At 72.7% G+C, this 162,834-nt stretch carries 144 protein-coding genes and 2 riboswitches; of the genes, 58 read left to right on the forward strand and 86 right to left on the reverse strand.

Going from position 1 to position 162,834, the window contains the following annotated elements; translation table 11 throughout:
* Positions 1-85: 85 nt before the first annotated feature.
* Positions 86-1,252, reverse strand: coding sequence for an adenosine deaminase (locus tag ABZ721_RS16035; protein WP_358789227.1), 1,167 nt, complete (start codon positions 1,250-1,252; stop codon positions 86-88).
* A 100-nt stretch (positions 1,253-1,352) separates the two neighbouring features.
* On the opposite strand from ABZ721_RS16035, the gene ABZ721_RS16040 reads away from it, so the two are divergent.
* Positions 1,353-2,129 (forward strand): alpha/beta hydrolase, encoded by a 777-nt coding sequence (locus tag ABZ721_RS16040; protein ID WP_358789228.1) that lies wholly within the window; start codon positions 1,353-1,355, stop codon positions 2,127-2,129.
* A 30-nt stretch (positions 2,130-2,159) separates the two neighbouring features.
* Here the strand turns inward: ABZ721_RS16040 and ABZ721_RS16045 are convergent, their stop codons facing one another.
* Complete coding sequence (locus ABZ721_RS16045) at positions 2,160-3,146, reverse strand: LysR family transcriptional regulator (protein ID WP_358789229.1); 987 nt, start codon at positions 3,144-3,146, stop codon at positions 2,160-2,162.
* 92 nt (positions 3,147-3,238) lie between these two features.
* On the opposite strand from ABZ721_RS16045, the gene ABZ721_RS16050 reads away from it, so the two are divergent.
* Entirely contained in the window at positions 3,239-4,573 is a 1,335-nt protein-coding gene (locus ABZ721_RS16050; protein ID WP_358789230.1) for an MFS transporter, read from the forward strand.
* A gap of 208 nt (positions 4,574-4,781) precedes the next feature.
* On the opposite strand, the gene ABZ721_RS16055 is transcribed toward ABZ721_RS16050, so the two are convergent.
* Complete coding sequence (locus tag ABZ721_RS16055; protein ID WP_358789231.1) at positions 4,782-5,363, reverse strand: Uma2 family endonuclease; 582 nt, start codon at positions 5,361-5,363, stop codon at positions 4,782-4,784.
* The gene (locus ABZ721_RS16060) at positions 5,360-5,866 is read right to left on the reverse strand and encodes an ATP-binding protein (RefSeq protein WP_358789232.1); all 507 of its coding nucleotides are present in this window, start codon (positions 5,864-5,866) and stop codon (positions 5,360-5,362) included. The genes ABZ721_RS16055 and ABZ721_RS16060 overlap by 4 nt, the downstream gene beginning before the upstream one ends.
* A 274-nt stretch (positions 5,867-6,140) precedes the next feature.
* On the opposite strand from ABZ721_RS16060, the gene ABZ721_RS16065 reads away from it, so the two are divergent.
* Both ABZ721_RS16065 and ABZ721_RS16070 read left to right on the forward strand, forming a co-directional pair.
* Positions 6,141-7,025: a helix-turn-helix transcriptional regulator gene (locus ABZ721_RS16065; protein WP_358789233.1), complete on the forward strand. Its 885-nt coding sequence runs from the start codon at positions 6,141-6,143 to the stop codon at positions 7,023-7,025.
* A 5-nt stretch (positions 7,026-7,030) separates the two neighbouring features.
* On the forward strand, positions 7,031-7,249 hold the full coding sequence (locus ABZ721_RS16070; RefSeq protein WP_358789234.1) for a DUF397 domain-containing protein: 219 nt from the start codon (positions 7,031-7,033) through the stop codon (positions 7,247-7,249).
* 138 nt (positions 7,250-7,387) lie between these two features.
* Here the strand turns inward: ABZ721_RS16070 and ABZ721_RS16075 are convergent, their stop codons facing one another.
* From ABZ721_RS16075 to ABZ721_RS16125, 11 genes are all read right to left on the reverse strand, one after another.
* Positions 7,388-8,665 carry a thymidine phosphorylase gene (locus ABZ721_RS16075; RefSeq protein ID WP_358789235.1) on the reverse strand — a complete coding sequence of 426 codons (1,278 nt, stop codon included), beginning with the start codon at positions 8,663-8,665 and terminating at the stop codon, positions 7,388-7,390.
* 12 nt (positions 8,666-8,677) lie between these two features.
* Positions 8,678-9,091 carry a cytidine deaminase gene (locus ABZ721_RS16080; protein WP_358789350.1) on the reverse strand — a complete coding sequence of 138 codons (414 nt, stop codon included), beginning with the start codon at positions 9,089-9,091 and terminating at the stop codon, positions 8,678-8,680.
* A 35-nt stretch (positions 9,092-9,126) separates the two neighbouring features.
* Positions 9,127-10,353: an ABC transporter permease gene (locus ABZ721_RS16085; protein ID WP_358789351.1), complete on the reverse strand. Its 1,227-nt coding sequence runs from the start codon at positions 10,351-10,353 to the stop codon at positions 9,127-9,129.
* 47 nt (positions 10,354-10,400) lie between these two features.
* Positions 10,401-11,513 (reverse strand): ABC transporter permease, encoded by a 1,113-nt coding sequence (locus ABZ721_RS16090; RefSeq protein ID WP_358789236.1) that lies wholly within the window; start codon positions 11,511-11,513, stop codon positions 10,401-10,403.
* Positions 11,510-13,138 (reverse strand): ABC transporter ATP-binding protein, encoded by a 1,629-nt coding sequence (locus ABZ721_RS16095; protein WP_358789352.1) that lies wholly within the window; start codon positions 13,136-13,138, stop codon positions 11,510-11,512. The genes ABZ721_RS16090 and ABZ721_RS16095 overlap by 4 nt, the downstream gene beginning before the upstream one ends.
* A 180-nt stretch (positions 13,139-13,318) precedes the next feature.
* Positions 13,319-14,353: a BMP family ABC transporter substrate-binding protein gene (locus tag ABZ721_RS16100; protein ID WP_358789237.1), complete on the reverse strand. Its 1,035-nt coding sequence runs from the start codon at positions 14,351-14,353 to the stop codon at positions 13,319-13,321.
* A 153-nt stretch (positions 14,354-14,506) separates the two neighbouring features.
* Entirely contained in the window at positions 14,507-15,640 is a 1,134-nt protein-coding gene (locus tag ABZ721_RS16105; protein WP_358789238.1) for an amidohydrolase, read from the reverse strand.
* A 342-nt stretch (positions 15,641-15,982) separates the two neighbouring features.
* A complete protein-coding gene (locus ABZ721_RS16110; protein WP_358789239.1) occupies positions 15,983-17,098 on the reverse strand; it encodes a hypothetical protein in 1,116 nt (371 codons plus the stop codon).
* 107 nt (positions 17,099-17,205) lie between these two features.
* Positions 17,206-18,156: an N-acetylneuraminate synthase family protein gene (locus ABZ721_RS16115; RefSeq protein WP_358789240.1), complete on the reverse strand. Its 951-nt coding sequence runs from the start codon at positions 18,154-18,156 to the stop codon at positions 17,206-17,208.
* Entirely contained in the window at positions 18,153-19,445 is a 1,293-nt protein-coding gene (locus ABZ721_RS16120) for an acylneuraminate cytidylyltransferase (protein ID WP_358789241.1), read from the reverse strand. Before ABZ721_RS16120 ends, ABZ721_RS16115 begins: the two co-directional genes overlap by 4 nt.
* 23 nt (positions 19,446-19,468) lie before the next feature.
* On the reverse strand, positions 19,469-20,761 hold the full coding sequence (locus tag ABZ721_RS16125) for a DUF6716 putative glycosyltransferase (RefSeq protein WP_358789242.1): 1,293 nt from the start codon (positions 20,759-20,761) through the stop codon (positions 19,469-19,471).
* A gap of 211 nt (positions 20,762-20,972) precedes the next feature.
* Here ABZ721_RS16125 and ABZ721_RS16130 point away from each other — a divergent pair, with 211 nt between their 5' ends.
* From ABZ721_RS16130 to ABZ721_RS16150, 5 genes are all read left to right on the forward strand, one after another.
* Positions 20,973-21,956, forward strand: coding sequence for a glycosyltransferase family 2 protein (locus tag ABZ721_RS16130; protein WP_358789243.1), 984 nt, complete (start codon positions 20,973-20,975; stop codon positions 21,954-21,956).
* Positions 21,956-23,326, forward strand: a complete 1,371-nt coding sequence (locus tag ABZ721_RS16135; protein ID WP_358789244.1) for a polysialyltransferase family glycosyltransferase — start codon at positions 21,956-21,958, stop codon at positions 23,324-23,326. The genes ABZ721_RS16130 and ABZ721_RS16135 overlap by 1 nt, the downstream gene beginning before the upstream one ends.
* Entirely contained in the window at positions 23,323-24,519 is a 1,197-nt protein-coding gene (locus ABZ721_RS16140) for an acyltransferase (RefSeq protein ID WP_358789245.1), read from the forward strand. The genes ABZ721_RS16135 and ABZ721_RS16140 overlap by 4 nt, the downstream gene beginning before the upstream one ends.
* Positions 24,520-24,599: 80 nt before the next feature.
* Complete coding sequence (locus ABZ721_RS16145; RefSeq protein WP_358789246.1) at positions 24,600-26,111, forward strand: FAD-dependent monooxygenase; 1,512 nt, start codon at positions 24,600-24,602, stop codon at positions 26,109-26,111.
* Positions 26,112-26,233: 122 nt separating this feature from the next.
* Positions 26,234-26,365 (forward strand): SCO1431 family membrane protein, encoded by a 132-nt coding sequence (locus tag ABZ721_RS16150; protein WP_277439736.1) that lies wholly within the window; start codon positions 26,234-26,236, stop codon positions 26,363-26,365.
* A gap of 20 nt (positions 26,366-26,385) precedes the next feature.
* Here ABZ721_RS16150 and ABZ721_RS16155 read toward each other — a convergent pair whose 3' ends face one another.
* Positions 26,386-27,984, reverse strand: coding sequence for a methylmalonyl-CoA mutase family protein (locus ABZ721_RS16155; RefSeq protein ID WP_358789247.1), 1,599 nt, complete (start codon positions 27,982-27,984; stop codon positions 26,386-26,388).
* A gap of 141 nt (positions 27,985-28,125) precedes the next feature.
* On the opposite strand from ABZ721_RS16155, the gene ABZ721_RS16160 reads away from it, so the two are divergent.
* Positions 28,126-29,007, forward strand: coding sequence for a L,D-transpeptidase family protein (locus tag ABZ721_RS16160; RefSeq protein ID WP_358789248.1), 882 nt, complete (start codon positions 28,126-28,128; stop codon positions 29,005-29,007).
* 30 nt (positions 29,008-29,037) lie between these two features.
* Here ABZ721_RS16160 and ABZ721_RS16165 read toward each other — a convergent pair whose 3' ends face one another.
* From ABZ721_RS16165 to ABZ721_RS16180, 4 genes are all read right to left on the reverse strand, one after another.
* Complete coding sequence (locus ABZ721_RS16165) at positions 29,038-31,296, reverse strand: HEAT repeat domain-containing protein (RefSeq protein WP_358789249.1); 2,259 nt, start codon at positions 31,294-31,296, stop codon at positions 29,038-29,040.
* Positions 31,297-31,604: 308 nt separating this feature from the next.
* Entirely contained in the window at positions 31,605-32,681 is a 1,077-nt protein-coding gene (locus tag ABZ721_RS16170) for a hypothetical protein (protein WP_358789250.1), read from the reverse strand.
* 9 nt (positions 32,682-32,690) lie between these two features.
* On the reverse strand, positions 32,691-33,269 hold the full coding sequence (locus ABZ721_RS16175) for an RNA polymerase sigma factor (protein ID WP_358789251.1): 579 nt from the start codon (positions 33,267-33,269) through the stop codon (positions 32,691-32,693).
* A 186-nt stretch (positions 33,270-33,455) separates the two neighbouring features.
* The gene (locus ABZ721_RS16180; RefSeq protein WP_358789252.1) at positions 33,456-34,991 is read right to left on the reverse strand and encodes a glycoside hydrolase family 20 protein; all 1,536 of its coding nucleotides are present in this window, start codon (positions 34,989-34,991) and stop codon (positions 33,456-33,458) included.
* A 10-nt stretch (positions 34,992-35,001) separates the two neighbouring features.
* Here ABZ721_RS16180 and ABZ721_RS16185 point away from each other — a divergent pair, with 10 nt between their 5' ends.
* From ABZ721_RS16185 to ABZ721_RS16205, 5 genes are all read left to right on the forward strand, one after another.
* Positions 35,002-35,673: a 2-oxo-4-hydroxy-4-carboxy-5-ureidoimidazoline decarboxylase gene (locus ABZ721_RS16185; RefSeq protein ID WP_358789253.1), complete on the forward strand. Its 672-nt coding sequence runs from the start codon at positions 35,002-35,004 to the stop codon at positions 35,671-35,673.
* Between the two features lie 177 nt (positions 35,674-35,850).
* Positions 35,851-36,231 carry a succinate dehydrogenase, cytochrome b556 subunit gene (gene sdhC, locus ABZ721_RS16190; protein ID WP_358789353.1) on the forward strand — a complete coding sequence of 127 codons (381 nt, stop codon included), beginning with the start codon at positions 35,851-35,853 and terminating at the stop codon, positions 36,229-36,231.
* A 2-nt stretch (positions 36,232-36,233) separates the two neighbouring features.
* Positions 36,234-36,701: a succinate dehydrogenase hydrophobic membrane anchor subunit gene (locus tag ABZ721_RS16195; RefSeq protein ID WP_358789254.1), complete on the forward strand. Its 468-nt coding sequence runs from the start codon at positions 36,234-36,236 to the stop codon at positions 36,699-36,701.
* A 27-nt stretch (positions 36,702-36,728) separates the two neighbouring features.
* Complete coding sequence (gene sdhA, locus ABZ721_RS16200) at positions 36,729-38,483, forward strand: succinate dehydrogenase flavoprotein subunit (protein WP_358789255.1); 1,755 nt, start codon at positions 36,729-36,731, stop codon at positions 38,481-38,483.
* Positions 38,483-39,256: a succinate dehydrogenase iron-sulfur subunit gene (locus tag ABZ721_RS16205; RefSeq protein ID WP_358789256.1), complete on the forward strand. Its 774-nt coding sequence runs from the start codon at positions 38,483-38,485 to the stop codon at positions 39,254-39,256. Before sdhA ends, ABZ721_RS16205 begins: the two co-directional genes overlap by 1 nt.
* Positions 39,257-39,322: 66 nt before the next feature.
* On the opposite strand, the gene ABZ721_RS16210 is transcribed toward ABZ721_RS16205, so the two are convergent.
* Positions 39,323-40,255 carry a hypothetical protein gene (locus ABZ721_RS16210; RefSeq protein WP_358789257.1) on the reverse strand — a complete coding sequence of 311 codons (933 nt, stop codon included), beginning with the start codon at positions 40,253-40,255 and terminating at the stop codon, positions 39,323-39,325.
* 235 nt (positions 40,256-40,490) lie between these two features.
* Here ABZ721_RS16210 and ABZ721_RS16215 point away from each other — a divergent pair, with 235 nt between their 5' ends.
* The 3 genes from ABZ721_RS16215 (at position 40,491) to ABZ721_RS16225 (ending at position 43,511) form a co-directional block, all read left to right on the forward strand.
* Positions 40,491-42,629, forward strand: coding sequence for a M4 family metallopeptidase (locus tag ABZ721_RS16215; RefSeq protein WP_358789258.1), 2,139 nt, complete (start codon positions 40,491-40,493; stop codon positions 42,627-42,629).
* Between the two features lie 184 nt (positions 42,630-42,813).
* Entirely contained in the window at positions 42,814-43,197 is a 384-nt protein-coding gene (locus ABZ721_RS16220) for a type II toxin-antitoxin system RelE/ParE family toxin (protein ID WP_358789259.1), read from the forward strand.
* Positions 43,194-43,511: an XRE family transcriptional regulator gene (locus tag ABZ721_RS16225; RefSeq protein WP_358789260.1), complete on the forward strand. Its 318-nt coding sequence runs from the start codon at positions 43,194-43,196 to the stop codon at positions 43,509-43,511. The genes ABZ721_RS16220 and ABZ721_RS16225 overlap by 4 nt, the downstream gene beginning before the upstream one ends.
* A gap of 19 nt (positions 43,512-43,530) precedes the next feature.
* Here the strand turns inward: ABZ721_RS16225 and ABZ721_RS16230 are convergent, their stop codons facing one another.
* Together ABZ721_RS16230 and ABZ721_RS16235 are read right to left on the reverse strand one after the other, a co-directional pair.
* Complete coding sequence (locus ABZ721_RS16230; protein WP_358789261.1) at positions 43,531-44,379, reverse strand: carboxymuconolactone decarboxylase family protein; 849 nt, start codon at positions 44,377-44,379, stop codon at positions 43,531-43,533.
* 41 nt (positions 44,380-44,420) lie between these two features.
* Complete coding sequence (locus ABZ721_RS16235; protein WP_358789262.1) at positions 44,421-44,948, reverse strand: MarR family transcriptional regulator; 528 nt, start codon at positions 44,946-44,948, stop codon at positions 44,421-44,423.
* A 77-nt stretch (positions 44,949-45,025) separates the two neighbouring features.
* Between ABZ721_RS16235 and ABZ721_RS16240 the strand changes: the two genes are divergently transcribed.
* A complete protein-coding gene (locus ABZ721_RS16240) occupies positions 45,026-46,276 on the forward strand; it encodes an MFS transporter (protein ID WP_358789263.1) in 1,251 nt (416 codons plus the stop codon).
* Between the two features lie 7 nt (positions 46,277-46,283).
* On the opposite strand, the gene ABZ721_RS16245 is transcribed toward ABZ721_RS16240, so the two are convergent.
* Positions 46,284-47,879 (reverse strand): HAMP domain-containing sensor histidine kinase, encoded by a 1,596-nt coding sequence (locus ABZ721_RS16245; RefSeq protein WP_358789264.1) that lies wholly within the window; start codon positions 47,877-47,879, stop codon positions 46,284-46,286.
* Positions 47,880-47,923: 44 nt separating this feature from the next.
* Entirely contained in the window at positions 47,924-48,625 is a 702-nt protein-coding gene (locus ABZ721_RS16250; RefSeq protein ID WP_358789265.1) for a response regulator transcription factor, read from the reverse strand.
* A gap of 178 nt (positions 48,626-48,803) precedes the next feature.
* Here ABZ721_RS16250 and ABZ721_RS16255 point away from each other — a divergent pair, with 178 nt between their 5' ends.
* The 4 genes from ABZ721_RS16255 (at position 48,804) to ABZ721_RS16270 (ending at position 53,734) form a co-directional block, all read left to right on the forward strand.
* Positions 48,804-51,506 carry an MMPL family transporter gene (locus tag ABZ721_RS16255; RefSeq protein WP_358789354.1) on the forward strand — a complete coding sequence of 901 codons (2,703 nt, stop codon included), beginning with the start codon at positions 48,804-48,806 and terminating at the stop codon, positions 51,504-51,506.
* Between the two features lie 227 nt (positions 51,507-51,733).
* A complete protein-coding gene (locus ABZ721_RS16260) occupies positions 51,734-52,144 on the forward strand; it encodes a hypothetical protein (protein ID WP_358789266.1) in 411 nt (136 codons plus the stop codon).
* A gap of 95 nt (positions 52,145-52,239) precedes the next feature.
* On the forward strand, positions 52,240-52,797 hold the full coding sequence (locus ABZ721_RS16265; protein WP_358789355.1) for a DCC1-like thiol-disulfide oxidoreductase family protein: 558 nt from the start codon (positions 52,240-52,242) through the stop codon (positions 52,795-52,797).
* A gap of 10 nt (positions 52,798-52,807) precedes the next feature.
* Positions 52,808-53,734 (forward strand): TetR family transcriptional regulator, encoded by a 927-nt coding sequence (locus ABZ721_RS16270; RefSeq protein WP_358789267.1) that lies wholly within the window; start codon positions 52,808-52,810, stop codon positions 53,732-53,734.
* Here ABZ721_RS16270 and ABZ721_RS16275 read toward each other — a convergent pair.
* Positions 53,720-54,982 (reverse strand): metallophosphoesterase, encoded by a 1,263-nt coding sequence (locus tag ABZ721_RS16275; RefSeq protein ID WP_358789268.1) that lies wholly within the window; start codon positions 54,980-54,982, stop codon positions 53,720-53,722. The genes ABZ721_RS16270 and ABZ721_RS16275 overlap by 15 nt on opposite strands.
* The gene (locus tag ABZ721_RS16280; protein ID WP_358789269.1) at positions 54,982-55,269 is read right to left on the reverse strand and encodes a hypothetical protein; all 288 of its coding nucleotides are present in this window, start codon (positions 55,267-55,269) and stop codon (positions 54,982-54,984) included. Before ABZ721_RS16280 ends, ABZ721_RS16275 begins: the two co-directional genes overlap by 1 nt.
* A 210-nt stretch (positions 55,270-55,479) precedes the next feature.
* Between ABZ721_RS16280 and ABZ721_RS16285 the strand changes: the two genes are divergently transcribed.
* A complete protein-coding gene (locus ABZ721_RS16285; RefSeq protein ID WP_358789356.1) occupies positions 55,480-56,679 on the forward strand; it encodes a D-alanyl-D-alanine carboxypeptidase in 1,200 nt (399 codons plus the stop codon).
* A 10-nt stretch (positions 56,680-56,689) separates the two neighbouring features.
* On the opposite strand, the gene ABZ721_RS16290 is transcribed toward ABZ721_RS16285, so the two are convergent.
* The 4 genes from ABZ721_RS16290 to ABZ721_RS16305 are packed head-to-tail and all read right to left on the reverse strand — an operon-like array spanning position 56,690 to position 59,708.
* Positions 56,690-57,649, reverse strand: a complete 960-nt coding sequence (locus ABZ721_RS16290; RefSeq protein WP_358789270.1) for a YihY/virulence factor BrkB family protein — start codon at positions 57,647-57,649, stop codon at positions 56,690-56,692.
* A gap of 34 nt (positions 57,650-57,683) precedes the next feature.
* Positions 57,684-58,187 carry a GtrA family protein gene (locus ABZ721_RS16295; protein ID WP_358789271.1) on the reverse strand — a complete coding sequence of 168 codons (504 nt, stop codon included), beginning with the start codon at positions 58,185-58,187 and terminating at the stop codon, positions 57,684-57,686.
* Complete coding sequence (locus ABZ721_RS16300; RefSeq protein WP_358789357.1) at positions 58,184-59,101, reverse strand: decaprenyl-phosphate phosphoribosyltransferase; 918 nt, start codon at positions 59,099-59,101, stop codon at positions 58,184-58,186. Before ABZ721_RS16300 ends, ABZ721_RS16295 begins: the two co-directional genes overlap by 4 nt.
* Before the next feature lie 46 nt (positions 59,102-59,147).
* Complete coding sequence (locus tag ABZ721_RS16305; RefSeq protein ID WP_358789272.1) at positions 59,148-59,708, reverse strand: phosphatase PAP2 family protein; 561 nt, start codon at positions 59,706-59,708, stop codon at positions 59,148-59,150.
* A 162-nt stretch (positions 59,709-59,870) separates the two neighbouring features.
* Between ABZ721_RS16305 and ABZ721_RS16310 the strand changes: the two genes are divergently transcribed.
* Both ABZ721_RS16310 and ABZ721_RS16315 read left to right on the forward strand, forming a co-directional pair.
* Positions 59,871-61,235 carry an FAD-binding oxidoreductase gene (locus ABZ721_RS16310; RefSeq protein WP_358789273.1) on the forward strand — a complete coding sequence of 455 codons (1,365 nt, stop codon included), beginning with the start codon at positions 59,871-59,873 and terminating at the stop codon, positions 61,233-61,235.
* A gap of 47 nt (positions 61,236-61,282) precedes the next feature.
* Positions 61,283-62,038, forward strand: coding sequence for a decaprenylphospho-beta-D-erythro-pentofuranosid-2-ulose 2-reductase (locus ABZ721_RS16315; RefSeq protein ID WP_358789274.1), 756 nt, complete (start codon positions 61,283-61,285; stop codon positions 62,036-62,038).
* Positions 62,039-62,044: 6 nt separating this feature from the next.
* Here the strand turns inward: ABZ721_RS16315 and ABZ721_RS16320 are convergent, their stop codons facing one another.
* Both ABZ721_RS16320 and trpS read right to left on the reverse strand, forming a co-directional pair.
* Entirely contained in the window at positions 62,045-62,620 is a 576-nt protein-coding gene (locus tag ABZ721_RS16320; RefSeq protein WP_358789275.1) for a 2'-5' RNA ligase family protein, read from the reverse strand.
* Between the two features lie 184 nt (positions 62,621-62,804).
* Positions 62,805-63,872 (reverse strand): tryptophan--tRNA ligase, encoded by a 1,068-nt coding sequence (trpS, locus tag ABZ721_RS16325; protein WP_358789276.1) that lies wholly within the window; start codon positions 63,870-63,872, stop codon positions 62,805-62,807.
* A 179-nt stretch (positions 63,873-64,051) separates the two neighbouring features.
* On the opposite strand from trpS, the gene rocD reads away from it, so the two are divergent.
* Both rocD and ABZ721_RS16335 read left to right on the forward strand, forming a co-directional pair.
* Complete coding sequence (gene rocD, locus ABZ721_RS16330; RefSeq protein ID WP_358789277.1) at positions 64,052-65,257, forward strand: ornithine--oxo-acid transaminase; 1,206 nt, start codon at positions 64,052-64,054, stop codon at positions 65,255-65,257.
* Positions 65,258-65,295: 38 nt separating this feature from the next.
* Positions 65,296-66,153 carry a hypothetical protein gene (locus tag ABZ721_RS16335; protein ID WP_358789278.1) on the forward strand — a complete coding sequence of 286 codons (858 nt, stop codon included), beginning with the start codon at positions 65,296-65,298 and terminating at the stop codon, positions 66,151-66,153.
* Positions 66,154-66,227: 74 nt separating this feature from the next.
* Here ABZ721_RS16335 and ABZ721_RS16340 read toward each other — a convergent pair whose 3' ends face one another.
* A complete protein-coding gene (locus tag ABZ721_RS16340) occupies positions 66,228-66,701 on the reverse strand; it encodes a carboxymuconolactone decarboxylase family protein (RefSeq protein WP_358789279.1) in 474 nt (157 codons plus the stop codon).
* 49 nt (positions 66,702-66,750) lie between these two features.
* On the opposite strand from ABZ721_RS16340, the gene ABZ721_RS16345 reads away from it, so the two are divergent.
* Entirely contained in the window at positions 66,751-68,205 is a 1,455-nt protein-coding gene (locus tag ABZ721_RS16345; RefSeq protein WP_358789280.1) for a PLP-dependent aminotransferase family protein, read from the forward strand.
* 32 nt (positions 68,206-68,237) lie between these two features.
* On the opposite strand, the gene ABZ721_RS16350 is transcribed toward ABZ721_RS16345, so the two are convergent.
* From ABZ721_RS16350 to ABZ721_RS16375, 6 genes are all read right to left on the reverse strand, one after another.
* Positions 68,238-69,254, reverse strand: a complete 1,017-nt coding sequence (locus tag ABZ721_RS16350) for a hypothetical protein (RefSeq protein WP_358789281.1) — start codon at positions 69,252-69,254, stop codon at positions 68,238-68,240.
* Positions 69,255-69,264: 10 nt separating this feature from the next.
* Positions 69,265-69,834, reverse strand: a complete 570-nt coding sequence (locus ABZ721_RS16355) for a hypothetical protein (RefSeq protein ID WP_358789282.1) — start codon at positions 69,832-69,834, stop codon at positions 69,265-69,267.
* Positions 69,831-71,438 carry a hypothetical protein gene (locus tag ABZ721_RS16360; RefSeq protein WP_358789283.1) on the reverse strand — a complete coding sequence of 536 codons (1,608 nt, stop codon included), beginning with the start codon at positions 71,436-71,438 and terminating at the stop codon, positions 69,831-69,833. The genes ABZ721_RS16355 and ABZ721_RS16360 overlap by 4 nt, the downstream gene beginning before the upstream one ends.
* Before the next feature lie 196 nt (positions 71,439-71,634).
* Positions 71,635-72,624 carry a malate dehydrogenase gene (locus ABZ721_RS16365; RefSeq protein WP_358789284.1) on the reverse strand — a complete coding sequence of 330 codons (990 nt, stop codon included), beginning with the start codon at positions 72,622-72,624 and terminating at the stop codon, positions 71,635-71,637.
* Between the two features lie 192 nt (positions 72,625-72,816).
* Entirely contained in the window at positions 72,817-73,254 is a 438-nt protein-coding gene (locus ABZ721_RS16370; protein WP_358789285.1) for a DUF3017 domain-containing protein, read from the reverse strand.
* Complete coding sequence (locus ABZ721_RS16375) at positions 73,244-74,110, reverse strand: bifunctional methylenetetrahydrofolate dehydrogenase/methenyltetrahydrofolate cyclohydrolase (protein WP_358789286.1); 867 nt, start codon at positions 74,108-74,110, stop codon at positions 73,244-73,246. The genes ABZ721_RS16370 and ABZ721_RS16375 overlap by 11 nt, the downstream gene beginning before the upstream one ends.
* A gap of 145 nt (positions 74,111-74,255) precedes the next feature.
* Between ABZ721_RS16375 and ABZ721_RS16380 the strand changes: the two genes are divergently transcribed.
* Positions 74,256-74,885 carry an RDD family protein gene (locus tag ABZ721_RS16380; protein WP_358789287.1) on the forward strand — a complete coding sequence of 210 codons (630 nt, stop codon included), beginning with the start codon at positions 74,256-74,258 and terminating at the stop codon, positions 74,883-74,885.
* Positions 74,886-74,974: 89 nt separating this feature from the next.
* Here ABZ721_RS16380 and purH read toward each other — a convergent pair whose 3' ends face one another.
* On the reverse strand, positions 74,975-76,537 hold the full coding sequence (gene purH, locus ABZ721_RS16385) for a bifunctional phosphoribosylaminoimidazolecarboxamide formyltransferase/IMP cyclohydrolase (RefSeq protein WP_358789288.1): 1,563 nt from the start codon (positions 76,535-76,537) through the stop codon (positions 74,975-74,977).
* 7 nt (positions 76,538-76,544) lie between these two features.
* On the reverse strand, positions 76,545-77,171 hold the full coding sequence (purN, locus tag ABZ721_RS16390) for a phosphoribosylglycinamide formyltransferase (protein WP_358789289.1): 627 nt from the start codon (positions 77,169-77,171) through the stop codon (positions 76,545-76,547).
* A gap of 242 nt (positions 77,172-77,413) precedes the next feature.
* Between purN and ABZ721_RS16395 the strand changes: the two genes are divergently transcribed.
* A complete protein-coding gene (locus tag ABZ721_RS16395) occupies positions 77,414-78,145 on the forward strand; it encodes a hypothetical protein (protein ID WP_358789290.1) in 732 nt (243 codons plus the stop codon).
* A 53-nt stretch (positions 78,146-78,198) separates the two neighbouring features.
* Here ABZ721_RS16395 and ABZ721_RS16400 read toward each other — a convergent pair whose 3' ends face one another.
* On the reverse strand, positions 78,199-79,833 hold the full coding sequence (locus ABZ721_RS16400) for a DUF6350 family protein (protein ID WP_358789358.1): 1,635 nt from the start codon (positions 79,831-79,833) through the stop codon (positions 78,199-78,201).
* A gap of 128 nt (positions 79,834-79,961) precedes the next feature.
* Between ABZ721_RS16400 and ABZ721_RS16405 the strand changes: the two genes are divergently transcribed.
* Entirely contained in the window at positions 79,962-81,104 is a 1,143-nt protein-coding gene (locus ABZ721_RS16405) for a sigma factor-like helix-turn-helix DNA-binding protein (RefSeq protein WP_358789291.1), read from the forward strand.
* Positions 81,105-81,187: 83 nt separating this feature from the next.
* Here the strand turns inward: ABZ721_RS16405 and sucD are convergent, their stop codons facing one another.
* The 5 genes from sucD to ABZ721_RS16430 all read right to left on the reverse strand — a co-directional run bounded on the left by sucD (position 81,188) and on the right by ABZ721_RS16430 (position 88,164).
* A complete protein-coding gene (gene sucD, locus ABZ721_RS16410; RefSeq protein ID WP_269271845.1) occupies positions 81,188-82,072 on the reverse strand; it encodes a succinate--CoA ligase subunit alpha in 885 nt (294 codons plus the stop codon).
* 19 nt (positions 82,073-82,091) lie between these two features.
* A complete protein-coding gene (sucC, locus tag ABZ721_RS16415; RefSeq protein ID WP_138352981.1) occupies positions 82,092-83,267 on the reverse strand; it encodes an ADP-forming succinate--CoA ligase subunit beta in 1,176 nt (391 codons plus the stop codon).
* Between the two features lie 210 nt (positions 83,268-83,477).
* Positions 83,478-84,656, reverse strand: coding sequence for a VWA domain-containing protein (locus tag ABZ721_RS16420; RefSeq protein ID WP_358789292.1), 1,179 nt, complete (start codon positions 84,654-84,656; stop codon positions 83,478-83,480).
* Positions 84,653-87,031 carry a DUF5682 family protein gene (locus tag ABZ721_RS16425; protein ID WP_358789359.1) on the reverse strand — a complete coding sequence of 793 codons (2,379 nt, stop codon included), beginning with the start codon at positions 87,029-87,031 and terminating at the stop codon, positions 84,653-84,655. Before ABZ721_RS16425 ends, ABZ721_RS16420 begins: the two co-directional genes overlap by 4 nt.
* Positions 87,032-87,045: 14 nt before the next feature.
* A complete protein-coding gene (locus ABZ721_RS16430) occupies positions 87,046-88,164 on the reverse strand; it encodes an AAA family ATPase (protein ID WP_358789293.1) in 1,119 nt (372 codons plus the stop codon).
* A gap of 127 nt (positions 88,165-88,291) precedes the next feature.
* Here ABZ721_RS16430 and ABZ721_RS16435 point away from each other — a divergent pair, with 127 nt between their 5' ends.
* Entirely contained in the window at positions 88,292-89,608 is a 1,317-nt protein-coding gene (locus ABZ721_RS16435) for an SWIM zinc finger family protein (RefSeq protein WP_358789294.1), read from the forward strand.
* A gap of 236 nt (positions 89,609-89,844) precedes the next feature.
* Positions 89,845-91,458, forward strand: coding sequence for a DUF5691 domain-containing protein (locus ABZ721_RS16440; RefSeq protein WP_358789295.1), 1,614 nt, complete (start codon positions 89,845-89,847; stop codon positions 91,456-91,458).
* 27 nt (positions 91,459-91,485) lie between these two features.
* On the opposite strand, the gene ABZ721_RS16445 is transcribed toward ABZ721_RS16440, so the two are convergent.
* Positions 91,486-91,899: a cobalamin B12-binding domain-containing protein gene (locus ABZ721_RS16445; RefSeq protein WP_358789296.1), complete on the reverse strand. Its 414-nt coding sequence runs from the start codon at positions 91,897-91,899 to the stop codon at positions 91,486-91,488.
* 314 nt (positions 91,900-92,213) lie between these two features.
* On the opposite strand from ABZ721_RS16445, the gene ABZ721_RS16450 reads away from it, so the two are divergent.
* Complete coding sequence (locus ABZ721_RS16450; RefSeq protein ID WP_358789297.1) at positions 92,214-93,137, forward strand: alpha/beta fold hydrolase; 924 nt, start codon at positions 92,214-92,216, stop codon at positions 93,135-93,137.
* A 128-nt stretch (positions 93,138-93,265) separates the two neighbouring features.
* Positions 93,266-94,768 (forward strand): peptidoglycan DD-metalloendopeptidase family protein, encoded by a 1,503-nt coding sequence (locus ABZ721_RS16455; RefSeq protein WP_358789298.1) that lies wholly within the window; start codon positions 93,266-93,268, stop codon positions 94,766-94,768.
* Positions 94,769-94,856: 88 nt separating this feature from the next.
* Here the strand turns inward: ABZ721_RS16455 and pcrA are convergent, their stop codons facing one another.
* Positions 94,857-97,310, reverse strand: a complete 2,454-nt coding sequence (gene pcrA, locus ABZ721_RS16460; protein ID WP_358789299.1) for a DNA helicase PcrA — start codon at positions 97,308-97,310, stop codon at positions 94,857-94,859.
* 225 nt (positions 97,311-97,535) lie between these two features.
* Positions 97,536-97,710: riboswitch (cyclic di-AMP (ydaO/yuaA leader) on the forward strand.
* A 5-nt stretch (positions 97,711-97,715) separates the two neighbouring features.
* Between pcrA and ABZ721_RS16465 the strand changes: the two genes are divergently transcribed.
* The 8 genes from ABZ721_RS16465 (at position 97,716) to ABZ721_RS16500 (ending at position 106,302) form a co-directional block, all read left to right on the forward strand.
* Positions 97,716-98,876: a C40 family peptidase gene (locus ABZ721_RS16465; RefSeq protein WP_358789300.1), complete on the forward strand. Its 1,161-nt coding sequence runs from the start codon at positions 97,716-97,718 to the stop codon at positions 98,874-98,876.
* A gap of 139 nt (positions 98,877-99,015) precedes the next feature.
* Positions 99,016-99,181: riboswitch (cyclic di-AMP (ydaO/yuaA leader) on the forward strand.
* Positions 99,179-100,231, forward strand: coding sequence for an NlpC/P60 family protein (locus tag ABZ721_RS16470; RefSeq protein WP_358789301.1), 1,053 nt, complete (start codon positions 99,179-99,181; stop codon positions 100,229-100,231). Its footprint overlaps the riboswitch before it by 3 nt.
* A 4-nt stretch (positions 100,232-100,235) precedes the next feature.
* Positions 100,236-101,219 carry a DUF4129 domain-containing protein gene (locus ABZ721_RS16475; protein ID WP_358789302.1) on the forward strand — a complete coding sequence of 328 codons (984 nt, stop codon included), beginning with the start codon at positions 100,236-100,238 and terminating at the stop codon, positions 101,217-101,219.
* Positions 101,216-101,701: a hypothetical protein gene (locus ABZ721_RS16480; RefSeq protein WP_358789303.1), complete on the forward strand. Its 486-nt coding sequence runs from the start codon at positions 101,216-101,218 to the stop codon at positions 101,699-101,701. The genes ABZ721_RS16475 and ABZ721_RS16480 overlap by 4 nt, the downstream gene beginning before the upstream one ends.
* Positions 101,702-101,880: 179 nt before the next feature.
* Positions 101,881-102,885, forward strand: a complete 1,005-nt coding sequence (locus tag ABZ721_RS16485; RefSeq protein WP_358789360.1) for a MoxR family ATPase — start codon at positions 101,881-101,883, stop codon at positions 102,883-102,885.
* Positions 102,882-104,288: a DUF58 domain-containing protein gene (locus tag ABZ721_RS16490; protein ID WP_358789304.1), complete on the forward strand. Its 1,407-nt coding sequence runs from the start codon at positions 102,882-102,884 to the stop codon at positions 104,286-104,288. Before ABZ721_RS16485 ends, ABZ721_RS16490 begins: the two co-directional genes overlap by 4 nt.
* 11 nt (positions 104,289-104,299) lie before the next feature.
* Entirely contained in the window at positions 104,300-104,944 is a 645-nt protein-coding gene (locus tag ABZ721_RS16495; protein ID WP_358789305.1) for a hypothetical protein, read from the forward strand.
* Positions 104,945-105,234: 290 nt separating this feature from the next.
* Entirely contained in the window at positions 105,235-106,302 is a 1,068-nt protein-coding gene (locus ABZ721_RS16500) for an NlpC/P60 family protein (RefSeq protein WP_358789306.1), read from the forward strand.
* An 18-nt stretch (positions 106,303-106,320) separates the two neighbouring features.
* Here ABZ721_RS16500 and ABZ721_RS16505 read toward each other — a convergent pair whose 3' ends face one another.
* Entirely contained in the window at positions 106,321-106,644 is a 324-nt protein-coding gene (locus ABZ721_RS16505; protein WP_358789307.1) for a DUF397 domain-containing protein, read from the reverse strand.
* The gene (locus ABZ721_RS16510; RefSeq protein WP_358789308.1) at positions 106,641-107,453 is read right to left on the reverse strand and encodes a helix-turn-helix transcriptional regulator; all 813 of its coding nucleotides are present in this window, start codon (positions 107,451-107,453) and stop codon (positions 106,641-106,643) included. Before ABZ721_RS16510 ends, ABZ721_RS16505 begins: the two co-directional genes overlap by 4 nt.
* Positions 107,454-107,547: 94 nt before the next feature.
* On the opposite strand from ABZ721_RS16510, the gene ABZ721_RS16515 reads away from it, so the two are divergent.
* The gene (locus ABZ721_RS16515) at positions 107,548-107,991 is read left to right on the forward strand and encodes an ATP-binding protein (RefSeq protein WP_358789309.1); all 444 of its coding nucleotides are present in this window, start codon (positions 107,548-107,550) and stop codon (positions 107,989-107,991) included.
* Positions 107,992-108,626: 635 nt separating this feature from the next.
* Here ABZ721_RS16515 and ABZ721_RS16520 read toward each other — a convergent pair.
* Both ABZ721_RS16520 and ABZ721_RS16525 read right to left on the reverse strand, forming a co-directional pair.
* Entirely contained in the window at positions 108,627-109,298 is a 672-nt protein-coding gene (locus tag ABZ721_RS16520) for a response regulator transcription factor (protein WP_358789310.1), read from the reverse strand.
* On the reverse strand, positions 109,295-110,575 hold the full coding sequence (locus ABZ721_RS16525; RefSeq protein WP_358789311.1) for a PspC domain-containing protein: 1,281 nt from the start codon (positions 110,573-110,575) through the stop codon (positions 109,295-109,297). Before ABZ721_RS16525 ends, ABZ721_RS16520 begins: the two co-directional genes overlap by 4 nt.
* A 187-nt stretch (positions 110,576-110,762) precedes the next feature.
* Between ABZ721_RS16525 and ABZ721_RS16530 the strand changes: the two genes are divergently transcribed.
* Positions 110,763-112,049 (forward strand): PspC domain-containing protein, encoded by a 1,287-nt coding sequence (locus ABZ721_RS16530; RefSeq protein WP_358789312.1) that lies wholly within the window; start codon positions 110,763-110,765, stop codon positions 112,047-112,049.
* A 119-nt stretch (positions 112,050-112,168) separates the two neighbouring features.
* Here the strand turns inward: ABZ721_RS16530 and ABZ721_RS16535 are convergent, their stop codons facing one another.
* From ABZ721_RS16535 to guaA, 3 genes are all read right to left on the reverse strand, one after another.
* Positions 112,169-112,714 carry a DoxX family membrane protein gene (locus ABZ721_RS16535; RefSeq protein ID WP_358789313.1) on the reverse strand — a complete coding sequence of 182 codons (546 nt, stop codon included), beginning with the start codon at positions 112,712-112,714 and terminating at the stop codon, positions 112,169-112,171.
* Positions 112,715-112,821: 107 nt separating this feature from the next.
* Complete coding sequence (locus ABZ721_RS16540; RefSeq protein ID WP_358789314.1) at positions 112,822-113,640, reverse strand: class II aldolase/adducin family protein; 819 nt, start codon at positions 113,638-113,640, stop codon at positions 112,822-112,824.
* Positions 113,641-113,767: 127 nt separating this feature from the next.
* Positions 113,768-115,363: a glutamine-hydrolyzing GMP synthase gene (gene guaA / locus ABZ721_RS16545; RefSeq protein ID WP_358789315.1), complete on the reverse strand. Its 1,596-nt coding sequence runs from the start codon at positions 115,361-115,363 to the stop codon at positions 113,768-113,770.
* Positions 115,364-115,672: 309 nt separating this feature from the next.
* Between guaA and ABZ721_RS16550 the strand changes: the two genes are divergently transcribed.
* The gene (locus ABZ721_RS16550) at positions 115,673-115,999 is read left to right on the forward strand and encodes a chorismate mutase (RefSeq protein WP_358789316.1); all 327 of its coding nucleotides are present in this window, start codon (positions 115,673-115,675) and stop codon (positions 115,997-115,999) included.
* Positions 116,000-116,374: 375 nt separating this feature from the next.
* On the opposite strand, the gene ABZ721_RS16555 is transcribed toward ABZ721_RS16550, so the two are convergent.
* The 7 genes from ABZ721_RS16555 to ABZ721_RS16585 all read right to left on the reverse strand — a co-directional run bounded on the left by ABZ721_RS16555 (position 116,375) and on the right by ABZ721_RS16585 (position 129,094).
* Entirely contained in the window at positions 116,375-118,162 is a 1,788-nt protein-coding gene (locus ABZ721_RS16555; protein ID WP_358789317.1) for a GMC family oxidoreductase, read from the reverse strand.
* Between the two features lie 60 nt (positions 118,163-118,222).
* Complete coding sequence (locus ABZ721_RS16560; RefSeq protein WP_358789318.1) at positions 118,223-119,833, reverse strand: succinic semialdehyde dehydrogenase; 1,611 nt, start codon at positions 119,831-119,833, stop codon at positions 118,223-118,225.
* Positions 119,834-119,967: 134 nt separating this feature from the next.
* On the reverse strand, positions 119,968-121,611 hold the full coding sequence (locus ABZ721_RS16565; protein ID WP_358789319.1) for a serine/threonine-protein kinase: 1,644 nt from the start codon (positions 121,609-121,611) through the stop codon (positions 119,968-119,970).
* Between the two features lie 105 nt (positions 121,612-121,716).
* Entirely contained in the window at positions 121,717-123,657 is a 1,941-nt protein-coding gene (locus tag ABZ721_RS16570) for a protein tyrosine kinase (RefSeq protein ID WP_358789320.1), read from the reverse strand.
* A 116-nt stretch (positions 123,658-123,773) separates the two neighbouring features.
* Positions 123,774-125,642, reverse strand: coding sequence for a serine/threonine-protein kinase (locus ABZ721_RS16575; protein ID WP_358789321.1), 1,869 nt, complete (start codon positions 125,640-125,642; stop codon positions 123,774-123,776).
* Positions 125,643-125,713: 71 nt separating this feature from the next.
* A complete protein-coding gene (locus tag ABZ721_RS16580) occupies positions 125,714-127,363 on the reverse strand; it encodes a serine/threonine-protein kinase (protein WP_358789322.1) in 1,650 nt (549 codons plus the stop codon).
* A 24-nt stretch (positions 127,364-127,387) separates the two neighbouring features.
* Positions 127,388-129,094, reverse strand: coding sequence for a glycerol-3-phosphate dehydrogenase/oxidase (locus ABZ721_RS16585; protein ID WP_358789323.1), 1,707 nt, complete (start codon positions 129,092-129,094; stop codon positions 127,388-127,390).
* A 222-nt stretch (positions 129,095-129,316) separates the two neighbouring features.
* Here ABZ721_RS16585 and ABZ721_RS16590 point away from each other — a divergent pair, with 222 nt between their 5' ends.
* Positions 129,317-130,573 carry a nucleotide sugar dehydrogenase gene (locus ABZ721_RS16590; RefSeq protein WP_358789324.1) on the forward strand — a complete coding sequence of 419 codons (1,257 nt, stop codon included), beginning with the start codon at positions 129,317-129,319 and terminating at the stop codon, positions 130,571-130,573.
* Between the two features lie 136 nt (positions 130,574-130,709).
* Positions 130,710-131,300: a hypothetical protein gene (locus ABZ721_RS16595; RefSeq protein WP_358789325.1), complete on the forward strand. Its 591-nt coding sequence runs from the start codon at positions 130,710-130,712 to the stop codon at positions 131,298-131,300.
* A gap of 75 nt (positions 131,301-131,375) precedes the next feature.
* On the opposite strand, the gene ABZ721_RS16600 is transcribed toward ABZ721_RS16595, so the two are convergent.
* From ABZ721_RS16600 to ABZ721_RS16615, 4 genes are all read right to left on the reverse strand, one after another.
* Positions 131,376-132,497 carry a GuaB3 family IMP dehydrogenase-related protein gene (locus tag ABZ721_RS16600; protein ID WP_358789326.1) on the reverse strand — a complete coding sequence of 374 codons (1,122 nt, stop codon included), beginning with the start codon at positions 132,495-132,497 and terminating at the stop codon, positions 131,376-131,378.
* A 104-nt stretch (positions 132,498-132,601) separates the two neighbouring features.
* The gene (guaB, locus tag ABZ721_RS16605; RefSeq protein ID WP_250977303.1) at positions 132,602-134,104 is read right to left on the reverse strand and encodes an IMP dehydrogenase; all 1,503 of its coding nucleotides are present in this window, start codon (positions 134,102-134,104) and stop codon (positions 132,602-132,604) included.
* Positions 134,105-134,204: 100 nt separating this feature from the next.
* Positions 134,205-134,834 (reverse strand): sigma-70 family RNA polymerase sigma factor, encoded by a 630-nt coding sequence (locus ABZ721_RS16610; RefSeq protein WP_358789327.1) that lies wholly within the window; start codon positions 134,832-134,834, stop codon positions 134,205-134,207.
* A gap of 242 nt (positions 134,835-135,076) precedes the next feature.
* Positions 135,077-135,688: a response regulator transcription factor gene (locus ABZ721_RS16615; RefSeq protein ID WP_003948568.1), complete on the reverse strand. Its 612-nt coding sequence runs from the start codon at positions 135,686-135,688 to the stop codon at positions 135,077-135,079.
* Between the two features lie 445 nt (positions 135,689-136,133).
* Between ABZ721_RS16615 and ABZ721_RS16620 the strand changes: the two genes are divergently transcribed.
* Entirely contained in the window at positions 136,134-136,442 is a 309-nt protein-coding gene (locus ABZ721_RS16620; RefSeq protein ID WP_277439662.1) for a WhiB family transcriptional regulator, read from the forward strand.
* A gap of 79 nt (positions 136,443-136,521) precedes the next feature.
* Here the strand turns inward: ABZ721_RS16620 and ABZ721_RS16625 are convergent, their stop codons facing one another.
* Positions 136,522-137,427, reverse strand: coding sequence for a LysR family transcriptional regulator (locus ABZ721_RS16625; RefSeq protein ID WP_358789328.1), 906 nt, complete (start codon positions 137,425-137,427; stop codon positions 136,522-136,524).
* Between the two features lie 179 nt (positions 137,428-137,606).
* Between ABZ721_RS16625 and ABZ721_RS16630 the strand changes: the two genes are divergently transcribed.
* Genes ABZ721_RS16630 through ABZ721_RS16645 form a run of 4 tightly spaced genes read left to right on the forward strand, consistent with a single transcriptional unit; the run spans position 137,607 to position 140,741 of the window.
* Positions 137,607-138,590: an aminotransferase class V-fold PLP-dependent enzyme gene (locus ABZ721_RS16630; protein WP_358789361.1), complete on the forward strand. Its 984-nt coding sequence runs from the start codon at positions 137,607-137,609 to the stop codon at positions 138,588-138,590.
* Between the two features lie 28 nt (positions 138,591-138,618).
* Complete coding sequence (locus ABZ721_RS16635; RefSeq protein WP_358789329.1) at positions 138,619-139,284, forward strand: MOSC domain-containing protein; 666 nt, start codon at positions 138,619-138,621, stop codon at positions 139,282-139,284.
* A 9-nt stretch (positions 139,285-139,293) separates the two neighbouring features.
* The gene (locus tag ABZ721_RS16640) at positions 139,294-139,944 is read left to right on the forward strand and encodes an MOSC domain-containing protein (RefSeq protein ID WP_358789330.1); all 651 of its coding nucleotides are present in this window, start codon (positions 139,294-139,296) and stop codon (positions 139,942-139,944) included.
* A 29-nt stretch (positions 139,945-139,973) separates the two neighbouring features.
* Entirely contained in the window at positions 139,974-140,741 is a 768-nt protein-coding gene (locus ABZ721_RS16645) for an SDR family oxidoreductase (protein WP_358789331.1), read from the forward strand.
* 62 nt (positions 140,742-140,803) lie between these two features.
* Here ABZ721_RS16645 and groL read toward each other — a convergent pair whose 3' ends face one another.
* Together groL and groES are read right to left on the reverse strand one after the other, a co-directional pair.
* Positions 140,804-142,429 (reverse strand): chaperonin GroEL, encoded by a 1,626-nt coding sequence (gene groL, locus ABZ721_RS16650; protein WP_358789332.1) that lies wholly within the window; start codon positions 142,427-142,429, stop codon positions 140,804-140,806.
* A gap of 110 nt (positions 142,430-142,539) precedes the next feature.
* The gene (gene groES / locus ABZ721_RS16655) at positions 142,540-142,848 is read right to left on the reverse strand and encodes a co-chaperone GroES (protein ID WP_138352939.1); all 309 of its coding nucleotides are present in this window, start codon (positions 142,846-142,848) and stop codon (positions 142,540-142,542) included.
* Between the two features lie 228 nt (positions 142,849-143,076).
* Here groES and ABZ721_RS16660 point away from each other — a divergent pair, with 228 nt between their 5' ends.
* Positions 143,077-144,372, forward strand: coding sequence for a methyltransferase domain-containing protein (locus ABZ721_RS16660; protein WP_358789333.1), 1,296 nt, complete (start codon positions 143,077-143,079; stop codon positions 144,370-144,372).
* On the opposite strand, the gene ABZ721_RS16665 is transcribed toward ABZ721_RS16660, so the two are convergent.
* From ABZ721_RS16665 to tsaB, 5 genes are read right to left on the reverse strand one after another with little or no spacing between them, the layout of a single operon-like run.
* On the reverse strand, positions 144,363-145,205 hold the full coding sequence (locus ABZ721_RS16665) for a polysaccharide deacetylase family protein (RefSeq protein WP_358789334.1): 843 nt from the start codon (positions 145,203-145,205) through the stop codon (positions 144,363-144,365). The genes ABZ721_RS16660 and ABZ721_RS16665 overlap by 10 nt on opposite strands.
* A 9-nt stretch (positions 145,206-145,214) precedes the next feature.
* Positions 145,215-145,466 (reverse strand): hypothetical protein, encoded by a 252-nt coding sequence (locus ABZ721_RS16670; RefSeq protein WP_358789335.1) that lies wholly within the window; start codon positions 145,464-145,466, stop codon positions 145,215-145,217.
* Entirely contained in the window at positions 145,466-146,578 is a 1,113-nt protein-coding gene (gene tsaD, locus ABZ721_RS16675; protein ID WP_358789336.1) for a tRNA (adenosine(37)-N6)-threonylcarbamoyltransferase complex transferase subunit TsaD, read from the reverse strand. The genes ABZ721_RS16670 and tsaD overlap by 1 nt, the downstream gene beginning before the upstream one ends.
* Complete coding sequence (rimI, locus tag ABZ721_RS16680; RefSeq protein ID WP_358789337.1) at positions 146,571-147,098, reverse strand: ribosomal protein S18-alanine N-acetyltransferase; 528 nt, start codon at positions 147,096-147,098, stop codon at positions 146,571-146,573. The genes tsaD and rimI overlap by 8 nt, the downstream gene beginning before the upstream one ends.
* Positions 147,095-147,757 carry a tRNA (adenosine(37)-N6)-threonylcarbamoyltransferase complex dimerization subunit type 1 TsaB gene (gene tsaB, locus ABZ721_RS16685; RefSeq protein ID WP_358789338.1) on the reverse strand — a complete coding sequence of 221 codons (663 nt, stop codon included), beginning with the start codon at positions 147,755-147,757 and terminating at the stop codon, positions 147,095-147,097. The genes rimI and tsaB overlap by 4 nt, the downstream gene beginning before the upstream one ends.
* Before the next feature lie 163 nt (positions 147,758-147,920).
* On the opposite strand from tsaB, the gene ABZ721_RS16690 reads away from it, so the two are divergent.
* On the forward strand, positions 147,921-148,478 hold the full coding sequence (locus tag ABZ721_RS16690) for a hypothetical protein (RefSeq protein WP_358789339.1): 558 nt from the start codon (positions 147,921-147,923) through the stop codon (positions 148,476-148,478).
* Positions 148,479-148,867: 389 nt separating this feature from the next.
* Here the strand turns inward: ABZ721_RS16690 and tsaE are convergent, their stop codons facing one another.
* From tsaE to glmS, 6 genes are all read right to left on the reverse strand, one after another.
* Positions 148,868-149,473 (reverse strand): tRNA (adenosine(37)-N6)-threonylcarbamoyltransferase complex ATPase subunit type 1 TsaE, encoded by a 606-nt coding sequence (gene tsaE / locus ABZ721_RS16695; RefSeq protein WP_358789340.1) that lies wholly within the window; start codon positions 149,471-149,473, stop codon positions 148,868-148,870.
* Positions 149,474-149,529: 56 nt separating this feature from the next.
* Positions 149,530-150,759: an alpha/beta hydrolase gene (locus tag ABZ721_RS16700; RefSeq protein WP_358789341.1), complete on the reverse strand. Its 1,230-nt coding sequence runs from the start codon at positions 150,757-150,759 to the stop codon at positions 149,530-149,532.
* 10 nt (positions 150,760-150,769) lie between these two features.
* Positions 150,770-151,927, reverse strand: a complete 1,158-nt coding sequence (gene alr / locus ABZ721_RS16705) for an alanine racemase (protein ID WP_358789342.1) — start codon at positions 151,925-151,927, stop codon at positions 150,770-150,772.
* A 59-nt stretch (positions 151,928-151,986) separates the two neighbouring features.
* Entirely contained in the window at positions 151,987-153,450 is a 1,464-nt protein-coding gene (locus tag ABZ721_RS16710) for an NAD(P)H-hydrate dehydratase (protein WP_358789343.1), read from the reverse strand.
* Positions 153,451-153,615: 165 nt separating this feature from the next.
* Complete coding sequence (locus ABZ721_RS16715) at positions 153,616-153,984, reverse strand: holo-ACP synthase (RefSeq protein WP_358789344.1); 369 nt, start codon at positions 153,982-153,984, stop codon at positions 153,616-153,618.
* A complete protein-coding gene (gene glmS / locus ABZ721_RS16720) occupies positions 153,981-155,828 on the reverse strand; it encodes a glutamine--fructose-6-phosphate transaminase (isomerizing) (RefSeq protein WP_358789345.1) in 1,848 nt (615 codons plus the stop codon). Before glmS ends, ABZ721_RS16715 begins: the two co-directional genes overlap by 4 nt.
* 108 nt (positions 155,829-155,936) lie before the next feature.
* Here glmS and coaA point away from each other — a divergent pair, with 108 nt between their 5' ends.
* Entirely contained in the window at positions 155,937-156,932 is a 996-nt protein-coding gene (gene coaA, locus ABZ721_RS16725) for a type I pantothenate kinase (protein WP_358789346.1), read from the forward strand.
* Positions 156,933-157,002: 70 nt separating this feature from the next.
* Here the strand turns inward: coaA and glmM are convergent, their stop codons facing one another.
* The 4 genes from glmM to ABZ721_RS16745 all read right to left on the reverse strand — a co-directional run bounded on the left by glmM (position 157,003) and on the right by ABZ721_RS16745 (position 161,398).
* Positions 157,003-158,361, reverse strand: coding sequence for a phosphoglucosamine mutase (gene glmM, locus ABZ721_RS16730; protein WP_358789347.1), 1,359 nt, complete (start codon positions 158,359-158,361; stop codon positions 157,003-157,005).
* 118 nt (positions 158,362-158,479) lie between these two features.
* Positions 158,480-159,028, reverse strand: coding sequence for a 30S ribosomal protein S9 (gene rpsI / locus ABZ721_RS16735; RefSeq protein ID WP_277439641.1), 549 nt, complete (start codon positions 159,026-159,028; stop codon positions 158,480-158,482).
* 42 nt (positions 159,029-159,070) lie between these two features.
* A complete protein-coding gene (gene rplM / locus ABZ721_RS16740) occupies positions 159,071-159,514 on the reverse strand; it encodes a 50S ribosomal protein L13 (protein ID WP_269276287.1) in 444 nt (147 codons plus the stop codon).
* A 264-nt stretch (positions 159,515-159,778) separates the two neighbouring features.
* Complete coding sequence (locus ABZ721_RS16745; protein WP_358789348.1) at positions 159,779-161,398, reverse strand: ATP-binding cassette domain-containing protein; 1,620 nt, start codon at positions 161,396-161,398, stop codon at positions 159,779-159,781.
* A 124-nt stretch (positions 161,399-161,522) separates the two neighbouring features.
* Here ABZ721_RS16745 and ABZ721_RS16750 point away from each other — a divergent pair, with 124 nt between their 5' ends.
* Positions 161,523-162,743 (forward strand): hypothetical protein, encoded by a 1,221-nt coding sequence (locus tag ABZ721_RS16750; protein ID WP_358789349.1) that lies wholly within the window; start codon positions 161,523-161,525, stop codon positions 162,741-162,743.
* The last annotated feature ends 91 nt before the right edge of the window (positions 162,744-162,834 follow it).

Below are 162,834 nucleotides of genomic sequence, written 5' to 3' on the forward strand. Positions count from 1 at the left end.
ATGCACGCCTACCTGGCCCGGCGCTGAGCGCGGGTTGCGGCGCGGAGACGGCGGCACGGGCGGCGGCACGGTCGCGGTCGTCCGATCAGCCCTGCGACGCGGCAGAACCGCTGGCCAGCGCCGGTGCGACGACGGCCTGCTGGAACAGCCACTCCGCCTTCAGCTCGGCGTATCCGGGCTTGATTACGTCATTGATCATCGCGAGACGTTCATCGAAAGGGATGAATGCTGATTTCATCGCATTGACCGTAAACCACTGCAGGTCGTCGAGGGTGTAGTCGAACGCCTCGACCAGGTGGTCGAATTCACGGCTCATGCTCGTGCCGCTCATCAACCGGTTGTCGGTGTTCACCGTGACCCGGAAGTGCAGCCGGCGCAGCAGCCCGATGGGGTGCTCGGCGTACGAGGGGGCCGCCGCCGTCTGCAGGTTGGACGTCGGGCACATCTCCAGCGGGATCCGCTTGTCGCGGACGTAGCTCGCGAGCCGGCCCAGCTCGACCGTACCGTCCTCGGCGACCTGGATGTCGTCGATGATGCGCACGCCGTGTCCGAGCCGGTCGGCGCCGCACCACTGCAGCGCCTGCCAGATCGACGGCAGGCCGAAGGCCTCGCCCGCGTGGATCGTGAAGTGGTTGTTCTCCCGCTTGAGGTACTCGAAGGCGTCCAGGTGCCGGGTGGGCGGGAAGCCCGCCTCGGCGCCCGCGATGTCGAAGCCGACGACGCCGAGCTCCCGGTAGCGGTTGGCGAGTTCGGCGATCTCCAGCGAACGGGCCGCGTGCCGCATCGCGGTCAGCAGCGCGCCGACGCGGATGCGGTTGCCGTCCTCGCGCGCCCGGCGCTCGCCCTCCCGGAAGCCCTCGTTGACCGCCTCGACGACCTCTTCGAGGGTCAGTCCGGCTTCGAGGTGCTGCTCGGGGGCGTAGCGGATCTCCGCGTACACGACACCGTCGGCCGCGAGGTCCTCCGCGCACTCGGCGGCGACCCGCACCAGCGCCTCGCGGGTCTGCATGACCGCGCAGGTGTGGGCGAACGTCTCCAGGTACCGCTCCAGGGAGCCGGAGTCGGCCGCTTCGCGGAACCACGTGCCGAGCTTGTCCGGATCGGACTCGGGCAGACCGGCGTAGCCGACGGCGCGGGCGAGGTCGACGATCGTGCCGGGACGCAGCCCGCCGTCGAGGTGGTCGTGGAGGAGCACCTTGGGCGCGCGACGGATCTGGTCCGGGGTCGGGGTGCTCGTATTCTGGCTCTGCATCCACGAACGATAGCGCCTACGCGCGTAGATCGCCTCCCGTGACCGATTATTTTCCGCAGGGCCATGTAGTCGGCACCCCTCCTTCTGCCATCGTTGGGCCATGGCTTCGCAAGCGTTGACGGCGCGAGGTGCCCGGCTCGGCCGGCCGGTCGCGCCGGGACTCGTGCCCGCCCCGCGGCGCGAGACCGGAGGGACGGTCCGCGCCGTCGCCCTCGTCCTTCCCGGCGGCGACCCCGCCAGCACCCGGCGCCCCTCCTCCCTGGCCGCCGCCCTCATGCGGCCGCTCGCCCGCCACCTCGTGCGGGAGGGCAGGACGGGCGGCCTCGCCGCCCACGTGGTGCACTACCGCTACCGCGGCTGGAACGGCGGCAACGCCCATCCGGCGGCGGACGCCGAGTGGGCGGTCGGCGAGATCGTCCGCCGCTACGGCGACGTCCCGGTCTGCCTCGTCGGCATGGACATGGGAGCGCGCGCGGCCCTGCACGCCGCGGGCCACCCGGCCGTCAACTCCGTGGTGGCGCTCTCCCCCTGGCTGCCGCCCGGCGAGGAACCCGATCCGGTGAAGCAGCTCATCGGCCGGCAGGTCCTGATCGCCCACGGCACCGACGACTTCGCCACCGATCCCGAACTCTCCTACCTCCTCGCGGAACGCGCGAAGAAGGTCAACCGCGACGTCTGCCGCTTCGAGGTCCACACCGACGGCCACCACCTCACCCAGCACCGCGCCGAGATCGCCGCCCTCACCGCCGACTTCGCGCTGGGCGCCCTCCTGGGCCGGCCGTTCGCCCGCCCCATAGCCGACGCCCTGGCGGCGCCACCGCCGCTGGGCCTTCGGATGCCGCTCGCCTCCGGCTTCGGCCGGACGTCCCACCGCTGAACGCCGCGCGCTCGCGCCGGAAGACGCGGTTCACCGCGGCAGCAACTGCCCCCGCCGCGAGAGCAGGAACTTCTTGAACGCCGCCACCGGCGCCGTGTCCGGGTGGCCGTCCAGCCACGCCACCCCGATGTACCGGACCGCGCGCGGTGACGACACCGAAAGCTCCACCACCCCCGGCCGCGGCACCGCCGGCGGCGGCAGCAGGGCCACACCCAGCCCCGCCGCGACCAGGCCGCGCAACGTCTCCGCCTCCTCGCCCTCGAACGCCACCCGCGGCACGAACCCGGCCTCGGCGCACAGGTCGTCGGTGATCCGCCGCAGCCCGTAGCCGGGTTCGAGGGCGACGAACAGGTCGCCCGCCGCCTCGTCGAGCCGCACCCGCCTGCGGGTCGCCAGCCGGTGGTCGGCCGGGACCACAAGACGCAGCCGCTGCTCGTCGAGCCGCCGCACCACCAGGTCCGGGGCATCGGGCGGCGGCGACGTCAGGCACAGGTCGAGCTCTCCGGCGCGCAGCCGCTCCAGCATCGCCTCGGCGTAGTTCTGCACGAGCTGGAACTGCACGCGCGGATAGTCCGCGCGGAAGTCCCGCAGCAGCGACGGGACGGTCTCGGACCCGAGCGTGTGCAGGAAGCCGAACGCGACCTTGCCGGTGTGCGGGTCCGCGTCCACCCGCACCGCCTCGGCGGACCGCTCGACCTCGCCGAGCGCCCGCTCGGCCGCCGCCAGGAACGTGTGACCGGCGCGGGTCAGCCGGACGTTGCGGCCCCGGCGGGCGAAGAGCGCGACCCCCAGGTCGTGTTCCAGCCGGACCATCGCCCGGCTCAACGTCGACTGCGGCATTCCGAGTTGCTGCGCCGCGCGGGTCACGTGCTCGTGCCGCGCCACGGCGGCGAACTGGGCGAGGCGGGGCGCCAGCACCGCCGCCCAGGACTCGCCGTCCAGGTCGGCGGCGGCCGGCGGGACGGCGGGCGTCCGGCCTGTTACGGACGTGTCTTTTCCGTTGCTGGACGATGACACCGGCCCCGCTGACCTCGCTTCATGCTCCACAGCATCAATAGTGCACTGTTTGTGCATTGGACGCATAAATACTGCGGCCCTAGATTCATGGCATGCCTCCCGCCGATACGGAGGCGTCCGCCGCACCGCGCGCGGGCGCCTCCACTCCGTCGTCCCCCGACACCACCGCCGAAGCGGCGCACGCCACCAAGCTCAGCCCCGGCAGCCCCGGCTACCGCCGCGCCAACTTCGCGCTCTTCGCCGCCGGCCTGGCGACGTTCGCGCTCCTCTACTCCACGCAGGCGCTGCTCCCCGCGATCTCCGCCGACCTCGCGCTGACCCCGGCGCAGGCCAGCCTGACGGTCACCGCCACCACGGCCGCCCTCGCCGTCGCGCTGCTGCCGGTGAGCGCGCTCAGCGAGAAGTACGGCCGCACGGCGGTCATGACCGCCTCCGTCTTCAGCGCCGCGCTGCTGGCCCTCGTGATCCCGTTCGCCCCGGACCTCACCACGCTCGTCGTCCTGCGGGCCGCCCAGGGCGCGGCCCTGGCCGGCCTCCCCGCGACGGCCATGGCGTACCTCGCCGAGGAGATCCACCCCAAGGCGGTCGCGTCCGCGATCGGGCTGTACGTGGCGGGCAACAGCATCGGCGGCATGAGCTCGCGGGTGTTCTCCGGAGCGGTCTCGCAGGCACTCGGCTGGCGCACCGCGCTCTTCGTCGTCGGCCTCGTGGCACTGGCCTGCGCGGTCGCGTTCCGGCTGCTGGTACCGGCGGCCCGGAACTTCCAGCCGGGCCCGGTCAACCCGGCGGCCCTGCTGCGCACGGTCACCGCCCACCTCGGCAACCCGCTGCTGCGGCGCCTCTACGCGATCGGCCTGCTCTTCATGGCCGTCTTCGGCGCGGTCTACACCGTGCTGGGGTATCGGCTGATGGCTTCCCCGTTCTCGCTCTCGCAGACGGCGGTCGGCCTGATCTTCCTCGTGTACCTGGTGGGAACGGCGGCATCGGCGGGCTCCGGCGTCCTGCTGAGCCGGGTCGGCCGGCGGGGCGCGCTCTACGTCGCGGTGACCCTGGCGGGCACCGGGCTGCTGCTGAGCCTGTCGTCGTCGCTGGCGCTGGTCCTGGCCGGCCTCGTACTGATCACCGCCGGGTTCTTCACCGGCCACGCCGTGGCCTCGTCGGCGGTCAGCCGCACGGCGACGGTTGGGCGCGCCCAGGCTTCCGCGCTATACCTGACGGCTTACTACGTGGGGAACAGCGTGGGCGGCACGGTGGGCGCGTCCGCGTACCACTCCATGGGGTGGGGCGGGACGGCGGCGTTCGGTGGCCTGGCCCTGGCGGGCGTCGCGGGCATCACCCTCTACGCGACGCGGCGGGCTGCGGTCTCCGCGCGGCGGGCGGGTGCCTTCGCGCTACGCGCCGGGGTGGGGCCTCTGCGGGACAGGTAGCAGGCCGGGCGCCCTTCGCGCTGCGGCGCCGGAGTGGGGCCCCTGCGGGACAGGTAGCAGGTCGGGCGCCGGGCCCTCCGGTGCAGGGGTCCGAAATCGTATATTTACGGGCGTGGCCGCCCACAAATACACGGCAGCATTTCGGACCCCTGCACCTGCGGACCCGTCACCCTCACGTTCCAGCTCGTCGGTCGGCTGGGCCCGGCGCTCAGCAGACGGGGTACGTCCGGGTGTCCAACGTGATGCCGAACGGCTCGGGCAGCGTGACCGGATCGCCGAACTTCACCGCGCGGTGGCAGCGGTAGTAGATCCCCTGGGGCTCGGCGAAAAGGGTGACGGTCGGACCACCGGGCGCCCAGCCGTCGATGAGTAGGTACAGCGGCACTCCGGCGCAGGCGTAGGCGGCGGGTTTGCCGGTCCGGTCCGGGCTCGCGGTTCCCGGGGAGGTGATCTCGGCGACGAGATGAGCCTCATCGGCGGGGATGAAGTAGCCCGGGGTCCGCAGGGCTGACACTGGTGCGATCACCAGGTCGGGAACGCAGAGGCTTTGGCGCGAAGGGATGGCGACGCCCAGCCGCTGGTAGATCCCCACGTCATCAGGAATCACCCCGTACAAGGGACGCTGCACCTTCGCGGCGATGATGTTGTGGGCCTTGCTGGGGGGTGGGGTCACGGTAATGATCCCCTCGATGATCTGCGCCGTGCAGCCCTCGGGAACGTCCGTCTCTTCCCAGATGCGGACCAGGCCGTCCCAGCGGTATTCGCCGGGCTCGACGTTGAGTGCGCTCATGGTGCGATCCCAGCACGCAGAACGGGATCGCTGGGCGTCTGCTGATCCCGTTCACCCATATTGGGAAGCTGCGGATCGGAGCCCTTAGGGGCCACCTGGGCCCAGACGCGCTTGCCGACGCCCACGCGGGTGTTCACACCCCAGCAGCCGTCAGTCAGTGCGTGCACCAGCGCGAGGCCACGCCCGCGCTCGTCGTCGTCGGACGCACGCCGCAGCTCCGGCCGCTTCGCGTTCGCGTCGTGCACCTCGATGCGTACGCCGCCCGCCAGCCGGATGACCCGCGTCTCGATCCGCCGCCCCGGCACCCCACCGTGCATCACGGCGTTGGTCATCAGTTCGGAGATCACGAGCGCGGCGGATTCGGACAGCTCGGCCAGCCCCCAGCCGGTGAGCGCCTCCTCCAGCATGCGGCGGGCGTGGTCGACCGAGCAGGGGGAGGACGGCCAGCTCGTCGTCACCACGGCGCCCTCGGCGCGAACTCCCCGGCTGGGTACCTGCTGCATGGTCGTGCCTCCGTCGTTCCGGGGTTGCCCCGACATCGTTACTCTCGGCGCATATGCGCGTGCTCTATGTGAGCAACTGCATGCCAGCGTGGCAGTCCCGGCGCTACGGTGACAGTGTTCGGTGGAATTCTGGTCGTCAAAATTGAGCGCGAATTCCCCTGCCGAGGAGGCAGGTTCACGCCCACTTCCGGGATCTCCCGCTGCGACGCAGAAGGTTTCTTGCAGGCGCGGAACCTTCGCAGACACACTGGAAAACTGCGCGAAGGAGCAGCAGATGATCACGGACGTGGAGGCGGCAACCCCCGCCCTGTGTCGACTCCAGTTGGGAAGCGAGCTGCGACAACTCCGTCTGGCCTCCGGGCTCAAGGGCTCTCAGGTGGTGCAGAAGCTGCGGTGGAGTCCTTCGAAGCTGACCCGGCTCGAAACCGGCGAGAACTCATCTGTCGAGCCCGACGACGTAGTGGCTCTGTGCGACATCTACGACGCGGATGCGGAGACGCGTGCTCGGCTGCACGGGTACTCGGTCGTTACCCGAACCAAGCGGGATTGGTGGCTCACCCGCGAGTACCGCCCCGTCATCGCCCCTGGCTTCAAGGCGTTTCTCGACCTCGAAGCCACCGCAACAGCTGTCCAGACGTACCAGTCCGAGTTCGTCCCCGGCCTGTTGCAGACCGAGGCGTATGTCCGCGCGACTCATCAGCGATCGCTCATGGAACTATCTGCCGAAGACGTTGACCGCATGACTGCCGTGCGGACCACCCGACAGGAGATCCTGGCGCGCCCCAACTCACCGCTGAAGTACTTGGCGATCATCAACGAGGCGGTGCTGCTCCGGAATGTAGGTGGGGCGTCCGTCATGCGCGACCAGCTCACCCACATCGTTCACATGGTCGAGTCACGGCCCAACGTGCGGGTACAGGTCGCCCCGTTCCGCTCCGGAGCTCACCCAGGGATGAACGGAGCGTTCGTCGTCTTCCAGTTCCCGGAGAAGCTCGCGCTGAAGCCGATGGTCTACCTGGAAAACCTGGGGGACGCCTGGGTCAAGCGCAGTGATAGTGACGTCGAGCAGTACGCCGACGCGTTCTCCGAGTTGCAGTCCCTCGCCTCGGGACCACAGGAGTCCCTAAGCATGATCAAGGAAGCGATCAAGGAGCATTGATACCGATGATCACCAAGGCTGATGCCCTGCACAACGCCCAGTGGTTCAAGTCGAGCTACAGCAATGACCATGGCGGCGACTGCATCGAGGGCGCCCGCCTTGCGGACGGCTCGATGGCCGTCCGGGACTCCAAGGACCCGCACGGGCCCACCCTGCTCTTCACCGCCGACGCCTGGCGGGCGTTCGCGTCCGCAGTCGGCGACGGCGAGTTCCCCGGCGTCTGAGCGGAGGGGGGTGGGGGCGGAGGGGGTGGGTTTCGAAATGCTGCCGTGTATTTGTGGGCCCCCAGGGCCCGTAAATATACGATTTCGAAACCCACCCCCGGAGTCACCGGCCCCCGGCCCGCCCCCGCACCCGCACAATCAGGCGATCCGGTCCAAAACGATCGGCTTCGGTTCGAACGTCGCGTCCGCCGGGCCGACCAGGATGCCGCCGTGGAGGGCCTCCAGGGCGTACGCGAACTTCTCCGGGGTGTCCGTGTGCAGGGTCATGAGGGGCTGGCCCGCCACCACCTTGTCGCCCGGCTTCGCGTGCAGCTCGATGCCCGCGCCCAGCTGCACCACGTCCTCCTTGCGCGCGCGGCCCGCGCCCAGGCGCCAGGCCGCGATGCCGACGGCGTACGCGTCGAGGATCTCCAGCACGCCGCTCGTCGAGGCGTTCACGACGTGCTGCTCCCGCGCCACCGGCAACGCCGCGTCGGGGTCGCCGCCCTGCGCGGCGATCATGCGGCGCCAGACGTCCATCGCGGAGCCGTCCGCGAGGGCCTTCGCCGGGTCGGCGTCGCGCAGACCCGCCGCGTCCAGCATCTCGCGCGCCAGCGCCAGCGTCAGCTCGACGACGTCGGCCGGGCCACCGCCCGCCAGCACCTCGACGGACTCGCGGACCTCCAGCGCGTTGCCGGCGGTCAGCCCCAGCGGGGTCGACATGTCGGTGAGGAGGGCGACCGTGCGCACGCCGTGGTCCGTGCCGAGGCCGACCATGGTCGAGGCCAGCTCGCGCGCGTCCTCGATGGTCTTCATGAAGGCGCCGGTGCCGACCTTCACGTCGAGCACGAGCGAGCCCGTGCCCTCGGCGATCTTCTTCGACATGATCGAGGAGGCGATGAGCGGGATCGCCTCGACGGTGCCCGTGACGTCGCGCAGCGCGTACAGCTTCTTGTCGGCGGGGGCGAGGCCGTCACCCGCCGCGCAGATGACCGCGCCGGTCCCCCGCAGCACGTCGAGCATCTCGGCGTTGGAGAGCGACGCGCGCCAGCCCGGGATGGACTCCAGCTTGTCGAGCGTGCCGCCGGTGTGGCCGAGGCCGCGGCCGGAGAGCTGCGGGACGGCCGCGCCGCACGCGGCGACGAGCGGCGCCAGCGGCAGGGTGATCTTGTCACCGACACCACCGGTGGAGTGCTTGTCGGCGGTGGGGCGCGGCAGCGAGGAGAAGTCCATCCGCTCGCCGGAGTTGATCATCGCGGCGGTCCAGCGGGCGATCTCCGCGCGGTCCATGCCGTTGAGCAGGATCGCCATGGCGAGCGCGGACATCTGCTCGTCGGCCACGGCACCGCGGGTGTACGCGTCGATGACCCAGTCGATCTGCTCGTCGCTGAGGCGGCCGCGGTCGCGCTTGGTGCGGATGACGGAAATGACGTCCATGACAGGGGTTCCTTAGCGGTTCAGGTCTTCGAGGCCGAAGGCGTCCGGCAGGACTTCGCTCATCGGGACGACGCCGCGCGCCGTGTCGACGAGGAGGTCCGGGCCGCCGTTCTCCCACAGCAGCTGGCGGCACCGCCCGCACGGCATCAGCAGGTTGCCGCGCAGGTCCACGCAGGTGAAGGCGGTGAGCTTGCCGCCGCCCGAGGCGTGCAGCGCGGAGATCAGGCCGCACTCGGCGCAGAGCGCGACGCCGTAGGCCGCGTTCTCGACGTTGCAGCCGACGACGATCCGGCCGTCGTCGACGAGGGCGGCCGCGCCGACCGGGAACTTGGAGTACGGGGCGTACGCCCGGGACATGATGTCCCGGGCGTGCTTCCGCAGGCCGTCCCAGTCGACGGAATCGACGGAATCCGAGCCGACGTCAATGCCGGCACCGGAAGACCCCTCGGGAGGAGAATTCGTCACTTGCCCTGGCCCTTTCGGTACGGCTGGCCGTCGGCCTTCGGCATCCGCAGTCGCTGCGAGGCGAGCGCGAGGACCAGCAGGGTGACGATGTACGGCGTGGCACCGACGAGCTGGTCGGGCACGGTGTCGGTCAGCGCGTACCAGACCACCAGCAGCACGGCGACGGCAGCGCCGATCACCGCCGGGACGTACTTCTTCTGGTAGAGCCGCCAGGCGGCCAGCGCGACCAGGGCGACCGCGAGCGCCAGCAGCAGCGCGTGCACGGTCTGGCCGCCGTTGCGCAGTTGCAGGCTGTCGGAGTAGCCGAAGAGGCCGGCGCCCATGGCGAGCCCGCCGGGCCGCCAGTTGCCGAAGATCATGGCGGCGAGGCCGATGTAGCCGCGGCCGCCCGTCTGGCCCTCGTTGTAGATGTGCGAGGGGACGATGGCGAGGAAGGCGCCGCCGAGGCCGGCGAGGCCGCCGGAGGCGATGACCGCCAGGTACTTGTACTTGTAGACGTTGACGCCCAGCGACTCGGCGGCGATCGGGTTCTCACCGCAGGAGCGCAGCCGCAGGCCGAACGCGGTCCGCCACAGGATGTAGAACGTGGCCACGAAGAGCAGCGCGGCCAGGATGGTCAGCGACGACAGGTCGGTGACCAGGCCGCCGATGATCCCGGCGAGGTCGGAGACCAGGAACCAGTGGTGGCCTTCGATGGTGTGCAGCCAGTCGGAGAGGCCGGGGACGGTGAACGACTTGATGTCGTCCATCGGGGGCGACTGCTTGGGGCTGCCGCCCTTCTCCGCCGCCTCGCCGAGGCTGAACCAGATCTTCGCCAGGTACTGCGTGGCGCCCAGCGCCAGGATGTTGATCGCCACACCGGAGACGATGTGGTCGACGCCGAAGGTCACGGTCACGACGGCGTGGATCAGCCCGCCGAGCGCGCCGCCGACGATGCCGGCGACGACCGCGAGCCACGGGTTGGTCTGCCAGCCCGCCCATGCCCCGAAGAACATGCCGAGCATCATCATGCCCTCGAGGCCGATGTTGACCACGCCGGCCCGCTCCGACCACAGGCCGCCGAGCCCGGCGAGGCCGATCGGCACGGCCATGGTCAGGGCGCCGGAGATCTGTCCCGAGGACGTCATGTCGTTGGCGCCGGTGATGGCGCGGACCGCGGAGATGAGGATCAGCGCACCCGCGACGATCAGCAGCACGCGGGAGAGGGTGAGCTTGGCGCGGATCTTGGCCGCGGGGCTCTTGGCGTTCTTGCCGGGGGTAGCCGTGGCGCTCACGCTGCCACCTCCTGCTTGGCGTTACGGGCCTGGGCGGCGAGTTCTTCGCCGACCTTCTGTTGCTGGCGTTTGATGCCGTAGCGGCGGACGACCTCGTAGGCGATGACGACGCAGAGCACGATGATGCCCTGCATGACGCCGACGATCTCCTTGTCGTAGTCCTCGAACTCCAGCTTGCTGGAGGCGATCTCGAGGAAGCCCCACAGCAGCGCGGCGAGCGCGATGCCGATCGGGTGGTTGCGGCCGAGCAGCGCCACCGCGATGCCCGTGAAGCCGATGCCGGCCGGGAACTCGGTGCTGAACTCGTGCGCGTTGTTGAGCAGCACCGGCATGCCGACCAGGCCGGCGATGGCGCCCGACAGCAGCATGCTGGTGATGACCATGCGCTTGACGTTGACGCCGCTGGCGCCTGCCGCGGACTCGGACTGGCCGACCGTCCGCAGGTCGAAGCCGAAGCGGGTGCGGGACAGGCCGAACCAGTACAGGACGCCGACCAGGACGGCGACGACGATGAAGCCCCAGACGGTGCCGTCCGAGCCCATGTCGAACCCGAAGAAGTGCCCCGAGGCGGGGAGTTCCTTGGTGGAGACCGAGTTGGTGTCCGCGTGGAGTTCGGCGAGCCGGCCGGGGATCATGAAGTAGCCGATCACCGCGGTGGCGATGGCGTTCAGCATGATCGTGGTGATGACCTCGCTGACGCCCCGGGTCACCTTCAGCACCCCGGCGATCCCCGCCCACATCGCGCCGACGAGCATCGCGGTGAGGATGATCAGCGGGATCTGGACGAAGGAGGGCAGGTTCACCGCGCCGCCGACGACGGCGGCGAAGAACGCCGCCAGGCGGTACTGGCCGTCGACGCCGATGTTGAACAGGTTCATCCGGAAGCCGATGGCCACCGCGATGCCGGCGAGGTAGTACGGCGTCGCCTTGTTGAGGATGAAGACCTGGCTGTCGCTGGTCAGGCCCTTGTCGAACATCACGTTGAACGCGTGGAACGGTTCCTTGCCGGTGGCCAGGAGCACGAGCGCGGTGAGGACGAAGGCGGCGACGATCGCGAGTACGGGAGCGGCCAGGCCGAGGATCAGCCGGTCCTTGTCGAACTTCTTCATCGGTCCTCTCCTCCGGCATCCGTGTGCTCGAGGTGGCCGGAAGCGGCGCCGGTCATGGCGGAACCCAGCTCCTCAGGAGTGATCGTGGCGGGGTCGGCGTCCGCGACCAGGCGGCCGCGGTACATCACCCGCAGGGTGTCGGACAGGCCGATCAGCTCGTCCAGGTCGGCGGAGATCAGCAGCACGGCGAGGCCCTCGCGGCGGGCCTGCCGGATCTGGTCCCAGATCTGTGCCTGCGCGCCGACGTCCACACCGCGGGTCGGGTGGGCGGCGATCAGCAGCTTGGGCAGGTGGCTCATCTCGCGGCCGACGATCAGCTTCTGCTGGTTGCCGCCGGAGAGGGAGGCCGCGGTGACCTCGATGCCGGGCGTGCGGACGTCGTACTCCTTGACGATCCGCTCGGTGTCGCGGCGGGCCGCGGTCAGGTCCAGCAGCGCGCCCCGGCTGTTGGGCTTCTCGGTGACGTGGCCGAGGATGCGGTTCTCCCACAGCGTGCCCTCGAGGAGCAGGCCGTGCCGGTGGCGGTCCTCGGGGATGTACCCGATCCCGTCCTCGCGGCGCTTGCGGGTGGGGGCGGTGGTGATGTCGACGCCCTCGAGCTTGACGGTGCCGGCGTCGAGGCCGCGCATCCCCATCAGGGCTTCGACCAGTTCAGCCTGGCCGTTGCCCTCCACACCTGCGATTCCGAGAATCTCGCCCTTGTGAATCGTGAGGGAGATGTCGTCAAGGACCATCCGCGCGTCGGCGGCCTTCATCTTGTCGACGTAGAGAATGCTGACGGACGTATGACGGCCCGCGGGCTTCGTCGACTGCATGCCCTGGTCGATCAGCGAGAGGTTGCTGACCTCCAGCAGGACCTCGCTCGTCACCGTCGACTCGCGCGTCTCCGGCGACGGCAGCTCGCTGCCGACCATGAGTTCGGCGAGCTGCTTGACGGTGACCGTCTTCGGGTCGGCGTCGCCGACCGTCGTGCCGCGGCGGATGACCGTGATCGCGTCGGCGACCGACAGCACCTCGCCCAGCTTGTGCGAGATGAAGATGATCGTCAGGCCCTCGGACTTGAGCTCGCGGAGGTTGGCGAAGAGCGCTTCGACCTCCTGCGGCACGAGGACCGCGGTCGGCTCGTCCAGGATCAGGGTGCGGGCGCCGCGGTAGAGGACCTTGAGGATCTCCACGCGCTGGCGGTCGGCGACTCCGAGATCCTCGACGAGGAGGTCGGGGCGGACGCCGAGGCCGTACGCGTCGGAGAGCTCCTTGATCTTGGCGCGGGCCTTGCCGCCGATGCCGTGCAACTGCTCCGCGCCGAGAACGATGTTCTCCAGCACGGTGAGGTTGTCGGCCAGCATGAAGTGCTGGTGCACCATCCCGATGCCGAGCCGGATGGCGTCGGCCGGGGTGTGCAGATCGGCCTTCGTGCCGTCGAGGGTGATGGTCCCCTCGTCGGGGCGCTGCATCCCGTAGAGGATCTTCATGAGCGTCGACTTGCCCGCGCCGTTCTCACCCACCAGGGCGTGGACGGTGCCACGGAGCACGGTGATGTCGATGTCACGGTTGGCGACGACGCCGGGGAAGCGTTTGGTGATGCCGCGCAGTTCGACGGCGGGGGGACTGCTGGACGCGTTGATGACGCACTCTCCTCGCGGGGCAGAGCGGAGCGGTGGGGGCGAACGTATCGCGAGGATCGGACTCTACGCGCGTAGCGGCGCCAGATCCACAGTTGTCGCGGGATACATACGGCCAGGGGCAGCAAAGGCGCGGGGCCCGGCAGGGAACGTTGAGCTCCCTGCCGGGCCCCGCGTCGGCGATCAGCTGCTCGGGGTCGTCTGGACCTTCAGCGTGCCGTCGGTGATCTTCTTCGTGGCGGCGTCGATCTGCGCCTTGATGTCGTCGATGTAGCCACCGGAGGTGGCCAGGCCGACGCCACCCGCCTTGAGGTCGTAGACGTGCGTGCCGACCAGCGGCTTGCCGTCCTTGACGCTCTTGATGACCTCGTAGACCGCACCGTCGACGTTCTTCACGGCGGAGGTGAGGATCGAGTCCTTCCACTGCGCCAGGCCCTTGTCCTGGTACTGGTCGCCGTCGACGCCGATGGCCCAGGTGCCCTTCTTGCCCGCGACGGCCTCGATGGCGCCGGAGCCGGAGCTGCCCGCGGCCGCGTAGACCACGTCGATGTTGCGGTCGAGCATGCCCTTGGCCTTGGCCTTGCCCTCGGCCGGCTTCGCGAAGCCGGAGAAGTCGCCGCCCTGGGTGATGTACTCGATGTCGACGGTGGCCGCCGGCTTGGTGTCCTTGACGCCCTGCTGGAAGCCGCCCGCGAACTTCTTGATCAGCGTGGTGTCCACACCGCCGATGAAGCCGATCTTGTTCGTCTTGGTCTTCAGCGCGGCGGCGACGCCCGCCAGGTAGGAGCTCTGCTCCTCGGTGAAGTTGATGCTGTCGATGTTGGCGCCCTCGACCACGGAGTCGACGATCGCGAACGTCACCTTCGGGAACTTCTTCGAGACGACCTTCACCGAGTCGGCGTAGGCGAAGCCGACACCGATGACCGGGTTGTAGCCCGCACCGGCGAGGTCGTTGAGCTTCTGCTCGCGGTCGGCCTCGGTGTCGGTGTTCTTCGCGGTGAGCTCCTTGGAGCCCAGCTTGAATTCCGCCTTGGCCTTGTCCAGGCCCTTCGCGGCGGAGTCGTTGAAGGAGTGGTCGCCCCGGCCGCCGACGTCGTAGGCGATGCCTACGCCCTTGTCCTTGCTGTCGTCCGAGCTGCTGCTGCCGCACGCGGTGGCAGTGAGGGCGAGGGCCGCGGAAGCGACACCCGCGGCAACGATCTTGGTAACCCGGCGCACGAGGGTCCCCTTCATTCGAAAGCGCCCCGTCCGGCGCTGGCTAAGCGGGAGCTTAACGCGCGTAGATGTCAGGTAAAGGCTGAATGAAGACCTGTTATCGGATCGACGCATTTCGGCCAGGTGAACCACCCGTGAGCGTCCTGCCACCCACCGTCAGACCAGCAGCGCAGCCCCTGTGAGCAGCTCCGCGCCGATCACCACCGGGTCCTCGGAGCCCGCCGGTTCACCCGGATGGGCGCCGTGTCGCGGCGGCCCCAGGGCGGGGCGCGTCCCGAGCCGGGCGAGCGCTCCCGGCACGTGCTCCAGGTACCAGGCGAAGTCCTCGTACGCGAGGCTCTGGCCGGAGTCCTCGACGGCGTGCGCGCCGCGGCTCCGCTTCATGGCCTCCCGCAGCAGCTCCGTCGACGCCATCTCGTTGACGACCGGCGGGACGACGCGCTGGTACCGGATCTCGCACTTCGCCCGGTACGTGCCGGCCACCTGGTCGATCACCTCGTGCACCAGGTCGGGCGCGTCGCGCCACGCCACCGGGTCCAGGAAGCGGACGGTGCCCTCCAGCTCCGCGTGCTGCGGGATGACGTTGCAGGCGTGGCCGGCCTCGACGCGGTCCCACACGACCCGGACGCCGGAGCGCGGGTCCATCCTGCGGGCCAGCACCGCCGGCAGCTCGATGGCCATCTTCGCGGTGGCCATCACGAGGTCGGTCGTCAGGTGCGGGCGGGCGCTGTGGCCGCCCGCGCCGTCGAGCTTCAGCACCAGGCTGCCGACGGCCGCGGTGATCGGGCCCTGCCGCAGGCCGACCCGTCCGGCGTCGAGGGACGGGTCGCCGTGCACGGCGAGGATGCGGTCGACGTCGTCCAGCACCCGCGCCTCGATGGCGCCGAGCGCGCCGCCCGTGCCGGACGGGGCCGCCGCGCCCGCGGGCCCCAGGATCAGCCGCACCGGGCGCGGGAGGGTGCCCTCGCGCTCCAGGGCGGCGAGCGTCAGACCGGCGCCGAGCAGCACCGCGGGGAGGTCGCTGTGGAGGGCGAGGCGCGGGCGGGCGGGGTCGGTGGCACCGATGTCGCAGACGGTTCCGGCTCCGCCGGGCAGCGCCCACGGACGCAGTCCGTCCTGCTCCAGCCGGGCGCGGACGGCCTTGGCGGCGGCCTCGCCGTCCTGCCGTCCGGCGGCGGGGTGCAGGCCGAAGTCCCGGTGGAACGCGATCAGTTCGGCGCGCAGCCCGGCGGGCAGCGCGCCGGATGGCACTGCGGGTGAGTCGTTCACCTCCGACAGCGTAGGCCCCATGAGAGATCCTCCAGCATTGATCGAGAGAAATTCGTTCCTGTTGGAGGAGAAGAAATCACCCGATCGGCGCATACCCAATCCCTCCGGGGGGTAACTCGCCCTGTTGGGCCCGTACCACCCCTACCATCCTCGCTCAACGACTCAGCGATCGCGAGGCAACGGCTCCACCTGCGGTCGGAAGGCTAGGGGCGGGGCGTCGCGGGCCGCTCGAACCGCGCGGGTCGCGCGTCCGGACATCGCCGCAAGGCGCCGGACGCCGGTCGGTCGGCCCGGCTGCGGGCAGCCGGCCGTGACGGACGTCACGCCGTCGCGGGCGTCACGCCGTCGCGGGTTCGCGGGTGTTCAGGCCGTCGCCGTCGCCGATGTCAGGCCGTGCAGGTCCCTGGCCGTGCCGGTGATGCCGGAGAGGAAGCCCTGCGCGCGCGGGGAGGCGGTGTGGGTGAGCCAGGCCTCGTCGATGTCGCGGACGACGACCTTCACCCCCGTCCCGGCCAGCGCGAGCGGCAGCGTGTGGACGACCGTGGAGGGGAAGCTGAGGACGGTGTGGCCGATCGGCCCCCGCCGGGCGACGAGTTCCAGCGGCAGGTCGGGGCGGACGATCTCCAGCCCGGTCTCGACGGCGAGCCGGTGCAGCTTGGCGGTGTCCTCGCGGCGGTGCGCGAAGTAGCGGGTGGCGCCGTGGGTTTCGGCGAGGGCGCCGACCGCCGCGAGGTAGCGGTCGAGGTCGACGACGCCGGTCTCGACGAGGGACGTGCCGATGATGTCGGTGCCCGCGCTGATGCGCGGCGGACCGAAGCGCGACCGCGTCCACGCGAACCGGTTGGCGCGCAGCGCCATTCCGGTCGGCGGCGTCGCGGGCATCGCGCTGAAGAGTTCGACGGTGCGGCGGCGGCCGGGGGTCAGCCGGCGGCGGGCCGCCGAGGCGAAGACGGCGAAGGCCGCGTCGGCGGGCGAGCGCCGGCCGGCGCGGTGCCAGCGCACCAGGCGGCCGCCGCTGCTGAGGATCTCGGTGAACTCCATGGTGGCGGTGCCGTCGTCGACCACGGTGATCTCCCGGGCCCGGCACAGCGGCAGCAGCACCTGCACCAGCCGGGAGAACGGGTCGCCGATCACCAGGTGCCGCAGGCGCAGGAGCAGCGGCGCCAGGGTCAGTGCGGTGCGCAGCAGGCCGAGCCGGTTGCTGCGGGCCTCGAACCAGCGGACGTCGATGCCGTCGTCCCGGGCCAGCTCCGCCATCCGGCGCAGCTGCCCGCGGCTCATCGGGTCGCGGGGCGAGAGCACCACGACCGTGAGCGGTCCGGTGACCGGGCCGCCGCCCGGGACGGCCGGAGCCGTCCCGGGACGCGGTGCGGCGGCCGCGGTCGGGGGGTGTACGTGCGACCACTCCAGGACGTTGAGGAGCTGGACAGGGGACTCGACCAGTGCGAGCGGTCCCCGGCCGGTTGCGGGCGCGGTCATCCCGGTACTCCTCATGTCCGTGGTTCGACTGGGTCGACTGAGTCGAACGGGTCGCGTGGTGCGCTGTGCCCTCGGGTCATGGGGGCGCGTGCGGGCGGGCGCCTTCGTCAGACGGACGCGGTGGCGCGGTCCGCGCCGGCCGCCTCGGCCTCGGCGACGACGCCGGGGACGCGGCGGAGCTTCTTCATCGGGCCGAGCTCGCCGTCGTAGACCTTCTTGACGCCGTCGCCGAGCGAGGTCTCGATGATGCGGATGTCGCGGACCAGGCGCTCCAGGCCCTGGGACTCGACGGAGGCGGCCTGGTCGGAGCCCCACATGGCGCGGTCGAGGGTGATGTGGCGCTCGATGAAGACCGCGCCGAGCGCGACGGCGGCCAGCGTCGTCTGGAGGCCGACCTCGTGGCCCGAGTAGCCGACGGGCACGTTCGGGTACTCGGACTGCAGCGTGTTGATCATGCGCAGGTTGAGCTCTTCGTGCTTGGCCGGGTACGTCGACGTGGCGTGGCACATCACGATGTTGTCGCTGCCGAGCACCTCGACCGCGTGCCGGATCTGCTTCGGCGTGGACATGCCGGTGGAGAGGATGATCGTCCGGCCGGTGGCGCGCAGCGCGCGCAGCAGGTCGTCGTCGGTGAGGCAGGCGGAGGCGACCTTGTGGGCGGGGAGGTCGAACTTCTCCAGGAACTCGACGGACTCGACGTCCCACGGGGACGCGAACCAGTCGATGCCGCGCTTGCGGCAGTAGTCGGAGATCGCGTTGTAGTCCTTCTCGTCGAACTCCACGCGGTGCCGGTAGTCGATGTACGTCATGCGGCCCCAGGGGGTGTCGCGCTCGATCTCCCACTGGTCGCGCGGGGTGCAGACCTCGGGGGTGCGCTTCTGGAACTTGACGGCGTCACAGCCGGCCGCGGCGGCGGCGTCGATGAGCGCGAAGGCGTTCTCCAGGTCACCGTTGTGGTTGATGCCGATCTCACCGGTGACGTAGACGGGCTGTCCGGTGCCGATGTAGCGGGAGCCGACCGGGCGCAGGTTCTTGGGGGTCAAGGGGGTGCTGGTCACTGGGAGTGTTCCTTTGCAGAAAGAGGTGCTGAGGGGACTGCCGCGAGGGGCGCGTAGGGCGGGTCGGTGAGGGGGGTGGCCAGCGAGGGCCCGAGGATCCACCCGGCGATCTCGCGGATCGCGCCGCGGCCGCCCGGGGTGGAGGTGATGGAGCGGGCCGAGGCCTGGACGACGCCGTGCGCGTCGGCCACGGCGACGGGCCAGCCGGCCAGCGCGAAGCAGCCGAGGTCGTTGACGTCGTTGCCGACGTACAGGACCCGTTCGGGGGCGATCGCCTGCTCCTCGCACCACTGCTTGAGCGCGTGGTCCTTGCGGGCGATGCCGTGCAGGACGGGCACCTGCAGCTTCCTGGCCCGTGCCGCGACGACCGGGTTGGTCTCCGAGGACAGGATCAGGACGGGCAGCCCGGCGCGGCGCAGTGCCGCGATGCCGAGCCCGTCGCCGCGGTGGACCGCGACGCTCTCCCGTCCCTGGGCGTCGATCAGCACCGTGTCGTCGGTCTGGGTGCCGTCGAAGTCGAGTACCACCGCGTCGATGTCGCCGAGGGTGGGGGTGGAGCCGGCGTCGAGGAGCGGCGCCAGCGCGCGGGCGCGGGCGAGGTCGTCCGGCTCGTCGATCTCCAGGACGCGGGCCGGCTCGGTGCGCACCAGCGCGGTGCGGCCGAAGAACCGGTGGCCCGCGGCGCGGAAGCCGGGGGCGCGCATGGCGTACGCGGCGCCGGTCTCCAGCAGGTCCTGCGGGCGGTCCTGGCGGCGCGGGCGGGTCGCCTTGTCGTGGTTGACGCCGTGGCCCCCGTCGGCGCCGTCGCCCTCGCGCCAGACGAAGCCGTGGAAGGGAGCGACGGTGTGCGCGGTGTCGGCGCCGCCCTCGAGGACGGCGGCGGCGACGCCGTCGACCTCCTCGCCGGTGATGAAGGGGCTGGTGCACTGCACGAGCAGCACGACATCGACCAGGCCGCCGGCACCGCCGCGCATCGCCTCGTGGGCGTCCATGGCGTGCAGGACGGCGGCCTCGCTGCTCGCCGTGTCGCCCGCGATGGCCGGGGGCCGCAGGACGACCTCGGCACCGGCGGCCCGTGCCGCCTCGGCGATGGCGGGGTCGTCGGTGGACACCACCGTGTCGGTCACCCGCCGTGCCGCGAGGCACGCCTGGACGGCCCGGGTCACCAGCGGGATGCCGCCGACGGGCGCGAGGTTCTTGCCGGGCACGCCCTTGGAGCCGCCCCGGGCGGGGATGACGGCGAGGACGCGGGCCGGGGTGCCGGCGGTCGCGGGCGAGGGGGTGGTCACGGGTGCTCCGGTCGGTCGGTGGTTCACAGCTGGCCCCAGCGGCGGATGACGGGCGCGACGCGCTGCACGCCCTGCCGGTAGGCGGTGCGGGCGGCGTTGCGCGCGGCGTCCCGCAGCACGCGGCGCAGGGCACTGGGCTCGCGCTCGGCGACCGCGCCGGGCAGCGGCTCGCCCTTGGCGTCGAGGCCGTGCCGGGCCAGCACGCCCGGCAGGTAGCCGGGGGCGGTCAGCGGGGTGTAGTACGGCGCGGGCGGCGGCAGTTCACCGGCGGCCAGCAGCGCGCCGACGCGCTCGCGCAGGGCGCCGAAGGGGTTGTGGGCGGCCACGCCCTGGGCGGCCAGCCAGTCCGGGTCGGCCCGCGGGACGTGGCCCTCGTCGAGCTGGTCCCAGGAGGCGAAGCAGCCGGATCCGAGGAAGTGGTGGTTGCCCAGGGACTCGCGGATGCCGAGGTCGGTCAGGACGGCGGTGGGGACGGAGCGGTGCAGGGACTCCAGCGCCGCGGTGGAGCTGACGGTCACCAGCAGGTCGGTGCGGTCCAGCACCTCGCCCATGTGCCCGTAGACCAGCCGCAGGTTCTCCGGCGGGCCGAGCTTGGCGACGAGCTTCTGGTACGGGTGCTCCTCGATGTGCGTGGTGTGCTCGCCGGGCTTGCTGCGCAGCTTGACCAGCACCTCGCGCTCCGGGTGCCGCCGGGCGTGCTCCACCGCGCGGCGGGCCAGGTACGTGCGGTCCGCCCGGCCCTCCGGCGCGGACGGCTGCACGGCGAAGGTGACGGTGAACGGCCGCTCGTCCGACGGCTGGTAGGGCGCGCCCTCCAGGAACGGCAGCGCCGTCTCGACGATCCCCGCGGTGTCCGCGCCGACCCCGGCGTAGGTGTCGCGGAAGCGCCGGGCGTCGTGCGCGCTGTTGGCCAGCACCACGTCGGCGCCGGCCCGCAGCAGCAGGCCGTCGGCGAGCTTCTCGTAGACCACGCCGACGTAGCCGGTGACGACCACCGGGCGGCGGGCGGTCCCCTCCCAGGCGCGCGCCAGGCCGTGCAGCATGGCCTGGACGGTGCCGCCGACGCAGGCGAGCACGATGACGTCGCAGCCGCCGTCCTCCGCACGGCCGTGACCGGCCTCGCCGAGGAACTCGGCGGCCGTGACCTCGCGCATCGTCTCCGCGGGAATACCGATCTCGGCGAGCTGGCGGCTCGTCGGAGTGGCCCGGCCGCGGAGCAGGCGGGCGTCGAGCCTGACATCGGACGCAATACGGCGCGCGGTCAGCGCGCCCCATTTCCATCGGGTGTCGGAATCGGCGAGAACGGTGATCCGCAACGGATCAGAAGAACTTTTCGGCACGACGCAGACGCTAGGAATCCGTTCCGAGCAGGGGTCCAACGTTGAGCCAACGGACGGTAAACAGCGTGCCGCGAATTGCCCAACCGGGCCCAAGTGGCGCCTGCTTCACGGTCCCGCCATGCGCCGTTCACCTGAGGGTCCGCGCGATGTCGGCCGCCGAGTCCGGTCGGCCCCTAATGTTCAGCAGGTGGTCAAGCTCTCCGTCATTGTGCCGTTTTACAACGTGCAGGCATTCGCACCCGACATGCTCCAAAGTCTTCGTGCGAACGCCCGCCCGGATTTCGAATTCATCCTGGTCGACGATCGTTCGACGGATGACACACCGAAAATCCTGGAGCGGGCGACACGCACCCTTCCCGGCTCCGTTCTCGTGGCGCGCGAGACCAACGGCGGCCTGGCCACCGCCCGCAACACCGGAATCGACGCGGCACGCGGCGAGTTCCTCACCTTCCTCGACGGCGACGACTGGCTGGCCCCGGGCTACCTGTCCCAGCTGCTGGGGGCCATCGAGGAGCTCGGCACGGACTTCGTCCGCACCGACCACGTGCAGTGCACCGAGCGGGTCCGGGTCATCACGCACGTGCCGCACGGCCGGCGCGGGGTGGTGCTGGACCCGCGGGAGGCGATCCTGCCCGCCGACCGGCCGACCTCCGTCGACTACCCGTTCGCCTGGGCCGGGATCTACCACCGCCGGCTGGTCGACGCGGGGCTGCTGCACTTCCCCGACGGGCTGCGGACCGCCGAGGACCGGCCGTGGATCTGGCGGCTGCACCGGGAGGCGGCGTCCTTCGCGGTGGTGGGCCTGCTCGGGGTCTTCTACCGGCGCGGCGTCGCCACCTCGCTCACCCAGATCGGCGACGTGCGGCAGCTGGACTTCATCCGCTCGTTCGACCAGGTGCTCGCGGAGACCGCCGCCGACCGGGACGCGGACCGGTTCCTGCCGAAGGCGGTGCGGACCTACTGCGCGATCATCGCCCACCACCTCAACTCCATCGAGCGCTTCGAGCCGCAGGTCGCGCGCCAGTTGAAGACGATGAGCGCCGCCGCCCTGAAGCGGATGCCGCAGGACATCCTCGGGGAGGCGCTGGACTCGATGGGTGTCGAGCGCAGCGTCCCGCTGCGCCGCCTGCGAAGGCGGCTCGCCTCCTCGACCGGGACGGTGGCCGCCTGATGGCCCGGGCACGTACGCAGATACACGTGGCGTCGACGCTGTACGGCGCCGCCACCCTCGCGGCGGCGCTGGACGCGGGACTGTTCGGTCCGGCGGACCGGCGGTACCTGCTGATCAGCAACAACTCCGCCGTCCCGGAGACCACGCCCGCCGTCGACGAGGCCCCCGGCTTCGACGCGCTGCGCGGCCGGTTCGACCGGGTGCTGTCGTGGAACGCGACCATCGCGCCCATGCACCCCGGCGACTGGTCGCCGCGCTCCGAGGACGTGCCGATGTGGGAGCGGTACCTGCGGCAGCTGTGGGACCTGCGGGACGACGACCTGGAACTGGTCGTCGAGTCGATCCAGGTCAAACCCGCCGCCGCCCTGGTCAGGCTCTTCCCGGCCGCGACGATCGACGTGTACGCGGACGGCCTCATGTCGTACGGCCCGACGCGCGACAAACTCGAACCGCTGGTGACCACCCGCATCAACCGGCTGCTCCACCTCGACCTGGTGAGCGGGCTGCGGCCGCTGCTGCTGACCGAGTACGGCATCGAGCCGCACCTCGTGCCCGCCGCCGAGTTCACCAAGGTGCTGGCGGAGCTGGCCGACGCGAGCGACGCGCACGAGGGGGCCGAGCTGCCCGAACTGCCCGCGGGCGCGGCCCTGCTGCTCGGCCAGTACCTGTCCGCGCTGGGGATCCTCACCGCCGCCGAGGAGGAGGAGCTGCACCTGCGGATGCTGCGCGGTGTCGCGGCCCTCGGGCACCGGCGCGTCATCTTCAAGCCGCACCCGATCGCCCCGGCGCACTGGTCGGAGCCGCTGGAGCGGGAGGCCGCCGCGCTCGGGGTGGAGCTGACCGTGCTCGACTCCCCCGTGCTCGCCGAGGTGCTGTACCAGCGGGCCCGTCCGGCACTGGTGGCCGGCTGCTACTCGACGGCGCTGCTCACCGCGTCCGCGTTCTACGGGATCCCGGTGGCGCGCACCGGTACGGAGATGCTGCTGGAGCGGCTGGCGCCGTACCAGAACAGCAACCGCGTCCCGGTCACCATCGTCGACGCGCTGCTGCCGGACCTCGGCGACGCGGAAGCCGTCCGCGGCTGGGCCCCGCCGGCCCCCGAACGGATCGCCGGGGACCTCACGCCGCTGCTGCGCGCCGTCGGGTTCTGCATGCGGGCCCAGCTCTACCCGGAGCTGCGCGAGGAGACCGTCGCGTATCTGTCGCGCCATCTGGACGCCACCACCTGGCGGTACTTCAAGCGCCGCCGGCTGGCGTCGCTGGCGCTGCCGGGCGCGGTGCCCTCGCAGCTCGCGTTCCTGCCCCGCAACCCCCTGCTGCGTCGCGTCGCCCGCCGCGCACGCGCCTTGAAGAAGGCTGCCACCGGATGAGTCTCCAGCTCCAGCGGGTCACCGCCGAGGACCCCGGCCAGGATCCGGCAGCGGGCCCGGCCCCGGACGCCGCCGCGGCCGCCGCGCCCCGGCGGGGGCGGCTGCGGGCGCTCGACGGGCTGCGGCTCGTGGCCGCGCTGATGGTGTGCTTCTACCACTACGCGGGACGCGGCGGCGACGCCTGGAAGGCGTGGGGCCAGACGCCCGCGCTGATCTTCCCCCAGCTGTCGAAGGTGGCCGTCTACGGGCCGCTCGGCGTGCAGATCTTCTTCGTGATCAGCGGGTTCGTCATCTGCATGAGCGGCTGGGGGCGCACCCTCAAGAGCTTCGCGGTCTCCCGCGCGACCCGGCTCTACCCGGCCTACTGGGCCGCTGTGCTGCTGGTCACCGCCGTCTTCGCGCTGCCCGGCGTCGTCTGGAAGACCGTGACGCCGAGCGATCTGCTGACCAATATGACGATGCTGCAGATGCCGGTCGGGGCCGACCGGGTACTCGGGGTGTGCTGGACGCTCTGGGCGGAGCTGCGCTTCTACCTGCTCTTCGCGCTGGCGGTCGTGCTTCCCCCAGCCTTCGGCCGGGAGGGGCCCCCAGGGGCCACCCGCCGCCGGGTGCTGGCGTTCTGCGGGCTGTGGACGGTCGGCGCGGTGCTCGCGGACGCGTCGGGCGGGGCGTTCCTCAAGACCCTGCTGATGCCGGAGTACGCGCCGTTCTTCATCGGCGGCATCGGGATCCACCTGGTGTACCGCTTCGGGCACGACCCGCTCTCCTGGGGCGTGGTCGCGGTCGGCTGGCTGTTCGGCCAGCACTACGCGGTCAAGGGCCTGATCCCGAGTTCGCACGCCGCGCACGTCTTCCAGCACCGCTCGGAGACGGTGATCATCGTCATCGTGACGCTGGGCTTCGCGGCGGTGGCGGCGGTCACCCTGCTGCCCCGGGTCGCGGCCGTCGACTGGCGGTGGCTGACCACGGCCGGGATCCTGACGTACCCCTTCTACCTGGTCCACGAGCACCTGGGCTGGGTCGTCATCTTCCAGCTGCACCAGCGGTGGCACCTGGCGCCGTACGCGGTGCTGGCGCTCACCGCCGGGTCGATGCTGGTGCTGGCGTGGCTGCTGCACCGCCTCGTGGAGCGTCCGCTGGCGCCGCGGCTCAAGCGCTTTCTGACGATGGTCCCGAAAGCTCCCGTCCGCTGACCAAAGCTTGACGCTTTCCGTCAACTCCCGCTACTTGGAAGGGCCTTGATGTCCTGAACCGGTCGGTACGCTCTGTCCGCATGGCACTCAACAGCGACCGGGACGTGGACGTACTCATCGCCGGGGCGGGCCCCACCGGCCTGGCGCTCGCGGTCGACCTGGCCCGCCGGGGGATAGCGGCCCGCCTCGTCGAGCAGTCGGACCGGCTCTTCCCGGGCTCGCGCGGCAAGGGCTTGCAGCCGCGCACCCTGGAGGTGCTCGACGACCTCGGCGTGATCGACGCAGTCCTCGCGTCGGGCGGCCCCTACCCGCTGATGATGGGCTGGCAGGACGACCGGCGGCTCGGCGAGTGGGACCTGCTGGAGCGCTTCGCGCCGACGCCGCAGGCCCCGTACGGCGAGGTCTGGATGCTGACCCAGTGGCGCACCCAGGAGATCCTCCACGCCCGGCTGCGGGAGCTCGGCGGCGACGTCGAGTTCGGCACCGCGCTCACCGGACTCGTCCAGGACGAGGACGGGGTCGACGCGGCGCTGTCCCTTCCCGACGGCTCGGCCGGCACCGTCCGGGCCCGCTACCTGGTCGCCGCCGACGGCGGGCGCGGCGCCGGCCGCCGGGCGCTCGGCGTCGCCATGACCGGCGAGACCATCGACCCGCACCCGATCCTCATCGCCGACCTGCTGCTCGACGGGATCGACCGCGAGCACTGGCACGTGTGGCCCAAGGCGGAGGGCGGCACCGTGATGCTCTGCCCGCTGGCCGGAACCGACCACTTCCAGCTGCTGGCCCAGTACACGGACACCGGCACCGCGCCGGACGGCTCGGTCGACGGCATCCGCGAGCTGCTCGGCGCCCGCACCCCGGTCGGCGGCGAGCAGGTCCGCGAGGTGCTCTGGTCGTCCGTCTTCCACCCCAGCGCGGCGATGGCCGACCGCTTCCGCGTCGGCCGGGTGTTCCTCGCCGGCGACGCCGCGCACATCCACTCGCCGGCCGGCGGGCAGGGCCTGAACACCAGCGTCCAGGACGCGTACAACCTGGGCTGGAAGCTCGGCCAGGTGCTGCGGCACGGCGCGGACGCGAGCCTCCTCGACAGCTACGAGCAGGAGCGGCTGCCGATCGCCGCCGACGTCCTGGGGCTCAGCACCCGGCTGCACGGGGCGACCCGGGACGGTGACGGCACCGCAGCCCGGCAGCGCGGCACCGACACCCACGGCCTGGAGCTGCACTACCGCGACGGCCCGCTCACCCGCGAGCTGCGGCCCGCCGCGCTGCCCGGCGGCACGCTGCCCGGCACGGCGCCGCGCGCCGGCGACCGGGCGCCGGACGCCCCACTGGCGGGTGGCGGCCGGCTCTTCGACCTCTTCCGCGGCCCGCACTTCACGCTGCTCGCGCTGGGCGGCGCGCGGCTGCCGCCCGGCCTCCCCGCGGACCTGGTGCACGCGCACCCGGTCGGCGCCGCCCCCGAGCACGGCGCGAGCGGCGCGCACGCGGTCTACGGCGACGGGCTCTTCCTCGTCCGGCCCGACGGCTACATCGGGCTGGCGACCGGGAATCCGGCCGAGGTGGCGCCGTATCTTGCCCGTTTCACCCGCTGACCATGCGGTGAAATAGGTCACGATCGGCTATTAAGGTGACTTTGCCCCTGTACAGCGGACGACGCCCCCGCGCATTCTGGGCAGCTGCGGGGGCTACTCATCGGCGGACGACAGGACGAGCAATGGCGGACATCGCAGCGGCGCACACCGGTACCGGCGGGCCCCAGGAGAGCAGGAAGATCGTCGAGCACATCGCCGGTTGGGCGCTGTGCATCGTCCTGGCGATGCTCATCACCCAGCTCCACATGCTCTGACCGGCGCCCCGCCGGCCCGTTCAGAACGCGTCGGTCGGCACGTACGTGCCCCACACCTCGCGCAGCGCGTTGCAGACCTCGCCGACCGTGGCCCGCGCCCGCAGCGCGTCCTTCATCGGGTACAGGACGTTCTCCGTCCCCCGAGCGGCCTTCCGCAGCTCCGCGAGAGCCGTGTCGACGGCGCCCTGGTCCCGGCCGGCGCGCAGCGCCGCCAGCCGCTCGGCCTGCTGGGCCTCGATCGCCGGGTCGACGCGCAGCGGGTCGTACGGGTCCTCCTCGTCGAGCTGGAAGCGGTTCATCCCGACCACGACGCGCTCGCCGGAGTCCTGCTCCAGGGCGATGCGGTAGGCGTTGCGCTCGATCTCGCCCTTCTGGAAGCCCTGCTCGATCGCGCTGACGGCGCCGCCCAGGTCCTCGACGCGGCGCATCAGGTCCAGCGCGAGGGCCTCGACCTCGTCGGTCATCCGCTCCACCACGTACGAGCCCGCGAACGGGTCGACGGTCGCGGTCACGTCCGTCTCGTACGCGAGCACCTGCTGGGTGCGCAGCGCGAGGCGGGCCGACTTGTCGGTGGGCAGCGCGATCGCCTCGTCGAAGGAGTTGGTGTGCAGCGACTGCGTGCCGCCGAGCACGGCGGCCAGCCCCTGGACGGCCACCCGGACGAGGTTGACCTCGGGCTGCTGCGCGGTGAGCTGCACCCCCGCGGTCTGGGTGTGGAAGCGCAGCATCTGCGACCGGGGGTCCTGCGCGCCGAACTCGTCCCGCATCACCCGCGCCCAGATCCGGCGGGCGGCGCGGAACTTCGCGACTTCTTCGAGGATCGTCGTGCGCGAGACGAAGAAGAACGACAGGCGGGGCGCGAAGTCGTCCACGTCCATGCCCGCGGCGACGGCGGTGCGGACGTACTCGATGCCGTCGGCGAGCGTGAAGGCGATCTCCTGCGCGGGCGAGGCGCCGGCCTCGGCCATGTGGTAGCCGGAGATCGAGATCGTGTTCCACTTCGGGATCTCGGCGCGGCAGTACTTGAAGAGGTCGGCGATCAGCCGCAGCGAGGGCTTCGGCGGGAAGATGTACGTGCCGCGCGCGATGTACTCCTTGAGCACGTCGTTCTGGACGGTGCCGGTGAGCCGGTCGGCCGGGACGCCCTGCTCCTCGCCGACGAGCTGGTACATCAGCAGCAGCAGTGCGGCCGGGGCGTTGATCGTCATCGACGTGGAGACCCGGTCCAGCGGGATGCCGCCGAAGAGCACCTTCATGTCCTCGACGGAGTCGACGGCGACGCCGACCTTGCCCACCTCGCCGCCGGCGAGGGGCGCGTCCGAGTCGTGGCCCATCTGGGTCGGCAGGTCGAAGGCGACGGACAGGCCCGTCGTCCCGTTGGCGATCAGCTGCCGGTAGCGGGCGTTGGACTCGGTGGCCGTGCCGAAGCCAGCGTACTGCCGCATGGTCCAGGGGCGGCCGGTGTACATCGTCGGGTAGACGCCCCGGGTGAACGGGAACGCCCCCGGCTCGCCGAGCTGCTCCGCCGGGTCCCACCCGTCGAGCGCGGCCGGTCCGTAGACCGGTTCGATGGGCAGTCCGCTCTCGGTGGACCGGGCGGGTTCCGTCTCGCGCGCCATGGATCGGCCCTCCGGGGTTTCCTCACGGTCGTGTCTCTTCAATGTCACGGAACAGTCTTGCCGCGAATCCGTGCAACTGCACGGGGGGGATACGTGTCTAGCCGGGTAACTGCAGATTCTGGGGGGCAAAGGGTGACTGTCTTGCGTACGAAGAGGACTCCGATAGCGATCGTGGTGGCGGCTCTGGCTGCGGCGGCTCTGGTGGGTTGCGGCCCGCAGGACAAGCCCGCTTCCGGCGCGAAGCCGACCCCCGCCGCGTCGACGACCGCGAGTCCCACCGACTCCGCGAGCCCGAGCGAGACCCCGTCGCCCTCGGCGTCGACGTCGACTTCCGCCTCGCCCTCCGACTCGCCCAGCGCTTCGGCCACCACGTCCAAGCCGCCGGTCGTGCCCGCCATGATGAAGCAGGGCTCCACCGGTACGCAGGTCCGTGAGCTGCAGGCCCGGCTGGGCCAGCTCAACCTGTTCAGCCGTACGCCCACCGGCACCTACGGCTCGGTCACCGCGAACGCCGTGAACGATTTCCAGGAGCGCTACAACCTGCCGATGACCGGCAGCGTCTCCGCGCAGACCTGGAGCAAGCTGCGCAGCGTGACCAAGCAGCCGACGCACGCGGCGATGTACCCGCCCGCCACCCAGCCGGCCGCCACCAAGCTCGACCCGCGCTGCATGACCGGCCGGGTGCTGTGCATCAGCAAGACCAGCCGGTCGCTGTCCTGGGTGATCAACGGCAAGGTGCAGACGTCGATGGACGTGCGCTTCGGCTCGCAGTACACCCCGACCCGCGAGGGCCAGTTCAAGGTGGACTTCAAGAGCCGTGACCACGTCTCGACGATCTACCACACGTCCATGCCGTACGCGATGTTCTTCAGTGGCGGCCAGGCCGTGCACTACTCCTCGGACTTCGCTGCCCGCGGCTACGCCGGTGCCTCCCACGGCTGCGTGAACGTGCGGGACAAGGCCGCCATCGCCTCCCTCTTCGACCAGGTCAAGGCCGGCGACAAGGTCGTCGTCTACTGGTGACCCCGCCGGTCCTGCGGTGTCCTTGACGACCTAGCGGTCGCCGTCCGTGGCGGGCCCTGTTCCGGATATCCGGGACAGGGCCCGTCTGCATGCGCGGAGCAGCCTTTCGTCGGCGCAGACATCGAGGGTGCCGTAGTGGTCGCCCTCGTTGTTGTGCCGGCGGACGGCCGCCAGCTCGTCGCGCAGCAGCGGGGCCGCCGCAGCCGCGGCGGGGCCCAGCTCCGCCAGGCAGCCCGCGATGACCGCGCGGGTGTGCACGTTCTCCGACCAGGCGGACCGCAGGACGGGCAGCACCGCTGCCGCGTCGCCGGAGACCCGCCACAGCGCGACCGCCGCGTCCACCCGCATCCACACCGCCGGGTCCTTCAGCAGCTCCCGCAGCCGCGGCGCCGCGCCGGCCGCCACGGGGCCCAGCTCGCCGAGCGCCTCGGCCGCCGAGCGCCGGGTGTGCGGGCTGTCGCTGTCCAGGTGCGCGAGCAGCACGGGCAGGACCGCGGGGTTCCGCTCGATCGCCCACAGCGCGGTCGCGGCCTCCAGCGCGATACAGGAGCCCGGGTCGGCCACCAGGGCGCGCAGGTCCGGCAGCGCCTCCCGCGCGGCCGGTCCGAACCGGGCCAGCGCGCGGATCGCCGAGCACAGCAGCCAGTCCCGCCGGGCGGCGGGCGCCCCGCGCAGGATCCGCAGCACCTCGGGGAACGACTCGGCGGCCCCGATCGCGGCCACCCCCCGGAGCAGCGGCTCCGCCTGGTCGTACGCCTCCTCGTCGTTCAGCGTCACCTCGGCGAGCCGGCGGCGCAGCAGCGGGGCCAGCGGGGCCGCCGCCGCGCCCAGGTGCTCGATGGCGTACCCCAGGTCCTGGGGGATGTCCGGCCGGTCGAGGGCCGAGGCCAGCGCGGGCAGGGCCCGCGGGTCGCCCAGCCGGGCGAGGGTCTTGACCATGCCGCCGAGGCTCGGCCGGCCCTGCGACCACTCCTGGACCCAGCTGCCGGGGTCGGCCGCGACCGCCGCGGCCAGCGCGTCGGCGGCGGGCGCCGCCAGTTCGTACAGGTTCTCCAGCACGGAGGCGGCGCCTTCGCGCAGCCGGTCCTCCGGGTCCGCGAGCTGCTGCCCGAGCAGGCCGACCAGTTCCTCGTACCGCCCGCGCCAGCCGCGCACCAGGCCGCCGCTCATCCACACGGCGTCGATGCGCCGGCCCCAGTCCGGGCTGCGCAGCTGGTCGATGACGAGCTCGGTGCGGTCCTCGACCCGGTCGTCGAGCGCGGTGTGCAGGGTGCGCAGCAGGTCGGCGGCCCAGGGCGCGGAGCGGCCGGCCTCGGCCTGCTCGCGCAGCTCCCGCAACCGCCCGACGAACGTGGCGGGCACCTGGCGCTCGGCGGGCACCTCCTGCGGGGAGCGGCTGCTGGGCTGCTCGCCGCGCACCGCGCGCAGCAGCGCGACGGCGGTCGGCACGACGTCCGCCGGGAGCCGCTCGGGCGCGCAGCGGGCGAGCTGGGCGAGCGCGGCCAGCCGCAGGCCGGGGTCGGCGGCCGGCGCCGGGTCGGCGGACGCGCGGTCCGCCAGGTCCTCGGCGCGGCTGCCGGCGAGCCGGGCCAGCCAGCCGGCCGCCTCGTCGGCGGGGCCGCCGCGCCGCAGCGCGAGGGTGCCGACGGCCTCGACGAGGGCCAGCCGGGTCTCGGTGTCCCGCTCGACCGGCAGCCGGTCGCGCAGGACGTCGAGTATCCGCGCGGTCTCCCCGTGCAGCGCGCCGAGCGCCACCGGGACCGCGCGCCGGACCTCGGGGTCGGGGTCCGCGACGAGGTCGGCGAAGACCTCCGCCTGGGCCCGTACCGCGGTGACGGCCATCGCGTAGTTGGCGCGCCAGGCGGCGGACTCCGCCCGCTCCGCGGCGGCGGCGCCCTCGGCGTCCAGCAGGCCGAGGATGTCCTCCTCGTCCTCCAGCGCGCCCCACACGTCCTCTCCCGCGGGGCCCCCGCCCTCGATCACGATCTCGTCCAGATACTCCTCGGCGACCTCGTCGCCGCCCCCGATGCTCGTGAGCAGCACGACGATGCGGCCGCGGTCCCGCACCGACGGATCCGCGACCAGCTCGAAGAGAAAGGGAATGCAGGCGAGCGTCGAGTCGTACACATCGCCCTGGTGATGAACGGCCCCGTACATCGCGTCGAGGGCGGCTTCCCGCTCCCCCGCGTCCGCCGAGGCGAGCCCCCGCAGAAGTTCGGGGACCTCCTCCGCGGATCCGTAGGCGTGCCCCATAGCCGCCCAGTCGATCTCGTACAGTCCTGCCAACATGGCGTACCTCCCCCGGTTTTCGCTCTGCAACCGAGTCTGCACCAAGGCACCGACATCCGGCCGGGAGTTATCGGCCGTCCGCCAGGACCCGCCGGTGGCCGCCCTGGGCCGCCACCCGCCACTTTCGGCCAGAGTTCCGCGACGCCTCCGCGGGCGCGACCGGGCTGGGGGAATGCACCCGGCCGCGCCCTGGGCGCGGACCGCCGGCACGGGGAGCACCGGGGTCCGCAGGGCCGATGACCAGTCGACCCAATACTTAAAGCGTCAACCAGCTGGAAAGTGTCACCGGACGCCGCCGGGCCCGCAGGTCAGACGAGGCGGGACGGCGGAAGGACGGCCGCCGACGCCTCGTCGTGCCGCCCGTCATCCCTGCCGTGACCGCCCTCGGTGCCACCGGGTCTGCCGCCGGAGCCGTTGCCGTCCGCTCCGTTTCCGGCCGTTCCGTTTCCGGCCGTTCCCGCACCGGGCAGATACGCCGCGGCCAGCACCCGGGCGCAGTACTTCGGTATCTCCCGTCTGCCGCCCGCGGCGGCCGCGAGCCGGTCGGACGTCGCGGCGTCCACCCGTCCGCCCGCCTTGATCCAGGCGCGGCACGCCGCCGTGTTCTGCCGGTCGCGCTCCCCGCGCGGCCCCGCGGACGCGGACGGGCGGGAGGTCTGCGGCGGCGTGGCGGGCGGGCTCGCGGGCTGCGCCGGACGGCCGGGGGACGCGGTCGCCCCGCGCCCCGGCTGCTTCGGCGCGCCCGATCCGGGCGGCGCGTCCGCCGTCCCGCCGGTGAGCGGCGTGGACCCGCCGTCGGGGCCCGGGGTGCCGGCGCCGTACGGCGTGGCGGAGCCCGGGGACCCGCCGCGGACCGGCGCGGACCCGACGTCGTCGCCGTCGAAGGGCATCGGCAGGATGCCGGGGCTCGCGACGAGGGCCGCGGCGCACAGGGCCAGGGCGACCACCAGCGCCCCGACCGACGCCTTGACCGACTTCGGCGCCCCCGCCGCCCCCGCCGCCCGCGCGGTCCGCGCGGTCCGCCCGCCCCTGGCCGTCAGCGCCGGACCGGGCAGCGTGACGGGGCGGCCCAGCCGGACCACCGACAGGAAGTCGTCGTCCGCGGGCCGGCCGGCGGGTTCGCCCCCCGCACCGCCAGGAGAACCGTCCGGGGAAGCGCCCGCCGGCCGGCCCGCGGCGACGCCCGCCCGGAACGCGGCGACCGCCCGCTCCTCGCGCTGCCGCTCCACCGCGGCCGGCAGCGCCGCCGCCGCCAGCAGCCGCGCCAGCCGGGCCGCCGCGGCGCCGCCGGACAGGACGGACTCGCCGCGCAGCAACCGCTCCGCGGCGTCCTCGTCGAGCCAGTCGTCGTCACGATGCCCGTCGCACCGCCGGTTCTCCGTCATCTCATATCCTCAAAGCGTCTTCGCCGCGGAAAACGTCACACCCGCGGGGCGGCCCTCTTCGTCCAGCAGCTCGGCGAGCCGCCGCAGCCCCCGGTGGGTGGCCATCCGCACCGAACCCGCGCGTCTGCCCAGCACCTGCGCCGCGCTGCCGGCGTCCAGCCCCATGACGACCCGCAGCAGCACCGCCTCGGCCTGCTCGCGCGGCAGCGTCGCGATGGCCGCGAGCGCGCGGTCGGTGGCCACCGCGTCGAGTGCCTCGCCCGCGGTGTCCGTGCGCGACGGCATGTGCAGCAGCACGTCGACGCCGGCCCCGGTGACCGGGCGCCGGCTGCGGGCCCGCAGGTGGTCCAGCGCCCGGTTGCGGGCGATCCGAGCCGCCCAGCCGCGCACCGCGTCACCGTCGCCGCGAAATCCCGGCAGGTCACGGGCGATCTGCAGCCACGCCTCCGACGCCACGTCCTCCGCCTCCGCCGGTCCGACCAGGGTCCGCACGTACTGCAGCAGTTGTGGCTGTACCGCCCGGTACAGCACCCGGAACGCCGCGTCGTCGCCCTCCTGCGCGGCACTGACCGCGCTCCCCAGATCCACCGTTCGCTCCCCCCTCGAACACGCGCACCATCCTGCCCCATGGGCGCGGTGACACTTCCGGCGCCCGTGACGCTGTAATAGACGGCGGCCGGGGACGCTCCTGTGGGGGGAGGCGGCCCCCGGCCGTCCCCCACTCCCGTGCCCGGATCCGTCCCCTCAGATGGTGCCTGCCGCCGGCCGCCGCCGTCAGCCCACCCGGCGTGCCAGTGCCGTGAAGTCCTGCCAGGAACGGTCCGGCGTCCCCGGGTTCCAGAGCTTCTGCGACAGCGCGTTCAGCGGCAGCCGGATCCCCCGGGCCACCTCGTCCTGCGACTGCGCGCCCGCCAGGTCGCACCAGACGGCGAACCGGCCGCCGAGCACCCGGTCGGGGCCGGACGCCCCGCCGACCGGGCGGGTGCCGCGTAGCACGGCCGGCGTCCACTCCCGGTAGATGCGCTCGCCGGTCGGATAGGTGAAGTCGTTCGGCTCGCCGAGCACGTAGTAGAGGTACTCGTCGTTGAGGTTGACGACCTTGCGGCCCTCGTCGAGGTACTCCCGCGGATCGCGGGCGCCCAGTTCCTTGCCCGTCCAGTACTCGACCTCGCGGTCGGCGTCGGGCGCGACGCGCGGCGTGGTGAGGAACCCGTCGTTCCACGCCTTCGACGTCTTCCCGAGCTTGCGCACCAGCGCCGCACGGTCGTTGAGCCAGCGGGTCGCCGCGTCCTCGACGGTCCCGCCGGACCGGACGAGCTGCGGGTACGACGCCTCCGGGTCGTCGACGACCAGGGCCTGGTACTCGTCGCCGCCCAGGTGCCAGTACGGGCCGGGGAAGAGGGCCGCGTACTCGCGGGTCAGGTCGTCGACCATGCGGGCGGCGGCCGGTTTCGAGATGTCGACCGCGCCGGTCAGCGCCCGGCCGGAGGCGTTGCGCAGCTGCAGGTCCGGGTGGGCCTCGATGACGGCGCCGAGGTGGCCTGGGCTGTCGATCTCGGGGATGACGGTGATGTGGCGCTGCGCCGCCAGGGTGATGATCGCGGTGACGTCCGCCTTGCTGAGGTGCTGCCGCGACACGATCTCCGGGTGGACGCTGCTCTCGATGCGGAAGCCCTGGTCGTCGCTGAAGTGCAGGTGCAGCTGGTTGAGCTTGAGGTCCCCCATCTCGCGGATCCGGTCCTCGATCCAGGGGCGCGTGAAGTGCTTGCGCGCGGTGTCGAGCGACAGGCCGCGCTGCGGCCGGTCGGGGGTGTCGCGGGCGACGCCCTCGGGCAGTCCGCCCTCGGCGCGCAGCGCCTGCAGGAGGGTGCGGGTGCCGTAGAAGGCCCCCGCGTCGGTGCGCGCGTCGATGCTGACCTGCCCGTCGTGCGCGGTGAGGACGTACGACTCGTTCACCGTCCCGGCGTTCTTCGCGGTCCCCTGCGCGGCCTCGGCCGCCGATCCGTCGAGCCGCAGCGTGATGTCCCCCGCCCCGGCCGGGCCGTCCCCGTCGTCCTTCGTGTCGTCGAACCCGAAGGGCACCTGCAGCTGCCCGGCGAGCAGCCGCGCCTCGTCCTCGACGGCGCTGCCGCGCGCGGCGCGCACCCGGCTGCCGGGGCCGAGGTGGAAGACGCCGTCCCCGGCCTGCCGGAACTCCCGCACCGCGGGAATGACCGGCAGTGTCCGGGGGGCGGGTGCGTCGTTGGGTGTGCCGACGGCCGGTGCGAGTGCGGTGAGCGACAGCGCCAACCCTGTCCAGATTTTCCCCATACCGGACGTTATGGCGGATCATCCCCAATCCGTCGTCCACTTCGTGACATATTTCGATCCCGTACGGGTGAAATCCACTCATCCGCCGTTCGGAGTCGAACACGTCCCACTAACGTGTACCGCTTCCCCGCTTCCCGACAGGAGTTCAGCGCTGTTCCCCGACTCTCCGGCCCTGGGTCCCGACCCCGCCGCCGGGCTCTCCCGGCTCAACGAGGCCTCCACCGGCGCGGCGGAAGCCGCCCTGCGCGACTGCTGCGGAAGCCACCGCTGGGCCCGCAGGATGGCCCTGCACCGCCCGTACCCGGATCTTGACGCCCTACTCGCGGCGGCCGACGAAGCGGCGTACGACCTCACCCCCGGCGACCTCTCCGAGGCGCTGGCCTGCGAGGCCGCCACCCCGCTGCCGCACCGCGGCGGCCTGGCCACGCACCTCGCGCTGAGCGCCGCGCAGGCCGCGTACGAGAACAAGTTCGGCAACGTCTTCGTCATCGCCCTGGAGGACGACGACCCGGCCGGGCTGCTCAACCAGGTGCTGACCGGGATCCGCGCCCGGCTGGCCAACGACGAGGACGAGGAACGCGTCGTCACCGCCGACGAGCTGCGGCGCATCACCCGCGCGCGGCTCGCCCGGCTGATCCGTGAAGGATCGGACGACCGGAGCGCCGCGGAACTGCGCCACTAGGCCGCGTTCACCGCCCGGACGTTCACCCAGTCGTGCGGGATCAATCACACCTGGCCTACCCGGGCGTACGGAGCCGACAACGCGTCGCTACGATGGCCAGGGCCGGTGGACCGTACCCGGCCGGGCCCGTCCGACACCGAAGCCGGCTGGCTCCAGACCGCTCCCGGAGGGTTTTCCGTGCCGGCAGGAACGCTGTACCGCGGCCGGGAAGGCATGTGGTCATGGGTGGCTCATCGAGTCACCGGTGTCCTCATTTTCTTCTTCCTGTTCGTCCATGTCCTCGACACCGCACTCGTGCGGGTCTCCCCCGAGGACTACGACAAGGTCGTCGCGACCTATAAGACATGGCCTGTCAGCCTGCTGGAGTACGGCCTCGTCGCGGCCATTCTCTTCCACGCTCTCAACGGTCTCCGCATCATCGCCGTCGACTTCTGGTCGAAGGGCCCGAAGTACCAGAAGCAGATGCTGTGGTCCGTCCTCGGCGTCTGGATCGTGCTGATGATCGGGGCCATCTACCCGGTTCTCGGGCACGCGGCGCGTCAACTGTTCGGGAGCTGAGCATGACTACTGACTCCGTGGAGCTCAGCTCCTCAAGTGCCTCGGTCGGCCCGGACAACCCGGCACCGCTCATCGAGGCCCCGCGCGCCCGCACCAAGCGCACCCCCCGCGCCACCCGCACCAACTTCGAGCTGTACGGCTGGCTGTTCATGCGCCTGTCCGGCGTCGTGCTCGTCGTCCTGGTGCTGGGCCACCTGCTGATCCAGCTGGTGCTCGACGGCGGCGTGACCAAGGTCGGCTTCGCCTTCGTGGCCGGCCGCTGGGCCTCGCCGTTCTGGCAGGGCTGGGACCTGGTCATGCTGTGGCTGGCCATGCTGCACGGCGGCAACGGCCTGCGCACCGTCATCAACGACTACGCCGAGCAGGCGAACACCCGGTTCTGGCTGAAGACGCTGCTGTTCACCGCAACGGCGTTCACGATCGTGCTCGGCACGCTGGTGATCTTCACCTTCGACCCGAACATCCGCTAGGCCAGGGACGGACAGGGAAACAACCCCATGCAGATCCACAAGTACGACACCGTCATCGTCGGCGCCGGCGGCGCCGGTATGCGCGCGGCCATCGAGTCGACGAAGCGCAGCCGCACCGCCGTGCTGACGAAGCTCTACCCGACCCGCTCCCACACCGGCGCCGCCCAGGGCGGCATGGCCGCCGCCCTCGCGAACGTCGAGGAGGACAACTGGGAGTGGCACACCTTCGACACGGTCAAGGGCGGCGACTACCTGGTCGACCAGGACGCCGCCGAGATCCTGGCGAAGGAGGCCATCGACGCGGTCCTCGACCTCGAGAAGATGGGCCTGCCCTTCAACCGGACGCCCGAGGGCAAGATCGACCAGCGCCGGTTCGGCGGGCACACCCGCAGCCACGGCGAGGCCGCCGTGCGCCGCGCCTGCTACGCGTCGGACCGCACCGGCCACATGATCCTCCAGACGCTGTACCAGAACTGCGTCAAGGAGGGCGTGGAGTTCTTCAACGAGTTCTACGTCCTGGACCTGCTCCTCGCCGAGGTCGACGGCGTCCAGCGGACCGCCGGCGTCGTCGCGTACGAGCTGGCCACCGGCGAGATCCACGTCTTCCAGGCGAAGGCCGTCATCTTCGCCTCCGGCGGCACCGGCAAGTTCTTCAAGGTGACCTCCAACGCGCACACCCTGACCGGTGACGGCCAGGCCGTCGCGTACCGGCGCGGGCTGCCGCTGGAGGACATGGAGTTCTTCCAGTTCCACCCGACGGGCATCTGGCGCATGGGCATCCTCCTCACCGAGGGCGCCCGCGGCGAGGGCGGCATCCTCCGCAACAAGGACGGTGAGCGCTTCATGGAGAAGTACGCGCCCGTCATGAAGGACCTCGCCTCCCGCGACGTCGTCTCGCGCTCCATCTACACCGAGATCCGTGAGGGCCGCGGCTGCGGTCCCGAGGGCGACCACGTCTACCTCGACCTCACGCACCTGCCGCCGGAGCAGCTGGACGCCAAGCTGCCCGACATCACCGAGTTCGCGCGGACGTACCTCGGTATCGAGCCCTACACGGACCCGATCCCGATCCAGCCGACCGCGCACTACGCCATGGGCGGCATCCCCACCAACGTCCAGGGCGAGGTGCTGAGCGACAACACCACCGTCGTCCCGGGCCTGTACGCCGCGGGCGAGGTCGCCTGCGTCTCGGTGCACGGCGCCAACCGCCTCGGCACCAACTCGCTGCTCGACATCAACGTCTTCGGGCGCCGGTCGGGCATCGCGGCCGCCGAGTACTCGGCGACCACGGACCACATCGAGCTGCCGGAGGACCCGGCGTCCCGGGTCGTCGCCCAGGTCGAGGGCCTGCGCAACAACACCGGCACCGAGCGGGTCGCGGACATCCGCAAGGAGCTGCAGGAGTGCATGGACACCAACGTGATGGTGTTCCGCACCGAGCAGACGATCAAGACGGCCGTCGAGACGATCGGCGCACTGCGCGAGCGCTACAAGAACGTGTCCGTCCAGGACAAGGGCAAGCGCTTCAACACCGACCTGCTGGAGGCCATCGAGCTGGGCAACCTGCTCGACCTGGCCGAGGTCATGGCCGTGTCCGCGCTGGCGCGCAAGGAGTCCCGCGGCGGTCACTACCGCGAGGACTACCCCAACCGCGACGACGTCAACTTCCAGCGGCACACCATGGCGTACCGCGAGACGGACTCCGCCGGCAACGAGTCGATCCGCCTCGACTACAAGCCGGTCGTGGTGACCCGCTACCAGCCGATGGAGCGTAAGTACTGATGAGCACCCCGACGCTCGACAAGCACTCGGCCGCACTGGACGCCGCCGAGGCAGCCGCAGGTCACCTGATCACGATCACGATGCGGGTCCGCCGGTTCAACCCGGAGGTCTCGGACGCGGTCGAGTGGGTCGACTACCAGTTCCCGATCGATCCCAAGGAGCGCGTCCTGGACGCCCTCCACAAGATCAAGTGGGAGCTCGACGGCACGCTGACCTTCCGGCGCTCCTGCGCGCACGGCATCTGCGGTTCCGACGCCATGCGCATCAACGGCCGCAACCGGCTGGCGTGCAAGACGCTGATCAAGGACCTCAACCCGGAGAAGCCGATCACGGTCGAGCCCATCAAGGGCCTGACGGTCCTGAAGGACCTGATCGTCGACATGGACCCGTTCTTCCAGGCCTACCGCGACGTCATGCCCTTCCTGATCACCAAGGGCAACGAGCCGACGCGCGAGCGCCTGCAGTCCGCCGAGGACCGCGAGCGCTTCGACGACACCACCAAGTGCATCCTGTGCGCCGCGTGCACGTCGTCCTGCCCGGTGTTCTGGAACGACGGCCAGTACTTCGGCCCGGCCGCGATCGTCAACGCGCACCGCTTCATCTTCGACTCGCGCGACGAGGGCGGTGAGCAGCGGCTGGAGATCCTGAACGACAAGGACGGCGTCTGGCGCTGCCGCACCACGTTCAACTGCACCGACGCGTGCCCGCGTGGCATCGAGGTCACCAAGGCGATCCAGGAAGTGAAGCGCGCGCTGATCACGCGTCGCTTCTAGTCCTTCCCCGCGCCTGCGAAGGCCCCTGTCCGCCACGGCGGACAGGGGCCTTCGGCGTTCGGCCGCCTACTCCCACTCCCAGCGCAGCGCCTGGAAGCCGGGCTGCGGGTCCTCGACGGAGAACAGCGCCCGGCCCGAGGCGCTGATCCAGACGGGTTCGACGGCGGGCAGCGGCCCGGCCGCCTGCGTGCCGACGCAGCGGTGGCTGCGGAACGGCACGGCGTCCGGATGGAACTGCACTTCGAGGGTGTAGAGCCGGATGGGCACCGGGAAGCCCCGGCCGCACTCGGTGGTGCGGGCGCCCGCGCTCGGCATCAGGTAGGTGTACTCGACGACCTCGGTCTCGCCCTTGGCGAGCTCCCGCTCCAGCAGCAGCTCGGCGACGACCAGCGGCACCGTGCTGTCGATGCGGACCCGGCCGGGGCGGGCGTTGCGCACCCCGGTGAGGACGGGCAGCTCGCGTTCGGGGTCGTCGCCGCGGGTGATGATCATGCAGCGGTCCACCCGGTCGCGCTCGGCCCGCAGCACGAGGGTGGTCGTCCAGGTCGTCTCGCAGCCGTTGGCGTCGATCTCGTAGCGGTCGTGGACGGCGAGCCGGGCGAGCCCGTCGTCGGTGGAGCCCATCTCGCCGAGCAGTCCCGGCAGGCTCTCGTACTCCTGCCAGAGCCGGGCGGCGTCGAGGTTGACGGGCGGGCGGTTGACCCAGCGGCCGCGCGGGCGCTGCGGGCCGAGCAGGGAGACGAGGGAGTCGGAGGGGAGGGCGAGCAGCTCTTCCAGCAGCCGGACGGCCTGCCGGGACTGGGGGCGCTCCGGCCGGCTGCGGCCGCGGCGCCAGTAACTGAGCGTGGTGACGCTCACCTGGACGCCCCGGGTGTCCAACCGGTGCCGGATGCGTTCCATGCTGAGCCCGCTGGCCCGGACGGCGGCGTCGAGGGCGGCTTCGAAGGGGCCGGTACGCAGTGCGTCGGCGATTTCTGGAGGCAGCGGTCTGTAGGTCACAGGGGAGGGTTGTCCGTCCTGCGTGCCGAGTGGGGGGAGGGCACATGCTAGCGACCGGAAGGAAAACCTCCGGTGACGCGCATCACGCCGTGAACAGTCTTACCCAAAGATTTATGGTTCACAGACGATGCACAGCTTGCGGCCCATGGCTTCACCCGCTGTTGCAACTCCCGCAATTAAACAGAATTGGGAGTCCGTTGCCGCGGGTCAGCGGCCACCGCCATGCTCCCTGGCCATGAAACGATCTGTACTCGCCAGCACCCTCACCCTCGCGGTCAGCGGCCTTCTCATAGCCGGGGCGGGCACCCCCGCCAGCGCCGCGAAGAACCCCCGGCCCATCCCGCCGAAGGCGAGCGAAGCTCAGGCTCTGCGCGACGCGAACTCCGCCGTGGCGGCCCACCCGCAGCTGGTGCGGGCCGGCGCACACGACGTGTTCACGTCACGCGACGTGACCGTCGACGCCGACGGCTCCCGCCACGTGCACCTCGACCGCACCTACCAGGGCCTGCCGGTCCTGGGCGGTGACGTCGTCGTCCACTCGACCCCGGACGGCACCGCCCGCGACGCCTCGCTGACGCTGGCGGCGCCGCTGAACCTGTCGGTCACACCGAAGATCACGGCCAAGCAGGCCATCGCCACGGCCGCCAAGAAGTTCAAGGGGGTCAAGCGCGGCAGCACGGCCAAGCTGGTCGTCGACGCCACGTCGGCCACGCCCGTGCTGGTGTGGCAGGTCGTCGTCAACGGCACGGCGCCCGACCAGTCGCCGAGCCACCTGCACGTCCTGGTGAACGCGCGGACCGGCGCCGCCGGCCAGTCGTGGAACAGCTTCATCAGCACGGTCGTCGCGGGCCAGAACCAGGCGACCGCCCCGGCCGCCACGGTCGCGGGCGCCGCGGCCTCGGGCACCGGCCACGGCTACCAGGTCGGCGACGTGACGCTGGGCACCACCAGCGTCAGCGGCGGCTACCAGCTGCTGGACCCGACCCGCGGCAACGGTGAGACGCGCGACGCGCTGAACAAGACCGCCACCAACGACTCGCCCCCGGCGGGCTGGGGCGGCGCCTTCACCGACACGGACAACGTCTGGGGCAACGGCGCCCTGACCGACCGCGCCACCGTCGCCGTGGACGCGCACTACGGCATCCAGGCCACCTGGGACTACTACAAGAACGTCCACGGCCGCAACGGCATCAAGAACGACGGCGTCGGCGCCCGCTCCTTCGTCCACTACGGCGTGAACTACGCCAACGCGGGCTGGGACGACGACAGCTTCGCCATGATCTACGGCGACGGGGCGGCCGGCGACAAGCCGTTCACCGAGCTGGACGTGGCCGGCCACGAGATGAGCCACGGCGTCACCGCCGCGACCGCGGGCCTGAACTACTTCGGCGACGCGGGCGGCCTCAACGAGTCCACCAGCGACATCTTCGGCACCCTGGTCGAGTTCAACGCCAACAACGCGGCGGACAAGCCGGACTACCTCATCGGCGAGAAGATCAGCTCCACGCCGCTGCGGTACATGGACGACCCGAAGAAGGACGGCGTCTCGCAGTCCTGCTGGACCACCGGCACCAAGAACCTCGACCCGCACTACTCGTCGGGCGTCGGCAACCACTTCTTCTACCTGCTGGCCGTCGGCTCCGGCTCCTCCTCGTACGGCAACAGCCCGACCTGCAACGGTGCCGCCGCCGTCACCGGCATCGGCAACGCCGACGCGGGCAAGGTCTGGTACCGCGCGCTGTCCACGTACATGACGGCCGCCACCGACTACCCGGGCGCCCGCACCGCCAGCATCAAGGCGGCGAAGGACCTGTTCGGCGCCAGCAGCACCCAGTGCGCTGCGGTCGAGAAGGCCTGGACCGCGGCCGCCGTCGCCGCGACCTCCACCACCTGCGGCGGCACCACCACCCCGCCCACCGGCACCAACCTGCTGGCCAACCCCGGCTTCGAGTCGGGCGCGACCACCTGGGCCCAGAGCAGCGGCGTCATCACCAATGAGACCGGAGCCACCCCCCACGGCGGCTCGTACTACGCCTGGCTCAACGGCTACGGCACCACCCACACCGACACGCTCTCCCAGTCGGTGACCATCCCGGCCACCGCCGCGGCGCCGAAGCTCAGCTTCTGGCTCGGCATCACCACCAAGGAGACCGGCTCCACGGTCTACGACACGCTGAAGGCCCAGGTCGTCTCCGGCACCACGACGACCACCCTGGCGACGTACTCCAACACCACCCCGAGCGGCTACGTCCAGCGCACCCTCGACCTGTCCGCCTTCAAGGGCAAGACGGTCACGGTCAAGTTCCTCGGCGCCGAGGACTCCTCCGCGGCCACCAGCTTCCTGATCGACGACACCGCCGTCACCACCGGCTGACCCACCTGCCCCCCACGGGGTGGCGGCCCGGACGGAACGGCAAAGGCCTTCCGCCCGGGCCGCCGCCGTGTCCGCCTCCGGCGGGCGGTTCACCCGTCCGGGCGGAGTACGCAGCGGGTGCCCTCGCCCTCGCCTTCAGTACGCGAGGGTACTAGTATGTATACATACTCAAGTGGGACTCAGTATGACCTGGCACCTTGAGATGACCGGGGAGGTCCGGGACTGGTTGCACGAGCTGCGCAAGACGGACCGGGGTTCCGCACGTCTGGTGGGCCAGGCCATCCAGGCCCTCGTCGAAGAAGGCCCGGACCTGGGACGGCCGCTGGCGGACCGGATCAAGCGGTCTGCTCTCCACCACCTCAAAGAGCTTCGCCCCGGCTCTTCGGGGAGCAGCGAGTTTCGGATCCTGTTCGCCTTCGACCCCGAGCGCAGCGCGGTACTGCTCGTGGCCGGCGACAAATCCGGGCAATGGAGCGCGTGGTACAACCATGCGATCCCGCTGGCCGAGGCACGCTATGCCGACTGGGTCGAGTATCTGGATCAGCGACAGAAGGAGGCACGGAGATGACTACCTTCAGCTCCTGGGACGACGTCAAACATGAGGTCTTCGACGCCGAGGACCTCGAAGTGATCATGCTGGGCGCCCAGCGCATGGTCGCCGAGGCCCGCGCACACCGCTTGGCCGAGATGCGCAAACAGCTCGGCCTCACACAGCGCGAGGTGGCCGCCCGCATGCAGGTGCGCCAGGAGCGCGTCTCGGCGATCGAACGCGGCAAAGCGACGGGTACCGAGGTAGGGACGATCGCGGCGTACGTGGCCGCGCTCGGCGGCGAACTCGAGATCGTCGCCAACTTCAACGGGACCCGCGTGATCGTCGCCTGACCTCCGTCACCTGCGGCGTTCAGCGCTCCTGCTGGTTCTCCGCCCGCTCCGCGAAGACCGCTTTGGCGGCCGTGACGGCGTTCAGGGCGGCCGGGAAGCCGGCGTAGCCGGCCATCTGGGTGATGATCTCGATCGCCTCGTCCTGGGTGCCGCCGACGTTCAGGAAGCCGTGCAGGTGGACGCGGAGCTGTGGGGCGGCGGTGCCGAGGGCGGTGCACATGGCGATGGTGGCGAGTTCGCGGGACTTGAGGTCGAGGCCCGTGCGGGAGTAGACGTCGCCGAAGGCGAACTCGATCAGGTAGCGGGCCAGGTCGGGGGCGATGTCCTGGAGCGACGCGATGACCGCGTCTCCCGCGTGGCCGTCGATGCGGGACAGCGCTTCCGCGCCCCGCTCGTAGCGGGTGGTGCCCGCCTCGCTCGGGGTGGCCGGGGCGATGGGGCCCGCGTCCGGGTCGGCCGGCTCCTTGCGCGCGGCGAAGACCTCGCGGGCGACGGCGAGGGCGTTGAGCGCCGCCGGGAAGCCCGCGTAGACGCCGGCGTGGATGAACGTCTCGACGATCTCCCGCCGGCTGATGCCGACGTTGAGCGCTCCGTCGACGTGGAAGCGCAGCTGCGGGGCCGCGTTGCCCATCGCGGCGAGCGCCGAGATGGTGGCCAGCTGGCGCTGCGGGAGGGTCAGTCCCGGGCGGGAGACGATGTCGCCGTAGCCGAACTCGACGGTGAACCGTCCCAGGTCGGGGGCGATGTCGGCGAGCGCGTCGAGCACGGCGGGCCGCTCGGTGCCGGCGATCTGCTGCAGCACGGCGAGGCCGCGCGCGTAGCGCTCGGAGGGGGCTTCGGACGCGGCGTTCTCATGGGGTGTGGGCATGGCACCGAACGTACGGGTTGGAGGGTGCTCCAACGCAAGCCCTAACGCAGGCCCTGGACGTCCTCCGCCGCCAGCAGAATGCGGCGCAGCAGGTCCGAGAGCGTGCGGCGCTCGTCCGCGTCGAGCGCGCCCAGCAGCCGGTACTCCTCGTGGCCGAGGACGTCCATCGAGCCGAGCCACGTGGCCCGGCCGTCGTCCGTCAGCTCGATGTCGACGCGCCGGCGGTCCTTCGCGGAGGGGGTGCGGCGGACGAAGCCGCGGTGGGCGAGCGTGTCGAGCCGGCCGGTGATGGAGGCGGGCGCCATGTCCAGGTCGTGGGCCAGCTCGGAGGGGCTGGCCCGGCCGCCGCGCCCGGCGAGCGCGTGCAGGGTCTCGAACTCGTGCCGCTGGAGGTCGTGGTCGACGAGCGACTGGTCCCGGAACCGGCGCAGATGGTGGGCGATCATCTTCATCCGCGTGACCGCGCCCTCGATGTCCGGATCGAGGTCGGGGAGGACGGGCAGCCAGCGCTCGACGTGCTCGTCGGTCCGGTCGCGGGCCGGTTCGCGGGCCTGGTCCTGGGCGCTCATGGCCTCATCCTACGGCAACTCCATCGGCGCCGAATTATTCGTTGACGAAAGGTTCGGTAGCGAAATACATTCCTGGCGTGAATCCACCGACGCACCCCCTCCGGCTGCACGCCTTCCGGCTGCTCTTCCTCGGCCGCACCCTGTCCGCCCTCGGCGACGCCGTCGTCCCCGCCGCCCTGGCCATCGCCATCACCCGGGCCACCGACGGGTCGGCCACCGCGCTCGCCGTCGTCCTCGGCTGCTCGGTCGTACCGAAACTGCTGCTGCTCCCCCTCGGCGGCGTGCTCGGCGACCGGTTCGACGTCCGCAAGGTCGCGCTGGTCACCGACCTGCTGCGGTGCGGCGCCCAGTTGTTCGTGGGCGCCGAACTCATCGGCGGCGACCCGCGGCTGCCGCACATAGCCCTCGCCGAGGTGGTCGGCGGCATCGCTTCGGCGTTCGCCATGCCGACCGCCTCCCCGCTCGTCGCCGGCACCACCGAGGGCCCGGAACGGCAGAAGGCCAACTCCCTGATGGCCGCCGCGCGCAACGCGGCCTCCTTCGGCGGCCCCGGCGTCGCCGGGCTGCTGGTCTTCACCGCGGGGCCCGGCTGGGCCTTCGTCCTGGACGCGGCGACGTTCGCGGCCAGCGCCGCCCTGCTGGCCGCGATCCGCGTCCGCCGTACGCCGATCCCCCGCCGCTCGCTGCGCGCCGACCTGGTCGAGGGCTGGTCCGAGGTGCGGTCGCGCGACTGGTACTGGACGAGCCTGATCGCGCACGCCACCTGGAACGGCGCCGCCGCCGTCCTCGCCACCCTCGGGCCGATCGTCGCCCGCGACCGGCTCGGCGGGGAGGACGTGTGGATCTACCTCCTCCAGTCGGGCACCGCGGGGCTCGTCGCCGGCTCCCTGCTGGCGAGCCGCGCCCAGCCCAGGCGGCCGGTCCTGGTGGCCAACGTCGGCCTCGCGACGTACGCGCTGCCGCTGGTCCTGCTCGCCGTCGCCGCCCCCGCCCCGCTGCTCATCGCCTCCTACGGCATCGCCCTCGGCGCGCTCGGGTTCCTCAACCCGGTGTGGGAGACCACCGTCCAGGACGCCGTCCCGGCCGGTGTGCTGGCCCGCGTCACCTCCTACGACTGGCTGCTCTCGCTCGCCGCGATGCCGGTCGGCTACGCCGCCGCGCCGCTCGCCGCCGACGCCTGGGGGACGGCGACACCGCTGGCGGTCGCGGCAGCGCTGGTGGCGGCCGCCTGCCTGGGCACCGCGCTGGTGCCGGGTGTGCGGCGGGTCGGCGTGGGACCCGTGGCGACGGCCCCGCCACCGGCTCCGGTCTCCGCCGAACGGGTCTGAGGGGCGGTCAGCTCTTGGCCGGTTCGCTCGCCGGTTCGGGCTGCCGGACCGCCGGCAGCGTGACCAGGACCGTCAGGCCCACGCCCGGCGCGGTGTCCAGGCGTACCGACCCGTGGTGGGCGTCGACCGCCGCCTGGACGATCGACATGCCGAGCCCGGCGCCGCCGGTGTCCCGGGCCCGGTCGGGGTCCGCGCGGAAGAAGCGGTCGAAGGCGCGGGCGGCGTCCTGCGGCGACAGGCCCGGCCCGGAGTCGGTGATCCGCAGCAGGACGTCCTCCTCCCGGCGGACCACCTCCACGGTCAGCGGGGACTCCGCCGGGGTGTGCACCCGGACGTTGCTGAGCAGGTTCCCGAGGATCTGCCGCAACTGCGCCTCGTCTCCCAGCACTTCCACCGCGCCCGGCAGGATCAGCGCGACGGGCCGCCGCGGCTGCTGCATGGTCAGGTCGGCGACGCCGTCCCTGACCAGCTGCGTCAGGTCGACGGGGCGCGGCGCGAGCGCCGGCCGGTCCTCCATCCGGGCGAGGGCGAGCAGCTCGTCGACGAGGCGGCTCATCCGCAGCGCCTCTGCGGAGACCCGGGTCAGGGCGCGCTCCTTCTCGTCCGGGTCGAGCATCCCCTTCTCGTAGAGCTGGAGGTAGCCGCGGACGGACGCGAGCGGGGTGCGCAGCTCGTGCGAGGCGTCGGCGAGGAACTGGCGGAGCTGCGCGGTGGCCCGCTCGCTGCTGGTCAGCGCCGTCTCGATCTGCTGGAGCATCGCGTTGAGGGCGGCGCTGAGCTGCTCGACCTCGGTGCTGCCGTGCGAGGCGGTGGCGATCCGCCGCGAGAGGTCGCCCTCGGAGATGGCGGACGCCGTCTCGACCATGTCCTCCAGCGGGCGCAGCCGCCGCCGGGCGGCGGTCAGCGAGCCCATGGCCAGCAGGCCCAGCAGCACGACGCTGTCGATGACCTCGACGATCAGGAGGTGGCCGACCGCGCGCCGCACCCCGTTGAGCCGCATCCCCTTGACGACCATGGTGCCGTCGCCGAGGCGGGCGACCATCACCCGGTAGTAGCTGCCGTCGCTGTGCACGGTCGCGGCGTCGCCGGACGCCGCGAGCGCCTTCACGTCCGGCAGGGCCGCCGCGAGGCTGCGGCGCTCCTCGTTGAGGTTGGCCACGTCGCCCTCGCACACCGTGGAGATCCGGCCGTGGGAGTCGAGCACCAGGAAGAGGTCCTGGTCGAAGGCCTGGGCGACGACCTTGCCGCCTTTGCCGGTCTGCAGCATGCCGGCCATCGTGCACAGCTGCTGCAGGCCGCCGCTGGTGAACGGGGTGGAGGACAGCGCCTTCTGGGAGGTCTTGAGGGAGTCGTCGATCTCGCCGATCAGCATGGTGTACATGCCGATGAGGCTGGCGGCGCCCGCCATCACCAGGCCGATGGCCAGGAAGGTGACGTTGGCCATCGTGAAGCGCCCGCGCAGCGAGCGCGGGCGCGGCCAGAAGCAGCGCTTGCCGTTCGGACGCCTGCCGTTGAACCGACCGCCGTTCGGGCTCCCGCCGTTCGACCGCTGCCCGGGGTCGGGCTCCGCGCGGTCGTACCCGCCGCCCCGGCCGCCGCTCACGCGCGTGGCGGGCCCGAGAGCCCCGAACATCCCGAACCCGAGCCTCATGCCAGCGCCCGCAGCCCGTAGCCGATGCCGCGCCGGGTCTCGATGAGCGGCGGCCCCAGCCGGTCGAGCTTGCGCCGCAGGTAGCTGATGTACGTCTCGACGACGGTCGACTCCACGACCGTGTCGTACTGCCAGACGTGCTGCAGCAACTGCTCCTTGGTGACGATCCGCCCGGCGTTGCGCAGCAGGTGCCGCAGCAGGTTGTACTCGGTGGGGGTCAGGTCGACGGGCTCGCCGGCGCGGCGGACGGTGAACGTCGTCTCGTCCATCTCCAGGTCGCCGTGGCGCAGTACGGGATCCGCCGCCTCCGGTTCGCGCCGGGTCCTGCGGAGCACGGCGTGCACCCGGGCGACCACCTCGTCCACGCCGAACGGCTTGGTGATGTAGTCGTCGCCGCCGAGCGCGAGGCCGCCGACGACGTCGCGCGGCGCGTCCCGGGCGGTCACGAAGATCACCGCGAGGTCGTCGCGTTCGGCGCGCAGCGTGCGGCAGACCTCCCAGCCGTTGCCGTCCGGCAGCATCACGTCGAGCAGCACCAGGTCCGGCCGGTGCTCGCGGGCGGCGGCGACGGCCTGCCGGCCGGTGGCCGCGGTGTGCACCGTGAAGCCATGGTATTTCAGGGTGATGCGGAGAATGTCCGCGATGCCTGGCTCGTCCTCGACGATCAGAACGGTGGCCGGGCTCTCGGAGGTCTCCATGGCTCAAGTATCGGCAGTGATGACCCACAGACCCACTGGAGGGAACTTGGGAGTTCCCTGAGAGATCCCGGATCTCCTTGTAACGGCCCGGTCCCGGCACGGAGGCTGAGCAAACTGCAGAGATCTGTGCCGGCGGTGGACGTCGGCGGCGAGTGAAGGAGCTGGGACCGTGGCCTCATTGGCACGTTGGTGCTTCAGGCGCAAATGGCTGGTGATCGGGTTGTGGGTGCTCGTCATGGCCGGCTTCGGCGGCGCGGGCGGCGCGGCCGGGAGCGCCTACGCCAATGTCTTCGAGCTGCCGGGCACCGAGTCCGCGCAGGTCCTGAAGCTGATGGACAAGGCCTTCCCCGCCCAGGCCGGTGAGACCGACAACATCGTCTGGCACGTGGACCAGGGCTCCGTGCGGGACACCGCGGTCCAGCAGAAGATGACCGCCACGCTCCAGAAGATCAAGAGCGGCGTGGCCGACGTCGGCACGATCGCGAGCCCGTACGCGCCCGAGGGCGCGGCGAAGATCAGCAAGGACGGCAGGACCGCCTACGCGGCCGTCACCTTCACCAAGCTCGGCAACGAGCTGGACAAGGAGCAGGTGAAGAAGCTCGTCGACATCGTGCACGACGCGGGGGGCAGCGGCCTGGAGGTCGAGGCCGGCGGCCAGGCGATCCAGATGGCCGAGGAGCCCCCGCAGGGGCTGAGCGAGCTGGTCGGTGTCGCGGCCGCGGCCGTCGTCCTCTTCCTCGCGCTCGGTTCGGTGCTGGGCATGCTGATGCCGATCATCACCGCGCTGTTCGCCATCTTCACCGCCTCGTCGGCGATCCTGCTGCTCAGCCACGGCATGGCCGTCGCCGACTTCGCACCGGTCCTGGCCATGCTCGTGGGCCTGGGCGTGGGCATCGACTACGCGCTGTTCATCGTCACCCGGCACCGCAAGGGCATCCTGCGCGGGCTGAGCCCGGAGGAGGCCGCCGTGACGGCGGTCAACACCTCGGGGCGCGCCGTGCTGTTCGCGGGCGGCACGGTCTGCATCGCGCTGCTCGGCATGTTCGCGATGGGTCTGAGCTTCCTCAACGGCGTCGCCATCGCCGCCTCGCTGACCGTCGTCCTGAGCGTCGCCGCGGCCATCACCCTGCTGCCCGCGATGCTCGGCGTCCTCGGCAAGCGCGTGCTCTCCCGCCGCCAGCGGCGCCGGCTGGAGGCGAACGGCCCGGAGGCGAAGGTCGCCACCGGCGCCGCCGCCCGCTGGTCGTCGTTCGTGGAGCGCCACCCGCGGGTGCTGTCCGTGGTCGCCGTCGCGGTGATGATCGTCCTGGCCGTGCCGGTGCTCTCGCTGCGTCTCGGCTCGTCCGACCAGGGCAACAGCAAGGACACGACGACCACCCGCAAGGCGTACGACCTGCTCGCCGACGGGTTCGGCGCGGGCTTCAACGGCCCGCTGACGATCCTCGCCGAGGTGAAGTCGGACACCGACAAGGCCGCGGTGCAGACCCTGGTCGGCAAGCTCAACGCGACCGAGGGCATCACCTTCGCCGCCGCGCTGCCCATGCAGCCGGGCGCCGACATCGCCGTCATCCAGGCGGTGCCGAACACGTCGCCGCAGGACAAGGCGACCTCGGACCTGATCGACAAGCTCCGCTCCGACGTCGTGCCCGCCGCGGAGAAGGGCAGCACGATGCAGGCGTACGTCGGCGGCCAGACCGCGATGTACAAGGACTTCGCCTCGGTGCTGATGGGCAAGCTGCCCGTCTTCGTCGCGGTGATCATCGCGCTGGGCTTCGTGCTGCTGCTGATCGCCTTCCGCAGCCTCGTCGTCCCGCTGACGGCAGCGGTGATGAACCTCGCCGCCGCCGCCGCGTCCTTCGGCCTGCTGGTCGCGGCCTACCAGTGGGGCTGGGGCGGTGATCTGCTGCTCGCCAGCCGCGAGGGGCCGATCGAGGCCTTCCTCCCGGTGATCATGCTGTCGCTGCTCTTCGGCCTCTCCATGGACTACCAGGTCTTCCTGGTCAGCCGGATGCACGAGGAGTGGGTGCACACCAAGGACAACGCGCGGGCGGTACGGGTCGGCCTGGCGGAGACCAGCCGGGTGATCAACTCGGCGGCCGTCATCATGATCTGCGTCTTCGTCGCCTTCGTGCTCAACGGCGAACGCGTCATCGCGATGTTCGGCGTGGGCCTCGCGGGAGCCGTCGCGCTCGACGCGTTCATCCTGCGCACGGTCCTCGTCCCCTCGCTGATGCACATGTTCGGCAACGCCAACTGGTGGCTGCCCACCTGGATCGACAAGCGGCTGCCGCACCTGGCGGTCGAGGGCGCGCCGGACGACGACGGCCCGGTGGGCGGAGTCGTCATCCCGCTGCAGAAGGGGGGCGGCCCCTCCGTGCGCGGCACCGTCCGCGGCTCCTTCGGGCTGCCGATCCCGCGCTCCGAGCTGACGCTGATCGCCGCCGACGGACGCCAGGTCGGCCGGATCACGGCCGGCGACGACGGAACGTTCGACCTGCCGACGCCCGGCAGCGGCTCGTACGTCCTGGTCGCGAACGCCGACGGGCACCACCCGCAGACCGCGAGCGTCCTGACGAACGACCGCCCGGTCGAGTGCGACCTGCGACTCAGCGGCACGGGCACCCTGTCGGGCACGGTGCGCACGGCGAAGGGCGAGCCCGTCGACGACGCGCGGGTCGTCCTGCAGGACGCGGACGGCAAGGAGGTCGGCGTGGTCCACACGGGCAAGGACGGCACCTACGCCTTCGCCAACCTCTACCCGGGCCGCTACACGCTGCTGACGATGGGCTACCCGCCCTTCCCGGCCACGGTCACGGTGGGCGGCGAGGACGGCGACGGCGGCGACGACCTCGACCTGGAGCTGAGCCACTCGCGCGACTGACCGGATCGCGAGCACCACCGCGATCCCGGGGTCCCGATCCCGGGATCCGATCCCGTCACCGGAACGCCGGGCGGGCCTGAGACATCAGGCCCGCCCGGCGTTCTCCGTTGCCCGCAAGCCCGGCGCAGCCCAGCACGCCACTGGGTTGAACACGTTCAAAAAGAGGTCTACAGTCAGGCCTGTCAGAAGTTTTGAACACGTTCAAGTCTTTCGCAAAGGGATGGACCATGGACCTCACGGTCGTCGCGTACGTCGTCTACCTGCTCATCAGCATCGGTCTGACCATCTGGGTCGCGCGCACCCTCAGCACCAACGGCCGGGTCTTCCTCGCCGACGTGCTGCAGGGGAACGAGAAGCTCGCCGACGCCGTCAACCACCTCCTGGTGGTCGGCTTCTACCTCGTCAACTTCGGCTTCGTCGCCCTCTACCTCAAGGCGGCCGACGCGGTCGACGACGCCCGCGGCCTCTTCGAGGCGCTGTCGGTCAAGCTCGGGGTCGTCCTGCTCGTCCTCGGCGTCCTGCACCTCGGCAACGTCTTCATCCTCAACAAGATGCGGCGCCGCGGCATCATGGAGAAGGAGCAGGTCCCGCCGGTCCCGCCGCAGGGCTGGACCACCCCGGCCACCCCGGCGGTCTGACCACCGTGGCCGCCGACGCCCGGCACCCCGCCGAACCGACGAACGTCACAGCGGCCGCACCGGCCCACCGGGACGCCCGTGTCCCGGTCCGCCGGCTGACCGTCCTGTACGACGCCGACTGCCGGCTCTGCAGCTTCGTCCGGGGCTGGCTCGCACGGCAGCGCCAGCTCGTCCCGCTGGACCTCGTCCCGGCCTGCTCCCCCGAGGCGCGCGGCCGGTACCCGGACCTGGACCACGCCTCGACCCTCAGCCGCATCACCGTCATCGGCGACCAGGGGCAGCTCTACACGGGGGACGCGGCCTGGATCGTCGTGCTGTGGGCGCTCGCCGAGTACCGTCCGACCGCGCACCGCTTCAGCACCCCGGTCGGAGCGCCGCTCGCCCGTGCCGCGGTCCTGGCGGCCGCCAAGTACCGGGCGGCGACCAGTCCGTACGAGGGCTGGGTTCCCCCGAGGGACGGCCGGCCGGCCGCCTGGGCGCCCGCCCCCGTCGCCTGGGCGCCGCCCAGAACGGGCCGGTACCAGGCCGGAAGGGGCCGGTACCAGGCCGGAAGCGGCTGGGAGCAGGCCCGGGATCCCCGCACCGGCCGGCCCGCCGGGCCGCCGCTGCCCGCCCACGAGGACTGCGGCGATGCGTGCGGGCACGGCGGTTAGGCTCACCCCTGTGGAAGAAACTGACCGCGGCCCGTCCGACGACGCCGCCCCGGCCGCCGAACTGCCGGGCGGCCGGGCGCGTCCCAAGACCGACAAGAGCGAGCTGACCCGGGCGCTCATCCTGGACACCGCGATGCGGATGTTCCAGGAACGCGGCTACAACAAGACGACGATGCGGGCGATCGCGACCGAGGCCGGGGTGTCGGTCGGCAACGCCTACTACTACTTCGCGTCGAAGGAGTACCTGATCCAGGGCTTCTACGACCGGATGACGCACGAGCACGCGGTCGACGCGCACGCCAAGATGGCCGGCGTCACCGACTTCTCCAAGCGCCTGGAGATCGCCCTCACCTCGTGGGTGGACTGCGCGGCGCCGTACCACGAGTTCGCGTCGCAGTTCTTCCGCACGGCGGCCGATCCGGACAGCCCGCTCAGCCCGTTCTCGAACGAGTCGCACCCGGCGCGCGCCACCGCCGTCGCCATCTTCGACGAGGTGCTGAACGGCTCGGACCTGGCCCCCAAGCTCGACACGGAGCTGGCCGAACTGCTGCCGGACCTGCTCTGGCTGCACCTGATGGTCGTGGTGCTGTACTGGGTCTTCGACCGCACGGACGACACCGAGCGCACCCGCAACTTCGTCAAGCGGTGCACCCCGCTGGTGGCGAAGATCGTCAGCCTCTCGCGCTACCGGGTGTTCCGCCCGCTGGTCAGGGACGCCAAGGGGCTCATCCACGACTTCATCCTGCCGACGTTCATCTCGTCGCAGAAAGCCGCGGGGAAGTCGGCGGGGAAGTCCGCGGGGGACGCGTCGGGCCGGCAGGCGGCGGACGCCGCGGACGCGCCCCGGGACGGCGCCGGGGCCCCCGGTCCCGTCGCGGAGGCCCCGGTCAAGCGGGCGGCGAAGCGCGCCGCGAAGCGGGCGTCACGCGCGCAGTGACACCAGCTTCACGATGGTGATGTCCGACGGCGCCCCCACCCGCACCGGCGGGCCCCAGGCGCCCGCGCCGCGCGTGACGTACAACTGGGTGTCGCCGTACCGGTCGAGGCCCGCCACCGTCGGGTTGGCCAGCTCCGCGATGTAGTTGCCCGGCCAGAGCTGGCCGCCGTGCGTGTGCCCGGACAGCTGCAGGTCCACGCCGTGCTCGACGGCTTCGTGGATCATCACCGGCTGGTGCGCCAGCAGGACGGCGGCCCGGGTGCGGTCCCGGTCCCCGAGCGCCTTGCCGTAGTCCGGCGCGGCGTGGTGGTCCTCGCCGGAGATGTCGTTGACACCCGCGAGGTCGAAGCCGGGCAGCTCCACCCGGGCGTTCTCCAGCGGGTGGACGCCCAGTTCGCGCACGAAGTCGACCCACGGTGCCGCGCCCGAGAAGTACTCGTGGTTGCCGGTGACGAAGAACGAGCCGTCCCGGGCCCGCAGCTGCGCCAGCGGCTCGGCGGCCGGTCCGAGGTCGGCCACGGTCCCGTCGACCAGGTCGCCGACGATCGCCACCAGGTCGGGTCGCGCGCCGTTGATCGTGTCGACGATCCGCTGGGTGTGCGCGCGGCCCAGGATCGGACCGAGGTGGATGTCGCTGACGACCGCGATCCGGTAGCCGTCGGCCCGCGCGGGCAGCTTCGCGAGCGGGACCGTCACGTTCTTCAGCCGGGGCCCGCGCAGGACGCCGTAGGTGCCGTACCCGACGGTCCCGGCGGCCACGGCGACCGACGCGACGGCGACGGTGCGGGCGACGAACTGCCGCCGGGTGGCGGCGGCGGGCTCCTCGGCCGGGGCGGGCGCCGCCGCGGGAGCCGATGCGGCGGCCGGAACCGCCGCCGGGACCTCCACCGGCACCGGCTCGGTTGCCGCCGGCCGCGTCCGGGCCGCCGCCCGGCGCTCCAGCGCGCGGCGCAGCAGCGGCCGGACCGCCTCGCCCACCAGCAGCGCGAACGTCAGGTAGAGCAGCACCGCGAGCCACAGGTACCCCGGCCAGGCCAGCCAGCGTTCACCCGTCAGGGGGAGTTCGCGGCCGCCGAGGAGCGCGCCCAGGCTGGTCAGCGGGAGGACGACGGCGAGCACCGTCCCGACGCGCCGGTACCAGCCGCCGGGCGCCGACACGTCGCGCACCAGGCGCCGCCAGAGGTACCGGTGGAGCGCGCCGAAGAGCGCCAGGACCGCCAGTCCGATCAGGACGAAGAGGACGATCACTACACGGCAGCCGTGTCGGAGGACTGCCGCTCGGCCGGAGCACCGCCGGCGGCCTCGCGCTTCAGGATCCGCAGCGACCGCAGCCCGAGCGCCCCGATCGCCGTTCCCAGCAGGAACGAGGTGATCGCGAGGGTCAGGTGCATCCAGAAGTACGCGGTCGGGGAGCCGTCGTCGAAGGCGAGCCCGCTCGTGTCCTTCCACAGGTTCTTGACGAAGGTGGTCCAGACGATCCAGGACCAGACACCGAAGGCGATCAGGAACCAGGAGACGGGACGGTTGAGCTTCATGCGTCCCAGTATGGGGACTCCCGTACGGGACGACCGAGGGGGGCCCGATGGTTCCGCCTTCCCCACGTGCGAATCCTCACGCGTCCACGGGGCAAACGGGGGGCGCGCGTTCCGCCACCCGGCCTGTACGTTCTGCTGGTGTCCACGCCTGCACCCGCCTTCCGCCGTTCCCTGCTGGCCCTGTGCGCTGCCGCGCTGGCGGCCGGCCCGCTGCTCGCGACGCCCGCCCACGCGGACGGCAGAACCCCGGAACCGGTGCCGCCCGCCGCCATGTCGACGGTCGGCGGCGAACGGCTCGGCGTGCCCGGCACGCAGGTGCAGCCGGACGCGGGAGCCCCGGCGCTGCCGAAGCTCACCGCCCGTTCGTGGATCGTCGCGGACGCGAAGACCGGCGAGGTGCTGGCCGCGCACAACGCGCACTGGCAGCTGGCGCCCGCCAGCACGCTGAAGATGCTCTTCGCCGACACCGTGCTGCCCAAGTTCCCGAAGACGCAGGTGCACACGGTCGCCGACTCCGACCTGCGCGGCATGGGCGAGGGCAGCAGCCTCGTCGGCATCAAGGAGAAGCTCAGCTACACGGTCCACGACCTGTGGCTCGGGGTCTTCCTGCACTCGGGCAACGACGCCGTGCACGTCCTCGCCACCATGAACGGCGGCGTCGACAGGACCGTGCAGCAGATGAACGCCCAGGCCAAGGAGTTGCAGGCCGACGACACCCACGTCGTGTCGCCCGACGGCTACGACATGCCGGGCCAGGTCAGCAGCGCCTACGACCTCACGCTCATCGCCCGCTCCGGGCTGAAGAACGCGGACTTCCGCGAGTACTGCGCGACGACCAACGCCCAGTTCCCCGGCGACTGGACGAAGGACAAGGCGGGCAAGCCGACGAAGGTGCGCGGCACCTTCGGGATACAGAACACCGACCGCCTGCTGACCGGCGCGGGCGGCGTCCGCCGCTACCCGGGCCTGCTCGGCGTGAAGAACGGCTACACCACCAACGCGGGCAACACCTTCACCGGCGCCGCCGAGCGCGGCGGCCGCACGCTGCTGGTCACCGTGATGCACCCGGCCGCGGGCAGCAGCGAGGTCTACAAGGAGACGGCCGCCCTGCTGGACTGGGGCTTCAAGGCCGCCTCCACCGTGAAGCCGGTCGGCTCGCTCGTCCCGACGCGCAGCGCCGACAAGGCGAACGCCCCCGCCCAGGACACCAAGGGCCCGGCCCAGGCCGCCGTCACCGGCTCGTCCGGCTCCAGCGGGCTGTGGACCTACGCCGGGATCACCGCGGGCGTCCTGGCCGTCGGCGCGGCGGTCACGCTCCTGGTCCGCCGCCGCCGGGCGGCCCCGTCCATGTCGCTCCCGGCCGTCCCCCGCTCCTCCCGCCGCAAGCCGCGCGACGACATCAACGAGTGACCCGGCGGGGTCAGGCGGGGCCGGCGGCCGGCTTCGGCGCCGCCGCGTCCGCCGCCGAAGCCGTCGCCGTCTCCGTACCGGTGTCGGCGTCCGGGTCGGTGGCCGTGTCGGTCGCCGCCGCGTCCTTGGAGGGGACGGCCGTCCAGGCGGCGCAGAACAGCAGGAGCTTGGCCATGAAGTTGAACCACAGGAGCAGGGCGACCGGGACGCCGAAGGCGCCGTACATGCTCTTGGCCGCGACGTTCTGCAGGTAGCTGCTGAGCACCAGCTTGAGGATCTCGAAGCCGACGGCGCCGACGAGGCCCGCGACGATCACCCGGCGGCGCGGGGGTTCCACGCCGGGCAGCAGGGTGAGCAGCACGACCAGGAGCACGAAGTCCGCGACGACGGCGATGCAGAAGCCCGCCGCGGTGAGGGCGAACTGGCCGGCGGTGCTGTTCTCGACGCCGAGGCTGTCGGCGGCCCAGCCGACGGCGGCGGTCGCGAACGCGGAGGACGCCAGCGAGACGACGGCCGCGCCGCCGAGGCCGAGCAGGATCCCGGCGTCCCGCAGCCGGCTCTTGAACGGGTTCTCGTCCTCGTCGTCCTTCTCCCAGACCGCGCGCAGGCAGTCCCGCAGCGAGGCGACCCAGCCGAAGCCGGTGAACAGCAGCAGCGCGCCGGCGATGAGGCCGACGGTGCCGGCGTTGGCGACCAGGCCGTCGATGTTGAGCTGGTCGGCGATGCCGGGGACCTGCTCGGAGACCTTCTTCTGGATGTCCTGCAACTGCTGGTCGGAGAGCAGGGCCGCGCCGATCGCCGCGGCGACGGTGATCAGCGGGAAGAGCGAGAGGAAGCTGGTGAAGGTGACGGCCGCAGCCAGCCGGCTCCAGTGCACCTTCTGGAGGTGCTCGAAGGAGCGCCAGGCGTGGGTGCGCATCAGCCGGGAGATCCACGGGCCGATCCACCGCAGTTTCGTCAGCCACTCCATGTGATCCGCTCCATGTCCGGTTGCCTACCCTGCGTCAGCGTGCGCACTCCCCCGGCGCCCGCGGTGAACCTGGCGGCGCCGCCGGCATCGGTGCCGGTCCGCGCCGTCCGAAGACGAAGGTCCGTGTCCCCCAGAAGCGCAGCGCGGTGGCCAGGGCCATGCCGACGACCGCGCCCGAGACCACGTCCGCGCGCGGGGTGGTGAGCCCGAGCGCATAGTGCGACACGGCGAGGCACAGCAGCTGCACCGCCGCGCCCGCCACGTTGAACGCGAGGAAGACGGCGTACTGGCGGGCGCGTCCGCCGACCGGCGGACGGGCGCGGTAGGTGCCCAGCGCGTTGCCGGCGTAGGCGACCGTGCACCCGGCGACGAAGGACAGCGCCTTGGCCGTGAGCGGCCCGAAGCCGCCGGGGCCGCGCAGCCAGACGAACAGGCCGAGGTCGACGGCGTAGGCGGCGGCGCCGGCCAGCGCGAAGCCGAGGATCTCCGAGCGCAGGGCGCCGGGCGTGCCGGGCGCTCCGCGCGGCACGGACGTCACAGCTCGGCCACCGCCAGGGCGTAGAGCACCGCCCAGCCCAGGGCGATGACGAGCATCGGGCGGTCGCGCAGCACCACGTCCTCCGGCGCTCCGGCCGCGCCCGCGTCGGCGAAGACCGCGTAGCGGAGCACGGACAGGATGAACGGGATCATGGACAGCTGCCGCCAGGGCAGCGATCCGGCGGCGGCGCCGCCCGTCTCCATCGCCCACATCCCGTACGCGAGGACCGCGACCCCGGCCGCGAGCTGCCAGACGAACCGCAGGTAGCCGGTGGTGTACGCGGTCAGCAGGGAGCGCGAGGCGCCGGCCTCGCCGTCGGTGCCGGACATCAGGACCAGCTCGGAGTAGCGCTTGGCGGCGACCATGAAGAGCGCGCCGAACCCGGAGGTGATGAGGAACCAGCGGGAGAGCGCGATGTCGAGGGCGAAGCCGCCGGCCATGGCGCGCATGAGGAAGCCGGTGGTGACGACCACGAGGTCCACGACGAGGACGTGCTTGAGCCGCAGGCAGTACGCGAGCTGCATGACGAGGTACGCGGCGAGCAGCCCGGCGGTCGCCGCGTTGCAGAGCAGGTACGCGGCGGCCGGCGCGAGGACGGCGAGCAGCGCGCCCGCCGCGTAGGCGACGGACACCGGGAGCTGCCCGCTGGCGACGGGACGGGCGCACTTGACGGGGTGGGCCCGGTCGGCCTCGGCGTCCCGCGCGTCGTTGATCAGGTAGACGGCGGAGGCGCAGGCGGTGAAGAGCGCGAACACGATGCCGAGCTGGACCAGTCCGTGCTGGGACAGCAGCCGCCCGGCGGCGACCGGTGCGGCGAGCACCAGGCCGTTCTTGACCCACTGCCGCGGCCGGGCCGTGCGGATCAGGCCGCCGGGCACGGTCGCCAGGGCGCGGAGCGTCCCGGCGGTGGGCACGGGTACGGACGGCCGCGGTACGTCGTCGAAGACCGCCGAGGTGGGCTCAGCCACGGAGTCCTCCGCCCCGCAGCGACCACGCCCGGCCGAGCCGGGCCGTGGCGGCGCCCAGCACGGCGCCCGCGGCGACGTCGCTCGGGTAGTGCACGCCCGCGACCAGGCGCGACGCGCACACGCCGGCGGCCAGCGGGGGGAACGGGCCGAGCAGCCGGAGCGGGCCGGGCAGCAGTGCGCCGAAGGCGACGGCCGCGGCGGCCGACGAGGCCGCGTGGGAGCTGGGGAAGCTGTGCCGGCCCGCGGTGCCCACCAGGGGCCGTGTGCCGGGCAGTTGCGGGCGGGGGCGGCGGACGACCCGTTTGACACCCATGCTCGCGACGTGCGCGGCGCCGACCAGGACGGTGGCCCGCAGCCAGGCGCTCCGGCGCGGCCGGTCCAGGCACGCGCCGGCGAGCCCGGCGGCGATCCACAGGGCGGCGTGCTCGCCGCTCCAGGACAGCGCCCGCGCGGCGCGCGCGACCGGTGGCCCGTCGCCGCACCGGCGCAGCGCGGTGAGCAGCCGGCGGTCCACTTCCGACGCACGTGACGCCGCGGAGTCCGGAGTTCGCACCGGCGGGTCCTCCCTCGTTCGTGGTTCTGCCGTTCCCATGTAAAGGGGACAATGCGGTAATATGCCCTTTATCAACCCCTGACTCACCCTCACTCACCCGTTCCAGTGAGAGACCTGGCATATAGGGGCAATAACCCCCTTTCTGGCGATAACGTCACGGCCATGCCGCCACCCTCCGCCCTGACCACGCCCGTCTCCGGCTGGGGCCGCACCGCGCCCACCACCGCGCACGTGCTGCGCCCGCGCAGCTACGAGGAGGCGGCCCAGGCGATCCGGGACTGCGGGGGCCGCGGCGCCATCGCCCGCGGGCTCGGCCGGGCGTACGGCGACGCGGCGCAGAACGCCGGCGGCGCCGTCCTGGACATGACGGGCCTGGACCGGATCCACGAGATCGACGCCGTCAACGGCCTGGTGGTCTGCGACGCCGGGGTGAGCCTGCACCGGCTGATGCAGATCCTGCTGCCGCTCGGCTGGTTCGTCCCCGTCAGCCCCGGCACCCGGTACGTCACGGTCGGCGGGGCCATCGGCACGGACATCCACGGCAAGAACCACCACCTGTCGGGCTCCTTCACCCGCCATGTGCGCGCCATCGAGCTGCTGACGGCCGACGGCAGTACCCGTCTGGTCACCCCCGAGGACGAGCCGGAGCTGTTCTGGGCGACGGCCGGCGGCATGGGCCTGACCGGCATCGTGCTCGCCGCGACGATCCAGCTGCTGCCGGTGGAGACCTCGTTGATGAGGGTCGACACCGAACGGGCCGCCGACCTCGACGACCTGATGGCCCGGCTCACCACGGGCGACCACCGCTACCGCTACTCGGTCGCCTGGATCGACCTGCTCGCCCGCGGCGCCAGGACCGGCCGCGCCGTCCTGACCCGCGGCGACCACGCCCCCCTCGACGCCCTGCCGCCGCGCGCCCGCCGCGCCCCGCTCGACTTCCGGCCGGGCCGGCTGCCGGGCGCCCCGGGGTACGTGCCGGAGGGGCTGCTCGGGCGCGGCAGCGTCGGGCTGTTCAACGCGCTGTGGTACCACAGGGCGCCCCGCGAACGGCGGGGCGAGCTGCAGAAGCTCTCGACGTTCTTCCACCCGCTCGACGGGGTGCCGCACTGGAACCGGATCTACGGACGCAGCGGCTTCGTCCAGTACCAGTTCGTCGTCGGCGACGGCCGGGAGGACGCGCTGCGCCGCATCGTGAGCCGGATCAGCCGCCGCGGCGTCCCGTCGTTCCTCGCCGTCCTCAAGCGGTTCGGCGAGGCCGACCCGGGGTGGCTCTCCTTCCCGATGGCCGGCTGGACGCTCGCGCTCGACATCCCCGCGACCCTGCCGGGCCTGGCCACCTTCCTCGACGTGCTGGACGACGAGGTCGCCTCGGCCGAGGGCCGCGTCTACCTCGCCAAGGACTCCCGGCTGCGCCCCGAGATGCTGGCCGGCATGTACCCGCGGCTGGACGCCTTCCGGCAGTTGCGCGCCGACCTCGACCCCCGCGGGGTCTTCACCTCGGACCTCGCCCGCCGCCTCGCCCTCTGAGACCGCCCTCCGAGACCGCCCCCAGGACCGCCCAGGAGCTCCGCCACGTGAAAGACGCCTTCGGCACCCCCCAGTCCCTGCTGATCCTCGGCGGCACCTCCGAGATCGCGCTCGCCACCGCCCGCCGCCTCATCGCCCGCCGCACCAGGACCGTCCACCTGGCGGGCCGCCCCTCCCCCGCCCTCGACGCCGCCGCCGAGCACCTGCGGTCGCTGGGCGCGGACGCGCACGTCGTGCCCTTCGACGCGCTGGACACCGGGTCGCACGAGGAGGTGCTCGGCAAGGTCTTCACGGACGGCGACATCGACATGGTGCTGCTCGCGTTCGGTGTCCTCGGCGACCAGGCCCGCGACGAGCAGGAGCCGCTGTCCGCCGTCCACATCGCGCAGGTCAACTACACCGGGGCGGTCTCCTCGGCGCTCGTGTGCGCGGGCGCGCTGCAGCACCAGGGGCACGGCTCGCTGGTCGTGCTGTCGTCGGTGGCCGGGGAGCGGGCCCGGCGGAGCAACTTCATCTACGGGTCGAGCAAGGCCGGCCTGGACGCCTTCGCACAGGGCCTCGGCGACGCGATGCACGGCTCGGGCGTGCACGTGATGGTCGTCAGGCCCGGCTTCGTCCGCACGAGGATGACGGCGGGCCTGCCGGAAGCGCCGCTCGCCACCACCCCCGAGGCGGTGGCGGAGGCCATCGAGACGGGCCTGCGGCGCCGCGCGGAGACGGTGTGGGTGCCGGGCCCGCTGCGCTACGTCATGTCGGCGCTGCGGCACGTGCCGCGCGCGCTCTTCAGGAGACTGCCGGTGTGACGGGGGTCAGCGGGGCGTCGTGGTGGCGCGGGCGCCCTGCTGCTGCGGCACGACCCCGCAGGTGTCGACGCCGAACGGGTACTCGCGCATCTTGCGCCAGACCCCGTCCCCGCCCTGCTCGTACAGCGCGAACCCGGTGGCCGTCCAGCTCGCGGTGAAGTCCGCGAGCGCCGCGTGGGCCCGGTCCATCGCCTCCTCGGCGATGCCGTGGGCGACGGTCACGTGCGGGTGGTACGGGAACTGCAGCTCGCGCACGACGGGGCCGGAGCGCACGTCGCCCTGCAACTCGGTGCACTCGTGGGTGCCCTCGGCCAGGCGCACGAAGACCACCGGGGAGAGCGGGCGGAAGGTGTCCGTGCCGTCCAGCCGCATCCGGAACGGCCGGCCGGCCGCCGCGACCTTCGCGAGGTGGCGGCGGAGCGCCGGGAGGTCGGCGGAGTCGATCTCGGTCGGCGGCAGCAGCGTGACGTGCGTGGGGATGGCGTACGCGGCCGGGTCGCCGAAGCCCGCACGCGCCTCCTGGAGCAGGCGGCCGTAGGGCTCCGGGACCGCGATCGAGACTCCGATCGTGCTCGTCCCCACTGCGTTCACCCCTCTTCCGCTGATCACCGGCGCCTCGTGGGCGCACTTCGGTCTGCTCTCAGTGTGACGCGTGTGCGGCTCGCGCCGCGAGCGTCGTCGGACACACTCCGGTGGGACCTAGGACTCTTCTGCCGCCCCGGCCTGTCCGCACCGGTACGGCGCTGCGCCGGTGCTCCGGTGCGCTTCAGTGCTTGGCGGGCAGGAAACCGATGCGGTCATACGCGCTGGCCAGCGTCTCGGCAGCCACGGCGCGCGCCTTCTCCGCACCCTTGGCCAGGACAGCGTCCAACGTCTCGGGGTCACCCAGGTATTCCTGCGTGCGCTCCCGGAACGGTGTGACCCACTCCACAAACCGATCCGCCAGGTCAACCTTCAGCGCACCGTAGCCCTTGCCGTCGTACTGCTGCTCCAGTTCCGCGATTCCGGTACCGGTGAGGGTGGAGTAAATGGTGAGGAGGTTGCTGATGCCCGGCTTCTCCTTCTCGTCGAAGCGCACCACGGTGTCCGTGTCGGTGACCGCGCTGCGGATCTTCTTCGCCGAGGTCTTCGGTTCGTCGAGGAGGTTGATCAGGCCCTTCGGGGACGACGCCGACTTGCTCATCTTCGCCGTCGGGTCCTGGAGGTCGTAGATCTTCCCGGTCTCCTTGACGATGTGCGGCGCCGGGACGGTGAAGGTCCGGCCGTAGCGTCCGTTGAAGCGCTCCGCGAGGTCGCGTGTCAGCTCCACGTGCTGGCGCTGGTCCTCACCGACCGGCACGGCGTTCGCCTGGTACAGCAGGATGTCCGCGACCTGCAGGATCGGGTACGTGAAGAGGCCGACGGTCGCCCGGTCGGAACCCTGCTTCGCGGACTTGTCCTTGAACTGCGTCATCCGGCCGGCCTCGCCGAAGCCGGTCAGGCAGTTCATCACCCAGCCGAGCTGCGCGTGCTCCGGCACGTGGCTCTGGATGAAGAGCGTGCAGCGGTCCGGGTCCAGGCCCGCCGCCAGCAGCTGCGCCGCCGCGAGGCGGGTGTTGGCCCGCAGCTCCGCCGGGTCCTGCGGGACCGTGATGGCGTGCAGGTCCACGACCATGTAGAACGCGTCGTGGGTCTCCTGGAGCGCCACGTACTGGCGGATCGCACCCAGGTAGTTCCCCAGGTGGAAGGAGCCTGCGGTGGGCTGGATACCGGAGAGCGCCCGCGGTGTGAGGGGCGGGGCGAAGCCCCTCGGCTGAGGGTGGTGGGGGGCGACGGGCGGGCGATCGTTGGCCATGCCGCCATTCTCTCAGGTCCCCCGAGCAGGATCGCCCCCTCCCCGGCACCGCCGCGGGCGTCCGCCCCGAACAGCCGGTGCCGCAAGGTTTCATCGCACCGTGCCCGACCGACGATAGAAAGGGGCGTCACCCCGCCCCGAGGCAACAACTCCCGACGCACCACGAACGGAGCACGTACGTGACGACCACTGAGACCAGCATCGCCGCCGCCGAGGCCCACAGCGCCCACAACTACCACCCGCTGCCGGTCGTCGTCGCCACCGCGGAAGGCGCGTGGATGACGGACGTCGAGGGCCGCCGGTACCTGGACATGCTGGCGGGCTACTCCGCCCTCAACTTCGGGCACGGCAACCGCCGGCTGCTCGACGCCGCCAGGGCCCAGCTCGAACGCGTGACGCTGACCTCGCGCGCCTTCCACCACGACCGGTTCGCCGACTTCTGCACGCAGCTGTCCGAGCTGTGCGGCATGGAGATGGTGCTGCCGATGAACACCGGCGCCGAGGCGGTCGAGACGGCCGTCAAGACCGCCCGCAAGTGGGGCTACCGCGTCAAGGGCGTGCCGGACGGCCTCGCGAAGATCATCGTCGCCGAGAACAACTTCCACGGGCGCACCACCACGATCGTCAGCTTCTCCACGGACCCCGAGGCGCGGGCCGACTTCGGGCCCTACACGCCCGGCTTCGAGATCGTCCCGTACGGCGACCTCGCCGCGCTGGAGGCGGCCGTCGACGAGCACACGGTCGCGGTGCTGCTGGAGCCGATCCAGGGCGAGGCGGGGGTGCTGGTGCCGCCGCCGGGCTACCTGGCGGGCGTGCGGGCGCTGACCCGCGAGCGCGACGTGCTGTTCATCGCCGACGAGATCCAGTCCGGGCTCGGGCGGACGGGCCGCACGTTCGCGTGCGAGCACGAGGACGTCGTGCCGGACATGTACGTCCTCGGGAAGGCGCTGGGGGGCGGCGTGGTGCCGGTCTCGGCCGTGGTCTCCTCGGCGGCGGTGCTCGGCGTCCACCGGCCCGGCGAGCACGGGTCCACCTTCGGTGGGAACCCGCTGGCCTGCGCGGTCGCGCTGGAGGTCATCGCGATGCTGCGCACCGGCGAGTACCAGCAGCGCGCCGCCGAACTCGGCGACCACCTCCACCACGAGCTGGGCCTCCTCACCGGCACGGGCCCGGTCGACGCGGTCCGCGGGCGCGGCCTGTGGGCCGGGATCGACATCGCGGCCGGGCACGGGACGGGGCGCGAGGTCTCGGAGCGGCTGATGGACCGCCGCGTCCTGGTGAAGGACACGCACGGCTCGACGATCCGGCTGGCACCGCCGCTGGTGATCTCCAAGGAGGACCTGGACTGGGGTCTGGAGCAGCTGCGGGCCGTGCTGGCGGGTTGAGACCGGGCGCCGGCCCCCGCGCCGCCTAGGGTCGGCGCATGATCGTGGGAATGCTCTGCGCGCTCGGCGCGGCCGTGTGCTTCGGCGTGGCGTCGGTGCTGCAGGCGGTCGCGGCCCGGGCCGCCACCCCCGGCAGCGGGTCGGGGGTGGACGCCCGGCTGCTGGTGCGGGCACTGCGCGAGTGGCGGTACGTGGCCGGGCTGGGGCTCGACGCGGTGGGGTTCGGGCTGGAGATCGTGGCCCTGCGGCTGCTGCCGATCTACGCCGTCAGCGCCGCGCTGGCGGCGAGCCTGGCCGTCACGGCGGTCGCCGCCGCGCGGCTGCTCGGGGTGCGGCTGGGGCGCGCCGAGTGGGGCGCGGTGGCCGCCGTGTGCGGCGGGCTCGGGATGCTGGGGCTCGCCTCCGGGCGGGAGGGCGACGGGGTCGGGAGCACCGCGCTGCGGTGGGCCGTGCTGGGCACCGCGTTCGCGGTGCTGGGGCTCGGCGTGGTCGCCGGGCGGCTGCCGGACCGGGCGCGGGCCGCCGCGCTGGGGTTCGGCGCGGGGATCGGGTTCGGGGTCGTCGAGGTCGCGGTACGGCTGCTCGACGACCTGTCGCCGGGCGCCCTGGCCGCCGATCCGGCGGCGTACGCGCTGCTCGTCGGCGGCGGCGCCGCCTTCCTGCTGCTGACCTCGGCCCTGCAGCGCGGCTCGGTGACCGCCGCCACCGCCGGCATGGTGATCGGCGAGACCGTCGGGCCGGCCCTGGTCGGAGTGATCGCGCTGGGCGACCGCACCCGTCCGGGCCTGGCCCCGCTGGCCGTCGCCGGCTTCGCGCTGGCCGTGCTCGGCGCCCTGGCCCTGGCCCGCTTCGGCGAGGGCGGCGCGCCGGCGGATGGCGACGGTCACGCCGCGTAGGCCGACCGCGCGCCACGCCCCGCACGGCGGCACCGCTCACGCACGGCGTCGTGCGCACCCCCGCCGGAGGGCGCTCAGCGCGCGGCGGGCGACAGGCGGCAGGTGACGCCCACCCGGTTCCAGGCGTTGATCGTGATGCACATGGCGATCAGCCGGGCGAGTTCGTTCTCGTCGAACTGCCGGGCCGCCTCGTCGTAGACGTCGTCGGGCACGCCGTGGTCGCCGAGGCGGGTGACGGACTCGGCGAGGGCCAGGGCCGCGCGCTCGCGGGCGGTGAAGAAGGGGGTCTCGCGCCAGACGCCGATGCCGTACAGCTTCTGCTCGGACAGGCCGAGCTTGCGCGCGTCGCGCGAGTGCATGTCGAGGCAGAAGGCGCAGTGGTTGAGCTGCGAGGCGCGGATCTTGACCAGCTCGGCGATCATCGGGTCGAGGCCGTGGGCGGCGGCCTTGTTGAGCGCCACGATCGCCTCGTAGACGTCGGGAGCCACCGTCGGCAGGTCGATGCGCTGGGCGGGAGCGGGAACGGGGGTCTGGTCGGTCGTCGTCATGCCCCCACGCTAAGCCGACAGTGGCCCCGCCGTATGGTCCACTTGGCACATGAACGACTGGGCCACTTCCGGGGTCGACCTCCATCTGGACCTGGCCGCGGGCGCCGGTGCGCGGGCCGGCCTGGAGCGGGCGCTGCGCGACGCGGTCCGGGACGGCCGGCTCGCCGCCGGCACCCGGCTGCCGTCGTCGCGGGCGCTGGCCAAGGATCTGGGCCTGGCCCGCAACACCGTCGCCGACGCGTACGGCCAGCTGGTCGCGGAGGGCTGGCTGGCCGCCCGGCAGGGCTCCGGCACCCGGGTGGCGGGCAGCACCGCGCCGCCGCGCCCGTCCCGCCGCCCGGCCGCTCCCGAGCGGTCCGGGCTGCTGCTGGGGAACCCGGCCGCCGACGGCTACCCCTACGACCTGCGGCCCGGCACCTCCGACCTGTCGGCGTTCCCCCGGACCGCCTGGCTCGCCGCGGCCCGGCGCGCCCTGGCCGCCGCCCCCAACGACGCCTTCGGCTACTCGGACCCGCGCGGGCGCCCGGAGCTGCGGGAGGCACTCGCGGAGTACCTGGCGCGGGTGCGCGGGGTGCGCGCCGATCCCGGGCTGATGCTGATCTGCTCGGGGTTCGTGCAAGGGACGGGGCTGCTGGCCCGCGCGCTGCGCGCCCGCGGCGCGCGCCGGATCGGCGTCGAGGCGCTCGGCTTCCCCGACACCCGCCGGATCCTGCGCACGGCGGGCCTCGGCACCGTCGAGCTGCCCGTGGACTGCGACGGCGCCCGGCTCGACGGGCTCGGCCCGCACCACCGCCCGGCGGCGGACGCGGTGCTGCTGACGCCCTCGCACCAGTTCCCCACCGGCGCGCCGCTCTCGCCCGAGCGGCGCACGGCCGTGGTGGAGTGGGCGCGCGCCACCGGCGGGACGGTCGTCGAGGACGACTACGACGGCGAGTTCCGCTACGACCGCCAGCCCGTCGGCGCGCTGCAGGGGCTCGCCCCCGGCCACGTCGTCTACGCCGGTACCGCCAGCAAGAGCCTGGCGCCCGGCATCCGGCTCGCGTGGCTCGTCCTGCCGCCCGCGCTCCTGGACGCGGTGGTGGAGGAGAAGCGGACGGCCGACCGCCACTCCCCCGTCATGGACCAGCTCACGCTCGCCGAGCTGATCCGCTCGGGCGCCTACGACCGCCACGTGCGGCGGATGCGGCTGCACTACCGCACGCGCCGCGACCGGCTGGTCGCGGCGCTCGCCGCGCACGCCCCCCGCGTGCGGGTGTCGGGCATCGCGGCCGGACTGCACGCCGTCCTCGAACTGCCCCCCGGCTCGCCCCCGGTGGGCGACCTCGTCGCCCGCGCGAGCCGCGCGGGCCTCGCGCTGGCGGGTCTGGAGTCCTACAGCGGCCCGGCGGACGGACCCGGCGCCCTGGTGGTCGGCTTCGGGTCGCCGCCGGAGCACGCCTTCAGCGGCGCGCTCGACGCGCTGTGCGCGCTGCTCGCCGAACCGGGACGCGCCGCCGGCCGCTGACCGGCCGGGACCGGCCGGGACCGGCCGCCGGCTCAGCCGCTGCCGGGCGGGCAGTGGCCGGTGGTGCAGAAGGACGACAGGACGTTGCGGAAGACCTCCTCGTGCGCCGACCAGTCGCTGTCCGGGCCCGCCACCAGCAGCGCGTACTGGACGGCGCTGGGGTCGGTGAAGGCCTGGACGACGACGTGCCGGACGGTGCCGTCGGTGCGGACATAGCTGTACTCGAGCTCGGCCGGGTCGCCCGCGCCGGACCCGAGCCGCTCCAACCGGATCTGCTGGTAGCCGTTGTTCTTCGCCACCGTGTCCTCCGTCGCCTGCAGTGACTCGAACGGCGTCGTCTCGGGGCCCCGCAGCGCGAACACCTGGATCAGGCTGGTGCCGTCCGAGGTCTTGTAGAAGACGCTGTCGCCCTCCGTGCTGCGCTCCCGCCAGTCCTCCGGGACCAGCAGGCTGAACCCGGCCGGGTCGGACGTCCGCACGAAGCCGGCCGGCGCGGTGCTCCCGTCGGCGCTCGGGCTGTCGGAGGGCGAGGACGACTCCGTCGAGGGGGACGTGTCGGTCGGGCTGCCGGACGGGCTGTCGGACGAACTGTCGGTCGACGGCTGCTCCCAGGACGACGAACTCGACGCCGGGCCCGTGCCGTCGCCCTTTCCCTGGTGGCGCAGGAGCGCCCAGCCGCCGAACCCGAGCCCGGCCGCCAGCACCACGGACACGACGACGGCCGTCAGCACGGTCGCGCGCGACCAGCCCCGCGGCGGTCCCGGCGGCGGGCCGGGCGGCCCCGGCGGCGGGCCGTACGAGGGTCCCAGGACCGGCGGTTCGTACCGGGTCGCGTCGTGCGTCACCTCGCTCGACGACGGAAGGTGGTCCGGCGGCGGCGGATACACCGGGGGCTCGTACGGCGCCCCGGACGCCCCGGACGGGTACACCGGAGGCTCGTAGGGCTCCCCGGACGGGTACGACGGCGGGGGCTCGTACGGCCCCGGCCGCTGCCGGTCCGGCTCGGGGCCCCGCACCCACTGCTGCCGGTCGGCGTCCCAGTGGCTCATGTCGCCCCCCTCATCCCAGCAGCTGGGCGATGGCCTGGACGACCGCGAGGGCCGACGCCAGCCCGCCGGCCGCGGTACCGCCGACGGTCAGCAGCGACCGCAGCCGCTCCAGCCGGCCTCGCTCGGTCCGTCCGGTCCTGTCGATCTCGTGCGCGACGTCCGCCAGCTCCTCCGCGACCTCGTCGAGGTGGTCGTCCTCGGTCCGCGCCAGCAGCGGCAGTTGCGCGCGCAGCAGCCTGACGGCCGTCACCAGCTCGGGCGACGCGGCGATCAACTGGCGTGAGGCGTCGACGGCGCGGGACTCCCGCCCGGCCGCCACCGCTCCGCCCGACATCGACCCGACGCTGATCCCGCCCGCGCCCGGCGCCGCCGGCGCGGCCGCGGGGCCGTCGTCCGGCGGCGGTGTCCCGATCCGTTCGGAGCGGTCCTCGGCCGAGGACCGGTGGCCGCTGGCCACCGCCCCGCCCGACATCCGCCCGATGGAGATCCCGCCGCCCGCGGCCCGCGCGGAGCCGGGCTCGGGCCGCGGTGACTCGTCGTCCTCGCCGGCGGGCTCGGGCCCGCTCCGGTCCTGTGTCATTTCGTGTCTCCCCCTGTGGTGTGCCGTGCCTGTGCCCCGCTGCCGGCGGCGACCGCGCCGCCGCTCATCGAGCCGATGTAGAAGCCGCCCTCCGCGACCTGCACGATCTGCTGCTCGAAGCGGTCCGTCTCGTATCCCTGGCCGCTCAGCGCGTCCCGCACGCCGCTCGCGATCCGGTCCTCGATCGTCTTCACGTAGCGGCTGATGTCCATCTCCTGGAAGAGCGAGATCTCCCGCGAACTGCCCATCTCCCGCACCGAGGTGGCGGGCCCGTCCGGCAGCGCGCGCTGCGCGTCGGCCAGCCACGTCCTGAACACGGCCGCGATCGTCCGGATGCTGGAGACCGCGGCGGCGAAGCCGGCGGTGGGGCCGGTCAGCAGGGCGCGCACACCGTCGCGGAACACGTCCTCCGAGCCGCGTCCGGCGATCACGTCGACCGCCCGGTACTCCGGGCGGACCGGGCTCAGGATGTGCGGCGCGACCTCCAGCACGAGCATCCCGCCCTGCGTGTGCACCCGGACCAGCACGGAGACCACGACCTGCTCGTCCCACGCGCCCACCCGGATCCGCAGGAAGTACCGGCGGCCCTCGCCGCCCTCGTCGACCGCGTCGGCGACGTGCCGGCCGACGATGCCCCGGTCGTAGGAGACCTCGCCGCGCGGCACCCCGACCGGCAGGTAGACGAACTCCTCGATCTCCAGGTCCTTGAGCCGGTCCCTGCTGGTCTCGGCCGCCGACTGGCGCAGCGCCTCCAGCCGGGGCCGGATCAGCTCGATGACCATGCGGCTGGTGAGCTGGGGCGCGTCCGCGTCCGCCGGCTCCCGCCGCTTCAGCTCCAGCGCGAACGACCACGGCTCGTACGGGGTCCCCGCGCCGATGAAGGGCCGGAACGGGTCGTAGATGGTGAGCCCGGCGTGCTGTTCACGCTCTATGGCCGCCTCGATGCGCCGGTAGGAGTGCCCGTGGGGCAGCCGCGGCCGGGGCAGGACGGCGAACCGGGAGCGGGACAGCTCGTTGCGCATGACGCCCGAGACGTGGGCGCGGTGCATCCAGACGGGCACCACGAGCAGCAGCGGGAAGAACACCGCCGGCCAGTCGGCCGCGCCGTCCAGGAAGAAGATCAGGAGAGCCGCGATCCAGTAGACCGCCAGCAGCAGCCGCGGCCCGATCGGCGCCAGCTTGGTGAGCCGGCCGCGGCGGCCGAGCAGCGCCTTGCGCAGGGTGGCCCGGTCCAGGGCGTAGACGGCGGTGCCCCGGCCGGTGGCGGCCCAGGACGCCCACAGGATCATGCACAGCACCGCGTAGCTCAGCGCCCACACCATCGGCAGCCCCGGCACGGGGCCGCCGGCGCTGTAGTCGACGGCGAGGAACACCGCCCAGACGAAGAGCAGCAGCAGCGAGGTCTGCGCCTCCTGGCTGCGGGCGCGCAGCGCGTACGCCAGGACCGGGACGGCGTCGACGCCCAGGGACGGCGCGACCGGGCGTTCCTCGTGCTGGACCAGCTGCTCGATGACCTGGCTGCGGAAGTCGGCGTCGAGGTAGACACCCGCGCAGAGCAGGCGGGTGGCTTCCGTGCGCGTGTCGCGGTGCGCGGGAACGGACATTCGCCCCCCGATCGTCGAACTCATGCATGAATAGCGCGAGTTGAACGTAATCCGGAGTTCCCAGAATAAAGGACACGAGCGCCGCCGGATGAATTTCGGACGATATTCCTGTGCGATGCAACGGCCCGGCAGCGCGACGGCCCGCCGCCGGTCCCTCGCGGGGACCGGCGGCGGGCCGTCGTGGCGTGCGGGTGGCTCAGATGAGGCCGAGGGCGCGGACCGCGTCGCGCTCCTCCTCGAGCTCCTTGACCGAAGCGTCGATGCGGGCGCGGGAGAACTCGTTGATCTCCAGGCCCTGGACGATCTCGAAGGCGCCGTCCTTGGTGGTGACCGGGAAGGACGAGATCAGACCGGCCGGAACGCCGTAGGAGCCGTCGGAGACGATGCCCATGGAGGTCCAGTCGCCGGCCGCGGTGCCGTTGACCCAGGTGTGCACGTGGTCGATGGCGGCGTTCGCGGCCGAGGCGGCCGAGGAGGCGCCACGGGCCTCGATGATCGCGGCGCCGCGCTTGGCGACGGTCGGGATGAAGGTGTCGGCGAGCCACTGCTCGTCGTTGACGACCTCGGCGGCGTTCTTGCCGGAGACCTCGGCGTGGAAGATGTCCGGGTACTGGGTCGCCGAGTGGTTGCCCCAGATCGTCAGGCGCTTGATGTCGGAGACCGTGGTGCCGGTCTTCTTCGCCAGCTGCGACAGCGCCCGGTTGTGGTCCAGGCGGGTCATCGCGGTGAAGCGCTCGGCCGGTACGTCCGGGGCCGCCGCCTGCGCGATGAGCGCGTTGGTGTTGGCCGGGTTGCCGACGACGAGGACCTTGATGTCGTCCGCGGCGTTGTCGTTGATCGCCTTGCCCTGCGGCTTGAAGATGCCGCCGTTGGCGGAGAGCAGGTCACCGCGCTCCATACCGGCGGTGCGCGGGCGGGCGCCGACGAGCAGCGCGACGTTCGCACCGGCGAAGGCGACGTTCGGGTCGTCGGTGATCTCGATGCCGCGCAGCAGCGGGAACGCGCAGTCGTCGAGCTCCATGGCGGTGCCCTCAGCGGCCTTGAGACCCTGCGGGATCTCCAGGAGGCGGAGGTTCACCGGCACGTCCGAGCCGAGCAGATGGCCCGACGCGATGCGGAAGAGCAGCGCGTAGCCGATCTGGCCCGCCGCTCCGGTGACGGTGACGTTGACGGGGGTGCGAGTCATTGCCTTCTCCTGGCCTTTTCCTGCGGGAAATCTGGCCGCCCCGGCAGCGTCCCTAGCCCCGGAACGTGGGTCTCTCGGCATCAAGAGACCCGCCGCCAGGCTATCGCGCCCCGGCCGGACAGATGACCCGCGGCCGTGTGGCCCCGGTCACCGCCGCCCCGGATCGCCGTCGGGAGGCGCCCGGCCCCCAGGTCAGCGGACCGAGAAGCGGATGATGTCCTCCAGGAACGGCACGTCCAGGATGGGATCCGGCTGCACCATCAGCGCCAGCAGCACGATGCCGGTACCGAGCAGCAGATACGTGATGACGTCGGTGAAGCGGCTGCGCACGGCCAGCATCCCGACCCGCGGCAGCGTGAACCGCATCGCCGCGCCCACGAGCAGCGCGGCCCCGACGATGACCGCGCCCGCCCGGAAGTGGTCGGCCGCGATCAGCACCAGGCCGAGGGCGACCCCGCCGAGCACCACCAGGATCGGCCACTGCCGGGCCGGCGCCGAGGCGTCCCGGCCGGCCGCCCGGCCGCCGCCCTCGGGGCGGGCGGTGGTACGCGTCCACAGGGCGTACCGGTGCGGGCGGCCGGTGGCCGCCTCGCCCGTCACGGCCCCGTCGGACTCCGGCTCAGCCGGCATGGCCGGCGGCCGCGCGCTCGGCGGCCTCGACGACGTTGGCCAGCAGCAGCGCGCGGGTCATCGGGCCGACTCCGCCGGGGTTCGGCGAGATCCAGCCGGCGACCTCGGCCACGCCCGGGTGGACGTCACCGACGATCTTGCCTTCGGCGTCCCGGCTGACGCCGACGTCCAGCACGGCCGCGCCGGGCTTGACGTCCTCCGGCTTGACCAGGTGCGCCACCCCCGCCGCCGCCACGATGATGTCGGCCTGGCGCAGCAGCGCGCCGAGGTCGCGGGTGCCGGTGTGGCACAGCGTCACGGTGGCGTTCTCGCTGCGGCGGGTCAGCAGCAGGCCGATCGAGCGGCCGACGGTGATGCCGCGGCCGACGACGACCACGTGCGCGCCGTTGATCTCCACCTTGTGGTGGCGCAGCAGTTGGACGATGCCGTTCGGGGTGCAGGGCAGCGGGCCGGTCTCGTTCAGCACGAGGCGGCCCAGGCTCATCGGGTGCAGGCCGTCGGCGTCCTTGTCCGGGTCCATCAGCTCCAGGACCCGGTTGGTGTCGATGCCCTTGGGCAGCGGCAGCTGGACGATGTAGCCGGTGCACTCCGGGTTCGCGTTCAGCTCCCGGACGACCGCCTCGATCTCCTCCTGGGTGGCGGTGTCGGGCAGTTCGCGCTGGATCGAGCCGATGCCGACCTGCGCACAGTCGCGGTGCTTGCCCGCGACGTACCACTTGCTGCCCGGGTCCTCACCGACCAGCAGGGTGCCCAGTCCGGGCACGATGCCCCGGGCCTTGAGCGACGCCACGCGGGACGTGAGATCGGACTTGATCGCGGCTGCGGTGGCCTTGCCATCGAGAATCTGGGCGGTCATGGCCCCCATCTTTCCGGATGGGGGGTCCCGCCGACGAATCCGGGTAGCCGATCGCCACCGCGCGCCTTGCGCAGCCGCCGCCGTGACCAGGACGATGTGGCCCTGCGTCCCCACGCTCCACGTCCCCGCTCGGAGGAAACCGCACGTGAGCTATCCGCCCGGCCCCAACAACCCTTACGACCAGCAGCCGCAGCAGCAGCCCCCGCAGGGGTACGGCTACCCGCAGCAGCCGCCGGCGTTCCCGCAGCAGAACCAGGGCCAGTACGGGTACCCGCAGACAGGCCTGCCGCCGGGGATGCCGCCCCTGGCGAGCTGGGGCGCGCGCTTCGGCGCCACGCTGCTGGACTTCCTGATCGTCGGCCTGGTCCCGACCGTCCTGCTCATGATCGGCTACGCGAAGTTCATCAAGGTGTTCGTCGACGCCGTCAACGACTGCGACGCGGCCAACACCGACACCTGCCCCGTTCCTCCCATGCCGGGCAGCTCCCTCGCGCTGATCGCCATCGGCGGCCTGCTGAGCCTCGCGGGCACCCTGTGGCTCTGCTACCGGGAGGGCTCCACCGGCCAGACCCCGGGCAAGAAGATCTGCGGCATCCACCTGCTGCGCGAGGCCGACGGCCAGGTGCTGGGCTTCGGGATGGCGTTCGTCCGCCGGCTGTGCCACGCCCTCGACGGGATGGCCTGCTACATCGGCTACCTGTGGCCGCTGTGGGACGAGAAGAACCAGACCTTCGCCGACAAGATCATGCACACCGTCGTGGTGAAGCGCCCGTAGAGCCCGTGCACGAGAGCGGCCCGCACCCCAGGGGGATGCGGGCCGCTCTCGGCTCCGGGTCGCCCCGAGCCGCTCCGGATCGCTCCGGGTCAGTGGAAGAAGTGCCGGGTGCCGGTGAGGTACATCGTCACGCCGGCCTTCTTCGCCGCCTCGACGACCAGCTCGTCACGGACCGAACCGCCCGGCTGGACCACGGCCTTGACGCCCGCCGCCAGCAGGATCTCCAGCCCGTCGGGGAAGGGGAAGAACGCGTCGGAGGCCGCGTACGAACCGCGCGCCCGCTCCTCGCCCGCCCGCTCCACCGCGAGCTTCGCCGAGTCCACCCGGTTGACCTGCCCCATGCCGACGCCGACGCTGGCGCCGCCCTTGGCGAGCAGGATCGCGTTGGACTTCACGGCGCGGCAGGCGCGCCAGGCGAAGGCCAGGTCGGCCAGCTCGTCGGCGTCCAGCGCCTCGCCGGTCGCCAGCGTCCAGTCGGCCGGGTCGTCGCCCTCGGCCTGCAGCAGGTCCTTGACCTGGACCAGAGCGCCGCCCTCGATCGGCCGCAGCTCGCCCGCGCCGGCCGGCGCGTCGGCGCAGCGCAGCACCCGGATGTTCTTCTTGCGGGCCAGCACCTCGACGGCGCCGTCCTCGTACGCGGGGGCGACGATGACCTCGGTGAAGATCTCCGCCACCTGCTCGGCGAGCTCCACGCTCACCGGGCGGTTGACCGCGATCACGCCGCCGAACGCCGACAGCGGGTCGCAGGCGTGCGCCTTGCGGTGCGCCTCCGCGACGTCCGCGCCGACCGCGATCCCGCACGGGTTGGCGTGCTTGATGATCGCGACGCACGGCTCCGCGTGGTCGTACGCGGCCCGGCGCGCGGCCTCGGTGTCCGTGTAGTTGTTGTACGACATCTCCTTGCCGTGCAGCTGCTCGGCGCCCGCGAGGCCCTTGCCGCTGCCGTCGCTGTAGAGCGCGGCGGCCTGGTGCGGGTTCTCGCCGTAGCGCAGCACGTGCTGCCGGGTGAGGGAGACGCCGGTGAAGTCCGGGAACGGGCTGTCGTCGGCCGCGTACTCCGCGGCGAACCAGGACGCGACCGCCAGGTCGTACGAGGCGGTGTGCGCGAACGCCTCGGCGGCGAGCCGCTTGCGCCCGGCGAGGTCGAACCCGCCGCCCTGGACGGCCGCGATGACGTCCGCGTACCGCTCGGGGCTGGTGACGACCGCGACGGAGGGGTGGTTCTTGGCGGCGGCGCGGACCATCGACGGGCCGCCGATGTCGATCTGCTCCACGCACTCGTCGGGCGACGCGCCCGAGGCGACGGTCTCCTTGAACGGGTACAGGTTCACGACGACCAGCTCGAACGGCTTGATGTCCAGCTCGGCCAGCTGCCGCTGGTGGTCCTCGAGACGCAGGTCGGCGAGGATGCCGGCGTGCAGCTTGGGGTGCAGGGTCTTGACCCGGCCGTCCAGGCACTCGGGGAAGCCGGTGACGTCCTGCACCGGCGTGACGGGCACCCCGGCGGCGGCGATGCGCGCGGCGGTCGACCCGGTCGACACCAGTTCGACGCCCGCCTCGTGCAGCCCGCGCGCCAGCTCCTCCAGCCCGGTCTTGTCGTACACGCTCACCAGCGCGCGCCGGATCGGCCGCTTCGTACCTTCGGAGTTCATGCCGCCCTCAACCATGTCGCAGCAATACCTTTCGTCCCTCAATGCGATACCCGTCGCGGGCCAGCCGCCCCACGACGTCGACGAGCAGCCCTCGCTCGACTTCCTTGATGCGCTCATGGAGCGCTTCCTCCGTGTCATCCGGCTCGATGGCCACCACCCCCTGGGCGATGATCGGGCCGGTATCGACGCCGTCGTCGACGAAGTGCACGGTGCAGCCCGTCACCTTCGCGCCGTACGCGAGCGCGTCCTTGACGCCGTGGGCGCCCGGGAAGCTCGGCAGCAGCGCGGGATGCGTGTTGACGAACCGTCCCCCGAACCGCGCGAGGAACTCCTTCCCCACGATCTTCATGAAGCCGGCCGAGACCACCAGGTCCGGCCGGTGCTCCGCGGTCGCCTCGGCGAGCGCGAGGTCCCAGGCCGCCCGGTCGGCGTAGTCCTTCACCTTGACCACGAAAACCGGCAGCCCGGCCCGCTCGGCGCGCTCCAGGCCCACGATTCCGTCGCGGTCGGCGCCGACCGCGACGATCGTCGCCCCGTACGCGGGATCGCTCTCGATGACGTCGAGCAGCGCCTGCAGATTCGTCCCCGAACCGGAGACGAGGACGACTAGACGAGCCGGGGTGTGCGCAGCCACTGGCGGGGCTCTCTCTCGAGACCGTGCGGATTTGGAGGATCGTACGAGCCACCGGGTTCCCGCCCTTCAGGGAACCCTACGAGGCCGCCGACCGTCAGCAACGATACCGGCACGCGAAGGTCCCCCCACGGGACGGGGGAGCGCGCGGAAGGTAGCGTCTTCCGCAGGAACGGTTATCGCGCGCCCGGCGCGTGACGCATACGACATGAGGAGTCGACGGCAAGGGGATGGCGCAACCAATCATGAGCAGCGGACCGATCACCATCGCGCTGCGTGCGCCCGAGGGCGAACAGCAGGACAACCCGTTCGCCCCGCCGCCCGAAGGCGCCCCCGAACAGCCCTGGCAGCCGCGGCGCCCCGAGGGCGCGCCCGAGGGCGGCGACAGCAGCCCAGACAACGGCACGCCTCCGCCGCCGCCCGGCTGGGGCGGCCAGTGGAGCAGCCAGCAGCCCGGCCGTCAGGACGGCTTCGGCAACCGCCCCAGCGGTCCTGAGACCCCCTCGCAGCCCACCGGCCCGCGCTTCGACCCCACCGACCCCGCCCAGCGCCGCTCGCGGTACGCGCTGGTCTGCGGCGGCTGGGGCCTGATCTTCTCGCTCTTCCGCTGGACAGAGATCGCCCTGCTGCTCGGCGCCCTCGCCCTCTACTGGGGCATCAGCGCCCTGCGCATGAAGCCCGAGGACCGCGCCGCGGCGCGGGCCGAGGCGGCGGCGGCCATGGCCGAGTCCGGCGCGGGCACCGCCCGCCCCGCCCCGGCGGCCCCCGCCTCCCAGCGGTCCTTCGCGGCGGCGGCCTGGAGCGGCATCATCACCAGCGCCGTCACCCTGGCGATCGTGGCCGCCACGTTCACCTTCCAGTTCGTCTACGACGACTACGTCACCTGTAAGCGCGACGCGCTGACGACGCCGTCGAGCGAGGCCTGCGTCGACCTGCTGCCGAAGCCGCTGCGCTCGTTCATGGGGAACGACGGGTAGTCGCCGGTCGGATCACCGGCCGGGGGCGCGTTTGTCGACGGGGCGCGTCCCGATCAGTCCCACGGCGGGAGCACCGGCGGCAGGGGCCGGATGTCCGGCGGCTCGGGCCGGCTCTCCGGCGGCTTGATGACGGCGGGGCCGGGGAGCGCGGGGCCGGTGTCCGCGGAGCCGGTGGCCTTCGGGTCGGCGACCGCGGGCTCGGTGGCCGCCGTACCGTCCTGCGGCCCGGACCGGGTCCTGCGCCACCGCGCCGGCCACAGCCGGGCGGCCCACCGCCATCCCGGCCGGCCCCAGTGCCAGCGGAACACCCGCCGAGCTGTGCCCCAGCGCTCGCCCCAGGACACCGGCTCCGCCGGAACGCGCACGTGCCACCAGCGCACCGCCAGCGCCCCCGCCACTCCGACGAGCACCGTCCAGCCCAGCGCCGCACCCCCCGCCGCCCACCACACGGGGCCGAAGTCCGCGAGGGGGCCCGAGCCCATCGGGCCGGACGACCACGCGGTGAGGAACCCGGTGGCGGCCCCGCAACCGAGCGCGGCGACGACGGCGACCAGCGCCGTCCGGGCGGGACCCCAGGAGCCGCCCGCGGCGCCGCGGCCGACGAGCCGGGCCGCACAGGCCCCGGCCAGCACCGGGAGCAGCAGCACCGCCCAGTGCAGCGGCGACGCGGCGGGCGCCGGGAGCGCGGCCAGCAGCGGGAAGTTCGGCAGGGCGCCGGGCAGGCTCCCGCCGGCCCCGACCGGGGCCACGACGCTGCCGGCCCCCACCGCGAACCCGGGCCCGAGCGCGTACGACGCGCCCCACACGGCCATGTTCGGCACCAGCGCGAGCGCGACCAGCAGCACCGCGAACTGCCCCGACAGCGGCGCGCTGAGCTGCCCGAACGAGTGGCCGACCTGCCGTTCGTGCCAGACCAGCGAGGCTCCGCAGAGCACCGCCCCGCCGCCGACGAGCACGGCGGTGGCCGCCGCGGCGGCCCGCGCGGCGAGCGCGAGCCCGCCATCCGGGAGGGTCAGCGATCGCGGCAGCGCGAGGGCGTCGAGCCGGCGGCGTACCGCCCGTGGCAGTGCGAGCACGGGCCGCCCGCAGCCGGACCACGCGCCGGCCCCGGCCGCGAGCACGGCGACGACCGGCAGGTGGAGCAGCGCGTCGAGCGGATCGCTGCGCACCGGTCCGTAGGAGGTGTAGAGCACGACGCCGACGCCGATCGCCAGATACCCGGCGACGAGCCAGCACGCGGCGACCGCGGCGGTCCGCGGCTCCGTCCGCCGCTCGGGGGCGTCCCCGCCGTCCTCGTCCTTGCCGTCGCTTCCGTCGCTGCCGTCGTTGTCGTCCCCGCTATCGGGCGGGGCGACCGCGTCCGCCGCGGCCCGGTAGAGCAGCCAGGCGGGCAGCAGGGTGAGCAGCAGCGGCGTGACGCCGATCGGCGCCGGCACCCCGGACAGCGTCTCGGTCCGCACGAGGGCGCCGCCGTGGGCCAGCAGCCACAGGTCGGCGGCCATGCAGAGCGCCCCGTCGAGCCCGTTGTCCGGGAACGGCGAGGTGATCCACAGGATGAGGACGACGACGGCGAGGGCGCCGAGCCCGAGGCCGGCCGCGACCACCCCGGCGCCGAACGCGGTGGCCGCCGCGGACGCGCGGCGGCGGTCCGCGACACGCTCGGGCAGGGCGGGAGGGCGGTCCGTCATGTGGGTCACGTCGACCCATGCTGCCAAGAACACACCGAATTGAGAGGGTAGCGGGCAAATGGCCGTCGTGTCGCTCAATATGACGTTATGCGTGTTTTCACATCATCGTTCGTACAGGGGTCGGGCGCGTGACAGCGCGGAAGGCGGAGAAGCGCGCCGCCCGTGCCAAGAGCGCCGCGAAGACGGAGCCCCAGCGCCCGGACGTCGCCGCCAAGCGCGCGCGCAAGCCCCCCAGCGCACCGCAGCGGCGCGCCAAGCCCCGCCCCCCGGCCGGCCCCGAGCCCACGCCCGCCTCCGCCGTACCCGTCACGGTCGCCCCCGCCGCCCCTGACGTCACCGAGGTCCGCCACGCCCCCGCCCTGACGCCGCCGAAGGCGCCCCGGGCGGCGCGGGCCTCGGCGACCGAGGCGACCGTGCTGACCGCGCTCACCGCGGCGACCGCGCGGAGCGCGGCCTCACTGCCGGAGTCCGCGTTCGACGGCCTGTACACGCACAGCGTGCGCGGTCTCGTGCGGCAGGTGGAGCTGCTCACCGGGAACCCCGCCCTGGCCTGGCGCGCGGTGCGCCGGGCGTTCGACCTCGCGTGGCAGCGGTGGCCGGAGGTCGCGGCGGATCCCGATCCGGTCGGCTGGGTACGGGCGACGGCGTACACCTTCGCGCTCTCCCCGTGGCAGCAGTGGGTCCCCGGGCACCGCACGCGCCCGGGGGCCGCGGTCCGGGCGGCGGCCTCCGGCTCCGAGCAGGACCGGATGCTGCGGGCGGCCCTGCTGCGGCTGCCGCGCGCCCAGCGGCAGGCCCTCCTGCTCTACGACGGCCTGGGACTCGACCTGCCCGTGGCCGCCGCCGAGAGCGAGGCGAGCACGGTCGCGATGGCGAACCGGATCACCCGGGCGCGCGACGCGCTGAGCGCGGCCGTCCCGGAGCTGGGCGAGCAGGCCCCGGCACGGCTGCAGGCCCTCATCGAAGCGGACCCGGCCCGGGTGGAGGGCGCGGAGCCCGCCGTCCCCGCCGAGCTGCCCGCCGCCCGGATGCGCGACACGAGCGAGCGCAACGTGCACCGCAGGACGCTGGCCGCGGTGGCGCTGACCGCTGTGATCGCCGGAGCGACGGGGGCCGCGCTGGTCGTCACGTACGACCGCGTCGGCAATCTGCCGCACCACGCGGGGCCGACCGCGGTGACCGCGCCGGCCGTTCCGTGGCAGGGCGCGCCGGAGCCCGTCCGGAGCACTCCCCCCGCACCCCTCGCGTCCCGGCCGCCGAAGCTGCCCTGACCGGCCGCCCCACACAGCGGAACGACCGCGGGCCCGCCCCCTGGAAGGGACGGGCCCGCGGTCGTACGACGTGACGGCGAACGTCAGCCGGCGAGGATGGCGCGCGCGAGGCGGGCCGTCTCCGACGGGGTCTTGCCGACCTGGACGCCGGCGGCCTCCAGGGCCTCCTTCTTCGCCTGGGCGGTGCCCGACGAACCGGAGACGATGGCGCCCGCGTGGCCCATGGTCTTGCCCTCGGGGGCGGTGAAGCCCGCGACGTAGCCGACGACCGGCTTCGTCACGTGGGCCTTGATGTAGTCCGCGGCCCGCTCCTCGGCGTCGCCACCGATCTCACCGATCATGACGATCAGGTCGGTGTCGGCGTCCGCCTCGAACGCGGCCAGCGCGTCGATGTGCGTGGTGCCGATGATCGGGTCGCCACCGATGCCGACGGCGGACGAGAAGCCGAGGTCACGCAGCTCGTACATCATCTGGTACGTGAGCGTGCCGGACTTCGAGACCAGGCCGATACGGCCCGGCTTCGTGATGTCGCCCGGGATGATGCCGGCGTTGGACTGGCCCGGGGTGATGAGACCGGGGCAGTTCGGGCCGATGATGCGGGTCTTGCCGCCCTTGGCGCCGGCGTGCGCCCAGAACGAGGCGGAGTCGTGCACCGTGATGCCCTCGGTGATCACGACGGCCAGCGGGATCTCGGCGTCGATCGCCTCGACGACGGCGTCCTTCGCGAACTTCGGCGGCACGAAGATGACGGTGACATCGGCACCGGTCTTCTCGATCGCCTCGGCGACGGAGCCGAACACGGGCACCTCGGTGCCGTCGAACTCGACGTTCGTGCCGGCCTTGCGCGGGTTGACGCCGCCAACGATGTTGGTGCCGTCCGCAAGCATGAGCTTGGTGTGCTTCATGCCCGTGGCGCCGGTCATCCCCTGGACGATGACCTTGCTTTCCTTGGTCAGGAAAATAGCCATGGTGTGGTGACCTTGTCCCTTACTTCGCAGCCGCGAGCTCGGCGGCCTTGTCGGCCGCGCCGTCCATGGTGTCCACGCGCTGCACGAGCGGGTGGTTGGCGTCGGTCAGGATCTTGCGACCCAGCTCCGCGTTGTTGCCGTCCAGCCGGACGACGAGCGGCTTGCTGACGACCTCGCCCTTGGACTTGAGCAGCTCCAGGGCCTGGACGATGCCGTTGGCGACCTCGTCGCACGCGGTGATGCCGCCGAAGACGTTGACGAAGACGGACTTGACGTCCGGGTCGCCGAGGATGATCTCCAGGCCGTTCGCCATGACCTCGGCGGAGGCGCCGCCACCGATGTCGAGGAAGTTGGCGGGCTTGACACCGCCGTGCTTCTCACCGGCGTACGCGACGACGTCGAGGGTGCTCATGACGAGACCCGCGCCGTTGCCGATGATGCCGACCTCACCGTCGAGCTTGACGTAGTTGAGGTTCTTCGCCTTGGCCGCGGCCTCCAGCGGGTTGGCGGCGTCCTTGTCCTCGAGGGCCGCGTGGTCCGGCTGGCGGAACTCGGCGTTCTCGTCCAGCGAGACCTTGCCGTCGAGCGCGATGATCTTGCCGTCGCCGGACTTGATCAGCGGGTTGACCTCGACGAGGAGGGCGTCCTCCTTGATGAAGACGGTCCACAGCTTCTGCAGGACGTCGGCCACCTGGTCGGCGATCTCGGCCGGGAACTTGGCCGCGGCGACGATCTCGGCGGCCTTCTCCGGGGTGCAGCCCTCGTTGGCGTCGACCGGGATCTTGGCCAGCGCGTCGGGGTTCTCCTCCGCGACGATCTCGATCTCCACGCCGCCCTCGACCGAGGCCATGGCGAGGAAGGTGCGGTTGGTGCGGTCCAGCAGGAAGGAGACGTAGTACTCCTCCGCGATGTCCGCGGTCTCGGCAAGCATCACCTTGTGGACCGTGTGGCCCTTGATGTCCATGCCGAGGATGGCGTCGGCCTTGGCGACCGCGTCTGCGGGGTCGGAGGCCAGCTTCACGCCGCCGGCCTTGCCTCGGCCACCGACCTTGACCTGCGCCTTGACGACCGCGCGGCCACCCAGACGTTCGGTCACCTCACGAGCCGCCTCGGGCGTCTCGATGACTTCACCGGCCAGCACCGGTACACCGTGCTTGGCGAAGAGATCCCTCGCCTGGTACTCGAACAGGTCCACGCGCGTCCGTCCTTGGTGATCGCGGTTTGTTTTCTACGCGAACGTGCCGTTACGGGAGGCGTGACTACGCGGTCACAAGGAGGGCGCACACGGTCACCGAAGTACGCGGCATGTCCGTCTCGCAGGTTATCCCCGTGGACGGTAGGTCCCTAAATCGCAGGTCACATGTCAGCGGTGAGAACGGTCACAGAGCGCATTGTCAGGCTCGCGTCAGGCTTCTGGTACGGGCAGCGCTCTTTTCTCCAGTGCGGCGGCCATCACCTCGGGAAACAGGTCCGGTGTACAGGCGAAAGCGGGCGCTCCGAGCGCCGCCAGCGCGGCCGCGTGCTCCCGGTCGTAGGACGGCGCGCCCTCGTCCGACAGCGCCAGCAGGGCCACGAACTGGACACCCGCCGCCTTCATGGCGGCCACCCGTTTGAGCATCTCGTCCCGGATCCCGCCCTCGTAGAGATCGCTGACGAGGACGACCACGGTCTCCGCCGGCCGGGTGATCAGGGACTGGCAGTAGGCCAGGGCGCGGTTGATGTCGGTGCCGCCGCCGAGCTGTGTGCCGAAGAGCACATCCACCGGATCGTCCAGCCGGTCCGTCAGATCGACCACGGCGGTGTCGAAGACGACCAGCTTGGTGTCGATGCTCCGCATCGAGGCCAGCACCGCCCCGAAGACGGAGGCGTAGACGACGGACGCGGCCATGGACCCGGACTGGTCGATACAGAGCACCACGTCCTTCCGCACCGCCCGCGACGCCCGGCCGTACCCGACCAGCCGCTCGGGCACGATCGTGCCGTGCTCCGGGAGCCAGTGCCTGAGGTTGGCGCGGATGGTGCGGTTCCAGTCGATGTCCCGGTGGCGGGGGCGGCTGATCCGCGCGGAGCGGTCCAGGGCGCCGGCCAGGGTCGCGCGGGTGCGGGTGGCGAGCCGGCTCTCCAGGTCCTCGACGACCTTGCGGACCACGGCCCGCGCGGTCTCCTTCGTCGTCTCCGGCATCACCTTGTTCAGCGACAGCAGCGTGCCGACGAGGTGGACGTCCGCCTCCACGGCCTCCAGCATCTCCGGCTCCAGCAGCATCGCCGACAGCCCGAGCCGGTCGATCGCGTCCCGCTGCATCACCTGGACGACGGAGGACGGGAAGTACGTGCGGATGTCGCCGAGCCAGCGGGCGACCTGCGGCGCGGAGCCGCCGAGGCCGGCCGTCCGGCCCGCCCTGCCGTCCGCGCCGCCGCCGTCTCCCTCGGCTCCCCCGTAGAGCGCACCCAGCGTGCGGTCCATCGCCGCGTCCCTCCCGGTGAGCTCGCACCCCGTGCCGTCGGCGGCCCCTCCCCCGAGCACCAGCCGCCAGCGGCGCACGCGTTCGTCGGCGGTGGTGCGGGCTCTCGTGTCCTCGCTCATGCGTTCTCCCCCGTCGTCCCCTGCCGCTCTTCCGTGTGCTCCTCCGCCGGGTGCCCTTCCGCCGGGTGCCCGTCCGCGCGCCCCAGCAGCAGCCGCAGCACCGGCAGCGTCGCCGCCGCCCGCTCCTCGTCGAGATCCGGGCCGAACCCGGGCACGGCGTCCCCGGCGGAGACCCCGGGGCGGCCCGCGGCGCCGCGGGCGACCAGCTCGCCGACGGTGCGGCGGACGCCGGACTCGAACGCGCCGAAGGTGCGCCGCAGGAGCGGCAGTACGTCCTCGAACGCGGCGGCCGGTACCGCGGCGAGCCAGCCGTCGACCAGCGCGAGCAGCCGCTCGTCGTGGACGAGGAGCATGCCGCTGCCCGCGAGGAAACCCTCCAGCCACGCCGCGGCCTCGGCCGACGGCGTCCCCGGCGACAGGGCGAGCGCCATCAGCCGGGCGGCGGCCTCCTCGTCGAGCCGCCCGTCGTCCATCAGCAGCCGGGCGGCGCTGCCGCGCAGCAGCCCCGGTATCGCCCCGTCGCGCTCGGCGACGCCCCGCAGCATCACCGACCACCGGTCCAGGAGGCCGTCGGCCCGCAGCAGCCCGATCGCGCGGTGCGCCGCCTCCACGTGGCCGCGCATCTCGGCGGCGCCGTCCGCGTCCAGCCCGACGCAGGCGGGCGGCAGCCCGACGCAGACCCGCTCGGCCAGCCCCTCGGCGACCTTGCGCAGCGCCTCCGCGTCCGTGCCGCGGACGTCGCCGTAGCGGGCGGACCGGACCAGCGCGGGCAGCGCCCGCGCGAGATGGCCGACGTCGGTCTCCAGCGCGGCCCGGTCGGCGAGCACCCGCATCACCACCGGCAGCGCGTCCGGCAGGCCCGCGACCAGGCAGCGCTCGGCGAGCGCGGTCACGTCGGCGAGCGCGCCGGCGCGCACCGCGCCCTCCTCCGCCTTCGCCGTCGCCGCGGAGAGCAGCGTCGTGCCCCAGATCCCGGCCTCGGCGACCTGGATGGCCAGCTCCGGCTCCCAGCGCAGCCGCCAGCTCTCCCGGAACGTCCCCGTCGCCCCGCGCGAGGTGACCTGCTCGCCCCAGTCGACGCCCAGCAGCCGGAGCCGGTGCAGCAGCCGGCTGCGGCCCGCGTCGGTCTCCTTGCGCAGGTCCAGTTCCACGTCGCGCTCCAGCGCCTCGGGCTTCAGCCGGAGCCTGCGCTGCTCCCGGGCCAGGTCCCGGGCGAGCGGCACTGCGGGCGCGCTGTCCGGCACCTCGCCCAGGACGTCGCCGACGACAAGGCGGTCCCTGATGAGGGCCAGCGGTGCGTCCGAGCCGTCGCACATCACCGCGCGGATCGCGTCCGTCGTCTCGCTCAGCCCGGCGAGCGGGCGGCCGCGCATGGCCGCGAGGCTGTCGGCGAGCCGCACGGCCTCGATGACGTGCGCCGAGGACACCGGCAGGTCCTCCGCGCGGAGCAACCCGGCGACCCTGGTCATCCACCGGGTCACGGGCCGGTCCGGCGCACCGAACAGATGGCCGTACCAGCCGGGCGAGTCGATGCCCGCTCCGTAGCCGCTGTGGCGGGAGAGCCGGCGGTGCGTCCACGGCACCCACGTCATCTCGACCTTCACCTTGGGCAGCCCCTTGAGCACCTGCCGGTCGGCCGTGGCGGTCACCGGCCGGGCCAGCGCCGGGACGTGCCAGGCCCCGCAGACCACCGCGACGCGGTCGTACGTCCGCCGGGCGTCCCGGACGCGCAGCCGCATGTGGGCCTCGCGGGCCGGGTCGTCCTCCTGGCCGCCGCCCTCGCCGTACAGCTCGCGCAGCGCGCCCATCGCCTCGGCGAGCGCCGCGAACGGTGCCAGCGGGTCGTCGCCGCCGCTCCGGTGCTCGACCGCGTCCTCCCACCACCGCTCCGCGTCGTCGTACCCGGCGGTCTCGGCGAGGACGGCCAGCGGGTCGATGCGCAGCGCCTGCGCCGCCCCGTCGTCCGTCGTACCGTCACCGGCCGCCCCCTCCCGCTGCTCCGGTGCCGGGTGGTGCGCGAGGGAGTGGGCGGCGGGCAGGTCGATGAAGGAGACCGGCACGCCGTGCCCCGCGGCCCACTGGATCGCCACCCACTCCGGCGAGAACTCAGCGAAGGGCCAGAACGCCGCCCGCGCCGGATCGTCCAGGACGTGCGCCAGCAGCGCGACGGGCGGCCGCATCGCCTCGTCGGCCGCGAGCCCGACCAGCGGGTCGGCCTCCGGCGGCCCCTCTATCAGCACCGCTCCCGGCCGGTACGCGTCGAGCGCGGCGCGCACCGCCCGCGCGGAGCCCGGCCCGTGGTGCCGCACCCCCAGCAGCGCGACCCCGGAAGGGCCGCCCGCGGACGGCTCCCCCGGCGGCACGGCGGACGTCATGACGGCGGGCGCACTCATGCGCTCGCCTCCCGGCAGGCGCGGTAGAAGTCCTTCCAGCCCTCGCGCTCGCGCACCACCGTCTCCAGGTACTCCTGCCAGATCACCCGGTCGGCGGCCGGATCGCGGACGACCGCGCCCAGGATGCCGGCCGCGATGTCGGGCGCCCGCAGCACGCCGTCCCCGAAGTGCGCGGCGAGCGCCAGGCCGTTGGTCACCACGGAGATCGCCTCGGCCGTCGACAGGGTGCCGGACGGCGACTTCACCTTCGTCCGGCCGTCGGCGGTCACCCCGCCGCGCAGCTCCCGGAAGACGGTGACGACCCGGCGGATCTCGTCGGCGCCCTCGGGGACGGCCGGGAGGTCCAGCCCGCGCCCGAGCTGGTCGACCCGGCGGGTGACGATGTCGATCTCGTCCTCCGCCGAGGCGGGCAGGGGCAGCACGACGGTGTTGAACCGGCGGCGCAACGCGCTGGACAGCTCGTTGACACCCCGGTCGCGGTCGTTGGCGGTGGCGATCAGGTTGAAGCCCCGGACAGCCTGGGTCTCCGACCCCAACTCGGGTATCGGCAGCGTCTTCTCCGAGAGGATCGTGATGAGGGAGTCCTGCACGTCGGCCGGTATCCGGGTCAGCTCCTCGACCCGGGCGATCCGGCCCTCGGCCATCGCCCGCATGACGGGGCTCGCCACCAGGGCCCGGCGGCTGGGGCCGTTCGTCAGCAGCTCCGCGTAGTTCCAGCCGTAGCGGATGGCCTCCTCCGGCGTCCCGGCCGTGCCCTGGACCAGCAGGGTCGAGTCGCCGCTGATCGCGGCGGCCAGGTGTTCCGACACCCAGGTCTTGGCGGTGCCCGGCACGCCGAGCAGCAGCAGGGCCCGGTCGGTGGCGAGCGTGGTCACGGCGACCTCGACGATGCGCCGGGGGCCGACGTACTTGGGCGTGACCGTGCCTTGGCCGCCGGGCAGCGGGCCGCCGAGCAGGTACAGGGCCACCGCCCACGGTGAGAGGTTCCAGCCGTAGGGGCGGGGACGGTCGTCGGCCGCCGCGAGGGCCTTCAGTTCATGGGCGAAGGCGTCCTCCGCGTGCGGCCGCAGAGCACCTGCCGGAGCGTCCTCGATGTCGGTGGGCACGACTGCCATGAATCCCCCTGTCCGATACCGCGCGACCCCTCGGTCCCGCGGTGATTTCCACCATGCACCACACCACTGACAACGGGTGAAAGTGCAGGTCGGACGCATTGTCAGTGGGGGCGCCTACGGTCGTGCCATGGAGGAACGGTGGAGTACGGATCAGGTGCTGGCGCTGGCTCCTGACGTTGCGTCACGCAAGGCCGGGACCCGGCTCGCCCTGCCCGCGTCGTGGTCCGGTACGGGTGCGGCGGACGGTGCGGTGTGGGGCCTGTGCGCGGGCAGCGGCAGCAAGCCGTACCAGACGGTCGTCGATACGAAGGGCCCCGGCTACCGGTGCAGTTGCCCGAGCCGCAAGTTCCCCTGCAAGCACGCGCTCGGGCTGCTGTTGCTGTGGTCCGGGGCGCCGGGCGGCGGCGTCGGCCCGGCGGAGGCGCCGGCGTGGGTGACCGAATGGCTCGACAGCCGGCGGGAGAAGGCGCAGGCCGCCGCGGCCGGCCCCGCGAAGCCCGCCGATCCCGAGGCCGCGCGGCGGCGGGCCGAGCGGCGCGCCCAGCGGGTGACGGCGGGCGTGACGGAGCTGGAGCAGCGGCTGACCGACCTGCTGCGCGGCGGGCTGGCCGGCGCCGACCGGGAGGGCTACCAGAAGTGGGACGAGATCGCGGCCCGGATGGTGGACGCGCAGGCGCCGGGGCTGGCGGGCCGGGTCCGGGAGTTGGGCGCGGTCGCCGCCGGGGGCGGTGACTGGCCCTCGCGGCTGCTGGAGGAGTCCGCGCTGCTCCACCTCCTCACCCGCGGGTACCTCGCCGAGCAGCGGCTGCCCGGGCCGCTGGCCGCCACGGTGCGCGCCCGCGTCGGCTTCACCACGGACGCGGCCGAGCTGCTGGCCGGCCCCACCGTCCGGGACCGCTGGCTGGTGCTCTGCCAACTCGACACGTCGGACGAGCGGCTGACGACCCGCCGGATCTGGCTGCACGGAGCCCGGTCGGGGCGGATCGCGATGCTGCTCGCCTTCGGCGCCGCCGGCCGGGCGCCCGAGCAGGCGCTCCCGGTCGGGCTGAGCCTGGACGCGGAGATCGCCTTCCACCCGGCGGCGCGCCCGCTGCGCGCCGTGCTCGGCGAGAGCCACGGTCCGGCCGCGCCCGGCGCCGTCCCGGCGGGCGTCCCGGTCGGCCCGGCCCTCGCCGCGTACGGGGCCGCCCTCGCGGACGACCCGTGGCTCGACGCCTGGCCCGTCGTCCTGTCCGGGGTCATCCCGGTACCCGGCACCGACTCCGGCGGCTGGCAGCTCGCCGACGCCGACGGGCGGGACGCGCTGCCGATCGCCGGCCGCAGCCCGTGGCGGCTCGCCGCCGTCTCCGGCGGCCACCCGGTCACGCTCTTCGCCGAGCTCGGCCACACCGGCGTCCGCCCCCTCACCGCCTGGGGTCCGGACGCCGTGCCCGTCCCGCTGTAGGTCGTGTCTTCACATCCTCGTCTGGCCGACGGGGTCTGGCACGCACGCTCGCGGCGTTGTCGTCGGTCGCCTACGCTCCGCGTGGACTCCCTCCTCCGCCTTGCGATCGCACGCACCAGACCCCGCCGACCCCGCCCTCCGGGCGGACGACGCCGATGTGAAGACACTCCCTAGGCCCTGCGGGGCCCGGTCCGGCAGCACCGGAAGCCAGTCCCGATCGAGAGGAACGCGGAGGCATGATGAACACCGGCTGGAGCGACCTGGTGGGAAGCGCGCTGCTCGGTACGGACCGTCGCAGACCGCCCACCTCGGCGGAGCCGTACGAAGGCCAGGACCCGGCGGCCGAACTGCTCGACGCGGCGGCGATCGGCACCGTGCGCCGCCGCGCGGGACTGCGCCCCGCCGTCGCCCGGGAGCGGCCGCTGCCCGCGGCTCACGACCCGCGGCCGGTACTGCCCGAGGCGGCCCGCCGCCGGCTGGCGATGCTGCTGGCGGACCGTTCGGCGGGCGGCTCGTCCGGCCGCCGCGGCACCGCGCCCAACCTCGCCGAGCTGCTGCCGCAGTGGCTCACGGCCGCGGGCCGGCACGGCTATGCCGCGCCGCCCGCGCTCCTGCCGGAGCTGCTGGACGCGGCCCGCGCCAGGACCGACCTGCGGACCGACGCGCTGGCGCTGGCCGGCCCCCGGGCGCTGTGGCTGGCGGAGCTGAACCCGGACTGGAGGTTCGCGCTGCGCGCCGGGGTCCGGGGCCTGGAGCCGGCGGCCGGGGATCCGGCGGCGGTCCGGCGGCTGTGGGACGAGGGCCTGTTCGCCGAACGGGTCGCCCTGCTGACCCGGCTGCGCGGCCAGGACGCGGCGGGCGCGCTCGCCCTGCTGCGGTCGACGTGGACCGCTGAGCGGGCCGAGGACCGGCTGATGTTCCTCGACTCGCTGCGCGCGGGCCTGTCGCCCGCCGACGAGCCGTTCCTGGAGCAGGCGCTGACCGACCGCAGCCGCAACGTCCGGGCGACCGCCGCCGAGTTGCTCTCCGCGCTGCCCGGCTCCGCGCTCGCCGCGCGGATGGCCGAGCGGGCCCGCAGCTGCGTCTCACTGGGCGCCGGGGAGAACGTGCCGGGGATCGGCATCCTGGTGGAGGCGCCGTACGAGTGCGACGCCGCGATGGAGCGGGACGGAGTCGCCCCGCATCCGCCCAACGGCCGCGGCGAGCGCGCCTGGTGGTTCGGCCAGCTGGTGGAAGCGGCGCCGCTGGCCACCTGGACCGCGCGGTTCGGCGGGCGCGGCGCCGAGGAGATCATCGCGCTGCCCGTGGCCGACGACTGGCAGCCCGACCTGCACGCCGCCTGGTGCCGAGCCGCGGTGCGCCAGCGCGACCCCGCCTGGGCCCGCGCCCTGCTCGGGCCGCCGCCGGCACCTGCCTCCCCGGTGGCGGCGGTCGGCGACCCGGCCAAGCTGCTGTCGATCCTGCCGGAGGAGGAACGGGCGGACTGGGTGGCCCGCTTCATCGCCACGCACGGGCTGTCCGAGGCGTTCCAGATGCTCGGCGTCTGTGCCGTCCCGTGGGCGGAGCCGCTGGGCCGGGCCGTGGTCGACGCCCTGGACATCGCGCGGGACGCCGGGAGTTATCCGTGGAGTTTCAGCGGGGTGATGGGCCTGGCCGAACGGTGTCTGGACCCGGCGGAGGCGGAGCGGCTCACCGCCCTGACCGCCGTCACGGAGGAGCCGGACGACGGGTCGCCCGGAGCGGGCAGCTACTGGGCGGAAGCGTTCCAGCGGCTGGTCAGCACGTTGCGCCTACGGCGCGAGATGCTGGCGGAACTGGACCCGCGGGACCCGCCCCCGCCGGCCCGATGAACGGGCCGGGCTCGGGGCGGGGCCGGCTCAGGCCTCGGCGCCCTGGCGGACGTTGGCGCGGACCCAGGCGACGGCGTCGGTGGTCGGCGTGCCGGGGGTGAAGATCTCCGCGACGCCGAGCTCCTTGAGCGGGGCGATGTCCGCCTCGGGGATGATGCCGCCGCCGAAGACCTTGATGTCCAGGGCGTCGCGGTCCCTCAGCAGGTCCAGGACCTTCGCGAAGAGCGTCATGTGCGCGCCCGAGAGGATGGAGAGCCCGATCGCGTCGGCGTCCTCCTGGATCGCCGTGTCGACCACCTGTTCCGGGGTCTGGTGGAGGCCGGTGTAGATGACCTCCATGCCGGCGTCGCGCAGCGCCCTGGCGATGACCTTGGCCCCGCGATCATGACCGTCGAGACCCGGCTTGGCCACCACCACGCGGATCGGACCGGACACTCCCATCACTGCCTCCATGACATTGCCGGCGCCATCGCCGGCCGAGCGGGACCACGAGCGGGACCGAGTGTGAACGAACGTTATCTCCAGCATCCCGTACCCGACAGTTTCGCGGTGCGGACCGAGGGGGAAATCACACGAAGGGACACGTTCGCAACACGTTGGGCCCGCCGCCGTCCTCCGTTCCGCCGGAGGTCGATCCGCGGGCCCGATGCATTTCCCGGAGAGGCGGGGGCTGGGAAGACGGCTCTCCGGACATGGGGGACTAGGGCACACGGGGGACGGAGCTGTCTCCCGTCGTGCCGTTCGGGAGGTGCGCCATGAGCGCCCAGTCGTTCGGATCCGTCGCCACGGGCCGCTGGCTACGGAGTACAGCCGTCGTTCGAGCCGCCGTGCTGGAGCTCGTCATCCTGACCGGCCACCTGCTCCTCTATCCGACGGGCATCCTCCCCGAACGATCTCCCTCCGGCACCGGACCGGCCCCGAGGACCGACCCACCCGCGGACCCACCCACGCACCCGCCGGCGCGAACCGCGAAGACGGCCCGGCCGAAGACAGCACGGACAGCGCAGGCGCCCGCCGACTCCGGCGCGGCGCGAGAGCTGGCCGCCGCCCCGGCGCACCGCCCCGTCCTGCTGCTGCACGGCTTCGTCGACAACCGCTCGGTCTTCACCTTCCTGCGCCGCTCGCTGCGCAACCACGGGTGGACGCACGTCCAGGCGCTGAACTACTCGCCGCTGAGCTGCGACATCCGCACGGCCGCCGTCCTGCTCGGCCGCCACGTCGAACAGATCTGCGCGGAGACCGGGCAGCGGCAGCTGGACGTCGTCGGCCACAGCCTGGGCGGTCTGATCGCCCGCTACTACGTGCAGCGCCTCGGCGGCGACGCCCGGATACGCACGCTGGTGACGCTGGGAACGCCGCACTCGGGCACGCGGCTGGCCCCGCTGCTGGCACCGCACCCGATCGTGCGGCAAATGCGCCCGGGTTCGGGCCTTCTGCAGGAATTGACCCAGCCCGCACCGGGCTGTCGCACGCATTTCGTCGCCTTCTGGAGCGACCTGGACCAATTGATGATCCCGGCGGAAACCGCCCGCATCGACCACCCCGACCTGGTGGTCCACAACGTCCACGTCGCCGGAATCGGGCATCTCTCACTGCCCGTTCACGCCGCCGTGGCGGCGGGGATACGGCAGGCGCTCCTCGGCGAGGAGCTCGCGACGGGGGCGGAGAACGCGGCATAGGCGTCGAATTCAATTCGAACACAACGCATTGTGCGGATCCGGAAGCCGCCGAAGATTGTCGCCGTCGGGGGTAGGGGGCTACAGTCACCGCTAATTCTCCTGCTGCCGAGGCGAAAGAGAAGTAGGCGGTGAACGATCGACACCCGTCGGGGTACGCCCCCGACTACGGTGCTTACGGTTACGACCCGTATGCGACGGGCTCGTACCAGAACATCGGCACTACCTTCGCCGACGGCGACCCGCTCTTCGGAGCGATGGCCGGCACCCCGGACCAGGGCACCACGGGCAGCTACGCGTTCGTCCCGCAGCCCGCACAGCACGGCTACGACACGCCTGACGCGTCCGCCTTCGAAACGGGCAGCTACGACGCGAGCGGCTTCTGGCAGGCGCAGACCGGGACGGGCAGCTACCCGACGTACCAGGAGCCTGCCCCGCAGTTCCCGCCTCATTCCCACGATCCGTACCAGCAGCCGCAGCAGCAGGTGCAGCAGCCGCAGCAGGAGTGGGACTCCGGCCAGTACCCGGCCTACGGCTACAACGCCCCCGGCCAGGACACCGGCAGCTACCCGACCGGCACGTACGACGCGATGTCGTGGGACACCGGCGTCTACGCCGTTCCCGAGCAGGCCGCCCACGTCGAGCACGGCTACGCGCCGGAGCCCGTGGCGGAGTGGACGGACACGTACGAGAACGCCTACGGGACCGCGTACGGTACCGACGCCCCGAACGGGTCGGCCGCCGCGTACCCGTACGAGCCGGAGACCGCGCACGAACCGGAGCCCGAGCACGGGCACGGTCTCGACTCCGCAGCCGAGTACGAGTCCGATGACGCGTACGACCCCGCGCCCGAGGCCGAGCTCGCCCCCGCCCCGGTGGTCCCGTCCGCCCCGCGCGGCGGCGGGAACGGCTGCCGCCGCAAGCGGCCCGCGAAGCGCTCCGCGCTCCTGACCATCGCGGTGCCGTCCGTCGCCGTCATGGGGGTGGCGGCCTGCGCCGCCGCGGCCATCACCGACGTACCCGGCGCCCACGCCTCGGCCTCGACCGAGGCGGCCGCCAAGACCGCCACCAACGCGCCCGTCTCGAAGCTCGACACGCAGCTCGCCGGAGTCACCTCCGACGCGGACGACTTCGCCACCCGCGCCAGCCGTACGCAGGAGCGGATCGACCTCAAGGACCGCGAGGCCGCCGCGAAGAAGGCGAAGGCCGACGCGGCGGCGCGCAAGGAGGCCCTGCGGCCGAAGTTCCTGCTGCCGGTGGCGCAGCGCGGACTGAGCGCGTACTACGGCCAGTCCGGCGTCAACTGGATGGCCCTGCACACCGGCATCGACTTCCCGGTCGACCCCGGAACGCCGGTGTCGGCCGTGACCGACGGCACGATCCGCACGCAGTGGAACAACTCCTACGGCAACATGGCCATAGTGACCGCCGCCGACGGCACCGAGACCTGGTACTGCCACCTCAGCAGCACCAAGATCCGCTCGGGCAAGGTCAAGGCCGGCCAGGTCATCGCGTACTCGGGCGACACCGGCAACACCACGGGACCGCACCTGCACTTCGAGGTCCGGCCGGGCGGCGGTACCGCGATCGACCCGCTGCCGTGGCTGCGCGCCCACGGCCTCGACCCCCGCTGACCGCTACCACCCGGAAAACACAAGGCTGGGACGGCCGCAGCCGTCCCAGCCCGATCAGCAGCCCGCCGAAAATCCCGACGAACCGCCCTCAGAGCTTCTGCACCGGCGCGTACCGCAGCAGCAGCCGCTTCGGCTTCTCCTCGCCGAAGTCGATCGTCGCCTGCGCCTCGGATCCGCTGCCGCTGACCCCGACGACCGTGCCGAGGCCGAACTGGTCGTGCGTGACCCGGTCCCCCACCGTCAGCGCGATCACCGGGCGGTCGGTCGCCCGCCGCGTCGCGAAGCCCTTGGGGCCGGCCTTCGACCGCGAGGACGACAGCGACGAGGCCGCGGCGGACATCGCCGCCCCCGGCCCGGCCGGCGGGCCGGTCCGCTTCCAGTCGATCAGCGTGGGCGGGATCTCCTCCAGGAAGCGCGAGGCCGGGTTGTACGAGGGCTGGCCCCATGCGCTGCGCATCGTCGACCGCGTCACGTACAGCCGCTCGCGCGCCCGCGTGATGCCGACGTACGCCAGCCGGCGCTCCTCCTCCAGCTCCTTGGCCTGCCCCAGGGCCCGCATGTGCGGGAAGACCCCGTCCTCCATGCCGGTCAGGAAGACCACCGGGAACTCCAGGCCCTTGGCGGTGTGCAGCGTCATCAGCGTTATGACGCCGCCCCCCTCCTCGTCGTCCGGGATCTGGTCCGAGTCGGCGACCAGCGCGACGCGCTCCAGGAACTCCGAGAGGGTGCCGGGCTCCGCGTCCTCCGCCGCCGCCCGCTCCTGCTCGAACTCCAGGGCGACGGCGGCGAGTTCCTGGAGGTTCTCGATGCGCGTCTCGTCCTGCGGGTCCGTGGACGCCTGGAGCTCCGCCAGGTAGCCCGTCCGCTCCATCACCGCTTCGAGCACGGTCGCGGGACCGGCGCCCGACTCGACGATGGTGCGCAGCTCCTCCAGCAGCACGTTGAACTTCTTGACCGCGTTGGAGGAGCGGGCGGCCATGCCGTAGGCCTCGTCGACCCGGCGCAGCGCCTGCGAGAAGGAGATCTTCTCGCGCAGCGACAGGGCGTCGATCATCGCCTCGGCCCGGTCGCCGATGCCGCGCTTGGGCACGTTCAGGATCCGGCGGAGCGGGACGGTGTCCTCGGGGTTCGACAGGACGCGCAGGTACGCGAGGATGTCGCGGACCTCCTTGCGCTCGTAGAACCGCACCCCGCCGACGACCTTGTAGGGCAGCCCGACGCGGATGAAGACCTCTTCGAAGACACGCGACTGGGCGTTGGTCCGGTAGAAGACGGCGACGTCGCCGGGGCGGGAGTCGCCCGCGTCCGTCAGCCGGTCGATCTCCTCGGCGATGTACTGCGCCTCGTCGTGCTCGTGGTCGGCCACGTAGCCGGTGATGACGGGGCCGTCGCCGGCGTCCGTCCACAGGTTCTTCGCTCGGCGGCCCGCGTTGCGCTCGATGACGGCGTTGGCGGCCGTGAGGATCGTCTGGGTGGAGCGGTAGTTCTGCTCCAGCAGGATCGTCGTCGCCTGCGGGTAGTCCTCCTCGAACTGGAGGATGTTGCGGATGGTGGCGCCGCGGAAGGCGTAGATGCTCTGGTCCGCGTCACCCACCACGCACAGCTCGGCGGTGTCGTCGCCGGTGCCGACCAGCTCGCGCACCAGGGTGTACTGAGCGTGGTTGGTGTCCTGGTACTCGTCCACGAGGACGTGGCGGAAGCGGCGCCGGTAGTGCTCGGCGACGTCCGGGAACGCCTGGAGCAGGTGCACCGTGGTCATGATGATGTCGTCGAAGTCCAGGGCGTTGGCCTCGCGCAGCCGCGCCTGGTAGAGCGCGTACGCCTCGGCGACGTGCTTCTCGAAGGGGTTCTCCGCCTGCCGGGCGTAGTCCTCCTCGTCGATCAGCTCGTTCTTGAGGTTGGAGACCTTCGCGCTGAACGACTTCGGCGGGAACTGCTTCGGGTCGAGGTCCAGGTCCCGGCAGACGAGCGCCATGAGCCGCTTGGAGTCGGCCGCGTCGTAGATCGAGAAGCTGGAGGTGAAGCCGAGCTTCTTGCTCTCGCGGCGCAGGATCCGCACGCACGCGCTGTGGAAGGTCATCACCCACATCGCGTTGGCGCGCGCGCCGACGAGGTCGCCGACGCGCTCCTTCATCTCGCCCGCGGCCTTGTTCGTGAAGGTGATCGCGAGGATCTCCCCCGGGTGCGCCCCGCGGGTGCCCAGCAGGTGGGCGATGCGGTGCGTCAGCACCCGCGTCTTGCCCGAGCCGGCGCCCGCGACGATGAGCAGCGGCCCGCCCGCGTGCACGACGGCGGCGCGCTGCTGCTCGTTCAGCCCCTCCAGGAGCTGGGCGGGGTCGACCGCCGGGCGGGCGGCCCCATCCCGGTAGTACGCGTCCCGGCCGCCTTGCGGGGGTCCGTTGAAGCGCCCCCCGAAGAGGTCGTCCGCCGCATCGTCCGGCCCGTGCGCGGAGCCGTGCTCCGGGGGCGGCGGGACGGATTCCGACGCGTGGTCGGGGGCCTGGAGGTCGGCCAGGAAGCTGTCGTCAAAGAGGCTGCTCATCGCCTCCCGAGTCTAGGCGCCCCCACTGACACCTCGTACTCAGCTTGCGGGAGTCCGCCAGGAGCGCTCCGCGAGCGCTCACTCTCCGCTGTCGTACCCGCCCACTGTGCTCACATCACGAAATGGTTTCGGGCCTATCGGACACCGGTCTTCCCACAGGACACGAGTGTTGGCTACCGTGCCGGACCAGACGGTCCGTCCTCCCCTTCGGCAACACGCCGTCACGGACCGTCTCCGCTGAGTGCGGCCGCGAGGCCGCAGCCGGGGACCCATCAGCACCACTGGGGTGAATCGGCCCGCACGGGGCCTCCCGCGAGGGAAGTCCCGCACGGACCGTAGGGCGACCTTCCGACAGCCCGAACCCGACAGCTAACCCGGTAAGCGGTTCACGGAAGGGCTTCTGCCTTGGCGTCGCACCGCAAACCCCGCCCCGGCATCCGCGCAGGGCTGCTCACCACGGCCGGCCCCCGTGCGGCCGTCGGCCTGACGGCGGCGGCCCTGGCCACCGTCACCCTGCTCGGCGAGACGGCGAGCGCGGCACCCGCGCAGCCGCAGCCGCCCTCCATCGAGGAGGTGCAGGCGAAGGTCGACGCGCTCAACCATGACGCGGAGGTCGCCACCGAGCGCTACAACGGCGCGAAGGAGCAGGCCGACCTGCAGAGCTCCAAGGTCGAGACGCTGCTGAACCAGGTCGCGCAGCGGACGGCGGCGCTGAACGACGCGCGGCGGGTGCTGGGCCAGTACGCGGCCGCCCAGTACCGCAGCGGCGGCGTCGACTCGACGAGCACCTTCCTGCTCTCCGACACTCCGCAGGAGTTCTTCGACCAGACGCATCAGATGAAGCGGATGACGGGCAACCAGAAGGACGCCGTCGAGACGTTCCGCGTCGAGCAGGCCACCACGACGCAGAAGCGCGGTGAGGCGGTGAAGGGCCTCGAAGCGCTGAACACGTCACGGACGAAGCTGGAGACGGAGAAGCAGACCGTCAAGGCGAAGCTGGCGGAGGCCCAGCGGCTCCTCAACACCCTGACCGCCCAGGAGAAGGCCCGGCTGGCCGCGGCGGCGGCCAAGAAGGCGGAGGACGACCGCAGGCGCGCCGCCGAGATCGCCGCCAAGGAGAAGGCCGCGCGGGAGGCCGCCTCCAAGGAGGCGGCGAAGGACCCCGGGGGCGACACGGGGACCGGCACCGGCGGATCGTCCGGCACGGGCACCAGCTCGTCCCAGGCGGAGAAGGCCATCGCCTTCGCCCAGCAGCAGATCGGCAAGCCGTACGTGTGGGGCGCCACGGGCCCGAACTCGTTCGACTGCTCGGGGCTCACCCAGGCGGCCTGGAAGGCGGCCGGCATCGACCTGCCGCGCACCACCTGGGACCAGGTGAAGTCGGGCGACCGCGTCTCCACGTCGGAGCTGCGCCCCGGGGACCTGATCTTCTTCTACGACGACATCAGCCACGTCGGCCTCTACATAGGCGACGGCAACATGATTCACGCGCCGCACACCGGCACGGTTGTCAAGATCGCACCCATTACCCAGATGCCCATCTATGGGGCCTCGCGTCCGTCTTGATCCGGACAAGACGGTCACAATAGGTAAGGTAACGATGCGATTTCGCTCACCTTCCGAAGGAAACTTCCCAACAACGGCCCCAGTTGGCTACGGTGACCCGCTAGGCAGATCGTTCCCAAGCCGGCGCAGTGCCGACGGCGAACTGCCTCCGCTGAATGCGGCCGCGAGGCCGGAACCGGGGACCCACACGCAAGACTTGGGGTGAATCGGGGCGAACGTCCGCACAACGGACGCCAGCACCGTAGGGCAGCCTTCCACAGCCCGAACCCGTCAGCTAACCCGGTAAGCGGACCACGGAAGGAATGTCTGCCTTGGCGTCGCACCGCAAACCGCGCCCGCGAATACTCGCCTCCACCGGCCCCCGCGCCATGGTGGGCCTGACCACGGTGGCGCTGGCCACCGTGACCCTGCTGAGCGAGTCCGCGAGCGCCGCGCCCGCGAAGCCCTCCATCACGGAGGTCAAAGCGCAGATCGACGACCTTCGCGAGAAGGCCGAAGTCGCCACGGAGCACGCGAACGCGGCGAAGGAGAAGACCGACCAGCAGCGCGCGAAGGCCGACCTGCTGCTGGCCGAGGTCGCGAAGAAGACGCAGAAGCTGAACGAGGCCCGCGAGACCCTGGGCCAGTTCGCCGCCGCCCAGTACCGCGAAGGCGGCGTCGACCAGACCACCGCCCTGCTGCTCTCCGACAACCCGGAGAAGTTCCTCGAGCAGTCCCACCTCGTGGACCGTGTGTCGGCCACGCAGGAAGAGGCCATCAAGGAGTTCCGCACCCAGCAGACCGCCGCGACGACCGAGCGCACCAAGGCCGCCGCCAGCGTCGCCGACCTCGCCGCCGCGCAGACCAAGCTGGCGGCCGAGAAGAAGAACGCCGCCGCCAAGCTCGCCGACGCGCAGAAGCTGCTCAGCAGCCTCACCGCCGAGGAGCAGAAGAAGGTCAAGCAGCTCGACACCCAGCAGTCCGGCAGCGGCAACAGCGCGTCCTACACGTACAACGGCCCCGCCAGCGGCCGCGCCGCCCAGGCGATCAGCTTCGCCCTCGCCCAGCGCGGCAAGCCGTACGTCTCCGGCGCCACCGGCCCGAACTCGTACGACTGCTCGGGCCTCACGCAGGCCGCGTACCGCTCGGCCGGCATCAGCATCAGCCGCACCACGTACACCCAGATCAACGACGGCCAGCGCGTCTCGCAGTCCGCGCTGCGCCCCGGCGACCTGGTGTTCTTCTACTCCGGCATCAGCCACGTGGCCATCTACCTGGGCAACGGCGAGATCGTGCACGCCCCGCACCCGGGCGGCGTCGTCGAGGTCGGCAAGATGAGCTGGATGCCGTTCGCCGGCGCAGTGCGCCTCGCCTGACCCCTTGGCCCGGATCACCGGTCGGCCGGTCCTCCTGCTCGCCACCGCCGCTGTGGGCGGTCTGGTCCTCGCGGCCGGTGCGCTGCGGGCAGGGGGCGGCCGATCGGTGTTCGACGGCTCGGACGGCTCGGGCCCGCTCTCGTACCACGGCGGCTACCTCGCGCTGCTGGCCCTCGCGTGCGTGGTGGGCGGCGCGCTGCTCGCCGCGCGCTACCGCCGGGCCGTCCAGCACATCGACAGCCCCGACCCGGCCGCCGAACGCCTCAAGGACGCGGCGCTGCCGCTGCTGACCGCCGCCCTCGTCCTGGTGCCCGTCGCCGTGCTCCTCAGCCACCGCAGCGAACCGGCGGGTGCCGAGCCGCGGAACGAGCCGATCCCCACCGCGACGCCGAGCGGGCCGCCCGTCAGCGAGCAGCCGGCACCGCCGTCGGACGCCACCGGACAGCCCTCGGACGGATCGTCCTTCGACCTGTTCCACCTGCTGCTCCTCGTCGGAGCGGCGCTGGCCGCAGCCGTGATCGTCGTCGCGCTCGTCCGCTGGCTGCGCTGGTACCTGGCCGGCCGGTCCGGAGCCGGCCTCCAGCTGATCCCCGGCAGCCCCGACGCCGCCGGGAACGCGCTCGCCGGCGCCGTCGACTCCGGCCGCCGGGCCCTGCACGGCGAGGACGCGCGCGCCGCCGTGATCGCCTGCTACGCGGCGATGGAGACCACCCTCGGCCGGTCCGGGATCGCCCGGCTCGACTCGGACAGCCCCACGGACCTGCTGCACCGCGCGGTCGCCGGCGGCACCCTGACCGGGACCGCTGCCGGGGAGCTGACGCAGCTCTTCCGCGAGGCGCGGTACTCCAGCCACCCGATGGACGACGGCCACCTGCGACGGGCCGGCGCCGCCCTCGACACGATCGCGGCCCAACTGGCCGCCGCGGCACGGGACGCGGAGAGCCCGCAGGACGCCACCGTCGCCACGGCCCCGGCAGGTGACCGGTGACCCCGGGCTCCACGCGCCACACCCTGCTCGTGCTCGGCACGTTCGCGGCCGGCACCGAGGCCGCCCTCGCGCTGGCCGGCGGGCTCGCCGCGGCCGGCACCGGCTTGCTGGTCCTCACCGCCGTCGCCCTGCTCACCGCCCGCTACACGGCCGGCTTCGACTCCCAGGACCAGGGCTACCGCAGACCGGTCCGGCTGCTGGGCAGGAGAACGCCCCGGCTGGGCGACTGGGGCCGGGCGGTCGCCCTGGGGACGTCCGCCGAGAACGGCTGGACCCAGACCCTGCAGCCCGGCGTCCAGCGGCTGTACGCGGCCCGGCTCGCCGAACGGCACGGGATCTCGCTGCTCGCCCAGCCCGAGCGGGCCGCCGCCGTGGTCGGCCCCGAGCTGTGGCCCTGGATCGACCCCCGTGAGCCCGCCCCGCACGGCACCATCCCGCCGCAGGTCCTGCGGGCCGTCCTCGACCGCCTCGACGAGCTGTGACCAGGACCGCCGTGCCCCATCGGAACCACTGAACCGCCGAACGTCCTCCCAGGAGCACCGTGACGACCATTCAGCCGGCCCAGCCCATCGACCGACCCACGGAAGCTCAGGCCACCGTCGACCGACCCGCCGACACCCATCCCGCCGGTGCCCGCCCCGTCACTCCCGCGCACCCGGCCCTGACACCGCGCGAGGCCGGTGAGCGCGCCCGCCAGGTGCTCGCCGAGATCGAGCGCGCCGTGGTCGGCAAGCCCGAATCCCTCGAACTGGTCATGCTGGGGGTGCTCGCCGGCGGCCATGTCCTCATCGAGGACCTGCCGGGGCTCGGCAAGACGCTGCTCGCCCGCTCTTTCGCCACCACCCTCGGACTCGACTTCCGCCGCATCCAGTTCACCCCCGACCTGCTGCCCTCCGACGTGTCGGGCGCGCCCTTCTACGACCAGCGCAGCGGCGAGATGGTCTTCCGGCCGGGCCCGCTCTTCACGCACCTGCTGCTGGCCGACGAGATCAACCGGACGCCCCCCAAGACCCAGGCGGCGCTGCTGGAGGCGATGGCCGAGGCGCAGGTCTCGGTCGACGGCGTCACCCGGCGGCTGCCGGAGCCGTTCGTCGTCATCGCCACGGCGAACCCCATCGAGTACGAGGGCACGTACAGCCTGCCCGAGGCGCAGTTGGACCGCTTCCTGCTGCGCGTCAGGATGGGGTACCTGCCGCCCGCCGACGAGGCGTCGATGCTCCGCACCCGCCTCGACCGGGCCGCGCCGGAAGCCGTGCTCGACACCCTCAGCACGCCCGCCGAGGTGCTCGCCATGCGGGCCAGCCTGGAGAGCGTCGAGGTCGACGACGACCTGGTCGCGTACGTCGTCGCCCTCATCGGCGCGACCCGCGCCCACCCGCAGATCCAGGTCGGCGCCTCGCCGCGCGGCGGTCTCGCGCTGGTGCAGCTGGCCCGCGCCCGCGCGGTGCTCGACCGGCGCGACTACGTCACCCCGGAGGACGTGAAGGCCCTGGTCGTCCCGGCCCTCGCGCACCGCGTCACGCTGCGGCCCGAGCTGTGGGTGCGGCAGATCAACGCCGACGACGTCATCGCCGAGGTCGCGCGGTCGGTGCCGGCGCCGCAGACCCTGCCCGCCGACAAGCGCCGCCCCGACGGCGGCGTCCCGCGGCAGGCAGCGCGGCCGTGACCGCGGGCCGACAGCCGCCGGGGAGGCCCGCCACCCGGCCGGCCGCCGTCCCCGCGCACATCGCGCGGGCGCTGGGCGGCCCGCCCGACGCCGGCGCCGACGAGGTGGCGGAGCCCGCCGAGCCGCCGGCCCCGCCGCCGCCCGGCTGGCGGATCGGCGAGCGCGCCCTGCGGCTGCTCACGGTGGCCGCCGTGGCGGCGGCCGCCGCCCTGCTCACCGGCCACGCCTGGCTGCTGGCCCTGGCGGCGGGACCGGTCGTCCTGCTGGTGCTGGCCGGACCGGGAGCCGCCGCGAGCGGAGCCGGCCGCCCGACCCGGCTGGCGGCCGCCGTCGAGACGGAACCCGACCGCTGCTTCGAGAACGAGGACATCGCCGTCCGGATCCGGCTCGACTTCGACGGGGCGGCCGGCTGGATCGACCCGGGCATCACGCTGGGCCCCGGCATCGAGCTGACCGCGCTCACCGTCGACGGCCCGGTCGTCGCACTCGCCCTCACCGCCCGCCGCTGGGGCCGCTGGAGCCTGGGCACGGTCGACGTGGACGTCTACGACACGGGCGGCCTCGCCCGCCGCACGGTCCGCGCCGAACTCGGCGAGATCCAGGTCTTCCCGGTGCCCGCGCAGGCCTCCCTCACCCCCATCCCGGTCCGGCTGCCGGACCGCCTGGGCGAGCACACCGCCCGGCAGAACGGCGACGGCATCGAGGTCGTCGGGGTGCGCCCGCACATCTGGGGCGAACGGCAGCGGCGCATCCACTGGCCCTCGACCACCCGGCGCGGCAGCATCCAGATCAACCAGTTCGCCGCCGAGCGCACGGCCGACACCGTCGTGCTGGTCGACGCCCTCGTCGACTTCGTGGACCCCGCGACCCGGACCTCGGGACTGGACGAGACGGTCCGCGCCGCCGCCGGCCTCACCCGCGCCTACCTGCGCAGCCACGACCGCGTCGGCCTGGTGTCGATCGGCGGCACGCTGCGCTGGCTGCAACCCGGCTCCGGCAACGGGTACTTCTACCGGATCGTCGAGAGCGTGCTGGAGGTCCGCAAGGACCTCGGCTACTCCGTCCCCGCCCTCCAGCGGCTGCCCCCGCCGGCGCTGCCCCGCGGCGCCCTCGTCTACGCGGTCACCCAGCTCGCCGACGAGCGGATCCTCGAAGTGCTGGGCGACCTCGCGCGCCGCGGCAACCCCCTGGTCGTCATCGAGATCCCGACCGGCGCCCCGTACATCGCGCCCGGCGACACCGTCGGGCACCTCGCCCGGCGGCTCTGGCTCGCCGACCGGGCGGCGATGCGGTTCGCGCTGCGGGAGCGCGGGATCCCGGTCGTCGCCCAGTCCGCGGGCAAGAGCCTCGACCTGGCCCTCGCCCCGCTGCTCCGCACCCGAATCCAGGGCAGGACCCGATGACGCAGGACCCGATGACGCAGAGCACTGCCGCAGCCCTCCCCCAGGTGCCCGTCTGGCCGATGCGCGGCCTCGGGGTCGCGCTCGCCCTCGCCGCCTGCGATCCGCGCATCGGCGCTTCCCCCACCCCGGCCGAGGTGGTGCCACCGCTCGCCGCGGTCGCGCTGGCCTGCTGGGCGGCCCCGCCGCTGGTCCGGCGCCCCGTCCAGTACTCGGCCCGCAGGACCGCGCTGCTGTCCCAGCACCGCAACACGGTCTTCGCCGTCGGCTGCGTCGTCCTGGCCGCGTTCAGCACGCCGCCGGTCTGGCTGGCGTCGTGCGTCGCGGCCCTGCTGCTGACCTACCTCCTCATCGTGGACGCCTGCGCCGCGGGCCCGGCGGGCATCCGGCAACTGCGGGCGCGCCACGTCCCCCTGGCCGCGTACGGCGCGAGCGGGCTGGTCCTGTTCGCCGCGTTCGCCCCCTCCGACGGCAGCGCCTGGGGCCCGGCGGTCGCGGCCGTCGCCGTGGGCGCGGTGGCGTTCGCGGTGGGGACGGCTCTGTGGCCGCGCGGGCCCCGGGCGCCCCGGTTGCCTCGCGCACCCCGCACACCTCGGGCCTCCCGCAAACCCCATGCGCCTCGTGAGTCTCGTAGCAGGGTCGGGACGCCGGAGCAGTAGCAACGGCCCCATTGATCAGTGCTGTGCCGGAAAGGGTCTTTTCCCGTCTCGAACAGCGATCAATGAAGCACATCCGTTGGACGATTGGGACCAGTCCTGCGCTCCGCCGTATTCCACCGCCTTCCCGGTTTAGCGTCCTCCTCCAGGTGGCCGAACCCCACTGCCGTCGGACCACGACGACACGGCCGCCCCCGCCGAAGATCCGGCGGTGTTCCGCTTCCCCGTGCGGACGCCGCCGGATCGAGGTCCCCCCGGCGGGCCAGCCCAGGCGAAAGAGGAGTGACGGCCGCGTGGCGTCGCACAGAAAGCCCAAGCAGCGCTCACTCACCGGTACCACCGCACGAACCGCGGTCACCCTCGCCATGGCGGGAGCCGCGTCGGTCACCGCCTTCGGCGAGACCGGCCACGCCGACCCGCAGCTCAGCCCCGGCGAGGTCAGGACCCAGGTCGACGCCCTCTACGAGCAGGCGGAACAGGCAACCGAGCAGTACAACGGCGCCAAGGAGGCGGCGGACAGCGCCCGCGCCGACGTGGGCAGGCTCCAGGACCAGCTGGCGCGCAAGACCGCGAAGCTCAACAGCACCCGCGACCAGATCGGCGCCATCGCGGCCGCGCAGTACCGCTCGGGAGGCATCGACCCGGCCATGCAGCTCGCGCTGGACTCGACGCCCGACACGTACCTCGAACGGGCCGCCCTCATCGACCAGGTGAGCGGCCGCGAGGCGGACATCCTGCGCACCCTCGGCCAGCAGCAGCGGGAGATCACCACGACGCACGACGCGGCGGACGCCAAGCTCGCCACCCTCAGCGAGGCGCAGACGAAGCTCGCGGAGCACAAGCGCACCATCGAGACCAAGCTGAAGGCCGCCCAGACGCTCCTGGACCGCCTCACGGCCGCCCAGCGGGCCGCGGTCGAGCAGGACGGGCCCGCGACGGCGACGAACGCCGCCCACGCCGACCGCTCCAGCGCCCGCGCCCCGATCGCCCCCGGCGAGATCCACGCCCCGTCGGCCCGCGCGGCGCAGGCCGTCGCCTTCGCCTACACCGCGATCGGCCTCCCGTACGTCTGGGGCGCCACCGGGCCGTCCGGCTACGACTGCTCGGGCCTCACCCAAGCCGCCTGGAAGGCCGCGGGCGTCTCACTCCCCCGCACGACGTACACCCAGATCAACGCGGGCCAGCGCGTGTCCGAGTCCCAACTCCAACCCGGCGACCTGGTCTTCTTCTACTCCGGCATCAGCCACGTCGGCCTCTACATCGGCAACGGCCAGATGATCCACGCCCCCCACCCAGGCGCGCCGATCCGCATCGCGCCGATCAACGAGATGCCCTTCGCCGGCGCGAGCCGCCCGTCGTGACCTGACGGACCCCGCCCGTCAGCTCCCCGACCCGCCGAGCCCCCGAGCACCCGCGAACGCCACGAACGCCGCCCAGGCGTCGGGCGAGAAGGCGAGCTGGGGGCCGGCCGGGTCCTTGGAGTCACGGACGTGAACGGTGGTGGGGCAGGTGGCGACCTCGACGCAGGCGCCGCCTTCGGCATTGCTGCGGCTGGACTTGCGCCAGTCGAGGGCTACCTCGACGCACTCTCCGCCTTCGGAGTTGCTGTGACTGGACTTACGCCAGTCGAGGGCGACTTCGATGCAGTTGCCACCATCGTCATTGCTGTAGCTGGACTTGAACCACGTCAGCTGTGTGCTCACAGTTCCTCCGCCAACTTGCTGATGAATCGAGCGGACTCCTCCGGGTTCAGAGCCTGCCGGAGGATCATCGCATAGCGTTGCGAGAGGACGCTGACCCTCTCCGCGTCGCCGTACAACGCCCCTACGTGCTGGCCTTCTTCGTAGGCGAGTTGCTCGTGCTCGGGAGTCTCCAGCAGAACGAAAGGCCCCCGGAGTCCCGGGTGTGCTCCGCGGTCGGCGGGCATGACTTGAATGGTCACGTGACGGGGCTTTCCCGCCTCCAGGAGGTGTTCCATCTGCCGCGTGTACGACGCCGCATCGCCGACGCGGCAGCGAAGAGCCGTCTCGGCGACGACGAAGTTGAAGGACTTGGTCTGCCTGGCCAGCAGTGACTGCCGATCAATACGGGCAGACACCCGCTCCTCGACCGTCTCGTCGTCCAGCGGAGGCCAGGAGGATTCGAGTAACGCTCGTGCCGTTTCCTCGGTTTGCAGCAGGCCCGGAACGTACTGGGTTTCGTACGAGCTGAGCACGATCGCCTCTGCCTCGTACCGCATGAAATCCAAGGTGTACGAGGGAAACCGTTCCGGTTTCAGATAGTCCTGCGCCGCCACCAGCAGACCGTGCGCCCCGCACATCTCGTCCGCCACCTCAAGCAACCGCAGCGTCGGCTTTCGCCGACCCATCTCCATCGACTTCACCGTCTCGTACTCGTAGCCCGCTTCCTTCCCGAGCTGCTCGCGGCTGATCGCCGCCCGCGTGCGCCAGAGTTTGATCTGGTTGCCGCAGTAGCGCCAGGCCATCGGGGGCGGGGACTCGGTGTTGGACATGCGTTCCGCCTTTCCGGTACCCGCGAGGTACGGCTACGGTGCGTACTCGGGTCGTTACTGCCGAGGCTATGCCCCGCACGGCACGGTATGACCCATGAACGTCGGAACTTCACCGGTCGCAAGGCCTGGCGGCCTTCCCCAGGACATTGAGTGGCGCCTGCCGTCCCACCCCCGCAGCGTGGGCCGGGCCCGAACGCTGCTGCGTACGCAGTCCAGTTCGTGGCGGCTTCCGGAGGACGCGGTGGAGACCGCCGTCCTGCTGCTCAGCGAGTTGATGACGAACGCCTGCCGTCACGGGCACGCGTCGCCGGGCCGGGAGATCAGCGCGCGCTGCGTGCTGCGGGGCACGACGCTGCGCGTCGAGGTGTCGGACGCGGGCAGCGGACTTCCCCGGCTTCTCGCCGCCGGGCCGGACGACGAGTCCGGGCGGGGCCTCGCCCTCGTCGCGGCCCTCGCGCAGGCCTGGGACGCCGGCCCGCGCCCGTGCGGCATCGGCAAGACGGTGTGGTTCGAACTCGCCGTCCCGGCCGTCGGCTGAGGTCAAGACGGTACGGAGGGGTGCGTCTGCGGCGCTGCGCACCTTGACCGGGCGGAGGGGGAGGCCCCGGCGCTGCGCGCCTGGCAGTGACGCCGGTCCGCTGCGCGGCCGGGATACGGAGCGGTGCCGGTCCGCTGCGCTTCCCGGGCGCGGCCCGGGGATTGGCTGGGGGCGGGCGGGGCGGTGCGGGTGGCGGAGCCGGACGATCAGCGTGAGGGGGCTGGGCTTCGCCAGGTGGAGTTCTGTGCGTCCTTGGTGATCCACATCGGCCTGAGGTTCGCCTCATGGGACCCATACGGTGGCCTCCGTCCCACCCGCCCCACATTTCGCGCAGAAGGAGGGCTGGACGCCGCTCCCCGGGCGGCATCTCCCCGCGCGACCACCCCGCCACCCCGCAACTGGCCGCGCAGCGGGCCGGCCCCCTCCGCTTCGCGGGCGGCGCAGCGGGTCGCCTCGTTGCCAGGCGCGCAGCGCCGGGGGCCTCCCCCTCCGCGCGGTCAAGGTGCGCAGCGCCGCAGACGCACACTCCGAACCGCTCTGACCCCAGCCGCCCCCACACCGCCCGACACCGCCTGAACGTCCGCCCCGGCAGCCGTCGGCCCCGGCAGCCGTCAGGCCAGGCGGCGGCCCGGCCGTCAGACCAGGCGCCGTGCCGTCGCCCACCGCGTGAGCTCGTGCCGGTTGGAGAGCTGGAGCTTGCGCAGGACCGCCGAGACGTGGGACTCCACGGTCTTCACCGAGATGAAGAGCTGCTTGGCGATCTCCTTGTACGCGTAGCCGCGCGCGATCAGCCGCAGCACCTCGCGTTCGCGCTGAGTGAGGCGGTCCAGGTCCTCGTCGACCGGCGGGGCGTCCGTCGAGGCGAAGGCGTCGAGGACGAAGCCGGCCAGCCGCGGGGAGAAGACGGCGTCGCCGTCGGAGACCCGGAAGATGGAGTTGACCAGGTCGGGGCCGGTGATGGTCTTGGTGACGTAGCCGCGCGCGCCGCCGCGGATGACGCCGATGACGTCGTCGGCCGCGTCGGAGACCGAGAGCGCCAGGAAGCGGACGGGCCGCTCCGCGTCGCCCATCAGCGGGGCGCAGCGCCGGAGCACTTCGACACCGCCGCCGCCCGGGAGGTGCACGTCCAGCAGGACGACCTCGGGGCGGGTGGCGGTGATGACCGTGACGGCCTGGTCCACGTCGGCGGCTTCGCCGACGACTTCGACGCCCGTCCGCTCGGTCTCGCCGATCTCGGCCTGGACGCCGGTCCTGAACATCCGGTGGTCGTCGACGAGCACGACCCTTACGCGTCGGTCCTCAGTCATGACGCCACCCTCTCCATTTCGAGTTCCACTTCCGTGCCCCCGCCCGGTGCGCTGCGCAGTCGCGCCTCGCCGCCGTTCCGCTGCATGCGGCCGATGATCGACTGCCGTACGCCCATGCGGTCCTCCGGCACCTGGTCGAGGTCGAACCCGGGCCCCCGGTCCCTGACGGACACGAAGACCTTGCGCTCCTCGACCTCGGCGTACACCTGAACCGCTTCGTCGCCACCGTACTTGGCCGCGTTCACCATTGCCTCGCGTGCGGCTGCCATCTGTGCGACGAGATTGTCGTCGAGCGGGCAGTCGCCGACGCAGACGACCTCGACGGGCACCCCGTGGGCGTCCTCCACCTCGGCGGCGGCCTTGCGCACCGCGTCGGCGAAGTTGGTCGGCTCGTCCTCCTTGCCGGTGCCCTCCGGGCGGTACAGCCAGGCCCGCAGCTCGCGTTCCTGGGCGCGGGCGAGGCGGGCCACCTCGCGCGGGTCCTCGGCGTTGCGCTGGATGAGGGTGAGGGTGTGCAGGACGGAGTCGTGGACGTGTGCGGCGACTTCGGCACGCTCCTGGGCCCGGATGCGCATCAGCCGCTCGGCCGACAGGTCCTGGGTCAGGCGCACGAGGTACGGCCCGGCGATCAGGGCCACCCCGACCAGTACGGCGAGGGCCGCCTGGAGGATGCCGCCGAGGTGGCTGCCGGAGCTGCGCACCACGAGGAAGCCCGTGACCCCGGCCCCGACCAGCAGCACGCCGGCGGCACCGCGGGCGATCGGCCAGAACCGCTTGCCCTGGCTCATCTCGACCCAGCGGCTGCGGCGGGCGTTGTCGGCCTGCCGCCAGACCAGGGCGACGCCGAGGCCGATGACGAGCAGCGGCCAGATGGCGGCGTTGGCCGCGCCCAGGTTCAGGTTGCTGACGAGGACGCCGAGGCCGATGAAGAGCGCGATGAGCGCGAGGATCTGGCCCTTGTCGGGACGCCGTCCGGCCAGCCAGGACTTGGCGTCGCGCGGCTCCTTCGCCTCGCTCACCCCGCCGACGCCGAGCGGCACGAAGAACCAGAAGAGGGCGTAGAGCAGGACGCCGAGGCCGTTGAACGTCGCGAGCACCACGAAGACGACCCGCACCCACGACACCGGCAGCCCGAGGTGGCCGGCGAGCCCGCGCGCCACTCCGCCGATCATCCGGCCCTCGGAGCTGCGGTAGAGCTTGCGCAGCGGCGGGTCCGCCGGGTCGGGCGGCTTCAGGTAGGACGCGCCCGTCGCAGGAGCAGGGGTGGTGGCTGGCATACCCCGATCGTCACACGCCGGGGCCGCCCGGGGCATCAGGGTTCCTCCCCGAGGTCACCCTGACGGGCACCCCCGTCCAGCAGGGGACCTGGGGCCCGGTCGGGACCGGTCCCCTGAGGGGAGGCTCAGGGGTCGGCCAGGGTTGCACCTGGTGCCGCCGGGCGGCACGGGCCGCCACCATGGGGGTATGACGCAGGACAGCAGGCCGGCCTTCGAGGCCGAGGCCGACGCCACTCCGGAACCCCCGGCCCGGCGCCGCATCGTCCGCAGCCGCCGCAAGGTGGTCGCGGGGGTGTGCGACGGCGCGGGCCGCTACTTCGAGCTGGATCCGGTGATCTTCCGGATCGTGCTGGCCGTGCTCTCGCTCACCGGCGGCATCGGCCTGATCGTGTACGGCATGGCCTGGCTGGTGATCCCCCAGGAGGGCGAGGACCAGAGCGAGGCGCACCGGCTGCTGTCGGGCCGGGTCGAGGGGACGGCGCTGACCGCCGTGCTCGTCGCGCTGGTCGGCTGCGGCCTGTACGCGTCGATGCTCGGCAACGGCACCGACCAGGGGTTCTCGATCCTGCTGCTAGCCGCCGTCGTGGGCGCCGTGTACTGGTCGCAGCAGCGCCGCCGGGCCCAGGCCGACGGCGAGGCGGACGCGGTGGCGGCCGGACCGGCCGCCGACGCCCCGCCCGCGGCGCAGGCGCCCCCGAGCCCGGTGACCCCGTCGTGGTGGCGCGATCCGCTGACCAAGGACTTCTCGGCCGGCGTGAGCAGCTCCACGGGCTACCTGTGGGGGCCGGACGACGGCCCGTACGAGAAGCCGGACCGCAAGGCCTGGCGGGCCCGCAAGGCCGCCGTCCGGCGCGAGTCGTCCTGGCTGGGCGTGCTGGCGTTCTTCGTGGCGCTGCTCGCGGGCGCGATCGGTACGGCGGCGGCCTGGCACGGGCACCCGCTGGGCACCGCCCTGGAGGTCGGGCTGGCGTCCGCGCTGGCCGTCTTCGGCCTGGCCTTCGTCATCAGTGCCTGGACCGGCCGGGCCAGGGGCGGTACGGCCACCTGGGCCGTGCTGACGATCGCGCTGCTGGTGGGGGCCGCCGCGGTCCCCAAGTCGATGACCACCGACTGGGCGTCCACGCAGTGGCGGCCGGTGACCGTCTCCGACCTCCAGGCGGGCTACGAGCAGGGCAGCGGGCACGGTCTGCTCGACCTGACCGCGCTGCCGCTCGGCGGCAAGACCGTCACGACCCGGCTGGAGGTCGGCGCGGGGCGGGCGGAGATCCGGCTGCCGAGGAACGCCACCGTGCGGCTCGACTACGACATGGGCTTCGGCGAGGTGCAGCTGCCGGGCACGGTCAATGACGGGGTGCGCCTGAAGTCGGACGCGCACAGCCGGGTGGTCTTCCAGCCGGACGCGGGCGTCCCGTCGGCCGGCACGATCGAACTCAGCGTCGAGGTCGGCGCGGGTCAGCTGAGGGTGGTCCGATGAAGCGGCACGGTTTCGAGCCCGGGTCCCTCGTGATGGGGCTGGTACTGCTGGGCGTGGCGGCGGTGTTCCTGGTGGACGCCGCCGGTGGCTGGGACCACTCCCGGCGGACGACGGTCGGCCTAGTGGCGGGCGGTCTGGCTTTCGCCGCGGTGGCGTCGGTGGTCACCCGGCTGGTCCGACGGGGGCGGCGGGGCGACGGCGGGCCTGCGGCGTGAGGCGATGACGCCGTCGAGGGAGAGCAGCGGGGTCCCGGCGAGGATCAGCGGCAGCCAGGCCATCAGGTACACCAGGTCGTTGCCGTAGTAGTACGGGTCGGTGGCCCAGCTGACCGTCAGCCACAGGCTGAGCGAGATCGCCGCGCCGCCCAGCGCGGCGATCCGGCCGAACAGCCCGAGGAGCGTGCCGATGCCGACGGCCAGCTCGCCGAGGGCGATGGCGTAGCCGAAGCTGTGCGGCGACTTCAGCGCGAGGTCGACCATCGCCGGGATCGCCGCGCTGTCGCGCACCGCGTGCAGGGTGCCGACCAGCGATCCCGGCGCGGCGTCGTCGAGGAACACCGAGCTGGTGAGCTTGTCGATCGCCGCGTAGACGAAGGTGACGCCGAGGAAGATCCGCAGCGGCACGAGCGCGTAGCGCGACGCGGTCTCCCGCCAGGTTCCGAGCATGGTGTCCCGCCTCTCAGGCCGTACGCGTCCCCCGAGGATGGAAACGATTCTGCACGTACGACTCTCTCATCGGGGGATACGTGCGGCCCGGCGATTTGTCTCACCGGCTAGCCGAAGAGATCCGGTTCGCCGCGCGAGATCTGCTGGTAGAGCGGCTGGTAGTTGATCCACGCGACGAGGTCGTTGCCCAGCTGGCCCCGGGTGTGGACGGCGCTCTCGTGGTCGATCAGCACCGGCTTCCCGGCCGCGCGGGCCGTCAGCTGCACCTGGCAGGAGCGCTCCATCGTGATGAACCACCACGCGGCCGCGTCGACCGAGTCGCCGACCGTCAGCAGCCCGTGGTTGCGCAGGATGACGGCCTTGTGCGGGCCGAGCGCCTCCGCGATGCGGCGGCCCTCCTCCTCGTCGACCACGACGCCGGTGTAGTCGTCGAACAGGGCGTGGTCCTCGTAGAAGGCGCAGACGTCCTGGGTGATCGGGTCCAGCAGCTCTCCGAGCGACGACAGCGCCCGCCCGTACGTCGAGTGGCTGTGCGCGGCGGCGACCACGTCGGGGCGCGCCTGGTGGACCTGGGAGTGGATCGCGAAGGCCGCCTGGTTGACGTGGAAGCGGCCCTCCACGACCTGGCCCGCGTGGTTGACCAGGATCAGGTCGCTGACCGTGATGAGCTTGAAGCTCATCCCGAACGGGTTGACCCAGAAGTGGTCGGTGAACTCCGGGTCGCGGGCCGTGATGTGCCCGGCCACGCCCTCCTCGAAGCCGAACCGCCCGAACAGCCGCAACGCGGCCACCAACCGCTCCTTGCGGTGCTGCCGCTCCTCCTCGGGGGTGGCGAAGGTCTGCGGCAGCGCGAAGTGCAGCTGCTCGGTGGGTATCGGCTGCGGCGGCGTGCGCCCTTGCGCGGGCTGCGGGAGAGAATCGGCCATGGAGCGGAAGCTACCGCGCGGTAGGCCAGAAGAACAGAGTGCGGTGGGCCTTCACCGGGAACGACGGCGCCGCCGCTCACGGTGGTGGGCGGCGGCGTCGACGATCATGAAGTGGGCCGGGAGGGCGTCACTCCCATTCGATGGTGCCCGGGGGCTTGCTCGTCACGTCCAGGACGACGCGGTTGACGTCCGCGACCTCGTTCGTGATGCGGGTGGAGATCTTGGCGAGCACGTCGTACGGCAGGCGCGACCAGTCGGCGGTCATGGCGTCCTCGGAGGAGACCGGGCGCAGCACGATCGGGTGGCCGTAGGTGCGGCCGTCGCCCTGGACGCCGACCGAGCGGACGTCGGCGAGCAGGACGACCGGGCACTGCCAGATCTCCCGGTCGAGACCGGCCGCGGTCAGCTCCTCGCGGGCGATGAAGTCCGCCTCGCGCAGCAGGTCCAGGCGCTCCTTGGTGACCTCGCCGACGATGCGGATGCCGAGGCCGGGGCCGGGGAACGGCTGGCGCTGGACGATCTCCTCCGGCAGGCCCAGCTCCTGGCCGACCATCCGGACCTCGTCCTTGAACAGCTGGCGCAACGGCTCGATCAGCTCGAACTCGATGTCGTCCGGGAGCCCGCCCACGTTGTGGTGCGACTTGATGTTGGCGGTGCCGGTGCCGCCGCCGGACTCCACGATGTCCGGGTACAGGGTGCCCTGTACCAGGAAGGCGACGTCCTCGCCGGCCGCGCCCGCCTCGGCGACGAGCTCGGCCTGGGCCTGCTCGAAGACGCGGATGAACTCGCGGCCGATGATCTTCCGCTTGGTCTCCGGGTCGCTGACGCCGGCGAGCGCGGTCAGGAAGCGCTCCTCGGCGTCGACCACCTTCAGCTGGACGCCGGTGGCGGCGACGAAGTCCTTCTCGACCTGCTCGGACTCGCCCTTGCGCTGGAGGCCGTGGTCGACGTACACGCAGGTCAGCTGGGAGCCGATGGCCTTCTGCACGATGGCCGCGGCCACCGACGAGTCCACGCCGCCGGAGAGCCCGCAGATCGCGCGCTTGGTGCCGACCTGGGCGCGGATCGCCGCGACCTGCTCCTCGACGACGTTCGTGGTCGTCCACTCCGGCGCGATGCCCGCGCCGCGGTACAGGAAGTGCTCCAGGATCTGCTGGCCGTGCGTGGAGTGCAGCACCTCGGGGTGGTACTGGACGCCGTAGAGCTTGCGCGCGTCGTCCTCGAAGGCGGCGACGGGCACCACGTCCGTGGAGGCGGTGACGGTGAAGCCGCTCGGGGCCGCCGAGCACGCGTCGCCGTGCGACATCCACACCGACTGCTCGGTGGGGGTGCCCTCGAAGAGCGTCGAGCCCGGCTTGCTGACGGTCAGCGCGGTGCGGCCGTACTCGCGGGCACCGTTGTCGTCCACCGTGCCGCCGAGCGCGACCGCCATCAGCTGGAAGCCGTAGCACATGCCGAAGACCGGGATCCCGGCCTCGAAGATCGCCTTGTCGAGCGAGGGGGCGCCCTCGGCGTAGACGGAGGAGGGGCCGCCGGAGAGGATGATCGCCTTCGGGTTCTTCGCGAGCATCTCGTCCACCGGCATGGTGCTGGGGACGATCTCGCTGTAGACCCGGGCCTCGCGGACGCGACGGGCGATGAGCTGGGCGTACTGCGCTCCGAAGTCCACTACCAGGACAACGTCCGGGGTGAGCTCGGGGGCGGCTGGGGTCGCTGATGCCACGGGCGGCCTTCCGGCGTTGTGTACGAGGGGTCGGAGCTCGATTCTACCGTTCCTCCAGGGGCGCTCCCCCGTCTCACCATCCGGGCGCCGGCTGGCTGCCGGGCGTGCCCGTGGCCATACTGGTCCGCATGTCCTCGAGCACGCACTCCGCGATCTTCGCGTTTACCTATGGCACCGGCTGGTCCGGCTGCCATGGTCGTGCTGCTTGAGCAACTGACAAGCGACTTCCCCGGCGCCCCGGACCTTTCGGTCCGGGGCGTCCGTCGTCTCCGGGCCGGTGCGGGGCCTCACACCACAGGAGACACGACGATGAGCGACACCACAGCAGCGGTCATCACGGCGCCGGCGCCGTCCACCCCCGCGCCCGCCGGGACCGGAGCGCGGACGGACGAGGCGGTGGCCCTCATCACGGGGGCGCGCGGCCGGATCGACGATCTCGACACCCGGATCATCGCGCTGGTCACCGAACGGATGGCCGTCTCGGCGGAGATCCAGCGGGCCCGGATCGCGTCGGGCGGGCGGCGGGTGAACCTCTCCCGCGAGATGGAGGTGCTGAACCACTTCAGCGACGAGCTGGGCAAGCCCGGTACGACCCTCGCGATGACCCTGCTGGAGTTGTGCCGCGGCCGCGTGTGACGTTTCTGCTGACGTACCCGACCGTCCCCCGTTCGGGCGGCGTCACCCGTACGACACGTGACCGGCCCGGGCTCCTTTCGTTGGTCCAGGTGTCCGTGCCAGCCAGGGGCGGTCGACCACAACCACGCGTGGACAGACAGGATGCCGCCCAGACGCAGCTGGGCGGGGTGTCACTGCGGAGCGATGAGGCCTGCCCGTTCGTGCGGCAGGCCGTGGGACCTCGCTCCGTGCTCCGTGGCCGAAGGGCAGGGGACAGCCGGACGGTCACAACTCCAAAGAGGCGGTCGGATCCCAGGACGCTGGAATCCGGCCGCTCTGCGGAACCACACTGCGAACCACTCTGCGAAAACCCTAGTACACCCTGCGTGACATCCGTCAGACCGCCTTGGGCGGGATCGGCGGGACGGGCAGCAGCGGCAGCCGGAGGGCCGCGAACGCCTCCTCCGGGACGGCCGGGGTCCGCGGCTGGACCGCGGAGAGACGCACGTACGCCTCGCCCTGGGCGGGACGCGCGTCCTCGTCCCCGTTGTTGGGCCAGAACGACATCGCCCGCTCGGCCTGGGCGGTGATCGTCAGCGAGGGGTTCACCCCGAGGTTGGCGGAGACGGCGGCGCCGTCCACCACATGGATGCCCGGGTGCCCGTAGAGCCGGTGGTACGGGTCGATCACGCCGTGCTCGGCGTCCTCACCGATGGCGCAGCCGCCGAGGAAGTGCGCGGTGAGCGGCGTCCCCATCAGCTCGCCCACGTTGCTGCCGGCGAAGCCGTTGATCTCCTCGGCGATGAGCCGGGCCGCCTCGGCGCCCTCGGGGAGGTAGACCGGGTTGGGCGCCCCGTGTCCCTGCTTGGCGGTGAGCAGTCCCTTGCCCAGGCCCTTGGGCTTGCGGTACGTGGTCAGCGAGTTGTCCAGCGACTGCATGACCAGGCCGATGATGGTCCGCTCCGACCAGCGGCGGTTGGACAGCGACCGGAGCGTGAGCAGCGGGTGGCGCGCGCAGGCAGCCGCGAAGGCGAGCGCCTTGGGGGCGCGGGTGCCGTGCGGGACCTGGAGGATCGTCAGGGCGCCCATGGAGTTGGAGCCCTTGCCGTAGCGGACCGGCTCGATGTGGGTGTTGGCGTCGGGGTGGATCGAGGACGTGATCGCGACGCCCTTGGTGAAGTCGACCTCCGGCACGCCGTGCGCCTTGCGGTAGCGGCGGTTGTCGGTCTGGGCGCCGACCAGCGCCTCGGAGTTGGTGCGGGTCAGTTCGCCGAGCCGCGCCGAGATGCCGGGCAGCTCGCCCGCGTCGCGCATCGAGTGCAGCAGCGTCTGCGTGCCGTACGTGCCGGCCGCGACGACGATCTGCCGGGCCCGCAGCACCTGCCGCTTGCCCTTGCGCTTCCGGTCGGTGGGCGCGGTCGCGACGCGGTAGCCGCCGGTGGGGTCCTCGGAGAGGCCGACGACGGTCGTCATGGGGTGGATGACGGCGCCGGCCTTCTCGGCGAGGTGCAGGTAGTTCTCGTTGAGGGTGTTCTTGGCGCCGTGCCGGCAGCCGGTCATGCACTCCCCGCACTCGGTGCAGGCGCGCCGCGAGGGCCCGGCGCCGCCGAAGTACGGGTCGGCGACCTCGCCGCCCGGCTCGGCCTTCGCCTCGCCGTCGGCGTCCTGGCCGTCCCCGAAGAAGACGCCGACCGGCGCCATGTGGAACGTGTCGCCGACGCCCATCTTCTCGGCGGCGGCCTTCAGGTGCACGTCCGAGGGGGTGAGCGTCGGGTTGAGCCGGACGCCGAGCATGCGCTGGGCCTGGTCGTAGTACGGCTTCAGCTCCGCCTGCCAATCGGTGATGTGGCCCCACTGGCGGTCGTCGAAGAAGGCCTTCGGCGGCACGTACAGGGTGTTGGCGTAGTTCAGCGATCCGCCGCCGACGCCCGCGCCCGCCAGCACCAGCACGTTGTTCAGCAGGTGGATGCGCTGGATGCCGTACAGGCCGAGCGACGGCGCCCAGAGGAAGTTGCGGATGTCCCAGGAGTTCTTGGGCAGCGTCTCGCGCGTGTACCGGCGCCCGGCTTCGAGTACGCCGACGCGGTATCCCTTCTCCGTCAGGCGCAGCGCGGACACCGATCCGCCGAAGCCGGAGCCGATGACGATGACGTCGTAGTCGTAGCCGGGCAGGTCACGCGACACAGGTTCCTCCGTAGCGGATGTTGCCTTCGAACTGCCTGCAGGAAATGGGGCCCGCGCGGGTCAGCGCAGCCGGAACACCTTCATCGCGCGCAGCGAGCGGCTCATGAAGGCCGCGTACTTCTCGTCGTCCATGCCCATCGACGGCGCCATCGGCAGCAGCCGCTGCGTCGCGACGGTCTGCGCCTCGGTGAACTTGAGGATGCCCTCGGAGCCGTGCCGGCGGCCGAGGCCCGAGTCCTTCATGCCGCCCATCGGGGCCCGGACGCTGCCGTACGCGGGGGCGTACCCCTCGTTGACGTTGACGGTCCCGGAGCGCAGCCGGGCGGCGATGCGCCCGCCGCGGCGGGTGTCCTTGGTCCAGACGCTGGAGTTGAGGCCGTACGGGGTCGCGTTGGCGCGCTCCACGGCCTCGTCCTCGTCGCGGAAGCGGTAGACGGAGACGACGGGCCCGAAGGTCTCCTCGGTGCAGACCGACATCGGCGCCTCGACCCCGTCCAGGATCGTCGGCTCGTAGACGTACGGGCCGATGTCCGGGCGGGCCTGCCCGCCGGTGAGGACGGTGGCGCCCTTGGAGCGGGCCTCGTCCACGTGCCGGCTGACGGTCTCCAGCTGGCGCTCCCCGGCCAGCGATCCCATGCCGGCGCCGAAGGCGAGGGACGTGCCGAGCTTGAGCGCCCTGGTGCGGGCGGTGAACTTCTCCACGAAGGCGTCGGCGACGGACTCGTCCACGAAGAGCCGCTCGATGGAGACGCAGAGCTGGCCGGCGGAGGCGAAGCAGGCGCGGACGGCGCCTTCGGCGGCCTTGTCCAGGTCGGCGTCGCGCAGCACGAGCATGGCGTTCTTGCCGCCGAGTTCGAGGGAGACGCCGATCAGCCGGCCGGCGGCGCGCTGGGCGACCTCGCGGCCGGTGCGGGTGGAGCCGGTGAAGGAGACGTAGTCGGCGTGCTCGACCAGGGCCGGGCCGACGACCGGGCCGTCGCCGATCACGATCTGCCACACGTCGGCGGGGAGGCCGGCCTCGATGAGCTGCTCGCGGGCCCACAGGGCGGTGAGCGCGGTCTCGGTGTCGGGCTTCATGACGACGGCGTTGCCCGCGGCGAAGGCGGGCAGCGCGTCGCCGACCGACAGCTCGAAGGGGTAGTTCCAGGGGGCGATCTGCCCGACGACACCGCGCGGCTGGCGCAGCTCGACCACCTTCGTCAGGACCGGGACGGCGCCGCCGTGGCCCTTGGGCCGAAGGTACGCGGGGGCGCGGCGCCCGTAGTGGCGCGCGGACATGACGACGGCCTGGACCTCTTCGTGCGCGTGCAGCCGGGCCTTGCCGGTCTCCAGCTGGATGAGGTCCAGGACCTCGCTCTGCCGGCTGAGCACCAGGTCGTGGAAGCGCAGCAGCACGGCGGCGCGCTGCCGGACGGGCGTGGCCGCCCAGGCGTGCTGCGCTGCGCGGGCCCGCTCGAAGGCGGTCGCGACCTCGTCCGGGGTGGCCTGCGGGAGGTCGGCCAGCTTCTCGCCGGTGGACGGGGTGTGGTTGCTGGTGCGGCCGCTGCCGATGACGCCGCGCGTCAGCCGCGCGACGAGGTCCGGGGTGACGACGTCCTGGGCTCCTCTGGCGGTGGTGGGTGCCGCCGGGTTGCCGTCGATGGGGCGCGTGGTGCCGAGCGAGTCCGTCATAGCGGCGAGATTACGGCTGATGCGCGCCGCTGGGTACCCATCAGTAGCTACTTTTCACCTGACGAGCACAATTAAGCCAGTAATCGCTGGCATGATCTTGATCTGCGCAGCTCAGCGGGGCCGAACTCGGGAGTTCAGCGCGGGGTGAACGTGTTCACCGCCGTGTCGAAGATGTGCCGGCCCTCCTCGGACTTCTTCACCGGCGACGAGACCCACATGTCGTACTGCCGCCCGTTCTCGATCCAGCACAGGTCGAAGGTGCGGCGCGCGCCGCCGCCCGGGTAGCCGTCCCAGGTGAACTCCCACAGCGCGGCCGGGCCGCCGTCCTTCGTCGTCTCGGTGACGAAGCCGTCCCGGTACCCCTTGTACGCGCCCGCGCCGGCGCGGTGCTGCGCGGTCATCACCGCTATCGGGCCCTTCGGGTCCGGCGGATCGCTGCGGACACCGAACCGGAACTCCTGACCCGGCGAGTAGTAGAAGACCCGCGGCGGGACGACCGACCGGTCGAAGCCGGTGGGGAGCACCACCGAGAAGCCCGAGGTGTCCTTGACGGTACGGAACCCGGCCGGGACGGGGCTGGGGGCGGGGGTGGTGGGCGCGGTGGCGGTGGTGGGCGGGGACGACGTGGCCGGCTTGCCCGGCGCGGCCGACGAGGGCTGCGGCCGCACGGCGGCGCTGCCGGTGCCGCCGTCGCCGGCGTTCATCGTCAGCACGGCCGCGGTCACGCCGCCGCCGAGGACCAGGGCGAGCAGCGCCCCCACCAGCACGCCCCTGCGGGACCTGCGGGCCGCGGGAGGCGCGACGGGGAACGGGGAGGGGGTCAGCGGCGGGGTCGGGTCGTCGACCGGCCGCGGGGCGGGCTCCGGCGGGACCACGGTGTCCTGGGTGACGGTCGGGACGTGTCCGGTGTCCCCCGCCTCGCCGGTCTCGGCGTACGTGCTCAGCCACCGCTCCGCCGCCACCGCGCCCATCCGGCGGCCGGTGTCGCGCTCCAGCAGCGCGGTGACGACCGGCAGCAGCGGGCCCACGCTGGCGGGCGGGCGGATCTCGTCGAAGACGACGGCGTGCAGCACCCCGCCTATCGAGTCGCGGCGGAACGGCGAGTGCCCGTCGACGGACGCGCACAGCAGCACCCCCACCGACCACAGGTCGGACTCCGGCCCGGCCGTCGCCCCCGACATCCGCTCCGGCGAGGTGTACTCGGGCGAGCCGACGAAGACCCCCGTCTCGGTCAGCGTGATGCTCCCCGACACCCGCGCGATCCCGAAGTCGGTGAGCACGACCCGGCCGGTCTCCCGCTCGATCAGGACGTTGGCGGGCTTGATGTCCCGGTGCAGCACCCCGCGTTCGTGGGCGGCGTGCAGCGCGCCCGCCACGGCCGCGCCGATCCTGGCCGCCTCGCGCGGCTCCACCGGACCGTCCTTGGCGAGCACGTCGGCGAGCGAGCGGCCGTCGATCAGCTCCATCACTATCCACGGGCGGCCGTCCTGCTCGACCACGTCGTGCAGGACCACCACGTGCGGATGCCGGATCTGCGCCACGCTGCGGGCCTCGCGCAGCGCGCGGTCCCGGTACAGCTGCTGCTCGCCGTCGGACAGGCCCTCGTCGAAGTGCAGCTCCTTGACCGCGACCTGCCGGTCCAGCAGCTCGTCGGTCGCCCGCCACACGGTGCCCATACCGCCGCGCCCCAGCCGCCCGGTGATCCGGTACCGGCCGGCGACGGGTCCCGGGAGCCCGGACATGTAAGGGGACGCCCCGTGTCCCCCGTCGCTCGCCATGGATCCCATCATGCCGCACGGACCCGCGACCGGACCGCGCACCGTCAGGTCACCGAAACCGCTGCGGCGATCGCCCTTCCGCCCACAGGTCGTCCGAGCGGGCGGTCAGTCCTTCGGGCGGTACGTTTCCGCTGCCTTGTCGAAGATGCGCTGGACGTCGGCGCGCTGGCTGTCCGGGCCGATGACCAGGACCAGGTGGTACTTGCCGTCCTGGAGCAGGGCGAGGTTGCGGGCGTAGACCTGGTGGCCGCCCGCGTCGCGCCAGCTGTACTCGCCCTCGGCGGCGGGCGATCCGTTCACGTCGAGCGTCCGCAGCGCGCCGGCCGAGGCCCACTGCGAGGCGCGGAACGCGGCCAGCTCGGGTTCGTTCGCCTGGTACGCCATCGGGTCGCTGCCCGCGTCGGAGGCCGGGTCGCGGCCGGGGACCACGATCAGCTGGAAGTCGCCGCCGGTGTAGCGGATCTGGTCCTGGGCGTTCTTGCCCTGCCGCTGCCAGCCGGTGTGCACGGCGATCGTGAAGCCCGCGTCGTCCGTGCGCAGCGCGAAGTCGCCGCCGAGGTCGGTGGCCGGCTGCGCGCTCGTCGCCGGGGGCTGCTTGCTGGGCGGCGGCGCCGCGGACGTCGGGGCGGTGCTCGGCGCGGTGGTGGGGGCCTTGGCGGTGGTCTTGTCGTCGGAGCCGGAGCCCGGCATCCGGGCCGGGACCGTCCGGTTGGCCGGGCCGGCTCCGCTGCCGTCGTCGGTGGTGTTGCGCGGCATCATCACCAGCGCGTACGCCACCACGGCGACCAGCAGGAGCAGCACGAGGATCAGCAGCCGGGCGCCCAGGCTGCGCGGGCCGCGCTGCTTCCCCGCCTTCGCGGCCTTCGGCGCCTTCGTGCGGCCCTGCCGCGCGGGGGCGACCCGGGCGTGCCGCCGGTGGGTGGTGCCGGACAGCCCCTCGGCGGAGGCGGCCGCCGCGGCCCTGCGGCGGCGGACCAGCTCGCCCCTGCGCCGCACGATCGGCAGCTTGCGCGGGTCCGTGGGGACCGGCACCGTGCGCAGCCCCAGGTCGGGCTCGGGCGCGGAGCGGATCAAGGAGCGCAGCCAGCCCTCCAGTTCGTCGAAGTCCGGGCGCTCCTCGGGGTCCGGGCGCAGCAGCGACTCGACGATGGGCCGCAGCGGCCCGCTCTCCTCGGCGAAGGCGGCCGGTTCCGCGCAGACCAGCTGGACGAGCTCGGGCGCGCTCTCCTCGGGGTAGGGCGGGTGGCCCTGGACGCTGCGGAAGAGCAGCGAGCCCAGCGCCCACAGGTCGGCCGCCGGGCCGACGGGCGGGGCGAGCTGCCAGTTCTCGTGGACGGGGGTGGCCTGCTCCGGCGCCCAGCGCTCGGTGACCGGCCCGACGACGGTGATCCGGGCCTGCCGGGCCCGCTCCTGCTCCAGCGTGGTGTCGGGTCCGCCCCAGCCCGCGGCGTTCCCCCCGGCCATCACCTCCGCCGGGACCGGGTCGTAGCCGCACAGCGCCTCCTGCGCGGCACCGGCCGCCAGGCCGGACAGCATCGCGCGGCCGTCGTCGCAGACCAGGACCGTGCTGGCGGTGACGTTGCGGTGGGTCCAGCCGTAGGCGTGCAGGACACGCAGCGCGACCAGCACGTCGGAGGCGATCTCCGCGGCGCGGTAGTGGCCGAGCCGCTTGTCGACCAGTAAGGACGCGAGCGGCCGGGCGTTGACCAGCTCGCTGGCGATCCACAGGCTGCCGTCCTCGATGAAGATGTCGAAGACCTGCACCAGGCGCGGGTGATCGGGTATCGCGGCGGCGGCGCGTGCGGCGTCCAGCGCCCGCTGCGCGCTGTCGCTCGTACGGTCCGGGCCGTGGCCCAGCGGATCGCCGTACGGCCCGGCGCTGATCAGTTCCGCGCTGACGACCTCCGGCAGCAACACCTGGCGGACCAGCACCTCCTGGCCGCTGTACGTGTCGAAGGCGCGCGTTTCGACCAGTTCGTACTCGTCCGCGGGAGGCCGGGGCAGGCGATAGCGGTCGGCGAGCACGCGACCCGCGTATTCGTCCACGACGCCTCCCCAAAAGCGTCAGATCCGGTCCGGACCGGATGCAATCTGGATGCGGACAGTCCGCCGTCTTTCACGATACGTGCCCGGGGCATGCCCCGTGACCCGCTCCACACAGATCAGTTACCCGGTTTGAAGGTGCTGAAGAACGTCTGGAGCATCTGCTGCACGGCCGGGGTGTCCCACTGGTCGGCGGGAGCGGAGAACATGATGGCGAAACCCTGGTGGTCGTTGACGACGAACCCGCGGTTCAGGACGCGCGCCTTGAGGCCGCCCTTCTCGGTCCGCGCGAAGTTCCAGTCGGCCGCGGTGGGGTAGCCCCGGTAGTTGACCGCCGTGATCGGCGACAGCAGCCGGTAGCCGTTGCTGGACGACCGCACCGAGGGCTCGTTGTTCTGCCAGGCCGCCGCCGCGTCCTTGCCCGGCTGGTCGGTGAAGTCGATCTGCACCCGCGGGAAGCCGCCGTCGGCGCTGAATATGAAGCTGTCCGCGCCCGCGCCGCCGGTCTTGTGCCAGCCCGTGGGCAGCGCGATGGAGAAGTGGCCCGCGGTCACGACGCCGTAGCCGGGCGGCACGGTGCCGCCCGCGCCCGCCGGCGGGTTCGCGGAGGTGCCCGTGCTGCTCCCCGTCGAGGCACCCGGGCCCGTGGACGGGTTCGCCGACGGCTGCTGCCCGGACGCGCTGGTGCTCCCCTTCGACGGGGTGGGGGACGGCTTGCCGGGCGCCGAGGACGAGGCACCCGGCTTGGAGTCCGGCGTCTGGTCCCCGTCACCGGCGTTGGCCAGCGCGAAGCCGATCGCGGTGCCGACGACGGCGAGGACCACGGCGATGACCGCGATGATCAGGACCTTGCGCGGCACGACGTCGGTGATCGGCGCGCGCGGCGCCTTGGACGCGCTGTCCGGCTCGCCCGGCTCCGCCGCCGGTCGCGGCTTCGCGGCCTTCGCCGCCTTGGCGGCCCCGGCCGCGGTCGCGGAGCCCGCCGCCGCGGCGGCGCCGCGCACCGAGCGCAGCGCGTTGCGGACCCGGGCCTGGTCGGCGGCGGCCTTGCGGGCCGCGGGCGGTGCGTCCGTCGGCGTGGGCTGCGGGTCGGGCGGCAGCGGGACGACGCGCGTGGCGGAGTTCCCCGGGTCGGTCGGCGGCGCGACCGGGTGCAGCGGCGCGGTGGCGACACGGGTGAGCAGGGTGCGCACGCCCGCGTCGTCCAGCCGCTCCGCCGGGTCCTTGATGAGCAGGCCGTTGATGGCGTCGGCGAGCGGGCCCGCGTTCACCATGGGGCCGACCGGCTCGGTCATGACGGCGGTCAGCGTGGCGATGGCCGAGCCCTTGTCGTAGGGCGGGCGGCCCTCGACCGACGCGTACAGCAGGGCGCCGAGCGACCACAGGTCGGCGGGCGGGCCGGGCTTCTGGCCGCGGGCGCGCTCCGGCGAGATGTACGAGGGCGCGCCGACGAGCATGCCCGTCGAGGTGACGGAGGGGTCGCCGTCGATCTGCGCGATGCCGAAGTCGCTGAGCACCACGCGGCCGTCGTCCGCGATCAGGACGTTGGACGGCTTGACGTCGCGGTGGAGGATGCCCTCCTTGTGCGCGGCCTTCAGCACGTCGAGCACCACGAGCGCGACCTCGGCGGCGCGCTGCGGGGTCAGCGGGCCGTCCTCACGGATGGCGTCGGACAGCGAGCGGCCCTCGACCAGCTCCATGACGATCCAGGGCCGGTCGTCCTCCTCGACGACATCGAACACGGTGACCGCGCCGGTGCCCCGGATCCGCGCGGTGGCCTTCGCCTCGCGCAGGGTGCGGGTGATGAGCCGGCGCTTCTCGTCCTCGTCGACATTTCCGGGGAAGCGCAGCTCCTTGACGGCGACGGTCCGGCCGAGGGTTTCGTCCTCCGCGCGCCAGACCGTGCCCATGCCGCCCTTGCCGAGGACCTCGCCCAGCCGGTACCGGTCGGCGAGGAGACGTCCGTCGGTGCCTTGCGCCTGGCCCATGAATTCCCCTGCGGTCACTGGTGATGTGGGTCCCATCATCGCCGACCGGAGGCCTTCGAAGCGAACCCGGCTTACTGCGCGGACGGCCTGAAACCGGCCACCGCGTTGTCGAACACCGGCTTGTACTCGTCCCATTGGGACTTGGGAGCGGACAGGTAGATGGCGTACTCGCGTTCGCCTTCCTTCCCGAATCCCAGATCTATGGCCCGATAGTCGCGTTTACTGCCTTTGAACGTGAACTGCCATATGGCGGCGTTCTGTCCGAATACGGTCGTCGGCTGCATCCGTTCCTGGTGGTAGCCGGCCAGGGTGTCGCGCACCTTGGTCTCCAGGGACTTGAAGTGCGCGAGGTGGTCGGGGCCCGCGTAGTCCAGGACGCTGACCTTGAGCCCCACGAGCCCGGTGGGATCGATGTAGTTGATCTCTCCGTCCGCCAGCGAGCGCCGCCAGCCCTTGGGTACAGGCATCGCATACCCCTTGGCGTCCTCTTTCACCATCCGGTAGTTCTTCGGCAGCGGCGGGGCCGTGCTCGTGGACGGCGAGGGGCTGGGGGTCGGGCTGCTGGGCTGCGGCGACGCGGTGTGCGCCCCGGAGCCTCCTGCCCGGTCGTCGCCGGTGTCCCGGAAGTACGCGTACGCGGCGGTCCCGCCGGCCGCGACGGCGGCGGCGGTGAGCAGCGCGACGACCCACCGGCCCCGGCGCCCCTGCCGCGGGGCGGCGGGCGGGCCGCCGGCGGCGGTCGCCGAGGTGCCGGGGACCGGCTCGGCGCCGTGGTTGACCGTCACCTGCGCGGTCTGGCGCGCCGGTTCCCGCGGTCCGCCGGCCCGGGAGGCGGCGGGCGCGACCGCGTGCGACGCGGCCGGAGCGCGCTCGAACCGCGTGGTGTCCGCCTCGCCGGCCGGCAGCCGCAGCAGCCGTTCCGCCTCCTCCGCCGACATCCGCTCGGCCGGGTCCTTGGCGAGCAGCCCGGCGATGACGTGTTCCAGCGGCCCGGCGTTGGCGGCGGGCAGCACGGGGTCCTCGGAGATGGCGTACGCGGTCTCGATCGCGGTGTCCCGGCGGAACGGCGAGGTCCCCTCCACCGCCTGGTAGAGCGTCGCGCCCAGCGCCCACAGGTCACCGGCGGGGCCGGGCTGTTGGCCCTTGATGCGCTCGGGCGAGAGGAAGTCGATGGAGCCGATCAGCTCGCCGGTGCGGGTGAGCGTCGAGGTGCCGGACGCCTGCGCGATGCCGAAGTCGGTCAGCACCACCCGCCCGTCCTCGCCGAGCAGGACGTTGCCCGGCTTCACGTCGCGGTGCAGCACCCCGGCGCGGTGCGCGGCCCGCAGCGCGGCGACCATGCCGCGGCCGATCCGCGCCGCCTCCTGCGGCGGCAGCGCGCCGTCCTTCTTCAGCGCCTCGCCGAGCGTCATGGACGGGACGTACTCCATGACGATGGTCGGCAGGCCCGCGTCGTCCACCACGTCGTGCACGACGATGACGTTCGGGTGGCTGATCCGGGCCGCGGCACGCGCCTCCCGGCGGGTGCGCTCGAAGATGGTGGCCAGTTCGTCCTCGTGCAGATGGGGCTGCGGGGGGTGCAGCTTCTTCACCGCCACCTGGCGGCCGAGCAGTTCGTCCTCGGCGCGCCACACGGTGCCCATGCCCCCGCGGCCTATCCGCTCGACCAGCCGGTACCGGCCGGCCACGAGTCGCCCCGCCTCCGCGTGATCAGACACCATGCGCCCCTCTGCTCCCCCGCTGGTCTAAAGGGGAACGATATCCGGCGCCCCCAGCCGTGCCGCGTCCGCGGTGGTGTCGTCGGGCTGCCGCTGGGACTCGCGCTCCGCCTCGACGCGCTTGTGGTAGTGCTCGACCTCCTTCTCGATCTGGCCCTTGTCCCAGCCCAGGACGGGTGCCATGAGTTCGGCGGCCTCGCGGGCGCTCAGCGTCCCGCGGTCGAAGGTCTCGATCGAGATACGGGTCCTGCGGGTCAGCACGTCGTCGAGGTGCCGGGCGCTCTCGTGCGACGCCGCGTACACGATCTCGGCCCGCAGGTAGTCCTCGGCGGCCGGCAGCGGGTCGCCCAGCGACGGGTCGTCCACGATCAGCTGCAGGACCTCCTCGGTGAGCGCGCCGTATCGATTCAGCAGGTGCTCGATCCGGGCGACGTGCAGCCCCGTCCGGGCCGCGAGGCGGGCCCGCGCGTTCCACAGCGCGTGGTAGCCCTCGGCGCCGACCAGCGGCACCTCCTCGGTGATGCACTCGGCGACCCGGTGGTCCAGCCCGTGCACGGCCTCGTCCACCGCGTCCTTCGCCATCACCCGGTACGTCGTGTACTTGCCGCCCGCGACGACCACCAGGCCCGGCAGCGGGTGCGCCACCGTGTGCTCGCGCGAGAGCTTGCTCGTCGCGTCCGACTCGCCCGCCAGCAGCGGCCGCAGCCCCGCGTACACGCCCTGGACGTCGTCCCTGGTCAGCGGGGTGTGCAGCACCGAGTTGACGTGTTCGAGCAGGTAGTCGATGTCGGCGCTGGACGCGGCCGGGTGCGCCTTGTCCAGGTCCCAGTCGGTGTCGGTGGTGCCGACGATCCAGTGCCGTCCCCACGGGATGACGAAGAGCACGCTCTTCTCGGTCCGCAGGATCAGCCCGGTCGTGGAGTGGATGCGGTCCTTCGGCACGACCAGGTGGATCCCCTTGGACGCCCGGACGTGGAACTGCCCGCGCTCGCCGATCAGCGACTGGGTGTCGTCCGTCCACACCCCGGTCGCGTTCACGACCTGCTTGGCGCGGACCTCGTAGGTGCCGCCGCCCTCCACGTCCTCCACCTTGGCGCCGACCACGCGCTCGCCCTCGCGGAGGAAGCCGATCACCCGCGCCCGGTTGGCGACCTGGGCGCCGTACGCCGAGGCGGTCCTGACCAGCGTGGTGACGTAGCGCGCGTCGTCCATCTGGGCGTCGTAGTACTGCAACGCGCCGACCAGGGCGTCCTTCTTGAGGGCGGGGGCGACCCGCAGCGCGTGCTTGCGCGTCAGGTGGCGGTGCACGGGCAGCCCGCGGCCGTGCCCCGACGAGAACGACATGGCGTCGTACAGGGCGACGCCGGAGCCGGCGTAGAACCGCTCCCAGCCCTTGTGCTGCAACGGGTACAGGAACGGCACCGGCTTCACCAGGTGCGGCGCGAGGCGCTCCAGCAGCAGGCCGCGCTCCTTGAGCGCCTCGCGCACCAGGGTGAAGTCGAGCATCTCCAGATAGCGCAGACCGCCGTGGATCAGCTTGCTGGAACGGCTGGAGGTGCCGGACGCCCAGTCCCGCGCCTCGACCAGACCGGTCGACAGCCCGCGGGTCGCCGCGTCGAGCGCGGTACCGGCGCCGACCACGCCGCCGCCCACGACCAGGATGTCGAGCTCCTCGTCCGCCATTCGGGCGAGAGCGGCCTCGCGCTGCGCCGGGCCCAGTGTTGTCGTCCGCATTCGTGCCTCCTGTTGTGGAGCAGGTGCGTGCGCCCCGTCACTCGATAGTGACCGCCGCAACGTCCGGCAGCCACCTCTGCGGGTTCCGGCACCCCCGTACCGTCCCCCTGTCCTGGCGGGATCACCCCGGCGATACCGGCGCGCCGTGCAGTCATATCAGCGTTATGTCTGGTTAGCCTGATTTGAAGCCATTCGTGGCTGCTAGGGAGAGGACTGACCCCCATGCCCGCAGACCTCGCCGTCATCGGACTCGGCCGCGCCGGGATCCTCCTCGCCCAAGCGGCCGCCGCCGCCGGAGTCGGCGTCATCGGATACGACGCCGACGAGCAGACCGTCGCGGACATCAACGCCGGCCGCGTCCCCTCCGGCTCGCTCGCCGCGGCCGACATCCGTCGCATGCTCGCCACCGGATTCCGCGCCACGTCCGACCCCTCCGTGCTCGGCCGGGTGAGGACCGCCGTGATCTGCGCCCCCACCCCGCTCGGCGCCGACCGCGCCCTCGACCTCAGCGCCGTGGCGGCCGCCGCACGGGCACTCGCCACGCACCTGCGGCCCCACACCACCGTGGTGCTCGAATCCACCGCCTACCCCGGCACCACCGAGGAAGTCCTGCTGCCCCTGCTGGAGGAGTCCGGCCTGCGGGCCGGCCGCGACTTCCACCTCGCCTACTCCCCCAGCCGCGTCGACCCCGGCAGCCGGGACCACCACATCCCCAACACCCCCAAGGTCATCGGCGGGTACACCTCCGCCTGCACCGAGGCGGCCGCCGCGTTCTACGGGCGCTTCGTCGAGCGCGTCGTCCGGGCCCGCGGGCTGCGCGAGGCCGAGACCGTCAAGCTGCTGGAGACCAACTACCGGCACGTCAACATCGCCTTCGCCAACGAGATGGCGGTCTTCTGCCACGACGTCGGCGTCGACCTGTGGGACGTCATCCGCTGCGCGGAGACCAAGCCGTTCGGCTTCCAGGCGTTCCGGCCCGGCCCCGGCGTCGGCGGACCGGGCGTCGCCCTCGACCCGAACTACGTCACCACCCGGGCCCGCACCCCCGGCTACCCGCTGCGCATCGTCGAGCTGGCCCAGGAGGTCAACGGCCGCATGCCGCGCTACGTCGTGCAGCGCGCGGCCGCCCTGCTGAACGAGCACGGCAAGTCACTGCGCGGCGCCCGCGTCCTGCTGCTCGGCGTCACGTACAAGGCCGACCTGGCCGACCAGGAGAACGCCCCCGCCCGCGAGATCGGCTCCCGGCTGATCGAACTGGGCGCCCAGATCTGCTACCACGACCCCTACGTCCCCGAGTGGCGCGTCCTGGACCGCCCCATCCCCCGCGCGGACTCGCTGTGGGAGGCCGCCGCCGACGCGGACCTGACGCTCCTGCTGCAGCACCACCGCACGTACGACCTCCAAGGCCTGGCCGTCAAGGCGCAGTTGCTCCTCGACACCCGCGGCGCGACCCCCGTGGGAGCCGCCGCCCGCTTGTAGCGGACCGGTAGCGGTCACGTAACGGCCCCACGAAACGTCTTGTCGCACTGTCATATCGGACTGCTAGCCTTCGGGGCCTTCTCTCGCACGCGACACTCCTGTGCGATTCAAACCTTCCGTCCCCGGGGGACCCATCATGAGCCAGTCGTACCCACCGCCACCGCAGCAGGGCGGCAACCCCTACGGTCAGCAGCCCCCGCAGGGCGGCAACCCGTACGGTCAGCAGCCTCCGCAGGGCGGATTCCCGCAGCAGGGCCAGCCGGGCCAGCAGCCCGGCGGCTTCGGCGGCGGCTACCCGCCGCCGGCCCCGCTGCCGCCGGCCCGCAACAACGCGGGACTCGGCATCCTCGTCGGTGTCCTCGCGATGATCGTCGCCGCGCTGGCGTACGGCGGGCTCATCAAGGTGACCGAGCATGAGATCGGCTGGGCGGCCCTGGGAGTCGGCGCCCTGGTCGGTGTCGCGGTCGGCAAGGTCGGCGGCAGCAACCCGATCCTGCCGATCATCGCCATCCCGCTCGCCCTGCTCGGCGTCTACTGCGGCCAGATCTTCGGCATCGCGCTGACCATCGCCGACCTGCCCGGCGCTCCCGATGTCCTGACGATCCTCACGGACCACTTCGACCTCGTGCAGGAGGCGTGGAAGGAGAACGTCGGCGGCATGGACATCCTCTTCTTCGGCCTGGCCGGCGTCGAGGGCTTCGTCATCGCCAAGCGCGTCGCTGCCTGATCCCGCTCGCGCTGACGTGAAGGGGCCCGGACCGCAGCGCTGCGGTCCGGGCCCCTTCGCGTCAGCGCGAGCGGGTCAGCGCGTGTGCGCCGGCGACACCGTCACCTCGACCCGCTGGAACTCCTTCAGGTCCGAGTAGCCCGTGGTGGCCATCGAACGGCGCAGCGCGCCGAAGAAGTTCATCGAGCCGTTGGGCGCGTGCGACGGGCCGAGGAGGATCTCCTCCGTCGTGCCGGCGGTGCCCAGGTTCATGCGCTTGCCGCGCGGCAGCTCCGGGTTGACCGCCTCCATGCCCCAGTGGAAGCCGCGGCCCGGCGCGTCCGTGGCACGGGCCAGCGGGGAGCCCATCATCACGGCGTCGGCGCCGCAGGCGATCGCCTTCGGCAGGTCGCCGCTGGAGCCGAAGCCGCCGTCGGCGATGACGTGCACGTACCGGCCGCCGGACTCGTCCATGTAGTCGCGGCGGGCGGCCGCGACGTCCGCGACGGCGGTCGCCATCGGGACCTGGATGCCGAGCACGGCGCGCGTGGTGTGCGCGGCGCCGCCGCCGAAGCCGACCAGGACACCGGCGGCGCCGGTCCGCATCAGGTGCAGCGCGGCGGTGTACGTGGCGCAGCCGCCGACGATGACCGGGACGTCCAGCTCGTAGATGAACTGCTTCAGGTTGAGCGGCTCGTGCGAGCCCGAGACGTGCTCGGCCGACACGGTCGTGCCGCGGATCACGAAGATGTCCACGCCCGCGTCGACGACGGCCTTGGAGAACTGCGCGGTGCGCTGCGGGGAGAGCGCGGCGGCGGTGACGACACCCGCGTCACGCACCTCCTTGATGCGCTGCCCGATCAGCTCTTCCTTGATCGGCGCCGAGTAGATCTCCTGGAGGCGGGCGGTCGCGGCCGTCTCGTCCAGCTCGGCGATCTCGGCGAGCAGCGGCTCCGGGTCCTCGTACCGGGTCCACAGCCCTTCGAGGTTGAGCACGCCCACCCCGCCCAGGTTGCCGATGCGGATCGCGGTCTCCGGCGAGACCACCGAGTCCATCGGGGCGGCGAGGAAGGGGAGCTCGAAGCGGTAGGCGTCGATCTGCCAGGCGATCGAGACCTCCTTCGGGTCCCGGGTGCGGCGGCTGGGGACGACGGCGATGTCGTCGAATGCGTACGCCCTGCGGCCGCGCTTGCCCCGCCCGATCTCGATCTCAGTCACTGTTGGCCCTTCTTCGCTGGTCTACCCGCCCAGTATCCCCGAGCGGACAGGCGGAAGCCCGCAGACCATCGGTCCGCGGGCTCGCGCTGATGTTCTTCCGCAGGTCAGCGGCCGTGATAGTTCGGCGCCTCGACGGTCATCTGGATGTCGTGCGGGTGGCTCTCCTTGAGGCCGGCGGAGGTGATCCGCACGAAGCGGCCCTTGGTCGCCATCTCGTCGATGCTGGCGGCACCGACGTAGCCCATGGTCTGGCGCAGGCCGCCGACCAGCTGGTGCAGCACCGCGGAGAGCGGGCCGCGGTACGGGACCTGGCCCTCGATGCCCTCGGGGACGAGCTTGTCGTCCGAGGAGACCTCGGCCTGGAAGTAGCGGTCCTTGGAGTAGGACAGGCCCTGGCCGCGGGACTGCATCGCGCCGAGCGAACCCATGCCGCGGTACGACTTGAACTGCTTGCCGTTGATGAAGAGCAGCTCGCCGGGGCTCTCCTCGCAGCCGGCCAGCAGGCTGCCGAGCATCACGGTGTCGGCGCCGGCCGCGAGGGCCTTGCCGATGTCGCCCGAGTACTGCAGGCCGCCGTCACCGATCACCGGGACGCCCGCGGCCTGGCAGGCCACGGCCGCCTCGTAGATCGCGGTGACCTGGGGGACGCCGATGCCGGCGACCACGCGGGTGGTGCAGATGGAGCCGGGGCCGACGCCGACCTTGACGCCGTCCGCACCCGCGTCGATCAGCGCCTGGGCGCCGTCACGGGTGGCGATGTTGCCGCCGATGACGTCCACCGAGACGCTCGACTTGATCTTGGAGATCCAGCTCAGCGCGTTGCTGTTGTGGCCGTGCGAGGTGTCCACGATCAGGAAGTCCACCCCCGCCGCGACCAGGCCCTGGGCGCGCTCCAGCGCCTCGGGGCTGGCGCCGACGGCCGCGCCGACCAGCAGCCGGCCCTCGGCGTCCTTGGCGGCGAGCGGGTACTTCTCGGCCTTGACGAAGTCCTTGACGGTGATCAGGCCCTTGAGCCGGCCCTCGTCGTCGACCAGCGGAAGCTTCTCGATCTTGTGGCGGCGCAGCAGGCCGATCGCGTCCACGCCGGAGATGCCGACCTTGCCGGTGACCAGCGGCATGGGCGTCATGACCTCGCGCACCTGGCGCGAGCGGTCGCTCTCGAAGGCCATGTCGCGGTTGGTGACGATGCCGAGCAGCTTGCCCGCGGCGTCGGTGACCGGGACGCCGCTGATGCGGAACTTGGCGCAGAGCGCGTCCGCCTCGGCGAGTGTCGCGTCCGGGTGCACGGTGATCGGGTCGGTGACCATGCCGGACTCGGAGCGCTTGACCAGGTCGACCTGGTTGACCTGGTCCTCGATCGACAGGTTGCGGTGCAGTACGCCCACGCCGCCCTGCCGCGCCATGGCGATGGCCATCCGCGCCTCGGTGACCTTGTCCATCGCGGCGGACAGCAGCGGGATGTTGACCCGGACGTTGCGCGAGATACGGGAGGCGGTGTCGACCTGGTTCGGGAGCACCTCGGAGGCACCCGGCAGCAGCAGCACGTCGTCGTACGTGAGGCCGAGCATCGCGAATTTCTCGGGTACCCCTGCGGCGTTCAGAGTCATGACACCTTCCCAATGGTCTTGCCCGGCGAGTTGTTCAATGCTAGTGGACTCCGCCGGCATTCCCCGCTACTCCGTCGGGACCCCGGGACGACCGGCGGCGTTACGCGCTGAGGCCTCGGGGATCGCCGCCGGACGAGGCCTCGGCGGACTCCTCCGCGATGGCGCGCAGCCGGCTGAGGGCGCGGTGCTGCGCGACCCGGACGGCGCCGGGCGACATCCCCAGCACCTGCCCGGTCTCCTCGGCGGTGAGACCGACCGCGACCCGGAGCAGCACCAGTTCCCGCTGGTGCTCGGGAAGGTTGGCGAGCAGCTTCTTGGCCCAGGCCGCGTCGCTGCTGAGCAGCGCGCGCTCCTCGGGGCCGAGCGAGTCGTCCGGCTTCTCCGGCATCTCGTCGGAGGGCACGGCGGTGCTGCCCGGGCCGCGCATGGCGGCCCGCTGCAGATCCGCGACCTTGTGGGCGGCGATGGCGAAGACGAACGCCTCGAAGGGCCGCCCCTGGTCGCGGTAGCGCGGCAGCGCGCACAGCACGGCGAGGCAGACCTCCTGCGCGAGGTCGTCCACGAAGTGACGAGCATCACCGGGCAACCGCGACAGCCGGCCGCGGCAGTACCGCTCCGCCAACGGGTGCACGAGGGCCAGCAGATCGTGGGTCGCCTGCTCGTCACCGTCGACCGCACGGCGGACGAGTGCGCCGAAGGCTGCGTTGTCGCCGTTGGCCTCGTCTCGCATCGGTCCATGGTGCATGGCCGCAGGACTTTCTGCCGCATCGCGTGAGCCCTTGTGCACCGAAGCGTTATGCGCGGGGGCGTCGGCCGCCTTCACGGCGTCCCCCCGCTGCCCCGCCCGCCGATCCCCGAGGAAGTCCATACGTCAAGCATGCGTCCTCGCTCGGGAAACCGGTACGAGCGGAGCGGCCCCACCCGAAAGCCCACCGCGCATGGCCCTATGTCCACGGTCCTCTGTCCGCGGTTCTAGCGGACCAGGCCCCAGCGGAAGCCGAGCGCCACCGCATGGGCGCGGTCGGACGCGCCGAGCTTCTTGAACAGCCGCCGGGCGTGGGTCTTGACCGTGTCCTCGGAGAGGAACAGCTCGCGGCCGATCTCGGCGTTGGAGCGCCCGTGGCTCATGCCTTCGAGCACCTGGATCTCGCGCGCGGTCAGGGTCGGGGCGGCGCCCATCTCGGCGGAGCGCAGCCGGCGCGGGGCCAGCCGCCACGTCGGGTCGGCGAGGGCCTGGGTGACGGTGGCCCGCAGCTCGGCGCGCGAGGCGTCCTTGTGCAGGTACCCCCGGGCACCTGCGGCGACGGCGAGCGCCACGCCGTCCAGGTCCTCGGCGACGGTGAGCATGATGATGCGGGCGCCGGGGTCCGCGGAGAGCAGCCGGCGCACGGTCTCGACACCGCCGAGGCCGGGCATCCGGACGTCCATCAGAATGAGGTCCGAGCGGTCGGCGCCCCAGCGGCGGAGGACTTCCTCGCCGTTGGCCGCGGTCGTTACACGCTCGACGCCGGGCACGGTCGCGACCGCGCGGCGCAGGGCCTCTCGGGCGAGCGGGGAGTCGTCACAGACGAGGACGGAAGTCATGCCCGCCCTCCGCAGCTGAACCGCGTCACGTTGAGCCTCCAGGCTGTACGAAACTTCACCGTTGGGGCTGACGGCGTCGGGCATGTGCCCGAATCGTTCGTCCGCCAACCACTTCCGTACTCTCAACGACCCTCACTCGAAAGAGTTACGGAGTTTGGCTGCAGTAGCCAGCACTCTACGTGAGGGAACGAATACGGATCAGCCGTGACGCGGGCCCGCGGGGCGCACTTGGGGCGGACGCGGAAGCACTTCGCGCGCCCATGTGCCGGACATGCATCCCGCCGAACGGGTCCTATGTCGGAGTTTGAACTATTCGGATGCTCTTTGGCGCAATGCGCGGTGTTCGCGGCTAAATTTGTGATGAGTCATATTTACATCTACTTAGACAGTAGATGTACGGTCGAGAGCACCTGGCTCCTCACCACACCCTTCGAGGGGATGAGCAATGGCAGACTTCTCCCGCCTTCCGGGACCGAACGCCGATCTATGGGACTGGCAGTTGGTCGCGGCGTGCCGCGGCGTCGACAGCTCTCTGTTCTTCCACCCGGAAGGCGAGCGCGGTGCCGCACGAAGTGCCCGCGAGGCCTCCGCCAAGGAGGTCTGCATGCGCTGCCCGGTGCGCGCGGAGTGCGCGACGCACGCGCTGGCCGTCCGAGAGCCCTACGGAGTGTGGGGCGGACTGACGGAGGACGAACGCGAAGAGATGATGGGCCGCTCGCGGCACCGGCTGATGACCATGCAGCCGACGAACTGAAGAATCGTTTCTGCAGCTGAGGTGCGGGCTTCCGCGCCCGCTCCGCGGCCGAGGTGCGGGCTCTCGCGCCCGCCCCTGATCAGCGCAGTCCTGCCCGCGCCAGCCGGCCGAGCATCATGTCCACGGCCGGCACCTGGGCCAGGTCGGGCAGCGTGAGGGCCACCACCTCGCGCTGCACGGCCGGCAGCACCTCCAGCACCGCGACGCCCTTGGGCCGCACCGCCTCCAGCGCCAGCTCGGGCAGCACCGCGACGCCGAGCCCGGCCGCGACCAGACCCACCACCGCCGGGTAGTCGTCCGTCGCGAAGTCGATGCGCGGGGTGAACCCCGCGCGCTCGCACACCTCCACCAGATGGCGGCGGCAGCGCGGGCAGCCCGCGATCCACTCCTCCTCCGCCAGCTCCTCGATCCGCACCGGCCGGTCCCCGGCCGCGAGCCGGTGCCCACCCGGCACCAGCCCGACCAGCCGGTCGGTGAGCAGCGGCCGGACGACGAGGTCGTCCCACTGCTCCTCCGCCGGGGTCGGCAGATCGACGTACCGGAACGCCAGCGTGATGTCGCAGTCCCCCGCCCGGAGCATCTCCACGGACTTCGGGGGCTCCGCCTCGACCAGCGAGATCTTGGTGCCGGGGTAGGCGGCGCGCATCCCGGCGACCGCGGTCGGCACCAGCGTCGAACTGCCCGACGGGAACGACGACAGCCGCACCCGTCCGGCGCGCAGCCCCGCGATGGCCGCGACCTCCTCCTCGGCGGCCGTCAGGCCCGCCAGGATCCCGGCCGCGTGCCGGACCAGCGCCTCGCCGGCCTCCGTCAGCCGCATCTCGCGGCCGGTCCTGATCAGCAGGGTCGTCCCCGCGGAAGTCTCCAGCGCCTTCATCTGCTGGCTGACGGCGGGCTGGGTGCAGCCCAGCTCCCGGGCGGCGGCGGAGAACGAACCGGTCCTGGCCACGGCGCGGAGCACCCTGAGATGACGTGCCTCGATCATGCTCCAACCATAAGCGATACTTGGGGTAACAGCGAAGTTATTCGCAATAGACTTTGAGAGCGGGGAGCGGCAGGCTCGACGACATGAACCCTCTCACCGCTTCCGTGCCGGAGACCGGGCCGGCCGGCGACGCGTTCGCCGCGATCGCACCGGGCACGTCGTACCTCAACACCGCCACGATGGGGCTGCCGCCCACCCGGACGGCCGAGGCGCTGCGCGCGGCCGTCGACGAGTCGGCCGCCGGGCGGCCGCCCCACGACCGGTACGAGGCCGCCGTCGCCGCCGCCCGCGCGTCGTTCGCCCGGCTGCTGTCCACCCCCGTCGAACGGGTCGCCATCGGCTCGACGGTCGCCACGAGCGTCGGCAAGATCGCCGCGCGGCTGCCGGCGGGCGCCGAAGTGCTCGTCGCCGACGGCGACTTCAGCTCGCTGGTCAACCCGTTCGCCGGCCGCGGCGACCTGGCCGTGCGCTCCGTCCCGCTGCCGGAGCTGGCGGCGCAGGTGCGGCCGGGTACGGCGCTCGTCGCCGTCAGCGCCGTCCAGTCGGCCGACGGACGCGTGGCCGACCTCCCGGCGATCCGCGCCGCGGCCGCCGCGCACGGAGCGCGCACCCTCGTCGACGCCACCCAGGCGGCCGGCTGGCTGCCGCTGCGCGCCGACGACTTCGACTACCTCGTCTGCGGCTCCTTCAAGTGGCTCCTCGGCGCGCACGGCGTCTCCTTCCTCACCGTCCGCCCCGGCTGCGAGGACGGCCTGTCCCCCGCCTTCGCGGGCTGGTACGCGGGCGACGACCCCTGGTCGGAGTGTTACGGCCCGGTCACCCGGCTGGCGACCACGGCGCGGCGGTTCGACGCGTCGCCCGCGTACCTCGGGTTCGTGGCGGCGGCGTCCTCACTGGCGCTGATCGAGGAGGTGGGGGTGGCGGCGATCCACCGCCACGACGTGGCACTGGCGGAGGCGTTCCGGGCCGGGGTGTCGGCCCTCGGCTTCCCGCCGGTCGGCGAGGGCGGCTCGGCGATCGTCTCGGTCCCGGGGCTGCCCGCGGCGGGCCTGGCGGAGGCGGGGGTGACGCTGTCGTCCCGCGCGGGGAACCTGCGGTTCGCCTTCCACCTGTACAACACCTCCGCCGACATGGAGCGGGCGTTGTCCGTCCTGCGGGCGTGAGCCCGCACGGCCCGCCTACAGTCGGAGCATGATGCTGCTGTCGGTCAACGTCGGGGTCCCGCAGGCCAATCCGTGGAAGAAGCTCGCCGCCACCGGGATCGACAAGCGCCCCGTGGAGGGGCCGGTACGGGTGGACGCCCCGGGGGCCAAGGGGACCGGCGCCGTCGGTCTGGCCGGGGACCGGGCCTATGACGTGAAGCACCACGGCGGGAGCGACCAGGCCGTCTACGCCTACGCGCGGGAGGACCTCGACGGGTGGCAGGAGGAGCTCGGCCGGACGCTGCCCAACGGGGTGTTCGGGGAGAACCTCACCACCACCGGCCTCGACGTGAACGGCGCGCTGATCGGGGAGCGGTGGCGGGTGGGGCCCGAGGTGGTGCTGGAGGTGTCGGCGCCGCGGATTCCCTGCGTGACCTTCGAGGGGTGGCTCGGCCGGCCGGGATGGCTCAAGCGGTTCACCGCCGCCGCCGTGCCCGGGGCGTATCTGCGGGTGGTCACGGCGGGCGCGATCCGCGCGGGGGACGCGGTGGAGATCACCGGGCGGCCGGAGCACGACGTGACGGTCGCGCTGACGTTCCGGGCGATGACCGCCGAGCCGGAGCTGCTGCCGCGGCTGCTCGTCGCGGACGCGCTGCCCGCGGAGGATCTGGAATGGGTCCGCCGGAGGGTCGCCGGGCGGGGGGCGCGACCGTAAGGTGCACGCATGTCGCGACTCCTGTCACTCAACGTCGGCCGCTCGATGGCCGTCGACTACTCGAATCCCGGGCGGACCGGTATCGACAAGCGGCCCGTCCAGGGGCCGGTGGCCGTCGCCGATCCGGGGCCGCAGGGGGTCGCGGGCAGCGGGCTCGCGGGGGACGACGTCGTCGACCGGCGGTTCCACGGCGGGGACGACCAGGCCGTGTACGCGTTCGCGCGGGAGGACCTGGACCGGTGGGAGAAGGTGCTCGGGCGCGAACTCCCGAGCGGGGTCTTCGGGGAGAACTTCACGACGGCCGGCCTGGAGGTCAACTCCGCGCTGGTCGGCGAGCGCTGGCGGGTCGGCGGGGCGGTGCTGGAGGTGACGTCGCCGCGCATCCCGTGCCGGACCTTCGCCGTGTGGATGCACGAGCAGGGCTGGGTGCGGCGCTTCACCCAGGACGCCAGGCCCGGCGCCTTCCTGCGGGTGGTCGAGCCGGGCACGGTGCGGGCCGGCGACCCGATAACCGTGCTGTCGCGGCCCGATCACGAGGTGACCGTCGAGTTCCTGTTCCGGGCCATGACGACCGAGGCGGAGCTGCTGCCGCGGACGCTGGCGGCGATCGGCGTCATCAACCGGGCCTACGCGGAGTCGATCCGCAAGCGGCTCGGCTGACCTCGGCCGACGTCGGCTAACTTCGGGGCATGACGACTTCACTGATCACCGGCGCGACAGCAGGGATCGGCGCCGCCTTCGCGCGCCGGCTCGCGAGCGACGGGCACGCCCTGGTCCTCGTCGCCCGCGACGAGAAGCGGCTCGACGAGTACGCCGCGGAGCTGCGCCGGCGGTACGGGGTGCCGGTCGAGGTGCTGGCCGCGGACCTGACCGACGAGGCCGGGATCGCCGCGGTCGAGGCCCGGCTCGCCGACCGGGTCGACGTGCTGGTCAACAACGCCGGGTTCGGCAACCGCGGGACGTTCCTGGAAGCCCCGATGGCCGACGAGCTGGCCATGCTGAAGCTGCACTGCGAGGCGGTGCTGCGGCTGTCGGGCGCGGCGGCGCTGTCGATGCGCGAGCGCGGCCGGGGGTTCGTGATCAACGTGGCCTCGGTGGCGGCCTTCATGCCGCGCGGCACCTACTCGGCCAGCAAGTCCTGGGTGGTGCGCTTCACCGAGGGGGTCGCGGCCGAACTGGCGGGCAGCGGGGTGCGGTTCATGGCGCTGTGCCCGGGGTTCGTGCGCACCGAGTTCCACCAGCGGGCCGGGATGAACGCGGACAACGTGCCGGACTGGGCGTGGCTCGACGCCGACAAGGTGGTCGCCGCGGCCCTGCGCGACCTGGCCCGGGGGAAGACGGTGAGCGTGCCCGACGTCCGCTACAAGGCGGCGGTCGCGCTGGCGCGGCACCTGCCCAGCCGGGTCTTCAGCGGCGTCTCGACGAAGGCCGGCCGGAAGTACGACCCGAAGAACTGAGCCGGGAACGGGCGAGGCCCGGCCACCCCCGAGGGGGTGCCGGGCCTCGCCACGTGGTGGTGTCAGTGCGAGTGGCCGTGGCCGCCGTGACCGGCGTCCGCCTCTTCCTCGGCCGGCTTCTCGACGACCAGGGTCTCGGTCGTGAGCAGCAGGGCCGCGATGGAAGCGGCGTTCTCCAGCGCGGAGCGGGTGACCTTGACCGGGTCGATGACGCCGGACTTCACGAGGTCGCCGTACTCGCCGGTGGCGGCGTTGAAGCCGTGACCGGCCTCCAGCTCCGCGACCTTGGAGGTGATGACGTAGCCCTCGAGGCCCGCGTTCTCCGCGATCCAGCGCAGCGGCTCGACAGCGGCGCGGCGCACGACCGCGACACCCGTGGCCTCGTCGCCGGTCAGGCCGAGGTTGCCCTCGAGGACCTTGACGGCGTGGACGAGAGCGGAGCCACCGCCGGAGACGATGCCCTCCTCGACCGCGGCGCGGGTCGCCGAGATGGCGTCCTCGAGACGGTGCTTCTTCTCCTTGAGCTCCACCTCGGTGGCCGCGCCGACCTTGATGACGCAGACGCCGCCGGCGAGCTTCGCCAGGCGCTCCTGGAGCTTCTCGCGGTCCCAGTCCGAGTCGGTCGAGGCGATCTCGGCCTTGATCTGGGCGACACGGCCGTCGATCTCGGTCTTGTCACCGGCACCGTCGACGATGGTGGTGTCGTCCTTGGAGATGGTCACGCGGCGGGCGGTGCCCAGCAGGTCCAGACCGGCCTGGTCGAGCTTGAGGCCGACCTCCTCGGCGATGACGGTCGCACCCGTGAGGGTCGCGATGTCGCCGAGCATGGCCTTGCGGCGGTCGCCGAAGCCCGGGGCCTTCACCGCGACGGCGTTGAAGGTGCCGCGGATCTTGTTGACGACGAGGGTGGAGAGCGCCTCGCCCTCGACGTCCTCGGCGATGATCAGCAGCGGCTTGGACGCGCCGGCCTGGATGACCTTCTCCAGCAGCGGCAGCAGGTCCTGGATCGAGGAGATCTTGCCCTGGTGGATCAGGATGTACGGGTCGTCGAGGACGGCCTCCATACGCTCCTGGTCGCTGACGAAGTAGGGCGACAGGTAGCCCTTGTCGAAGGCCATGCCCTCGGTGAAGTCCAGCTCCAGGCCGAAGGTGTTGGACTCCTCGACGGTGATGACACCGTCCTTGCCGACCTTGTCCATCGCCTCGGCGATGAGCTCGCCGACCTGCTTGTCCTGGGCGGACAGACCGGCGACGGCCGCGATGTCCTCCTTGCCCTCGATCGCGCGGGCGGTCTTCAGCAGCTCCTCGGAGACAGCCTTGACCGCGGCGTCGATGCCCTTCTTCAGGGAGGCGGGGGAAGCGCCGGCGGCGACGTTGCGCAGGCCCTCGCGGACCAGTGCCTGGGCCAGCACGGTGGCGGTGGTGGTGCCGTCACCCGCGATGTCGTTGGTCTTGGTCGCCACCTCCTTCACGAGCTGGGCGCCCAGGTTCTCGTACGGGTCGTCGAGCTCGACCTCACGCGCGATGGTGACACCGTCGTTGGTGATGGTCGGCGCGCCGAACTTCTTGTCGATGACGACGTTGCGGCCCTTGGGACCGATCGTCACCTTCACGGTGTCGGCAAGCTTGTTGACGCCACGCTCAAGGGCGCGACGGGCGTCCTCGTCAAACTTCAGGATCTTCGGCACTACGTCCTACCTCGTCTTTTCCTCGTCAAAGACCAAACCCCGGGCGCCGGGTCAGTAGACACGGATCACCCGGGGGAAGGTCACGGCTGCTGCTTAGTGGTGAAGCAGACCTACTTCTCGATGACCGCGAGAACGTCGCGGGCCGAGAGGACGAGGTACTCCTCGCCGTTGTACTTCACCTCGGTGCCGCCGTACTTGCTGTAGAGCACGACGTCGCCGACGGAAACGTCGAGCGGAAGACGGTTACCGTCCTCGAAGCGGCCCGGGCCCACGGCCAGGACGACGCCCTCCTGGGGCTTCTCCTTGGCGGTGTCCGGGATGACCAGGCCGGAGGCCGTGGTCTGCTCAGCCTCGAGCGCCTGGACCACGATGCGGTCCTCGAGCGGCTTGATGGCAACCTTGCTGCTGGCGGTCGTCACGTTCCGACCTCCCCCTTCAAAGGGCTAACGGGAGTGTCTGTCTGGGTGGCGACCTGGTAGGCCCGTCGTCGCGGGTGCCGGACCTGCCCGTCGCTGTTGTGCTGGCACTCGGCAGTGCTGAGTGCCAGAACTGAGACTAGGACGGCTTTAGCACTCGGTCAAGCGGAGTGCCAACGGAGCGCCGCCGCGCGGTGCCCGGCAGCCCCCCTGCCGGGGGACAATCAGAGCGTGGATCTCGACGCTTTCTCCTCACTGCTGACCCCCGCAGGCCAGGCCCTGCTGGGGTCGCTGCGCGACTACGACCCCGCCCGCGAGCTGGCGGAGGCGACCCGGCTGCGGCGGGACCACCCGTCGGAACTGGTCTCCGCCGTCCTCGGCCAGGCCCGGCTGCGGCAGCGCGGGGAGGCGAAGTTCGGGGCGGACGCCTACCGGATGTACTTCACCCCCGACGGGGTGGAACAGGCCACCCGCACGGAGGTCGCGGCCTACCGGGCGGAGCGCTTCACGGCGCTGGGCGTGCGGCGGCTGGCCGACCTGTGCTGCGGGATCGGCGGCGACGCCATCGCGCTCGCGCGGGCCGGCGTGGAGGTGCTGGCGGTCGACCGGGACCCGCTGACCTGCGCGGTCGCCGAGGCCAACGCGCGGTCGCTGGGGCTCGCCGAACTGATCGAGGTGCGCTGCGCCGACGTCGCGGAGGTCGACACCGGCGGTTACGACGCCGTCTTCGTCGACCCGGCGAGGCGCGGCGGCCGAACGGGCGGGGCCCCGCGACGGGGGTACCCCCGGACGGAGTCCGGGGGAGGGTCGGCGAGGGGCGGTGGTCGGGCGACGGGAGGGCGGATCTTCGATCCCGAGGCGTACTCGCCGACGCTCTCCTGGGCGATCGGGGCCGCCCGCCAGGTGCCGGTCGCCGCCCTGAAGGTCGCGCCGGGCATCCCGCACGATGCCGTCCCCGACGACGCCGCCGCGGAGTGGATCTCGTACCGCGGGGACGTGAAGGAGGCCGTGCTGTGGTTCGGCAAGGACCCCGGCTCGGTGGGCGCCACCCTGCTGCCCGGCGGCACGGCCCTGTGGACCGGCGCCCCGCTGCCCGACCCGAGCGTCGGCCCGGTCGGCCGGTACCTCTACGAGCCCGACGGCGCGGTGATCCGCGCCCACCTGGTCGCGGAGGTCGCGGAGCGGGTCGGCGGCCGGCTGATCGACGAGACGATCGCGTACGTCACCGCCGACGAGCTGCGCCCGACGCCGTTCGCGACGGCGTACGAGATCACCGACGTGCTGCCGTTCGGCCTCAAGAAGCTCAAGGCGCTGCTGCGGCAGCGCGGGGTCGGCGTCGCCGTCATCAAGAAGCGCGGCTCCGCGATCGAGCCGGAGGAGCTGCGCAAGCGGCTCAAACTGGAGGGCCCGCACTCCGTGACGGTCTTCCTGACCCGCGTGGCGGGCGCGCCGTCGATGCTGCTGGGCCGGCCGGTGCAGGGGCCGCCCGTGCAGGGGCCGCCTGTGGGGGCGCCGGCTCAGACGTAGTCCTCCAGCCGGGCCACGGTGAAGCCCTGCGCGGATATCTCGCGCAGCATGTTGGCGGTCATCGTGGTCATGGAGGTGCCCTTGAGCTCCGACGGGCCGCGGAAGTGGGCCAGGATGATGTCGCCGGGGTGCAGCTTCTTGTCGCCGCGCTGGTACTGCATGCCCTTGATCTGCATGGACTCGCGCCACAGGACGATCGCCTGGACCCCGCAGGACTTCGCGGCGGCCTTGGTGGCCTCGTTGAGGTTGCCGTAGGGCGGCCGGAAGAGGCGGGGCGTGGTGCCGTACTCGGCCTTCAGCTTCGTCTGCTGGGCGCAGATCTCGTGGCGCTGGGCGGACTCCGGCTCGGTCCGCAGGTTCGGGTGCGTCAGCGTGTGGTTCTGTATCGGGTTGCCGAGCTTCTGGAGCGGCTTGAAGTACCCGTAGTCGTTCCGGATGATGTCGTCGGTCAGGAACATCGTGAAGGGGACCTTCAGTTCGCCCATCATGGTGACGAACTTCGGGTCCTTCTCCGCGCCGTCGTCGAAGGTGACGAAGACGATCTTCTCCTTGGTGGGGATGTCACTGACCACGGGCGGCACCCCGGCGCCGGTCCTGACCGGCTTCACCTTCGGCGGGGCCGGGACCGGCGCCATCGGCTCGATCTTCCACTTGGCGAACGCGGCGGCCGTGTCCGCGTCGGCGCCGGGCGCCGTGCTCCCGTCCTGGGACGGGGCTGCGGCGGGACCCGTTCCGGAGGCGGTCGGCGCGGCCTTCGGCGAGGGCGCGCCCGACGAGCATCCGGTGACGAGCAGGAGACCGGAAACGATCAGTCCTGCCGCTTTTATGCGCATGTGGAAACCCTAAGCTGTTCGTTCAAACCGCCATCTGTGTACTGAACGATGCAGAAAAGCAGCCGGGGGTTCCGCCAGCTCGGGCAGCTCGGCCTCGTAGGGCGCGTCCCACCAGGTGATGACGAGCACCCGCTCACCGGGCGCGGAGAAGTGCTCGCGACGCAGCGGGGCCGGGTCCAGCTCCTGGGCGCGGACCCATTCCAGCAGCTCGGCGCCGCGCCCCTCGGCCGCCCGCGCCTCCCACATCAGGGCGACGGTCATCAGTACAGGTTGTCCTTGCTCAGCTCGTGCACATGGTCGTGGTCGTGCGCGGCGGCGTGGTCGTGCGTGTGGCCCGGGACGGAGACCTCGGTGACCGGCAGCGAGGAGTCGGCCGGCAGGTCCCAGGTCGACGCCGGCCGGTTCCGCGCCACCATCTCCGCGCCGAGCGCCGCGACCATGGCGCCGTTGTCCGTGCACAGCTCCCGCCGGGGCACCCGCAGCACGATGCCCGCGTCCTCGCAGCGCTCCAGCGCCAGCGAGCGCAGCCGCGAGTTGGCCGCGACACCGCCGCCGATCATCAGGTGGTCGACGCCGTTCTCCTTGCAGGCGCGCAGCGCCTTGCGGGTCAGCACGTCCACCACCGCCTCCTGGAACGACGCGGCCACGTCCGCCACGGGCACGTCCATGCCCTCCCGGCGGCGCGCCTCCACCCAGCGGGCGACGGCCGTCTTCAACCCGGAGAAGGAGAAGTCGTACGGCGCGTCGCGCGGGCCGGTCAGCCCGCGCGGGAACCTGATCGCCTTCGGGTCGCCGTCGCGGGCCTGCCGGTCGACGGCCGGGCCGCCGGGGAAGCCGAGCCCGAGCACCCGGGCGACCTTGTCGAACGCCTCGCCCGCCGCGTCGTCGATGGTCGAGCCCAGCGGCCGCACGTCGCTGGTGATGTCGGGCGCGAGCAGCAGCGACGAGTGGCCGCCGGAGACCAGCAGCGCCATCGTCGGCTCGGGCAGCGCGCCGTGCTCCAGCTGGTCCACGCAGATGTGCGAGGCGAGGTGGTTGACCCCGTAGAGCGGCTTGCCGAGCGCGTAGGCGTACGCCTTGGCGGCGCTCACCCCGACCAGCAGCGCGCCCGCGAGCCCGGGGCCGGCGGTGACGGCGATGCCGTCGAGGTCGCTCGCCGCGACCCCCGCCTCCTTCAGGGCACGCTGGATCGTGGGGACCATCGCCTCCAGGTGGGCGCGGCTGGCGATCTCGGGCACCACGCCGCCGTAGCGCGCGTGGTCGTCCACGCTGGACGCCACCGCGTCGGCGAGCAGGGTGTGCCCGCGGACGATCCCGACACCGGTCTCGTCGCAGGAGGTCTCGATACCGAGGACAAGCGGCTCGTCAGCCATCAGTTGCGGTTCCTTGTACGGAGGAGGGGTCGGTCATGCGCATCACGAGGGCGTCGACGTTGCCCGGTTGGTAGTAGCCCTTGCGGAAGCCGATCGGCTCGAAGCCGAAGCGCTCGTAGAGCCGTTGGGCACGGAGGTTGTCGACCCGGACCTCGAGCAGCACCTCGTGGCACTCGAAGGCGGTGGCCTGCTGCATCAGGTCGGCGAGGAGGCGGGCGCCGAGGCCGGAGCCCCAGTGGTCGCGGGCGGCGGCGATGGTCTGCACGTCGCCGGTCCCGGCGATCGCGGCGAGTCCCGCGTACCCGACCAGCCGGCCCCCGACGGTGCCCCCGGCTCCCCCGGCTCCCTCGGCGGCCTCCTCGGCCACGATGTAGTGCCGGCTCGCCAGCGGGTGCCGCGCGTCGGCCAGCTCGGACCAGAACATGCCGCGCGACCAGGCGTCCTCGGGGAAGAGCTCCAGCTCCAGCTCCATCACCGCGTCCAGGTCCCACCAGCGCATCGCGCGCAGTGTCACCGTCACTTGGGCAGGACCGCCTTGTAGCCGGCCGGCACCTGGGCGTCGGGCCGCCGCAGGTACAGCGGCAGCGCGGGCGCGAACTCGGCACCCTCCGCGAGCCGTACGGCGCCGAGGGCGGCCAGCGCGGCGGCGGACTGGTGCTCCGGGGCCCGGACGTCCGTGAAGACCTCCGGGTACAGGGCGGCACCGGCGCCGACGGCGGGCAGCCCCGCGACCGTCCGCTCCAGGTCGGCGGGACGGTCGACGGCCGGCTCGGTCACGCGCTCGCGCGGACCGGCGTAGCGGGCCCAGTAGACCTCTTTGCGGCGGGCGTCGGTGACCACCACGAACGGCCCCTCGACGCCGGCGAGGCCGGCCGCGTAGGCGATCCCGTCGAGGGTGCAGATGCCGTGCACCGGCACGCCGAGCGCGTCGCCGAAGGCGGCGGCGGTCACCAGGCCGACCCGCAGGCCCGTGTACGGCCCGGGTCCGGTCCCGACGACGATGCCGGTCACGTCGCCGATCGCCGCACCGGCCTCGGTCAGCACCCGGTCGACGGCCGGCATGAGCAGTTCTCCGTGCCGCCGGGCGTCGACGACCGTCGACTCGGCGAGCACCCGCCCGCCGTCGTGGAGCGCGGCGGTCACGGCGGGGGTGGCGGTGTCAAAAGCAAGCAGAAGCACGGTGCCACCCTACGGCCCCGCCCGCACCGCCGGGCCGGGCGTGGCGGCCGTACGCCGGGGCCGTGACACCGGGCCCCCGGGGCCCGCCGCGCGGTGGTCCCGCGGGCCCCGGCTGCTACCGTCGACCACAGCCCGCAAACCCTTCCGGAGGAGCGAACCAACCGTGCCAAGGATCGGGTCGGGGACCCTCGTGACCGGCCTCACCGCTGCCGCGCTCGCCGTCATCGCCGTGCTGGCCGTCCAGGCCTCCGGTTCCGCGGCCGACCGTCCCGTGACGGCCCTCCCCTCGAACTCGGCCTCCACCGCGCCCCCGGCCAAGGTGCCGCCGGTCGCGAAGGTGCCGACGCTGCCCGCCGACTCCGGCAGCGGCAAGCGCGTGGTCTACGGGCTGAAGGAGAACCGGGTCTGGCTGGTGGACGACGCGGGGAAGGTACTGCGCACGTTCGTCGTCACGCCCGGCACCGTCGATCCCGCGCCCGGCCGCTACAAGGTCACCTCGCGCACCTCGCGCGGCACCGGCGGCGACGGGGTCAAGATCGAGCACGTCGTGCGGTTCGCGACCGTCGGTGCCACCGTCATCGGTTTCAGCGCGGCGGTCGACGGCTCGATGCCCACCCCGGACCCGGAGAAGAAGACCGGCGGCATCCGGGAGGCGCCCGCCGACGGTGACGCGCTGTGGAAGCTCGCGGTGTACGAGACGAAGGTCGTCGTCGTCCGCTGAGCGCCTCCGCCGAACCGCGCGGTCACGGGCGCCCCGGGCGCGGATTCCTCCGGACGAGTGAACGGGGAGCGGCCGCTACGCGGCGGTCCGGCGTTCGCCGTCCTTCTCGTCCGGCGGGGTGGAGACGGCCGTCGCCGCCGCGCCCGCCGCCAGCAGTTCGCTCATCGACGGCAGTGCCGGGATGGCGGGAACCCCCGGGGTCGCTGGGGCAGCCGGGACCGCGGGGACTGCGGCGGGCTTCGGTGCGCCCGAAGGGCCATGAGCCGGCATGCGTGCCTCCTGAGGGAATGTAGGCAGCCTCGACCAACATCTGCACTCCCATGCGACCACGCCGGGCCACCCGCGCGCAACATCTTCCCGACACGTTGTCGGAACGCCGTGCCGCCGGGCTACGCCCCCAGCGGTGAGAGGTCCTGGTTGACCCAGCGCGGGCCGATGCCGGTGACCGTCACTTCCCGCACGTCGTCGGCCTCGGAATCGGCGTCGTCATAGGCGTCGGAATCGGCGTCGGGATCGGCGGAATCGGTGTCGGGTCCGGCAACGGCCGTGTCGTAGGCGTCGCCCAGCGTCCGCGAGATGACGACCTGCAGCCGGGCCTCGGACAGCTCCTCGACCTTCCCCTCGCCCCACTCCACGACCACCACCGACTCCGGCAGCGAGACGTCGAGGTCCAGGTCCTCCATCTCGTCGAGGCCGCCGGCCAGCCGGTACGCGTCCACGTGCACCAGGGCGGGCCCGCCGCTGAGCGACGGGTGCACCCGGGCGATCACGAAGGTCGGCGACGTCACCGCCCCCCGCACCCCCAGGCCCTCCCCCAGCCCGCGGGTCAGCGTCGTCTTGCCCGCGCCCAGTTCACCGCTGAGGAGCACCAGGTCCCCGGGGAGCAGCAGGGCGGCCAGCGCCCGGCCCAGCTCCTGCATGCGGTCGGGGGTCCGGACGGTGAGGCGGACGGATACGGAGTCGTCAGCGGTGTGCTGACCGTGCAGCGGTTCCATGTCCGCGAATGTTACGCGGCGTGGCGGAGCAGGGTCCGGCCTTCGGCCGGTCGCGGCTACGCCTCCTGTACCGCCGCCCGTACCTCCGGGAGGCCCAATTCCCGCACCGCGGGCGGCAGCGGGGCCTGGACGGCGTCCGCGGCGCGGCCCAGCAGGGCGGCCAGGTGGGCGTTGACCAGTTCCGGGTGTTCCAGCATCACCAGGTGGCCGGCGTGCTCGACGATCACCAGTTCCGCGGCGGGCAGCCGCTCGGCGATGTCGGCGCTGTGGTCGCTCGGTGTGAGCAGGTCCTTGTCACCGGCCAGGACGAGCGCCGGCTTGCCGTCCAGCACGGCCAGCGCGGCCGCCTTCTCGTGCTGGATGAACGCCGGGTAGAACTCGGCGACGACGTCGATCGGCGTCCCCTCGATCAGCCGCTCGGCGAACCGGGCGACGGACGCGTCGACGTCCGAGGCGAACGAGTACCGCTTCACGATGCCCGCGAAGAGGTCCGCGGTGGCGCGCCGGCCGCGTTCCACCAGGTCCACCTGGGTGCCGAGGATGCGCAGCACGCTCGGCGCCAGCACGCGGAACGCCCGTGCCCCGGCGGCCGGCAGACCCATCGTCATGGCCGCCAGCTTGCCCGCGGAGGTGCCGACGAAGGCGACGCCCGCCACCCGCCGCGTCACCAGGTCGGGGAACTGGTCGGCCAGCGCCATGATCGTCATGCCGCCCATGGAGTGCCCGACGAGCACCAGCGGGCCGCTGGGCGCGGCGGCGTCCAGCACCGCCTTGAGGTCGCGGCCGAGCTGGTCGATCGTGGCGGGCTCGCCCGCGACCTGGTCGCGGCCGCGCTCGGAGCGGCCGTGGCTGCGCTGGTCCCAGTAGACGGCGCGGACGCTGCCGCGCAGCGCCGCGCGCTGGAAGTGCCAGGCGTCCTGGTTCAGGCAGTAGCCGTGGCAGAACACGACGGTGAGCGGCTGCGCCTCGGCCCCGCCGGTCCGCTTGAAGATCCCCGACCAGCCGCGCCGCTGGGCCGTGGCGGGCGGCTCCACGACGTCCTCGACCTCGTAGTACAGCTCGGTGCCGTCCTCGGCGGCCACGGTGCCCGGCTCGCCGCGCAGCGTCCCGTACGGCCCGGCCGCGTCCAGCGCGAGGCGCGCCTTGCGGCGGATGCCCCGGCCGACGGTGAGCCGCTCCAGCGCCACCCCGGCGGCGGCGCCCGCCGCCACGACGCCGATCGCCGCGCCGACGAGGCCGGCGCTCTTGCCGGCCCGTTCCCACTTCGCTCCGCTGTCCATGGTCATCGTGTTCCCGCTACTCCCCTGGTACGCGTCTCCCGTTGTCGACAAGGACGCGCGGCACCCGGGTACCGATCCGCGTGACGATCTCGTAGGCGATGGTGTCCGCGGCCCGCGCCCAGTCCTCCGCGGTCGGCTCGCCCCGGTCACCCGGCCCGAACAGTACTGCCTCGTCGCCCGGCCGGGCGGCGTCGCCCCCGAGGTCGACGACGAACTGGTCCATCGCGATGCGGCCCGCGACCGTCCGCCACTTCCCGGCGACGAGGACGGGCCCGGCGTTGGACGCGTGCCGCGGGACGCCGTCGGCGTACCCCAGCGGGACGAGCGCCAGCGTCGTGTCGCCCGGGGTGACGTACTGGTGGCCGTAGCTGACCCCGTGGCCGCCCGGCACCTGCTTGACCGACGCCAGCCGCGCGGTCAGCGTCATCACCGGCCGCAGCCCGAAGTCGGCGGGGCCGCCGAGCTGCGGCACCGGCGAGATCCCGTACATGGCCACGCCGGTGCGCACCAGGTCGAAGTGCGACTCGGGGAGGGTGAGGGTGCCGGGCGAGTTCGCCAGGTGGCGCACCTCGGGGTCGAGGCCCGCGGCCTCCGCGACCGCCAGGGCGGTGCGGAACGCCGCCAGCTCGTCCGCGATCGACGGGTGGCCGGGCTCGTCGGCGCACGCGAAGTGCGACCAGACGCCGGTGACCTTGATCAGCCCGTCGGTCTCGGCCGCCCGCGCGGCGGCGGTCAGCTCCGGCCAGTCGGCCGGCTGGCAGCCGTTGCGGCCCAGGCCGGTGTCGGCCTTCAGCTGCACCCGGGCCGGGCGGCCGGCGGCCCCGGCCGCCGCGCACACCTCGCGCAGCGCCCACATCGCGCTGACCGTCACGTCGATGTCGGCCTCGATCGCGGCCCGGAACGGACCGCCGGGCGTCCACAGCCAGCACAGCAGCCGCCCGCCCAGGCCGGCGGCGCGCAGCGCCAGCGCCTCCTCGGGCGTGGCGGTGCCGAGCCAGGTCGCCCCGGCCTCCAGCGCCGCCCGCGCGCACGGCACCGCGCCGTGCCCGTAGGCGTCCGCCTTGACCACGGCCATCAACCCGGCCCCGGGGGCGCGGCCCCGCAGCGCCCTCACATTCGCCCGAAGCGCGGTCAGATCGATCTCCGCCCGGGCACGCATCACGTCGTTGTCCATCGCCCCCAGTGTCTCAGGCCGGGGCCCGGCCCCGCGCGGGTGGCGCGGGCGTACGGGGCTCAGCCGCCCGTCACCTGGCGCCACGCCGCCGGCAGGGTCGACGCGATGTCCTCGGCGGCGATGGGGGCGCCCGCGCTCGTGGCGGCGCCGGAGGCCAGCCGGGCGGACAGGCCGTGCAGGTGGGCGCCGACCGAGGCGGCGTCCCGGGGGGCGAGCCCCGCGGCCAGCAGGGAGCCGGTGAGGCCGGACAGGACGTCGCCGCTGCCCGCGGTGGCGAGCCAGGACGTGCCGGTCGGGTTGACCCGCACCGGCACGGACCGGTCCGGGGCGGCCACCAGCGTCGTCGAGCCCTTCAGGAGCACCGTGGCGCGGTACCGCTCCGCCAGCTCCCGCACGGACGCGAGCCGGGCCGCCTCGACCTCTTCGCGGGAGCACTCCAGCAGCGCCGCCGCCTCCCCCGCGTGCGGGGTGAGGACGGTGGCGGCGGAGCGCGCCCGCACCTGCTCGCGGGAGAGCAGCCGCAGCCCGTCCGCGTCGACGAGCACCGGCACGTCGGACGCGAGGACGTCGTCCACCGCCCGCCGCGCCTCCGTGCCGTCGCCGAGGCCAGGACCGACCACCCACGCCTGGACCCGGCCCGCCTGGGACGGCGGGCCCGCCGTGACGAGCGCCTCCGGGAAGCGGGCGAGCACGGCCTCCGCCCCGTGCCCGACGTACCGCACGGCGCCCGCGCCGCCGCGCAGCGCCCCCGCCACGGCGAGGACGGCCGCGCCCGGGTAGCGGGCGGACCCGGCGACGACGCCGACGACCCCGCGCCGGTACTTGTCGCTCTCGGCGGCCGGCACCGGCAGCAGCGCGGCGACGTCCGCGAACTGCAGCGCTTCGAGGTCCGGGGCCGGCAGGTCGGGGCCGAGGCCGATGTCGATCAGGCGCGGAGCGCCCGCGTGGCCGGCCGCCGGGTCGATCAGCAGGCCCGGCTTGTAGGTGCCGAAGGTGACGGTGACGTCGGCGTGCACGACCGGGCCCGCGACCTCGCCGGTGTCGGCGTCGACCCCGCTCGGCAGGTCCACGGCGACGACGGTGGCGCGGGACTCCCGCGCGGCCCGCGCCAGCGGCACGGCCTCCGGCCGCAGCCCGCCCTTCCCGCCGATGCCGACGATCCCGTCCAGGACGAGGTCGGCGCGGCCGATCACCGCGACCCCCGCGTCGGCGGCCACCGTGCGCCCGCCCGCCGCCCGCAGGGCGCCCAGCCCGCCGCCGTGCGCGCGCTCCGGCGCCAGCAGCACGGCGGTGACCGCGGCGCCGCGCCGGGCGAGCCGGGCGCCCGCGTACAGCGCGTCGCCGCCGTTGTCGCCGCTGCCGACGAGCAGGACGACGCGGGCGCCGTAGACCCGGCCGAGCAGCCCGGTGCAGGCCGCCGCCAGCCCGGCGGCGGCGCGCTGCATCAGCGCGCCCTCCGGCAGCCGCGCCATGAGCGCGCGCTCCGCCGCCCGTACGGTCCCGACGGTGTGTGCGTGCCGCATACGTCGTCCTCTCCTGGCTGGACCGCCGGGCCGCCGAGTCGCCGCCCCGCTGATCGCCGCATCGCTGTTCCGCTGCCTCACTGCCCCGCGTCACGTTCTCGCCCGGAGTCGCGTGCCCCGGGGAGTCGCGTGCCCCGGGGAGCCGCGTGCCCCGGTGCGGTACCCCTACCCCTCCGCGATCACCACCGCCGACGCGATCCCCGCGTCATGGCTGAGCGAGACGTGCCACCCGCGCACCCCCAGCTCGGCCGCCCGCCGGGCCACCGAACCCGTCACCGTGAGCCGCGGCTGACCCGTCTCCTCCGTCGTCACCTCGGCGTCCAGCCACACCAGACCCGCCGGGGCGCCCAGCGCCTTCGCCAGCGCCTCCTTGGCGGCGAAGCGCGCCGCGAGCGACGCCGTGCCGCGGGGCTCGCCGCCGGGCAGCAGCCGCTCGTTCTCGGTGAAGAGCCGGTCGGCGAGGCCGGGCGTGCGCTCCAGCGACGCGGCGAAGCGCGCGATCTCGGCGACGTCGATGCCGACTCCGATGATCATTCGACGGTCACCGACTTGGCGAGGTTGCGCGGCTGGTCGACCTCGTTGCCCCGGGCGGTGGCCAGCTCGCAGGCGAAGACCTGCAGCGGCACGGTCGCCACCAGCGGCTGCAGCAGCACCGGGGTGCGCGGGATGCGGATGATGTGGTCGGCGTACGGGACGACCGCCTCGTCGCCCTCCTCGGCGATGACGATGGTGCGGGCGCCGCGGGCCCGGATCTCCTGGATGTTGGAGACGATCTTGTCGTGCAGCACCGACCGCCCGCGCGGCGACGGGACCACCACGACCACCGGCAGGTCCTCCTCGATGAGCGCGATCGGCCCGTGCTTGAGCTCGCCCGCCGCGAACCCCTCGGCGTGCATGTACGCCAGCTCCTTGAGCTTCAGCGCGCCCTCCAGCGCCACCGGGTAGCCGACGTGCCGGCCAAGGAACAGCACCGTCTTCTTGTCCTTCAGCGAGCGCGCGAGCTCCCGCACCGGCTCCATCGTCCGCAGCACCTCCCCGACCTGGGTGGCGATCTCCGACAGCTCGCGGATCACCCCGGTGATCTCGTCGCCCCACTTGGTGCCGCGCACCTGCCCCAGGTACAGCGCGACCAGGTAGCAGGCGACGACCTGCGTCAGGAACGCCTTCGTCGAGGCGACGGCGACCTCCGGCCCGGCGTGCGTGTACAGCACGGCGTCGGACTCGCGCGGGATCGTCGAGCCGTTGGTGTTGCAGATGGCGAGCACCTTCGCGCCCTGCTCGCGGGCGTGCCGCAGCGCCATCAGGGTGTCCATCGTCTCGCCCGACTGGCTGATCGCGACGACGAGCGTGCGGTGGTCCAGGATCGGGTCCCGGTACCGGAACTCGCTCGCCAGCTCCACCTCGCAGGGCAGCCGCGTCCAGTGCTCGATCGCGTACTTGGCGATCATCCCCGCGTGGAACGCCGTCCCGCACGCCACGATCACGACCTTGTCGACCTCGCGCAGCGTCCGGTCGGGCATCCGCAGCTCGTCCAGCGTCAGCCGGCCGTCCGTGCCGATCCGGCCCAGCAGCGTGTCGGCGACCGCCTTCGGCTGCTCGGCGATCTCCTTGAGCATGAAGTAGTCGTAGCCGCCCTTCTCGGCGGCGGAGACGTCCCAGTCCACGTGGTACGGCCGCACCTCGGCCGGCTTGCCCTCGAAGTCGGTGACGCTCACGCTCTCCCGGCGCAGCTCGACGACCTGGTCCTGGCCCAGCTCGATCGCCTCGCGGGTGTACTCGATGAACGCCGCGACGTCCGACGCCAGGAAGTTCTCGCCCTCGCCCACGCCGACCACCAGCGGCGAGTTGCGGCGCGCCCCGACCACCACGTCCGGCTCGTCCGCGTGCACCGCGACCAGCGTGAACGCCCCGTCCAGCTGCCGGCACACCTGCCGCATCGCCTCCGCGAGGTCCGCCGACGAGGAGAAGTGCTCGGCGAGCAGGTGCGCCACGACCTCGGTGTCGGTCTCGGACTCCAGCGCGTGGCCCCGCTCGGCCAGCTCCGCCCGCAGCGCGGCGAAGTTCTCGATGATGCCGTTGTGCACCACCGCGACCCGCCCCGCGTTGTCCAGGTGCGGGTGGGCGTTCACATCGGTGGGGCCGCCGTGGGTCGCCCACCGGGTGTGTCCGATCCCCGTTCCGCCGGCCGGCAGCGGCTGCTGCTCCAGCAGCGCCTCCAGGTTGGCGAGCTTGCCGGCCTTCTTGGCCGCGGCCAGACCGCCGTCGGCCAGCACGGCGGTACCCGCCGAGTCATAGCCCCGGTACTCCAGCCGCCGCAGCCCGGCGACCACGACATCGAGAGCGGACCGGCCGCCCACATACCCCACGATTCCGCACATGCGACTCACCCTATGGCCGCATCGCCCCGCCGTCCCAGAGGCCCTCCGGAGGCCGCCGCACGAGCCCCGGTGCCCCCCGAGGTGAGCGGGGCGCGGCACGGCAGCACAATGGGGCGTGTGCCGACCACCGATCAGCAGCAGCGCCGACGCGCCGAGATCAGCCCGTACGTGGACCTCAGCCGCGCGGAGTGGAGCGCGCTGCGGGAGCGGACGCCCCTGCCGCTGACCGCCGACGAGGTGGAGCGGCTGCGGGGCCTGGGCGACGTCATCGACCTGGAGGAGGTGGTCGACGTCTACCTGCCGCTGTCCCGGCTGCTCAACTTGTACGTGGCCGCCCACAGCGGCCTGCGGGGCGCCCTCAACACCTTCCTCGGCGACGCGGGCAACGGGCACGGCGAGCAGCCGGGCACCCCGTTCGTCATCGGCGTGGCGGGCAGCGTCGCGGTCGGGAAGTCGACCACCGCCCGCATCCTGCGCGCGCTGCTGGCCCGCTGGCCCGAGCACCCGCGGGTGGAGCTGGTGACCACCGACGGGTTCCTGCTGCCCAACGCCGAGCTGCACCGCCGCGACCTGATGTCGCGCAAGGGCTTCCCCGAGTCGTACGACCGGCGGGCGCTGACCCGGTTCGTGGCCGACGTGAAGGCGGGCAAGGACGAGGTGACCGCGCCCGTCTACTCGCACCTGATCTACGACATCGTCCCCGGCGAGCTCCTGACGGTGCGCCGGCCCGACATCCTCATCGTCGAGGGCCTGAACGTGCTGCAGCCGGCGCTGCCCGGCAAGGACGGCCGCACCCGCGTCGGCCTCGCCGACTTCTTCGACTTCAGCGTGTACGTCGACGCCCGGACCGAGGACATCGAGCAGTGGTACCTCGGCCGGTTCCGCAAGCTGCGGGAGACCGCGTTCCAGAACCCGTTCTCGTACTTCCGCAAGTACACGCAGGTCTCGGAGGCGGAGGCGCTGGAGTACGCCCAGCTGATGTGGCGGACCGTCAACCGGCCCAACCTGCAGCAGAACGTGCTGCCGACGCGCAGCCGGGCCACGCTGGTGCTGCGCAAGGGCCCGCAGCACAAGGTGCAGCGGCTGTCGCTGCGCAAGCTCTGAACGGACCCCGGACGCCGGAGAGCGCGCCGCCCGGTCCGGGTGGCGCGCTCTCCCCTGTGCACAGCGGCGGCTAGCCCAGGACGGACTTCACGACGTCGGCCAGCCGGCCCGCGACGGAGCGCGCCTGGTCGATGTCGGCGGCCTCGACCATGACGCGGACCAGCGGCTCGGTGCCGGAGGAGCGCAGCAGCACCCGTCCGGTGGTGCCCAGTTCGCGTTCGGCCTCGGCGACAGCGGCCGCCAGCTCGGGCGCGGTGTCGACGCGGCTCTTGTCGACGTCCGGCACGTTCACCAGCACCTGCGGGAGGCGCTGCATGACGCCGGCCAGGTCGGCCAGCGTGCGGCCGGTGGAGGCGACCCGGGCGGCCAGCAGCAGGCCGGTCAGCGTGCCGTCACCGGTGGTGGCGTGGTCCAGGACGATGACGTGGCCGGACTGCTCGCCGCCGAGCGCGTAGCCGTGCTCCTTCATCGACTCCAGGACGTAGCGGTCGCCGACCGCGGTCTCCACGAGGTTGATGCCCTCGCGCTCCATCGCCTGCTTGAAGCCGAGGTTCGACATCACGGTGCCGACCACGGTGTTCTCCCGCAGCCCGCCCCGCTCGCGCAGGTCCAGGGCGAGCACGGCCAGGATCTGGTCGCCGTCGACCTCGTTGCCGTCGCCGTCGATGGCCAGGCAGCGGTCCGCGTCACCGTCATGGGCGATGCCGAAGTCCGCGCCGTGCTCGACGACGGCGTCCTTGAGCAGCTCCAGGTGCGTGGAGCCGCAGCCGTCGTTGATGTTCAGGCCGTCGGGCTGGGCGCCGATCGTCACGATCTCGGCACCGGCCCGGGAGAACGCCTCGGGCGACACCCAGGCGGCGGCGCCGTGCGCCTCGTCCAGGACGATCTTCAGTCCGTCGAGCCGGTTCGGCAGCACGCCGATGAGGTGCGCGACGTACTGGTCGAAACCCTCGGTGTAGTCCTTCACCCGGCCGACGCCGGCACCGGTCGGCCGGTCCCAGGGCTCGCCCGCGCGGTGCTCCTCGTAGATCCGCTCGATGCGGTCCTCCAGGGCGTCGTCGAGCTTGTGGCCGCCGCGGGCGAGGAACTTGACACCGTTGTCCGGCATCGCGTTGTGGCTGGCGGAGAGCATCACGCCGAGGTCGGCACCCAGCGCGCCGGTGAGATACGCCACCGCTGGGGTGGGCAGCACACCGACCCGCAGGACGTCCACGCCGGCGCTCGCGAGGCCCGCCACGATGGCGGCCTCCAGAAACTCCCCCGAAGCACGCGGATCGCGCCCGACCACGGCCACCGGCCGATGACCCCGGAACGAGCCTGCCTCAGCGAGCACATGAGCCGCCGCGACGGACAGGCCGAGCGCGAGCTCGGCGGTGAGGTCCGCGTTGGCGACGCCGCGCACGCCGTCCGTGCCGAAGAGTCGTCCCACTGTTATTCCTCCGAGTATGGGAGCCATGGGCGTTACTGACAGGTATACGCCCTGGTCGGTAAATAGCGAACGCCCCGGAGGCACACGAAGTGCCTCCGGGGCGAACGCCGAGCCGTGATTAGCGCTTGCTGAACTGCGGCGCCTTACGGGCCTTCTTCAGACCGGCCTTCTTGCGCTCGACCGCACGGTCGTCACGCGTCAGGAATCCGGCCTTCTTGAGGGCGGCGCGGTTGTTGTCCGTGTCCGCCTCGTTCAGCGCACGGGCAACACCGAGGCGCAGCGCACCGGCCTGGCCGGAGATGCCGCCGCCACCGATACGCGCGATGACGTCGTAGCGGTTGTCGAGCTCGAGGAGCTTGAACGGCTCGTTGACTTCCTGCTGGTGCACCTTGTTCGGGAAGTAACCCTCGAGGGTGCGACCGTTGATCTTCCACTTGCCAGAGCCCGGCACGATGCGGACACGGGCGATGGACTGCTTGCGGCGGCCGGTGCCGGCTGCCGGCTGCGGGTCGCCGAAGCGGCCCGCGAGAGACTCGGAGGTGTACTCCTCCGGAGCGTCCGACTCCGAGGTGTACTCCGAAGGAGCCTCCTCGGACCCGAAGGCCTCGACGGTCTCGGTGGTGTCGTCAGCCTCGACGACGGGGGCCTCGGTAGTGGTCTCAGCCACGATTCTCCTCAGATGCTTTCTGCTGGTAGCTGGTGGCCGGGACTACTGCGAGACCTGGCTGATCACGAACGGGACCGGCTGCTGCGCAGCGTGCGGGTGGTCGGTGCCCGCGTAGACCTTCAGCTTCGAGAGCATCTGACGGCCCAGGGTGTTCTTCGGGATCATGCCCTTGATGGCCTTCTCGACGGCCTTCTCGGGGTTCTTGTCGAGCAGCTCGTCGTAACGGACGGAGCGCAGACCACCCGGGAAGCCAGAGTGGCGGTAGGCCATCTTCTGGGACTTCTTGTTGCCGGACAGGTGAACCTTGTCGGCGTTGATGATGATGACGAAGTCACCGGTGTCAACGTGCGGGGCGTACACAGGCTTGTGCTTGCCCCGGAGAAGGTTCGCGGCCTGAGAGGCCAGACGGCCCAGGACAACGTCCTGCGCGTCGATGACGTGCCACTGGCGAGTTACATCGCCGGGCTTGGGGCTGAACGTACGCACGGTCGTAGCCTTCGCTTCTTCAGAGAGTGGAGTCCTGACAAGGCCACCCGGACGATCACGACAGCCTGGCAGGACGCGGGGACGCAACCCGGTACTACCGCTGGTGTTCGGCCCGGCGGACCGGCGTAAGGGCCTCTCACGTGAGAACGAGCAAGCCAATACGCATAACGAACTCGCAGAATACCCGGCTTCGACCGTACGGGTCAAAACGCGCCCCGATGCCCTGGTCAGGGCCCTTGTCGTCATCCGTCCGCGACCTTCCGGTCACCGCTTGCGTTCCACCCGCCGTTCATCCCAGACCGGCTCCGTCGACTCGCGGACGACACCGTCGGAACCGAAAACCAGATAGCGGTCGAAGGAGCGGGCGAACCAGCGGTCGTGCGTCACCGCGAGGACCGTGCCGTCGTAGGCCTCCAGGCCCTCCTGGAGCGCCTCGGCGCTCTCCAGGTCCAGGTTGTCCGTCGGCTCGTCCAGCAGCAGCGCAGTGGTGCCCGCCAGCTCCATCAGCAGGATCTGGAAGCGGGCCTGCTGGCCCCCGGAGAGGCTGCCGAAGTTCTGGTCGCCCTGGCGCTCCAGCTCGTAGCGGCGCAGCACGCCCATCGCCCGGCCGCGGTCGTGCGCGTTCTCGGTCCACAGGATGTCGACCAGCGAGCGCCCCTCCAGCTCCGGGTGCGCGTGGGTCTGCGCGAAGTGGCCGGGCACCACCCGGGCGCCGAGCTTCCAGGAGCCGGTGTGCTGGACGTCCTGGCCGGCGAGCAGCCGCAGGAAGTGTGATTTACCCGACCCGTTGGAGCCGAGCACCGCGACCCGCTCGCCGTAGTAGATCTCCAGGTCGAACGGCTTCATCAGCCCCGTGAGCTCCAGCCCCTCGCAGGTCACCGCCCGCACCCCGGTCCGGCCGCCGCGCAGCCGCATCTTGATGTCCTGCTCGCGCGGCGGCTCCTGCGGGGCCCCCGCGTCCTCGAAGCGCTTCAGCCGGGTCTGGGCCGCGTGGTAGCGCGAGGCCATGTCCGGACTGATCGCCGCCTGCTGGCGCAGCCGGAAGACCATCTGCTTGATCTTGGTGTGTTCTTCCTCCCACCGGCGCCGCAGCTCCTCGAACCGCGCGAAGCGGTCCTTGCGCGCCTGGTGGTACGTGCCGAAGCCCCCGCCGTGCACCCACACGTCCGAACCCGCGGGACCCGGCTCCACGCTGACGATGCGCTCGGCGGAGCGGGCCAGCAGCTCCCGGTCGTGGGAGACGAACAGCACGGTCTTCTTGGTCTGCGCGAGCTGCTCCTCCAGCCAGCGCTTGCCCGGCACGTCCAGATAGTTGTCCGGCTCGTCCAGCAGCAGCACCTCGTCGGTGCCGCGCAGCAGCGCCTCCAGCACCAGGCGCTTCTGCTCGCCGCCGGAGAGCGTCTTGACCTCGCGCCACTGCGCCCGCTCGTACGGGACGCCCAGCGCGGACAGGGTGCACATGTCCCACATGTTCTCGGCCTCGTAGCCGTGCGCCTCCGCCCAGTCGCTGAGCGCGTGCGCGTACGCCATCTGGGCCGGTTCGTCGTCCTGCGCCATGATCGCCAGCTCGGCCGCGTCCACGGCCTTCGCCGCCGCCCTGATCCGCGCCCGCGACACGGAGACCAGCAGGTCCCGCACCGTCCGGTCGTCCCGGACCGAGCCCACGAACTGCGGCATGACGCCGAGGCCGCCGCTGATGGTCACCGAGCCGCCGTCCGGCTTGAGCTCTCCCGAGATCAGCCGCAGCAGTGTCGTCTTGCCCGCGCCGTTCGCCCCGACCAGAGCGACCTTGGCGCCTTCACCCACCCGGAACGAGACGTCGCCGAGCAGCACCCGTCCATCCGGAAGGTAGTACTCCAGGTGTGCCGCCTCTACATGTCCCATAACCCAGGATTCTCGCCCCTGCCGGGGCCCCGGCCCAAACCGATTTCCGGCGGCCGGGCACCGGGCTCCGGGGCCGCCCGGATCGGGCGTCCCGGCGGCCCGTCCGCCGAATATGATGCGCGTCATGACTGATGGGCCGACGCCTTCCCACGACCCGCGCCAGGGCTTGCCGGCGCCCACTCCGCCCGAGTCCGAGGGCGGACCCCGGCGCGAGGTGCTGGAGGGGCGGGTCATCCCGTCCCGGCCGCTCCCCTACCAGGCGGGGCCGCCCGCGCCGGCCGCCCCGCAGGCACCGCGGATACCCGACGGCGCGGACCCGCGGCAGCCGGACCCGTACGGCCGCGGCGCGCAGGGCCGGCCGCCCGCCGGCGCCCAGCAGCCGCAGCAGCCCGCCCAGGCCCAGCCGCACCCCCAGCGGCCCGCGCCGGGCTCCCCCGACGCCGCGCAGGCCCCCGCCTGGGCCCCGCCGGCGAGCGGCCTGGCCGCCGGCGCCCCGCCGTCCTTCCCGCAGCAGCCGCAGGGCCCCGCGGCCGGCCCCGGCGGCTTCCCGCAGACCGCGCCGTCCAGCGCCCCCGACTGGGGAGCGCTCGCCGCGGAGCGCGAGCGGGCGGCCAAGCGCCGCAAGCTGTTCCTGATCGGCGGCGGAGCGCTCGCCGCCGTGGCCGTCGCGGGGATCGTCGCGGCCGCCGTCGTGGCGTCGAACAAGAGCGACGGCAAGCCGAAGGCGGGCCCGACCACCCCGGCCGCCTCGCAGCCCCTGCCGCCGGAGCCGTCGTTCTCCTCGGTCGCCCCGCCGCCGCCGAAGAACCCGCTGGACTACATCTCCACGGCCAAGAAGGACACCGCCCCCATCAGCGCGGAGACCCTCTTCCCCGGCAAGCTGATGACGATCGCGGGCCGCACGTACACCAGGACCGCCGGCACCCAGACGACGAGCTGCGCCACGGCCGCCACCGACGGGCTCGCGACGGCGCTGCCGCAGAACAAGTGCCGGCAGGTGATCCGGGCGACCTACGTGCTGGGCAACGCGGCGGTCACCGTCGGCGTCGCGGTCTTCGACGGCAAGGCGCCCGCCGACAAGGCCAAGGCCACCCTGCACTTCCTGCTGCCGCTCAACGGCGGCGGCGTCCCCGCGTTCTGCCACAACGTGTCCTGCTGGACGACGTCCAACGCGGTCGGCCGCTACGCCTACTACACGATCGCCGGGCCCAAGAACGGCACGAGCGCCACCAGCGCCGACACCGCGTCCAAGCAGGCCGGGGTCGACGCGTCCAACTTCGCCTTCGAGCGCATCGTGCAGCGCGGCAAGGACGCGGCGGCGCGCGAGACGGCCGCGGGCAGCTAGGTCGTGTCTTCACATCCTCGTCTGGTCGGCGGGGTCTGGCACGCACGCTCGCGGCGTTGTCGTCGGTCGCCTACGCTCCGCGTGGACTCCC

This window comes from Streptomyces sp. NPDC006733 (assembly GCF_040636125.1).
Lineage (GTDB): Bacteria > Actinomycetota > Actinomycetes > Streptomycetales > Streptomycetaceae > Actinacidiphila.

What these genes read in the sequence shown, in the direction of transcription:
- ABZ721_RS16035 (WP_358789227.1), bottom strand. Translation starts at nt 1,252, where the DNA reads ATGCAGAGCCAGAATACGAGCACCCCGACCCCGGACCAGATCCGTCGC.
- ABZ721_RS16040 (WP_358789228.1), top strand. Translation starts at nt 1,353, where the DNA reads ATGGCTTCGCAAGCGTTGACGGCGCGAGGTGCCCGGCTCGGCCGGCCG.
- ABZ721_RS16050 (WP_358789230.1), top strand. Translation starts at nt 3,239, where the DNA reads ATGCCTCCCGCCGATACGGAGGCGTCCGCCGCACCGCGCGCGGGCGCC.
- ABZ721_RS16055 (WP_358789231.1), bottom strand. Translation starts at nt 5,363, where the DNA reads ATGAGCGCACTCAACGTCGAGCCCGGCGAATACCGCTGGGACGGCCTG.
- ABZ721_RS16060 (WP_358789232.1), bottom strand. Translation starts at nt 5,866, where the DNA reads ATGCAGCAGGTACCCAGCCGGGGAGTTCGCGCCGAGGGCGCCGTGGTG.
- ABZ721_RS16065 (WP_358789233.1), top strand. Translation starts at nt 6,141, where the DNA reads ATGATCACGGACGTGGAGGCGGCAACCCCCGCCCTGTGTCGACTCCAG.
- ABZ721_RS16070 (WP_358789234.1), top strand. Translation starts at nt 7,031, where the DNA reads ATGATCACCAAGGCTGATGCCCTGCACAACGCCCAGTGGTTCAAGTCG.
- ABZ721_RS16075 (WP_358789235.1), bottom strand. Translation starts at nt 8,665, where the DNA reads ATGGACGTCATTTCCGTCATCCGCACCAAGCGCGACCGCGGCCGCCTC.
- ABZ721_RS16090 (WP_358789236.1), bottom strand. Translation starts at nt 11,513, where the DNA reads ATGAAGAAGTTCGACAAGGACCGGCTGATCCTCGGCCTGGCCGCTCCC.
- ABZ721_RS16105 (WP_358789238.1), bottom strand. Translation starts at nt 15,640, where the DNA reads ATGGGGCCTACGCTGTCGGAGGTGAACGACTCACCCGCAGTGCCATCC.
- ABZ721_RS16110 (WP_358789239.1), bottom strand. Translation starts at nt 17,098, where the DNA reads ATGACCGCGCCCGCAACCGGCCGGGGACCGCTCGCACTGGTCGAGTCC.
- ABZ721_RS16135 (WP_358789244.1), top strand. Translation starts at nt 21,956, where the DNA reads ATGGCCCGGGCACGTACGCAGATACACGTGGCGTCGACGCTGTACGGC.
- ABZ721_RS16140 (WP_358789245.1), top strand. Translation starts at nt 23,323, where the DNA reads ATGAGTCTCCAGCTCCAGCGGGTCACCGCCGAGGACCCCGGCCAGGAT.
- ABZ721_RS16145 (WP_358789246.1), top strand. Translation starts at nt 24,600, where the DNA reads ATGGCACTCAACAGCGACCGGGACGTGGACGTACTCATCGCCGGGGCG.
- ABZ721_RS16150 (WP_277439736.1), top strand. Translation starts at nt 26,234, where the DNA reads ATGGCGGACATCGCAGCGGCGCACACCGGTACCGGCGGGCCCCAGGAG.
- ABZ721_RS16155 (WP_358789247.1), bottom strand. Translation starts at nt 27,984, where the DNA reads ATGGCGCGCGAGACGGAACCCGCCCGGTCCACCGAGAGCGGACTGCCC.
- ABZ721_RS16165 (WP_358789249.1), bottom strand. Translation starts at nt 31,296, where the DNA reads ATGTTGGCAGGACTGTACGAGATCGACTGGGCGGCTATGGGGCACGCC.
- ABZ721_RS16170 (WP_358789250.1), bottom strand. Translation starts at nt 32,681, where the DNA reads ATGACGGAGAACCGGCGGTGCGACGGGCATCGTGACGACGACTGGCTC.
- ABZ721_RS16180 (WP_358789252.1), bottom strand. Translation starts at nt 34,991, where the DNA reads ATGGGGAAAATCTGGACAGGGTTGGCGCTGTCGCTCACCGCACTCGCA.
- ABZ721_RS16185 (WP_358789253.1), top strand. Translation starts at nt 35,002, where the DNA reads ATGGCGGATCATCCCCAATCCGTCGTCCACTTCGTGACATATTTCGAT.
- ABZ721_RS16195 (WP_358789254.1), top strand. Translation starts at nt 36,234, where the DNA reads ATGACTACTGACTCCGTGGAGCTCAGCTCCTCAAGTGCCTCGGTCGGC.
- sdhA (WP_358789255.1), top strand. Translation starts at nt 36,729, where the DNA reads ATGCAGATCCACAAGTACGACACCGTCATCGTCGGCGCCGGCGGCGCC.
- ABZ721_RS16205 (WP_358789256.1), top strand. Translation starts at nt 38,483, where the DNA reads ATGAGCACCCCGACGCTCGACAAGCACTCGGCCGCACTGGACGCCGCC.
- ABZ721_RS16215 (WP_358789258.1), top strand. Translation starts at nt 40,491, where the DNA reads ATGAAACGATCTGTACTCGCCAGCACCCTCACCCTCGCGGTCAGCGGC.
- ABZ721_RS16220 (WP_358789259.1), top strand. Translation starts at nt 42,814, where the DNA reads ATGACCTGGCACCTTGAGATGACCGGGGAGGTCCGGGACTGGTTGCAC.
- ABZ721_RS16225 (WP_358789260.1), top strand. Translation starts at nt 43,194, where the DNA reads ATGACTACCTTCAGCTCCTGGGACGACGTCAAACATGAGGTCTTCGAC.
- ABZ721_RS16230 (WP_358789261.1), bottom strand. Translation starts at nt 44,379, where the DNA reads ATGCCCACACCCCATGAGAACGCCGCGTCCGAAGCCCCCTCCGAGCGC.
- ABZ721_RS16235 (WP_358789262.1), bottom strand. Translation starts at nt 44,948, where the DNA reads ATGAGCGCCCAGGACCAGGCCCGCGAACCGGCCCGCGACCGGACCGAC.
- ABZ721_RS16250 (WP_358789265.1), bottom strand. Translation starts at nt 48,625, where the DNA reads ATGGAGACCTCCGAGAGCCCGGCCACCGTTCTGATCGTCGAGGACGAG.
- ABZ721_RS16260 (WP_358789266.1), top strand. Translation starts at nt 51,734, where the DNA reads ATGGACCTCACGGTCGTCGCGTACGTCGTCTACCTGCTCATCAGCATC.
- ABZ721_RS16280 (WP_358789269.1), bottom strand. Translation starts at nt 55,269, where the DNA reads ATGAAGCTCAACCGTCCCGTCTCCTGGTTCCTGATCGCCTTCGGTGTC.
- ABZ721_RS16290 (WP_358789270.1), bottom strand. Translation starts at nt 57,649, where the DNA reads ATGGAGTGGCTGACGAAACTGCGGTGGATCGGCCCGTGGATCTCCCGG.
- ABZ721_RS16310 (WP_358789273.1), top strand. Translation starts at nt 59,871, where the DNA reads ATGCCGCCACCCTCCGCCCTGACCACGCCCGTCTCCGGCTGGGGCCGC.
- trpS (WP_358789276.1), bottom strand. Translation starts at nt 63,872, where the DNA reads ATGGCCAACGATCGCCCGCCCGTCGCCCCCCACCACCCTCAGCCGAGG.
- ABZ721_RS16335 (WP_358789278.1), top strand. Translation starts at nt 65,296, where the DNA reads ATGATCGTGGGAATGCTCTGCGCGCTCGGCGCGGCCGTGTGCTTCGGC.
- ABZ721_RS16340 (WP_358789279.1), bottom strand. Translation starts at nt 66,701, where the DNA reads ATGACGACGACCGACCAGACCCCCGTTCCCGCTCCCGCCCAGCGCATC.
- ABZ721_RS16345 (WP_358789280.1), top strand. Translation starts at nt 66,751, where the DNA reads ATGAACGACTGGGCCACTTCCGGGGTCGACCTCCATCTGGACCTGGCC.
- ABZ721_RS16350 (WP_358789281.1), bottom strand. Translation starts at nt 69,254, where the DNA reads ATGAGCCACTGGGACGCCGACCGGCAGCAGTGGGTGCGGGGCCCCGAG.
- ABZ721_RS16355 (WP_358789282.1), bottom strand. Translation starts at nt 69,834, where the DNA reads ATGACACAGGACCGGAGCGGGCCCGAGCCCGCCGGCGAGGACGACGAG.
- ABZ721_RS16360 (WP_358789283.1), bottom strand. Translation starts at nt 71,438, where the DNA reads ATGTCCGTTCCCGCGCACCGCGACACGCGCACGGAAGCCACCCGCCTG.
- ABZ721_RS16365 (WP_358789284.1), bottom strand. Translation starts at nt 72,624, where the DNA reads ATGACTCGCACCCCCGTCAACGTCACCGTCACCGGAGCGGCGGGCCAG.
- ABZ721_RS16370 (WP_358789285.1), bottom strand. Translation starts at nt 73,254, where the DNA reads ATGCCGGCTGAGCCGGAGTCCGACGGGGCCGTGACGGGCGAGGCGGCC.
- ABZ721_RS16375 (WP_358789286.1), bottom strand. Translation starts at nt 74,110, where the DNA reads ATGACCGCCCAGATTCTCGATGGCAAGGCCACCGCAGCCGCGATCAAG.
- purH (WP_358789288.1), bottom strand. Translation starts at nt 76,537, where the DNA reads ATGAACTCCGAAGGTACGAAGCGGCCGATCCGGCGCGCGCTGGTGAGC.
- ABZ721_RS16395 (WP_358789290.1), top strand. Translation starts at nt 77,414, where the DNA reads ATGAGCAGCGGACCGATCACCATCGCGCTGCGTGCGCCCGAGGGCGAA.
- ABZ721_RS16400 (WP_358789358.1), bottom strand. Translation starts at nt 79,833, where the DNA reads ATGACGGACCGCCCTCCCGCCCTGCCCGAGCGTGTCGCGGACCGCCGC.
- sucD (WP_269271845.1), bottom strand. Translation starts at nt 82,072, where the DNA reads ATGGCTATTTTCCTGACCAAGGAAAGCAAGGTCATCGTCCAGGGGATG.
- ABZ721_RS16420 (WP_358789292.1), bottom strand. Translation starts at nt 84,656, where the DNA reads ATGAGCGAGGACACGAGAGCCCGCACCACCGCCGACGAACGCGTGCGC.
- ABZ721_RS16425 (WP_358789359.1), bottom strand. Translation starts at nt 87,031, where the DNA reads ATGACGTCCGCCGTGCCGCCGGGGGAGCCGTCCGCGGGCGGCCCTTCC.
- ABZ721_RS16430 (WP_358789293.1), bottom strand. Translation starts at nt 88,164, where the DNA reads ATGGCAGTCGTGCCCACCGACATCGAGGACGCTCCGGCAGGTGCTCTG.
- ABZ721_RS16435 (WP_358789294.1), top strand. Translation starts at nt 88,292, where the DNA reads ATGGAGGAACGGTGGAGTACGGATCAGGTGCTGGCGCTGGCTCCTGAC.
- ABZ721_RS16440 (WP_358789295.1), top strand. Translation starts at nt 89,845, where the DNA reads ATGATGAACACCGGCTGGAGCGACCTGGTGGGAAGCGCGCTGCTCGGT.
- ABZ721_RS16445 (WP_358789296.1), bottom strand. Translation starts at nt 91,899, where the DNA reads ATGGGAGTGTCCGGTCCGATCCGCGTGGTGGTGGCCAAGCCGGGTCTC.
- ABZ721_RS16450 (WP_358789297.1), top strand. Translation starts at nt 92,214, where the DNA reads ATGAGCGCCCAGTCGTTCGGATCCGTCGCCACGGGCCGCTGGCTACGG.
- pcrA (WP_358789299.1), bottom strand. Translation starts at nt 97,310, where the DNA reads ATGAGCAGCCTCTTTGACGACAGCTTCCTGGCCGACCTCCAGGCCCCC.
- ABZ721_RS16470 (WP_358789301.1), top strand. Translation starts at nt 99,179, where the DNA reads ATGTCTGCCTTGGCGTCGCACCGCAAACCGCGCCCGCGAATACTCGCC.
- ABZ721_RS16495 (WP_358789305.1), top strand. Translation starts at nt 104,300, where the DNA reads ATGACGCAGAGCACTGCCGCAGCCCTCCCCCAGGTGCCCGTCTGGCCG.
- ABZ721_RS16510 (WP_358789308.1), bottom strand. Translation starts at nt 107,453, where the DNA reads ATGTCCAACACCGAGTCCCCGCCCCCGATGGCCTGGCGCTACTGCGGC.
- ABZ721_RS16515 (WP_358789309.1), top strand. Translation starts at nt 107,548, where the DNA reads ATGAACGTCGGAACTTCACCGGTCGCAAGGCCTGGCGGCCTTCCCCAG.
- ABZ721_RS16520 (WP_358789310.1), bottom strand. Translation starts at nt 109,298, where the DNA reads ATGACTGAGGACCGACGCGTAAGGGTCGTGCTCGTCGACGACCACCGG.
- ABZ721_RS16525 (WP_358789311.1), bottom strand. Translation starts at nt 110,575, where the DNA reads ATGCCAGCCACCACCCCTGCTCCTGCGACGGGCGCGTCCTACCTGAAG.
- ABZ721_RS16530 (WP_358789312.1), top strand. Translation starts at nt 110,763, where the DNA reads ATGACGCAGGACAGCAGGCCGGCCTTCGAGGCCGAGGCCGACGCCACT.
- ABZ721_RS16535 (WP_358789313.1), bottom strand. Translation starts at nt 112,714, where the DNA reads ATGCTCGGAACCTGGCGGGAGACCGCGTCGCGCTACGCGCTCGTGCCG.
- ABZ721_RS16540 (WP_358789314.1), bottom strand. Translation starts at nt 113,640, where the DNA reads ATGGCCGATTCTCTCCCGCAGCCCGCGCAAGGGCGCACGCCGCCGCAG.
- ABZ721_RS16550 (WP_358789316.1), top strand. Translation starts at nt 115,673, where the DNA reads ATGAGCGACACCACAGCAGCGGTCATCACGGCGCCGGCGCCGTCCACC.
- ABZ721_RS16560 (WP_358789318.1), bottom strand. Translation starts at nt 119,833, where the DNA reads ATGACGGACTCGCTCGGCACCACGCGCCCCATCGACGGCAACCCGGCG.
- ABZ721_RS16565 (WP_358789319.1), bottom strand. Translation starts at nt 121,611, where the DNA reads ATGGCGAGCGACGGGGGACACGGGGCGTCCCCTTACATGTCCGGGCTC.
- ABZ721_RS16575 (WP_358789321.1), bottom strand. Translation starts at nt 125,642, where the DNA reads ATGGGCCAGGCGCAAGGCACCGACGGACGTCTCCTCGCCGACCGGTAC.
- ABZ721_RS16580 (WP_358789322.1), bottom strand. Translation starts at nt 127,363, where the DNA reads ATGGTGTCTGATCACGCGGAGGCGGGGCGACTCGTGGCCGGCCGGTAC.
- ABZ721_RS16585 (WP_358789323.1), bottom strand. Translation starts at nt 129,094, where the DNA reads ATGCGGACGACAACACTGGGCCCGGCGCAGCGCGAGGCCGCTCTCGCC.
- ABZ721_RS16590 (WP_358789324.1), top strand. Translation starts at nt 129,317, where the DNA reads ATGCCCGCAGACCTCGCCGTCATCGGACTCGGCCGCGCCGGGATCCTC.
- ABZ721_RS16595 (WP_358789325.1), top strand. Translation starts at nt 130,710, where the DNA reads ATGAGCCAGTCGTACCCACCGCCACCGCAGCAGGGCGGCAACCCCTAC.
- guaB (WP_250977303.1), bottom strand. Translation starts at nt 134,104, where the DNA reads ATGACTCTGAACGCCGCAGGGGTACCCGAGAAATTCGCGATGCTCGGC.
- ABZ721_RS16610 (WP_358789327.1), bottom strand. Translation starts at nt 134,834, where the DNA reads ATGCGAGACGAGGCCAACGGCGACAACGCAGCCTTCGGCGCACTCGTC.
- ABZ721_RS16615 (WP_003948568.1), bottom strand. Translation starts at nt 135,688, where the DNA reads ATGACTTCCGTCCTCGTCTGTGACGACTCCCCGCTCGCCCGAGAGGCC.
- ABZ721_RS16620 (WP_277439662.1), top strand. Translation starts at nt 136,134, where the DNA reads ATGGCAGACTTCTCCCGCCTTCCGGGACCGAACGCCGATCTATGGGAC.
- ABZ721_RS16625 (WP_358789328.1), bottom strand. Translation starts at nt 137,427, where the DNA reads ATGATCGAGGCACGTCATCTCAGGGTGCTCCGCGCCGTGGCCAGGACC.
- ABZ721_RS16630 (WP_358789361.1), top strand. Translation starts at nt 137,607, where the DNA reads ATGGGGCTGCCGCCCACCCGGACGGCCGAGGCGCTGCGCGCGGCCGTC.
- ABZ721_RS16635 (WP_358789329.1), top strand. Translation starts at nt 138,619, where the DNA reads ATGATGCTGCTGTCGGTCAACGTCGGGGTCCCGCAGGCCAATCCGTGG.
- ABZ721_RS16640 (WP_358789330.1), top strand. Translation starts at nt 139,294, where the DNA reads ATGTCGCGACTCCTGTCACTCAACGTCGGCCGCTCGATGGCCGTCGAC.
- ABZ721_RS16645 (WP_358789331.1), top strand. Translation starts at nt 139,974, where the DNA reads ATGACGACTTCACTGATCACCGGCGCGACAGCAGGGATCGGCGCCGCC.
- ABZ721_RS16665 (WP_358789334.1), bottom strand. Translation starts at nt 145,205, where the DNA reads ATGCGCATAAAAGCGGCAGGACTGATCGTTTCCGGTCTCCTGCTCGTC.
- ABZ721_RS16670 (WP_358789335.1), bottom strand. Translation starts at nt 145,466, where the DNA reads ATGACCGTCGCCCTGATGTGGGAGGCGCGGGCGGCCGAGGGGCGCGGC.
- tsaD (WP_358789336.1), bottom strand. Translation starts at nt 146,578, where the DNA reads ATGGCTGACGAGCCGCTTGTCCTCGGTATCGAGACCTCCTGCGACGAG.
- tsaE (WP_358789340.1), bottom strand. Translation starts at nt 149,473, where the DNA reads ATGGAACCGCTGCACGGTCAGCACACCGCTGACGACTCCGTATCCGTC.
- ABZ721_RS16700 (WP_358789341.1), bottom strand. Translation starts at nt 150,759, where the DNA reads ATGACCATGGACAGCGGAGCGAAGTGGGAACGGGCCGGCAAGAGCGCC.
- alr (WP_358789342.1), bottom strand. Translation starts at nt 151,927, where the DNA reads ATGGACAACGACGTGATGCGTGCCCGGGCGGAGATCGATCTGACCGCG.
- ABZ721_RS16710 (WP_358789343.1), bottom strand. Translation starts at nt 153,450, where the DNA reads ATGCGGCACGCACACACCGTCGGGACCGTACGGGCGGCGGAGCGCGCG.
- ABZ721_RS16715 (WP_358789344.1), bottom strand. Translation starts at nt 153,984, where the DNA reads ATGATCATCGGAGTCGGCATCGACGTCGCCGAGATCGCGCGCTTCGCC.
- glmS (WP_358789345.1), bottom strand. Translation starts at nt 155,828, where the DNA reads ATGTGCGGAATCGTGGGGTATGTGGGCGGCCGGTCCGCTCTCGATGTC.
- coaA (WP_358789346.1), top strand. Translation starts at nt 155,937, where the DNA reads ATGGGGCGTGTGCCGACCACCGATCAGCAGCAGCGCCGACGCGCCGAG.
- ABZ721_RS16745 (WP_358789348.1), bottom strand. Translation starts at nt 161,398, where the DNA reads ATGGGACATGTAGAGGCGGCACACCTGGAGTACTACCTTCCGGATGGA.
- ABZ721_RS16750 (WP_358789349.1), top strand. Translation starts at nt 161,523, where the DNA reads ATGACTGATGGGCCGACGCCTTCCCACGACCCGCGCCAGGGCTTGCCG.